Annotated in this window: 213 protein-coding genes, 5 tRNA genes and 1 pseudogene (2 of these 219 running past the window's edge); 93 read left to right on the top strand and 126 right to left on the bottom strand. The window is 53.4% G+C overall.

Annotation, left to right across the window (positions count from 1 at the left end):
- The 21 genes from OO731_RS02330 to OO731_RS02430 all read left to right on the top strand — a co-directional run.
- Positions 1-551, top strand: the end of a protein-coding gene (locus OO731_RS02330) for a hypothetical protein (protein ID WP_264890501.1). It extends 607 nt beyond the left edge of the window; the window shows 551 of its 1158 coding nt (coding positions 608-1158); the start codon falls outside the window, past its left edge; the stop codon is at positions 549-551.
- Entirely contained in the window at positions 541-1524 is a 984-nt protein-coding gene (locus OO731_RS02335; RefSeq protein WP_264890502.1) for an HAD-IIA family hydrolase, read from the top strand. The genes OO731_RS02330 and OO731_RS02335 overlap by 11 nt, the downstream gene beginning before the upstream one ends.
- A 9-nt stretch (positions 1525-1533) precedes the next feature.
- The gene (locus OO731_RS02340) at positions 1534-1680 is read left to right on the top strand and encodes a hypothetical protein (RefSeq protein WP_264890503.1); all 147 of its coding nucleotides are present in this window, start codon (positions 1534-1536) and stop codon (positions 1678-1680) included.
- Positions 1680-2489 carry a TlyA family RNA methyltransferase gene (locus OO731_RS02345; RefSeq protein WP_264890504.1) on the top strand — a complete coding sequence of 270 codons (810 nt, stop codon included), beginning with the start codon at positions 1680-1682 and terminating at the stop codon, positions 2487-2489. The genes OO731_RS02340 and OO731_RS02345 overlap by 1 nt, the downstream gene beginning before the upstream one ends.
- Positions 2486-3421: an NAD kinase gene (locus OO731_RS02350; protein ID WP_264890505.1), complete on the top strand. Its 936-nt coding sequence runs from the start codon at positions 2486-2488 to the stop codon at positions 3419-3421. Before OO731_RS02345 ends, OO731_RS02350 begins: the two co-directional genes overlap by 4 nt.
- A 3-nt stretch (positions 3422-3424) precedes the next feature.
- Positions 3425-5113 carry a DNA repair protein RecN gene (gene recN, locus OO731_RS02355; protein ID WP_264890506.1) on the top strand — a complete coding sequence of 563 codons (1689 nt, stop codon included), beginning with the start codon at positions 3425-3427 and terminating at the stop codon, positions 5111-5113.
- A gap of 76 nt (positions 5114-5189) precedes the next feature.
- On the top strand, positions 5190-6860 hold the full coding sequence (locus OO731_RS02360) for a CTP synthase (RefSeq protein ID WP_272501203.1): 1671 nt from the start codon (positions 5190-5192) through the stop codon (positions 6858-6860).
- Positions 6853-7422: an NUDIX hydrolase gene (locus tag OO731_RS02365; RefSeq protein ID WP_264890507.1), complete on the top strand. Its 570-nt coding sequence runs from the start codon at positions 6853-6855 to the stop codon at positions 7420-7422. The genes OO731_RS02360 and OO731_RS02365 overlap by 8 nt, the downstream gene beginning before the upstream one ends.
- Complete coding sequence (xerD, locus tag OO731_RS02370; protein ID WP_264890508.1) at positions 7415-8347, top strand: site-specific tyrosine recombinase XerD; 933 nt, start codon at positions 7415-7417, stop codon at positions 8345-8347. The genes OO731_RS02365 and xerD overlap by 8 nt, the downstream gene beginning before the upstream one ends.
- 59 nt (positions 8348-8406) lie before the next feature.
- On the top strand, positions 8407-9246 hold the full coding sequence (locus tag OO731_RS02375; protein WP_138275222.1) for a ParA family protein: 840 nt from the start codon (positions 8407-8409) through the stop codon (positions 9244-9246).
- Positions 9230-10051, top strand: coding sequence for a ScpA family protein (locus OO731_RS02380; RefSeq protein WP_264890509.1), 822 nt, complete (start codon positions 9230-9232; stop codon positions 10049-10051). Before OO731_RS02375 ends, OO731_RS02380 begins: the two co-directional genes overlap by 17 nt.
- A complete protein-coding gene (gene scpB / locus OO731_RS02385) occupies positions 10041-10631 on the top strand; it encodes an SMC-Scp complex subunit ScpB (RefSeq protein WP_264890510.1) in 591 nt (196 codons plus the stop codon). Before OO731_RS02380 ends, scpB begins: the two co-directional genes overlap by 11 nt.
- Positions 10618-11424 (top strand): pseudouridine synthase, encoded by an 807-nt coding sequence (locus OO731_RS02390; protein ID WP_264890511.1) that lies wholly within the window; start codon positions 10618-10620, stop codon positions 11422-11424. Before scpB ends, OO731_RS02390 begins: the two co-directional genes overlap by 14 nt.
- Before the next feature lie 2 nt (positions 11425-11426).
- Positions 11427-11789, top strand: coding sequence for a chorismate mutase (gene aroH / locus OO731_RS02395; protein ID WP_138275225.1), 363 nt, complete (start codon positions 11427-11429; stop codon positions 11787-11789).
- Positions 11786-12853 (top strand): prephenate dehydrogenase, encoded by a 1068-nt coding sequence (locus OO731_RS02400; protein WP_264890512.1) that lies wholly within the window; start codon positions 11786-11788, stop codon positions 12851-12853. Before aroH ends, OO731_RS02400 begins: the two co-directional genes overlap by 4 nt.
- A complete protein-coding gene (gene cmk / locus OO731_RS02405) occupies positions 12853-13533 on the top strand; it encodes a (d)CMP kinase (protein ID WP_264890513.1) in 681 nt (226 codons plus the stop codon). The genes OO731_RS02400 and cmk overlap by 1 nt, the downstream gene beginning before the upstream one ends.
- A 55-nt stretch (positions 13534-13588) precedes the next feature.
- A complete protein-coding gene (gene der, locus OO731_RS02410; RefSeq protein ID WP_264890658.1) occupies positions 13589-15037 on the top strand; it encodes a ribosome biogenesis GTPase Der in 1449 nt (482 codons plus the stop codon).
- 15 nt (positions 15038-15052) lie between these two features.
- The gene (locus OO731_RS02415) at positions 15053-15643 is read left to right on the top strand and encodes a CDP-alcohol phosphatidyltransferase family protein (protein WP_138275228.1); all 591 of its coding nucleotides are present in this window, start codon (positions 15053-15055) and stop codon (positions 15641-15643) included.
- 27 nt (positions 15644-15670) lie between these two features.
- Positions 15671-16123, top strand: coding sequence for an FHA domain-containing protein (locus OO731_RS02420; protein ID WP_172955987.1), 453 nt, complete (start codon positions 15671-15673; stop codon positions 16121-16123).
- Positions 16123-16821: a MerR family transcriptional regulator gene (locus tag OO731_RS02425; RefSeq protein ID WP_264890514.1), complete on the top strand. Its 699-nt coding sequence runs from the start codon at positions 16123-16125 to the stop codon at positions 16819-16821. Before OO731_RS02420 ends, OO731_RS02425 begins: the two co-directional genes overlap by 1 nt.
- 110 nt (positions 16822-16931) lie before the next feature.
- On the top strand, positions 16932-17480 hold the full coding sequence (locus OO731_RS02430) for a MerR family transcriptional regulator (protein ID WP_138275231.1): 549 nt from the start codon (positions 16932-16934) through the stop codon (positions 17478-17480).
- Here the strand turns inward: OO731_RS02430 and OO731_RS02435 are convergent.
- Positions 17477-18412, bottom strand: a complete 936-nt coding sequence (locus tag OO731_RS02435) for a ParA family protein (RefSeq protein WP_264890515.1) — start codon at positions 18410-18412, stop codon at positions 17477-17479. The genes OO731_RS02430 and OO731_RS02435 overlap by 4 nt on opposite strands.
- A gap of 69 nt (positions 18413-18481) precedes the next feature.
- On the opposite strand from OO731_RS02435, the gene OO731_RS02440 reads away from it, so the two are divergent.
- The 3 genes from OO731_RS02440 to def all read left to right on the top strand — a co-directional run bounded on the left by OO731_RS02440 (position 18482) and on the right by def (position 23680).
- Positions 18482-21889, top strand: coding sequence for a pyruvate carboxylase (locus OO731_RS02440; protein WP_264890516.1), 3408 nt, complete (start codon positions 18482-18484; stop codon positions 21887-21889).
- An 81-nt stretch (positions 21890-21970) separates the two neighbouring features.
- A complete protein-coding gene (locus tag OO731_RS02445; protein WP_264890517.1) occupies positions 21971-23179 on the top strand; it encodes a MinD/ParA family protein in 1209 nt (402 codons plus the stop codon).
- 3 nt (positions 23180-23182) lie between these two features.
- On the top strand, positions 23183-23680 hold the full coding sequence (def, locus tag OO731_RS02450; RefSeq protein ID WP_264890518.1) for a peptide deformylase: 498 nt from the start codon (positions 23183-23185) through the stop codon (positions 23678-23680).
- Here def and OO731_RS02455 read toward each other — a convergent pair whose 3' ends face one another.
- Positions 23681-25507: an AMP-dependent synthetase/ligase gene (locus tag OO731_RS02455; protein ID WP_264890519.1), complete on the bottom strand. Its 1827-nt coding sequence runs from the start codon at positions 25505-25507 to the stop codon at positions 23681-23683.
- Between the two features lie 177 nt (positions 25508-25684).
- Between OO731_RS02455 and OO731_RS02460 the strand changes: the two genes are divergently transcribed.
- Genes OO731_RS02460 through OO731_RS02470 form a run of 3 tightly spaced genes read left to right on the top strand, consistent with a single transcriptional unit; the run spans position 25685 to position 28738 of the window.
- On the top strand, positions 25685-26635 hold the full coding sequence (locus OO731_RS02460) for an ROK family glucokinase (RefSeq protein ID WP_264890520.1): 951 nt from the start codon (positions 25685-25687) through the stop codon (positions 26633-26635).
- 40 nt (positions 26636-26675) lie between these two features.
- Positions 26676-27365, top strand: a complete 690-nt coding sequence (locus OO731_RS02465; protein WP_264890521.1) for a lysophospholipid acyltransferase family protein — start codon at positions 26676-26678, stop codon at positions 27363-27365.
- Between the two features lie 11 nt (positions 27366-27376).
- The gene (locus tag OO731_RS02470) at positions 27377-28738 is read left to right on the top strand and encodes a 3-deoxy-7-phosphoheptulonate synthase class II (RefSeq protein ID WP_138275239.1); all 1362 of its coding nucleotides are present in this window, start codon (positions 27377-27379) and stop codon (positions 28736-28738) included.
- Positions 28739-28777: 39 nt separating this feature from the next.
- On the opposite strand, the gene pknB is transcribed toward OO731_RS02470, so the two are convergent.
- Positions 28778-30721, bottom strand: a complete 1944-nt coding sequence (gene pknB, locus OO731_RS02475) for a Stk1 family PASTA domain-containing Ser/Thr kinase (protein ID WP_264890522.1) — start codon at positions 30719-30721, stop codon at positions 28778-28780.
- 103 nt (positions 30722-30824) lie between these two features.
- Between pknB and OO731_RS02480 the strand changes: the two genes are divergently transcribed.
- The gene (locus tag OO731_RS02480; RefSeq protein ID WP_264890523.1) at positions 30825-31169 is read left to right on the top strand and encodes an Rv2175c family DNA-binding protein; all 345 of its coding nucleotides are present in this window, start codon (positions 30825-30827) and stop codon (positions 31167-31169) included.
- On the opposite strand, the gene OO731_RS02485 is transcribed toward OO731_RS02480, so the two are convergent.
- A complete protein-coding gene (locus OO731_RS02485) occupies positions 31170-32285 on the bottom strand; it encodes a polyprenyl synthetase family protein (RefSeq protein ID WP_138275241.1) in 1116 nt (371 codons plus the stop codon).
- A 72-nt stretch (positions 32286-32357) separates the two neighbouring features.
- On the opposite strand from OO731_RS02485, the gene OO731_RS02490 reads away from it, so the two are divergent.
- The 21 genes from OO731_RS02490 to dnaE all read left to right on the top strand — a co-directional run bounded on the left by OO731_RS02490 (position 32358) and on the right by dnaE (position 55660).
- Positions 32358-32729, top strand: coding sequence for a DUF3040 domain-containing protein (locus OO731_RS02490; protein WP_264890524.1), 372 nt, complete (start codon positions 32358-32360; stop codon positions 32727-32729).
- 200 nt (positions 32730-32929) lie between these two features.
- On the top strand, positions 32930-33361 hold the full coding sequence (mraZ, locus tag OO731_RS02495) for a division/cell wall cluster transcriptional repressor MraZ (RefSeq protein WP_138275243.1): 432 nt from the start codon (positions 32930-32932) through the stop codon (positions 33359-33361).
- A gap of 12 nt (positions 33362-33373) precedes the next feature.
- Positions 33374-34336, top strand: a complete 963-nt coding sequence (gene rsmH, locus OO731_RS02500) for a 16S rRNA (cytosine(1402)-N(4))-methyltransferase RsmH (RefSeq protein WP_264890525.1) — start codon at positions 33374-33376, stop codon at positions 34334-34336.
- Positions 34333-34902, top strand: coding sequence for a hypothetical protein (locus OO731_RS02505; RefSeq protein ID WP_264890526.1), 570 nt, complete (start codon positions 34333-34335; stop codon positions 34900-34902). The genes rsmH and OO731_RS02505 overlap by 4 nt, the downstream gene beginning before the upstream one ends.
- 16 nt (positions 34903-34918) lie before the next feature.
- Positions 34919-36685: a penicillin-binding protein 2 gene (locus OO731_RS02510; protein ID WP_264890527.1), complete on the top strand. Its 1767-nt coding sequence runs from the start codon at positions 34919-34921 to the stop codon at positions 36683-36685.
- Between the two features lie 2 nt (positions 36686-36687).
- On the top strand, positions 36688-38229 hold the full coding sequence (locus OO731_RS02515) for a UDP-N-acetylmuramoyl-L-alanyl-D-glutamate--2,6-diaminopimelate ligase (RefSeq protein WP_264890528.1): 1542 nt from the start codon (positions 36688-36690) through the stop codon (positions 38227-38229).
- Positions 38226-39638 carry a UDP-N-acetylmuramoyl-tripeptide--D-alanyl-D-alanine ligase gene (gene murF, locus OO731_RS02520; RefSeq protein ID WP_264890529.1) on the top strand — a complete coding sequence of 471 codons (1413 nt, stop codon included), beginning with the start codon at positions 38226-38228 and terminating at the stop codon, positions 39636-39638. Before OO731_RS02515 ends, murF begins: the two co-directional genes overlap by 4 nt.
- Positions 39635-40735: a phospho-N-acetylmuramoyl-pentapeptide-transferase gene (gene mraY / locus OO731_RS02525; protein WP_264890530.1), complete on the top strand. Its 1101-nt coding sequence runs from the start codon at positions 39635-39637 to the stop codon at positions 40733-40735. The genes murF and mraY overlap by 4 nt, the downstream gene beginning before the upstream one ends.
- A gap of 2 nt (positions 40736-40737) precedes the next feature.
- Positions 40738-42204 (top strand): UDP-N-acetylmuramoyl-L-alanine--D-glutamate ligase, encoded by a 1467-nt coding sequence (gene murD / locus OO731_RS02530; RefSeq protein WP_264890531.1) that lies wholly within the window; start codon positions 40738-40740, stop codon positions 42202-42204.
- Complete coding sequence (gene ftsW / locus OO731_RS02535) at positions 42201-43436, top strand: putative lipid II flippase FtsW (protein WP_264890532.1); 1236 nt, start codon at positions 42201-42203, stop codon at positions 43434-43436. The genes murD and ftsW overlap by 4 nt, the downstream gene beginning before the upstream one ends.
- A complete protein-coding gene (gene murG / locus OO731_RS02540; RefSeq protein ID WP_264890533.1) occupies positions 43433-44500 on the top strand; it encodes an undecaprenyldiphospho-muramoylpentapeptide beta-N-acetylglucosaminyltransferase in 1068 nt (355 codons plus the stop codon). The genes ftsW and murG overlap by 4 nt, the downstream gene beginning before the upstream one ends.
- 51 nt (positions 44501-44551) lie before the next feature.
- Positions 44552-45943 (top strand): UDP-N-acetylmuramate--L-alanine ligase, encoded by a 1392-nt coding sequence (gene murC, locus OO731_RS02545; protein WP_264890534.1) that lies wholly within the window; start codon positions 44552-44554, stop codon positions 45941-45943.
- A 4-nt stretch (positions 45944-45947) separates the two neighbouring features.
- Positions 45948-46904 carry an FtsQ-type POTRA domain-containing protein gene (locus OO731_RS02550; protein ID WP_264890535.1) on the top strand — a complete coding sequence of 319 codons (957 nt, stop codon included), beginning with the start codon at positions 45948-45950 and terminating at the stop codon, positions 46902-46904.
- Positions 46905-47046: 142 nt separating this feature from the next.
- Positions 47047-48255 (top strand): cell division protein FtsZ, encoded by a 1209-nt coding sequence (gene ftsZ / locus OO731_RS02555; RefSeq protein ID WP_264890536.1) that lies wholly within the window; start codon positions 47047-47049, stop codon positions 48253-48255.
- 48 nt (positions 48256-48303) lie between these two features.
- A complete protein-coding gene (locus OO731_RS02560; RefSeq protein ID WP_264890537.1) occupies positions 48304-48957 on the top strand; it encodes a YggS family pyridoxal phosphate-dependent enzyme in 654 nt (217 codons plus the stop codon).
- Between the two features lie 39 nt (positions 48958-48996).
- Positions 48997-49428, top strand: coding sequence for a cell division protein SepF (gene sepF, locus OO731_RS02565; RefSeq protein ID WP_138275256.1), 432 nt, complete (start codon positions 48997-48999; stop codon positions 49426-49428).
- Positions 49429-49452: 24 nt separating this feature from the next.
- Positions 49453-49740, top strand: a complete 288-nt coding sequence (locus OO731_RS02570; protein WP_264890538.1) for a YggT family protein — start codon at positions 49453-49455, stop codon at positions 49738-49740.
- 125 nt (positions 49741-49865) lie between these two features.
- A complete protein-coding gene (locus OO731_RS02575; RefSeq protein ID WP_264890539.1) occupies positions 49866-50624 on the top strand; it encodes a DivIVA domain-containing protein in 759 nt (252 codons plus the stop codon).
- Positions 50625-50627: 3 nt separating this feature from the next.
- The gene (locus OO731_RS02580) at positions 50628-51122 is read left to right on the top strand and encodes a signal peptidase II (protein ID WP_264890540.1); all 495 of its coding nucleotides are present in this window, start codon (positions 50628-50630) and stop codon (positions 51120-51122) included.
- Positions 51123-51125: 3 nt separating this feature from the next.
- Entirely contained in the window at positions 51126-52052 is a 927-nt protein-coding gene (locus OO731_RS02585; protein WP_264890541.1) for an RluA family pseudouridine synthase, read from the top strand.
- A gap of 77 nt (positions 52053-52129) precedes the next feature.
- Positions 52130-55660, top strand: coding sequence for a DNA polymerase III subunit alpha (dnaE, locus tag OO731_RS02590; RefSeq protein ID WP_264890542.1), 3531 nt, complete (start codon positions 52130-52132; stop codon positions 55658-55660).
- Here dnaE and OO731_RS02595 read toward each other — a convergent pair.
- The gene (locus OO731_RS02595; RefSeq protein WP_138275262.1) at positions 55657-56163 is read right to left on the bottom strand and encodes a flavin reductase family protein; all 507 of its coding nucleotides are present in this window, start codon (positions 56161-56163) and stop codon (positions 55657-55659) included. The two genes, dnaE and OO731_RS02595, sit on opposite strands and share 4 nt — an antisense overlap.
- A gap of 79 nt (positions 56164-56242) precedes the next feature.
- Between OO731_RS02595 and hisD the strand changes: the two genes are divergently transcribed.
- From hisD to OO731_RS02615, 4 genes are all read left to right on the top strand, one after another.
- Positions 56243-57571, top strand: a complete 1329-nt coding sequence (hisD, locus tag OO731_RS02600) for a histidinol dehydrogenase (protein WP_264890543.1) — start codon at positions 56243-56245, stop codon at positions 57569-57571.
- A gap of 126 nt (positions 57572-57697) precedes the next feature.
- A complete protein-coding gene (gene nrdR / locus OO731_RS02605; RefSeq protein ID WP_138275263.1) occupies positions 57698-58153 on the top strand; it encodes a transcriptional regulator NrdR in 456 nt (151 codons plus the stop codon).
- A 53-nt stretch (positions 58154-58206) separates the two neighbouring features.
- A complete protein-coding gene (locus tag OO731_RS02610; protein ID WP_264890544.1) occupies positions 58207-61107 on the top strand; it encodes a vitamin B12-dependent ribonucleotide reductase in 2901 nt (966 codons plus the stop codon).
- 24 nt (positions 61108-61131) lie between these two features.
- The gene (locus tag OO731_RS02615; RefSeq protein ID WP_264890659.1) at positions 61132-62151 is read left to right on the top strand and encodes a quinone-dependent dihydroorotate dehydrogenase; all 1020 of its coding nucleotides are present in this window, start codon (positions 61132-61134) and stop codon (positions 62149-62151) included.
- A gap of 48 nt (positions 62152-62199) precedes the next feature.
- On the opposite strand, the gene OO731_RS02620 is transcribed toward OO731_RS02615, so the two are convergent.
- A complete protein-coding gene (locus OO731_RS02620; RefSeq protein WP_264890545.1) occupies positions 62200-62736 on the bottom strand; it encodes a DUF3043 domain-containing protein in 537 nt (178 codons plus the stop codon).
- Between the two features lie 41 nt (positions 62737-62777).
- On the opposite strand from OO731_RS02620, the gene OO731_RS02625 reads away from it, so the two are divergent.
- The 5 genes from OO731_RS02625 (at position 62778) to OO731_RS02645 (ending at position 67712) form a co-directional block, all read left to right on the top strand.
- The gene (locus OO731_RS02625; RefSeq protein WP_264890546.1) at positions 62778-64181 is read left to right on the top strand and encodes a dipeptidase; all 1404 of its coding nucleotides are present in this window, start codon (positions 62778-62780) and stop codon (positions 64179-64181) included.
- Positions 64182-64246: 65 nt separating this feature from the next.
- On the top strand, positions 64247-64588 hold the full coding sequence (erpA, locus tag OO731_RS02630) for an iron-sulfur cluster insertion protein ErpA (RefSeq protein WP_138275267.1): 342 nt from the start codon (positions 64247-64249) through the stop codon (positions 64586-64588).
- A 159-nt stretch (positions 64589-64747) separates the two neighbouring features.
- Positions 64748-65605: a cytochrome c oxidase subunit II gene (gene coxB / locus OO731_RS02635; RefSeq protein WP_246777932.1), complete on the top strand. Its 858-nt coding sequence runs from the start codon at positions 64748-64750 to the stop codon at positions 65603-65605.
- Positions 65606-65610: 5 nt separating this feature from the next.
- Complete coding sequence (gene ctaD, locus OO731_RS02640; RefSeq protein ID WP_264890547.1) at positions 65611-67287, top strand: cytochrome c oxidase subunit I; 1677 nt, start codon at positions 65611-65613, stop codon at positions 67285-67287.
- An 11-nt stretch (positions 67288-67298) separates the two neighbouring features.
- Entirely contained in the window at positions 67299-67712 is a 414-nt protein-coding gene (locus OO731_RS02645; protein WP_264890548.1) for a cytochrome c oxidase subunit 4, read from the top strand.
- Positions 67713-67834: 122 nt separating this feature from the next.
- Here OO731_RS02645 and OO731_RS02650 read toward each other — a convergent pair whose 3' ends face one another.
- The 5 genes from OO731_RS02650 to OO731_RS02670 form a co-directional block, all read right to left on the bottom strand.
- A complete protein-coding gene (locus OO731_RS02650; protein ID WP_264890549.1) occupies positions 67835-68176 on the bottom strand; it encodes a TipAS antibiotic-recognition domain-containing protein in 342 nt (113 codons plus the stop codon).
- Positions 68177-68264: 88 nt separating this feature from the next.
- Positions 68265-69926: a cytochrome bc complex cytochrome b subunit gene (locus tag OO731_RS02655; RefSeq protein WP_264890550.1), complete on the bottom strand. Its 1662-nt coding sequence runs from the start codon at positions 69924-69926 to the stop codon at positions 68265-68267.
- A gap of 2 nt (positions 69927-69928) precedes the next feature.
- Complete coding sequence (locus tag OO731_RS02660) at positions 69929-70846, bottom strand: Rieske 2Fe-2S domain-containing protein (protein WP_138276041.1); 918 nt, start codon at positions 70844-70846, stop codon at positions 69929-69931.
- A gap of 157 nt (positions 70847-71003) precedes the next feature.
- Entirely contained in the window at positions 71004-71792 is a 789-nt protein-coding gene (locus OO731_RS02665) for a cytochrome c (protein ID WP_264890660.1), read from the bottom strand.
- A gap of 24 nt (positions 71793-71816) precedes the next feature.
- A complete protein-coding gene (locus OO731_RS02670; protein WP_138315448.1) occupies positions 71817-72428 on the bottom strand; it encodes a heme-copper oxidase subunit III in 612 nt (203 codons plus the stop codon).
- An 83-nt stretch (positions 72429-72511) separates the two neighbouring features.
- On the opposite strand from OO731_RS02670, the gene trpD reads away from it, so the two are divergent.
- Positions 72512-73573 carry an anthranilate phosphoribosyltransferase gene (gene trpD, locus OO731_RS02675; protein ID WP_264890551.1) on the top strand — a complete coding sequence of 354 codons (1062 nt, stop codon included), beginning with the start codon at positions 72512-72514 and terminating at the stop codon, positions 73571-73573.
- A gap of 88 nt (positions 73574-73661) precedes the next feature.
- Here trpD and OO731_RS02680 read toward each other — a convergent pair whose 3' ends face one another.
- The gene (locus OO731_RS02680; RefSeq protein WP_264890552.1) at positions 73662-74117 is read right to left on the bottom strand and encodes an NUDIX domain-containing protein; all 456 of its coding nucleotides are present in this window, start codon (positions 74115-74117) and stop codon (positions 73662-73664) included.
- A gap of 38 nt (positions 74118-74155) precedes the next feature.
- Between OO731_RS02680 and OO731_RS02685 the strand changes: the two genes are divergently transcribed.
- Both OO731_RS02685 and OO731_RS02690 read left to right on the top strand, forming a co-directional pair.
- Positions 74156-74923 carry a glycerophosphodiester phosphodiesterase family protein gene (locus OO731_RS02685; protein ID WP_264890553.1) on the top strand — a complete coding sequence of 256 codons (768 nt, stop codon included), beginning with the start codon at positions 74156-74158 and terminating at the stop codon, positions 74921-74923.
- Positions 74924-75020: 97 nt separating this feature from the next.
- Positions 75021-75383 (top strand): RNA polymerase-binding protein RbpA, encoded by a 363-nt coding sequence (locus OO731_RS02690; RefSeq protein WP_138275277.1) that lies wholly within the window; start codon positions 75021-75023, stop codon positions 75381-75383.
- Here the strand turns inward: OO731_RS02690 and OO731_RS02695 are convergent.
- From OO731_RS02695 to OO731_RS02740, 10 genes are all read right to left on the bottom strand, one after another.
- Positions 75368-76072: a polyprenol monophosphomannose synthase gene (locus OO731_RS02695; protein WP_264890554.1), complete on the bottom strand. Its 705-nt coding sequence runs from the start codon at positions 76070-76072 to the stop codon at positions 75368-75370. The two genes, OO731_RS02690 and OO731_RS02695, sit on opposite strands and share 16 nt — an antisense overlap.
- Complete coding sequence (gene lnt, locus OO731_RS02700; RefSeq protein WP_264890555.1) at positions 76069-77637, bottom strand: apolipoprotein N-acyltransferase; 1569 nt, start codon at positions 77635-77637, stop codon at positions 76069-76071. Before lnt ends, OO731_RS02695 begins: the two co-directional genes overlap by 4 nt.
- Positions 77638-77639: 2 nt before the next feature.
- The gene (locus OO731_RS02705) at positions 77640-80090 is read right to left on the bottom strand and encodes a DEAD/DEAH box helicase (RefSeq protein WP_138275279.1); all 2451 of its coding nucleotides are present in this window, start codon (positions 80088-80090) and stop codon (positions 77640-77642) included.
- A complete protein-coding gene (tatC, locus tag OO731_RS02710; protein ID WP_264890556.1) occupies positions 80087-80875 on the bottom strand; it encodes a twin-arginine translocase subunit TatC in 789 nt (262 codons plus the stop codon). The genes OO731_RS02705 and tatC overlap by 4 nt, the downstream gene beginning before the upstream one ends.
- A gap of 18 nt (positions 80876-80893) precedes the next feature.
- Positions 80894-81079, bottom strand: a complete 186-nt coding sequence (locus OO731_RS02715; RefSeq protein WP_138275281.1) for a twin-arginine translocase TatA/TatE family subunit — start codon at positions 81077-81079, stop codon at positions 80894-80896.
- Positions 81080-81413: 334 nt separating this feature from the next.
- Positions 81414-82409 (bottom strand): WYL domain-containing protein, encoded by a 996-nt coding sequence (locus OO731_RS02720; RefSeq protein ID WP_264890557.1) that lies wholly within the window; start codon positions 82407-82409, stop codon positions 81414-81416.
- A complete protein-coding gene (locus OO731_RS02725; RefSeq protein ID WP_264890558.1) occupies positions 82402-83409 on the bottom strand; it encodes a WYL domain-containing protein in 1008 nt (335 codons plus the stop codon). Before OO731_RS02725 ends, OO731_RS02720 begins: the two co-directional genes overlap by 8 nt.
- 18 nt (positions 83410-83427) lie before the next feature.
- Positions 83428-84417 carry an FKBP-type peptidyl-prolyl cis-trans isomerase gene (locus tag OO731_RS02730; RefSeq protein ID WP_264890559.1) on the bottom strand — a complete coding sequence of 330 codons (990 nt, stop codon included), beginning with the start codon at positions 84415-84417 and terminating at the stop codon, positions 83428-83430.
- Positions 84418-84454: 37 nt separating this feature from the next.
- Positions 84455-85444: a tRNA (adenine-N1)-methyltransferase gene (locus tag OO731_RS02735; protein WP_264890560.1), complete on the bottom strand. Its 990-nt coding sequence runs from the start codon at positions 85442-85444 to the stop codon at positions 84455-84457.
- A 10-nt stretch (positions 85445-85454) separates the two neighbouring features.
- Positions 85455-86111 (bottom strand): HAD family phosphatase, encoded by a 657-nt coding sequence (locus OO731_RS02740; protein WP_264890561.1) that lies wholly within the window; start codon positions 86109-86111, stop codon positions 85455-85457.
- 73 nt (positions 86112-86184) lie between these two features.
- On the opposite strand from OO731_RS02740, the gene OO731_RS02745 reads away from it, so the two are divergent.
- A complete protein-coding gene (locus tag OO731_RS02745; protein ID WP_264890562.1) occupies positions 86185-87057 on the top strand; it encodes a PAC2 family protein in 873 nt (290 codons plus the stop codon).
- 17 nt (positions 87058-87074) lie between these two features.
- On the opposite strand, the gene OO731_RS02750 is transcribed toward OO731_RS02745, so the two are convergent.
- Positions 87075-87917 carry an undecaprenyl-diphosphate phosphatase gene (locus OO731_RS02750; RefSeq protein ID WP_264890563.1) on the bottom strand — a complete coding sequence of 281 codons (843 nt, stop codon included), beginning with the start codon at positions 87915-87917 and terminating at the stop codon, positions 87075-87077.
- The gene (locus OO731_RS02755) at positions 87914-88126 is read right to left on the bottom strand and encodes a hypothetical protein (RefSeq protein ID WP_264890564.1); all 213 of its coding nucleotides are present in this window, start codon (positions 88124-88126) and stop codon (positions 87914-87916) included. Before OO731_RS02755 ends, OO731_RS02750 begins: the two co-directional genes overlap by 4 nt.
- A gap of 113 nt (positions 88127-88239) precedes the next feature.
- On the opposite strand from OO731_RS02755, the gene OO731_RS02760 reads away from it, so the two are divergent.
- Positions 88240-88322, top strand: a tRNA-Leu gene (locus tag OO731_RS02760).
- 41 nt (positions 88323-88363) lie between these two features.
- Here the strand turns inward: OO731_RS02760 and OO731_RS02765 are convergent.
- A complete protein-coding gene (locus OO731_RS02765; RefSeq protein ID WP_264890565.1) occupies positions 88364-90286 on the bottom strand; it encodes an alpha-amylase family protein in 1923 nt (640 codons plus the stop codon).
- Positions 90287-90412: 126 nt separating this feature from the next.
- Here OO731_RS02765 and OO731_RS02770 point away from each other — a divergent pair, with 126 nt between their 5' ends.
- Positions 90413-91249: an NAD-dependent protein deacetylase gene (locus OO731_RS02770; RefSeq protein ID WP_264890566.1), complete on the top strand. Its 837-nt coding sequence runs from the start codon at positions 90413-90415 to the stop codon at positions 91247-91249.
- Positions 91242-91841: a histidine phosphatase family protein gene (locus tag OO731_RS02775; RefSeq protein WP_264890567.1), complete on the top strand. Its 600-nt coding sequence runs from the start codon at positions 91242-91244 to the stop codon at positions 91839-91841. Before OO731_RS02770 ends, OO731_RS02775 begins: the two co-directional genes overlap by 8 nt.
- Here OO731_RS02775 and OO731_RS02780 read toward each other — a convergent pair whose 3' ends face one another.
- Genes OO731_RS02780 through metH form a run of 3 tightly spaced genes read right to left on the bottom strand, consistent with a single transcriptional unit; the run spans position 91842 to position 97341 of the window.
- The gene (locus tag OO731_RS02780; protein WP_264890568.1) at positions 91842-92909 is read right to left on the bottom strand and encodes a glycosyltransferase family 1 protein; all 1068 of its coding nucleotides are present in this window, start codon (positions 92907-92909) and stop codon (positions 91842-91844) included.
- Complete coding sequence (locus OO731_RS02785) at positions 92906-93802, bottom strand: alpha/beta hydrolase (protein ID WP_264890569.1); 897 nt, start codon at positions 93800-93802, stop codon at positions 92906-92908. Before OO731_RS02785 ends, OO731_RS02780 begins: the two co-directional genes overlap by 4 nt.
- Before the next feature lie 2 nt (positions 93803-93804).
- On the bottom strand, positions 93805-97341 hold the full coding sequence (metH, locus tag OO731_RS02790) for a methionine synthase (RefSeq protein ID WP_264890570.1): 3537 nt from the start codon (positions 97339-97341) through the stop codon (positions 93805-93807).
- A 54-nt stretch (positions 97342-97395) separates the two neighbouring features.
- Here metH and OO731_RS02795 point away from each other — a divergent pair, with 54 nt between their 5' ends.
- Positions 97396-98313: a methylenetetrahydrofolate reductase gene (locus OO731_RS02795; protein ID WP_264890571.1), complete on the top strand. Its 918-nt coding sequence runs from the start codon at positions 97396-97398 to the stop codon at positions 98311-98313.
- A gap of 19 nt (positions 98314-98332) precedes the next feature.
- Positions 98333-99064, top strand: coding sequence for an exonuclease domain-containing protein (locus OO731_RS02800; RefSeq protein ID WP_264890572.1), 732 nt, complete (start codon positions 98333-98335; stop codon positions 99062-99064).
- Between the two features lie 103 nt (positions 99065-99167).
- Here the strand turns inward: OO731_RS02800 and OO731_RS02805 are convergent, their stop codons facing one another.
- The 3 genes from OO731_RS02805 to glgA form a co-directional block, all read right to left on the bottom strand.
- Positions 99168-99419 carry a type B 50S ribosomal protein L31 gene (locus tag OO731_RS02805; protein WP_138275297.1) on the bottom strand — a complete coding sequence of 84 codons (252 nt, stop codon included), beginning with the start codon at positions 99417-99419 and terminating at the stop codon, positions 99168-99170.
- 95 nt (positions 99420-99514) lie between these two features.
- Positions 99515-100303, bottom strand: coding sequence for an ABC transporter ATP-binding protein (locus OO731_RS02810; protein WP_264890573.1), 789 nt, complete (start codon positions 100301-100303; stop codon positions 99515-99517).
- Positions 100304-100308: 5 nt separating this feature from the next.
- A complete protein-coding gene (glgA, locus tag OO731_RS02815) occupies positions 100309-101505 on the bottom strand; it encodes a glycogen synthase (protein ID WP_264890574.1) in 1197 nt (398 codons plus the stop codon).
- Positions 101506-101551: 46 nt separating this feature from the next.
- On the opposite strand from glgA, the gene glgC reads away from it, so the two are divergent.
- Both glgC and serB read left to right on the top strand, forming a co-directional pair.
- Complete coding sequence (gene glgC / locus OO731_RS02820) at positions 101552-102793, top strand: glucose-1-phosphate adenylyltransferase (RefSeq protein WP_264890575.1); 1242 nt, start codon at positions 101552-101554, stop codon at positions 102791-102793.
- Entirely contained in the window at positions 102790-103422 is a 633-nt protein-coding gene (gene serB / locus OO731_RS02825; RefSeq protein WP_264890576.1) for a phosphoserine phosphatase SerB, read from the top strand. The genes glgC and serB overlap by 4 nt, the downstream gene beginning before the upstream one ends.
- Before the next feature lie 74 nt (positions 103423-103496).
- Here the strand turns inward: serB and OO731_RS02830 are convergent, their stop codons facing one another.
- Entirely contained in the window at positions 103497-104207 is a 711-nt protein-coding gene (locus OO731_RS02830; protein ID WP_138275302.1) for a beta-ketoacyl-ACP reductase, read from the bottom strand.
- 114 nt (positions 104208-104321) lie between these two features.
- Between OO731_RS02830 and OO731_RS02835 the strand changes: the two genes are divergently transcribed.
- Together OO731_RS02835 and OO731_RS02845 are read left to right on the top strand one after the other, a co-directional pair.
- Positions 104322-104627, top strand: coding sequence for a DUF3099 domain-containing protein (locus OO731_RS02835; RefSeq protein WP_138275303.1), 306 nt, complete (start codon positions 104322-104324; stop codon positions 104625-104627).
- Positions 104628-104827: 200 nt separating this feature from the next.
- Positions 104828-105664: an SURF1 family protein gene (locus OO731_RS02845; RefSeq protein ID WP_264890578.1), complete on the top strand. Its 837-nt coding sequence runs from the start codon at positions 104828-104830 to the stop codon at positions 105662-105664.
- Positions 105665-105673: 9 nt separating this feature from the next.
- Here OO731_RS02845 and abc-f read toward each other — a convergent pair whose 3' ends face one another.
- The 6 genes from abc-f to sufB all read right to left on the bottom strand — a co-directional run bounded on the left by abc-f (position 105674) and on the right by sufB (position 111405).
- Positions 105674-107272, bottom strand: coding sequence for a ribosomal protection-like ABC-F family protein (abc-f, locus tag OO731_RS02850; protein WP_138275305.1), 1599 nt, complete (start codon positions 107270-107272; stop codon positions 105674-105676).
- Between the two features lie 99 nt (positions 107273-107371).
- Complete coding sequence (locus tag OO731_RS02855; protein ID WP_138275306.1) at positions 107372-107701, bottom strand: metal-sulfur cluster assembly factor; 330 nt, start codon at positions 107699-107701, stop codon at positions 107372-107374.
- A gap of 2 nt (positions 107702-107703) precedes the next feature.
- Entirely contained in the window at positions 107704-108456 is a 753-nt protein-coding gene (sufC, locus tag OO731_RS02860; protein WP_138275307.1) for a Fe-S cluster assembly ATPase SufC, read from the bottom strand.
- 29 nt (positions 108457-108485) lie between these two features.
- Positions 108486-108803, bottom strand: a complete 318-nt coding sequence (locus OO731_RS02865) for a non-heme iron oxygenase ferredoxin subunit (RefSeq protein ID WP_216641477.1) — start codon at positions 108801-108803, stop codon at positions 108486-108488.
- A complete protein-coding gene (gene sufD / locus OO731_RS02870; protein ID WP_138315471.1) occupies positions 108803-109987 on the bottom strand; it encodes a Fe-S cluster assembly protein SufD in 1185 nt (394 codons plus the stop codon). Before sufD ends, OO731_RS02865 begins: the two co-directional genes overlap by 1 nt.
- The gene (gene sufB / locus OO731_RS02875) at positions 109987-111405 is read right to left on the bottom strand and encodes a Fe-S cluster assembly protein SufB (protein WP_138275310.1); all 1419 of its coding nucleotides are present in this window, start codon (positions 111403-111405) and stop codon (positions 109987-109989) included. Before sufB ends, sufD begins: the two co-directional genes overlap by 1 nt.
- A gap of 245 nt (positions 111406-111650) precedes the next feature.
- On the opposite strand from sufB, the gene OO731_RS02880 reads away from it, so the two are divergent.
- On the top strand, positions 111651-112571 hold the full coding sequence (locus tag OO731_RS02880; RefSeq protein ID WP_264890579.1) for a COX15/CtaA family protein: 921 nt from the start codon (positions 111651-111653) through the stop codon (positions 112569-112571).
- Positions 112571-113935 carry a deoxyribodipyrimidine photo-lyase gene (locus OO731_RS02885; protein ID WP_264890580.1) on the top strand — a complete coding sequence of 455 codons (1365 nt, stop codon included), beginning with the start codon at positions 112571-112573 and terminating at the stop codon, positions 113933-113935. Before OO731_RS02880 ends, OO731_RS02885 begins: the two co-directional genes overlap by 1 nt.
- On the opposite strand, the gene OO731_RS02890 is transcribed toward OO731_RS02885, so the two are convergent.
- Entirely contained in the window at positions 113932-114807 is an 876-nt protein-coding gene (locus tag OO731_RS02890) for a heme o synthase (RefSeq protein WP_264890581.1), read from the bottom strand. The two genes, OO731_RS02885 and OO731_RS02890, sit on opposite strands and share 4 nt — an antisense overlap.
- 194 nt (positions 114808-115001) lie before the next feature.
- On the opposite strand from OO731_RS02890, the gene tkt reads away from it, so the two are divergent.
- Genes tkt through pgl form a run of 6 tightly spaced genes read left to right on the top strand, consistent with a single transcriptional unit; the run spans position 115002 to position 123062 of the window.
- On the top strand, positions 115002-117092 hold the full coding sequence (gene tkt / locus OO731_RS02895; protein WP_264890582.1) for a transketolase: 2091 nt from the start codon (positions 115002-115004) through the stop codon (positions 117090-117092).
- Between the two features lie 33 nt (positions 117093-117125).
- Positions 117126-118226, top strand: coding sequence for a transaldolase (gene tal, locus OO731_RS02900; protein ID WP_138275314.1), 1101 nt, complete (start codon positions 117126-117128; stop codon positions 118224-118226).
- Positions 118226-119821: a glucose-6-phosphate isomerase gene (locus OO731_RS02905; RefSeq protein ID WP_264890583.1), complete on the top strand. Its 1596-nt coding sequence runs from the start codon at positions 118226-118228 to the stop codon at positions 119819-119821. Before tal ends, OO731_RS02905 begins: the two co-directional genes overlap by 1 nt.
- A gap of 12 nt (positions 119822-119833) precedes the next feature.
- Complete coding sequence (zwf, locus tag OO731_RS02910) at positions 119834-121369, top strand: glucose-6-phosphate dehydrogenase (protein WP_264890584.1); 1536 nt, start codon at positions 119834-119836, stop codon at positions 121367-121369.
- Positions 121366-122334 (top strand): glucose-6-phosphate dehydrogenase assembly protein OpcA, encoded by a 969-nt coding sequence (locus OO731_RS02915; protein ID WP_264890585.1) that lies wholly within the window; start codon positions 121366-121368, stop codon positions 122332-122334. Before zwf ends, OO731_RS02915 begins: the two co-directional genes overlap by 4 nt.
- Complete coding sequence (gene pgl, locus OO731_RS02920) at positions 122334-123062, top strand: 6-phosphogluconolactonase (RefSeq protein ID WP_264890586.1); 729 nt, start codon at positions 122334-122336, stop codon at positions 123060-123062. The genes OO731_RS02915 and pgl overlap by 1 nt, the downstream gene beginning before the upstream one ends.
- Positions 123063-123125: 63 nt before the next feature.
- Here pgl and OO731_RS02925 read toward each other — a convergent pair whose 3' ends face one another.
- From OO731_RS02925 to polA, 14 genes are all read right to left on the bottom strand, one after another.
- On the bottom strand, positions 123126-123503 hold the full coding sequence (locus OO731_RS02925; protein ID WP_138275319.1) for an RNA polymerase-binding protein RbpA: 378 nt from the start codon (positions 123501-123503) through the stop codon (positions 123126-123128).
- A 9-nt stretch (positions 123504-123512) separates the two neighbouring features.
- Positions 123513-123764, bottom strand: coding sequence for a preprotein translocase subunit SecG (gene secG, locus OO731_RS02930; protein ID WP_264890587.1), 252 nt, complete (start codon positions 123762-123764; stop codon positions 123513-123515).
- A gap of 30 nt (positions 123765-123794) precedes the next feature.
- Positions 123795-124580: a triose-phosphate isomerase gene (tpiA, locus tag OO731_RS02935; RefSeq protein WP_264890588.1), complete on the bottom strand. Its 786-nt coding sequence runs from the start codon at positions 124578-124580 to the stop codon at positions 123795-123797.
- Positions 124581-124617: 37 nt separating this feature from the next.
- Positions 124618-125826 (bottom strand): phosphoglycerate kinase, encoded by a 1209-nt coding sequence (locus OO731_RS02940; RefSeq protein WP_272501204.1) that lies wholly within the window; start codon positions 125824-125826, stop codon positions 124618-124620.
- A gap of 40 nt (positions 125827-125866) precedes the next feature.
- A complete protein-coding gene (gap, locus tag OO731_RS02945) occupies positions 125867-126874 on the bottom strand; it encodes a type I glyceraldehyde-3-phosphate dehydrogenase (RefSeq protein ID WP_264890590.1) in 1008 nt (335 codons plus the stop codon).
- 98 nt (positions 126875-126972) lie between these two features.
- On the bottom strand, positions 126973-127596 hold the full coding sequence (locus OO731_RS02950; protein WP_138275324.1) for a superoxide dismutase: 624 nt from the start codon (positions 127594-127596) through the stop codon (positions 126973-126975).
- 64 nt (positions 127597-127660) lie between these two features.
- Positions 127661-128638 carry a DNA-binding protein WhiA gene (whiA, locus tag OO731_RS02955; RefSeq protein ID WP_138275325.1) on the bottom strand — a complete coding sequence of 326 codons (978 nt, stop codon included), beginning with the start codon at positions 128636-128638 and terminating at the stop codon, positions 127661-127663.
- A gap of 2 nt (positions 128639-128640) precedes the next feature.
- Positions 128641-129516 (bottom strand): RNase adapter RapZ, encoded by an 876-nt coding sequence (gene rapZ, locus OO731_RS02960; RefSeq protein ID WP_264890591.1) that lies wholly within the window; start codon positions 129514-129516, stop codon positions 128641-128643.
- Positions 129517-129600: 84 nt separating this feature from the next.
- A complete protein-coding gene (gene uvrC / locus OO731_RS02965) occupies positions 129601-131460 on the bottom strand; it encodes an excinuclease ABC subunit UvrC (protein ID WP_264890592.1) in 1860 nt (619 codons plus the stop codon).
- Positions 131460-134324, bottom strand: a complete 2865-nt coding sequence (gene uvrA / locus OO731_RS02970; protein ID WP_264890593.1) for an excinuclease ABC subunit UvrA — start codon at positions 134322-134324, stop codon at positions 131460-131462. Before uvrA ends, uvrC begins: the two co-directional genes overlap by 1 nt.
- 35 nt (positions 134325-134359) lie before the next feature.
- The gene (gene uvrB, locus OO731_RS02975) at positions 134360-136435 is read right to left on the bottom strand and encodes an excinuclease ABC subunit UvrB (RefSeq protein WP_138315482.1); all 2076 of its coding nucleotides are present in this window, start codon (positions 136433-136435) and stop codon (positions 134360-134362) included.
- Positions 136436-136445: 10 nt separating this feature from the next.
- Positions 136446-137057, bottom strand: a complete 612-nt coding sequence (gene coaE / locus OO731_RS02980; protein ID WP_264890594.1) for a dephospho-CoA kinase — start codon at positions 137055-137057, stop codon at positions 136446-136448.
- A 63-nt stretch (positions 137058-137120) separates the two neighbouring features.
- Positions 137121-138578 carry a 30S ribosomal protein S1 gene (gene rpsA, locus OO731_RS02985; RefSeq protein WP_138275331.1) on the bottom strand — a complete coding sequence of 486 codons (1458 nt, stop codon included), beginning with the start codon at positions 138576-138578 and terminating at the stop codon, positions 137121-137123.
- Positions 138579-138710: 132 nt separating this feature from the next.
- Positions 138711-141428, bottom strand: coding sequence for a DNA polymerase I (gene polA, locus OO731_RS02990; protein WP_264890595.1), 2718 nt, complete (start codon positions 141426-141428; stop codon positions 138711-138713).
- A 126-nt stretch (positions 141429-141554) separates the two neighbouring features.
- On the opposite strand from polA, the gene OO731_RS02995 reads away from it, so the two are divergent.
- The gene (locus OO731_RS02995; RefSeq protein WP_138276046.1) at positions 141555-141902 is read left to right on the top strand and encodes a hotdog fold thioesterase; all 348 of its coding nucleotides are present in this window, start codon (positions 141555-141557) and stop codon (positions 141900-141902) included.
- Here OO731_RS02995 and OO731_RS03000 read toward each other — a convergent pair.
- Positions 141899-142498, bottom strand: a complete 600-nt coding sequence (locus tag OO731_RS03000; RefSeq protein WP_264890596.1) for a response regulator — start codon at positions 142496-142498, stop codon at positions 141899-141901. The two genes, OO731_RS02995 and OO731_RS03000, sit on opposite strands and share 4 nt — an antisense overlap.
- 74 nt (positions 142499-142572) lie before the next feature.
- Between OO731_RS03000 and OO731_RS03005 the strand changes: the two genes are divergently transcribed.
- Positions 142573-142653, top strand: a tRNA-Leu gene (locus OO731_RS03005).
- A gap of 48 nt (positions 142654-142701) precedes the next feature.
- Here the strand turns inward: OO731_RS03005 and pyk are convergent.
- The 42 genes and pseudogenes from pyk to OO731_RS03220 all read right to left on the bottom strand — a co-directional run bounded on the left by pyk (position 142702) and on the right by OO731_RS03220 (position 187586).
- Complete coding sequence (gene pyk / locus OO731_RS03010) at positions 142702-144147, bottom strand: pyruvate kinase (protein ID WP_264890597.1); 1446 nt, start codon at positions 144145-144147, stop codon at positions 142702-142704.
- Positions 144148-144176: 29 nt separating this feature from the next.
- Positions 144177-145637, bottom strand: a complete 1461-nt coding sequence (locus OO731_RS03015) for a glutamate synthase subunit beta (RefSeq protein ID WP_264890598.1) — start codon at positions 145635-145637, stop codon at positions 144177-144179.
- Positions 145630-150183, bottom strand: coding sequence for a glutamate synthase large subunit (gene gltB / locus OO731_RS03020; protein WP_264890599.1), 4554 nt, complete (start codon positions 150181-150183; stop codon positions 145630-145632). Before gltB ends, OO731_RS03015 begins: the two co-directional genes overlap by 8 nt.
- Before the next feature lie 122 nt (positions 150184-150305).
- Positions 150306-151196 (bottom strand): prolipoprotein diacylglyceryl transferase, encoded by an 891-nt coding sequence (lgt, locus tag OO731_RS03025; protein WP_264890600.1) that lies wholly within the window; start codon positions 151194-151196, stop codon positions 150306-150308.
- 10 nt (positions 151197-151206) lie between these two features.
- Entirely contained in the window at positions 151207-151992 is a 786-nt protein-coding gene (trpA, locus tag OO731_RS03030) for a tryptophan synthase subunit alpha (protein ID WP_264890601.1), read from the bottom strand.
- On the bottom strand, positions 151985-153199 hold the full coding sequence (gene trpB / locus OO731_RS03035) for a tryptophan synthase subunit beta (RefSeq protein ID WP_138315489.1): 1215 nt from the start codon (positions 153197-153199) through the stop codon (positions 151985-151987). Before trpB ends, trpA begins: the two co-directional genes overlap by 8 nt.
- A gap of 10 nt (positions 153200-153209) precedes the next feature.
- A complete protein-coding gene (gene trpC / locus OO731_RS03040) occupies positions 153210-153989 on the bottom strand; it encodes an indole-3-glycerol phosphate synthase TrpC (RefSeq protein WP_264890602.1) in 780 nt (259 codons plus the stop codon).
- Positions 153989-154216, bottom strand: a complete 228-nt coding sequence (locus OO731_RS03045; RefSeq protein WP_138315490.1) for a DUF6704 family protein — start codon at positions 154214-154216, stop codon at positions 153989-153991. Before OO731_RS03045 ends, trpC begins: the two co-directional genes overlap by 1 nt.
- Before the next feature lie 48 nt (positions 154217-154264).
- A complete protein-coding gene (locus OO731_RS03050) occupies positions 154265-154819 on the bottom strand; it encodes a Trp biosynthesis-associated membrane protein (RefSeq protein WP_264890603.1) in 555 nt (184 codons plus the stop codon).
- Positions 154816-156333 carry an anthranilate synthase component I gene (gene trpE, locus OO731_RS03055; RefSeq protein ID WP_264890604.1) on the bottom strand — a complete coding sequence of 506 codons (1518 nt, stop codon included), beginning with the start codon at positions 156331-156333 and terminating at the stop codon, positions 154816-154818. The genes OO731_RS03050 and trpE overlap by 4 nt, the downstream gene beginning before the upstream one ends.
- Positions 156330-157447: pseudogene (hisF, locus tag OO731_RS03065) on the bottom strand (imidazole glycerol phosphate synthase subunit HisF). Before hisF ends, trpE begins: the two are co-directional and overlap by 4 nt.
- The gene (hisG, locus tag OO731_RS03070) at positions 157447-158286 is read right to left on the bottom strand and encodes an ATP phosphoribosyltransferase (protein WP_264890607.1); all 840 of its coding nucleotides are present in this window, start codon (positions 158284-158286) and stop codon (positions 157447-157449) included. The pseudogene hisF and the gene hisG overlap by 1 nt, the downstream one beginning before the upstream one ends.
- A gap of 27 nt (positions 158287-158313) precedes the next feature.
- Positions 158314-158577 (bottom strand): phosphoribosyl-ATP diphosphatase, encoded by a 264-nt coding sequence (locus OO731_RS03075; RefSeq protein WP_138275347.1) that lies wholly within the window; start codon positions 158575-158577, stop codon positions 158314-158316.
- Positions 158578-158586: 9 nt separating this feature from the next.
- A complete protein-coding gene (gene rpe / locus OO731_RS03080; RefSeq protein WP_264890608.1) occupies positions 158587-159258 on the bottom strand; it encodes a ribulose-phosphate 3-epimerase in 672 nt (223 codons plus the stop codon).
- A 13-nt stretch (positions 159259-159271) separates the two neighbouring features.
- The gene (locus OO731_RS03085; RefSeq protein ID WP_264890609.1) at positions 159272-160636 is read right to left on the bottom strand and encodes a transcription antitermination factor NusB; all 1365 of its coding nucleotides are present in this window, start codon (positions 160634-160636) and stop codon (positions 159272-159274) included.
- Positions 160636-161592 (bottom strand): methionyl-tRNA formyltransferase, encoded by a 957-nt coding sequence (gene fmt, locus OO731_RS03090; RefSeq protein ID WP_264890610.1) that lies wholly within the window; start codon positions 161590-161592, stop codon positions 160636-160638. Before fmt ends, OO731_RS03085 begins: the two co-directional genes overlap by 1 nt.
- A 15-nt stretch (positions 161593-161607) precedes the next feature.
- Entirely contained in the window at positions 161608-163485 is a 1878-nt protein-coding gene (locus tag OO731_RS03095) for a hypothetical protein (protein ID WP_264890611.1), read from the bottom strand.
- Between the two features lie 14 nt (positions 163486-163499).
- Entirely contained in the window at positions 163500-164693 is a 1194-nt protein-coding gene (metK, locus tag OO731_RS03100) for a methionine adenosyltransferase (protein WP_264890612.1), read from the bottom strand.
- A 41-nt stretch (positions 164694-164734) separates the two neighbouring features.
- Positions 164735-165922: a bifunctional phosphopantothenoylcysteine decarboxylase/phosphopantothenate--cysteine ligase CoaBC gene (gene coaBC, locus OO731_RS03105; RefSeq protein WP_264890613.1), complete on the bottom strand. Its 1188-nt coding sequence runs from the start codon at positions 165920-165922 to the stop codon at positions 164735-164737.
- A gap of 18 nt (positions 165923-165940) precedes the next feature.
- A complete protein-coding gene (rpoZ, locus tag OO731_RS03110) occupies positions 165941-166195 on the bottom strand; it encodes a DNA-directed RNA polymerase subunit omega (RefSeq protein WP_138275354.1) in 255 nt (84 codons plus the stop codon).
- Between the two features lie 49 nt (positions 166196-166244).
- Positions 166245-166796, bottom strand: a complete 552-nt coding sequence (gene gmk, locus OO731_RS03115) for a guanylate kinase (protein ID WP_264890614.1) — start codon at positions 166794-166796, stop codon at positions 166245-166247.
- Entirely contained in the window at positions 166789-167655 is an 867-nt protein-coding gene (gene pyrF / locus OO731_RS03120) for an orotidine-5'-phosphate decarboxylase (RefSeq protein ID WP_264890615.1), read from the bottom strand. The genes gmk and pyrF overlap by 8 nt, the downstream gene beginning before the upstream one ends.
- The gene (carB, locus tag OO731_RS03125) at positions 167645-170944 is read right to left on the bottom strand and encodes a carbamoyl-phosphate synthase large subunit (protein WP_264890616.1); all 3300 of its coding nucleotides are present in this window, start codon (positions 170942-170944) and stop codon (positions 167645-167647) included. Before carB ends, pyrF begins: the two co-directional genes overlap by 11 nt.
- Positions 170944-172074, bottom strand: coding sequence for a glutamine-hydrolyzing carbamoyl-phosphate synthase small subunit (gene carA, locus OO731_RS03130; protein ID WP_264890617.1), 1131 nt, complete (start codon positions 172072-172074; stop codon positions 170944-170946). The genes carB and carA overlap by 1 nt, the downstream gene beginning before the upstream one ends.
- The gene (locus tag OO731_RS03135) at positions 172071-172574 is read right to left on the bottom strand and encodes a hypothetical protein (RefSeq protein ID WP_264890618.1); all 504 of its coding nucleotides are present in this window, start codon (positions 172572-172574) and stop codon (positions 172071-172073) included. Before OO731_RS03135 ends, carA begins: the two co-directional genes overlap by 4 nt.
- A complete protein-coding gene (locus OO731_RS03140; protein ID WP_264890619.1) occupies positions 172574-173875 on the bottom strand; it encodes a dihydroorotase in 1302 nt (433 codons plus the stop codon). The genes OO731_RS03135 and OO731_RS03140 overlap by 1 nt, the downstream gene beginning before the upstream one ends.
- Positions 173865-174824, bottom strand: coding sequence for an aspartate carbamoyltransferase catalytic subunit (locus tag OO731_RS03145; protein ID WP_138276047.1), 960 nt, complete (start codon positions 174822-174824; stop codon positions 173865-173867). Before OO731_RS03145 ends, OO731_RS03140 begins: the two co-directional genes overlap by 11 nt.
- Complete coding sequence (gene pyrR, locus OO731_RS03150; RefSeq protein ID WP_272501205.1) at positions 174824-175408, bottom strand: bifunctional pyr operon transcriptional regulator/uracil phosphoribosyltransferase PyrR; 585 nt, start codon at positions 175406-175408, stop codon at positions 174824-174826. Before pyrR ends, OO731_RS03145 begins: the two co-directional genes overlap by 1 nt.
- A 37-nt stretch (positions 175409-175445) precedes the next feature.
- Positions 175446-175865, bottom strand: a complete 420-nt coding sequence (nusB, locus tag OO731_RS03155) for a transcription antitermination factor NusB (RefSeq protein ID WP_138315507.1) — start codon at positions 175863-175865, stop codon at positions 175446-175448.
- A 4-nt stretch (positions 175866-175869) separates the two neighbouring features.
- A complete protein-coding gene (gene efp, locus OO731_RS03160; protein WP_138275363.1) occupies positions 175870-176433 on the bottom strand; it encodes an elongation factor P in 564 nt (187 codons plus the stop codon).
- 92 nt (positions 176434-176525) lie between these two features.
- Positions 176526-176960 carry a type II 3-dehydroquinate dehydratase gene (locus tag OO731_RS03165; protein ID WP_138275364.1) on the bottom strand — a complete coding sequence of 145 codons (435 nt, stop codon included), beginning with the start codon at positions 176958-176960 and terminating at the stop codon, positions 176526-176528.
- Positions 176961-176981: 21 nt separating this feature from the next.
- Complete coding sequence (gene aroB, locus OO731_RS03170; RefSeq protein ID WP_264890621.1) at positions 176982-178058, bottom strand: 3-dehydroquinate synthase; 1077 nt, start codon at positions 178056-178058, stop codon at positions 176982-176984.
- Positions 178051-178557 (bottom strand): shikimate kinase, encoded by a 507-nt coding sequence (locus tag OO731_RS03175; RefSeq protein ID WP_138316318.1) that lies wholly within the window; start codon positions 178555-178557, stop codon positions 178051-178053. The genes aroB and OO731_RS03175 overlap by 8 nt, the downstream gene beginning before the upstream one ends.
- A gap of 1 nt (position 178558) precedes the next feature.
- On the bottom strand, positions 178559-179761 hold the full coding sequence (aroC, locus tag OO731_RS03180) for a chorismate synthase (RefSeq protein WP_264890622.1): 1203 nt from the start codon (positions 179759-179761) through the stop codon (positions 178559-178561).
- Between the two features lie 45 nt (positions 179762-179806).
- Positions 179807-180649 (bottom strand): shikimate dehydrogenase, encoded by an 843-nt coding sequence (locus tag OO731_RS03185; protein WP_264890623.1) that lies wholly within the window; start codon positions 180647-180649, stop codon positions 179807-179809.
- Entirely contained in the window at positions 180642-181691 is a 1050-nt protein-coding gene (gene mltG / locus OO731_RS03190; protein WP_264890624.1) for an endolytic transglycosylase MltG, read from the bottom strand. Before mltG ends, OO731_RS03185 begins: the two co-directional genes overlap by 8 nt.
- Positions 181684-182151 carry a Holliday junction resolvase RuvX gene (ruvX, locus tag OO731_RS03195; RefSeq protein ID WP_264890625.1) on the bottom strand — a complete coding sequence of 156 codons (468 nt, stop codon included), beginning with the start codon at positions 182149-182151 and terminating at the stop codon, positions 181684-181686. The genes mltG and ruvX overlap by 8 nt, the downstream gene beginning before the upstream one ends.
- Positions 182151-184808 carry an alanine--tRNA ligase gene (alaS, locus tag OO731_RS03200; protein WP_264890626.1) on the bottom strand — a complete coding sequence of 886 codons (2658 nt, stop codon included), beginning with the start codon at positions 184806-184808 and terminating at the stop codon, positions 182151-182153. Before alaS ends, ruvX begins: the two co-directional genes overlap by 1 nt.
- A gap of 1 nt (position 184809) precedes the next feature.
- Positions 184810-185037 (bottom strand): hypothetical protein, encoded by a 228-nt coding sequence (locus OO731_RS03205; RefSeq protein ID WP_138275372.1) that lies wholly within the window; start codon positions 185035-185037, stop codon positions 184810-184812.
- Between the two features lie 8 nt (positions 185038-185045).
- Positions 185046-185396 carry a DUF948 domain-containing protein gene (locus OO731_RS03210; protein WP_138275373.1) on the bottom strand — a complete coding sequence of 117 codons (351 nt, stop codon included), beginning with the start codon at positions 185394-185396 and terminating at the stop codon, positions 185046-185048.
- A gap of 21 nt (positions 185397-185417) precedes the next feature.
- Positions 185418-186047, bottom strand: coding sequence for a 30S ribosomal protein S4 (gene rpsD / locus OO731_RS03215; RefSeq protein WP_138275374.1), 630 nt, complete (start codon positions 186045-186047; stop codon positions 185418-185420).
- Between the two features lie 198 nt (positions 186048-186245).
- Positions 186246-187586: a replication-associated recombination protein A gene (locus OO731_RS03220; protein ID WP_264890627.1), complete on the bottom strand. Its 1341-nt coding sequence runs from the start codon at positions 187584-187586 to the stop codon at positions 186246-186248.
- A 70-nt stretch (positions 187587-187656) separates the two neighbouring features.
- Between OO731_RS03220 and OO731_RS03225 the strand changes: the two genes are divergently transcribed.
- Both OO731_RS03225 and OO731_RS03230 read left to right on the top strand, forming a co-directional pair.
- Complete coding sequence (locus tag OO731_RS03225) at positions 187657-188424, top strand: peptidylprolyl isomerase (RefSeq protein ID WP_264890628.1); 768 nt, start codon at positions 187657-187659, stop codon at positions 188422-188424.
- Positions 188425-188464: 40 nt separating this feature from the next.
- Positions 188465-189703 (top strand): DUF349 domain-containing protein, encoded by a 1239-nt coding sequence (locus tag OO731_RS03230; RefSeq protein ID WP_264890629.1) that lies wholly within the window; start codon positions 188465-188467, stop codon positions 189701-189703.
- Positions 189704-189748: 45 nt separating this feature from the next.
- Here OO731_RS03230 and OO731_RS03235 read toward each other — a convergent pair whose 3' ends face one another.
- From OO731_RS03235 to thrS, 12 genes are all read right to left on the bottom strand, one after another.
- Complete coding sequence (locus tag OO731_RS03235; RefSeq protein ID WP_264890630.1) at positions 189749-191992, bottom strand: bifunctional (p)ppGpp synthetase/guanosine-3',5'-bis(diphosphate) 3'-pyrophosphohydrolase; 2244 nt, start codon at positions 191990-191992, stop codon at positions 189749-189751.
- A 36-nt stretch (positions 191993-192028) separates the two neighbouring features.
- Positions 192029-193000 (bottom strand): protein translocase subunit SecF, encoded by a 972-nt coding sequence (gene secF, locus OO731_RS03240; RefSeq protein ID WP_264890631.1) that lies wholly within the window; start codon positions 192998-193000, stop codon positions 192029-192031.
- Positions 193000-194712 (bottom strand): protein translocase subunit SecD, encoded by a 1713-nt coding sequence (gene secD / locus OO731_RS03245; RefSeq protein ID WP_264890632.1) that lies wholly within the window; start codon positions 194710-194712, stop codon positions 193000-193002. The genes secF and secD overlap by 1 nt, the downstream gene beginning before the upstream one ends.
- Before the next feature lie 29 nt (positions 194713-194741).
- A complete protein-coding gene (gene yajC / locus OO731_RS03250; RefSeq protein WP_264890633.1) occupies positions 194742-195143 on the bottom strand; it encodes a preprotein translocase subunit YajC in 402 nt (133 codons plus the stop codon).
- Positions 195144-195221: 78 nt separating this feature from the next.
- Positions 195222-196223 (bottom strand): Holliday junction branch migration DNA helicase RuvB, encoded by a 1002-nt coding sequence (ruvB, locus tag OO731_RS03255; protein ID WP_264890634.1) that lies wholly within the window; start codon positions 196221-196223, stop codon positions 195222-195224.
- Positions 196223-196822, bottom strand: coding sequence for a Holliday junction branch migration protein RuvA (gene ruvA, locus OO731_RS03260; protein ID WP_264890635.1), 600 nt, complete (start codon positions 196820-196822; stop codon positions 196223-196225). The genes ruvB and ruvA overlap by 1 nt, the downstream gene beginning before the upstream one ends.
- Positions 196823-196835: 13 nt before the next feature.
- Positions 196836-197396: a crossover junction endodeoxyribonuclease RuvC gene (ruvC, locus tag OO731_RS03265; RefSeq protein WP_264890636.1), complete on the bottom strand. Its 561-nt coding sequence runs from the start codon at positions 197394-197396 to the stop codon at positions 196836-196838.
- A gap of 2 nt (positions 197397-197398) precedes the next feature.
- Positions 197399-198157, bottom strand: coding sequence for a YebC/PmpR family DNA-binding transcriptional regulator (locus OO731_RS03270; RefSeq protein WP_138275384.1), 759 nt, complete (start codon positions 198155-198157; stop codon positions 197399-197401).
- Between the two features lie 42 nt (positions 198158-198199).
- On the bottom strand, positions 198200-198787 hold the full coding sequence (gene pdxT / locus OO731_RS03275) for a pyridoxal 5'-phosphate synthase glutaminase subunit PdxT (protein WP_264890637.1): 588 nt from the start codon (positions 198785-198787) through the stop codon (positions 198200-198202).
- Between the two features lies 1 nt (position 198788).
- On the bottom strand, positions 198789-199694 hold the full coding sequence (gene pdxS, locus OO731_RS03280) for a pyridoxal 5'-phosphate synthase lyase subunit PdxS (RefSeq protein ID WP_138275386.1): 906 nt from the start codon (positions 199692-199694) through the stop codon (positions 198789-198791).
- Between the two features lie 62 nt (positions 199695-199756).
- Positions 199757-200305 carry an HIT domain-containing protein gene (locus tag OO731_RS03285; RefSeq protein ID WP_264890638.1) on the bottom strand — a complete coding sequence of 183 codons (549 nt, stop codon included), beginning with the start codon at positions 200303-200305 and terminating at the stop codon, positions 199757-199759.
- A 2-nt stretch (positions 200306-200307) separates the two neighbouring features.
- Entirely contained in the window at positions 200308-202338 is a 2031-nt protein-coding gene (thrS, locus tag OO731_RS03290; protein WP_264890639.1) for a threonine--tRNA ligase, read from the bottom strand.
- Positions 202339-202422: 84 nt separating this feature from the next.
- On the opposite strand from thrS, the gene mqo reads away from it, so the two are divergent.
- Entirely contained in the window at positions 202423-203898 is a 1476-nt protein-coding gene (mqo, locus tag OO731_RS03295; RefSeq protein ID WP_264890661.1) for a malate dehydrogenase (quinone), read from the top strand.
- Between the two features lie 43 nt (positions 203899-203941).
- Here mqo and OO731_RS03300 read toward each other — a convergent pair whose 3' ends face one another.
- The 7 genes from OO731_RS03300 to zapE form a co-directional block, all read right to left on the bottom strand.
- Positions 203942-205414 (bottom strand): trypsin-like peptidase domain-containing protein, encoded by a 1473-nt coding sequence (locus tag OO731_RS03300; protein ID WP_264890640.1) that lies wholly within the window; start codon positions 205412-205414, stop codon positions 203942-203944.
- Between the two features lie 101 nt (positions 205415-205515).
- Positions 205516-205587, bottom strand: a tRNA-Val gene (locus OO731_RS03305).
- A 17-nt stretch (positions 205588-205604) separates the two neighbouring features.
- Positions 205605-205682, bottom strand: a tRNA-Cys gene (locus tag OO731_RS03310).
- 30 nt (positions 205683-205712) lie between these two features.
- Positions 205713-205785, bottom strand: a tRNA-Gly gene (locus tag OO731_RS03315).
- Positions 205786-205856: 71 nt separating this feature from the next.
- Positions 205857-207134, bottom strand: coding sequence for an ammonium transporter (locus OO731_RS03320; protein WP_264890641.1), 1278 nt, complete (start codon positions 207132-207134; stop codon positions 205857-205859).
- A 77-nt stretch (positions 207135-207211) separates the two neighbouring features.
- Positions 207212-208480: an ammonium transporter gene (locus OO731_RS03325; protein WP_264890642.1), complete on the bottom strand. Its 1269-nt coding sequence runs from the start codon at positions 208478-208480 to the stop codon at positions 207212-207214.
- A gap of 115 nt (positions 208481-208595) precedes the next feature.
- A complete protein-coding gene (zapE, locus tag OO731_RS03330) occupies positions 208596-209597 on the bottom strand; it encodes a cell division protein ZapE (RefSeq protein WP_264890643.1) in 1002 nt (333 codons plus the stop codon).
- A gap of 92 nt (positions 209598-209689) precedes the next feature.
- On the opposite strand from zapE, the gene OO731_RS03335 reads away from it, so the two are divergent.
- The 5 genes from OO731_RS03335 (at position 209690) to OO731_RS03355 (ending at position 213571) form a co-directional block, all read left to right on the top strand.
- Positions 209690-210592, top strand: a complete 903-nt coding sequence (locus OO731_RS03335) for a sulfurtransferase (protein ID WP_264890644.1) — start codon at positions 209690-209692, stop codon at positions 210590-210592.
- A gap of 9 nt (positions 210593-210601) precedes the next feature.
- Positions 210602-211021 carry a SufE family protein gene (locus tag OO731_RS03340; RefSeq protein WP_264890645.1) on the top strand — a complete coding sequence of 140 codons (420 nt, stop codon included), beginning with the start codon at positions 210602-210604 and terminating at the stop codon, positions 211019-211021.
- Between the two features lie 4 nt (positions 211022-211025).
- Complete coding sequence (locus OO731_RS03345; protein ID WP_264890646.1) at positions 211026-211673, top strand: dihydrofolate reductase family protein; 648 nt, start codon at positions 211026-211028, stop codon at positions 211671-211673.
- Between the two features lie 69 nt (positions 211674-211742).
- Entirely contained in the window at positions 211743-212333 is a 591-nt protein-coding gene (locus OO731_RS03350; protein ID WP_264889647.1) for a DUF3000 domain-containing protein, read from the top strand.
- On the top strand, positions 212330-213571 hold the full coding sequence (locus OO731_RS03355) for an HRDC domain-containing protein (protein WP_264889648.1): 1242 nt from the start codon (positions 212330-212332) through the stop codon (positions 213569-213571). Before OO731_RS03350 ends, OO731_RS03355 begins: the two co-directional genes overlap by 4 nt.
- 33 nt (positions 213572-213604) lie before the next feature.
- On the opposite strand, the gene dxs is transcribed toward OO731_RS03355, so the two are convergent.
- The 5 genes from dxs to dut are packed head-to-tail and all read right to left on the bottom strand — an operon-like array spanning position 213605 to position 219961.
- Complete coding sequence (gene dxs, locus OO731_RS03360; RefSeq protein ID WP_264889649.1) at positions 213605-215542, bottom strand: 1-deoxy-D-xylulose-5-phosphate synthase; 1938 nt, start codon at positions 215540-215542, stop codon at positions 213605-213607.
- Positions 215543-215577: 35 nt separating this feature from the next.
- Positions 215578-218256 carry an aconitate hydratase AcnA gene (gene acnA / locus OO731_RS03365; protein WP_264889650.1) on the bottom strand — a complete coding sequence of 893 codons (2679 nt, stop codon included), beginning with the start codon at positions 218254-218256 and terminating at the stop codon, positions 215578-215580.
- 44 nt (positions 218257-218300) lie between these two features.
- Positions 218301-218960, bottom strand: coding sequence for a DUF3159 domain-containing protein (locus tag OO731_RS03370; protein WP_264889651.1), 660 nt, complete (start codon positions 218958-218960; stop codon positions 218301-218303).
- Positions 218961-219563, bottom strand: coding sequence for a DUF3710 domain-containing protein (locus tag OO731_RS03375; protein WP_264889652.1), 603 nt, complete (start codon positions 219561-219563; stop codon positions 218961-218963). It lies immediately after the preceding gene.
- Positions 219564-219565: 2 nt separating this feature from the next.
- On the bottom strand, positions 219566-219961 hold the full coding sequence (gene dut, locus OO731_RS03380; RefSeq protein ID WP_264890662.1) for a dUTP diphosphatase: 396 nt from the start codon (positions 219959-219961) through the stop codon (positions 219566-219568).
- A gap of 67 nt (positions 219962-220028) precedes the next feature.
- On the opposite strand from dut, the gene OO731_RS03385 reads away from it, so the two are divergent.
- A complete protein-coding gene (locus OO731_RS03385) occupies positions 220029-220484 on the top strand; it encodes a DUF3093 domain-containing protein (protein ID WP_264889653.1) in 456 nt (151 codons plus the stop codon).
- 14 nt (positions 220485-220498) lie between these two features.
- On the opposite strand, the gene OO731_RS03390 is transcribed toward OO731_RS03385, so the two are convergent.
- Complete coding sequence (locus OO731_RS03390; protein WP_138275402.1) at positions 220499-220783, bottom strand: DUF4193 domain-containing protein; 285 nt, start codon at positions 220781-220783, stop codon at positions 220499-220501.
- 175 nt (positions 220784-220958) lie between these two features.
- Between OO731_RS03390 and sepH the strand changes: the two genes are divergently transcribed.
- Complete coding sequence (sepH, locus tag OO731_RS03395; protein WP_264889654.1) at positions 220959-221948, top strand: septation protein SepH; 990 nt, start codon at positions 220959-220961, stop codon at positions 221946-221948.
- Here sepH and OO731_RS03400 read toward each other — a convergent pair.
- Positions 221945-223069, bottom strand: a complete 1125-nt coding sequence (locus OO731_RS03400) for a nucleotide pyrophosphatase/phosphodiesterase family protein (protein WP_264889655.1) — start codon at positions 223067-223069, stop codon at positions 221945-221947. The two genes, sepH and OO731_RS03400, sit on opposite strands and share 4 nt — an antisense overlap.
- A gap of 38 nt (positions 223070-223107) precedes the next feature.
- Here OO731_RS03400 and OO731_RS03405 point away from each other — a divergent pair, with 38 nt between their 5' ends.
- A complete protein-coding gene (locus OO731_RS03405; RefSeq protein ID WP_264889656.1) occupies positions 223108-225525 on the top strand; it encodes a DNA topoisomerase IV subunit A in 2418 nt (805 codons plus the stop codon).
- 16 nt (positions 225526-225541) lie between these two features.
- Here the strand turns inward: OO731_RS03405 and OO731_RS03410 are convergent, their stop codons facing one another.
- The gene (locus OO731_RS03410; protein ID WP_264889657.1) at positions 225542-227623 is read right to left on the bottom strand and encodes a DNA topoisomerase IV subunit B; all 2082 of its coding nucleotides are present in this window, start codon (positions 227621-227623) and stop codon (positions 225542-225544) included.
- Between the two features lie 139 nt (positions 227624-227762).
- Here OO731_RS03410 and OO731_RS03415 point away from each other — a divergent pair, with 139 nt between their 5' ends.
- Complete coding sequence (locus tag OO731_RS03415; RefSeq protein ID WP_264889658.1) at positions 227763-227984, top strand: hypothetical protein; 222 nt, start codon at positions 227763-227765, stop codon at positions 227982-227984.
- Here OO731_RS03415 and OO731_RS03420 read toward each other — a convergent pair.
- The 3 genes in view from OO731_RS03420 to OO731_RS03430 are tightly spaced (at most 2 nt apart) and all read right to left on the bottom strand, a layout consistent with a single transcriptional unit that may run on beyond the window.
- Complete coding sequence (locus tag OO731_RS03420) at positions 227970-228614, bottom strand: hypothetical protein (RefSeq protein WP_264889659.1); 645 nt, start codon at positions 228612-228614, stop codon at positions 227970-227972. The genes OO731_RS03415 and OO731_RS03420 overlap by 15 nt on opposite strands.
- Complete coding sequence (locus OO731_RS03425) at positions 228611-229879, bottom strand: MurT ligase domain-containing protein (RefSeq protein WP_264889660.1); 1269 nt, start codon at positions 229877-229879, stop codon at positions 228611-228613. Before OO731_RS03425 ends, OO731_RS03420 begins: the two co-directional genes overlap by 4 nt.
- A 2-nt stretch (positions 229880-229881) precedes the next feature.
- Positions 229882-230686, bottom strand: the 3' portion of a protein-coding gene (locus OO731_RS03430; protein ID WP_264889661.1) for an RNA polymerase sigma factor. Its footprint extends 749 nt past the window's final position; only the last 805 of its 1554 coding nucleotides appear in the window; its start codon lies off the right edge, out of view; its stop codon occupies positions 229882-229884.

Here is a 230686-nt window from a genome sequence, read left to right on the forward strand (position 1 = left end):
CGGTTAGCGTGCGGGTAAACCTAGCAATCGCACTCTCTGGTGCACGATTGGATCAGAATGAAAATGAACTCGCACTTGCTGAATTGCAGATTCCTGAGCTAAATCCGGCGAAGGTCTTTGACTACTCACCGCCGTTGTTCAGGGCTTATGCTGACACGCTAGAGGTGCTTGGTCGACAAGATGAGGCTAAACGCTGGTTTGATCTAGCAGGTAGGGCTGAATTGGCCCTTGCCGGTAACCCTGGTCCTGAGGACGAGGTTTTCGAGGTGCTTGAGGAGATTGAGATTCCAGTCCTATCCGAGCGCAAGCCATGGGAACCATCAAACGACAGTGATCGCCCGCGCAACTTTGAGCCTAGAAAACCGCGCCGCGACGATGAACGACAAACGCGCAGTTTCTCTCGTGATTCCGATCGTCAACCACGTAGCTTCGGACCTGATTCGGGCAGGAAGTCCGGTGGTTTCGGCTCCGGAAGTAATCGTGGTCAAGGGGATTCGCGAGGCAAGGGTGGTTTCGGCGGCGGGCGTCCGGGTGGTGCCCGTGGCCGCTAAGATTTGGGGTCAATACGACGTAGTGTTGTCGGACCTTGACGGTGTGGTTTTCGAGGGTACCCATGCTATTGCGGGGGCTCCGAGTTCTCTGCAGGCCATTGCTGATCTTGGAATTCCGGTCGGTTACGTCACGAACAACTCATCTCGACGTCCTGAGGTGATCGCGGATCAGCTGGCAGGCTTTGGCATTACATGTTCACCCGATGACATCATTGGGTCAGGTAAAACAGCCGTCGAATTGTTGGAAACTCTGATTGCACCAAAATCAAAGGTTTTGGTTGTCGGAGGCGAGGGTCTCCGCGCTCGTGTACTTGAGGGTGGTTTTGAATTAGTCGCGGACTCTGATGCAGAGCCGGATGCCGTGGTTCAGGGTTTTGCCCCGGATGTCTCTTGGCGTCACCTTGCCGAAGCCGCTTTTGCAATTCAAAAGGGCGCAAAGTGGGTCGCCACCAACTCAGACTGGACGCTTCCTCAAGAAAAGGGATTGGCTCCAGGCAACGGAACCTTGGTTTCAGCTGTACACACTGCAGTTGGGCAGTTGCCATTGGTTGCCGGTAAGCCTGAGCCAGCCATTTACAACACTGCCGTGCGCCACTTCAATGCACAGCGACCAATTTTCATCGGTGACCGCATTGATACTGACATTGTTGGTGCAAATCGTGCAGGCATTGAATCAGTCTTGGTTCTTACTGGGGTTAGCACTCGCAAAGAGGTCCTAGGGATCAACAAAGAGGGCCGACCGACCTACATTGTCGGTTCCTTGACTGAGCTCTTGAGTGACTACGATTCCCCCAAAAAGACCAAGCGCGGTTTTGCTTGCCGTGATGCAGAGGTTGAGCTTTTGGGTAACAAGGTTTTGGTTACCCACGGTGATCCGAAGAGCTTGGGTGCCTTGCGCGCCGCTTGCTCAGTGATTTACTCCTCCGAGGTTCCTATCTATGGGCTGGATGTTGAGCCTGCGCTTTACGAATAGGCTTAGGGTATGTCTGAAGATTTAGTTTCACAGGTTTCCGAGCAGGTTAGTCAAATAAGAGATTTGCCGCTTGAAGAGCAGCCGGCCGGATTTTCTGCTTTGCGGGATCTCCTTGAGAACGAACTGAATTCTGCTTCGAAATCAGCGGCCAACTAGTGCGAATCGACGTAACTCTCGTTGAACGCGGCTTGGCTCGATCACGTAACCAGGCAGCAACGCTAGTCGAGTCAAGCCGTGTCTTGATTAATGGAAAAGCGGCCAGGAAAGCCTCTCAGGCCGTTCTTGAAACTGACAAAATTTTGGTTCTAGAGGCAGTGGACTATGTCAGTAGAGCGGGTCACAAATTAGCTAATGCCTTGGATAAATTTGCTTATCTTGACCTAGTCGGCAAGACGGCCTTGGATGTTGGAGCATCGACCGGGGGGTTCACTGATGTCTTACTCCGGCGGGGCGCAGCATTGGTTTATGCGATTGACGTTGGGCACGATCAAATGGTCCCAGAACTGGCAGAGAATCCGAGAGTCATCAGTATCGAGGGGTTCAATGCCCGTGAACTATCAACGTCAGAGCTGGCTCTGCGTGCGGGTAAGGCAAATTCAGAAATCTCGATCGACGTGGTGGTCGGAGACCTGTCGTTTATTTCACTCACTTTGGTACTGAAACAAATCTCAGATACAGCCCCGGAGGCTGAAATGGTCTTGCTGATCAAACCTCAGTTTGAAGTCGGTAAGCAATCTCTCAGCGCACATGGTTTGGTCACCGATCACCGTCTGCGTGCCGGCGCCATTAAACAGGTAGTTGACGAGGCGCACTCGCTTGGTCTAGGTATCCGAGGCCTAGAAAAGTCTGAACTTCCAGGCACGCACGGGAATGTCGAATACCTCCTGTGGATTAGTTCAAAAGAGCCGGTAAATCGGTCAAAATGGACAGAACGAATTGAAACCATCGCTAGGGAGAACAAATGACGGCACGTCGACATGTTCTAGTGGTGTCGCACACGCGCCGCGATGAGGCAATCTCCGCTGCTCGCGAGACGGTTCAGCAACTGATTGCCGCCGGCATTACCCCGGTAATGACCGAACAGGAATTTGTTGATTTCCAAAAGCACTCTCCCGAGTCTGGTCTTCTAGATCAAATTCTGAAGCTGGGAGTCGATGTTGACGCCAGCGAGTTAGAGCTCGCTATGGTACTCGGCGGCGACGGCACAATTCTGAAGGCCGCCGAAATTGTTCGCGAAGACGCCGTCCCATTGATGGGTATCAATCTTGGGCACGTCGGGTTTTTAGCCGAGAGTGAGCGCGACGGCTTGTCAGAAGCCGTCGATCGCGTGGCAAAACGAGATTACCTAATCAAAGAGCGCCTGACCCTAGATGTTCGAGTCTTTGTTGATGGTGTTGAGGTTTATAGGACTTGGGCGTTGAACGAGGCGACCATTGAGAAGAGCGCTCGAGAGCGAATGCTCGAAGTGGTGGTTGAGGTTGAGCAGCATCCTCTTTCAAGTTTTGGGTGCGATGGCATAGTTATCTCCACCCCGACCGGTTCGACCGCATACGCATTTTCGGCAGGTGGGCCAATTGTTTGGCCATCGGTTGAGGCTCTGCTGGTGGTTCCACTTAGCGCTCATGCGCTCTTTGCGCGACCGTTGGTAGTTAAGCCGGACGCACTTGTCGCTGTGGAGGTCTTGCAGCGCAGCGCTGGGCACGGAGTTCTTTGGTGCGATGGTCGTCGTACGTGGGAACTTCCTCCAGGCGCACGAGTTGAGGTTTTGAAATCTTCAAAGCCAGTCAGGTTGGCACGACTTCATCAAAGCAGTTTTACAGACCGATTGGTTAACAAGTTCTCGCTTCCGGTAGCAGGTTGGCGCGGCGTTGATGAAGTTTCGAGTTCTAAGAGCTAAATCGTGATTGAAGAAATCTACATTCGTGACCTGGGTGTCATTGAAGAAGCCCGACTTGGGTTCGGCCCTGGGCTGACCGTCCTAACCGGAGAAACTGGCGCCGGAAAAACTATGGTCCTCACCGCTCTGGGATTACTACTGGGTGAAAGATCGGACTCTTCCAGTGTCCGAAAGGGAGAGCAGCAGGCGATTGTTGAAGGTAGATGGCTCCTTAGTGACCCGGGGGCCGTTACTGAAAGATTGGCTGCCGCTGGAATCGATCTAGATTCTGACGAATTGATCCTCAATCGTTCTGTTTCGTCGGAGGGAAGAGGGCGAGCATCGGCTTCGGGCCGTGCCGCACCGGTGAGTTTGCTTAGCGAGCTGGGTGAACAGCTCGTAGTTGTGCACGGTCAATCAGATCAAATTCGACTCAAGTCTGCCGTCGCCCAGCGCGAAGCCCTCGACCAATATGCCGGCCCCGACCTTGCCAGCTTGGCTGAACGTTACACAGTTCATTACCGACGGTGGCGAACTTTGGAGTCCGAACTCGTCGGTCTTGAGCAAAACTTGACGGTACGAGAAACCGAAGTTAAGCAACTTACCGAGATGCTCGCCGATCTTGAGCAGGCGGCGCTTCAGCCCGGCGAAGAGACGATGCTGGCGGAAACTGCAAACCGCTTAACCTTTAGCGAAGAATTAAGGCTCGCTGCAGCAGAGGCGCACTCGGCGATATCTGCAGACGGCCATGGCGATGACGTAGATGCCATTGGTTTACTTGGCAAAGCTAGGAAAGCCCTTGAACAGGTAGCCCACCATGACCCTCAATTTTCAGAGTTCGCCGAGCAGCTGAAAAACCTGGGCTACCAACTTAATGACCTAGCTGCGGGGCTATCCGGCTATCTCGCCGATTTAGAAGGTGATTCAGCGGAGAACCTCGAGATGGTGCAATCCCGCCGGGCCTTGATTGCTAACCTTTGCCGAAAATACAGTTGCACTTTTGAAGAATTGCTTCAACTTGAGAAATCAGGCGTTACCCGTTTGCTGGAATTGGAGGCCGGTTCATCCAGTGTTGAGGAGCTAGCCAACGCCATTGCAGATGAATTCGGCCGGGTTGAAACTCTGGCAGCAGAAATAACTGACATTCGAACCGCTGCAGCCGAGCGCCTGGCCGAGCAAGTGACCCTTGAGTTGGAAACTTTGGCAATGCCAGGATCGTCGTTGGTGGTCCAGGTGCAACCGGCCGAGTATGGCCCTTACGGTAAGGATTCAGTTGCAATTCTCTTGAGTTCCTATGCTGGCGCCGATCCTCGGCCTCTCGGTAAAGGGGCCAGCGGCGGCGAGTTGTCAAGAATTATGTTGGCTATCGAAGTCGTTCTGGCTAAGACTGAATCGGCTCCAACATTCATCTTCGATGAGGTTGATGCTGGTGTCGGTGGCGCAGCGGCAATCGAGGTTGGGCGGCGGCTGTCGGCTCTGGCAAACCGCGCTCAGGTCATTGTGGTCACCCACCTTGCTCAGGTGGCAGCCTTCGCTGACACCCACCTGAAGGTCTCAAAGACCAGCACCGATAGCTACACGGCAAGTGACGTGGTTGCCCTGCAGGGTGAAAGTAGAGTTAGCGAACTTGCCAGGATGCTTTCGGGTTTGAGTGAGTCGGAGTCGGCACGTCAACATGCACAAGAGCTTGTCGAACTAGCCAAAAAATCTTAAATAACTCTGTTCAGGTAAGTCTGGGCGTGTTTTTTGAACCCGCAATTTGGTAGGCTGGTATTCCATGGTAGAAGCTATGGATTCCGGTATTACACGTCACATTTTCGTCACCGGAGGTGTTGCATCTTCACTCGGTAAAGGCCTAACCGCCTCGAGTCTAGGCAACCTGCTTCGTGCCCGCGGCCTTAAGGTCGTAATGCAAAAGCTGGATCCATACCTAAATGTTGATCCAGGTACCATGAACCCTTTTCAGCACGGTGAAGTTTTCGTCACCGATGACGGCGCTGAAACCGATCTAGACATCGGTCACTATGAGCGCTTCCTAGACATCAACCTTGGTCAATCTGCCAACGTCACCACCGGCCAAATCTACTCAACTGTGATTGCGCGAGAGCGCCGCGGCGAGTACCTCGGTGATACCGTTCAGGTAATTCCGCACATCACCGACGAGATTAAGCGCCGCATGCGCCTTCAGGCTCACGATGTGCCAGCGCCGGATGTGATCATCACCGAAATCGGTGGAACCGTGGGCGACATTGAATCTCACCCATTTATCGAGGCTGCGCGACAGATTCGCCACGATGTCGGCCGAGACAACGTCTTTTACGTTCACGTTTCTTTGGTGCCTTACTTGGCAGCATCCGGCGAACTAAAGACCAAGCCGACTCAGCACTCTGTTGCCACGCTCAGGTCTATTGGAATTCAGCCAGACGCAGTTGTTTGTCGTTCCGACCGCCCGCTACCGGCGTCAATCAAGAACAAAATTGCGCTGATGTGCGACATCGATGTTCAGGCAGTGGTCAACGCCGCCGACGCGTCGAGCATCTACGACGTGCCGACCGTCATCAACGACGAGGGGCTGGACAGCTACATCATTGAGCGCCTTGGCCTACAGGGCAAAGCCGGAGATGTGGATTGGAGTCGCTGGCAGGGCGTTCTGGACGCAGTTCACCACCCGCAGCACGAAGTTAACATCGGTTTGGTGGGCAAGTACATTGATCTTCCTGATGCCTACCTATCAGTGACCGAGGCCCTGCGTGCCGGTGGTTTTGCCAACATGGCAAAGGTCAACATCAAATGGATTGCATCAGACTCATGCGAGACCGAAGAGGGCGCCAAGGCTGCGCTCTCAAGCCTCGACGCTATCTGTGTCCCTGGTGGATTTGGTGTTCGAGGTATTGAGGGCAAGCTAGGTGCTTTGAAGTTTGCTCGTGAAAACCAAATTCCGACCCTAGGTCTGTGTTTGGGGCTCCAGTGCATGGTTATCGAATATGCACGCAATGTGGTTGGGCTCGAAGGAGCATCATCTACAGAGTTTGATCCAGAAGCAAAGTATCCAGTTATCGCAACGATGGCTGAGCAGGTAGACATTCTTGCCTCAGGTGATCTTGGTGGCACAATGCGCTTGGGTCTTTACACCGCAAAGCTGAAGCCTGGCTCGATTGTCGCAGAGGTTTACGGCGCCGATTCAGTTGAAGAACGTCACCGCCACCGCTACGAGGTAAACAATCACTACCGCCCTCAAATCTCTGAGGCTGGCCTAGTGTTCTCAGGCACTTCACCTGACGACAACCTCGTAGAGTTCGTGGAGTTGCCGCGCGAAGTTCACCCGTACTACGTTGCAACACAGGCGCACCCAGAATTCCGATCACGTCCTACTAATGCTCACCCGCTATTCAAGGGTCTGGTGCTTGCAGCAATTGCCCGCAAGGAGTCAAACCAGCTCTTTGAGGTAAACGATGCCTAAAGATCAACCCGTCGAGTTTGGGGTAACCAAACGCGAGGTTGTTTTTTCTGGAAAAATCTGGGACGTTGTGCGTGAGACGTTTGACTACCAGGGCGAACCACTGGTTCGTGAGTTTGTAGCCCACACTGGGGCCGTGGCTGTTTTGGCCTTGAATGAGAATCGTGAAGTACTCATGATTCGTCAGTATCGGCACCCAGTCAGGGCCTATCTTTGGGAAATTCCGGCGGGTCTTTTGGATGTCCCCGGCGAATCGCGTCTCGAGGCCGCCAAGCGGGAACTGTTGGAAGAGACCGGGTACATCGCCTCCGCCTGGCAAGATCTAACGGCGTTTCACACAACTCCTGGCGGCAACGACGAAACCATCACTATCTTCTTGGCCGAGAATCTTCGTCTTCAAGGGCATGACCTCGACCTTGAAGGTGAAGAGCGAGACATGCAGCTGGAATGGGTTCCTTTACAACAGGCCTTGACGAGTGCTCTTGCGGCAGAAATCAAGAATCCGAGTGCAGTGGTTGGCATCCTTGCCCTCGCTCACAAGTTGGGCATCTCAGCTAGTGACTAAGTTGGGGCAACAAATCGATGCCTACCTAAGGCATATTTCGATTGAGCGGGGCCTAGCCAAGAATACGTTCTCAGCGTATTCAGCTGATTTGGTACGGTATCGAGAATTTCTGTTGAATTTTGGCGTAGAGACTGCAGAACAGATAACTGAACAGCAGGTGCAGGCGTTCGTTGAGCACCTTGGAAACAATTTGAGTCTTAGGCCAAGCTCGGTGGCCAGAATTTTGTCGGGCGTGCGAGGGCTTCATCGATTTTGGCTCATTGAAGGATTGGTGCCTAATGATGTTTCATTTCGTGTGAAACCGCCCAAACTTCCGAGAAACATGCCCAAGGCCATTTCAGTGAGCCAGGTCGAACAACTATTAAATGCTGCCGGACCAGATCCGCAGGAAGCATTGCCGGAGGCAGCCAACCTAATTCGGATTCGCGACCGAGCCATCCTCGAACTTCTTTACGCGACCGGTGCTCGAGTGAGCGAGATTACCGGAGTTGATTTGGATGATCTGCTCGATCCGACCCTGATTCGCCTTTTTGGCAAGGGGTCAAAGGAACGAGTGGTTCCGGTAGGTCGTTTTGCCCAGTCGGCCCTTGAGCAGTATTTGGTTCGCACTCGCCCCTCACTGGTCATGCAGGGGCGGGGGAGTGCAGCGCTATTTCTAAATCAGCGTGGTGGCCGCCTGTCTCGGCAAAGCGTTTGGCAAATAATTAGTGACGCCGCAACCGTGGCTGGTATAGAAGCCGAGGTTTCTCCGCACACACTCAGGCATTCTTTTGCAACACATTTGCTCGAAGGTGGTGCCGATGTTCGCGTGGTGCAAGAGCTGCTTGGCCATTCATCGGTTGCAACCACCCAGATTTACACACTGGTGACTGTCGACCGCCTAAGAGAGATTTACGCCACCGCACATCCGCGTGCCCGGAATTAGTCCTTCGAGACCGATAGGCTAGGGGGTAGCAACAAAGAGCGGAATTTCGGGAGGAAATCATGGCTGCAGCGAAGAAGAAACCAACGGATACTCGGTTTTCGACACCTAAGCCCCTCGTTTCGCATGGCCCAGCGCGCATCATTGCGATGTGTAACCAAAAGGGCGGTGTTGGAAAGACCACAACGTCAATAAACATGTCCGCTGCGCTCGCCGAATACGGCCGCAAGGTGCTTTTGGTGGACTTTGACCCTCAGGGTGCCCTTTCAGCTGGACTTGGCGTGAACGCCCATGATGCAACCACAATTTACGACTTGATGCTTGACCGCACTATCGATGCAAAGAGTGCGATTCAGCACACCGAAGTTCCGAATCTGGATGTAATTCCGGCAAACATTGAGCTTTCGGCAGCTGAAATGAAGTTGGTCAACGAGATTGCCCGAGAGCAAATTCTGGCAAAGATTTTGAAGCAGGTGGCCGATGACTACGACGTCATCATTGTGGACTGCCAGCCTTCACTTGGTTTGCTCACGGTAAATGCCCTTACGGCAGCCCACGGTGTGATCATTCCTTTGGCCACTGAGTTCTTCGCGCTTCGTGGTGTTGCAATTCTTGAAGACATCATCAGCAAGGTTAAAGAGGGGCTAAACCCGGCACTGCAGCTCGACGGAATCTTGGCGACCATGTTCGATCCGCGTACTCTGCACTCACGCGAGGTTCTTGAGCGCCTACACGATGCCTTCGGCGAAAAAGTTTTCCGCAGTGTGATCAATCGAACCGTAAAGTTTCCTGATGCCACGGTGGCTCAATCACCAATCACTGTATTTGCACCAGATTCAGAAGCGGCCAGTTCTTACCGCACTGTAGCTAGAGAGCTTGTTTCTCGTGGCTGTGCTCCATAGCGAGAACGCGACGGAAGTAGTCGAAAAAGGCTTTGCTGTATCCCTCGGAAATTTCGAGGGGCCTTTTGACCTGCTTCTCTCGCTAATTTCGAAGCATGAGATGGACATCACCGAAATTTCGTTGAGCCGGGTCACCGACGAGTTCATCTCGTACCTTAAGGGGCTAGACGACTCTGAGGAACTCGATCAAGCTTCTGAATTTTTAGTGATTGCTGCTACCTTGCTGGACCTCAAGATTGCGGGCCTGCTACCTAAGGGCGAGGTTGTTGATGCCGAGGACGTGGCGCTACTTGAGGCGCGAGACCTCCTATTTGCCCGATTGCTCCAATACCGTGCCTTTAAGGAAATCAGTAGCTGGTTCAGCACTGCTTTGGGGTTGGAGTCCAGTCGAATTGCTCGAGACGTAAGAATTGAAGAGCGGTTCCGCAAGCAAAAACCAGAGTTAGTTTGGAGTTTAACTTTGGAGGAGTTTGCCAAACTGGCCCAAGAAACTTTGACCCCAAAAGAAATCCCAACGGTTGGGTTAACTCACCTTCACGCACCGCGAGTGAGTATTCGCGAGCAGGCCAGCGAGGTAATTGCAATGTTGCGTCAAGCCTCGACTCTAACCTTCCGCGAAATTATTGGTTCAGTCCGCGACCGGGCAGTGGTTGTGGCCAGGTTTTTGGCCGTGCTTGAGCTCTATCGCCTTGCAGCGATCAGTTTTGAACAGGATGCACCTTTGGGTGACTTGAAGCTTGCCTGGCGTGCGGAGAAATTCGATGATGAACAATTAGCGACTCTAGGAGCTGACTATGACTCTTAGTCCAGATGGACTTGCCGTTCCGGTTGAAGGCGATGACCTTAGAGGTGCCGTCGAAGCTATTTTGATGGTCACCGATGTTCCGCTGACAGTAGTTGCTCTCGCTACCGCGCTTGAATGCCCGGTAAACGTGGTTCGCGACCTCATTTCTTCACTGAAACTTGACTACGACGGCACCAACGGCTCAGCCCCGAGAGGTTTTGAGCTTCGCGAAGTTGGTGGTGGATGGCGAATCTTCGTGCGCCATGAATATGACTGGGCAGTGAAAATGTTCATCGCCAACGAGAATCCGACCAAGCTGAGCCAAGCCGCATTGGAAACTCTCGCTGTCATTGCCTATAAGCAACCGATATCTCGAGGGCAAATCGCCTCCATCCGAGCGGTAAACGTAGATTCGGTAGTCCGAACCCTTTTGAGCCGTGGGCTAATTACAGAGTTGTACACCGACTCTGAATCAGGTGCGATTCACTACGGCACAACTGAGCTTTTGCTCGAAGTGCTGGGCATCAACTCTCTCGATGAGATGCCACTTATCAGTCCATACCTACCAGACGCGAATAGTGATTTTGATGACAAACTTTAATGACGAGCCTGAGGGCATAAGACTACAAAAAGTAATGGCTGCTGCGGGCGTTGCGTCCCGTAGGGTCTGCGAAGACTTCATTACCCAGGGTCGAGTAAAGGTAAACGGCAAGGTCGTTACCGAGCTTGGAACCAGGATCAACCCTGAGGTGGACAAGGTCACCGTGGGTGGGACCCCGATTCAGTTGGACAACTCGCGTGTGTATCTGGCGCTGAACAAGCCACGCGGAGTAGTTAGCACCATGGCAGACGAAAACGGTCGCCCCGACCTTACTCAGTTTGTGATTGGCTACGATCGGGTTTTCAATGTTGGACGTCTGGATTCAGAGACCACCGGTTTGATAATTATGACCAACGATGGCGACCTGGCGCACAAACTTGCGCACCCTAAGTTCGGTGTGACCAAGACTTACGTTGCCCGCGTTGAGGGAGTAGTTACGCCAGCGATTATTCACAAGCTTTTGAGCGGTTTTGAACTCGAGGATGGCTTTATTAAGGCAGACAAAGCGCACATTGTTGATGTTCAGCCCGAAGAGAGCTTGGTTGAAATTGTCCTGCACTCAGGGCGAAACCGAATTGTTCGACGAATGTTTGACTTTGTCGGGCATCCGGTAGTCGGCCTCGTTCGCCGCCAATTTGGCCCAATTCAGCTTGGCCCGCTCAAAGAGGGTCGTGTCCGTGAACTCAGTAAAATAGAGGTTGGCGCTCTACTAAAGGCCGCCGAGGGTAAGCAGGAGCGTGCACCAAGGCCGCCGAAAGGTCAAAAGGCAGCTCCAAGGCAGAAGAGGCGGTAATTATGGCGATTAGAGCTATCCGTGGCGCAGTCCAAATTGATTCCGATGAGCGCGAGCACCTTCTGAAATCCACTGCCGAACTTTTGACCAAGACGCTTCATGCCAATGACATCGATAATGGTCAGCTGGTCTCGATTTTGTTCACAGCGACGCCAGACATTACGAGTGAGTTTCCGGCAGTTGCGGCTCGGTCAATCGGCTTGACCGATGTTCCTCTGATGTGTTTCGTCGAGATGGATGTAAAGCACGCGCTGCCTCGAACTATTCGCATCATGATTACAGCCGACCTAAACAAGAGTCGCGCCGAGATTCAGCACATTTACCTTCGCGGTGCCACTGCACTTCGATCGGACATCGCCCAGTGAACCACCTAACCGGCACGGTCCGGATAGTAGGTGCTGGTTTGCTAGGAACCAGCATCGGTTTGGCGTTGACGAAGCAGGGTTTCGACGTCGTAATTTCTTCGCAATCCCCAAAGAGTGTCGATCTGGCTGTCGGCTACGGTGCGGGGCGAGTAGCAACAGAAACTGATTTGCCAGAGCTTATTGTGGTGTGCGTGCCGCCGGCTATGACTGCAAAAATCGTCGCCGATGAGTTGACGCGCTACCCGAACGCGGTGGTCACTGATGTTGCCAGCGTAAAGGGTTCAGTTTTGCACGAACTTCAGGCCTCTGGCGCTCCGCTCGAGCGTTATGTTGGTTCGCACCCGATGGCCGGTCGCGAGCGTGGAGGCGCTATTTCTGGACGTGCTGATTTGTTTGTTGGCCGCCCTTGGGTCATCACTTCGCACGATGGTGCAGATGAGCGTGGCATTGATTTAGTCGCTGATCTTGCATCGCACCTCGGATCCGCTGTGGTGCGCGTCGGCACCAAAGAACATGATCGGGCAGTAGCGCTGGTCTCGCACGTGCCCCAGTTGGTTTCCAGCTTGTTGGCTTCACGCTTGGTGACGGCCGCGCCTGAAGATATAGCGTTGGCAGGTCAAGGACTGCGCGACACAACTCGAATCGCGGCCAGCGACCCTGAGCTTTGGCTTCAGATTCTCGAGGCAAACGCCGATGAGGTGCTGCCGCTTTTGAAGAGCCTTGCCGCTGACCTTTCCTCACTTATTTCAGGTTTCGAAGTTCGAGAGCCGCAGGCGCAAATCCGTGCAGTGATGGAAGCCGGCAACATTGGTGTGGGTCGCATCCCAGGCAAGCATGGTGGAAAACACACGAACTACGCTCAGGTTATCGTTATGGTCGATGACCGTCCGGGAGAACTTGCTCGTCTGCTAACCGAAGTCGGCGAGATCGGAATCAACCTTGAGGAATTGCAACTAGAGCATTCGCCGAGTGCCCAAATTGGTCTAGCTGAGCTCTACGTTGCCCCGACTGAGGCAGAACGATTGACCGCGGACCTCGTTGCGCGTGGCTGGAGAATTGCCTAGTGAACAAGTTTGTAGTTGCAGTTGATGGGCCGGCTGGATCGGGGAAATCAAGTGTCAGCAAGCAGGTTGCTAGACAACTTGGTTTCGGGTACTTGGATACCGGTGCTGCCTACCGCGCTTTAGCCTGGGCTGTGTTGAATTTGCCTAATTTCAAGGGGCTGGACCTGGCCAATGCAGATTTGGGCCGCGAGTTTGATTATTCAATTTCACTGGATCCAGATCATTATTCGGTGTCCGTGGCCGGCCACGATGTTACTGCAGCCATTCGTGAGAGCCAGGTTGCCGAATACGTATCGCAGGTAGCTAAGTTGCCAAACGTCAGAGCGTTCATGAAATTGCTCACGCAGCGGCTCGTTGCCAGCGCCAGTCAGTCCGGCGTAGTCGTTGAGGGCAGAGACATCACAACGGTGGTTTTGCCTGAAGCGCAATTAAGAATTCTCATGACAGCCAGTGAAGCCGTTAGACTTAACCGACGTGCTGCTGAACTTTCCGAAGTTTCGGCGGCCAGCCTAAAGCGTCAAGTATCAGAACGTGACGCCAGCGACTCCAGTGTCGTTGACTTTATGACTCCGGCACCCGGAGTCCAATTAGTGGATTCAACTGATCTCAACTTCAACCAGACGGTCTCAGCCGTTCTGGCATTGGTAGACCAGAGGAAGCCTAAGGAAACCAATGAGTGAACAAGAATTTAATGCCGAACCGGTGAATCCCGAGTTCGTAGAGCGGCTCAAAAATATGAGCACCGTTGAGGAGGAGACTCGTGTTCGTGCTTTGCGCACCGGGCTTGACGAGTACGACCTCGACGACGAAGACCTAGAGGTTATCGACTCAGATGATGACTTTGAAGATGGGCCGCGCTACCTGCCAGCCCTGCCAGTGCTCGCAATCGTGGGGCGTCCAAACGTCGGTAAATCTGCTTTGGTGAACCGAATCCTCGGTCGACGCGAAGCCGTTGTCGAAGACAAGCCGGGTGTTACCCGTGACCGCGTTTCGTACAAGGCGGAGTGGAACGAACGTAAATTTACCCTTGTTGACACTGGTGGTTGGGAGCCGGATGCCAAGGGTATCGATCGCTCGGTAGCTCTGCAGGCAGAAATCGCAGTTGAGCTTGCCGACGCTGTCTTGTTTGTGGTCGATGCCATGGTTGGTGCAACCAGCGCCGATGAGCGCGTTGTGAAAATGTTGCGCGCTTCGGGCAAGCCGGTAATTTTGGTCGGAAACAAAATCGATGATGTGCGTCAAGAGCCAGAGGCTGCCAGCCTTTGGGGTCTTGGGCTAGGGGAGCCTTATCCGGTTTCGGCCCTGCACGGTCGTGGTGTTGCAGACATGCTGGATGCTGCCATGGCGGTTCTACCTAAGGTTTCTGGCGTTGCCAAAGAAGAGTTCGGCGGACCACGTCGAGTCGCTCTAATTGGGCGCCCAAATGTTGGTAAGTCATCCTTGCTCAACAAAGCTGTCGGCTCTGAGCGAGCAGTAGTAAACGATCTGGCTGGAACCACCCGTGACCCAATCGATGAGCAGGTAGAACTCGGTGGAAAGATTTGGCGTTTCGTAGACACAGCCGGAATCCGTCGCCGTGTTCACCTAACCCAGGGCGCCGACTTCTACGCGTCGTTGCGCACCGCTGCCGCACTAGAGCGTGCCGAAGTTGCCGTGGTTCTTTTTGACGTAACTCAGCCAATCAGCGAAGCAGACATTCGAATCGTCGACATGGCTCTGCAGAGTGGGCGCGCACTGGTTCTTGCCTTCAATAAGTGGGACGAACTTGACGACGAGCGCCGCCGCTACCTAGAGCGTGAAATCGAGCAGGATTTGGCACACGTTGACTGGGCCCCGCGCGTAAACATTTCGGCCAAAACCGGTCGTCACCTCGAAAAGCTTGTACCGGCCCTAGAGGTTGCGCTGGACTCATGGGACCAGCGAATCGCTACCGGAAAGCTCAACGCTTTTGTCCAAGAGTTGGCTATGGAAACTCCGCACCCGGTCCGTGGTGGCAAGCAGCCAAGAATTCTCTTTGCGACTCAGGCCAGCAGCCGCCCGCCGAAGTTTGTGCTCTTTACCACCGGATTCTTGGACCCGGGTTACCGCCGCTTTATCCAGCGTCGACTCCGCGAGACTTACGGCTTCGAAGGTACGCCTATCGAAGTGGGTATGCGAGTGCGCGAGAAGCGCAAGCGCTCGTAGGAATAAAATCTGAATATGTCGGACCAGCCAGCACTCAGCCTTAGGCAGCAGTTTCTAACTCTGCCTAACCTGCTGAGTATGCTCCGGTTAGCGCTGGTTCCGGTGTTTCTTACGCTGCTTATCAACAGTCATTTTTACTCAGCGATTTTGGTATTGGCACTAGCCAGCCTCACTGATTACCTTGATGGCTTTTTTGCACGTAGATGGAATCAGGTCACCCGCCTAGGTCAGCTTTTAGATCCGGCTGCCGACCGGCTCTATATTTTTTCTACCCTGGTCGGGCTAGCTATCGCCGGCATCATTCCTTACTGGTTGATGTGGGTCATTATTGCTAGAGATGTGGTGCTGGCAGTTGCCTACGTGGTCTTGGCCAATCACGGATACGGCCCTCTGCCAGTGCATTTCCTCGGAAAAGTAGCCACATTCTCGCTGCTCTATGCCTTTCCGCTGTTGCTTATGGCTGAGATTTGGCCATTGATTGCCTGGCTGCTGCCGCTAGCCTGGGCCTTTGCCCTTTGGGGTGTTGGGCTCTACTGGTGGGCGGGTTTTGTTTACCTGCGTCAGGTCAGATCAATCGTGAAAAATGACCCGATTGAAGTCAAGTAGGCTAATCACCGAAGGAGTATGGGGATCATGAATTTTGCAGAGTTGGGCTTTGGGGGCTCTTCAGATGAAGTTGGGTCAACCCTGCGTTTTAACGAAGACCTTTTGGCTCAGATGGGGCCTTCTTTATCAAACGACGAAGAAGCTGCCATCGGCGCATTGCCATCTGGATCAGCACTTCTTATCGTCAAGCGCGGCCCGAACGAGGGTTCTCGCTTTTTGCTAGATCAGAACGTCACGACAATTGGTCGCCATCCAAATGCTGATATTTTCCTTGACGACGTGACTGTTTCGCGTCGCCATGCTGAATTCCACCGCGATGGGGCAGTGTTTGAGGTTAAGGACCTCGGCTCATTGAATGGAACTTACTTCGATGGTCAGCGCATTGATGCAGCTCGACTAGTCGACGGGTGTGAGGTCCAAATCGGCAAGTTCCGGTTGACCTTCTACGCTTCACGAGCAGATCTTGGTCAGGTGAACTAGTGGCTGAGGTAGCTCCGGCAAGCATTTTTTCTGCGCGGCAGGTAAAGCTTTTCAACATTGGTCAGGTGCTGGCGGTTCTAAATCCAGACTTTCCTGATCTGACCCCTTCAAAGCTCAGATTCCTAGAGGAACAGGGGTTGATTTCGCCTCAGCGAACTAATTCGGGCTACCGCAAATTCACCGAACTAGACATTGAGCGGATTCAGATTGTTCTCGAACTGCAGCGTGACCAGTACCTGCCTTTGAAGGTAATTCGCACTTATCTAGCTGACTTGGATGCAGGTAAGCAGCCAACCCTGCCTGGTAGCGGTGCAGCACCTCAACTGGCATCCTCGCGCAATCGAAAATTTACTCGTATAGAGGTCATCACAGAAACCGGAATTACCGACGGTTTGATCGCTGAGGCGCAGGATGTTTCGCTGATTGGCCAAGAGCCCTTTGAAGCCACCGACCTAGAGATTGCCAAGTCAATCGTGCACCTGCAGCGATTTGGAATTTCACCAAGGCACCTCCGCGGCCTCAAAGCCTCTGCTGACCGAGAAATCGGAATCATTGAGGGCGTTGTCGCGCCGGTCCTTAGTAAGAAAGACACCGGTAGTCGGTCTCGCGCAGCTCACTATGCGGCAGAAATCGAGAGTCAATTTTCGGCTATCCGCTCCGAGCTAATCCGCGCCGTCGTAGACAAGATTGACGGCTAAAAAACCGCCTCTAGACCGCGACACGCCGAGGGTTTAAATTAACAGAGCATAGGGCCTATCAAGGGCAACAATTAAACCTGTACTTGAACGTTAACTAGAGAGGAGCAGAAATGTCTGAGCACGAATCTGAAACCCAGATCGACTACTCGCAAAACATGCTCTTCACCGACGGTTTGCCTTCAAGTGACCCAAAAGTTGGCTACCGTGGCACCTCTGCCGCCGCAGCTTGCGGAATTAGCTACCGCCAACTCGATTACTGGGACCGCACCGGCTTGGTTCAACCAAGTGTTCGCGGTGCCGCAGGTTCTGGTTCACAGCGCCTATACGCCTTCCGCGACATTTTGGTTTTGAAACTGGTCAAGCGTCTGCTTGACACTGGTGTTTCGTTGCAGCAGATTCGCGTTGCGGTAGATCAGCTGCACGCTGCGGGTATCCGTGACCTGGCTGAAATTACATTGATGTCTGATGGTTCGAGAGTTTACCTTTGCACCACCCAAGACGAAGTGATGGACCTTTTGGGCCGTGGCCAGGGTGTTTTTGGTATTGCAGTTGGTCGCGTGCTCCGCGAAGTTGAAGCCAGCCTCAGCAGCATTAAAGAAAATCACATCGACGACCTGGATGAACTTTCAGCCCGTCGTCAAAGCAAAAAAGCTGTCTAGCTTTCCTCGCGGCGGCTAACCGATTCGGCGGTGTCGCTCAAAAGCGCCTCAACATCCTCGGTTAGTTCAGCCTGATGCCTCTGGCCGCGCATGATTTTGCGAAATTTGGCAAATTTAGTTGCCTTTGCCCGAGTTCGTTTGATGTCCCGCTCCGCAAATGAGCTCTCGATGAAATCTAAGATGGCCTCAAATTCGATGGCAATGTTCCTTGCGCCATCACCCGGCCAAGTGTGAATTGGCCTTGCGGCACCTTGGGCCTGCTGGATGGTTGATTTTTCTTCTAGTTGGACTTCTAGAACCGCGTTGCCGAGCATATTCTTGAGCTCCTGGATGCGGAAGTCATGTTCGCGCGACAGTGGTCGCAGTCGATTGATCAGCACGCCCACCGAGTGGAGTCTCGGCGAAATATCTCTGCGTAGGTCCTCGATAGCTCGCAGCGCGCGCTCGGCAGCCACCACTGAAAATATTGAAGGCTCCGAAACCACCAGTACGCGGTCGCTGGCAACCCAGGCAGTTCGGGTTAGGCCATTCATCGATGGAGGAGTGTCGATCAGCACCAAATCGTAGTCGTTCTCAACCCTAGAAAGCGCTTCCTCGAGCTTCCAGACTTCTCGAACAGTTGGGCTGGGTACGTCAAAAACTAGGGCTCGGGGGCTGCCAATCATTACATCTATGTGACCAGACTGAACTTTGCCCCAACTACTCGGTACGATTGACTCAAGCACGACGTTGTGCCGGGGATTCTTCAGCACATCAGCAACGGTGGCTTTTGAAGCTCCAATGGCGCCTAACCCAGTCGATGCATCGCACTGAGGGTCAAGGTCTACTACCAAAGTCCTTAGCCCTCGAGCAAAAGCAGCTGAAGCCAGACCAAGAGTAACGGTGGTCTTGCCGACGCCTCCCTTTAGGGAGCTGACGCTAAGTACATGCACAGAAATAGGCTACCTTTTTATTTAGAGCGCCATGCACCCATGTTCGCCAATTCGACGCTTGAGGAACCAATGTTCAAGAAGATTCTGGTCGCCAACCGAGGCGAAATTGCCGTTCGCGCTTTTCGCGCCGCTTATGAGCTAGGCGCAAAGACTGTTGCCGTATTCCCTTATGAGGACCGCAACTCAACCCACCGTCTAAAGGCAGACGAGGCATACCAGATTGGTTCAGTCGGTCACCCTGTTCGGGCATACCTAGACGTAGCCGAAATCATCCGGGTTGCAGTCGAGTCAGGTGCTGACGCAATTTACCCTGGTTACGGCTTCTTGTCTGAGAACCCAGAACTAGCCGAGGCAGCAAAAGCCCACGGAATCACCTTCATCGGCCCATCTTCTGATGTTCTTGAAATGGCTGGCAACAAGGTAATTGCTAAAGAGGCAGCAATTCGCGCTGGAGTCCCAGTTCTGAAGTCTTCACCTTCGTCAGCGAACGTCGATGAGTTGCTCGGTTTGGCCGGAGACATCGGCTTCCCGATCTTCGTCAAGGCTGTTGCCGGCGGTGGCGGTCGAGGCATGCGCCGCGTTGCTGAAGAAAAGGACTTGCGTGCAGCTCTGGTAGAGGCGTCACGCGAGGCCGAGAGTGCATTCGGCGATGCTCGAGTGTTCCTAGAGCAGGCTGTTCTTCGCCCACGACACATCGAAGTTCAGATTCTTGCCGACACCCAGGGCAACGTTGTCCACCTATTTGAACGCGATTGCTCGATCCAGCGCCGTAACCAGAAGGTTGTGGAGATTGCTCCAGCGCCGCTCATCGATGACGAACTGCGTAAAACCCTTTACCGCGATGCTGTGGCATTTGCGAGCCAAATCGGTTACCAGAACGCCGGTACCGTCGAGTTCTTGATTGACACAGTAGGTGCCAATGCTGGCAAGCACGTGTTTATCGAGATGAACCCACGTATTCAGGTTGAGCACACGGTCACCGAAGAGATCACCGATGTCGACCTAGTGCAGAGCCAGATGCGCATTGCATCAGGGGAGTCCCTAGCCGACTTGGGACTGACCCAAGACAAAATCCAGATGCATGGATTTGCTGTTCAGTGCCGAATTACCACCGAAGACCCATCACAGAACTTCCGTCCAGACACCGGAAAGATCACTACATACCGCTCGCCGGGTGGTGCGGGTATTCGCTTGGACGGCGGAACGGTTTCTACCGGCGCCGAGGTAAGCCCATACTTCGACTCGATGCTGGTGAAGCTCATTGCAACCGGTCGCGACTTCAGGTCAGCTGTGACCAGGGCAAAGCGCGCGCTCGCCGAATTCCGTATTCGCGGTGTCTCCACCAACATTGCATTTATGCAGGCGGTTCTTGCTGACCCGATTTTTGAAACCGGTGATTTGAGTACCTCATTCATCGATGAGCACCCAGAGCTATTTACAGCCAAGGCATCTCAGGACCGCGGAACCAAGATTTTGTCTTGGCTAGCCGATGTAACGGTCAACCAGCCAAACGGTCCTCGAGCCGGTCACGTAAGCCCAGCCCTGAAGTTGCCAAAGGTAGACCTTTCGGTGCCGGCACCGGCTGGTTCGCGTCAGCGTTTGCTCGAGCTTGGACCAGAGGGCTTTGCCAAGGCTCTGCGCGAGCAGACCACAGTAGCTATTACTGACACCACCTTCCGTGATGCACACCAGTCGCTTTTGGCCACCCGTGTGCGAGGACGCGACTTGGTGCAGGTTGCGCCTTATGTAGCGCGACTAACCCCTCAGCTGCTCTCGGTTGAGGCCTGGGGTGGCGCAACCTATGACGTTGCCCTGAGGTTCTTGGGCGAAGACCCATGGGAGCGTCTAGCTGCCCTGCGAGCGGCGATGCCTAACCTTTGCATCCAGATGTTGCTTCGCGGCCGCAACACCGTTGGCTACACCCCGTACCCAACTGAGGTTACCGAGGCGTTTGTCGCCGAAGCTGCCGCAACCGGCGTTGACATCTTCAGAATCTTTGACGCCTTGAACGACGTTGACCAGATGAAGCCAGCAATTGATGCAGTGCTCAAAACCAAAACTGCTGTTGCTGAAGTTGTGCTGTGCTACACAGCCGACCTGCTGGACCCAGATGAGAAGCTCTACACTCTTGACTACTACTTGAACCTGGCCGAGCAGATTGTTGCTGCCGGTGCGCACATCATTGCGATCAAGGACATGGCAGGTCTGTTGCGACCAGCTGCCGCTGAGAAGCTCGTCAGCGCCCTTCGCGAGCGTTTTGACCTTCCGGTTCACCTGCACACCCACGACACCGCTGGCGGTCAGCTAGCCACCCTTATGGCGGCTATCAACGCCGGTGTAGACGCGGTTGACGTTGCCTCGGCACCAATGGCCGGCACGACCAGCCAGCCATCTGCTTCAGCGCTTGTCGCAGCACTTGCTCACACCAGCAAGGACAGCGGAATTCCACTTGCTGCCGTTGCTGAACTAGAGCCTTACTGGGAAGCAGTGCGCAAGGTTTACGCTCCGTTCGAATCTGGTCTTCCTGGCCCGACCGGACGCGTTTATCACCACGAAATTCCGGGCGGACAGCTGTCGAACCTTCGCCAGCAGGCAATTGCACTTGGGCTGGGGGACCAGTTCGAGAAGGTTGAGAACATGTACGCGGCCGCCAATGAGATTTTGGGTCGCCCAACCAAGGTGACTCCATCTTCGAAGGTGGTTGGTGACCTGGCTCTCCACCTGGTCGCAGTCAATGCAGATCCAGCTGATTTTGCTGAGAACCCTCAGAACTACGATGTTCCTGACTCGGTTGTCGGTTTCATGGCCGGAGAGCTCGGGGACCTGCCGGGTGGCTGGCCGGAGCCTTTCCGCACCAAGGTCTTGCAGGGCAAGAACATCAAGTTCGGGGTTACTCCAGTCAACGAGACTGACTTGGCTGCTCTTCAGGGTGCCGATTCTGCGCTTCGCCGTTCTACTCTGAACCGACTTTTGTTCCCAGCTCCGACCGCAGAGTTCTTGAAGTCACAGGAAACCTTCGGCAACCTCGACCAGATTGATACTGTCGACTACCTGTACGGTCTCGAAGCCGGTGCAGAACACGTGGTTCAGATCAGTCGCGGTGTCCAGATTTACGTTGGCCTTGAGGCAATCGGTACCCCTGACGCAAAGGGTTTCCGCACTGTCATGGCTACTTTGAACGGCCAGCTGCGCCCAATCAACATCCGTGATCGAAAGGTTGCGGTTGACACTGTTCAAGCCGAAAAGGCCGATGCAGGAAACTTGGGTCACGTCGCGGCTCCATTTGCAGGTGTGGTCACTTTGGCAACCGTCGAGGGAACCCACGTTGAAGTTGGTCAGCCGGTGGCAACCATCGAGGCGATGAAAATGGAAGCTACCATTACCGCGAGCGTTGCCGGTGTAGTCAAGCGTTTGGCTGTATCAAAGACCCAATCGGTCGATGCAGGCGACTTGATTCTGGTTGTTGAGCCAGAGTAACCCTCACTCAATTTCGTTCTAGTCGGTAGACTGTCTAAGCGCTTAGGTTCGTTTGCGCTGACCAAAACATAGGAGTTCACAGTGTCAATTTGGGAGAAAAAACCTGAAGACGGTCAGAGTGACTTTCTAGCACCTCGTCCGGCATCTGAAGAGACGCCAGTGCGCTCTCACTCGCTTGCCGAAGTCGCCGTTGACGCTGGATCGATTGATGTGTCACCGGGAACCTCATCGATTGAGATTGTTGCCGAAGAGCCTCGCTTTACCCGCGAGGTTGAGGTAGCTGACCCTAACGCGACCCGACGTTCAAACTACTCCCGCCGCGACAGCCTTCGCGGAGAAGTTTTTGACCAGCCAGAACCTGCCGCAATGCTCACCGCGGATCGCCTGCTTGATGGCAGTGCACGTAACCGTCCAGCGCCAGAAGCAGGATTCCGTCGCTTCCTGTACTTCTTGAGCCTAAAAACCATCAATCTTGGAGACTCACTCGCTGTGCGCGAGCGCAAGGCAGTTGATGCTCGAATTGGTGCGCCACTAGAGGGCGGTGCTCGATTTGTTCCAGTGCTTACTCGCAAGGGCGGCGTTGGAAAGACCACTGTAAGTACGCTCTTGGGCATGGCGCTAGCTCTGGCCCGCGAAGACCGCATTATTGCTATCGATGCAAACCCTGACCGCGGAACCCTTGCGGAGCGCGTCAGCAAGTCGACCCGTTTCACCGTTCGTGACGTAGTGAACCGTGCGGCAGCGGTCGATGGCTTCACCGACTTCTCAACCATGGTTTCGAGAGATGTTACCCGCCTAGATGTTTTGGCCTCTGACTCAGACCCAATGCTTTCAGAAGCTTTCGACGAAGGTGACTACAACGTGGTTGCCGACATGGCCGCCCGCTACTACTCAATCGTGCTAACTGACTGTGGTACCGGTATTGTTCACTCGGTCATGCGCCCGACTCTGCAGCGCGCGAATGGTTTGGTAATCGTCTCTGGCGGATCTGTTGACGAGGCTCGTTTGGCGTCGGAGACCCTAACCTGGCTGGAAGCCAACGGTTACGGCGATTTGGTTCGCAATGCCATCGTTGCTCTAAACACGGCTACCCAGGCCACTCAGCTTGTAAAGCTTGACGAAATTGAACAGCACTTCAAGACCCGCGTGCGCGCAGTGGTTCGCATTCCTTACGACCCTGCACTAGCTGCCGGTTCTGTGATCAAGTTTGCAGACCTAAAGAAGGGCACCCGCGAGGCAGCACGTGAACTAGCTGCTCTCTTGGTGGACTCACTCAATAACCCAAACTAATCGATGGCAGTTCGTGAAATACGCCTTTTTGGCGACCCGGTTTTAAAAACGGTTTCTGATCCGATTGCTAGTTTTGACGCAAAAACTCTTGCGCTAATTGAGGATTTGCTCGACACCACCAAATTGCCTGGCCGAGCCGGCGTGGCCGCGCCTCAAATCGGTGTGAATCTGCGGGCCTTTAGCTACAACATCCACGGAGATGTCGGCTACCTAATCAATCCGGTCCTGACCGAACTCAGCGGCGAAAAGGTTTTGCTGGACGAGGGTTGCTTGTCAGTACCCGGGCTTTGGCATAAAACTCCGCGCTGGCAGTTTGCTCGGGCTGAGGGGCTCGACCTTGAAGGCAACCCAATAGAAGTCAGCGGTTCTGGGCTTATGGCTCAGGCGCTTCAGCACGAGTGCGACCATCTCGACGGCTTGGTTTACCTTGACCGGCTCGAAGCAGACGAACGCAAAAATGCAATGCGCAATTTGCGGGCCACAGACTGGTTTATGAAGTAACTAAACCGCTTGGTTTTCTTGAGTCGCCGGCCCAGAATCGTAGATCTCTGACAGGGCCGGTGCAAAGTCACGAAGCACAGTCTCACGCTTGATCTTTAGCGATGGGGTTAGGTGCCCGCTGTCTTCACTCAGCTCTTGGGTTAGGACTACAAATTTGCGGATTGACTCAGCCTTAGAAACCGACTTGTTAACGCGGTCTACTGCAGTCTGAATTTCAGCGATAACCGCTGGCTCCTTAGCCGCCTCGGCAAGGCTTAGGTCTTTGTTTAGGCCGTGATTAGCCAGCCACATCGGAAGCATTTCAGGGTCAAGTGAAATCAGGGCCGCCACGAAAGGTTTCTGATCTCCGACCACAATTGCCTGTCCGATTAGTGGATTGGCGCGAAGCGGGTCTTCCAGCGGCGCTGGTGCAACGTTTTTTCCACCGGCGGTGACGATCAATTCTTTCTTTCGGCCGGTAATACTCAAGAAGCCGTCTTCATCCAGTTCACCGATGTCGCCGGTCTTGAACCATTCGCCTTCCATGGTGGCTGCAGTGGCTGCAGGGTTTCGCCAGTAACCACGCATGATGTTGATGCCGCGAAGCCAGATCTCTCCGTCTTCGGCAATCTTGACTCCTGTGCCCGGCAACATACGACCAACCTTGCCGATTTTGAGTGAGTCTGGGCGACCAATCATGGCAGGTGCGGTGGTCTCAGTGAGGCCGTAGCCCTCGAGAACAATTAGTCCAATTGCGCGATAGAAGTGGCCTAGGCGAGCACCCAGTGGGGCGCCACCCGAGACCGCGTAGGCAACTCGGCCACCCATGGCAGCGCGGAGCTTTTTGTAGACCAAAACATCGAAGAGTTTGTGTTGTATTTTCAGGCCAAGGCCTGGGCCCTTTGGTGTGTCCAACGCCTTTGAATAGGCAATAGCTGTGTACGCCGCCTTGCGGAAAATGTTGCCCTTGCCGGCTGCCTCAGCTTTCTGCTCGGCTGAGTTGTAAACCTTTTCAAAAACGCGAGGAACTGCCAAAAGGAAGTGAGGTTTGAAACTAGCCATCGCCGGGCCGACATTCTTGGAATCAGGTTGGTGGCCAACCTTAACGCCTCCGTGAACGGCCAGCACTGAGATGAATCGGGCGAATACGTGTGCTAGAGGAATGAAGAGCAGGGTGCTGTTTCCCTCTTTGACAACCATCGGAAGTTCGAGGGTCGCGTTTTTGCTTAGTTCGACAAAACCACGGTGAGTTAGCTCACAACCCTTTGGTTTGCCGGTGGTACCCGAGGTGTAGATGATTGTCGCGAGATCTGACAGTTTAGGAATCCGGCGGCGGGCTTGCACCTCGTCATCGGTTACAGATCGGCCTTCTTTGACGAGAATTTCAATGTCTCCGTTGTCGATGGTCCAAACTTGGCGGCACAGGGGAGCACTAGCCATAATTTCTTGGAATCGGGCCTTGTGCTCGTCGTTCTCGACGAAAAGCGCCACGCAGTCGGAGTCTGACAAAATCCATTCGATTTGGCTTGGTGCTGAAGATTCGTATACCGGAACCGATACTGCGCCGATGTACCAAATCGCAAAATCCAGAACGGTCCATTCATAGCGGGTGCGACTCATGATGCCAACAGCTTGCCCAGGCTGGATTCCAGCGGCGATGAGGCCCTTGGCAACGGAGATGACCTGCTCTTCAAAAGCCTTAGCAGAAACGTCTTCCCATTGGCCGGCTGATGCCTCGATGGCAAAGAGTGGAAGATTTGGGGTCTTTTGTACTCGATTCGCTAAAAGATCCGAGATGTTTTCTGACTCGTCTGAGACAACAATTGGTGCAACATCGTAAGTCTTCATTGACCCCTCCAGGCTCGATACTTTCCATAACTCTACTTGCCGTTTCGACTTATTTTGCACCGATTGGGCCAATCGTTTTTGCCACCCAAGCTAAACTTTTACGAAGCGAAAGGCCAAGTGGTCTGCGAGGAAGTTTTTTCCTTCTAAATCAAGCATTTCGGACACTCAGAGGACAACATGTATTCAATCGGTATTGACATCGGCGGAACGAAAATTGCGGGTGCCCTGGTCGATGAGTCCGGCCAAATCGTAAAAGAACTTCGAGTACCGACCCCCGTTGAAGATCCGGCTGCGTTGGTTGATGCAGTAGTCGGTGTTATCCGGGAGCTGCGGGCCGACCACGAGGTTTTAGGCGCGGGCGTTGCCATGGCTGGGTTTATCGATGCTGCCCAATCAGCAGTTATCTACGGCACTAACTTTGGCTGGAAGAACTACCCGCTCAAGGCTGAAATTGAAGCCAAGCTCGACATTCCGGTAATTATCGAAAATGACGCTAACGCTGCAGCTTGGGCGGAGTACCGATTCGGTGCCGGCAAGGGCTTCCAGCACATGGTGATGCTAACTCTGGGAACTGGTGTTGGCGGTGCAGTCATCGTTGACGGGCGTATGCTTCGCGGCGGTTTTGGAGTGGCCGGTGAACTCGGACATATGCGCGTTGTTCCAAACGGCGTTGAATGCGGTTGCGGGCAACACGGCTGCATCGAGTCCTATGCCTCGGGTACAGCGCTGGTTAGAACTGCCCGAGAATTGGTCGCCTCAGGTGACCCGCTCGGTGCTCGACTAGGTGAGTTGGCTGAGCAGGCTGGTGAACTAACCGGTGTTCAGGTTTACGAGGCAATCCTCGAGGGTGATGCCGGAGCCAGAAAGCTGTTGGCTGATGTCGGCTCTTGGACTGGCCAAGCCATTGCCTCACTTAGCGCAATCCTTGACCCGCAGATTGTGGTGATCGGCGGCGGCGTGAGCGCTGCAGGTGAATTACTGTTGGGCTCAATTCGAGGCGCCTACCGCAAGCACATGCCAGCAGCTGGTTTCAGGCCAGAACTCAAAATTGTGACAGCCGAATTTGTCAATGATGCGGGTGTGGTCGGTGCCGCCGACCTGGCCCGAGTCTCACTAGCCTCGAGATAAACTAGAAGTTCACCTAGGTACCGAGAAAGGGGATCAGGCTGTGGCGTACTTTATTTTCAAAACCCTGATTCTCGGTCCACTGCTGCGTGTTCTATTTAGGCCGTGGGTGCGCGGAATGGAGAACATTCCAGGCACCGGAGCAGCGATTTTGGCATCCAACCACCTTTCGTTTTCGGACTCAATCTTTTTGCCATTGCAAACTCGACGCCCGGTTGTGTTCTTGGCTAAGAGTGAGTACTTCACCGGCAAGGGCATCAAGGGTGCTCTGGTTCGCTGGTTCTTCAAATCAACTGGGCAGTTACCGATCGACCGTTCGGGCGGAAAAGCTTCTGAGGCGTCGTTGAATACCGGCCTAGGAGTACTTGGCCAGGGTCAACTGCTGGGCATTTATCCAGAGGGCACTCGCAGCCCAGATGGACGGCTTTACCGTGGGCGAACCGGAATTGCTCGCATGGTCCTGGAGGCCAAAGTCCCAGTGATTCCGGTGGCCATGATTGACACCGAGAAGGTGCAGCCAATCGGTCAGCGCATGCCGAAAATTCGACGCATCGGTATTGTGGTGGGAGAGCCTTTGGATTTCTCCAGATTTGATGGCATGGAGGGTGACCGCATTGTCTTGCGCGCCGTCACCGATGAAATCATGTACGAATTGCAAAAACTAAGTGGCCAAGAGTACGTCGATGCCTACGCATCGTCAGTAAAAGAAAAACGAGCTCGTCTCGCAAGGTAGAAAGTAGCAAAATGAACGAACATGTAGTTGCGCCGGATCCAGCTGTACTTGCCGGGCTCGACAACTATCTAAAGTTGCCTGCGGCTCAGCAGCCATCATGGCCTGACGCTGCCGCGGTTGCTGACGTTCGTGCTGAACTTGCAACTTTGCCACCTTTGGTTTTTGCCGGTGAAGTAGACATTTTGCGTGATCGCCTCGCTCAGGCCGCTTCTGGAAAGGCGTTCTTGCTTCAGGGTGGTGACTGCGCTGAGACTTTTGTTGACGCAACAGCGGATCGAATTCGCAACCGAGTCAAGACCCTGCTTCAGATGGCTGTCGTGCTGACTTACGGTGCATCGATGCCGGTAATCAAGATGGGCCGCATGGCGGGTCAGTTTGCTAAGCCTCGTTCCAGCGATAACGAAACCCGTGGTGACGTTACTCTGCCTGCATTCCGCGGCGACATCATCAACGGGTACGACTTCACAGCAGAAGCACGTGTTCCAGACCCAAAGCGCATGATCAAGGCCTACAACACCTCGGCCTCTACGCTAAACCTGATTCGCGCATTCACCATGGGCGGATTTGCCGACCTGCGTTCAGTTCACGAATGGAACCGTGGATTTGCTAACAACCCTGCCAACGAGCGCTACCTTTCATTGGCTCAAGAGATCGATCGTGCCATTAAATTCATGGCTGCCTGTGGTGCAGACTTCAACGAACTTCGGACCACAGAGTTTTACGTGAGCCACGAGGGTCTATTGATGGACTACGAGCGCCCGCTCACCAGAATCGACTCACGTACCGGTAACCCGTACATCACATCCGGTCACTTCATCTGGATTGGTGAACGCACCCGTCAGATGGACCACGCTCACGTTGATTACCTATCGCGCGTACGCAACCCAATCGGTGTCAAACTGGGCCCGACAACTCAGGTTGAGGATGTCATTGAGCTAATTGAAAAGCTTGACCCAAACCGCGAGCCTGGACGCTTGACCTTCATTACCCGCATGGGTGCCGGCAAAATCCGCGATGAATTGCCGAAGCTGGTTGAAGCGGTCCGCGACTCTGAGGCCAACCCGCTGTGGATCACCGACCCGATGCACGGCAACGGAATCACAACCAAGAATGGTTTCAAGTCTCGTCGCTTTGACGATGTCATGAACGAAGTTCAAGGCTTCTTTGAGGTTCACAAGGCTGCGGGCACATTCCCAGGTGGTGTTCACGTTGAACTCACCGGCGATGACGTTGCCGAGTGCCTTGGTGGATCAGAGCAGATTGACGAGGCGAGCCTAGAGGACCGCTACGAATCAGTTTGCGACCCACGCTTGAACCACATGCAGTCACTGGAGCTTGCGTTCTTGGTGGCTGAGCAGCTGGCCAAGAGATAAACCAAAAAAAATAGACCCTTCGGGGTCTATTTTTTTTACCTAGCGAGAGTAAATCGTGACGGTGGAGCCGCGCTTCAAAAGCGTTCCTGCTGGGTGACTTACGCGCTTGACCGTCACCACACCCCACTTGCTGCTGAGTTGGTTGGTGTCTATAGTCACTTTGAAGCCCGATGATTCGAGGGCGCCCTGCGCGGCCAGAATGGTTTCTCCAACAACTGCTGGTACTGCGACCAAATCTGGGCCCTTCGAAATTATCAGGGTGACTTTACCGCCCGTGGTCAAAGCATCAGCTTCGGGAACCAAAGAAATTACTTGACCCGCGCTGACAGTGTCGCTGAATTCCTCAGAGGTGGTTGAAACGCTAAGGCCAACCGCCTCAATTGCTGCAACTGCAACAGCTTTGTCCAAGCCAGCAACGACTGGAATTGGCCCGAGCGAAATTTTAACGTCAACCGCAGTGCCAACTTCTACTTCTGATTTGCCATCCAGGCTGCTGGCAAAAATTTGACCTATCGTGGCGTTGTCGAACCAGGATGAAACTGCGCCTATCCGCAATTCGGCCTTGATCAGGGCAGCGGTGGCTTCGGCCACGTTGAGCCCGGTGATTTCTGGAGCAGCCACCATTCGTTTGCCTTCGGAAACGTAGAGTTTGATCACCCCGCCGAAGTGTAAGGCTCCGCTTGGCGGATCAGTCCGGGTAACAAGGCCCGCTGCCACCGAGTCACTGGTCTCGGTCATAACCTCAAATTCAGCACCGATAGCGCTCAGCGCAACTTCAGCTTGTTCCAGAGTGCGACTGGTTAGTTCGGGCACTGTTGCGAACCCGCCGGGGCCGCTGGAGAACCACCAGCCGGCACCAGAGCCAAGCAGGACAATCAGCACGGTCGCCAAAGCCAATCTAAGCCCGCGGCGCTTACGACCGAGCTTGACTAATCCTGAATCGGCTGCCGGCGTTAGCGAGTCCGCTGCTGCCAGCTCTGAACCCAGGACCTGCGTTTGACCCAGCTCAGAAAGCACAGCTGTTTCGTTTCCGGCCAGGTTTCCGGCGGCAAAAATTTGGGTGGCATCGGGGTCGATGGCGTCGGTGGGCAAGACGGTGGTGGCGGAGTTTAGGTCCACTGGACGATCAGGGGTCAGTCTGATCGTTTGGTTCCCAGCCTTTAGCTCGGTTCTAGCCCGCTTGACCACTTCAAGTAATTCGCCGGCATCCACCGGGCGGTGGGCAGCTTCTCGCGCTGTAGCCCAAAGGACAATTTCGTCGACCAGCGGGCCAACCTTCGGATTCAGCGTCGAAGGTGCTGGAACCGAGAGGTGAGCGTGTTGATAGGCAATTTGAACCGCCTGTTCACCCTTGAAAGGCTGGCTGCCGGTGAGCATCTCAAAAAGGATGATTCCAGCGGCGTAAACATCGCTCCTGGCATCGGCTGTTCCCCGGGTGATAAGTTCCGGAGACAGGTATGCCACAGTGCCGACCAGTGATCCGGTTGATGTGGCGTTGTCGATGTCTCGTGCAAGGCCAAAATCGCCCAGTTTGATGCGCCCGTCATCAGCCAAGAAGATGTTTTCTGGCTTTAGGTCGCGGTGTAAAATTCCACCCCGATGAGCCGCGGCTAGGCCGGCTAGAACGGTCTCAAAAAGTTCGAGTGCCCGCGCTGGGTCGATGGCGCCAAAGTCGTTTATCGCATCGCGAAGGTTTATGCCTGCAACGAACTCCATGACCATGTAGGCAATTTCCCCGTCCTCGCCCTGATCGAAGACGTTGATGAGGTTGGGGTGTGAAAGGCGGGCAGCCATCCGGGCTTCACGAATGAATTTTTCACGAAACTCGAGGTCGTTGGCGAGATGCGGGTGAATAGCCTTGAGTGCTACTTTTCGCTGGAGTCGAAGATCCTCGGCAAGGTACACGGTGGCCATGCCTCCGCTTGCCACAATGCGCAAAACTTGGTAGCGGTCGCCAATCAGGCGCCCGATCAAATCTGCCATGGTAGGCCTCTCCGGGTTGTCTGCCGGTGTTCGGCAACTCTAAATATCATCCCACGGGCTGTGGGATTGCTGAACTTAGCTCAAGGTGTGGCAGTCTTGTCTTGTGAATGATGTTCTAGATAGTGTGACCAATTGGCTGACCGTTCCTGAAGCGGCTGAAGAACTAAATGTCCCGTTGGGCAGGGTTCGCCGCATGCTAGAAGAGCATCAGTTGATTGCTGCCAGACGGGACGGAGTCCTAAAGATTCCAGCTGAGGTTATCGTCGACGGCGAACCTCTGGCCAGCCTTCAGGGAACCATGATTGTTCTCCTGGACTGCGTCCTAAGCGAGCAGGAGGCAGTCGAATGGCTTTACACCTTCGATGATTCCTTGCCAGGTACCCCGATGGAGTTTCTCTTGAAGGGTCACAAGTCGGCAGTTCGCCGACTTGCAATGCTGCTTGCCTAACTAGGCCTGACGGTTAATTACCTTTAGAGCTAGTTCGCGGAGTTGATCCTTCGCGCGGGCATCGATGTCAAGGGTCTGCAGGGCATTCATGCTCTCTTCTGCAAGCTCCTCAATCATTCTTTCGCTCTTGGCCAAAGCACCAGATTCGGTGATGGTGCGCTGCAAGAATCCAATTTGCTCGCCGTCTAGGCTTCGGCTGGTCAAAAGCTCATCAAAAATTCGCCCAACTGACGGCGTCAAGGTTTCTCTGGTCAATCCGATAAGAACGGTTCGCTTTCCTTCGCGAAGGTCGTCTCCTGCGGGTTTGCCAGTGACGGCCGGGTCGCCAAAAACACCGAGAACATCGTCGCGCAACTGAAAAGCCATTCCAAGCGGAATGCCAAAGGCAGACAAGCCACGAAGCAGGCCCGATCCCGCGCCCGCAAAAGCGGCGCCGATCAGCAGCGGGGCTTCGATGCTGTACTTTGCGGTCTTGTAAAGCATCACTCGATTAGCGCGCCCCACAGACTCCGAAACCGGCCTGGTCATAGCCGCATTTTCTTCGAGGACGTCAAGGTACTGGCCGGCCATGACTTCAACGCGCATTTTGCTGAACTCATTGCGGCAAGCAGCCTGGATCTCATCAGATGGAGCGTTCAGCAGCGCAGTTCCAAAAATCTCGCTGCTCCAGCCGAGCATTAGGTCGCCAACGAGCACCGATCCGGCGACACCGAAGCGCTCGTGGCTTCCGGCCCAAGAAGAGTCGGCATGCAGCAGTTCAAAGCGTTTGTGCACCGCCGGCGCGCCGCGGCGTGTGTCAGATTGGTCTAGAAGGTCATCGTGAACCAGGGCTGCAGCGTGAAACATCTCTAGTGCTGCGGTGATGCCAACAATGGCCTCGGCTGACTTTTGGCGTTCGGCCTCGGTCTGCTGAAACCCAGATGTGCTGAGCGCGCCAACCCATGACCAGTAGGCAAATAGAGCCCTGAAACGCTTGCCGCCCTGAAGCAGGTCTTTTGTGTAGTCAACAAGGGGGGAGAGGTCTTCTGAGATCAGATCAAAATCTTGTCTCTGTGCTGCACAGAATTCATCCAGGTGCTCTTGAATCAGGCTAAGTAATACTTTGGTTTCGCTCACGGGAATAGCCTAACGGCCACAAGGTGTTTAGACTTTTACCAGTGGGTTTACCACACACCAAAGGAGCATCTAATGGGTCTTTCCGAGCGTGAACAACGCCTTTTGGATGAGATGGAGCGCAGTCTCTACGCGACCGACGCCGACCTTGCCTCCAAACTGAGCCGGCCAGCAACATTTTCTCCACGAAGAATCATCGGCGGTCTAGCCGTCAGCGTTATCGGTATCTCATTACTGATAGTTGCCGTGATGCTCCAGTTTGCGCTGTTTGGTGTCGTCGGATTCTTGGTCATGCTTACCGGCCTAATCTTGGCAAGCTCAAATTCTGGTGGTGCAAAAGCTCCGTCAGGCCCTGGCTCAACCGGTAAATCAGCTCCAAAAGCCACCAAAAAAGAGTTCAACCGAAGCTTTTTTGAAGATCGCTGGGATAAACGCCAGGGCCAGTAACTAAATATCCAAAATCCACCCTTCGGGGTGGATTTTTTGGTTTAACTAGGCTTTTCCCTCCACTTGCTTAATCCCAGTAAATTACTGATACTTACAACACGCCGAACGCGAAATATCGCTGAATTTTCAGCAATTGTGGAGCAAAGTGGTGTAATGTGGAGTTAGTTAAGCATCGCGTCGATTTCGAAGGGGGAGCGCACATGTTGCTAGGTACGCACTCACCGAAACTCGACGAAAAAGGTCGCGTAATTCTTCCGGCAAAGTTCCGTGAAGAGTTGCAGGGGGGACTTGTAGTCACCCGCGGCCAAGAGAACTGCCTGTACGTATTCAGTGCAGCCGAGTTTGCCCAGGTTCATGAAAAGATCCGTCAGGCCCCGGTTACCAGCATTGAGGCTCGCAACTACCTGCGAGTTTTTCTATCAGGCGCATCAGATGAAGTTCCAGACAAGCAGGGTCGAGTAACTATCCCTGCTGCGCTGCGACAGTATGCGGGCCTTGAGAAGGACCTAGTCGTCATCGGTGTTGGTTCACGTGCTGAGATTTGGAATGCTGAAGCCTGGTCTGAGTACCTTGCCCAGCAGGAAACCGCATTCGCCAGTGTTGCTCAGGAGGTGATTCCAGGGCTTTTCTAGCCCAGGGTCACCATGTCAAAGCAAATTTCTGAACTTCACGAACCGGTACTTCTAGAGCGAGCAATTGAACTTCTCGGCCCTGCACTCGAAATTGAGGGTGCAGTTCTCGTGGATGGAACCCTTGGTCTTGGCGGGCACAGTGAGGCATTCCTAGAGCGTTTTCCTCAGCTGACCCTGGTGGGCATCGACCGCGACCCAAAGGCACTTGAGCTGGCTGGTCAGCGTCTAGCTCGATTCGGCAGCCGGGTCCACCTAGTCCACGCCGTCTATGACGAGATCCTTGAAGTTCTTGACGACCTTGATATTCCTGCCGTGCAGGGCATTTTGCTTGACCTCGGCGTTTCTTCGATGCAGCTTGACGAGCGCGACCGCGGATTTGCCTACTCGTATGAAGCTCCGCTGGACATGCGTATGAACTCGACTGAGGGTAAGACCGCCGCTGACGTTGTGAACGGCTATTCAGAATCAGACTTAGCCCGAATCTTCAAAGAGTATGGCGAAGAGCGTTACGCCAAGGCAGTCGCGAGAGAAATCATCGCGGTTCGCAAGGCAAAGAATTTCACCACCAGTACCGAACTGGCCGGTTTGATTGCAAAGGTTATCCCGTTCATTCCGGGTAAGAGTTCTGGGCACCCTGCCAAGCGGGTGTTCCAGGCCCTACGTATCGAGGTCAATGGCGAGCTCGAAGTTCTAGAACGAACAATTCCAGCAGCTCTGGATGCTCTAGCAGTCGGTGGCCGCATCGTCGTTATGTCTTACCACTCGCTTGAGGACCGCATCACCAAGCAGGCTTTGGTTGCCGCGGCCAACTCTTCAGCCCCGATTGAACTGCCGATTGAGCTTCCTGAACATGCTCCAACCGTGCGTCTTTTGGTCAAAGGCGCCGAAGCAGCAACCGCCCAAGAAATTACTAGAAACCCAAGAGCAGCATCGGTCAGACTCCGTGCAGCAGAAAAGATCCGGAGCGCCGCATGAGCACCCTTCGCCTAACCAAAGCGCCAGCACAGACTCGCGTACGCACTCAGCAGCTGAAGGCAGCACCAATCCAGTGGCAGAACTCCCGTCCGGGCATGGTCGTAGTGGCAACCATCACTATCGGTGCACTTGCGATTGCGCTGCTAAATCTGCTCCTGCACATCATGACCTCAAACGCCGTTTACGAATTGGCTGCTCTTCAGCAGGAGCGCAAGGAACTAACTACCACCACTCAGATTTTGGGTGAAGAGGTTGACTCTCTGTCTTCTCAGCAGAACCTTTCAAACTCAGCGCAAAAGCTGGGCATGATTGCCAACGCCAACCCAGTTTTTCTTCGTCTCTCAGACCAGAAAGTATTGGGTAAGCCGCAGGAAGCTTTGAACACTGCGGGTCGCATTTCAAAGAACCTAATCGCCAACGCCGCTCTGACCGAGGTTTCAACTAACCTCACTGCGAGCGTGGCTTCAGCTGAGGCCACTTCTGCCACCGGTGTCGGTGCTGCAAAAAGTTCTACAAAGCCGGTAGTTTCAAATGGTGATGCAATTCCGGCTTCACCAACCCACTAGATAGGCAGGACGGCAGATGGTTTATCTGACGCCTGGGAACCCTAACAAACGACTCAAGAAAGTCGTTGCCTTTGTTCTAGGGCTTGCGGTGGTTTTTGGAGTTCGGTTGGTTGATCTTCAAATCATCGAAGCAGACGCAATCAACGCAAAGTCTTACGAAAAGCGCGCGGTTACTCGAGTCATTCCGGCATTGCGCGGTTCGATTCTGGATGCCAACGGTGAGGTTTTAGCGCGAACTGTGTTCCGCTATGACATCAACGTTGCCCCAAGCAAGGTTGCGCCGGTTAGTCGCATTGTTGATGGCAAGTCCGTTGAAGTATCTGTCGATGAAATCGCCGGCGAGATTGGCATCATTCTTCAAATGGACAAAGCCGAGGTTCTCACCAAGATCTCTGGCGTTGGTGAATACGCTCAGGTAAAAAAACGTGTTGATGCAGAGATGTATCGCAAAATTCGAGACTTAGACATCCCTTGGATGTACTACGACCCAATTCCGGATCGCCTATATCCAAATGGCGCTGTCGCCGGCAACATCCTTGGTTTCCTTGACTCTGAGGGCATCGGTGTAGAGGGCATCGAGGCGATGTATGAGAAGTGTTTGGCTGGCCAAGATGGCAGTGAGACCTTCGAAAAGGGCGTTGACGGCATCAAGATTCCATCGAGTGCCGTGATTACAAAAGAGGCTGTTCCAGGGCGCGACATCAAGATCACAATCAATGCCGACCTTCAGTATTTTGCTCAGCAGGTCATGGCTGACACGGTCAGAAACACCAATGCCGACTGGGGAACAGCGATTGTGATCGAGGCCAAGACCGGTCGAATCCTTGCCGCAGCTGAGGCACCTAGTGTTGACCCGAATGCGCCTGAAAAGAGCGATGCTGAGGACCGCGGATCACGAATTTTCCGAACCGCATTTGAGCCGGGTTCAACCTTGAAGACGATTACCGCGGCTACCGTGGTCGACACCGGTGCCGGTAACGCCGAAACCCAAACCGTTGTTCCTTACGCATTCACGTTGCCAAAAACCGGTTACGTTGTTACCGATTCGCACTCTCACCCAGATGAAAAGCTCACTTTGACTGGAATTCTGCGGGATTCTTCCAACACGGGAATCATCAAAATCGGTGCATCGGTGGACTACAAGACCCGCTATGAATACCTCGAGAAATTTGGCTTGGGTAAGAAAACCTCGATCAACTTCCCTGGTGAGGGTTCTGGCTTGCTAAACGCGGTTGAGGACTGGGACGGCATCAAGCAGTATGTTTCGATGTTTGGCCAGGGTATTTCGGTCACACCTATCCAGTCAGCCATGATGTACCAAGCCATCGCAAACCAGGGTGTTCGATTAAACCCAATCTTGGTTGAGGGCTGTGAGGATGACGGCGGAAACATTCCAACGGCAGAGGTAAAACCAGGTGTCAAGGTAATCTCGCCGGAGGCTGCCAAAGAAACCATGCTGATGATGGAGAAAGTAGTCGAGCATGGTCCGATCGGGCACTACGGATACGTGCCGGGCTACCGTCTAGGCGCCAAGACAGGTACTGCGGAAATTCGCGATGAGGCAACCGGTCGATACGGCAATCTATATGCGGTGTCTTACATCGGGGCCGGTCCGGTTGAGGACCCTGAGTATGTCGTTGCTGTGACTGCATTCAAGACCCGAACTATTCGAAACTCACTTGCCGTAGCGACACCGTTCAAGCGAATTATGCAGCAGGTTTTGCGGACATACCGAGTACCGCCTTCAACCACGAAATCTCCGAATATTGCTGAAGAATGGTAGCGATGAGTACCCAAGAGCAAATTCCTCCGATTCTTCGCCCTGACCACGTTGCACCGGTCAGTTTGTCAGCGTTCGCCGAGCGTTTTGGCCTTGCCGCGCCGCAGCGCGAGGTTGAGGTGACCGGCATCAGCATGAACACCGGCGACTTGCGCGCGGGAGACCTTTTTGTTGCCATGCCTGGTAAAAAAACCCACGGGGCCAAGTTCATTGCAAAGGCCATTGAGCTTGGCGCTATCGCAGTTGTCACAGATGCCGCTGGGGTTGCCGAAGTTGGTTCCATTGATGTTCCGTTGCTAATTCAAGAAAATCCACGCGCCCACCTCGGTGAAATGGCAGCTTATGTCTACGGAAATGTTCCAGGCAACATGCCGCTGTTGTTCGCGACAACCGGAACCAATGGCAAAACCTCGACTAGCTACCTACTCGAGGGAATCTTGCGCCAGCTGGGTGAGACTACCGGCCTAACTTCCACCGCCGAACGGCACATTGCGGGTGAGGTAATTGTTTCGCGTCTCACCACCCCAGAGTCACCTGAAATGCAGGCGCTGATCGCGAGAATGCGCGAAAAGGGTGTTACTGCTGTTGCCGTCGAAGTTTCTGCGCAGGCCCTCTCACAGTTGAGAGTTGATGGTCTCCACTTTGACGTTGTTGGTTTCACAAACTTGAGTCACGACCACCTAGATGACTATGCGGACATGGATGAGTACCTAGCGGCAAAATTGCCGTTGTTCTCTGCCCAGCGCGCCAAGCGCGGCGTGGTTTGCCTAGACACCAAATACGGCCGTGAAGTTGTCAGAAAGAGTGAAATACCGGTGGTGACCATCACCAGCGAGATGGGTGTGGATGCTGACTGGCACGTTGCCATCACTGCTGAGACGCCGAAATACACTTCCTTCGTTTTGGCTGGCCCAGATGGCATAAATATCCGCTCGCGAATTCCAATTCTTGGTGCCCACATGGCGGCCAATGCCGGTCTGGCCATTGCCATGTTGGTTGAGGCTGGTTTTGACGCCGCTCGAATCGCAAAGGCAATTGCCGGTGGCATTGATGCCTACCTTCCAGGCCGCACCGAGCGAGTAACCGGCCAATCTGGTCCAGACGTATATGTGGATTTTGGTCACAGCCCAGATGCATTTTTGAACACTCTCGCGGCTGTTCGTAAAGTGACGCCGGGCCGAGTGTTTATGGTGTTTGGTGCTGACGGGGATCGCGATGCATCCAAGCGGCCAGCTATGGCCAAAGTCGCTGCCGAAGGTTGCGATGTTTTGGTCGTAACGGATCACCACCCGCGTTTTGAAGATCCAGCTTCGATTCGCAAGACCCTAGTCGAGAATGCGCTGGCGGCTCGACCGGAGCTTGAGATTTACGAAGTTAGCCCTCCTGAAGCAGCTATTCGAAAGGCTGTAGCACTCGCTCAGCCAGGTGACGCGATTCTGTGGGCTGGTCCTGGCCACCAGGATTATCGTGACATCAGGGGAGTGAGAACTCCATACTCGGCAAGAGCTGAAGCCCGGGCAGCACTCAAGGAATCAGGTTGGTCATGATTAATCTGACCCTGCGAGAAGTCGCCGGTGCTATTGGTGCCCTAATCCAGGCCAATGATTCAGCTACGTCCGCGGACACAGTGGTTTCTGGTTCGGTAGAAACCGATTCACGCCTGGTGGGTGCCGGGAGCCTATTTTTTGCCAAACCGGGTGAAGTTACTGACGGTCACCTGTTCATCGGTGCTGCAGCTGAAAAGGGCGCAGTGGCTGCCGTCGTTGATCATTTTGTTGCAGAGGCTTCAGACACCCCGCAGTTGATTGTTACTGATGTGGTGGCTGCTCTTGGCCAACTGGCGGCCTTTGTGCTGGCCAAGGTGCGCCAGGAATCCGATCTCAAAGTAATTGGCATTACCGGTTCGAACGGGAAAACCACTACCAAAAACATGCTCCGGGCTATTCTGCAGACCCAGGGTCCGACCATTGCCCCGATTGAATCTTTCAATAATGAGGTTGGCGCACCCATTTCGATTCTGAAGGTGGATGCCGAAACCAAGTATTTGGTTGTTGAACTGGGTGCCGGCGGGCCAGGCAGCATTGCCTATCTGACCGACATCACAAAACCAGACATCGCCGTGGTCCTGAAAGTTGGATTGGCCCACGTTGGTGAGTTTGGTGGCATTGAAGGCACTGCCAAAATCAAGGGCGAGTTGCCTGCGCGCCTGACGGCCGATGATTTGCTGATTCTAAATTCTGATGACGGCTATGTGCGTGACATGCCATCTGAAGCAAAGCGTTTGTCTTTCGGAACTGCAGGAGATGCCGATTACCGAGCAACCGGCCAGGCGTTGACCATCGACGGCACCGAGTTTGAATTGCACTGGCCAAATGCCGAATTGAGCAAAGTAAAGCTTCAGATTCTTGGCGAGCACCATGTCATGAATGCTCTGGCTTCAGCTGCAGTGGCTGATCAGCTTGGTGTTCCTAGGGCTCAAATTATCGGAGCTCTTGAGGCTATGCCGCTTGCCGAGCGCTGGCGCATGGAGGTTAGGCATCGAGCCGATGGGGTAACCGTAATCAACGATGCCTACAACGCGAGCCCGGATTCAATGAAGGCTGCCCTGCAGACCCTCGCCCAATTGGGCCGCTCCGGTCGCCGCACGATTGCCATTCTCGGCGAAATGGCCGAACTTGGCACCGCTTCAAGAGAGCAGCACGATGCAATCGGTCGAATCGTGGTTCGACTCAACATCGATCAGCTGATCGTTGTGGGAGCCCCGGCGAAACTGATTCACATGGGTGCTGAACAAGAAGGTTCGTGGGCCGGCGAGTCAAAATACTTCGAGTCAATTGACGAGGCTTTGGCCCATGTTCGTGGAATGCTTGTGGCTGGCGATATTGTGCTGGTCAAGTCATCCAAATCTGCCAACCTAAGACACCTGGGGGACGATTTGATGGAGGTTAGTTCGTGAGAGCGATCTTGCTTGCCGGTGGCGTTGCCATGGCGTTTACCCTTTTGGCCACACCGGGATTTATTTGGTTGTTCCGCAAGCTCAAGTGGGGTCAATTCATTCGTGAGGATGGCCCACAGGCACACCACACTAAGCACGGCACCCCAACCATGGGCGGCGTTGTCATCATCGTTGCGGCTGTACTTGGCTACTTTGTAGGAAAACTCTTCAACTTTGAAACACCAACCATTTCAGCCCTCTTGGTGCTGTTGATGCTAGTGGGCTTGGGTCTGGTTGGCTTTATCGATGACTTCATCAAGACTCATAAGCAACGCAGCCTAGGTCTTACCGGTTGGGCAAAAATTGCACTTCAGGGTGTTGTTGCAACAGTCTTTGCGGTGCTAGCGCTGCAGTTTCCAAATGAAAGCGGATTGACCCCAGCTTCAACGCAAATCTCAATGGTTCGGGACACCGGCCTTGACCTAATGATGTTTGGGTCGGTAATCGGCGTCATCCTGTTTATTCTTTGGATTTACATTCTGGTTGCCAGCGCATCGAATGGTGTGAACATCGCTGATGGTCTAGACGGTCTCGCTACCGGCTCAACGATCATGGCTATCGGTGCCTACACGGTAATTGGATTCTGGCAGTTCAACCAATCCTGTGGTCAGGTCGTCGAGAACATTGCCTCCTGCTACAACGTACGCGACCCTCTTGACTTGGCAGTCGTGGCGTCTGCCATCGTGGGTGCACTCACCGGTTTCCTCTGGTGGAACACTTCTCCGGCTCAGATTTTTATGGGTGACACCGGGTCCTTGGGCTTGGGTGGCGCACTCGCTGCGCTGGCAATTCTCTCGCGCACCGAACTCCTACTTTTGCTTATCGGTGGAATTTTTGTAATCGTCACCGGCTCGGTAGTCGTACAACGCGTCTTCTTCAAGATAACCAAGTGGAAGACCGGCACGGGTAGGCGAATATTTTTGATGAGTCCGTTGCATCACCACTTCGAACTCAAGGGCTGGGCTCAGGTTACCGTTGTGGTCAGATTCTGGATCATCGCTGGTCTTTGTGTGCTTGGTGGCATCGGACTGTTTTACCTCGAGTGGATTTACGGCTAGACATGAATGAATTAGAAAATCTCAACAGTTGGCATGCCGATTGGCGAGGGCTTCGGGTTGTGGTTTTCGGTCTCGGTGTCACCGGTTTTTCAGTAGCTGACACCCTTGCCGAATTGGGTTGTCAGGTTTTGGTTGTGGCCGAAAAAGCTGATCCAGAGCTGGTCGATATTCTCGATGTAATTGGTGTTACTCACATCACCGGTGAAGCCGCCAAAGGGCTTCCACAACAGGTCATTGATTTCAGACCTCAATTAGTTGTTACTTCGCCTGGCGTTCGCCCAGAACATGACCTCCTCGGTTGGTCGGCCGAGCAAAGCATTCCTATTTGGGTAGACATTGATCTTGCATGGCGTGTGCGCGATAAAACCACACGTGTGGCCGATTGGTTAGTGGTCACTGGCACCAACGGTAAAACCACCACCGTCCAGATGGTCGAAGCGATGCTGAACCGGGGTGGAAAAAAGGCGATTGCCTGCGGAAATATCGGAACACCGATCCTCGATGCCATCCGTGACCCAGAGGGCTTTGACGCTCTCATCGTTGAATTATCGAGTTTTCAATTGCACTACTTGGGCGAAATCCACCCGTATTCAAGTGCCGTTCTGAACTTGGCTGACGATCATCTCGACTGGCACGGCTCATTCGAGGCCTATCGAGATGCCAAGGCCAAGGTTTACGAGAACACTGCGGTTGCTTGTGTTTACAACACAGCCGACTTGGCTACTGAAAAAATGGTAGAAAACGCTGATGTTCACGAGGGCGCCCGAGCAATTGGTTTCACGACCGGAACACCGGGCCGCAGTCAGGTTGGGTTTGTCGAAGACATCCTGTGTGACCGCGCTTTCCTTGATGACCGAGCCAATTCTGCACTCGAAATTGCCACGCTGGACGACCTGTCAAAAATCGGTGTGCTAACCCCACACCTGATGGCAAATGCCGCTGCCGCTGTGGCCATGGCGCGTTCTTACGGAATAGATCCGGCAGATGTTAGAGCGGCGCTACTCGACTTTCGACTTGACGCCCACCGCATCGAGCTAGTTGCCGAACAGGATGGCATTCGCTGGATCGATGATTCCAAGGCCACAAACCCGCACGCAGCTGCTGCTTCATTGAACTCATTCGAGAAGGTCATCTGGGTAGTGGGTGGCTTGCTAAAGGGCGTTGACCTCAACGATTTAGTCAAGAAATTTGCGGACCGGTTGAGCGCTGCCATTGTGATTGGTGTTGACCGCTCGCACGTCGTTGAGGTACTTTCGGCCCAGATTCCAAACCTGCCGGTGTTTGAAATTAGCGCTGCAGACAACACCGATGTAATGCCGCAGGTTGTTGAGGCTGCAAGCAAATTCACCGAAGCCGGTTCGGTGGTGCTGCTGGCCCCAGCGGCGGCATCGATGGACCAGTTCAAAGACTATGCCGACCGCGGAAATCAATTCGCCGAAGCTGTACGAGCGCACTTGGAGACAGCATGAAGAAATCTCAGGTGAAGCCGGCCAGGCGTCCTTCTGCCAGCCAGGTTTCGACTGCAACTCCTAGCCTTGCCTCTCTCGCATCTCGCTGGTTCGACAAAGTCTTCCGAGCCCAGTCGATTCACTTTTACCGTCTGCTCGGAGTCACGCTTTTTCTAGTTACCTTCGGCGTCGTCATGGTGCTGTCGGCATCATCTATCGACTCGTTGGTGGCCAACAATAATTCGTTCAGCGTTTTCGGCAAGCAGAGCTTTTTCGCGGTGGTCGGTTTGGGAGTCATGGCCCTGGTGTCACTGATGTCGACCAGCTTCATTCGGTCTAAGGCAAAAGTGCTCCTAGTCGGAGCGATGCTCTTGCAGGTTGCGGTTATCTTCATCGGTAAAGACATCAACGGAAACCGAAACTGGCTTGACTTTGGATTGTTCGCGATCCAGCCATCTGAGTTTTTGAAAATCGCGGTCATTCTCTTTGTGGCAAGCTACCTGGCTCAACAGTCTGATTACTTGCATGACCGAGCAGTTTGGGTGCGAGCCCTCGTGATTTCTGGCGCAGCGGCTGGCCTGGTGATGTTGGGGCGAGACCTCGGCACCGTGATCATCATGGGTATCACCTTCGTAGGAATGCTCATTTTGGCGGGAATGCCACAAAAACTAATCAACCTTGTAGTTGTAGTTCTGGCTGTGGCCCTGCCACTGGCGATTATGAGCAGCGGTTCCCGAATGGGTCGAATCACAGCTTGGATGAACCCAAATGCTCCGGACCCATTTGAATACAACTGGCAGTCGGAACACGGTATGTGGGCATTGGCAGCCGGGCGAATTTTTGGTGCGGGTTTGGGCGAATCCAAAATGAAGTGGAGTTGGATTCCTGAAGTTGAAAACGACTTCATTTTTGCCGTAATCGGTGAGGAACTCGGCCTAATCGGTGCCCTGGTCGTGATTATTCTGTTTGTCTTCCTGGCATTTGCGTTCCTCAGAATCATGCAGCGCACTCAAGATGATTTCAGTCGCATCGTGGTCTCCGCAGTCATGCTTTGGATTGTTTTCCAGGCTCTGGTAAACATCGCGGTAGTGCTTAGGTTGCTTCCGGTACTTGGTGTTCCGCTGCCATTGATTTCTGCCGGTGGATCCTCGTTGGTGGCAAACCTCGGTGCAATCGGTGTGGTTTTGGCAATTGAGCGAGAGAATCATGCCAATCCGTACCAGGAACGTCGCAAGCCGGGGCGTCGCCGATGACCAATTTTTTGCTGGCTGGCGGTGGCACTGCTGGGCATGTGAATCCGCTACTTGCTCTGGCTGATCAAATCAAATCTGATTCGCCGACTGACCAGGTGTGGGCGCTTGGCACCAAAGAGGGGCTGGAAAGCACTCTGGTGCCGGCACGCGGCTACGAATTGCTGACCATTGCTCGGCTGCCTTTTCCGCGCCGACTTGGCAGTTACGCCTTTGGGTTTGTGCCTAAGCTTTTGCGGGCCATCAAGCAGGTTGAAAACATCATCACAGATAAAAAGATTGATGTTGTAGTTGGTTTTGGTGGATATGCCAGTGCGCCGGCGTATTTGGCTGCCAGACGCCTGGGTGTTCCGGTTGTGGTGCACGAGGCCAACGCACTGCCAGGTTGGGCAAATAAATTGGGCGCAAAGCGTGCCGCTGCCGTGGGTGTGGTGTTTGAATCGACCCCGATCAAGGGTGCGGTCACGGTGGGTATGCCGCTACGCCGTGAAATTGAGGCCATCGCCGAATTTCGAGACAAGCGTGCTGCCCGCGAGCACTTTGGTTTAGATCCGGATTCGGTCACAATTTTGGTGACCGGTGGGTCTCTCGGGGCTAAGCGCATTAACGAAACTCTCGACCAGTCACGTCATCTGCTCGCCGCAGCTGGCATTCAGGTGCTGCACATCGTTGGCGGCAAATCTGACCTCGATGAAGTCAGCGAAGCGGGTTACGTGCGATTGAAATATTGCGACCGGATGGACCTAGCCATCTCGGCAAGTGACTTTGCGATTTCACGCGCAGGTGCCTCCACAGTCAGTGAATTTATGGCGGTTGGTTTGCCGGCCGCGTACATCCCGTACCCGGTGGGCAACGGAGAGCAGCGCTTCAACGTAGAGGGTCTCGTTGCCGCAGGTGGTTCAGTGCTGGTTGAAGACGCGCAGTTCACTCCGGAATACGTTGCCAGCGAGGTTATCCCGATGGTTTCTAATACCAAGCTATTGAGAGCCATGGCCGAAAAGGCCAAGGCTTTTGGTATTGCAGATGGCTCATCCAGGTTGCTATCGCTCATTCGCGGTGTTTTGTAAGCCAATTTTCAAGCCTCGAGCCTAGTCTTGTAGACGAGTGTTAGGAACCGCATGATCAAGCCCGATTTTTCACAGCCTGTACCCGAAGACCTTGGAGTGGTTCACTTCATCGGTATCGGTGGTTCGGGTATGAGTGGCATCGCCCGAATTCTGTTGGGCATGGGCCACCGAGTCACGGGCAGCGATTTGCGCGATACAGCGACTGTAGCCGCACTGCGTGAACTCGGCGCCGAGATAACCATTGGGCATGATGCGGCGAACTTGGGTAACCCAGACACGGTGGTTGTGACTTCTGCGCTTTGGCCGACCAATCCTGAGTACGTCCTGGCCAAGGAGCGGGGAATCCCAGTGATTCACCGTTCGCAGGCTCTTGCCTACCTAACCACCAAGCGCGATGTAATTGCCGTTGCCGGTGCCCACGGTAAAACCACGAGTACCGGAATGATTATCACGGCGCTTTTGGGCTTGGGCGAAGACCCGAGCTTTGTGAATGGAGGCGTTATTGCCTCGCTAAATGCATCCTCGGCCAGCGGCACCGGAAACCTGTTTGTTCTCGAAGCCGATGAATCGGACGGTTCATTTTTGCTTTACAACACGGCCGCTGCCTTGATCACCAACGTGGATGCCGATCACCTCGATCACTATGGCACCGAAGAAGCGTTTGAGGCCGAATTCGCAAGGTTTGCCAGCGGCGCTCGAGATTTTGTTGCTATTAGCTCTGACGACCCTGGAGCGGTGCGAGTCACTCGGTTGATCAAGGACAAGCGAGTGCTGACTTTCGGTCGGGCTGATGACGCAAATTTCCGATTGTTCGATGTCGATGCCAGTGGCGCTCGGGTCTCGTTCAGTGTTGAACACAGTGGCAAAATTTACTCGGCTACCTTGCGGGTGCCTGGCGAGCACAACGCCATAAATGCAACCGGCGCGTTGGCAGTTTTGGTTGGCCTTGGTTTTGACGCAGAAAAGAGCCTGGCTCAGATTGCCGAGTTTGGTGGAACTGATCGTCGCTTCCAACTGCACGGCCAGGTTCGCGGTGTATCTGTTTATGACGACTACGCACACCACCCAACCGAGTCAGCTGCCGCCATCAAAGCGGCCAAGGCTGTTCTTGGCAACCAGGGTCGACTCATCACGGTGTTTCAGCCTCACCTTTACAGCCGGACGCGCCTGATGGCACAGGAGTTTGCTGACGCCCTTTCGCTTAGCGACGAAGTAATTGTTCTCGACATCTATGCGGCGCGAGAAGATCCAGAGCCGGGCGTGACGGGCGCAATGGTATCAGACCGTTTCGCCGATAAAAATAAGGTTCACTACGTGCCTGAGTGGGATGACGTTCCAGCCGTGGCGGCTTCGATTGCCAAAGACGGTGACTTCATCATGACCATGGGTTGCGGTGACATTTACCGGATGTGCCCAGAGCTGTTGGAAGAGTTAAAGAAGTAGTTTCGTGAAGCGCCCCCAAGCACGTTCCGGCAATCCGAAGGCAAGGCCAACGGGGTTGCCGAGCGCACCGGCGAGGGCAGATTCTGCGTCAAAGGCAGCCAAGCCAACCAAAGCACTAAAGGCAGCCAAGTCGACCAAAACATCAAGGCCGACGAAGGCTATCGAACGTCGCGAAACTAAACGCCTCAACTTGGTGCGCAAGTCTTCGTCTAAGCGGGGGCTAAGCGCCAAACTCTCTGCCGAAGCAAAACGATTCACCGCTTACTCGCGTCGTCGTCGTGCCATCACCATCACCGTTGTGTCTGCGTTTTCATCGTTGTTGCTTATTGTTTTGGCGACCGTGGTCACACCCGTTCTTGCGGTTGAAAAAATCACTGTCTCTGGTACCGATCGAATCAAGGAAGAGTCGGTTCAAAAGGCCCTCAAGAGTCAGATTGGCAAGCCACTTCCGACGGTTAATTCAGCTGAGATTGCCAGCCTGCTTGAGAAGTTTCCCCTGATTGAGAGTTTCGCGATTGTGAGCCTTCCTCCTCACGGTCTAAAAATTCAAATCACCGAGCGTCAACCGATTGTGATCATTGAATCTGGGGGAGTGAAGTACCTCTACGACCCGGCTGGAGTTCGTGTTGGTAAGGCTACGAGTAAAGACAAGTACCCCGAAATGGCCATCGCTGGACTGCCGGAAAACAGTAAAAACTTTGCGGCGGCAATTGACGTGCTGATGGCGCTCCCAGCCAGCCTGCTCGAGCGGTTGGCGTCGATTGACGCCAAGTCAAAAGATGACGTCACCATGCGGTTGCGTGGGTATTCCGGGCAGCGAATTATTTGGGGCGATGGCTCCAACTCGGTGCTGAAATCCAAGGTGCTAGCTGCCCTAATCAAGAACCAAAAGAAGAACGACATGGTCACCTTTGACGTGTCTTCACCGAACGCACCGGCAGTGCGTTACGGAAACTTTTAGACACGCCTACGAAGTTCCGACAATCTCCTTCGCTTACGGCTTACTTTCTTGGCGCAATGCATTAAATCGGTAAAACCGTAAGCCTCATGTAGAGGTTGAGGGTTTGGGGTTGAAGCATAAAAAGCGGAAGCAGAGGATTATCGTGGGTCTAAATCAGAACTACCTAGCAGTTATCAAGGTTGTTGGCGTCGGCGGCGGCGGTGTAAACGCACTAAACCGCATGATTGATGCTGGCCTTCGTGGTGTTGAGTTCGTAGCCATTAACACCGATGCCCAAGCGCTTTTGATGAGTGAGGCACACGTCAAGCTCGACATAGGTCGCGAACTAACTCGCGGTCTAGGTGCTGGTGCTGACCCAGAGATCGGCCGTCGTGCGGCCGAGGACCACGCCGATGAAATCGAAGCCGCACTTAAGGGTGCCGACATGGTTTTCGTCACTGCCGGTGAAGGCGGTGGTACCGGAACCGGTGCTGCTCCAGTGGTTGCCCGCATTGCAAAGTCTCTTGAAGCTCTTACCGTGGGTGTTGTTACCCGTCCATTTGGTTTTGAAGGAAAGCGTCGTGCCCAGCAGGCCGACCAGGGCATTGACGTGCTCCGCGGTGAGGTTGACACCCTAATTGTTGTTCCAAACCAGCGTCTGCTCGAACTTGTCAACAAGACTGTTTCGGTAGTCGAGGCATTTGCCACCGCCGATGACGTTCTTCGTGCTGGTGTTCAGGGCATCACCGACCTAATCACCACTCCGGGTTTGATTAACCTCGACTTCGCCGACGTTAAATCGGTCATGAAGGGCGCTGGTTCAGCGCTGATGGGTATTGGTACCGCCAAGGGTGAGGACCGCGCTGTTCGTGCGGCCGAGCTAGCTGTATCTAGCCCGCTGCTAGAGGCCAGCATCGATGGCGCACACGGCGTATTGCTTTTGGTTCAGGGAGCATCGGACCTTGGTCTTCACGAGATCGATGAGGCCGCTCGACTGGTCCAAGAGGCCGTGAGCCCTGAAGCGAACATCATTTACGGTACGACCATCGATGACACTCTCGGAGATGAAGTCCGCATTACTGTTATCGCGGCTGGTTTTGATGGCGGCACCCCGCAGGTGCGCAAGGTTGAGCGCAAGCCATACTCTGCCGCTCCTGCTGCGGCAGCCGGTGGCTGGTTTGCATCAAACCCTGCACCGGCAACCGAGGCCATTTTAGTTGTTCCTCAAGACGCCGAGGTCGACGCAGTCGAAGCCACTCCGGTTGCTGCCTCAGCGGAAGCTCGCTCTGAAGAATCAACCAGCGTGGCTCAGCCGCAGTCAAATGACGGAACCTGGGGCGACGACCTAGACATTCCTGAGTTCCTGCGCTAAAAATTGAGCGAGTCTGGCGCCTCACTTCGTGATCGCTACTTAGGTGTAGTGTCGCGGATTCAGTCTGCTGCTTTGTCTGCAGGCAGGGATCCGAGCGAAGTCGAATTGGTGGTAATTTCCAAAAACCATCCGGCTTCTATGGTGGTTGATTTGGCTGCGATGGGCGCCAGAAATTTTGGTGAGAATCGCGATCAAGAGGCAAGGCCAAAATCCGAAGAGGTTTCAGCCGCAGGCGTTGAGGGCATAACCTGGCATTTTGTCGGGCAATTGCAGAGCAACAAGGCAAAGTCGGCGCTTTCCTATGCCAAAGTGCTGCATTCACTTGACCGTGACTCACTGCTTACAGCAGTTGCCAAGGCTGCCATCGACTTGCCCGAGCCGGTGCAGGTATTCATTCAGTTGAACCTAACCGATGACCCTGGGCGCGGGGGAATTCAGCCTGCGAGCCTTGAAGAATTTGCCAACCGGGTCCTATCCTCTCCAAATCTTGTGCTGCTGGGAGTCATGGGTGTCGCGGCTTTGAATCGACCACCGGCCCAGGATTTTGAGACCATTCTTTGGGCATCTCAAAAGCTTCAGACTATTGATCCGTCAGCGAAATTTATTTCAGCTGGAATGTCGGAGGATTTTGAAGAAGCGATTGCCTTTGGCGCGACACACGTTCGGGTTGGCAGCGCCATTACCGGAAAAAGGCAGTACTAGCCATATTCTGGAGTAGAAGTAATCCGCAGGAGGGTAATTATGGCTGGTCTAATTTCACAGGTTTCAGGATGGCTTGGTCTTGCTGACGAGACCGAGGCTCTTCCAGCGCGTCCGGCAGCAGTTCCTGCCGGCGAACAGCGTCAGGTAGCACGTGTTACCCCGATGCGCCCACGTCGTGGAAACACAGACGTCAACGAGATTTTCACCATGGAGCCACGCTCTTACTCAGAGGCTCCTGAGGTTGCCGAGAACTACCGTGTCGGTATTCCAGTAATCGTAAACATGAGCAACATGTCTGAGGCTGACTCAAAGCGCATGCTCGACTTCATGCTCGGTCTAAAAGAAGGCCTAGAGGGGCACCTTAAGCGTGTAACTCCAAAGGTTTTCCTGCTTACCCCAAACCACGTTGCTGTTAATGACGAAGAACAGGGTCAGGCCGAAACCGGCGACGACCTAATCGTTCGTCCTTAGTTTTAGATCGTTTAGGTTCGAGAAATGGGTCTGCTGTCAGTCATTCTTTGGTGGCTACTGCAGATCCTTTTTCTTGCCCTTTTGGGGCGTTTGGCCGTGGACCTGGTCAGATCAGTAAACCCAAGTTGGCGACCAAAGGGCATGGTCTTGGTCCTGCTCGAAATCATTATGACTATTACCGACGTGCCGCTTAACTTCGTTCGTCGATTCATCCCACCAATTCGAATGGGCGCCATTGCCTTCGACTTAGGTTGGACGCTTTTGGTGATGGTCATTTTCTTTGCCCAGCGACTGGTTCTGGCAATCGCCTAATAAACCACCGCTCCGCCACTTTTTGCGGATCTCGGTTGTACCCAACCACAGTCTCTCTAAGGTAATCTTTTCTTTTATCGAGCCGTTTTCCCCAGCCGGTCGTTTAGCAAATAAAGAGGTGCGCGATGCCATTGACTCCCGAAGATGTAGTCAATAAGAGATTTCAGCCGACCAAATTCCGCGAAGGCTATGACCAGGATGAAGTCGATGATTTCCTGGACGAAATCGTCGTTGAGCTTCGACGCGTAAACCAAGAAAACGAAGACCTACGCCAGCGTCTGTTGGCATCTGAGGCCCGTATCGCTGAACTTCAGCGCAGCGGCGCCGGACTGGCCGACCAGCTTAATGCTCCGACTGCTGAGGCGGCTTTGACTCCGGTCTACAGCCCTGCAGCCCCGAGTGCCTTCCCAGAGGCAACTCAGGACCCATCGACTCTAGACACCAACAACACCAACAACCTCCTTCAGCTGGCGAGAAAGCTACACGAGGAGCACGTCCGTGAGGGTCTAGCCAAGCGCGACGCGCTAATTGCCGAGGGTCACGCGACCGCCGCTCGTGTTGTTCGCGAGGCCGAAGCCCAGCAGCGTGCTGACATGAGCCGCCTCGAACAGGACAAAGCGCTTATCGAGCACCGCATTCAAGAGCTTCGAAGCTTTGAACGCGAGTACCGCATCAAGCTGAAGACCTACATCGAGGCCCAGCTTGCCGATCTAGATGACTCAGATGTTGCGCCTGAGGACCGACCAGTTACCTCGCCGGCTCTTGGCTACAACTTTGAGACAGCGCCGGCGCCAGCGGCAGCTGCAGAAAACATTTTCCGACCAGAGCCATACGGATTCCAGGCCTTCGGGAACGAACAGATCAACAACGAAAACAACTACTAGTCTGTGACTGTTAAAAAAGCGGCATTGGTCCGCCAGGTTTGGTTTTTGGGTACGGCATGGCTGGTTATCGGTGTCGATCAGTTCACAAAACATTTGGCTATCCAAAATTTAGAGTTTGCCAAACCGGTTGATTTTCTTGGTTCGATTGTTCGTTTGAACCTCTTGTACAACGACTCTGCAGCATTCTCGCTAGGTTTCGGGGCAACCTGGATTTTCACCCTGCTCTCGACTTTGGCAACTTTGGCTCTGCTTTGGTTCAGTCGTAAAATTCAGACAACCTCTTGGGCGCTGATGGGTGGAATTTTGCTCGGGGGAGTCGTGGGAAATCTAATCGACCGGTTATCTCGCGATCCTGGATTTGCTATTGGCCACGTAGTCGATTTCATCCAAATTCCATTTAATTTTGCTGTGTTCAACATTGCCGACATAGCTATCGTCAGCATGTGCGTGTTGGCTGCGATCCGTGTAATTCGCGGCGAGAAAATCGGCCAAAACTAATCCATGACCTCCCTCAAGCTTCTTCCGGTTCCAGATTCATTGATTGGCGAGCGAGCCGATGCCGCTCTGGCCAAGATGATGGGACTGTCACGTTCCGCAGCGGCAGATTTGCTTGCAGACGGTCACGTGCTACTAAACGGAAAAACTATTGGTAAGTCAGATCGTTTAGTGGTTGATGGCTATCTAGAAGTCTCAATGCCGACTCCCAAGACACCATTGGCCATAGTTCCGGTTGAAGTTCCTGGATTCAAGATTGTTTACCAGGATGACGACATCATCGTGGTCGATAAACCGGCTGGAGTGGCCGCGCACCCGTCGGTGGGTTGGGACGGCCCAACTGTCCCGGGGGCACTTTTGGCGCTTGGCATTCAGATTTCGACATCGGGGGCGCAGGAGCGCCAGGGCATTGTTCAGCGCCTCGATGTTGGTACCAGCGGCCTCATGACCTTGGCAAAGTCTGAGATCGCCTACTCGCGCCTCAAGCAGGCCTTTAGAGATCGTGCCGTTCACAAGGTTTACCACGCGGTGATTCAGGGCCACCCTGATCCGCTTTCAGGCACCTTCGATGCTCCAATCGGCCGCCACCCCAAGGCTGAGTTCAAGTTTGCTGTCATGAATGACGGAAAGCATTCGGTTACTCACTACGAAACCCTTGAAGCTTTTCCAGCTGCATCGCTGGTCGAGGTGGTCCTCGAAACCGGACGAACTCACCAAATCCGAGTGCACTTCTCAGCTTTTAGGCACCCACTGGTTGGCGACACAATGTACGGCGCCGATCCAAAGTTGGCAGCCAAATTGAACCTTGATCGCCAGTGGTTGCATGCCATGAGGTTGAGTTTTGAACACCCAACCCAGGGTCGCACCGTCGAATTCACCAGTGAGTATCCAGCTGACCTTGCCCATGCCCTCGAGGTCCTAAGGGCCAGCTAAAATCACTCGGCACGCCTGATTTCTCGAGCCTCGGCGCGGGGTTAGGCTGGTCTTCCACCACTTTTAAGGAGTCGCTTTTGTCTGCGTCTAAAGACTCGTTTGTGCACCTACACGTGCACACCGAGTATTCGATGCTCGATGGCGCAGCTCGAGTGAAACCGCTGATCCAGGCAGCTGCCGAACAGGGCATGCCGGCTATTGGAATCAGCGACCACGGTAATAACTTTGGTGCCTTCGATTTTTACAAAACAGCCAAGGCAGCCGGCGTCAAGCCGATCATCGGTATCGAGGCCTACCTTGCTCCGGGAACCAACCGGCAGGAGCGGACCAGGGTTCGATGGGGTTCTGGTGGCGAGGACGACATCTCGGGTGGTGGCGCATTCACCCACATGACCATGTTCGCCGAGAACACCGCGGGTATGTACAACTTGTTCCGGATGTCCTCAAAGGCTTGGCTCGATGGGTTCTACTTCAAGCCGCGAATGGACCGAGAGCTGCTGCAGACCTACGGAGCGGGCGTCATTGCCACCACCGGCTGTGTTTCAGGTGAGGTTCAAACTCGATTGCGCCTCGGCCAGTACGAGGAAGCCAAGAAGGCTGCGGCTGAGTTTCAGGACATCTTCGGTAAAGAAAACTTCTTCGCCGAAATCATGGACCACGGCCTCGATATCGAGCGCCGAACCATGGCCGACCTGCTTCGTCTGGCCAAAGAGCTGGACATGCCACTTCTGGCTACCAACGATTTGCACTACACCCACGCCGGCGATGCCGAGGCACACGAAGCTCTACTTTGCGTTCAATCGGGCTCAACCTTGGACGATCCGAATCGCTTCAAGTTTGACTCTCAGGAGTTTTATCTAAAGTCAGCGCAGCAAATGCGTGCACTTTTTACCGACTATCCAGAAGCCTGCGATAACACCCTCTTGGTTGCAGAGCGTTGCAATGTTGATTTTCAGGAACGCGAGCTTATGCCTCGATTCCCAGTTCCTGAGGGGCACACTGAGGCCAGCTGGTTCGAGCAAGAGGTTGCTGCGGGTATGCAGAGGCGTTATCGGGGAGATATTCCTGAGGCGCAGGCCAAGCAGGCCTCCTACGAGGTTGAAGTTATCAAGCAGATGGGTTTCCCAGGCTACTTCCTGGTAGTTGCCGACTTTATCGCTTGGGCTCGCGCCCAGGGCATCCGAGTCGGACCGGGTCGTGGTTCAGCAGCTGGATCCATCGTGGCCTATGCGCTGGGTATCACAGAGCTTGACCCGGTGAAGCACGGATTGATTTTTGAGCGTTTCCTAAACCCAGAGCGTGTATCCATGCCCGACATCGATGTTGACTTCGATGACCGGCGGCGCGGAGAAGTTATTCGCTACGTCTCGGACAAGTACGGTGATGACCGAGTTGCCCAGATCGTGACTTTTGGAACCATCAAGGCAAAGCAGGCCTTGAAAGATGCCGGTCGAGTATTGGCGATGCCTTACTCTGTCGGTGAGAAGCTGACTAAGGCCATGCCTCCAATGGTCCTCGGCCGCGACATTGCCCTTAACGACCTGATCGACAGTAAGTCTGAGCGATACAAAGAGGCCCAGGATTTCCGTGACCTCATCGAGGGTGATGAAGACTCGGCCAAGGTATTTAAACTCGCGCAGGGTCTTGAGTCTCTGAAGCGCCAATGGGGTGTCCACGCCGCCGGCGTAATCATGTCAGCCGAGCCGCTCATCGACGTCATTCCAATCATGAAGCGCGAGGATGACGGTGCCGTCATTACTCAGTTTGACCAGCCGCCTTGTGAAAAACTTGGTCTGCTCAAGATGGACTTCTTAGGTCTGCGAAACCTCACTGTGCTCGATGACACCCTGGCGAACATCAAGGCAAACCGCAATGAAACTGTGATCCTTGAGGACCTTGATCTCGATTCAGACCCGGCAACCTTTGAGCTTCTATCCCGCGGTGACACCCTTGGCGTTTTTCAGCTCGATGGAACGGCAATGCGTTCCCTTTTGCGCCTGCTAAAGCCATCGTTGTTTGAACACATCTCAGCGGTAATTGCTCTCTACCGACCTGGCCCGATGGGCATGAACTCGCACACCAACTATGCGCTTCGCAAGAATGGCTTGCAAGAGGTGGACTCAGTTCATCCTGAGCTGTCGGAATCACTCTCTGAGGTTTTGGACCCTACCTACGGCCTGATTGTTTATCAGGAGCAGGTAATGGCTGCAGCTCAAAAAGCTGCGGGCTTTACGCTGGGTAAAGCTGACCTTTTGCGTCGCGCGATGGGTAAAAAGAACAAAGAAGAGCTGGATAAGCAGTACGAGGGCTTCTCAGATGGCATGAAGGCAAACGGGTACTCTGAGGCAGCCATCAAGGCGCTTTGGGACACGCTGTTGCCTTTTGCTGACTACGCGTTCAACCGAGCCCACTCTGCGGCTTACGGTGTGCTCTCGTACTGGACTGCCTACCTGAAGGCCAATTACCCAGCCGAGTACATGGCGGCACTGCTTACTTCGGTGGGTGACTCTAAGGACAAACTTGGACTTTACCTAAGTGAGTGTCGCCGCATGGGCATAAATGTATTGGCGCCTGATGTAAATGAATCGATTGCTGCGTTTACCGCTGTCGGTGAAGATATTCGATTCGGTCTGGGTGCTGTCAGAAATGTCGGCCTCAACGTCGTCGAAGGTATTGCTGCCTCCCGTGCCGAAAAAGGCCGATTCTCAAACTTCCACGATTTCCTTCGCAAGGTTCCGGCTACGGTCTGCTCAAAGCGTGTGATTGAGTCCCTGATCAAGGCGGGCGCCTTCGACTCGATGGGGCACACTCGCCGTGCATTGCTTGAAATTCACGAAGAAGCTGTCGACGCCCAATCATCACTCAAGAAAAATGAGGCGGTAGGTCAAGTTGACCTCTTCGGCTCACTATTTGACACCGATGAATCGGTGCAGGAGACCTTTGGTGGTTCGGTTCCTGACCGCCCGGAATGGCCTAAAAAAGAGAAGCTAGCCTACGAACGCGACATGCTTGGTTTGTACGTCAGCGACCATCCTTTGGCCGGCCGAGAGGCACAACTGGCGCGATTCTCAGAGCAGACAATTGGTGCGATTGCTTCAAGCGAGACCATCAAAGACGGTGAAACGGTGACCGTAGCCGGTTTGATTACCTCGGTGCAGCACAGGGTTGCTAGGGCCTCAGGAAACCAGTACGGCTCGGTGGTGATCGAGGACTTCGAGGGTGAGATGAACGTCATGCTCATGGGTAAGACCTACCTCGAGTACGGTCGAAACCTTCAGCCAGACCAGGTAGTAGTGGTGCGCGGTCGCATCAGTCAGCGTGACGATGGCAATAGCCTGCACGCCTATTCGATCGAAACTCTGGAGGGTTCGGCTGAGAACTCCAATGGTCCTGTAATTTTACGAATGCCTGAAACTGAGGCCACGCGAGAGGTTCTCGAAGAACTTGCTCGAATTTTGCGAGTGCACTCGGGCCGCGAAGAGGTTCAGGTGCTACTCGTTGGTGACGGTACCGAAAGGCTTTTCAAACTGCAGCAAAAGGTGACCGTTAGCCAGGACCTATTTGGTGAGTTGAAAGTGTTGCTGGGAGCGCGCTGCCTTCAGGCTTAGGCCAGTTTTTCGCCCGGCTTTACGTAGCCGCGCTGGTAGTACAGCAGCGCTGGCTGAAGTTCGCCAATTAGTCCTTCGATAACGTCCACAATGATTACCGCGTTTGAAGCAACCGCGTGCTTCTCACGAATTTTTGCAATCAAAATCGAAGTTGCTGCCGGAAACACCGGAACGCCGTAAGGCCCCTCGTGCCAGTCATCATCAGCAAAGCGCAGGGTGTGGTCGGCTGCCATCTTTTGAGCTAGGGCCAAATTGCCTTCGCCAAGAGTGTGAATTGCCACGTAGCTGGCCTGCTCAAGGGCTGGCCAGGTACTTGAACCGCAGGCAACGTTGAAGCTCGCTAGGGGAGGGTTTGCACCGAGAGAAGTCATCGATGTTGCGGTAAAACCAACTGGCTTGCCGGCGGCATCGAGCATAGTGATAACCGAAACACCCGAGGCGTGCCTTCTGAAGGTTGCCTTCAGTGCTTCAACCGGATCTTTTTCAATCTCTAACTCAGACATGGCCCACTAACTGTTTCTTTCTTCAAGGGTATCCAACTCATCTCGCCGTTTAGACTTGTTTTCAAATAGAGGAGACACATTGAACGAGCCAATTCCGGTTAATTTGCGAGTCGTTGACCTTCGCGGTCAGAGTTTCGACAGTGCGCAGGTTAACCGTTTGGTTCCGCGAGCCTCGGTTGACATCACCCAAGCGGTAGAACAAATTCGACCATTGCTCGAGGACGTTCGTACGCTGGGTGAATCGGCAATTGTCGATGTAACGCTCACCCGCGATGGAGTCGATCCTCGCCCCCTTCGGGTTACCGAGGAAGAGCTTCGACGAGCTGAGGCTGAGCTCAGCCCAGAACTTCGTCGTGCCATCGAAGAGTCAATTGAGCGCGTTTTCAAAGTGTCGCGGGCCACTCTTCCGCAGAATACTTCTGTGACTCTGGCTGAGGGTGCCGTCGTTCACCAAAGGTGGCAGCCGGTCGATTCTGTTGGTCTATACGTGCCCGGCGGCAAAGCTGTTTATCCATCCAGCGTAATCATGAACGTGATTCCAGCTCAGGTTGCTGGCGTCGAGCGACTGGCTCTGGCTTCACCGGCCCAAAAAGAATTCAACGGGCGTCCGCACCCAACGGTGCTGGCTACCGCGTCAATTTTGGGTGTCAAGGACGTATTCTGCATGGGCGGTCCCGCTGCTGTGGCAGCCTTCGCCTATGGCATCAAGCAAATCGATTTTGAACCGGTCAGTCTGGTGACTGGTCCAGGAAACATTTATGTGGCAGCCGCCAAGCGTGCTCTCCGCGGCACCATCGGTATTGACTCTGAAGCTGGCACCACTGAAATCCTGATTCTTGCTGATGAAAGTGCAAATGCACGCTTCATCGCGTACGACCTAGTGAGCCAGGCCGAGCACGATGAGGCGGCCGCATCTGTTTTGGTCACCGATTCAGAGGCCCTTGCTCACGCGGTTATAAATGAGCTGGCGGCTATCGTGGCTTCAACCAGTCACGCTGAGCGAGTTCGCACCGCCCTCGAAGGGCAGCAGTCTGCAGTTGTGTTGGTCAGCTGTCTGACTGACGCTATAAAGTTCACCAATCACTACGCAACCGAGCACCTAGAAATTCACACGAGTGACAACCAGGCTGCATTGGATGCCATTACCAATGCCGGTGCAATTTTCCTCGGTGAGTACTCACCAGTTTCTCTGGGTGACTACATGGCCGGGTCAAACCACGTTTTGCCTACCGGTCAACAGGCAAAATTCGGTGCTGGCTTGGGTGTGCACACATTCCTGCGCGCTCAGCAGGTAATTGATTATCAGCGGGCTGGTCTCGAGCCGATTGCCAAGATGGTCGCCGATTTTGCCGAATCCGAGGGATTGCCTGGCCACGGGGATGCCGTCACCGCGCGTTTTGATCGGTAAAAAACAGATTTAACTTGCAAGTTGGCCTCCAAAATCACAAGATATAGTGGTTAGGAAACAAAATATTTCTACATCTAGTGTCAAAATTTGTAGAGAGAACAAGGTTTGTTTCGGAAGGGCTTGATTATGCACTGTCCATTTTGCAGATTCGCCGATTCGCGCGTGACCGATTCGCGCACCTCAGATGATGGTTCATCGATTCGTCGTCGCCGTCAGTGCCCTGAGTGTGGCATGCGCTTCAGCACGACCGAAACCGCCAGCCTCACAGTGGTAAAGCGCAGCGGTGTGACCCAACCTTTCAGCCGTGACAAAATCATGAACGGTGTTAGAAAAGCATGCCAGGGGCGTCCAGTTTCTGAATCAGACCTTGCACTCTTGGCCCAGACCGTTGAAGAAGACGTTCGGTCCACCGGCGCTGCTCAGCTCGAGGCAAACGACATCGGTCTTGCCATCCTGGAGCCACTTCGAAAGCTCGACGAGGTTGCTTTTATGCGTTTCGCCAGCGTTTATCAGGGTTGGGAGACTCTAGAAGATTTTGAGGCTGCGATCGGAAAGCTTCGGGCCAGCCACCAAGAACAGTAGTGTCGTACCCTCGGCTCAGAATTACTTTTTAGTCACAGACGAAAGGCAAGTTCATGAATGACCACCAAGACTTCGGAGCTTCAACAGCAACCGGCCGCGGACTGACTATTAGCCGGATTTACACGCAAGAGGGTGTTCACCCTTACGACCAGGTCAATTGGGAATACCGCGACGTCGTGCAGACCAATTGGCAGACCGGCGAGACCATTTTTGAGCAAGCTGGCGTTGAATTCCCCGACTTCTGGAGCATCAATGCCAGCACAATTGTGACTACAAAGTACTTCCGCGGTGCCGTTGGTGCTTCCGACCGCGAATTCAGTCTCAAACAACTGATCAACCGCGTGGTCCACACCTACACACACGCGGGGCGTGAACACGGATATTTTGCCTCCGAGAATGACGCTACGGTTTTTGAGCACGAACTCACCTACATGCTGCTAAACCAGATCTTCAGCTTCAATTCACCAGTATGGTTCAACGTTGGCACCAAGAGCCCGCAACAGGTATCCGCCTGCTTCATTCTCGCCGTCGACGATTCAATGGATTCGATTTTGAACTGGTATCGCGAAGAGGGGCTGATCTTCAAAGGTGGTTCCGGAGCCGGTCTCAACCTCTCACGAATTCGCTCATCCAAGGAACACCTCAAAAAGTCAGGCGGAACCGCGTCCGGCCCGGTTTCGTTCATGCGTGGGGCTGATGCCAGCGCTGGCACAATCAAGTCGGGCGGTGCCACGCGCCGAGCAGCCAAAATGGTAGTCCTAGACGTCGATCACCCGGACATCGAAGAATTCATTGAGACCAAGGCACGCGAAGAGGGCAAAATTCGCGTTCTCCGAGACGCCGGTTACAACATGGAGCTCGGCGGCAAGGACATCATCTCCGTCCAGTACCAAAATGCCAATAACTCCGTGCGGGTAAATGCTGAGTTCATGGAAGCGGTGGAACACGGTGGCTCTTTTGGTCTTCGTGCCCGCACCACTGGTGAAGTGATCGAAACCGTTGATGCACGCGAACTATTTGCAAAAATTGCTGATGCTGCGTGGCAATGTGCCGACCCAGGTATTCAGTACGACGACATTATTAACGACTGGCACACAACTCCCGAGTCAGGCCGAATTTCAGCATCTAACCCTTGCTCGGAATACATGCACCTTGACAACTCAAGCTGCAACCTAGCCTCGCTCAACCTGCTCAAGTTCCTGCTTCCAGACGGTTCTTTTGACAGCGATACCTTCATCAAGGCCAATGAACTTATTTTTACGGCCATGGACATTTCGATTTGCTTTGCCGACTTCCCAACCGAGGCAATTGCCGAGACAACTCGTGCTTTCCGCCAACTAGGCATTGGCTATGCAAATCTCGGGGCCCTACTTATGGCGATTGGCGTTCCTTATGACAGTCGCGAAGGTTTTGCACTAGCGGCCGCAATCACCTCACTGATGACAGCAACCGCTTATCGCCGTTCGGCAGAGCTAGCCGGTGTAGTCGGGGCTTACGAGGGCTTTGCTAAAAACCAGTTCGCTCACGAGCGAATTATGGCCAAGCACCAAGAGGCAAGTTTGCAGGTTGATCCGGTCAGCCAAATTGATGCTGACGTAATCGATGCAGCCAATTATCAGTGGGCTTTGAACCGTGAAATCGGTGCCCAAAATGGCTGGCGCAACGCCCAGGCCTCGCTCTTAGCCCCAACCGGGACCATCGGATTCATGATGGATTGCGACACGACTGGAATCGAACCTGATTTCTCACTAGTCAAGTACAAGAAGCTCTCAACTGGCGGTTCGATGCAGATCGTCAACCAAACTATTCCGTTTGCGCTTCACCGCCTTGGCTATGCCCAAGAAACCATTGAGCAAATCATTGAGCACATTGGTCAGCACGGTCACGTGGTTGATGCTCCTGGTTTGAAGCTCGAACACTATCCAATTTTTGATACCGCGATTGGCGTCCGGGCAATTGAGCCGATGGGTCATGTCCGCATGATGGCTGCGGTTCAACCGTTCCTGTCGGGTGCTATTTCAAAGACCGTAAACATGCCTGAGACAGCTACTCGCGAGGAAATCGCTGACGTGTACTTCCAGGGCTGGAAAATGGGCCTGAAGGCTCTGGCCATCTATCGTGACAACTGTAAAGTCGGTCAGCCACTTTCTGACGCCAAGGCAAAATCTGCCCCCGCTGCAGACAGTGATCAAAAACTAGTCTCTTCAGGGCTGGGTTCGCCAATGGCTCACCCAGTTCGAAAGCGCCTGCCAAAGTCGCGGCCATCATCAACAACTTCGTTCACTGTGGGCGGAGCTGAGGGGTACATGACCGCCGGCTCTTACCCTGACGGTGGCCTCGGTGAGGTATTCCTCAAGCTTGGTAAACAGGGCTCAACCTTGGCCGGCGTAATGGACGCATTCTCGATTGCAGTCTCGATCGGCCTGCAATATGGCGTCCCACTTGAAACCTTTGTGCAAAAGTTCACGAATGTGTCCTTCGAGCCGGCTGGACTGACCGATGACGCCGACATTCGAATGGCCAAGTCGCTGATGGATTACATTTTCAGGCGCCTGGCTCTCGACTACTTGCCAATCGAGACGCGAACCTACCTAGGTATTCTCTCCTCGGAGGAGCGCACCGCCGCACTCGATGCCAATTCGGCCTACGGACTGCCAGAGGTTGTCCCGCAAACAACTCAGCCTGCTTCGAACAACACCGACTCACCAATTTCCGCAGGAGCGGCGGTTGACGACGCACTGCGTCAGGTGGCCGACGCAGTAGCTGAGGTAGTTGTTGAAACGCCGCCACAGGCCAGTGTGAAACGCGAGATTCATTCCTCAGCCGAGCTTTTCGAAATGCTGCAGGGCACTGAATCAGATGCGCCACTTTGTTTCAACTGCGGTATCAAGATGCGTCCGTCTGGTTCCTGCCACGTTTGTGAGGGTTGTGGCTCAACCTCGGGCTGCAGCTAGTCGCTGAGGTATTCTTTACCGGTGCTGTATCGCCTAATTTTTAAACTTTTCTTCGCTCGTCTAGATGCTGAGCAAGCTCACCACATCGGAATGTTTGGCATTCGGTTTGCGGGTGCCATTGGGCTCACAAAGTTGGCTCGGGTTCGCACCAGCGGTCGCGGATCAGTCCAGGCTTTTGGTCTTCACTTCGATGCTCCATTTGGTGTAGCCGCTGGCTTTGACAAAAATGCAGTGGCTATCAAAGCTCTCGGAGAGCTTGGGTTCTCTCACGTTGAAATTGGCACCGTAACGGCAATTCCTCAGGGTGGCAACGAAAAACCACGCTTGTTTCGCTTGATTCCTGACCGTGCCCTGATTAACCGCATGGGATTTAACAACGATGGCGCTCAGGTCGTGGCAAATCGGTTAGAGAAACTCAGGGCCCGTCACGGTTCAAACCTGCCGGTCATCGGCGTCAACATTGGCAAGAGTCGAGTGGTTGAGGTTGAGCAGGCAGAATCTGACTATCGAGCCAGCGCTCGTTTGCTAGCTCCACATGCTGACTATTTGGCAGTGAATGTTTCATCACCAAATACGCCAGGTCTGCGTTCGCTGCAATCGGTTGAAGCCTTGGCGCCAATCCTGACTGCTGTGCTACAAGAAGCAGGAAGCACCCCGGTGCTAGTAAAGATTGCCCCAGATCTTGCTGATGAGGACATTGCGGCAGTTGCAGATTTGGCATTTGACATCGGGTTGGCCGGTTTGATTGCTACCAACACAACAATTTCTCGCGATGGCCTCAAAACTAACCCCAACATCGTCGCTGCAGCTGGCGCCGGAGGGCTTTCGGGCGCTCCGCTCAAGGCAAGATCGCTCGAGGTGCTCCGCTTGCTTAGGGCTCGCCTAAATGGCCGGGTTGCCATTATTTCTGTTGGCGGAATCGAAACCGCGGCTGAAGCGCAAGAACGCTTGGATAACGGTGCAACCCTGGTCCAGGGTTACACAGGATTTATCTACGAGGGTCCGCTCTGGGCAAGGCGAATCAACCGCGAACTAACTCGCTAATAAAAAAGGACCGCCATCAAGGCGGTCCTTTTTTGCTGAGTCGTTTGGCTACTTTTTGCGGCCGCGCTTTACACGGGCTTTTGGCAAGCGCATTGGGCGCATCTGAATCGAGCGCATCGCGGCGTACCAGCGAAGGCCTGACTCTACCTTGTCGGCTCCATACTTTTCGGCAAGTTCCTTGGTAGCTCCGCGGCCGATCAAAGTTGCATTTACACCCACAACAATGAACAACAACCACATGGCGACCAGTGTGGTCAGCTGAACAATGTAGCTGTCGATGGCCGAGATGATGATGACCAAAAACAGCGTCGGCATAACCATTTCGCCGGCAGTGAATCTTGAGTCCACGTAGTCACGCACAAAAGCGCGCTGTGGTCCTCGGTCGCGAGCACTTAGGTACTTCTCGTCGCCTCGAGCCATACCCTCGCGTGCGCGTAGACGTTCTTCTTTCAGGCGAGCCTTGGCAGCGGCACGAGCCTCTGGGCTTCGGTCGCCAACCAGTGGCTTGCGGTTTAGCGCTTCGCGTTCTTTACGGCTCGGGGTAGGGCGCCCCTTTGGCTCGGCAGATTTCTTTTGCTCGGTCATTAATGTCCTCAGTAACTTGCTTGGGCTTATAGATTACTCTCATGACCTCAGTGCCAGACTCAGAATTCAGCCGATTTGCCCAAGATTCGGCCTCCAGTGTCGACAACCGCTTTGAGGTCACGCTTAGCTCGCTTATTGAGCTATCCAAGGTGCCTGGAATCGCCTGGGAGGCCTTTGATAGTTCAAATCTTGATACCAGCGCTCAGATGGTCGCTGATTTGTTCAGAAACCTAAATATTTTTGACTTTGTCGAGGTTAGAAGATCCGCAGTTGACGGAAAACCCGGCGCACCGGCTGTTATCGCCAGACGAGCTGCCAAAAACGGCAAACCTCAGGTGCTCCTCTATGCCCATCATGATGTTCAGCCGCCGGGCAACATAGATGACTGGAAAACCAAACCATTCGAGCCGGTAAGAACCGAGGATCGAATTTTTGGCAGGGGAGTGGCTGACGACAAGGCGGGCATTGTTGCCCACCTGGCAGCACTACAGGCCCTAGTCGATTCGAAGGGTAAAGACTTTGACCTCGGTATTTCACTCTTCATTGAGGGTGAGGAGGAGGCCGGTTCTCCCACCTTCAGAAACTTTCTCGAAGAAAACCAAGCTGATCTAGCCGCTGATGTAATCATCGTTGCCGACTCAGGAAACTGGACCACCGAAATTCCTGCCCTGACTACCACCCTCCGAGGATTGGTTTCGGTGGTTGTTCAGGTGAAGACCCTGGATCATGCCGTGCACTCAGGAATGTACGGGGGAGCGGTGCCCGATGCGATGTTAGCCACAATCAAATTACTCGCCAGCCTGCATGATGACCAAGGTGAGGTTGCGGTAGCGGGCCTCAAATCAGCCCAAACCGACGAACTGGCCTATTCCGAGAATTCTCTGAGGCAGGACTCAGGGCTTTTGCCTAACACTCAAACAATCGGATCTGGCGGCATCCTGCAGAGAATTTGGGGCAAGCCGGCCATCACTGTAATCGGTATCGACGGGCAACCAGTTGCCCTGTCCTCGAACACCCTTTTACCGAGTGTGAGGGCCAAAATCAGCATGAGAATAGCACCGGGGCAAGATCCGGCCGAGGCGCTGAACCTCCTAAAAGCTCATCTTCTAGGTCACACGCCGTTTGGTGCTGAGCTTTCATTTGGTGAAGTTGAATTGGGCAAGCCTTTTGACATGGATGATTCTGGCTGGGCAGCTCAGTTGGTAAAGAAATCCTTGGCTCACGGATGGAGTGCGGCTCCGGTGAACATTGGTATCGGCGGCTCAATTCCTTTCATCGCAGACTTGACCGAGGTATTTCCGTCGGCCCAAATTCTGGTTACCGGAGTTGAGGACCCAGATTCGCGAGCTCACAGCCCTAACGAATCCGTTCACATTGAAAGCCTAAGAAAAGCCATGGTTTCTGAGGCGATTTTCCTGCTTGCAGGGAATGAACTTCAGCTCTGAGGGGTTCACTTACAGCGTCGAGAAAGTTAGACTTATCTCACCAAAGTACGTAGAAAGCGGACCAAATGACTCAGACTCTAGAAACCGGCGTAACTCTTACCGAGCAGGCTCAGGACAAGGTTCGCACTCTCATTTCTGCTGAGGGTCGCGACGACCTGCGTTTGCGCGTAGCAGTCCAGCCTGGAGGTTGTTCAGGACTTATTTACCAGCTTTACTTTGACGAGCAGTTGGCCGAGGGTGACGTCGTATCAGAGTTCAACGGCGTTGAGGTTGTAGTAGACAAAATGAGTGTTCCTTACCTCGACGGAGCTTCTATTGACTTCGAAGACACCATCCAGAAGCAGGGTTTCACCATCGACAACCCAAATGCAGCTGGTTCATGTGCCTGCGGCGATTCATTCAACTAGACACAATTCAGAAAAAATTTCTAAAACCCCGATTTGCTCAGCGGCGAATCGGGGTTTTTCTGTTCAAAAATCCGTTATTCAACAGCGTTTGTGGCTCGATGGCGGCCACAATGAGCGTAGGATAGACAACGTAACGATTCGATATTCGAAGGGTCGATTGTGCTAAAAAAGCGTGCAATTAAGTGGGCAGCCTTGCCTACTGCAGCATCATTGATGTTGCTCCTCAGTGGCTGTACTCCTCAGGAGTTCCAGCGTGGTTTGCTGCCGGGTGAAACCGGTGTAACCAACCACACCGAGCGCATTGTTGGTCTCTGGACCACATCATGGATTGTCCTATGGATCGTCGGTGGTATTGCTTGGGCTCTGATGTTCTGGGCAATCATCGTCTACCGTCGCCGCAAGGGAGACACCGCACCACCTTCGCAGCTTCGTTACAACAACCCGATTGAGACCATGTTCACCGTGGTCCCGCTAATCATCACCATCGGATTCTTCGCCTTCACTGCCCGCGACATGGCAGCCATCGAGGCACCGGTTGCAAACCCGGACGTAGAAATCGAAGTTATCGGTAAGCAGTGGAGCTGGGACTTCAACTACGTTGACGGCAACGTTTACGACTCTGGTGTTCAGTCTGACTTTGATGGCGAAGAGGGTGCTGAAGCAAAGCTTCCAACCTTGTACCTGCCAGTCAACAAGTCAGTCAAGATTGACCTTTCTGCTCGCGACGTAATCCACTCTTTCTGGGTAATCGACTTCCTTTACAAGAAGGACATGTTCCCGGGTCGCACCAACACCATGTACTTCACCCCTCAGGTTGAGGGAACCTACCAGGGTAAGTGTGCTGAGCTCTGTGGTGAGTACCACTCATTGATGTTGTTCAACGTCAAGGTTGTCTCACAGGCCGAGTATGACGCTCACCTTGCTGACCTAGCTGCAGCCGGCAATGTCGGTCAGCTGGATGAAACCTACGACCGCAACCAGAACCTTCCTGGCGACAACCCAGAGATCAGAGGATAAGGACTATGGCTACCGCAACTGCAACCAAGCCGGCCTACGGAACTTCTAAGAAGACCAAGGGACAGATCCTGGTCGACTGGCTAACCACAACCGATCACAAGAAGATCGGTTACCTGTACCTAATTACCTCGTTCGCATACTTCCTTATCGGTGGTGTGATGGCATTGGTAATTCGTGCCCAGCTGGCTGCCCCTGGTCTTGACATCGTTCAGACCAAAGAGCAGTACAACCAGTTGTTCACCATGCACGGAACCATCATGTTGCTGATGTTCGCGACCCCATTGTTTGCGGCATTCGCCAACATCTTGATGCCAGTTCAGATTGGTGCTCCAGACGTGGCATTCCCTCGTCTAAACGCCATCGCCTACTGGTTCTACTTCTTCGGTTCATTCGTAGCTGTTGCTGGTTTCTTCACCCCACAGGGTGCAGCAAGCTTCGGTTGGTTTGCTTACGCTCCGCTAAACAGCACCACATTCTCGCCTGGTCTAGGTGGCGACCTGTGGGTATTCGGTCTTGCCCTTAGCGGTTTCGGAACCATCATGGGTGGTGTCAACTTCATCACCACGATTTTGACGATGCGTGCTCCTGGTATGACCATGTTCCGTTTGCCAATTTTTGTTTGGAACACTCTGGTTACCTCGATTCTGGTCATCATGTGTTTCCCTCCTCTTGCGGCTGCACTGTTTGCACTGGGTGCCGACCGTCGTTTCGACGCTCACATCTTCGACCCAGCTAACGGTGGCCCAATGCTTTGGCAGCACCTGTTCTGGTTCTTCGGCCACCCAGAGGTTTACATCCTTGCGTTGCCGTTCTTCGGAATCATTTCTGAAATCTTCCCGGTCTTCAGCCGCAAGCCAATCTTTGGTTACAAGACCTTGGTCTACGCAACCATCGCTATTGCTGCGCTGTCGATGACTGTTTGGGCGCACCATATGTACGTGACCGGTTCGGTGCTACTACCGTTCTTCGCGTTCACCACCATGCTTATCGCAGTGCCTACCGGTGTAAAGATCTTCAACTGGATTGGTACCTTCTGGAAGGGCTCAGTCTCGTTCGAAACCCCAATGCTTTACGCACTGGGCTTCTTGACTACCTTCATCTTCGGTGGTTTGACCGGTGTAATCCTTGCTTCACCAGCACTGGACTTCCACCTGTCTGACAGCTACTTCGTAGTTGCTCACTTCCACTACGTAGTCTTCGGTACCGTTGTGTTCGCAATGTTTGCCGGTATCTACTTCTGGTACCCAAAGATGACCGGAAAGATGCTGAACGAGCGCCTAGGAAAGATCCAGTTCTGGCTATTGTTCACCGGTTTCCACGTGACCTTCTTGATTCAGCACTGGTTGGGCATCATCGGTATGCCACGTCGTTACGCGACCTACCTGCCTGAAGACGGTTTCACCTGGATGAACGGCGTTTCAACAGCTGGTTCGGCATTGCTAGCACTGTCTGTGATTCCGTTCCTATGGAATATCTACATCACCGCTCGTAAGGGTGAAAAGACCACCCTGAACGACCCATGGGGCTACGGACGCTCACTTGAGTGGGCTACAGCTACTCCGTTCCCACGCCACAACTTCACCTCAATTCCACGTGTGCGTTCAGAGTCTCCAGCATTCGACTTGAACCACCCAGAGTACGCAGCGCCTGAGGCTAAGGCTTCTGCTGCACCAAAGAAGTAAGGGCTAGCAGCATGAAGTTCAACGGAAACCTATTCTGGTTCCTAACCGTCTTCTACTTTGTAGATGCAATCGGTTATGCCATCTGGTGGTACAACACCAATGGTGGTTACGAGCCAATTGGTACCGCGGCTATCGCGATGCTCGGCTTTATGTCGGCTTTCTTGGCGTTCTACATCAAGAAGACCCACAAGGTACAGGGTCCGGTTCCTGAGGACCGCCTAGACGCAAACATCGAAGATGGTGACTCTGAGATTGGCTACTTCGCCCCTTGGAGCTGGTGGCCACTATTCCTTGGTCTATTCGCATCGATGGCTTTCGCAGCCTTGGCAGTGGGTTGGTGGCTGTTCTTCATCGCCTTCCCACTCTGCTTGGTAGCGATCATCGGATTCGTATTCGAACGTAGCCGTGGCCTAAACGCCCACTAAAGGCTTATGAAAATGCCCCAGCCACTAGTTGGTTGGGGCATTTTTTGCGCTAGATCGATGAGCGTGCACGTTTCATTGCGGAATCACTAATGACACAGGGGAGAGGCCAGGGGCAGTTCGCGTCAAGCGAGGTTGGCGTCTGCCCAGTAGTAAATAGCCCGTTGGATGAACACTGCCAACCCAGGCTCGTAGGCCTCGTACGTTGCTTTGAATGCCGGATCCATTGTGTAGGTTAGTGCCAGAGATTTGTAGGCCACCCTATTTGGAGTCCAGAACTGGCATACGTAGGCGTAGTGCTTTCCAATCCACTCCTGAATGGCTTCAGAATCAGCCGAATTGCCTTCAACCATGAGAGCTGCGATGTTCTGGGCAATATGATCATGGCCGCGCTTGTACTCGTTGTACTGCTCTTGGTTGGTGTGCAGACTCGCGTGGTGAGAGCTGGCTGTTGGTTCGAAAGTCACACTCTGATTCTAGAACGCGAAGCCACCGCCCAGCCGGGTAAAAGAAAACCCCCACAGCCTTTGGGCCGCGGGGGAGTTCTCAGATAATTTACTTCTTGGCTGGGGTCTTCTTGGCAGCTACGGCCTTCTTAGGCTTTTCCTCAACCGCAGGAGCGTGGTCGTGGTGTGCTGCGTCAAGCTCACTCTGAGTTACCGGCGCAATGCGGTCCTCGAAGTAGAAGCGTGACAGACCTGCACGGATTCGAGCACCGATGGTGATCTTTCCGGCAGCGTTCGGGCGGGCCAAGGTTGGAGCGTAGTCCTTGAAGTCGACCAGCTTCCACTGCTCAAACTCGTCTAGAGGCTCGTGAACCTCAATGTACTCGCCGTGTGGCAAGCGCACGATGCGTCCGGTTTCGCGACCGTGAAGGACAATCTCGCGGTCCTTACGCTGGAGCGATAGACAGGTGCGCTTAGTGATGATGTAAGCCAAGATTGGGCCAACGATGAGCAGGATCTGCATCGAGGTCAGGACCTGGTTTAGTGACATCTTAAAGTTGGTTGCAATTAAGTCGGTTGCTGCGCCGGCCCAAAGGACTGCGTAGAAGACCACACCAGCGGCACCAATAGCAGTGCGGGTTGGCGCGTTGCGTGGGCGGTCAAGGACGTGGTGTTCACGCTTGTCGCCGGTGACCCAAGCTTCGATGAATGGGTAGATGGCTACAACAATCAAGAAGCCAACGCCCACGATCATAGGAAGCAGGATGTTGAGTGCCCAGGTGTTTCCACCAATGATGAACTCAAGACCGGTAGGGGCCAAGCGCAGAGCGCCATCCAACCAACCAATGTACCAGTCAGGCTGAGTACCAGCTGAAACTGGAGATGGGTCGTAGGCACCGAAGTTCCAAACTGGGTTGATGGTGAAGGTCGCTGAGATCAGCATGATTACACCGAACACGATGAAGAAGAAACCACCAGCCTTAGCCACGTATACAGGCATTAGCGGGTAACCAACAACGTTGGAGTCCTTGCGTCCAGGGCCTGAGTAGTGGGTGTGCTTGTGAATAACCACCATGAAGAGGTGAATCACGATGAACACCAAGATCAGTGCTGGAACGAGAAGAATGTGCAGACCGTAGAGGCGCGCGATGATTTCTTCGCCTGGGAACTCGCCACCGAATAGTAGTGATGATGTGTAGGCGCCAATGACCGGTAGGCCCTTGATCATTCCATCGATGATGCGAAGACCGTTACCTGATAGAAGGTCATCAGGAAGTGAGTATCCGGTGAATCCACCGGCCATACCCAAAACGAAGAGTACGAAACCGACTACCCAGTTGATTTCTCGAGGCTTGCGGAATGCACCGGTGAAGAATACGCGAAGCATGTGTAGACCGGCAGCAGCTACGAATAGCAGTGCTGACCAGTGGTGAACCTGGCGCATCAATAGACCGCCGCGAACCTCAAATGAGATGTCCAAGGTCGATGCATAAGCGATCGACATCTCGGCGCCCTTAAGTGGCCCGTAGACACCGTCGTAAATAACCGGAGTCATCGCCGGCTGGAAGAAGAAGGTCAAGAAAGTACCTGACAACAGCAACACGAGGAAGCTGTATAGGGCGACTTCACCCAGCATGAACGACCAGTGGTCAGGGAAAACTTTGCGGCCGAATTCCTTCAGGATGCCTGCTACGCCGACGCGTTCGTCTAGGTAGTTAGCGGTGCCCGCAAGAAATCCACCCTTTTTAGGTGCTGCAACTGCGTTACTCATTTTTAGCGCTCCCAGAAGCTAGGGCCAACAGGTTCGGTGAAGTCGCTCTGAGCGATCAGGTAACCTTCGGCGTCAACGGTGATTGGTAGCTGTGGCAATGGGCGTGATGCAGGCCCGAAAACCACCTTGCAGGCATCAGTGACATCGAATGTCGACTGGTGGCAAGGGCAAAGCAGGTGGTGAGTGTGCTGCTCGTAGAGTGCAACTGGGCAACCTACGTGGGTACAGATCTTTGAGTAAGCAACGATGCCGTCGTATGACCAGCTCTTGCGCTCCTCAGATTCTTTGATGTCGGCAGGGTCAAGGCGAACCAAAAGAACGGCTGCCTTAGCCTTCTCTTCGAGCTTGTGGTGCTCTAGCTCGCTGAGGCCCTCAGGAATTACGTGGAAAACAGAACCAATGGTTACGTCTGAAGCCTTGATCGGCAGACCGCTTGGGTCCTTAGCCAAGCGAGTGCCCTTCTTCCACATGGTGTGGCGAAGGGTGTCGCCAGGGTTAGGTCCCAAGTCGCCGAAAATCATGATTGCTGGCAGCGGGAACAAAGCCAATGCGCCGTAAAGTGAGCGACGAATAAGCTTGCGACGGCTAAAACCAGACTCAGAGTCGGCAAGCTTGATGATTTCAACTGCACGGGCGCGAACTTCCTCTGAACCACGAGCAATGTGGCGCTCCTCTGATACTTCAGCATCAGGCATCAGGGTCTTGGCCCAGTGCACAGCACCGATTCCAATGCCCAAGAGGCCAAGGGTGATGCCGAGACCTAGTAGGAGAGTGTTCAGGCGAACGGTGCCAAGTTCTTCGGTGATAGGGAATGCAAAGTACGCGTAAACCGCAAATGCGCTACCGACGATAGAAGTGAAGAACAGAGCAGCAACCTGACGAGCAGCTGCCTTCTCGTGCTTCACGCTCTTGTCTGTCATGCGGACACGGTGAGGCTCTAGGCCTGGGTCCTGCAGTCGATCGGCTGGAATCACGGCCAAGCCTGCGGCGTAGTCGTGCTCTGGCTCTTGCGAATCCGCTGAAGTGATGCTCTTGTTGCTCACTCTATGCTCCCTTGTATTTCTAAAGTTCTAAAAGTTAGTTTGACTTAGCGCCAAGCCAAATGGTGATGGCGATAATCAGACCCAAAACAAATACCCAAGCAAACAGACCCTCAACAACAGGACCAAGGTTCGCTAGTTCATAACCACCGGCTGATGGGTTTTCTTCCACGTACTTCAAGTAAGTGATGATGTCTTTTTTGTCTTCTGGAGTCAGGTTTGCGTCATTGAAGACCGGCATGTTCTGTGGGCCGGTAACCATGGCCTCGTAGATGTGCTTTGACTCAACACCGGTTAGTGAAGGTGCAAACTTTCCCTCGGTTAGTGCTCCACCGGCACCAACTGCGTTGTGACACATCGCACAGTTGATGCGGAACAGCTCGCCACCGCGAGTTGCATCGCCGTCTGCGGCAAGCATTTCTTCGGTTGGAACAGCAGGACCAGGTGCAAGTGAGGCTACGTAGGCAGCCAGTGAATCGATCTGCTCCTGGGTGAACTGAACCTTCTTGGCCTGAAGCTGAGGTCCTGAAGCCTGACCAGGCATACGACCGGTTCCAACCTGGAAGTCGACTGAAGCTGCTCCAACGCCAATCAGGCTTGGTCCAGCTGCTGAACCTTCGGCAGCCTTTCCGTGACAGCTGGCACAGTTAGCCAAAAAGAGCTTGCGGCCTTCTTCGACCTGAGCGGCGCTGGCCACTGCTGATGCTGGCTTGACCTGCTCGACCGCGGCTGTAGCAGCTGCGTAGCCACCACCGGTTAGCGCAAGACCAGCTGCCATTACTAGAACAGCAGCAAATGGGCTGCGTCGCGAGCCCTTGTTTTTCATGAAAGCCATCTTTGGAGTCTCTCTTTATTTCAAAACGTAAACAATAAGGAACAGGCCGATCCAGACCACGTCAACGAAGTGCCAGTAGTAAGAAACCACGATGGCACTGGTTGCCTCGTAGTGACCGTACTTCTTGGCTGCGTAGGTGCGGCCGATGATTAGCAGGAACGCGACTAGACCGCCGGTTACGTGAAGTGCGTGGAACCCGGTGGTGATGTAGAAGGCGCTGCCGTAAGAGTTTGAGTTGAGAGCAACACCCTCAGAGATCAAGGTGGCGTACTCCCAGACCTGACCGGCCACGAAGATTGCACCCAAGAAGTAGCTGAGCATGAACCACTCGGCCACGCCCCACTTGGCTGGTGACCAACCGGTTGCACGTGGCTGAAGGCGCTCAGCAGCAAAAACACCGAACTGAGCGGTGAAAGATGAGGCGACCAAAATGATGGTATTCACCAGAGCGAACGGAACGTTCAGGATTGCTGTGTCGTGAGCCCAGATTTCAGGCGAGTTTGCGCGAAGGCTGAAGTACATCGCGAAAAGGCCAGCAAAGAACATCACCTCGCTTCCAAGCCAAACGATTGTTCCAACCGAGGTTGAACTTGGGCGGTTAATGACAGGTGCGCTTAAGGTCGTCATGCTTCAATCCTAACCCTGAGAAGTGCCTGAAATCGGCATTTTTTGGGCATGAATTCGAGAAATTCGGCAATAAACTTTGGGTTATGACCTCAGCATTGACCTGGCCTTCGATTTTGACCAAACTGATCGACCGAACCGATCTGACTCGAGCAGAATCCAGCTGGGTAATGGGTCAATTTCTTGGGGGAGAGACCCCTGAACCAGTGATGGCCGGATTCATGACTGCCATGCGCGCCAAGGGAGAAACCGTGGCTGAACTGTCTGGTCTGGTCGATGCCATGCTGCTCAATTCGGTCAAACTCGATACTGGATCTGATGCGGTAGACATCGTTGGAACCGGGGGAGACCTGATCGGTACCGTAAACATTTCCAGCATGGCCTCGATTTTGGTTGCCAGTGCCGGAATTCCGGTTCTTAAGCACGGATCCCGTTCTGCATCAGGAAAGACCGGCTCTTCTGAGATGCTGGAGGCATTGGGAATCCGCTTGGACCAAACTCCGGAGCAGGTCGCCGAGGTTTTTAGAAAAGTGGGCATCACGTTCTTCTTTGCTCCGGTTTTTCACCCAGCCATGCGCTTCGTTGGTCCGGTTCGCAAGGCGCTTGGCGTGCCAACCACGTTCAACTTCTTAGGTCCGCTGGCCAACCCAGTCCAGCCAATTGCTACTTCACTTGGTGTTTCAAATGCCACCATGGCGCCACTTTTGGCGCAGGAGTTAGCAGCGCGCGGCCGCACCGGCTTGGTATTTAGAGGCAACGATGGCCTTGATGAGCTCTCAACCGTTGCCGACAGTCAAATCTGGCAGGTAGTCGGGGGAGAGGTTCAACAACATGAGCTTCAGCCGACCAAACTTGGCTTGGCCAAGGTGGATGTCGATTCACTACTTGGCGGGGATGCGGTTCAGAACGCCGCAGTTGCTCGCGACTTGTTTGCCGGGGAATCCGGTGGAAACTTGGGTGCGATTAAGGACATCGTTTTGCTGAACGCAGCCGGTGGCGTGGTTGCCTACGAACTGGCTAAAGATCCATCTCGAAGCGACGTGTCGTTGGAGCTTCGATTCGAAGATGCACTCCAGAAAGTCACCACAGCCTTAGAGAGCGGCGCAGCGGCTGAAAAAGTTGCTGATTGGGTCGCTGCAACAGCGTAGCCGGAGCACCTCACGGAAAATTCTTGACGGGGACCGGTTTTGAAACATTACTTGACATAATGTACATTATCGGCGTTAGTTATTGAGCTCAGAAGTGGTTGCGTAAAAAGGAAACCAACCCGTGTGGGCCAACCAACTCGCCAGAGGCAATTAGCTCGTCAACGCTCCACCATCGGTGTTCTAAGACATCTCGGCGCTCGTCATCAGTCCAGCCGGTTGTCTCAAGTTCAAAGTTCGAAACCCGATGGATATAGAAATAATCCACATACGTGTGTTGATTTCCGTCAGCCCAGGTCCAGGTTCCCGATGTTTGCCAAATTTGATCCCCAAGGTCTTCTGGAGCCAGCTTGATGCCAGTTTCTTCGCTAAGTTCACGCACGGCGGCCTCTAATGGTGTCTCGCCAAAGTCAATCCCGCCACCCGGAGTTATCCATCTAGGTGGCAAACCGACCTCAGGATCAAAATGGGTGAGCAACAGGAACAATCGATTTTCATCGTCCACAAGGATTACGCGGGCCGTTTCTCGGTGTTGTCCAGGTCTCATGAGTTAAGTTTGCCCCAGAACTGTCATATGCTCAGATTATGAGTTCGAGTCTGCACGGTGAAACGCCAGCCTTCCAGATATTGGCGCACCGAGGGCTCATCACCGAAGATTCACCGCACGAAAACACCATCGCAGCTTTTCAGGCGGCTCTGGCTGCAGGTGCCGACATTATCGAAACCGATGTGCGCGCTACATCGGACGGTATTGCGTTGGTTTTTCACGATGCCGACCTTTCGCGATTCACCGGTCAGAAGACCCGGATTGGCCGGCAGCCTTTTTCGATACTAAAAAGCCACTTGGGCGCTGTAGGTGTTCAATTGCACTCACTTGAAGAGGTATTGCTGACCTTTCCTTCGGCTCGATTCAACATCGATGTTAAAGATTTTCAAGCGGCTTCAGCGGTTGCCGAGGTTATCAATCGCCACTCGGCTGCCGATCGGGTGTTGATCACCTCATTTCGAAAAAGACGCCGGGCAGCTGCGCTTCGGTCAATTTCAAATCCAGTTGAATCCTCGGCAAGTGCAACCGAGCTTTTGGTCATTTATCTCCTGATAAAACTCAGGCTCGGCCGTTTATTGCCGGTGTTTTTTGGCTCGTTGACTGCCCTGCAAATTCCTCGCTCCAGTGGACCCCTCCGGTTTGACAGCGCTGGATTTATCCGGGCGGTTCAACAGGCTGGGCTAGAAGTTCACTACTGGACCATCAACTCCCCTGATGAAATGAACGAATTGCTTGATCTCGGGGCCAATGGGCTGGTGACAGATAGATGTGATTTGGCTGTGAATATCCGTCAAAACAGGCTGTGAGTTTGCTGTTAACCCCACCTTTGCGGGAAGATTGACTGTTCTCGCCGAGTTGTTCCTCGTCGAAAGGCCCAAAAGGCCGTGATTATTTGGAGGATAAATGGCACAGCAGACCATGCGCGGAATGCGCCTAGGTACCCAGAGTCTTGAAAGCGAACGTGGAGTCAACTACTCAGCTCGTTCAAACCACTCTTACCAGTGTGTAAACAACCACGTTTCTGAGATGGTGTTTGCAGCTGACGCAGAAATTCCTCAGACCTGGCAGTGCAAGCAATGCCCAGAGCAGGCAACCCTTTTGGAAGACGGCAAGATGATTGTTCTTGACGCTTCAGACGACAAAACCCCACGTTCTCACTGGGAGATGCTGCTGGAACGCCGCACCCGCGAAGAACTTGAAGAGATTCTTCAGGAGCGCTTGGACTACATCCGTGCACGCCGTGCCGGTGGTCAAGCAGACCTGTAAAAACCCCACTTGGTGACCAGCCATAGTGCCTCGAGCACTATGGCTGTTGTCATTTTTGAGGAACCCAGTGTGCGCTCAACAAATATGATGGGAACTTCGACTACGTGTCCCCCGGCGCGCTTTGACCTTAGGGCCATTTCAACTTGAAAAGCGTATCCGCGCGCGGCAACGCCTTCCAGGTTCAGCCCCTTCAGGAATTCAACATTAAATGCGCGGAATCCTGCGGTCATGTCCTTGATGCCGGTTCTCAGCATCAGGTTTGCATAGAGGTTGCCGATTTTAGAAATAGCTTTTCGGTGTGCGGGCCAATTGACCACCGCTCCCCCAGGAATCCAACGAGAGCCAATTACTAGGTCGGCTGTTTGGGCTTTCTCCAAAATTTTCGGCAAATCAATTGCCCGATGACTTCCGTCAGCGTCCATCTCGACAACAATTTCATAGCCCAGCTCGATGGCCAATCCAAACCCGGATAGGTATGCGGCGCCCAAACCGCCTTTTTCAGAACGGTGCAGGACTGAAATCTGAGAATCTTTGGCGGCAAGACGATCAGCCAGGTGTCCGGTGCCATCGGGGCTATTGTCATCGATGATTAGCAGGTCAACCTGCGGGCAAACTTCGCGAAGTTCGGCAACCGAGTGTGCCAAGCTTTCAATTTCATTGAAGGTTGGCATCAAAACCAAGGTTTTCAAGCTAACTCCTTTGGTTTTCTGGTGCGGTAACGGTGAGCAATAGCCAAGACGGTCAGTAGAGTTGCCAAAAGATTAATTGCCAGGTCTACTGCTCCCCCAATAGCGACTCCAGGTGTCAGGCTGGTCCGAAGTGGAACTTCGGTAACCATCGCACCGGCGGTGAAAGTTTCTAGTTGGTCGAGGGTTTGTCCATCCGGTCCATAAACGGCAGTGACGCCAACGGTCGACACGTTTACAACGGCTCGACCGGTTTCGATAGCCCTGAGTTTGGCAAATGCTGCCTGCTGAAAAGTCTCGTCGCTGAAACCAAAGTCTGCGTTGTTGGTTTGGGAAAGTATTACCTGCGCCCCTTGATTGACTAGGTTGCGTCCGATGTCATCAATGGCAATCTCGAAGCAAATCAGAGTGCCAACTGGTCCCTGAGCCAACTCGTAGATGCCGTCACGCTCGCCAAAAGAGTATCCGCGAGAAATTAACCCGATTAGATCTGGGGCCAATTGGTACCAAAAGTCACGGTCTGGCACATACTCGGCAAACGGAACGGGGCGCTGTTTATCGTAGTAGTCCACCGGTCCGGTGAGTGGCTCCCAAAGGATAGAACTGTTGAAGAGTTTTTCACCGCGCTCCGTTATGGTTCCAAAAACTAGAGGAACACCTAGTTCCTCATCAACCAGCTGGCTAATCCGCTGACTTGCTGTGACATCTCTGAATGGGCTCAGATCTGAAGCGTTTTCTGGCCAAACCACTAGGTCCAGCTCATTGAATCGCGGGTTTTCCTTCAAAAGCTGAGTTGCATCGAGATGGTTTTTGAGGATAGTCCCCCGCTCAGTGTTGGCAAACAGGCCAGCTTTGGCGTTTCCCTGCACAGTGCCGACCACGAGGGTCCCGTTTTCAGGTTCGGTCGGCAACAAAATGGCCAGTGGTAGCGCCAGTACCAAAAGTGAGGAAGCTGCAGGTGTAACCCAACTGAACCGCACCCGGCCTTGAAAGTTTGTGGCGACAAATACTGCCAGTGCAGCCCCAACCAACGCAACGAGAAATGTAAGCCACCCCAAGCCGCCGACATAAACCCACCTAGAAAGAATTGACTCCGATTGAGTTTGGGCCAGTCGACTCCAAGGGAATCCCCCGTAAGGCAGGCTGATAGCCACCCACTCTCGGGCAGTCCAGACCAAGGCCAGCGCCAAGGCGGTGAGAATAGGCTTCCAGGCAGATGTCGATAGGGTTTGGTCAAGCCAACGCCAGACCAACGCCAGCACTGCCAGACCGCCCGCAAAAATCGCCGCCTCTAGAACCGAAAGCGCCAGCCATGGTACCGGACCCAGATAGAGGCTCAGCCACTCTATTTGGCTCAGATAATAAGCCAATCCTCCGATGAAACCGATACCAAGCGCTGCCCTGAAGCGTAAGTTGTGGACGGACAGCACCAGTAGAGCAACCGATGCAAAAATCAGTGGCCAGATGCCTTCCCTCGGCATTGCCAGGCTGGATAGCAGACCGCCCACGAGGGCAGCAAGCACGCGCCAAACCCAAGCTAGGCGATACAAGATGTGCTTAGAGGCCATGGTTATCCGTAGTAGGAATAGGCGACGATGCCGCGTTTGACTTTAGTCACAGCAAGTTTTGCTGTTTCCGCAAGACCTGAATCGGCGGTTTGGGCAATTTGATCTAGGAGGTCAATGATTTGCTTGGTCCAACGGATAAAGTCACCGGCCAGCAAGTCAGCGCTGTCTAGCACCGTATCCAGGCGTGCGCCGCTTGCCCATCGATGGATTGGCAACGCCAGGCTTAGGTCCAACGGTGGCGTTTGGCGCAACTTGTGGTGGCGAGATAGTTCCTCGAGTTCGTGCCAAATATCCTGCGTGGTTTCAATTACTTCAGCAAAATTTCCCTTTGGAACCCTAGGTTCCCACTCTTCATCGCGTCTGGCCTCATAAACCAGAGATGCTGCCACGGCGGCCAGTGACGGTGCATCCAAGTTCTTCCAAACACCTTCGCGCAGACACTCTGAAATCAGCAGGTCGCGCTCGCCGTAGATGCGGGCCAAAGTTCGACCAGCGTCCAGGACGTCGTAATCTCCCTCTTGGTCAGGCGCGATGTAATTTAGGTCCGCTAGCATTCCGCAGATGCGGTCGAAGGTTTTCGCAACCTGATTGGTGCGCCCCTCGATCTGGTTGAGGATACCCTCCAGCTCACGCTGCAGTTTGAACCAGCGCTCGCCCCACCTGGCGTGGGCTTCGCGATCCTGACAACTGTGACAGGCGTGAGACCTCATGTCGCGCTTCAGCTGATTGAGTCGCTGTTCTTGAAGGTGGCGACCTTTGCTCTGTCGAATGTCTTTGCCTCGATCTGCGCGAACTCGGCTGGCAGCCAAAGCGCGCTCAAGGTCGCTGATTTCGCGTCGAATGGTGGCGTACTCAACGAAATCGCCCTTGTGGCACTCCATTGCCTTGGCATAACCATCCAGAGAAACCTGCTTTTCGCGGATTCCTCGTGCCAAACCAACCACCGAGCGGTCAGCTTGAAATTGGGCAAAAGAGGTTTCGAGCACTTCTCTTGCTCGCTCGCGACCAAATGCCTCAATCAGGTTTACAGCCATGTTGTAGGTAGGTCGGAATGGGCTCACCAATGGATAGGTGCGCTTGCTGGCCAGACCGGCAACGTTATTTGGGTCCATGTTCGCACTCCACTGAATGACCGAATGCCCCTGAGTGTCGATACCTCGACGACCAGCGCGGCCGGTCAATTGGGTGTACTCCCCCGGTGTGATTTGAACTCGGCCCTCGCCGTTGAATTTATCCAGTCGCTCAAGTACCACGGTTCGAGCCGGCATGTTTATGCCCAGTGCCAAGGTCTCAGTCGCAAACACCACCTTGACTAACTTGCGTAGAAAGAGTTCTTCGACGACTTCTTTGAAGGCCGGCAACATACCTGCGTGGTGCGCAGCAACGCCTCGCTCCAATCCGCTAAGCCACTCAAAGTAACCAAGGGTAGCCAGGTCCTCATCAGCAATGTTGTAGCACTTTTCTTCTACTACCCGGCGGATCTCTTGCTTTTCTTCGGTTGTCGTTAGGCGAATCGAACTGCTTTGGCAAGCCTTCACCGCAGCCTCGCAGCCAACTCGGGAGAAGATGAAGAAGATCGCCGGTAGTAGCTCTGCTTCGTCAAGAATGTCGACGATCTCAGGCTTTGAAATTCTAGGAATTCGCGCTTGCTGGGCGCGGGCTTCGTGATACGAAACCTTCTTGCCACGCTGCGGTCGGTTTATTGGCTGCCGCATTTTGGAGGCGTGCATTTGAGCTAGCTCTGGGTTAACGCGAACGTCTTTACCCTGATCATCGAACAATTCGATGAGTTCGTCGCCAAAGAGTACGTGCTGGTTGAGCGGGACCGGGCGGATTTCAGAAACGATAATTTCTGTGTCCCCGCGAACCTCGTCAAGCCAGGCACCGAATTCCTCGGCGTTCGACACCGTGGCGCTGAGTGACACAATTTTGACGTCTTTTGGAAGGTGGAGAATAACTTCTTCCCAGACAGCACCTCGGAAGCGGTCGGCAAGATAGTGAACCTCATCCATCACGACAAAGCCCAGGCTGATTAGTGCATTCGAGTTTGCGTAAATCATGTTTCGCAACACCTCTGTGGTCATAACCACAATTTGGGCGTCTGAATTCTGATTGGTGTCACCGGTAAGCAGTCCGACCCGTTCGGCGCCGTATCGTTTGACGAGTTCGGCATACTTTTGATTGCTCAGGGCCTTAATGGGCGTGGTGTAAAAGACCTTCAGGTTTTTTTCGATGGCCAGGTGAATAGCAAACTCACCAATGATGGTCTTTCCGGCTCCGGTCGGCGCAGCAACCAGCACACCTTTACCGGCCGCCAGTGCCAAGCAGGACTTCTCCTGAAAGTCATCGAGTGGAAAATCCAACAGTTTTAGAAAACTATCCAGCGATGGCGCCTTAGCCTTCTTTTTGGCGAGGGCAAACCTTTCGGCCGCACTCAGCTCGATTTCACTCACAGGGTTTCCGTCAATTCTTTGTCTATTTTTGCGTCCCGTTTGGCACGTCGTTTGTCATTTATCGCTGTTACTGCGGCGGCTAAGAAATAGAGCGCAACCAGAGGAATCATGACCAAAAACATCGACATTGGGTCGGCGGTTGGGGTCGCCAGCGCGGCAATCAGCGCAATGACAAATACGGCGATTCGCCAGGAGTTCAGGATGTTCTTAGTAGTCAGTAACCCTGCAAAGTTGAGTAGCACTAGGACGACCGGAAGGACGAAGGCAATGCCGAAAACCAACAAGATTCGAATCGTGAAGAGAATGTATTCGTTGGCGTTGATCACGTTTGCCGTGCCGGTTGGCGTGAAGCCAATCAATGTAGCCACAAAGCTAGGCAGCGAAATCCAGGCAAGCCAGCACCCTGCAGCAAAAAGCGGAATGGCGCTGAATAGGAACCCAAGTGTGTAGCGACGCTCCTTTTGCTTCAGCCCTGGGGTGATAAAAGCCCAAAGGTTGTAAAGCCAAATTGGGCTGGTGAGCATAATGCCGAGGAAGATAGACACCTGCAGTTGAAGGTCAAATGCTCCGGCTACCGTGCCAATGTTCAGCGTTGCGTTGATGCCTCGCTCGGCTGCCAGTTCAACAATGGGGGCTTGTAGTACCTGAAAAACTGGCTCAAAAATTATCCAGCCGACAACGGTTCCGCCAAGAATAAACAGCGCCGACCAGAACAGTCGTTTTCTTAGTTCTTTGAGGTGACCTCCGAGGTTCATCTTGCCCTCGGGGTTGCGCTTTCTAGCCATAACTAACTAGGCCGGCGACTATTTGGTTTCAGGCTTTGTGCCCTCGCCGTTGGCGCCAGTGGTGGTGTCATCGCTCTTAATTTCTTTTTTGAAAATACGCAGTGACTGCGCGAGGCTCTTAGCCAAACCCGGAAGTTTCGGTCCGCCCCACAACAACATGACGATGACGAGGATGATGATCCATTCCCAGCCTTGTAGTCGCATCAGTGAAACCTGCTTTCATCGGGGTTGAAGTTCTTTAGGGACTTTATAAGCCTACGCTGTCTGGCCTCGCGTTTTTTGGCTTTGTCGTTCAGTAATTGCGCCCGTTTAGCTAACAGCACATCTGGGTCGTCGAGAACATTACTTTCAGGCCCCACGTAATCTGCGGGTGCCTCCATAGCGGCCGACAATCGCTCTGCATGCACAATAATTCTTTCGAGCTGATGCATCACGCCTTCGAGACGAATGAAGAGCGAACGGGCTATAAATCCGAACACTACGAGCGCACCCGCAGCTAGGCCACACCAAATCCAGAACCAGGCCCAGAAACCCACGGCTATCCCTCGTCCTCAATTTGTTTTGGAGCTGGATTCTCGCGCATCGCCTTTTGTGCGTATTCCCGCACGATAGTCCTAGCCTGAACAGGTTCGATGACTCTTGCAGAACCGCCATAACGGGCTATCAAGCGCCCAATATTTGGCAGGTGGCCGATGCTTATCGTGGTGCGAATCTTAGAATTTCCAACGTCTTTAGGTTCAGAAAGCGGCTGGAATTCTGAGATTAGGCCATAGGCTTCTGGATCGACTTCCACAGTGACTTGAGTGTCGGTAATGCCCGCAACATAAATGGCATCATCGATTTGGCCCACTGCCAAGGCTTGAGCGGTGAGTGGTTCGCTGAGCAATTCAATAGAGCGCATTCGGTCCAGGCGAAAGTTTCGAACCTCCTGGTTAAGGGGACAAAACCCGCGCAGATACGTGCCATCAGGGCTTGGATCTAGGCGGAGTGGTTCAATAACCCGGTTAGTGCGCTCACCTTTTTGGTTGAAATACTCGCAGGAGATCTGAACTCCATCAAGAATTGCGCGTCGGAGCAACTCTAGGCCAGCCTCTACCGTTCCAGGCTTGACTTCAACCCGGGCACCCGAGCTGCGAACCTGCCCTTCTGAAATTAGGTCAACCAAGAATTTCACGTCGCTATCGTTGGCAAACTCTGGCATCGAGGCAAGGTAGTTTAGGCCTGCCGCGATGGCCGAGGTTTGCCGAGTCGAAAGCCTTGGGGCCCCATCAAGAACCAGGTTGTCGGTGAGTGACAGCATGCCTTCTTCTTCGAGAGCGTCTAAATCAATCATGAAGAACCATTCTTCAAAACCATTTATGTCAGCTCGCGCTTCGTTTATCGACGTGACAGCTTTTCGAACATACTCAACACTCAACTCAAAGTGCTGGGCTGCCTCTGCGATGGAAACTGGTCCGCGATTTTGAAGGAAGCCAACCAAGGAAAGTAAAAAGTTGAGGCGGTCCTCGCCGTTGAAAGTGTTCAATTTAGGCATGATCAGCCGCCACTCTCGCGAATCCGTTGTTGATTGCGTCGGCAAGCTCTTTTGGTCGAATTACTTCGATGTCCAATGCAAAATTTCGCAATTCTTCGGCGAGCAGATGCACGTCTAAATAGTGCAGCTGAACAATTGCATCCGGTGCCGAACCCAGGTCATCATCAAGGTGAAAGTGGAACCAAGCCTGGCTGTCACGGGCCACTTTTAGCTCGGCAACGTTGTTCTTGATGAATTCGTCTAGTGAATCAGTAGCAGCCTGGATGGCATCCTCGGTTGGTGCCTCGAATGAAACTGGCCCATCCTCAGTTTTGACTGGTTTCACTTTTGAAACTATTCGTTTTAGCAAAAAGTTGCGGGCCTCCGATGCACCCAGGTCATAACACTGAAGCATCCACTGGCCATCGATGTTTCTGAGCGACCAAGGCTGTACGTGCCGCTTACTTACTGTGCCGTCCGGTTTACGGTAATCGAATTCGACTTCATGCTGGTCATCAATGGCCGAGTTGAGAGGTGTGAAACTCGGCTCTCTGGTTTGAATCCTTGGAGCAAATCCAATTAGGTCTTCTGCAGATGGCGCAATTCCAAGTGCTCGCAGACGAACCAACGCCTGGCTAGCCTCAGACTTCAATGAAGCCTTGGCCCAAACCTGAGCGGCCAGGCTCAGGATTTGTAGCTGCTTGGGGGTTAGCTCAACTTGATGAGGCCAGACAAAGCTTCCGTTTTCGATTACATACCGCAGTTCCTCTGCGTCTGCCTTCGGGTCAACTAGTTCAAGCTTTATACCGCTGGCTCGCAAATCTGCCTTGTCGCGCTCAAACATCCGGTTCAACGATTCATCATCATTACTGCGGGGTGCTGTCGCGTATGTGGTTACAGCCCTAAAAATTTCAGCCTTAGTTAGTCCTCGTTCAGCAAAAATCAGCGCACAAGTAAGTTGAAGCAACCGCTCAGACTTATCAGACTTGGCCGGTTGCCAAGTCGATTCGCGTTCAGTCAACTCTCCCCCGTTTGGAATTTAGTTAGCCGGTGAACTGGTAGCCAAGATATCAACCACAAAAATTAGGGTTGAGTTAGCTGGGATGCTTCCGGTCGCGGTGTCACCATAGCCGTCGGCAGGCGGAATGATCGCAATGATTTGCGATCCCACTGTCTGACCTTCAAGGGCCTTGATGAAGCCACTGATAAGTGAATCCTCACGAAGTTCGAATTGTGCTGGAGTTCCTGAGTCCCAGGTCGACTCAAACTTTTCTCCGCCCCAGACGAAACCGGTGTAGTGAATGGTCACCGCATCATTGAGCTTGACAGTGTCTCCAACGCCCTTCAGCAGCGTTGAAACCTTGAATTCTTTTGGAGCATCTCCGGTTGGCATGGTGATACCTGGCACGTGTTTTGCTGAACGGACTACAGCCGGGAAACCGGCCTCTGCAGGCTGTTCTGCGCCGGTTGCGTATGGCAGCGTAACTTCGAGCACGTCGAGAATGTAGACGATTGAGTCGGTTGGGCTAATTCCCAAGTCGCTCGCACCCTCGCCCTGGTGGGCAAATTTTGCTGGAAAGAGCACCGCAACGCGTGAGCCTGCTCGCACACCTGAAAGCGCGTGGCAGAAGTCTGGGTACTGGCCGCTAGCGATTGTCTGGGTAATAGCATCGGTGCCATCGAACTTGGTCGACTGGAATGCCTCTCCGGTGCCGCCGTTTAGGGCAACAAACTCGAGCTTTAGGCTCTCGTCTCCAGTGAATTTTGCGCCATCACCCTCGGTGATGATTTTGGTCTCGATCTTGTCCGAGGTTAGGGGTGTCGGGAATTCCACAGTTGGAACACTCCCAGCTGCGCCTGAAGTCTTGATCTGAGCCGCATTTTCGCCGGCCACGAAGGTGTCGCAGGTTTGCTCGACACCGGCAAAAAGTTCATCAACCGGGTTTGCTGACGCACATCCGGCGAGAGTAACGGTAAGTGAGGCAGCTGCGAAGACAGCAATAAATTTGCGCAAGGTTATTTCTTTCAAGTCGTTTGGCTTTAGTTTACTCAGCGGTGCTGTGAAATTACTGCTGGCTTTTCGCTTCAGCAGCAGCGTTAGCACTTCGGATGGTTTTACGCAGTTTCTTGTCTGAAACTTTGCGTTCACCCATGTGATCCGGGTTCCAAACAGCCAAGTCCTCATCGGCAAACTCAGGCTTGGCCTTCGTGGTTTTGAAGTCGGGAAGAACTGCGCCAGGTGCCAGGCGGCGGGCAGTAACCAGGAATCCTGTGTGCCCAATCATTCTGTGCTCCGGACGCACTGCCAAGCCCTGTAGGTGCCACCCGCGAACCATGGATTCCCAGGCCTCTGGCTCGGCAAACAACTGGCTCTTTTTCAGAGCCTCGGTAAATCGAGAAAGCTGAGTAACCGTCGCAACGTACCCGATGATGATTCCGCCCGGAGTCAGAGCATCTGCACATTCTTGAATGCATTCCCAAGGTGCCAACATGTCGAGCACAATTCGATCGACAGATCCAGGTTCGGTCTTTTTAGGTAGTTCGTCCTGAAGGTCACCCAGGTGAATGTTCCAGTTGTCTGGAACCAGGCCTAGATTGGTAGCCACGTTGGCACGGGCAATTTCGGCAAATTCAGAACGGCGCTCGAACGAATCGAGTGTTCCGTGATCACCAATAGCCCGCAGAAGATACATGCTCAGGCCACCAGAGCCGACGCCGGCTTCAATCACGCGGGCACCCGGATAGATGTCGCCCATCACGACAATCTGTGCCGAGTCCTTTGGGTAGATGATGTTGGCGCCTCGTGGCATAGACAAAACAAAGTCACTTAGAAGTGGGCGGAAGGCCAAGTATTCAACACCGGTTTGGTTGGCAATTACTGAACCTTCAGGCTTGCCGATGATGTCGTCGTGCATCAAATCACCTCGGTGGGTGCCATAGCGCGCACCCTCAACCAGAGTAATTGTGTTTAGTCGACCTTTTGGTCCGGTGAGCTGAACTCGATCACCGGCACGGAAAGGACCGGTAGGTAGGCCGGCATCGCTGAGTTTTGTCATGGTTTCCTATCTAAAAAAGATTACGAAGGTCATCGACGGTGACTCCCACCAAGGTCGGCCATATGATCCGACCCGGGATGTTTGGAATCTCGATGAAATTTGGTACGCCGATCGCCTTGGTTCCGGCCGCCTCGGCACTTCGAAGGCCGGTATTTGAATCTTCAATTGCAACGCAGTCGGTTGCATCCACCCCGAGCAGCTCCGCCGCACGCAGGTAAGGGTCTGGAAACGGCTTTCCCCTGGCAACGTCGTCGCCGCCAACGATTACATCGAAGGCCTTAAAAGGGATTTGATCCGCGACTTCCTGTGCCATGTGATGGAGTGACATGGTTACGAGGGCAGTCTTGATGCCAGCTTCGCGGAGTGCCAGCAGGAGCTCCTTTGCGCCCGGGCGCCAAGGCACCTCAACCGCCAACTGCTCCCTGACTCCATCGGTGAGTCGAGTAATAATTTCGTGCGGATGTAACGAGCTGTCAAGTTTCTCTTTGATTACTTGTGATGATTCATAAAGACTCATTCCAATTAGGTCAAAGCCATCCTGCTGGGACCATTCACGAGAGTGAGCAGCTGCGAGATCGCGTTCGCTTTTCATCCAGTAGTGCTCGGAATCAACCAGCGTGCCATCCATGTCCCAAAGGACTGCTGCAGGCAGCTGATTTTTCAACATAATGCTCCGATTTTACCCTTGCCCGCTTCGCTTAGAGTTTTACTTGAAACATCCAAAGGTTCAGGGGAACAAATTGACTCATCGTATTTTTGCCGGCCGCACGCTCGTTGTGGCTTTCGAAGGCTGGAATGATGCCGGGGAATCGGCCAGCAACGCGGCTAAGTTTTTGGCCAAGCAACTGAACTGCGATGTAGTTGGCGCTGTGGACCCTGAAGACTACTACGACTTTATTTTTACTCGGCCAAGCGTTGCCTACGATGCCTCGGGGAATCGAGTGATCAACTGGCCAGCAACCGAAATGTGTGCACCGGGAGTGGACGTTGTTTCAGAATCTCCAGAGTTGGGTCGCGTGCACCTACTGATTGGCACGGAGCCAAGTCGCCGTTGGCAGACTTTCACGGCAGAGGTCATGGAAATGATTGAGGATCGTGAAATTGATGCTGTCATTTTTCTAGGGGCCATGCTCGCAGATGTCCCTCATTCTCGACCTATTTCGGTCACTGCAACCAGCCAGAATGAGGCTGCACGCGCTGCATTTGATCTAGAACGGAGTCACTACGAGGGTCCAGTCGGAATTTTGAGCGTCCTCGGCGTCGCCCTTGAAAAGGCTTCTATTCCATCGATTGCCTTATGGGCATCAGTACCGCATTACGTGCACAACACTCCATCGCCGAAGGCAACCCTCGCTTTGCTTAGCGAACTCGAGAAGTACCTCGGCGTTCAATTTGAACACGGTGAGTTGGCGCAAGAGGCCTTCGATTGGGAACGTGGAATTGACGAAGCCGCTGAGGCAGATGAAGACATGGCGGGTTACATCGCTCAGCTCGAGAAAACCCGCGATGAGGTTGAGTCACCAGCTGCCTCAGGAGATGCCCTGGCGATGGAATTTGAGAAATTCTTGCGTGCCTCAGAAGAGAAGCCAGACGAGGACGATTCTGCCGTATAGCTCGGTAGGACGCTCGGCTATGCGCTGAGCACGCCCGTTGAGAGCAAAACCAGCAAAGTCGAACCGAGAGCCACTCGCCAGATTACGAATGGCAGGAATGAACCTCGGTTTAGGTACTTCAGGAGCACCACAATAACGCTGTAACCGACACCAAATGAGACCAGGGTTGCAACTGCTGTGGCTGCCAAGTCAGCCGTGGCTAGGTCCTGGTAGGTTTTGGCAAATTGGTAAAAACCGCTCGCTATTACCGCTGGAATAGCCAACAGAAAGCTGTATCGCGCCGCTGCCTGACGCGAATAACCCATCATCAAGCCCACCGAGATTGTTCCGCCAGATCGAGAAACACCAGGAATTACTGCCAAGGCTTGACCCATTCCAAACAAAAGCCCATCTCGGGTGGTCAGGCTATCGATGCCCTTTTTGCGCTTGCCGTAGCGGTCAGCTGCGCCAAGAAGTAGTCCAAACACAATCAGAGTCACCCCGATTACCCACAGGCTCCGAAGCTGGTTCTCAATGAGGTCCTGAAACACGAGGCCGATGACAACCACTGGCAGACTGCCCAAGATAATCAGCCAGCCCATTTTGGCGTCTTTAGCGGCTTCGATGGTTTGCGGGCGGCGTTTCGAAAATGACCCGAAAAAAGCTCGGATGATACGAACGATGTCGCGCCAGAAGTAAAGCAGCACGGCAAGCTCGGTGCCAAGCTGAATGGTTGCAATAAAAGCAGTCAGTTGGGGTTTGGACATGTCGCCAAGCCCCAGTGCTTGCTGAGCAATTTGCACGTGTGCGCTTGAGGAAATGGGTAAAAACTCGGTGAGACCCTGAATGATGCCGAGAATTACTGCATCAAATGGATTCACTCAGATTCGTCCTCGGCAAGGCCAATTGGCAAGTATTCCTCGAAGTTCTCGCTCAGAGATTCCTCGTAGTTGAGAAAGGCATCTTCAAGCTGGTAGTAGGCCTGCTCAACGGCAGGATCATCCTCGCCGCGTCGAGCCGACAGAGCCTCAAAATGCCGCTCTAATGAGGCGATGAACTGTTGCAGTGCTAGTCGAGAATCTTGAGCCATAACCCAAAACTACCGCTATTTTTCGCTTAGGGGTAGCACTAGCGGTCTATTTAGTCAGCCGGTTATCTGGTATTGTTGCTCAAGTTGTCAAAGCTCAAAACTGACAATCACCTGTCCGGGTGGCGGAATGGCAGACGCGCTAGCTTGAGGTGCTAGTCCTCTTATGAGGGTGGGGGTTCAAGTCCCCTCTTGGACACGAAAGCCCTGGTCCTCCACGACCAGGGCTTTTTCTTATGCTTAGGAAAGCCACAAGACTTGGTACGGCTCCAACTCCAAACCGTCGCCAAGGGCAAAACTTTGACCGGAAAGTCGGTCGGTCACCCAATCCGGCAGCGCCAAAATTTCGTCTCGCGATACCCATCGTCTGGTCTCAGTCAAGTTGTAAAGCTGAATCACGTTGCCGCTCGGGTGGATTCGTTCAAAAATAGCCACCCCGTGCCCCTGACCAGCTCTCACCTTGGTTGCAACGGCAGCGTGCAGAGAAGGAAGGTTCAATCTCGCTTGGATCAGGTTCTCCATTGCTTTTCGGACGCGAGTAGCTGGGGAACCCGGCTTTTTCCCTTGGGCGGCATCCTCGGCAACCTGCCAAGGCATGGCAGGCCGGTGAATCCAGCGGTTATCGTCTCGTTTGGTTTTATCCTTAACGAAATCATCGTCGTTGAATAAGGCAATCTCGTCGCCCATGTAAAGCAAAGGGATGCCGCCAAAACCAAACACCATTGCATAGGCGCAAATGTATCGTCTGATGGCAAGGTCAACTGCGGCTTTATCCTTGCGCTCTAGGGCACCCTGGATGCCGGTCAGCGCAGCTGCAGTTCCTGATGTTCGTCGTTCACCCGAGTGCTTTTCAATTTGAAAGTCCACTCCCCTGGCTTCTGAACCGTAAAACTTTCCGGTGTAATAATCCGCCAAGAACATTCGATGGTCATGTCCGTTGATTCCAACGCGATGCGCGTCACTGTCGTCAATTGCCCAGCCGATGTCATCGTGGCAACGCAGGTATACGCCCCAGGCGGTGCTGGCCGGCATAGCGCCGAAACGGGCCATAACGAGCTCTAGGAGCTTGGTATCCTTTGCTGCAATTGCTGACCAGATCTGAACCATAAGGCTGTTGTGGTAGGCCATGTCTGAAACTTTGCCGGCGTGCTTGCCTTCACCCAGATAGGCCCCAACTTGTGCCGGACCGACGATTGCCTCAGCCTTGTAAATCATCGACGGGGTCAAGATTTTTGAGAAAGCCCGCAGCGCCTGGGTAATTGCATGTACCTCTGGTTCGCCCTGGCAAATGGTGCCCATGCGTTTCCAGATGAAAGCAATTGCATCTAGTCGTATGCAGTCAACGCCGTGATTCGCAAGGTTCGCAATAATGTCCGCGAACTCACAAAATACTGCTGGATTGGCCCAATTCACATCCCATTGATAGGAGTTGAAGGTTGTCCAAACCCAAGCCTCCATCTCTGGATTCCAGGTGAAGTTTCCGGGCGCGAAATCTGGGAAAACCTCGGGCAGTGATTGCTCAAACTGGTCAGGAATTTCGCGGTCAGGATAGGCGTAGAAATAATCGCGGTATTTTTGGTCACCTTGCTTGGCCTTTTCAGCCCATTCGTGTTCCATCGCGACGTGGTTTAGCACTAGGTCCAATGTCAATGAAATTCCGGAGGTGTGCAACTGTTCGGCTACTGCGGCTAGTTCGGCCATCGTGCCCAAGTCCTTGCGCAGGGCACGGTAGTTCATAACCGCATAGCCACCATCGCTTTCACCGGGGCGTGGCTCGAGAATAGGCAGAAGGTGCAGGTACGAGACTCTTAGTTTCTTGAGGTAATCAACTCGGTTGGCCAAGCCCTTGAGGTCTTTGTCAAACAGGTCGGTGTAGCACACATACCCGATGGTGTCCGGGCGTTGAAACCAATCTGGGTTGAGCACTCGCTCGCGGTCGCGCTGTCTCAATGTCTCACTGCGCTTGCCATGCTGATCGACCATGATGTCAATTAGCGGCCCAATCACATCGGTCAACTCGTAGGTGGCTTGCAGGCCCTCGATTAGATCCCCACCCCAACGATCGAAACGATCCAATAAATCTGCGTCACCGCGTTGGCTCAGATCTAGTTTCTTAGCCAGCGCCGCTCTTGCGCGATCGAATTCGGTAACCTTTGGTGCCATTGCCACTCCTTTGTGTGTCCCAAAATTCTAGGTCCGTTTACACACAGATATTGGTCACTTTTGAGAACCGTTGTCATCCCGTGATTCAATTCCGCACGAGGCTTCAGCAAAGTTAGACTTGCTGTGATGTCAGAGAGAGAATCGCTAGGCGCGGCTGTTAGCTACAGCATCGACTTTGCGCGCGATCGCATTCAGGGCAAGCGTTTGGCGGTGCTCACCGGAGCGGGAATTAGTACCGATTCCGGAATTCCTGACTATAGAGGTGCCGGACGCGTTGCCAAGCACCCAATGACCTACGACGTTTTTGTTGGGTCTAAAGATGCTCAAATCCGGTATTGGTCGCGAAGCTACATCGGTTGGGATCGTATAGCCAATGCCAATCCAAATCAGGGTCATTTTGCCTTGGCCCATGCAGAAAATTTGGGTCGTGTCGCACAGGTCATCACTCAAAATGTTGATGGTCTGCACCAGCGGGCCGGCTCTAAGCGGGTCATTGACCTTCATGGCCGCCTGGATCGGGTCACCTGCCTAAACTGTTCTCAAGAAATGCACCGTTCCGAGATGGATGCTTTGTTGCGTGAACTTAATCCGGGCATTAAAAAGGACGAATCCTTTGAATTTACGCCGGATGGCGATGCCGAAGTGGACCTGGCAGACGGATTTCAAATACCAAGTTGTGACAACTGCGGTGGGATTCTAAAACCGGACGTTGTTTTTTTCGGTGAATCGGTGCCGTCGGACCGAGTTGAGCACGCTATGACCACCCTGGACCAAGCTGAGGCACTGCTCGTTGCCGGAACCTCCCTATCGGTCAATTCGGGACTTCGTTTTGCTCGCCGAGCTGCAAAAGCCAAAAAACCCATCATCATTGTCAACCTTGGTGTGACCAAGGGTGATGAGTTGGCATCCGTAAAGATTGAGGCAAACACCTCACTCGTCCTAGAGAGACTCCTAATTGACTGAGACTGTAATCGGATTACTTCGCCACGGCCAAACCGATTGGAACATCGACTTCCGCTTGCAGGGAGTGACTGATGTGCCCCTAAACGAGACCGGGATGCGACAGGCTCGGCTTGCTGCAACCGCGATTCGTTCTGAAGACTGGGATTTTGTCCTGACCTCGCCGCTGTCCCGCGCCAAAGAAACAGCTCGCATCGTTGTTGAGCTTTCCGGCCTCCCAGAACCTCAAATCGAGAATTTGCTGCTTGAGCGCTCTTTTGGCGAGGCCGAGGGTTTGAGGCATGAAGAATGGCGAGCGAATTATCCAGACACCAACAATGTTCCTGGTGCCGAAACTTTGGAAACACTCGAGGATCGAGCCTGGCGTTTATTGGACCATTTGGCAGCGAATTACGCGGGGCGCCGTGTGTTGACCGTCTCGCACGGTGCCTTGATTCGCAAACTGCTTGGAATGGTTAGCCAGGGTGAGTTCCCGCGCGATGGCGAAAGGCTTTCAAATGCCTCAATGAGTATTTTTACTCACGGGCCAGATGGCTGGAGGATCACCGAGTACTCTCCCGGCGAATTGGTGCCATTAGACACAACGGTTATTTAACTAGAGCTTTTCTACCATTTTGAGCAGGGCGTCAGCAGATGATTCCCAGCTGAAGTTTTTAGCCCGTTCTAAGGCAGCAAGTGACGCAGCCTTCCAACTTGCAGGGTTATCTAGATTCCTGACCTGATTGGCAAAGTCCTCTGGCGATTCAAAGTTGAAGTAGCTGGCCGCCGATTCTCCGATTTCGCGGAAAATTTCAATATCTGAGACGATGATCGGCGTTCCGCGATTCATCGATTCCACCAATGGAATCCCGAAACCCTCATCTTTAGAGGCTGAAACAAGGGCGAAGGAAGTGTCAATTTCATCGATGTACTCCATCTCAGAAACGCCATTTCGAAATTTCACATTTCCGATAGCGTCCAGCAATTCAAGATCTACCCTTCGTTCTGGGGCTACTCGGCTCAGCAAAACAAGTTCGAAATCCGGAAGCAGGGCCATTCCCCGAATCAGGGTCTCGACGTTTTTGTACTCCATAAAGCTGCCCATGTAAACAAGTTTTTTACTGGGTGCGCTGTTGCGTTCTATCCTTTGCTTTTCAGCTGTTTCAGCCGCGTTGTAAACCACAGAAACCGGACGCTTAGTCAGGTGGTGCTTGCTGATTAGGTCTTTTGTGGTCTGAGAAACCGTTGCCACCGCGTCTGCGCGATTAAGTAGCATGCGCTGGGGCCAATAGACCAGGTGGAAAACTCGCCAAAGGGCCCTGATGCCTAAGTTGAAGCTCGGTGGCGGGGTTGGGTGGCGATAGTAAATCAAGTCGTGCAGCGTCAGGATTAGCTTGTATTTACGGCCCATGGTTCCCATGGTCTGCATCGGTGAAAATACGACCTCTGCACCAAGCTTGTTTACCTGACGGGCAACTAGAGGTTCCAAAGCTGAGGTTGGCGCACCGATGATTTCGTAACGACATGGCGGGAGTTTCTCAAGCTGCGCTGGGTCTGAAATCAGCGCCACAACGTCAGTTTTTCGGTTTAGTGCCTCAAAAAGCCCTGCTGAAAAGCGGCTAATTCCATCGTGGTGATCTACTCGGATGTACCTGGCGTCAAAGAAAATCGCGCTGGGTTTCATGAGTGCTTCTTTACAAAGCTTCGAATGTCAGCGGCCACCAATTCTGGAACCTCGTAGTGGGTAAGGTGCCCCACCCCTCGATGTTCTACTAATTCGTGCTCTGCCCCTATTTTCAGGGCCATCTCTCGTTGCTGCTTCGGTGATGTGATGTCATCTCGGCTGCCGATTATCAACAGGGTTGGCACTTTGAAGTCGGCCGCGTAATCAGAAACGTTGTTTGAAATAGATGCGGTGTAGCCTTCGATGGCCACTCGCCTGCTGGCGAAGTCATTGAAGTTTGCGTCGTGCTGCTCGTGCACCCAGGCCCGCAGTTGACGGTTCCAGCTCTTCGTCATCAGAATGCTCATGCCTCGGACCATTGGCCAGCTCTTCAGGATCCAAAGCCCCTGCTTCAGTGGCAACCGGCCGGCTAAAGTGAAGAAGCTCTGGGCTACCTTGGTTAGTGGCGCGTTTGGCCCCTTCAAAGCCGGAGCAGAGACCGGGTTCTCCAATACCAGCAGTGAAATTGCGTCTGATTTTGCTGCAAATGCCGAGCAAATAATGCTTCCAAAACTATGACCCAAAAGGATGGGTTTCTCATCGAGGTTTAGCGCCGCGATGAAAGCCTCGAGCCAATTTGAGTAAGCTTCGATGCTGTGCGCGCCGGCAAATTCTGTGCTCTGACCAAATCCGGGTAAGTCTGGAATTACCACGTTGAAGTCTGGCAGTGCGCCGGCAATAGCCTCTAGACCGTGATGATTTCCGCGATATCCGTGTACGAACACAATTGTTTTAGCGTCCGCTCTGTCTGCCGGGTAGGTCCAAAACCGGGTAACCGTGTCCAGAACTTCAGTGCTAGACGCGTTGGATCTGGATAGAGCAGCCTTGGCTAGCGACGCAGATTTCAGGCTCATGACTAAACCGAGAAGTACTTAGCCTCTGGATGGTGAAGTACCATCGCGTCGGTTGACTGCTCAGGGTGCAACTGCAGTTCCTCTGAGAGCGTGACGCCGATGGCCTCTGGCTTTAGCAGTTCGACCAATTTCACTCGATCCTCAAGCTCTGGACAGGCCGGGTAGCCAAACGAGTATCGAGCACCGCGATACTCGAGGCGGAAGTTGCCTTCGACCTCGGCAGGGTCCTCGGCGCTGAATCCAAGTTCCTCACGAACGCGTGCGTGCCAGAATTCGGCAAGAGCCTCGGTCAATTGCACCGAAAGTCCGTGCAATTCCAGGTAGTTTCGGTAATCGTTCGCTGCATACAGCTCATTTGCAGCCTCTGAAACTCGGTTTCCCATTGTCACAAGCTGGAAAGGAACGACATCGATCTTTCCGCTCTCCTTTGAAGCGATGTAGTCGCTCAGGCAGAGGTGGCGATCACGCGCCTGTCGAGGGAAAGTAAATCGGAGGCGCTCGGTGCCAGGGATTCCACCCGATCCACCGTCGGTAGCGCCTTCAGGACCGTGGTGCAGGATAACTAGGTCATCACCGTCAGATACTGCTGGGAAGTAACCGTATACGACGGCTGCTTCTAGCAGGCTTTCAGTTTGAATTTTTTCCAACCAAGCCCTCAGGCGTGGGCGTCCCTCAGTTTCAACTAATTCCTCGTAGCTCGCGCCATCTTCGGCACGCGAAGGCTTTAGCCCCCACTGGCCCATAAATGTTGCGCGCTCGTCCAAGAATGATGCGTAGTCGCGAAGCGGAACACCCTTGATGATTCGGGTTCCCCAGAATGGAGGGCTCGGAATTTCGTTGTCCGATGAGACATCTGATCGGTCCGGCATCATGTCCGGCACGGTTCGCACCAAAAGGTTCTTCGGCTGAACGACTCGCTTCTTAAGTTCTGGCAACTTGGCATCGGTGTCACCGCGCTTGATCTTGATGATGGTGTCCATCAATCGAAGTCCCTCGAAGGCATCACGGGCGTAACGTACTTCACCGTCAAAAATCTCGGCAAGGTCCTGTTCCACAAAGCTTCGGGTCAGAGCGGCACCACCGAGAATAACTGGCCAGCGCTCAGCTACTCCGCGAAGGTTCATTTCCTCGAGGTTTTCGCGCATGATCTGGGTGGACTTCACCAACAGTCCACTCATGCCAATCACGTCAACATCGTGCTCTTCTGCCGCACGCAAAATCTCATTGATTGGTTGCTTGATTCCGATGTTTACCGTCTCAAAACCGTTATTACTCAGGATGATATCGACCAAGTTCTTGCCGATATCGTGAACGTCACCGCGAACGGTTGCCAGCAGAATGCGGCCCTTGCCAGCGTCTTCAGTTTTTTCGATGAACGGCTCAAGGTGGGCAACTGCGGTCTTCATAACCTCAGCTGACTGTAGAACGAATGGCAACTGCATCTCGCCCTTGCCGAAAAGTTCACCTACAACCTGCATGCCCTTGAGAAGGTGGTCGTTGATGATTCCCAGCGCGGTCATACCGCTGGCTAGAGCTTCATCCAGGTCTGGTTCTAGACCCTTCTTTTCACCATCGATGATTCGACGCTCAAGTCTTTGGTCAAGTGGCATCGCGGCTAGTTCTTCGGCACGCGACTGACGGTTGGCAGCTGAATCAACACCGCTAAAGACGTCAAGGAACCGAGTCAATGGATCGAATGTGATGTTGCCATCGGCATCGTAGGTTCGTCGGTCGTAAATCAAGTCGAGAGCCGCTTCGAGCTGTTCGGCTGGGATTTGACTCAACGGCATGATGCGAGCAGCGTGGACGATAGCCGAGGTTAGGCCAACCTTCACACACTCTTGAAGGAACACGGAATTCAACACATGTCTTGCTGCTGGGCTCAATCCAAATGAGATGTTTGAGATGCCAAGGGTGCTCTGAACGCCAGGGAACGCCTCGTGCAAGCGTCGGATAGCCTCGATGGTTTCAATTCCATCGCGGCGAGTTTCATCCTGACCCGTTGCAATTGGGAAAGTCAGGGTGTCGACAGTGATGTCCACCAAACGCATACCCCAGTTGGTGGTCAAATCCTCAATCAGGCGCTTGGCAATGGCAAACTTTGTGTCGGCTGTTCTAGCCTGACCCTCTTCGTCAATGGTTAGCGCAACGACAGCTGCGCCGTGCTCGCGAACCATTGGCATAATTCGCGCGAAACGAGAAGTGGGCCCGTCTCCGTCTTCATAGTTGACCGAGTTGATCATCGCTCGGCCACCCATGCACTCGAGGCCGGCCTCCAGCACTGCCGGTTCGGTGGAATCTAGGACCAGCGGAAGGGTCGTAGAAGTAGCCAAACGGCTGACCAATTCTCGTGCGTCCTTGGCGCCGTCGCGCCCAACGTAGTCAACACAGACGTCAAGGAGGTGCGCACCCTCACGGGTTTGAGATCTCGCGATCTCAAGGCATTCATCCCAGTTCTCGGCAAGCATTGCTTCGCGGAATGCCTTCGAACCATTGGCGTTGGTTCGCTCACCAATCGAAAGATAGGTCATGGTCTGGTCAAAAGGCTGGTGCTGGTAGAGGCTAGCCAATCCAGGTTCGTCAATAAGTTGAGGTCGGCTCGGAACCTTGCCGGCGACGGCAGCTGCAACTTCGGCGATGTGTGCTGGCGTAGTGCCGCAGCATCCACCAACCAAACCGGCGCCGTAGTCGTTCACAAACTGCAACTGTGCGGTGGCAAGCTCGCTTGGAGTAAGAGGGTAATGAGCGCCGTGAGGGCCCAAGATCGGAAGTCCAGCGTTAGGCATAACGACTACCGGCAGGTCGGAGAACTTAGCTAGGTACCTGAGGTGCTCGCTCATTTCGGTTGGGCCGGTTGCACAGTTAAGGCCGATCGCATCGATACCCAAGGCGCTCAATGCGGTCAAAGCGGCACCGATTTCGGAGCCGAGCAACATGGTTCCAGTGGTCTCGATGGTTACTGAAACCAGAATTGGAATTTGGACATTGAGTTCTGCCATGGCGCGCTTTGAGCCAATGACTGCGCTCTTGGCCTGCAGAAGGTCCTGGGCAGTTTCAATCAGAATTGCGTCTGCACCGCCGCGAATTAGTCCTCTGGCACTGAGCTGGTAAGCATCTCGTAGAACTGCAAATCTTTCGTGACCGAGGCTAGGCAATTTGGTACCCGGTCCCATAGAGCCCAGAACCCAACGAGGCTTTTCATCGGTACTGAAGTCGTCGGCTACTTGGCGGGCAACCTCTGCTCCCGCGAAAGCCAGCTCTTCGATTCGGTCTTGGATGTCGTATTCGGCCAAGTTGGCAAAATTGGCACCGAAAGTGTTGGTCTCAATTGCCTCTGCGCCAGCCTTTAGGTACTGAGAATGAATGCCAGAAATGATGTCTGGTCGGGTGACATTGAGAATTTCGTTGCAACCCTCATAACCCTGGAACTCATCCAGCGTTGGGTTGGCCTCCTGAATCATGGTTCCCATGGCGCCGTCAGCAACGACAACGCGGGATCGGACAGCATTGATTAGGGCTTCTGAGCGGGGAGCAAACATAGGTTTCAAGTCTAACTGAGGCAGGTTGATGTGGCTGTGGAATATACTTATTGAATGCCTGAATTCCCTCTGCTTCGAAAGACCGAGCTCGACCTATCTTCTTTTACGAAGATCACCGAGGTAATGCAGGCGCGTTCTGTTATTGGTGAACCAACTTTGTCCTTCGAATTCTTCCCACCAAAAGACGATGCCGGTGAAGAACGACTTTGGGACGCATTCGAAAAACTTCTAGAGGTCAAGCCAGACTATGTGTCTGTAACCTACGGTGCCGGCGGGTCCAGCCAGGATAGATCTCTCTCTGTAGTGCAGCGCATGGCCAAAAGCGTGCCGACAATTGGCCACCTGACCTGCGTTGGTGCGACAACTCAGAGCACCATCGACATCATTCGACAGTTTGAAGCTGCAAATGTAGCCGCAATTCTTGCCTTGCGCGGAGACGCACCGAAAGACGACCCAGACGCTCTGGGTAAAGGACAGCTCAAGACAGCCCTTGAGCTTATTGAAGTTGCAAATCAAAACTCTCACCTCGAAATCGGTGTCGCAGCGTTTCCTGAAGTCCACCCGGAGTCACCGGATATGGCCCATGACTCGATGGTGCTAGCCCTAAAGCAGGCTGCGGGTGCAAAGTTTGCGGTGACCCAGCTGTTCTTCAGCGTCAAGGCTTACACCGATCTGGTTAGCAGTGCTGCAGAAGCGGGTGTAACCATTCCGATTGTTCCTGGAGTTATGCCAATCGCAAATGCCAAGCAGGTTATTCGCATGGCGGCGATGAGTGGCGCAGCGATGCCGGCCGAACTCCTCGAAGGTCTAGAGGGGCTGGATGACGAGGCGGCGAGCAAGCTCGGCATGGAATTCTCGAAGCAGCTATCGGTTGACCTGATCGCCGCAGGAGCGCCCGGACTCCACATCTTTAGCCTGAACCAGCACGCAGCTGCCATTGAACTGGCGCGTGGTGCGGGTCTTTGTCACTAGCCACCTTTAGTCTGAAGACGTGACCGACCAACAACTTTCGTTTGACTTCTCCCCTGACCTGCCTGATTGGGCTAGGCAAATTGCCGTTTTCGATCTTGAAACCACAGGTCTAGATCTAACCGATGCCCGAATTGTCACCGCCTGTGCGGTTGAGCTTGACGAGCATGGTTCTGTGGTTGGGCAAAACGTCGAATGGCTGGCCGATCCAGGCATCGAGATTCCTACACCTGCCAGCGACGTTCACGGTGTCACCACCGAAATGGCCAGACGAGACGGCAGGGAGGCCAGTGAGGTGGTTTCCGAAATCCTGGCCACCCTCAAGGGTTTTTTCGCTAGAGGGCTCCCAGTAGTTGCCTATAACGCACCATACGACTTTACGATTTTGCATTACGAGGCCATTCGGCACGGCCTAGAACCTTTGAAAATCGGTTCAATTATTGATCCCCTGGTCATTGACCGGTTCAAGGACAAATATCGCAAAGGAAAGCGCCGCTTGGAGAACGCTGCCGAGTTCTACCAAGTTGAACTCGCCGATGCCCACAACGCTACGGCCGACGCAATCGCAGCCGGACGTGTGGCCCAGGCTATCGCTAAGCGGTGGGCCGATGAACTGCCAGCCTCACTCCCAGATCTTCATGCCGCGCAAATTCAATGGAGTGATTTCCTCGACAGCGACTTTGAAAATTACATGCGCCGGAGTGTCAACCCTGACTTTAGTGTCAAGCGTGGCTGGCCACTAAAGCTGAATTAGGTGTTGTCATAAACCACCCTTAAGAACAAAAGGCCCCGCCGAAGCGGGGCCTTTTTAGGTCTCAACCTAGAAGCTGTGTGGACAGCTTCTGTTCTCGCGGAGCTTACGCTCCGAAGTTCTTGTAACGTGCGTTGAAGCGCTCTACGCGACCTGCAGCATCCATGATGCGCTGCTTTCCGGTGTAGAACGGGTGTGACTCTGATGAAATTTCAACGTCGAAAACTGGGTAGGTGTTGCCGTCTTCCCACTCAATGGTCTTGCTGCTGCTAAGTGTTGAGCGAGTAAGGAACGCTACACCCGATGCCAAGTCGCGGAATACGACTGCTTCGTACTTTGGGTGAATGTCTGCCTTCATGGGAAAACTCCGTAATAATCGAAAACTTTGGGGTTTGTGCCACAGGGCACTAAGGGACAAGCATACCAGAATTGGGCTAGCTTGAACACCTAATTCTAGTATTTATGTGCGCGGACCCGGAACCGACCATCTTCGTAATCGACCTTGAGGCCAAAACCAAAGACTTCTGAGATCTTCTCTGATGTCAGGGTGTTGTGAATGTCCCCGGCAGCGAAGATTTCTCCGTTGCGAATCAACAGGGCGTGAGTGAATCCTTCAGGAATCTCTTCAAGATGGTGGGTAACCATGACCATCGCCGGCGCCATCGGGTGCGAGGCATACTCGCCGATGATGTTGATCGTCTGCTCCCTAGCGGCCAGGTCAAGGCTTGCTACCGGTTCATCAAGCAACAGCACTTCTGGATCAGGCATAACGGCGCGAGCAATTTGGGTTCGCTTCCGTTCTCCGTCGCTCAGGGTGCCAAACGCGCGGTCTGCAAAGTCTGAAAGTTGCCACTCGGAAAGGACTCGCCGGGCGCGTCGTTCATCGATGTCCTCGTACTTTTCGTTCCAGCGTCCGGTTACACCGTAGCTAGCGGTCATAACCGCGTTGAGCACCGATTCTGAGTTTGGGATGTGGGCCGCGAGTGCACTCGAGGCAAAGCCGATCCTGGTCCGGAGTTCAAAGACATTGATCTCCCCCATTCGCTCACCAAGTATGGTGGCTTGGCCGTGCGTTGGGTGAATCTGGGCTGCAGCAACGCGCAACAAGGTGGTCTTACCAGCGCCATTAGGTCCAACTATTACCCAACGCTGACTTGGCTCAACTTGCCAGTCAACATTGTTGAGGATGTTTCGACCCTCGCGGACTACGGTGACGTTGTTTACATCTATGACGCGTGACATGCCTTTTAGCCTATGTGCTTGCCGTTGATTGCCTTCTCATAGACACCAATAGTTTCCGCAGCAATGCTGTCCCAGCTGAAGTGTTGCTCAACACGCCTACGACCGGCTGAGCCGAATTCGGCAATTCTTGGGTGGTCCAGAATCTCATTGAGGGCCGCGGCGAAATCTGCCACAAACTTGCCTTCGTCAAGTGGCTTTCCGCTGCCATCCATCAATTGCTCAATCGGCACCAGCAATCCAGTCTCGTTGTGGGCAACTACCTCTGGAATGCCACCGGTAGCCGTGGCAACAACCGGAGTTCCGCAGGCCATAGCCTCTAGGTTCACAATGCCGAGTGGTTCGTAAATCGATGGGCAGGCAAAGACGGTTGCAGCCGAGAGCATGGCAATCAATTCCGCGCGGCTCAGGTGCTTTTCTACCCAGATGACGTTATCCCGGACTTTTCGAAGCTCGGCTACCAGGTCGGTAACCTCCTGGAGAATTTGCGGGGTATCTGGGGCGCCAGCACAAAGCACCAACTGAACATCAGCGGGCAATTCTCTGGCTGCCTTGAGTAGATACGGCAAACCCTTTTGCATCGTGATTCGACCCACAAAGACCACAGAACGCTGATCTGGGTTCACGCCGTTGGCGCGCACTAAGTCAGGGTTATCGGCCGCTTGGAATGCATCCAGATCAATGCCATTGTGGACTACAGCAACTTTTTGAGGGTCAAGTTGAGGGTAGGCACGAAGAATGTCCTGACGCATCCCATCTGACACCGCGATGATGCCGGTCGCGCCTTCGTAGGCTGTGCGCTCAACCCAGGATGAAAGGCGGTAACCGCCGCCCAACTGCTGCTCTTTCCATGGGCGTAGCGGTTCGAGACTGTGGGCTGTAATCAGGTGCGGGATCCCGTGAAGGGTTCCGGCTACTTGCCCGGCAAAGTTTGCGTACCAGGTGTGCGAATGGACTAGGTCAGCGCCTGCAATCGCAGAAACCATGCTCAAATCTGTGGCCATGGTCTGTAGGGCGCCATTGACAGCTTCAAACTCAGCGCTGTGGCGGTATGCAAATGTATCGGTTTCATTACGGTCTTCACCGAAGCAATGCACCTTGACATCGATCTGTTTTCGCAAAACTCTCACTAATTCAGCGACATGTACGCCCGCTCCCCCATAAATGAAGGGTGGATATTCTTTAGTGATCAGATCGATTCTCATAGCGTCATGTTATCTGGCGTTCATAAAGGACTAATAACATTTCGATATGAGCACTCCACGTATTTTCGGAATGGTCCTTGCTGGCGGCGAGGGTAAGCGCTTGATGCCTCTAACGGCTGATCGCGCAAAGCCTGCGGTGCCTTTTGGGGGAAGTTATCGTCTTATCGACTTTGCATTGTCAAACCTGATTAATTCAGGTCTTCGACGCATCGTTGTTTTGACTCAGTACAAATCACACAGCCTTGACCGCCATATCTCTCAGACCTGGCGAATGTCTCCGCTGCTTGGCGCATACGTTGCCTCGGTTCCTGCGCAGCAGCGACTTGGCAAGCGCTGGTTCTCGGGAAGTGCTGACGCAATTCTCCAGAGCATGAACCTACTGAGCGATGAGCGACCAGACATCGTGGTCGTGGTCGGTGCCGACCACGTTTACCGCATGGACTTTGATCAGATGATTGAAGCGCACATCAAGTCAGGCCGTGGAGTCACAGTTGCAGCCATTCGCCAACCACTTTCGCTGGCGAACCAGTTTGGCGTAATCGAGGTTGACGAAAAAGACAACACCAAGATTTCAGCTTTCCGCGAGAAACCAAGTGACCCTAAGGGTTTGCCGGACAGTCCCGGCGAAGTTTTGGCTTCGATGGGTAACTACGTTTTCAGCGCCCAGGCACTCATTGACGCTATTGAGCATGACGGTACCCTCGAGGAGTCATCGCACGACATGGGTGGCGACATCGTCCCTTACATGGTTGCGCGCGAGGACGCTGGAGTTTATGACTTCACCTACAACGAGATTCCTGGCTCGACAGAGCGTGACCACTCATACTGGCGCGACGTAGGAACCATGGACTCTTACTACGAGGCCCACATGGACCTAATCTCAGTGATGCCGGTTTTCAACCTGTACAACTCAGAGTGGCCAGTACACACCCAGCAGATCAACTTGCCACCGGCAAAGTTTGTTCACGATGGTGAGGGCAACCAGGGGCGGACCACCGACTCGATTGTTTCGCTTGGAACCGTGGTTTCGGGTGGAATTGTTGAGCGCAGCGTGCTCTCGCCGAATGTGCGCATTCACTCCAGAGCTCTAATTACTGACTCGATTTTGCTTGATGGCGTCCAGGTTGGGCGCGACTGCACCGTTCGAAAGGCTATCCTCGACAAGAGCGTTGTCGTTGCCGATGGCGCCTCGATCGGTGTCGACAAGCAAAGAGATCTTGACCGCGGCTTCTTCGTCACCGACTCGGGTATTACCGTTGTTGGAAAGGGCGTTCTGGTTACACCGTGACCAAGTTTTTAGTGGTTTTTGATGTTGATTCAACTCTCATCGAAGACGAAGTAATTGAGTTATTGGCCGATGTCGCTGGAAAGCGCGCTGAAGTTGCTGCGGTAACCGAGCGCGCGATGGCTGGCGAGCTGGACTTTGCTGAAAGCCTTATTGAGCGAGTTAAAACCCTCGCCGGGCTTCCCGAAAGCGTATTTGAAGAGGTTTTGGGCAGGATTCGCATCACCACCGGGGCAAAGACCCTTATCGATGCTGTTCATGCGGCCGGTGGACGGGTGGGCGCGGTTTCTGGCGGATTCAACCAGCTCCTAGGGCCATTGGCCAAGGCTTTGGAGCTGGATTTTGCTCGCGCAAATCAACTTGAGGTTGTAGACGGCGTTCTGACCGGCCAAGTTATTGGCAAAATTATCGATCGTGCAGCCAAGGCGGAGTCTTTGCTTGAATGGGCTGAGGTCGCGGGATTTGCCATCGAAAACACGGTTGCAGTCGGCGATGGCGCCAATGACCTGGACATGTTGGCAGCAGCTGGACTGGGTGTTGGCTTCAACTGCAAGCCGATTGTTCGCGAACATGCCGATTTTGTGCTCGAGGGTAATGACCTTGCCGGTTTGATACCGGTTCTCAAACTCTGATCAATAAAATCCTGAGTATTGACAAATCTGAGCATAAAAAAACCGCCCAACCGGGCGGTTTTTTTATTAAATCTCTAGTGGCCCATGCCCAATCCACCGTCAACCGGAATGACAGCACCTGAGATGTAGCTGGCTTCGTCGCTGGCAAGCCAGGCAACGACCTTGGCAACTTCTTCTGGCTGGGCAAAGCGGCCGGCCGGAATCTTCTTCTTGTACTCGTCCTGCTGAGCTTCAGGCAAAGCCGCGGTCATGTCGGTGTCAATAAAGCCCGGGGCGACCACGTTTGCGGTAATGCCGCGGGCGCCAAGCTCGCGGGTTACTGAGCGAGCCATGCCCACAAGGGCCGATTTGGCAGCTGAGTAATTTACCTGGCCAGCCGAGCCGAGAAGGCCAACAACGCTACCAATCAGGATCACGCGGCCGTACTTGGCCTTGATCATGCCCTTGGTGGCGCGGCGCAGTACGCGGAAAACGCCATTCAAATTTGTGTCGATTACTGACTCGAATTCTTCGTCAGTCATGCGCATGAGGAGGGTATCGCGGGTAATGCCTGCGTTTGCAACCAAGATTTCGATTGCCCCTAGCTTTTCTTCGACCTCGGCAAATGCAGCATCCAGGGTCTCAGGCTTGGTCACATCTGCGACCACACTTAGTGAACCTGCAGGGCCCTCGCCACTGCGAACAGTCACAGCAACTCTGTGACCTTGACGAATGAACTCCTCAGCAATCGATTTTCCGATTCCGCGGTTACCGCCGGTGACTAGAACTGTTCTTGGTGTGGTCATTGACTATTCTCTTTCAGGGAATACAACTGTTAGCGCTGCGCTTGGGACAAGTGAAGTCTACCTTTGCGAGCCTTTGGTAGCTGTATTCGGCTGATCTGAAAGTGGTGATTAGACATGAGTGAAACGCAGAGTGTTACCTCGATCGGTCAATCCCCCGAGGCCGAACGCAAAACCCGCATGATCAAATACCTGATTGCCATGATCATTCGAATGGTTTGTTTGGTCCTGGCCTTGGTCGTTCAAGGCTGGTTGGCCTGGGTGTTTGCGGCCGGAGCAGTCCTATTGCCTTATTTCGCCGTCGTTCTAGCTAATGCTGTGGTCACAGACGACAAGCCAAAACTAGCTACCGCAGTTGCGCCAAAACTGGTTATTTCCGCCGACCAATTCGTTGCCGCGCCAAAGCCAGAGGAAAACCGTTAGTTGTTGGGTATCTCTCCCCCAAATCTGAAATGTTCCAGAGCAGGTTGTTCGGCAACCGCTGAATTCTGCCTCACCTGGCGAAACCCCAAGATTCACACCGATGGCCGAACCAAAGTTTGGTCTGCCTGTGATGAGCATCGTCAATTTCTGGTTGACTATTTAGAGACCAGAGGTTTCCTGCTAACTACCGAAAAGATTCAATGACCAATTACAAACTGAGCTGGCTCAACGATTCCTGGAAACGTTGGCTTGCTTGGCTGATTGCCGCATCGGTGTTTGCAGTTGCCTGTGTTTTTCTCTCTGATTGGCAGTTTGACCGCCGTCAAGAGGCATTGGCCAAAATTGAAGTTGTGGCGCAAAACTACGATCAGGCGCCTCTGACACTCGAGGATGTTGTTCGGTCCGACGAGTTTGACGCCCGCAATGAGTGGCGACCAGTGTCGATTACCGGTCAATTCCTCCCTGAGAAGGCTTACCTAGTTCGAAATCGTCCGTACAACGGGCAGCCGGGGTTCTTGCAGGTTATTCCGTTTAAGGCCGTTACTGGCCAGCTGGTAGCGATTGAGACCGGTTGGTTACCTACGGGGTCGCGCCAGGACTCACCAGACTTAATTCCGCTCCCAGATAACCAGGAGCGGACTATCCTGGCCCGAATTAGGCCAACGGAGCCAACTCTCAACCGCGATGCTCCGGCCGGTCAACTTGGCACTCTAAACTCGGCGAACCTGTTCAAGCAGGCTGGTTTGTCGGGTGAATTAATTGAATCGGTGTATTTTCGGTTAGCCGAAAGCTACAACCAGGGTGAGGCGGTACCCAAACTTTTACCCAAACCGGCACTTACCGAGGGAAATCATCTGAGTTATGCGTTGCAGTGGATTCTCTTTGCGCTCATGGCTTTCACGGCATTGATCTGGGGTGTTCGGCAAGAACTCAGATTCAAGCGCATGGCTGAAGATGAAACCTACCGACCTAAAAAGCGCAAACGCGTCGGCGACGACGATAAAGCAGCTGAAGACGCGCTTCTGGGCCAGGAATAACAGTCAGTTTTAGCTGAGGGCAATCAGGTCGGCGTAACCATCGTTCCAGTGGTCTTCATCGCCATCAGGCAAAATCAAGACTCGTTCTGGGTTCAGGGCCAAAACCGCACCAACATCGTGGCTCACCAGCACAACTGCACCGGTGAATGTGCTCAGCGCTCGAAGGATTTCTTCGCGGCTGGCCGGGTCAAGGTTGTTAGTCGGCTCATCGAGCAGCAACACGTTGGCCGATGACACAACAAGTGAGGCAAGTGCCAAGCGGGTTTTCTCTCCACCGCTCAAAACACCGGCAGGCTTATTCACGTCATCACCGGTGAAAAGGAATGATCCCAAGACCTTGCGGGCATCGGTGTCGGCAAGTTGTGGAGCTGCACGCTGCATATTTTCCAGCACAGATTTGGAGACGTCCAGGGTCTCGTGCTCCTGGGCAAAATAGCCGATCTTGAGTCCGTGGCCGGGAACAATTTCACCGGTGTCTGGCTTGTCGAGACCCGCAAGCATGCGCAGCATCGTGGTTTTACCGGCACCGTTCATACCGATGATGACTACCTTTGAACCCTTATCAATGGCTAGGTCAACGGCGGTGAAAATCTCAAGCGAACCGTAGCTCTTACTTAGGTTGTTAGCCATTAGCGGAGTGCGGCCACATGGAGCTGGATCTGGGAATTTGATTTTGGCGACGCGATCAACTTCTCTGACCTCATCGAGTGAGTTCAGTAGGGACTCAGCGCGGCGAACCATCTGCTTTGCAGCAACGGCTTTGGAGGCTTTTGCACCAAATTTGGCTGCCTGAATCTGCAGGGTATTGGCCTTCTTTTCAGCGATGGCTCGTTCGCGCTTGCGGCGCTCCTCATCGGTCTCGCGAGCCTTTTGGTACTGGCGCCAGCCCATGTTGTAGATGTCGATTACGCAGCGAATGGCGTCAAGATAGAAAACGCGGTTTACCGTTTCTTCGACTAGATCAACGTCGTGACTGATAACGATCAGGCCGCCCTGATAGCCCTTCAGAAACTCCCGCAACCAAACCACTGAATCGGCGTCAAGGTGGTTGGTTGGCTCATCGAGAATCATGGTTTCGGCGTTCGAAAATAGGATTCTTGCCAACTCGATTCGGCGGCGCTGACCACCGGAAAGTGTCTTTAGCGGCTGGTCGAGAATGTGGTCCTTGAGGTTTAGGTTGCTTGCAATAGTTGCAGCTTCAGCCTCGGCGGCGTACCCGCCAGCCGCCTGAAAGCTTTCTTCAAGTTCCGAGTACCTAGCCATTGCGCGGTTGTAGACGTCTTCTTCGATGCTGCCCATGTCTTCGGTGCACTTTGCCATTTCGGCCGCAATATCGCCAAGTCCTCGGGCGTTCAAGATTCGAGTGCGTGCTAGCTCTTCTGGGTCACCCGAACGAGGGTCCTGCGGTAAGTAGCCGATTTCGCCTCCGCGAGCCACGGCACCCTGAGATGGCTGCCCATCCCCCGCCAAAATTTTAGTGAGGGTGGTTTTTCCAGCACCATTTCGGCCCACCAGCCCCACCTTGTCACCCTTATCAACGCGAAAATTCACGTTAGACATGAGGACGCGAGCTCCGATGCGGATCTCTAGGTTACTCACGCTAATCATTTGAATCTCCGTTGGTAAAAGGGCGTATCGGGTTGCGACGCACAAAAGCCCAAGTCTACAAGTTGCGACTTGGGCTTCTGGTGCGAATTTTGGGTGGGTTTAGATTGAGAACCCGATGGCTCGCATTTGCTCGCGCCCATCTTCGGTAATTTTTTCTGGACCCCATGGTGGCATCCAAACCCAGTTGATGCGGAATGCTTCAACCACACCGTCAAGTGCTTCGGCCGTCTGTTCCTCAAGAACGTCGGTCAAAGGGCATCCCGCAGAGGTCAAAGTCATGTTGATTAGCAGGTTGCCATCTTCAGACTTCTGAAGACCGTAAATCAGACCCAAATCAACAATGTTCACACCGATTTCTGGGTCGATCACATCCTTTAGAGCCTCTATGACATTGTCATAAAGGGTTGGATCAAGCTCAGTGGCATTCATGATTAGGCCTTTACGTAACGGTCGTAGCCCTCAGCTTCAAGGCGATCTGCAAGCTCTGGGCCGCCCTGTTCAGCAATCTTTCCGGCAACGAAAACGTGCACGAAGTCAGGCTTGATGTAGCGCAAGATTCGGGTGTAGTGGGTGATTAGAAGCAAACCAAAGTCATTCTCTGACTTGGCACGGTTTACACCCTCTGAAACAATCTTCAACGCGTCAACGTCTAGACCAGAGTCGGTTTCATCAAGAACAGCAAACTTTGGCTTCAATAGTTCTAGCTGCAGAATCTCGTGGCGCTTTTTCTCGCCACCTGAGAATCCCTCATTTACGTTGCGCTCGGTGAACGAAGAGTCCATGTGAAGGGCATCCATGGCTCCACGGACATCCTTTATCCAGTTACGCAGTGCCGGCGCCTCGCCAGCGATGGCGGTCTTTGCGGTGCGCAGGAAGTTCGACACTGATACGCCAGGGATTTCTACTGGGTACTGCATCGCTAGGAATAGTCCGGCACGCGCGCGTTCGTCAACGCTCATCTCAAGCACGTTCTCGCCATCGAGCAGAATTTCACCTTCGGTAACTTCATATTTTGGGTGACCTGCAATGGTGTAGGCCAGGGTTGATTTACCTGAACCGTTCGGGCCCATGATTGCGTGGCTTTCGCCCGAGCGAATAACTAGGTCAACACCCTTCAGGATTTCTTTAGTGCCCTGGTCGGTCTCGACGGTTACGTGGAGGTTTTTGATTTCAAGAACTGACATGTGATTTTTTCTTTTCTAAGAGGTCTGAGTTATTCGGCGTCGATTTCGAGGAAAATCTCGTCGTTCTCGACGATGACTTCGTACGCCACAACTGGTTCGTAGGCAGGGAGAGTTAGAGCCTCGCCAGTCTCAAGTGAGAACTTGGCGCCGTGTGCCCAGCACTCGACGGTCTTATCTTTGCCGATGAAGCCCTCGCTAAGCGAGATTTCACCGTGGGAGCACTTGTCATCAAGTGCAAAGACTTCGCCATCCTTAGTCTTGAAGATTGCGATCTGAAGTTCGCCCACCTTCACACGGATAGCCTTGCCAGCTTTGATTTCGTCTACCTTGCAGATGCGGACTGCCATTATGAGTTACTCCTTGCTAGCTCAGCCTCGATTGCGTCGGTGAGGCGGGCTTCGATTTCTTCGTTACCAATTTGCTGGATGATTTCGTTGAGGAAACCACGTACGACGAGGCGACGGGCTTCAATCTCTGGAATACCGCGGGCCTGCAGGTAGAACAACTGCTCGTCGTCGAAGCGACCGCTGGCCGAAGCGTGCCCAGCCCCGGCAATCTGACCGGTTTCAATCTCTAGATTTGGCACCGAGTCAGCTCGCGCGCCATCGGTTAGCAATAGGTTTCGGTTTAGCTCGTAGGTATCGGTGCCCTCCGCAGCCATGCGAATTAGTACATCTCCAACCCAAACAGTGTGTGCGCCGTCTCCCTGAAGTGCACCCTTGTAGGTGACTCGAGACTTGCAGTTAGGAACCGCGTGATCAACGTAAAGTCTGTTCTCTAGGTGCTGGTCCTCGTCTGCGAAGTACATCCCTAGCAGCTCAACGTCGCCACCCGGCTGAGTGAATTCTGCAGATGTGCTAACTCGAACGGTCTCGCCTCCCAAACTGACAACCAGGTGCTTCAATTTGGCATTTCGACCAAGACGAGCCATTTGAGTTGAGGCGTGAACCGCCTCGGCATTCCAATCCTGAATCGAAATCAGAGTTAGGTGGGCTTCGTCACCAACAATAATCTCGAGGTTTTCGCTCAAAATCGCGTCACCCTTGTGGTCAAGAATCACGGTTGATTCTGCAAATGGTTTTGCATCAACAATTAGGTGAATAGCACTTGGCTCGGTTGATTCTGAATTGAGGGTTAGCTGAACCTCAGACTTTGCGTTGCCTGGAAGGGTTACCAGATAGGCCTGCTCAGCAGAGCCCCAGGCTGCCGCACTCGGACGCTCTTCTGGAATTCCTGCCCCGCCAAAGGCTGGATTGTCTGAGCCCACCCATGCGGTTGTAACGCCATCGGTGTGCTTGATTTCAAGGTCGCCAACGTACTCGGCAAGTGAATCGGCATCCAGACCTTTTAGGCGCGCCGCTGGCAAGTAACGCCACTGCTCTTCGCGGGTTGAAATTGCCGGGAAGTCGGCTACGTTTGTCGACCTCTTGCGCTCATAGCGAGTCTGAATTGGAACGCCCGCCCCATGGCTGTGAGCCTCAAGGCCGTGCTGTACTGAACCGCTTTCAACGGTTGGTGTTGAAGTGGTCACTAGCCGACGGCCCCTTCCATCTGCATTTCGATGAGTTTGTTCAACTCAAGGGCGTATTCCATCGGTAGTTCCTTAGCGATTGGTTCAATAAAGCCGCGAACGATCATCGCCATGGCCTCGTCTTCGGGTAGTCCTCGGGACTGTAGGTAAAACAACTGCTCTTCGCTAACGCGCGAGACTGTGGCCTCGTGGCCCATTGAAACGTCGTCCTCGCGCACGTCCACCGCTGGGTAGGTGTCCGAACGAGAAATAGTGTCAACCAACAGTGCGTCACAGCGAACTGTGTTGGCAGAGTGGTGAGCACCCGGCATGACACGAATTTCGCCACGGTAGGACGTACGGCCACCTCCGCGTGCGATTGACTTCGAGACGATTGAGGAGCTGGTGTGTGGCGCAAGGTGAATCATCTTTGCGCCCGCGTCTTGGTGCTGTCCCTCGCCGGCAAACGCAACCGATAGGGTCTCTCCGCGAGCATATTCTCCGGCCAAAATTACTGCTGGGTACTTCATGGTCACCTTTGAGCCGATGTTTCCATCGATCCACTCCATAGTTGCGCCTTCGTGGCAGATTGCACGCTTGGTAACTAGGTTGTAGACGTTGTTTGACCAGTTCTGAATGGTCGTGTAGCGAACACGGGCACCCTTCTTCACAATGATCTCAACTACGGCAGAGTGCAATGAGTCAGATTGGTAGATAGGCGCGGTGCAACCCTCGATGTAGTGCACGTATGAATCTTCGTCAGCGATGATCAGGGTGCGCTCGAACTGACCCATGTTCTCAGTGTTGATGCGGAAGTATGCCTGAAGCGGGATCTCCACGTGAACGCCCTTTGGGACGTAAACGAAGGATCCGCCCGACCACACCGCAGTGTTTAGAGCAGCGAACTTGTTGTCACCGGCAGGGATAACGGTTCCGAAATACTCCTGAAAAATCTCAGGGTGCTCTTTGAGAGCGGTATCGGTGTCTAGAAAGATTACGCCCTGGGCCTCAAGGTCTTCACGGATCTGGTGGTAAACCACTTCAGATTCGTACTGTGCGGCCACACCGGCAACCAAACGGCTGCGCTCGGCTTCTGGGATTCCCAAGCGCTCGTAGGTGTTGCGAATTTCTTCTGGAAGCTCTTCCCAGGTGTTGGCCTGGCGCTCAGTTGAACGAACGAAGTACTTGATGTTGTCAAAATCAATGCCACTTAGGTCTGAACCCCAGCTAGGCATCGGTTTCTTGCCGAAGAAGTCAAAACCTTTCAGGCGGCGTTCAAGCATCCACTCCGGTTCACTCTTCAGTCCAGAAATGTTCCGGACCACACCTTCGTTGATTCCTCGCTTCGCGATTGAACCGGCGGTATCGGAGTCGGACCAACCGAACTCGTACACGCCAAGGCTGTCAAGTTCTGGTCGGTCAATGATGATGTCGGACAAGCCGGCCTCCCTTTTTATGCTGCTCAGATCTGAGTTTCTTGATCCGAAATAGTCTGTGAGTGTCAACTGATGAACCGCGCTTCCGTATTCCCTGCAAGGCAAACTTTGCCCTGTGTAAAGATGGGTTCAGGAGAAGTCTCAAGATTGCAACAGCGCAATCGAGAAATAGTTGAAACTATCCGCAAGTTTACCGATATGGCTTGGAATTCGGAAGCCAAAAACCGCGTCGAAAGGCAGTGTTTCCTTTGTTTACAAAGATTCGCAACACCATTGCGAACAATCCCCTCTTTTCTGCTGCCAGACTCCCGCTTTATGTCTGGCTTTCACTGGTTAGCCAGATACTCATCGTGGTTACAGGTGGTGTTGTGCGCCTTACCGGTTCAGGATTGGGCTGCCCAACTTGGCCGAAGTGCACCGAGGATTCTTTGATTACGGTGCCGGAAATGGGTTGGCACGGAGTTATTGAGTTTGCGAATCGACTTCTGACCTTTGTACTGGCACTCATCGCACTGCTTACATTCATTGTGATTGTTCGTCTCGGTCGGAAACTGAACCGCGGTTTATTTGCACCGGCGCTAATTCTTGGTCTTGGAATCCCAGCTCAGGCTGTCCTCGGCGGGTTCACCGTGTGGAGTCAGCTAAACCCATGGTTTGTTGGGGCTCACTTCATCTTGAGTGCCATCATGATTGCAATTGCTTCGTTGTTGGTTTTCAGAGCGTTACCTCCGGTTCATGTTGCTGCCCCACGCAGCCTGTGGTTGACCGCAACACCGGTAGCAGTGGTTGGCGCGATCTCAGTGATTATCGGTGTTTTGGTTACCGGTGCTGGCCCGCACTCAGGTGACGCGGAAAGCATCAGAAACGGATTGGACCTGGAGCTGTGGCAACACCTGCACTCCTACCCCGCTTATGTCCTTATCTTGCTGGTCATTGCCCAGGCATGGATTCTTTGGAAGCGGGACCGATGGTCTAAGAATTTCCAGACCAAGGCTGTCCTGTGGCTACTGGTCGTTCTTATTGGTCAAGCAGTCATCGGCGTCGCTCAGGCCAGATTGGGCGTTCCTCCCCTTCTAGTTGGCCTCCACATGCTAGGTGCCGCGGTGATCTGTTCCATGCTGACCTTCCAGTGGCTTGCTATTAGAGGCAAGAGTCGAGGCTCAAACTAATGTCGCGCCTGTTTTGGTTCAGACGTGACCTACGTCTGCAAGACAATGTGGCTCTGAACCAGGCCGTGGCCGGTGCCGTTAGTGACGGCGACAATCAGGTGCTCCCCGTTTACGCTCTGGACTCCTCAGTATTTGAGTCGCTCGAGGGCATTAGGCAATGGTCTCTGCACGAGTCCCTCAAGTCGCTGCAGCGCTCGCTGGGTGGCAACCTTTCTGTGGTGGTGGGTTCGCCGGCGGCTTCACTGGTTGATGCAGCTACTAAAGCTGATGTTTCGGTCGTCCATGCCACTAGAGCCTTCGATACCCGAGGAGTGGCCGAACAAAATGCGGTCGGTCTGGCACTGAAAGATGCTGGCATTTTTCTTCAACTTGACGATAGCTATTACGCAGTTGCTCCGGGGTCAGTGAAGAAGCCAGACGGCTCCCCCTATCGCGTTTACACACCATTTTTTAAGAACTGGTTCCAGCACGGTTGGGCAAAGCCAGTTGCGCTCGCCGAAGGAGCCATTTGGCGCTCGATAGATGGGCAAACTGAGATTCCGCTGCCGACTAAGGATTCACCAATCAAAGTGACTGCTTCGGAGGCCTTTGCTGTCAAAACTTTCGAGCGCTTCAAGCACCGTGCGCTTGAAAATTACGGCGATGACCGGAACCGTGCCGACCTGTCCGGGACTTCACACCTGAGTCATGCACTGGCCTTTGGTGAGATTCATCCGCGCACCATCCTTGCCGATCTGCAGGATTCCCCTGGCGAGGAAGTCTTCCGAAAAGAGATTGCGTGGCGAGAGTTTTATGCCGACGTACTTTGGCATAACCCGCACACCGACCACGATTACTACGAACCGCGATTCAAGGAAATGCGCTACGACGTTGGCCCGGATGCCGATGCCAAGCTGCTGGCCTGGCAGCAGGGAAAAACGGGTTTTCCCATGGTGGATGCAGGTATGCGCCAACTTTTAGCCACGGGGTGGATGCACAATCGCGTTCGCATGATCGTTGCCTCTTTTTTGATTAAAGATCTGCACCTTGAGTGGCAACTCGGCGCTGAGTGGTTCGAGCGCAATCTAAGTGACTTTGATCCGGCTTCAAACGCCCATGGCTGGCAATGGACTGCCGGTTGTGGCACTGATGCTTCGCCGTACTACCGAGTCTTCAACCCAGTTCTGCAGGGATACAAGTTTGATCCTCGCGGAGACTACATCCGGAAGTATGTTCCGGAGTTAGCCCACATCTGGGGGCCAGAGATTCACGAGCCTTGGCTAAGGCTGGATGGTCTGTCGCAGGGCTATCCGAGTCGAATTGTCGATCACGCTACCGAGCGGGACGAGTCACTAGCTCGGCTAAAGGAAATTAAGAAGGACTAGCCCAAAACCAAAGGGTCAACTGCAAGAGCCACAAACAGTAGCGTCAGGTAAATGTTTGAGATGTGGAACAGCGGCATCGGTTTGCTAATTTCACCCGTCTGAGCCTGCTTGAAAATTCTGTGTGCGGCCCAGATAAACCAGATTCCACCCGCGATTGCAGTGGCAGAGTAAATCCAACCAAGTCCGGCTACCGGGATTAGCACCCAGGTGCTGACCGCAACGGCCCATGCGTAGAGGACAATCTGCATGGCAACTGTCTTTGGGCCACGCACAACCGGCAACATCGGAACCCCAGCACGCTCGTAGTCATCGCGGTACTTGACTGCTAGCGGCCAATAGTGTGGCGGGGTCCACAAGAAAATGATCAGGAACAGCACCCAAGGGGTCAAAGACAGGTCGTTTGTTACTGCTGCCCAGCCGATTAGGACTGGAGCTGCTCCCGCGGCGCCTCCCCAAACGATGTTCTGAGGGGTCCAGCGCTTCAGGATCATGGTGTAAACCAGCACGTAGAACAGCACCGCGGCAAGAGAAATTAGTGATGCCAGCCAGTTGACCAGAATCCCTAGCCACAGAACTGATGCCAAGCCGATAATCCACGAGAAAACTAAGGCTTCGCGATTAGTGAGTTCACCAGTCACCAGCGGGCGGTTCTTGGTACGGCCCATGATTTTGTCAATGTCGGTGTCGTATACGCAGTTGAAGGCGTTTGCTGAACCTGCGCTCAGAGCACCACCGATAAGGGTCGCCAAAACCAGCCAAAGATCCGGCATTCTGCCCTCGGCAAGCACCATCGTCGGAAGAGTGGTGATCAACAAGAGCTCAATTACACGTGGCTTGGTCAGCGCAACGTAGGCCTTGGTTTTTTTCAACATTTCTAATAAGTGTAAATCAACGACATACTTCGTTATTCCTTCAAGTAGAAAAACACTGAGGTAGTAGACTTTTCCAAGAACTTGATTGGGTTTCAAGCACGTATTTGTGCCCATTTTCCAGTACTTCTCATGGCAATGGCGCCGAGCAAATTTTTTAGTCCCGATCTCATCTACAACAAGAAAAGGAGCTGCTCTTGTCAGCATTCCAATGGACCGAACTCGACACCAAGGCAGTCGACACAGCCCGAGTTCTAGCAGCAGACGCAGTTGAAAAAGTTGGCAACGGTCACCCTGGTACCGCAATTAGCTTGGCGCCAGTGGCATACCTGCTTTTCAACAAGATAATGCGCCACGATCCAAAGGATGACCGCTGGCTTGGGCGTGACCGTTTCATTTTGAGTGTCGGTCACAGTTCTTTGACTATTTACAACCAGCTTTACCTGCACGGATACGGTCTTGAACTTGACGACCTAAAGGCTCTTCGTACTTGGGGTTCAGCAACTCCGGGACACCCTGAGTACGGTCACACCAAGGGTGTTGAGATCACCACCGGTCCATTGGGCCAGGGTTTGGCATCAGCAACCGGTTTCGCATACGCATCTCGCTTTGAGCGCGGTCTATTCGACCCACAGGCCGCCGAAGGCCAGTCCCCTTTTGACCACTTTGTTTATGTAATCGCTGGTGATGGTGACATGCAAGAAGGTGTCACCTCAGAGGCTGCATCACTTGCGGGTCACCAGCAACTGGGAAATCTAGTTGTGATCTACGACTCAAACCAGATCTCAATTGAAGATGACACCAACATCGCCTTCACCGAAAGCGTCACCGCTCGCTATGAGTCATACGGATGGCACACCCAGACCGTTGACTGGAAGAAGACCGGTAACTACGTCGAGGACCTCGAGGAACTTTACAACGCCATCCAGAAGGCTAAGTCAGTAACTGATAAGCCATCGCTAATTACCCTTCGCACCATTATTGGATGGCCGTCACCAAAGAAGCAGAACTCGGGCAAGATTCACGGTTCAGCACTCGGTGCTGAAGAGCTTTCAGCGCTAAAGACCGTTCTAGGTTTTGATCCAGAGAAGACTTTTGAAGTATCACCCGAGGTAATTGCTCACACCCGCAACACCGATCGATTTGACCGCGAGCGTTCAGCCTGGGAAGCATCATTTGACGCTTGGGCATCAGAAAACGCCGACAAGAAGCACCTGCTTGACCGAATTGTTGCTGGCGAGACCCCAGAAGGTCTTGAAGCTGCTCTTCCGGTGTTTGAGAACGGAAGCTCAGTTTCAACTCGAGTAGCTTCAGGCAAGGTAATCAACGCCATTGCCGGAGTTATGCCAGAGCTTTGGGGTGGTTCAGCCGACTTGGCCGATTCAAACATGACCACAATCGCTGGCGCGAAGTCATTTGTTCCAAGCGAATGGTCGACCCACGAATGGAACGGCGACAAGTACGGTCGCGTTCTGCACTTTGGTATCCGTGAACACGCCATGGGCGCGATTCTCAACGGAATCGTTCTGCACGGAAACACTCGAGTGTTCGGTGGAACCTTCTTGATCTTCAGCGACTACATGCGTCCTGCAGTACGTCTAGCTGCACTGATGGGTATTCCATCAATTTTCGTTTGGACTCACGACTCAGTGGCTCTTGGTGAAGATGGCCCAACCCACCAGCCAATCGAGCAAATTGCCACTCTGCGCGCGATTCCAAACCTAGACATGGTTCGCCCAGCCGACGGCAACGAAACTGCGTTCGCTTGGAAGACCGTTCTAGAGCGCCGTCAGGGTCCAGCTGGTCTTGCGCTTAGCCGTCAGAACCTTCCTGTGTATCCACGCGGCGAAGCTGACGAGACCGGTTCGGTTTATGCCGGTGCTGAAAACACCGCAAAGGGTGCGTATGTCCTGCTTGAAGCGGCAAACGGCCAGCCACAGGTAATCCTGATTGCTACCGGTTCTGAAGTTGAAATCGCAGTCAACGCTCGTATTCAGCTAGAGGCTCAGGGCATCGCCACTCGCGTGGTTTCAGCTCCTTGCCTCGAATGGTTCGATGAGCAGTCAGCCGAATACCGCGAGTCAGTTCTTCCTGCGGCTTTGAAAGCCAAGGTCTCAGTTGAGGCTGGCGTGAGCTTGGGTTGGAACAAGTACGTGGGGCCATTCGGTCAGAGCGTCTCAATTGAGCACTTCGGTGCTTCAGCCGACCCTAAGACTCTTTACCGCGAATTCGGCATGACTGCTGAGGCCGTCGTAACCGCAGCCCTAGCTTCAATTGCAGCCAACTAGCCCAAATTTTTCCTAAGAAATCGGAGTAAATAAATGTCAAACAGCCCACTAGCTCAGCTAGCCGCAAATGGCGTCAGCATCTGGCTTGACGACCTATCACGTTCACGCATCGTCTCTGGCGGTCTGCGCGATTTGATCACCAACCGTTCGGTTTCTGGCGTAACTACCAACCCGACCATCTTTGCCGGTGCGCTGGCCAAGGGTGAGGGCTACCAGGCTCAGGTTGCTGAGCTTGCTGCTGCTGGAGCATCCGCTGAAGAAGCAATCTTTGAAATCACCACCAAAGACGTTTCGGATGCCTGTGACATCTTTGCTGGCGTTTACGCAGAGACCAAGGGCTTTGATGGCCGCGTATCAATCGAGGTTGAGCCTGGACTGGCAAACGACACCGATGGCACCATTGCTCAGGCCAAGGAACTGTTTGCCAAGGTCAACCGCGAAAACGTAATGATCAAGATTCCTGCAACCAAGCCGGGTCTAGGCGCTATCACCGCAGTAATTGCTGCAGGAATTAGCGTCAACGTAACGTTGATTTTCTCTCTCGAGCGCTACCGGGAGGTTATCGCTGCTTACATCGCTGGTATCGAGCAGGCAAAGGCCAACGGCCACGATCTGTCAAAGATCCACTCAGTAGCCTCATTCTTCGTTTCACGCGTTGACACTGAAGTTGACAACCGTTTGGTAGCTGCTGGGCACCCTGAGTTGAAGAGCCAGGCTGCTCTTGCCAACGCTCGTCTTGCCTACGAAGTATTTGAGCAATCTTTTGCTACTGACGCTTGGGCAGCACTTGCTGCCGCAGGAGCAAACGTACAGCGCCCATTGATGGCATCTACCGGTGTAAAGGACCCAGCCCTGCTTGACACTCTTTACGTGACCGAATTGGTTGCTCCTCAGCTGGTCAACACCATGCCTGAGAAAACTATGGAGGCCGTCTACGACCACGGTGTTATTCCTGCCGCTTCAATCACCAACAACTACGAAGCTGCTCGCGAGGTTCTTGCAGCAGTTGAGGCCGCTGGGGTTTCATTGGCAGACGCAACTCAGGTTCTAGAAACCGAGGGTGTAGACAAGTTCATCGTTTCTTGGAACGAACTGGTTCAGACCGTTGACACCGCACTCAAGGCGGCGAAGTAATGTCGCTAAAGGTCGTTGTAGCCGGTACTGCTGCGGCAGCTGTTGCCAACAACATTGATGCACTAGTTGCCGACAAGGTGGCTAGCCGCATTGCTGCGAAGGACTTTACCCTTTGGGGTAAGGATGCTGAATCAGAGTCAGCCATTCGTCTAGGTTGGGTCAAGTCTGCAACGGACTCCGCTCCCCTAGTTGAGGGCATTTTGGCTCTAAAGGCCGAGTTCAACGCAAAGGGTGTTGACCGCTTTGTTCTTTGTGGAATGGGTGGATCCTCGCTTGCTCCTGAGGTTATTACCCGCACCGCCGGTGTTGAGCTGGTTGTTTTGGACTCAACTAATGCTGACCAGGTTGGCGCTGCGCTAGCCGGCGACCTAGCTCGCACCGCGATCATTGTTTCTTCCAAGTCGGGCTCGACTGTAGAAACCGACTCTCAGAAGCGCATTTTCGAGAAGGCCTTCACCGATGCCGGAATCGACAAGGCCGACCGAATCGTTGTGGTTACCGACCCTGGTTCTCCGATGGAGGCAGCTGCTAAGGCTGATGGTTACCGTATCTTCAATGCAGACCCAACTGTGGGTGGCCGTTACTCGGCACTAACCGCATTTGGTTTGGTCCCTTCTGGCCTGGCCGGTGCCGACATTGCCGGTCTTCTGGCTGAGGCGGCTGAGGCTGCAGAGGTTTTGTCTTCTGATTCAGTTGACAACCCAGGCCTGATTCTTGGCGCCGCCCTGGCTTGCACCCCAGGCGAAATGGGAAACCGCGACAAAATTGGAATCGTTGCTGACGGAACTGAAATTGTTGGTTTTGGTGACTGGGCCGAGCAACTAATCGCAGAGTCAACCGGAAAGCTCGGTAAGGGCATTCTGCCTGTGGTACTAACCCCAACCAGTCAGGAACTTCACTCCGGTCTTGCCGACCTGGTTGCAGTTCACGTTCAGGCAGATGCAAAGCCGGTTTCCGGAGACACGGTATCGGTTTCAGGCTCACTGGGTGCTCAGTTCTTGCTATGGGAGTACGCAACCGTAGTTGCTAGCCGACTGATTGGCATCAACCCGTTCGATCAGCCAGACGTTGAATCTGCAAAGATCGCAGCACGCGGAATGCTAGAACAGCGTGACGCTGTAATACCTGCACTGTTCACTGATGCAGACATCGATGTTCGAAGCACCGAACTTGCTGTCTCAGGTACAACAGTTTCAGCTGCAATTGCAGCGCTGTTGGCTCAGCTAGATGATGACGAGGGCTACCTCTCAATTCACGCCTATCTTGACCGCACTTCAGTGGCCGAGGCAGAAGAGCTTCGCGACCTGTTTGCTATCAAAACCCGTCGTCCTGTGACTTTTGGTTGGGCACCACGTTTCTTGCACTCAACTGGTCAGTACCACAAGGGTGGTCCGCGCCAGGGTGTTTACCTTCAGTTGGTTTCTGAGGCTGCTGCAGACATCCAGGTTCCTGGTCGTGACTTCACCTTCGGTGAGCTGATCGCATCTCAGGCTGCCGGTGATGCAAAGGTTCTTGGCCAGCTTGGTCGCCCGGTGCTGACGCTAACTTTGGCTGATGCCAAGGCTGGCGTTGCACTAATCAAGTCAGCCCTCTAAGGAGAAAACTTAATGAGCAAGCTCTCAGCGGGCCACAACCCGCTTCGCGATCCGGGTGACCGCAGACTCAACAGAATTGCGGGCCCAAGCAGCCTGGTTATTTTTGGTGTTACCGGTGACCTTTCCCGTAAAAAGTTGATGCCAGCTGTTTACGACCTTGCCAACCGTGGCTTGTTACCACCAGGCTTTGCGTTGGTCGGTTTTGCACGTCGCGATTGGGAAGACCAGGACTTCGAAAAGGTAGTCAAGGAGTCAGTGAAGCAGTTTGCTCGCACACCTTGGTCCGAGGATGTTTGGCAACAGTTGGCTACCGGAATTCGCTTTGTTTCCGGTGAATTCGATGACGACGCATCGTTTGATCGCCTCAAAGAGACCATCGAAGAACTAGATGCCAAGCGCGGAACCAACGGAAACCACGCGTTCTACCTATCGATCCCGCCAAAGGCGTTCGCTCAGGTGTCGCAGCAGTTGAAGCGCAGCGGGCTTGCTGATCCAAAGCCAGACCAGTTCCGCCGTGTGGTTATCGAAAAGCCATTCGGTCACGACCTCCAGTCTTCACGTGAGCTCAATGACGTAGTTGAAACTGTGTTCCCTCCGGACGCGGTCTTCCGTATCGACCACTACTTGGGTAAAGAGACTGTTCAGAACATCCTTGCTTTGCGTTTTGCAAACCAAATGTTTGAACCACTTTGGAACGCCAATTACATCGACCACGTTCAGATCACCATGGCAGAAGACATCGGTGTTGGTGGACGAGCAGGATACTACGACGGTATTGGCGCTGCTCGCGATGTGATTCAGAATCACTTGTTGCAGCTGCTTGCACTCACTGCAATGGAAGAGCCGGTTTCGTTTGATGCGGCCGACCTCCGTGCAGAAAAAGAAAAGGTTTTGTCAGCGGTTCGACTGCCGAAGGACCTTGGTCGTCACACAGCTCGCGGACAGTACGCCGGCGGGTGGCAGGGTGGCGAGAAAGTTACCGGATTCCTTGAAGAAGATGGAATGAACCCGGAATCTGTCTCTGAAACCTATGCGGCAATGCGGCTGGACATCAACACTCGCCGCTGGGCAGGTGTTCCTTTCTACCTACGTGCCGGTAAGCGCCTTGGTCGTCGAGTCACCGAAATTGCCGTTGTCTTTAAGCGTGCACCGCAGCAGCTGTTTGCCGAAAGCCAAACTTCAGCTCTAGGTCAAAACGCGCTGGTAATTCGCGTTCAGCCAGACGAGGGTGTGACCATGCGTTTTGGTTCAAAGGTGCCTGGTGTTGGTATGCAGGTACGCGATGTGACCATGGACTTTGGTTACGGACACGCATTTACCGAGGCAAGCCCAGAAGCTTACGAGCGTCTAATTCTTGACGTTCTTTTGGGTGACCCACCGTTGTTCCCACGCCACGAAGAAGTTGAACTTTCGTGGAAGATCCTCGACCCAATCGAGGAATACTGGGCCAAGCAGGGCCAGCCAGAGCAGTACCGCCCTGGAACCTGGGGCCCTAAGTCTGCCGATGAAATGCTTGCCCGAGATGGGCGCGAGTGGAGAATCCCGTGATCGTTGATCTACCAAACACAACCATTAGCAAGGTCTCAAAGCAGATCATCCAGATTCGCGAGCAGGGTGGCGTAGTTGCACTCGGTCGCGTTTTGACGTTGGTTATTGAAACTGATTTTGAGGGCATTGAGCCTGCCATCAAGGCCGCTAACGATGCCTCACGCGAGCACCCGTGCCGCATCATCGTTTTGGCTGATGACAACTCAAACAGCGCTCAGAACGCCAAGTTGGATGCTCAAATCCGTGTTGGCGGAGATGCCGGCGCCTCTGAGGTCATTGTTCTACGTGCCTTCGGTGAGGCTGCCAGTGACCCTGAGAGCCTTGTCACCGGCCTATTGCTTCCAGACGCCCCAGTCGTTGCCTGGTGGCCTGACGAAGCTCCTGCGAAAGCCGCTGACTCTGCGATTGGTCGAATTGCTACCCGCCGAATCACTGATGCAGCGAGCCAAAAAGACCCGCACGCGTTTTTGACCCAACTTGCCAACACCTACACCCCTGGTGACAGCGATTTCGCCTGGACCAGACTTACCCCGTGGCGTGAGCAGCTGGCCACCATCTTGGACCAGCCGCCTTACGACAAGGTGCTTGGTGTTGAGGTAACCGGTCCGGTGGACTCCCCTAGCGTCGATCTTTTGGCAGCTTGGCTTGGCATTCAGCTCGGAGTTGAAGTAAACCTAATTCGTACACCGGCTGATGACCAAAAGCACGGTCTCGTTGGCGTGAAGCTAAAGCGAGCATCAGGTGACATCGAGATCGTTCGCAATGAACCGGGTGTTGCCACGCTAATTCAGCCATCACAGCCGACCCGCGAGATTTCGCTGCCGCGCCGCAGCTTGCGTGACTGCTTGATGGAAGATCTTCGCCGACTTGACCCAGATGAAATCTTCGGCAAGATTGTGACTCGAAGCTTCAAAGAGACAACTCCGCGCCCAACCGTCACTGCTGACCACAAGGCAACTAACTAATGAGCACTCGCCCATTTGTTCAGCGTTTCAAAGACGCTGATTCGGTTGCCCGAAACGCGGCTGGCGACCTCATCACCAAGCTGGTTCAATTGCTTGAGGCTCAGCCTGAAGCTCACGTCATGCTGACCGGTGGAACAGTTGGAATCGCGACCCTGGCGGCGCTGGGTGAGCACGAGGATAAAACTTCGGTCGACTTTACCCGGGTCCACTTTTGGTGGGGTGACGAGCGTTTTGTTGCCTCGGACAGCGGTGATCGCAACAGCCTGCAGGCTCGTAAGGCCCTGTTGAGCAAAATTAGCGTAGATGAGTCTAAAGTCCATGAGTTTCCTGCCAGTGATGCAGGACTTTCACTGGATGAAGCCGCACAGGTTTTTGCCCAGCACGTTGATTCGGTTGCACCAAAGTTTGACGTGGTCTTCTTGGGAATTGGCCCAGACGGACACATCGCGAGCTTGTTCCCCGGCAAGCCAACTCCGGCCGCTGGCGCACAGATCATTGCCGAACACGATTCTCCGAAGCCTCCGCCGATGCGCCTAAGTTTTACCTACGACGCACTAAATGCAGCAGACGAAATTTGGTTTGTGGTTGCCGGTGCCGATAAGCAGGATGCCGTGGCTGTTGCATTCGGCGATGAACCAGAGACTCTGCCGGTTGGTCGCGTTCATGGCTCGGTAGCAACGCGTTGGTATCTTGACAACACTGCAGGTACCAAAGTCTTTGGTTGCTAGCGATTTCAGCTACTGCCGTTGAAATTTAGATAAAAAAATGGACCCGCGTGGGTCCTTTTTTTGTTACTTGTTAAGTTCTTCTTCAGCCAGTCGCTGCCGGCGTTCACGAACTGCCGAAACCGCAGAGTCAAGCAACTCAGCTGCCTCTTCCTCGGTTCTACGCTCTTTGACATAGGCCAGGTGCGTTTTGTAAGGCTCGTGCTTTGCTACAACTGGTGGATTTGCTTTGTCGTGCCCAGCTGGAAGACCGCACTTTGGGCAGTCGATTTCCTGTGGAATGTCTTCAAGCGCGATGGCTGAAATGTAGTTTGCGTTGTACTCGTGACCATTTGAACAGTAAAAACTTACTGTGATTCGCCCAACCGCGTGACCGCGATCTACTTCACCCATTGGCCCCGCACCAACGCGTGACCCCCGAATTGAAGAACCCCCGTTAGACATGTTCTAGCTTTAGGCCACTAGGTTGAATCGTGTGAACAGGCCTAGGGTGATGATTACAACGACCCAGACGACTCCCAAAATGATGGTGATTCGGTTCAGGTTACGCTCGGCCACGCCTGATGAATTCATGCTGCTGGTGACACCGCCACCAAACATGTCAGACAGACCGCCACCGCGACCCTTGTGAAGCAAAATCATTAGGGTCAGCAAAAGGCTGGTAATTGCTAGAAGCACCTGAAGTGCAATCTGAAGCGCGAGCATTGGAATCCTTTAGTTTGAGTACTTCTGAAATTATAGAGCGATGTGCTTCTGGAATCGAGCAATGCCGCTGAACTCTTCAGCATCCAAGCTCGCGCCACCGACCAGAACTCCATCAACTTCGGTACTGCGCAGGAAGCCGGCAACGTTTGCTGCCTTGACTGATCCGCCGTAAAGAATTCGGGTGGCCTGTGCAAGTTCAGTGCCAAACTCGGCAGCAAGCGCTTCGCGGATTTTGCCACAGACAGCAGCAGCTTCCTCGGCGGTTGCAACCTTTCCGGTTCCGATTGCCCAGACTGGCTCGTAGGCAATTACAAACTCGCCAAGCTTTTCGTGACCGGCAAGGGCTGCCAAAGTCTGACGAACAGGTACCGCGCTCTGGCCCTCAGACTCAAGTTCTTCAAGTGTCTCGCCGACGCAGATAACTGGGATGATGCCGTGGCGGAAGGCCGCTGCGGTCTTGGCCTGAACGACCTCATCGTTTTCTGCGTGGTACTGGCGACGCTCACTGTGACCGATAAGTACGTACTTTACGTCCAGCTTGCTTAGGAATGCACCCGAGATTTCACCTGTGTAGGCACCTGAATCGTGCTTTGAGAGGTCCTGTGCTCCAAGGCCAAGTTCCATTTTCTCTGCATCAATCAGGGTCTGAACACTGCGAATGTCAGTAAATGGAGGGAACACCACAACCTCAGCCGACTTAAAGTCGTGACCGGCATCACTCAAGGTCCATGAGAGCTTCTGCACCAGGGCGATTGCCTGCTGGTGGTCGAGGTTCATTTTCCAGTTACCTGCAATTAGCGGAACACGGTTTGCCATGGGATTCTCCAGTTGGTTGATGTGAGTTAGAAAAAGATTAGTTAAGTACGTCGAGGCCAGGTAGGTTCTTGCCCTCGAGGAACTCTAGGCTGGCACCGCCACCGGTTGAGATGTGACCAAACTGGTTGTCTTCAAATCCAAGAATTCGAACGGCTGCTGCTGAATCGCCGCCTCCGACAACGCTTAGTCCGTTAACTTCGGTAAGGGCTTTAGCAACGGCGCGAGTTCCGCCGGCAAATTTGTCAATTTCAAATACGCCCATTGGGCCATTCCAAAAGACAGTCTTGGCGGCAGCAACTTCAGCTGCAAAACGTGCAGCAGATTCTGGACCGATGTCTAGACCCAGGCCGGTTGAACCAAACGGAGAAGACTCAATTTCACTTGCAGCAGTTACAGCCACTTCGGCGTCAGCGCCAAATTTTGATGCAACTACGATGTCGGTTGGCAGAATTACCTCTACACCCAGGGCCTCGGCACGGGATAGGTACTCTTTACAGGTTTCGATTTGATCAACTTCAAGAAGGCTCGAGCCAACCTTGTAGCCCTGAGCAGCAAGGAATGTGAACACCATACCGCCACCAACCAAGAGCTTGTTTACGGTTGGAAGCAGGTGATCAATCACACCAAGCTTGTCTGAAACCTTAGAGCCGCCTAGAACAACGGCATATGGGCGTTCTGGGGTGCTGGTTAGGCGAGTTAGAACATCTAGTTCTTTCTCAATTAGAAGACCACAGGCGCTTGGCAGGGCCTTGGCTAGTTCAAACACCGATGCCTGCTTGCGGTGGACCACACCGAAACCATCGCTGATGAAGAAGTCACCAAACTCAGCAAGTTTTGCGGCAAAAGCTTCACGCTCTGAAGCATCCTTGCTGGTCTCAGCCGCATTGAAGCGTAGGTTCTCTAGAACCACGACTCCGCCGCGAGCCAGTGCCTTGACGGCACCCTTGGCTTCGCTGCCGACTGTGTCTGATGCGAAGAAAACTGGCTGTCCAAGTAGCTCACCCAAACGCTTTGCAGCAGGTTCGAGTGAGTACTTGGCATCCGGCGCACCCTCTGGGCGGCCAAGGTGTGAGATAACCACTACCTTGGCGCCCTGGTCGACCAGGTACTTGATGGTTGGAACAGAGGCAACGATGCGACCATCGTCGGTAATTCTGGTTCCATCTAGTGGAACGTTGAGGTCGCAGCGGATTACTACCCGCTTTCCATCAAGATTTGGCAGGTCGGAGAGTTTACGCATTTTGATCTTTCACGGCCCTACATGAGGGCCACATTTTGTTTGGGGTTTAGAGCTTGCTGGCAACTAGCTCGGTAAGTTCTACCAAGCGGTTTGAGTAACCCCACTCGTTGTCGTACCAAGAGCTGATCTTTACGGTACGGCCGATGACCTTGATTAGGCCTGCGTCAACGATTGATGAGTGTGCATCGGTAACGATGTCGCTTGAAACGATCTCGTCCTCGGTGTACTTCAAGATTCCAACCATTGGGCCAGACTCTGAAGCTGCCTTGTAGGCTGCCTTGATTTCCTCAACGGTTACATCGGTCTTTGAAACCAAGGTTAGGTCGGTGATCGAACCGGTTGGAACTGGAACGCGAAGTGCGTAGCCATCTAGCTTGCCCTTTAGTTCAGGAAGAACTAGGCCGATTGCCTTAGCAGCACCGGTTGATGAAGGAACAATGTTGATTGCAGCTGCGCGTGCACGACGAAGGTCGCCGTGAGGGCCGTCCTGAAGGTTCTGGTCAGCGGTGTAAGCGTGAACAGTGGTCATCAGACCGTTCTCAATACCGAACTTGTCGTTGAATACCTTTGCGAACGGAGCCAAGCAGTTGGTGGTGCAAGAAGCATTTGAGATGATGTGGTGCTTCTCTGAGTCGTATAGGTGATCGTTTACACCTAGAACGAAGGTTGCGTCCTCGCCGGTTGCTGGGGCAGAGATTAGAACCTTCTTGGCGCCAGCTGCGATGTGAGCCTTGGCTGCTTCTGCGTCGGTGAAACGACCTGTTGACTCGATAACGATGTCAACGCCAAGGTCTCCCCAGCCTAGGTCTGCAGGGTTGCGCTCGGCAAGAACCTTGATGACCTGACCGCCAACGATGATGTTCTGGCCGTCAACTGAAACGTCCTGAGGTAGACGACCGGTTACTGAGTCGTACTTAAGCAGGTGAGCCAGTGACTTTGGGTCACTTAGGTCGTTTACTGCGACGATTTCAAGCTCGGTGCCCTTTGCCAATGCTGCACGAAGGTAGTTACGACCAATACGACCGAAGCCGTTGATTCCAACACGAATAGCCACTTAGTTCTCCAGGGAGGTTAGGCGCCACAAATTGACGCGTGTTTTGATTAGTTATTTGGGTGCTAGTTGCCACGCGTCTTTGGGTGGAAAAACTCTTATCAGAATAGCAGTAGACCGTCTGTTTTCGTGCGTGCGGCTTCGAAACGTGCCTGAATGTCAGACCAGTTGATGATGTTCCAGAAAGCCTTTACATAGTCGCCCTTGACGTTCTGGTAGTCGAGGTAGAAAGCGTGCTCCCACATGTCAAGCATTAGCAGCGGGACGGTGGTCGGGATGACGTTGCCCTGCTGGTCGTATAGCTGCTCAATAATTAGGCGCTGACCGACTAGGTCCCAGGCTAGGAATGACCATCCCGAGCCCTGAATTCCCATAGCTGACGCGTTGAAGTGGGCTTGGAACGCCTCAAATGAGCCGAAGAACTCGTCGATTGCTGCAGCCAACTCACCCTCTGGGCGATCGGTGTTTGCTGCGGTTAGGTTCTTCCAGAAGATCGAGTGGTTGATGTGACCACCAAGGTGGAAAGCAAGGTCCTTCTGAAGCTTGTTTACCCAGGTGAAGTCGTTCTTAGCGCGAGCTTCCTCAAGAAGGTCAAGAGTCGCGTTGGCGCCGGCTACATAAGCAGCGTGGTGCTTCGAGTGGTGCAACTCCATAATCCGAGCCGAAATGCTTGGTTCAAGAGCTGAGTAGTCGTAGCTAAGTTCTGGCAAAACGTACTTGGTCATTGGTTTCTCCTAGTTGGGTTTATAAAAAGCCTAGTCAAAATTAGGTTCAGGTTATTCCTGAGTTTTACTCGTCGAGATCCTCAGGCAAAAAGGCGTCGGTCGCTGGGATTCCTAGATCCTCGGCTCGCTTGTCTGCCATCGCCAGCAGACGGCGAATTCGACCTGCAATAGCGTCTTTGGTCATGGCCGGGTCAGCTAGGTGACCCAGCTCATCCAGGCTGGCTTGCTTGTGCTTGAGCCTCAACTGGCCAGCGTAACGAAGGTGCTCGGGAATGTCCTCGCCGAGAATCTCAAGGGCGCGTTCCACGCGTGCACCAGCTGCAACGGCAGCCTGCGCCGAGCGGCGAAGGTTTGCGTCGTCGAAGTTTGCGAGTCGATTGGCAGTTGCCCGCACCTCTCTGCGGAGACGCATTTCTTCCCAGCGCAGTACCTGCGTGTGTGCACCCATCTGGGTCAGCATGGTGGCAATGGCCTCACCCTCACGGACGGTTACTCGGTAAACACCACGTACCTCGCGGGCCTTTGCGGTGACACCCAATCTGCGGGCAACGCCAACCAGAGCCATTGCAGCCTCATTACCGGGGGCGGTAATTTCTAGTGCGGCCGAGCGGCCTGGGTCGGTTAGTGAACCGTGCGCCAAAAATGCGCCTCGCCAAACAGCCTGCGCTTCTTGAATTGAACCCGAAACCAAATTGGCAGGCAACCCTCGCACTGGGCGCCCCCGCTGGTCTAGAAGGCCGGTTTGACGAGCCAAAACATCACCCTGGTGCAAAACTCGGATTTGGTAGCGACTGCTTCGACGAATCCCTGAAGGGGAAATCACCGCCATCTCACTATCGATGCCAAAAAGGTCAGTTAGGTCTTTGCGAACGCGGCGAGCAATCTGGGCAGTGTCGAGCTCGACTTCAACCGCAACCCGGCCAGAGATTAGGTGAAGACCGCCTGAAAATCTCAGAATTGTGGACAGCTCTGCCACCCGCACCGAATTTTTTCCGATTTCGAGTCGCGCGAGCTCATCCTTGAGGTCAGCCGTAAGTGCCATTGTTATTCCTTGCCTAGGTCGCGGTGCTTGACCGTCACTGAAACATCTGGGATTTTATTCAATTCATCAGCAATCGCCCGCGACATTGCCACCGATCGGTGCTTGCCACCGGTGCAACCAATCGCGATGGTTGCGTAACGCTTGTTCTCGTTGAGGTAGCCGCGAAGAACCGGCTTGAGTGCAGCCACATAGTTGGTCACAAATTCTTGGGCACCAGACTGGCTCAACACAAAGTCGCTGACCGCTGTGTCTTCTCCGGTAAACGGTCTCAGGGATTCTTGCCAAAACGGATTCGGCAGGAACCTTGCATCGGCAACCAGATCGGCGTCAGAAGGTAGGCCGTATTTGAAACCAAAAGACATCACGTTGATTTGAAGTTTTGAGGACTGCTCAAGGGTGAATCCCTCGGCAATCTTGTTTGAAAGCTGATGAATGTTGAGGTCACTGGTGTCGATGACCACATCGGCTGATTCTCGAAGGCTCAATAGTCTGACGCGTTCCTCTGCGATGCCGTCCAGGATGGTACCGCTCCCCTGGAGCGGGTGTGGGCGCCGCACCGATTCGAACCTCTTGACCAAGGCTGAATCGGTTGCCTCTAGAAAGAGCACCCGCAGGTTAAGGCTTCTGCTGCGAAGTGAGTTCAGGTGAGTTTGAAGTTCTGAGAAAAACTCGCCGCCGCGAACATCGATAACCACAGCCAAGCGTGGCAAAGGAGTTTTGGTCAGGGTAAAAAGATCAGCAATCGGATTCAACATCTGTGGAGGCAAATTGTCGACCACGTACCAGCCAAGGTCTTCGAGTGCCTTGCCAACTGTGGAACGACCCGCACCAGACATACCGGTGACGATGAGCAGTTCACGCCTTTTATCTGAGTTCAAAACACCCTCCCCTCGGTTGAATTTGAAGTCGAAATAGCTGAGTGCATCACAGTCTATCGAAGTGCGACACGCCGAAGAGTGTTTTTAGATTTCTAGGCGATTAACTATCTCTTGAGCCAATACGGGGCCGATGCCAGCTACCGAAGATATTTCGTCCGCGCTGGCCAGTTTGAGCCGCTTAGCCGACCCGAAGTGCTTCAGTAAGGCCGAGACGCGTTTCTCACCGAGGCCAGGAACCTCGGACAGTTCGGTCGCGATACTGCTTTTACGTTTTTGCCTCTGATAGGTGATGGCAAAACGATGCGCTTCATCTCGAATTCTCTGAAGTAGAAACAGTTCGTCGGTCGCACGCGGAAGAATTACCGGGTACTCCTCCCCTGGCCGCCAAATCTCCTCAAGACGTTTTGCGAGGCCAACTACGGTCAGCCCCGGAACACCGGAATCGTTGATAGCCCGCTGCGCGGCATTGACCTGCGGAAGCCCGCCATCCACTATGAGCAAAGACGGAAAGTAACTGAATTTTGTTTCTTCAGCTGCATTGGCCTGAGGTTCGCGGAGATATTTCAGTCGCCTGGAGACCACCTGGTAAATGGACTCAGTATCATCGGTGGTGTTCTCAATCGAGAAGCGTCGGTAGTGGTCCTTCTTCGGCAGGCCATCTTCAAAAACGACCATTGATGCAACCACGCCGGTGCCACCTAGGTGCGAAACGTCAAAACACTCAATTCGCAGTGGTGCATCGGCAAGCTGGAGCGCTTTTTGAATTCCCGCCAGCGCATCTGCCCGTGCGGTGAAGTCCGCAGACCTTCGAGTTTTGTAGAGCATGAGCGAGTGCTTGGCATTGGTTTCAGCGGTTGAAGCCAAGGCGGCTTTATCGCCACGTTGGGCAACCCTTAGTTCAGTTTTAGTGCCGCGCTTAGCCGACAGCCATCGGGTTAGATCCTTGGCATCATCCGGTAGCACGGGAACCAATATCTCGCGTGGAATGTCGACCGGTTCTGCATCGATGGAGCCGGTGTACACATTTTGAAGGACGTACTCGACAAGTTCTGGAAGGGTTCGTTCGAGTTCCTTGTCGACCACCCATCCACGCACACCACGAATTCGACCGCCTCGAACTATGAATTGCGATACTGCCGCGGCCAGCTCGTCATCAGCGATTCCAAATAAGTCGGCGTCCGTTTGATCGCTAAACACGACAGTACTTTTTTCTAGCACCCGCTCGAGAGCACCGATGTTGTCCCGCAGCCGACCGGCGAGCTCATACTGTTGGTTCTCGCTCGCCTCAAACATCCGCTTGCGAAGCGTCTCAACGTGTTGAGTGTCTCCGCCCGACATGAAGTCAATAAATTCTTTGGCGATTGCTCGGTGCTCGCTCTTAGTTACTCGGTCTACGCAGGGGGCCGCGCATTTGCCAATGTCGCCTAACAGGCAGGCCCGATTGGAAGCCTTGGCGCGCTGATAAACGCCTTTGGTGCAGGATCGAACCGGATAGACCTTCAGCAGAGTGTCCAGGGTCTCCCGAACAGCCCAGGCCTGTGTGTAGGGGCCGAAGTACTTAACTCCCTTTAGGTCGCGCGTGCGAGTGATGAAGGCCCGAGGAACCTCTTCTCCAATGGATACGCCAAGGTACGGGTAGGTTTTGTCATCCTTGAAGCGAACGTTGAAAGGTGGGTCATATTCCTTGATCCAAGTGAACTCAAGCTGAAGCGCCTCGTACTCGGTTTTGACAATGGTCCACTGCACATCAGCGGCCGAAGTCACCATTCTTCGGGTTCGTTCGTGAAGGCTATCCAACGGGCCAAAGTAGTTACTGAGTCTGGCCCTTAGGTTTTTTGCCTTCCCCACGTAAAGCACACGGCCGCTGGCATCAAGCCAACGGTAAACCCCGGGATTAGTTGGAATCTCGCTGGTTTTTGGCCGAAACGAGAGCTCATTGGCCATTAGCTGAGCAGCTCCTTGAGGAATCCGCCTGTGAATGATTTCTGGTTAGCCGCTACCTGCTCTGGTGTTCCGATGGCAACCACCTGACCACCGCGTGATCCGCCCTCTGGGCCCATGTCGATAATCCAGTCGGAAGACTTAATCACATCGAGGTTGTGTTCGATGACTAACACGGTGTTGCCCTTTTCAACCAGACCATTCAGGACCAATAGGAGTTTTCGAACGTCCTCGAAGTGGAGACCGGTGGTTGGTTCATCCAAAACATAAATGCTTCGGCCGTTAGATCTGCGTTGGAGTTCGGTGGCCAACTTGACACGCTGGGCCTCTCCGCCTGAGAGGGTGGTTGCACTCTGACCGAGGCGGACGTAACCCAAACCAACTTCGACAAGAGTCTCTAGGTATCGGGCGATTGAACTTATCGGTGCAAAGAATTCAGCGGCTTCAGCGATTGGCATTTCAAGAACCTCGGCGATGTTCTTACCCTTATAAAGCACCTGGAGAGTCTCACGGTTGTAACGGGCACCGTGACAAACTTCACAGGCCACGTATACATCCGGTAGAAAGTTCATCTCAATTTTTAGGGTTCCATCACCCGAGCAAGACTCACAGCGCCCACCCTTTACATTGAAAGAGAACCTGCCCTGCTGGTATCCCCTGGCTTTTGACTCTTGGGTCTCAGCAAACAACTTTCGGATGTGATCAAAGACACCGGTGTAGGTTGCCGGATTTGAACGCGGAGTTCGACCAATTGGGTTTTGGTCGACGTGCACAACCTTGTCGAGAAGTTCGATTCCCTCGATGCGGGTGTGACGTCCAGCCACGCCCTTGGCTCCGTTCAGGCTGTTGGCCAGAACTTCGTAGAGCACGTCGTTGACCAGTGAAGACTTGCCCGATCCGCTGACACCCGTGACCGCCGTTAGAACGCCCAGCGGGAATTCCACGTCTACATTTTGCAGATTGTTTTCGCGGGCACCGACTACCTTTAGCTTGCGCTTTGGGTCAATTGACCGGCGCTTCTTTGGTGTAACGATGGCCTCACGTCCGGACAGGAATGCACCGGTTAGTGAGTTTTGATTCTCTAGCAGGGCTGCATAAGGGCCACTGTGAACCACCTCACCACCGTTAACACCTGCACCTGGGCCAATGTCGACAACCCAGTCAGAGGCCTTGATGGTGTCCTCGTCATGCTCCACGACAATCAAGGTGTTGCCAAGGTCGCGAAGTTTGATCAGGGTGTCGATGAGTCTGCGGTTGTCGCGCTGGTGAAGACCAATCGAAGGTTCATCGAGTACGTACAAAACACCGGTTAGGCCAGAACCGATTTGCGTAGCCAATCGAATGCGCTGCGCCTCACCGCCCGAAAGTGAACCGGCGGCGCGCTCTAGTGACAGGTAGTCGAGACCAACTGCCATCAAGAAGTCCAGCCTGGCCCTGATTTCACGAAGTACCTGTGCCGCAATTTTTACGTCTCGTTCATCTAGGACGATGGTTTCGAAGAACTTGACCGCATCACCGAGGCTCATCGCGGCTACGTCGGCGATGCTGACGCCAGCCACCTTCACAGCGAGAACTTCAGGCTTTAAGCGTTGCCCGGCGCACGCTGGGCACGGAATCTCTCGAAGAAAACCTGACCACTTAGCCCTGGCGTAGTCGTTTTCAGACTCAAGGTATTTGCGCTCGATGTAGCCCAAAACACCCTCGAATCCGGTGGTGTAGCGCAGTTCGCGACCGTACTTGTTCTTCCACTTAACCTGAACATCGAAGTTGTTTCCATGAAGTACGGCCTGCTGCACCTCTTCGGGCAGCTTCTTCCAAGGGGTGTCTAGTGAGAACTCCAGGTCGTCGGCTAGACCTTCAAGCATTCGCGAGAAATAGTGAAACAAACCCTTTCCCTGGGTCGACCAAGGGAGGATAACTCCCCCATTAATGCTCGCGTCTGGGTCACCGATAACGAGCTCGGCGTCAACCGCCTGCTTTACTCCGAGGCCAGAACACTGAGGGCAAGCACCGAACGGGGCGTTAAAAGAGAAAGTTCTAGGTTCAATCTCGGTGAGACTTAGCGGGTGTTCATTCGGGCAAGACATTTTCTCACTGAAAACTCGTGTCTTCCCCGGTCCGGCCGGATCGTCGACAAGGTCAACTAGGATGCGCCCTCCGGCTAGTTTGAGGCCGGTTTCGACCGAATCAGCTAGGCGACCAATAATCTCTGGCTTTGCCACCAGTCGGTCGATGACCACTGAGATGTCGTGCTTGAACGTCTTTTTTAGCGGTTTGGCGTCAGCCAGCTGCACAACCTCGCCGTCAACCACGGCGCGGGCAAAACCTTGGCAGTTGAGCTCTTTGAACAGATCAACGAACTCGCCCTTTTTTTGGTCGACGATTTGGGCCAGAATCTGAAACCGAGTGCCCTCAGGTAGTTCAAGAATTTGGTCGACAATCTGTTGCGGAGTCTGTTTGACAATCTTCTCGCCGCATTCGGCACAGTAAGGCACACCGACGCGAGCCCAGAGCAGGCGCAAGTAGTCGTGAATTTCGGTGATGGTTCCCACCGTTGAACGAGGGTTTCGATTTGTGGACTTCTGATCGATCGAAACTGCCGGGCTTAAACCCTCGATAAAGTCAACATCTGGTCGGTCAACCTGACCAAGGAACTGTCTTGCATAGGCAGACAGCGATTCAACGTATCGACGCTGACCCTCAGCAAAGATCGTGTCAAATGCCAACGATGACTTACCGGAACCACTAAGTCCAGTAAAGACAACCATCGCGTCACGGGGTACCTCAAGGTTCACGTTCTTAAGATTGTGAACTCGAGCACCCTTGATGACTAGCTTGTTTTCATGGCTTATCGGTGTAATCGGCATCTTTGAAGTTTAACCTTGCTGTAGTTCTGGCACGCCTAAACGTGTCCAGCTTTTTCCATTTGCCGAAGCTCATGTTTGAGTTCAGATATTTCATCTCTAAGTCGCGCTGCAAGCTCAAATTTGAGTTCGACTGCGGCTTCCTTCATCTGCGCATCGAGGTCGACGATGATCGAAAGTATTTCTTCTTGGGCCATAGACGCGATGCCCTTGCGGGACTTAACCGGAATCACTGATTTACCGTCACGGGTCTTCTTTTTGCTGGCCTTCTCGAGCAGTTCAGCCGTGTCTTGCTCTTCGCGCAAAATCTGATCGGTGATGTCTGCAATCTTCTTGCGCAACGGCTGCGGGTCCACGCCGTGAGCTTTGTTGTAGGCAACCTGCTTGGCTCGCCTGCGATTGGTCTCTTCAATCGCCCGCGCCATTGAATCGGTGAGGTTGTCGGCATACATATGCACTTGGCCGTTGATGTTTCGTGCAGCACGACCAATGGTCTGAATGAGCGATGTCGTCGACCGCAGGAAGCCCTCTTTATCGGCGTCCAAAATGCTGACCAGAGAAACTTCGGGTAAGTCCAAGCCTTCTCTGAGCAGGTTAATTCCGATCAGGACGTCGAAGACGCCGCTCCGCAGTTCGCGCAGCAGTTCAACGCGCCGCAGAGTGTCGACATCGGAGTGAAGGTAGCGAACCCTGACGCCAGCCTCGGTCAAGAAATCGGTCAGTTCTTCTGCCATTTTCTTGGTGAGAGTAGTTACCAAGACTCGCTCATCTTTGGCCGCACGTATGCGAATCTCCTCGAGCAGATCATCGATTTGACCCTTGCTCGGCTTGATCACAATTTCAGGATCAATCAGACCGGTTGGGCGAATAATTTGTTCGACGATTCCGGCCCCGAGGTTCATTTCGTACTTGCCTGGGGTGGCGGATAGGTAAACCGTCTGGCCCACTCGCTCCTGAAATTCGCTAAATTTTAGCGGTCGATTGTCAAGTGCCGAGGGCAGTCGGAAGCCATACTCGACCAGGTTTCGTTTACGGCTTGAGTCTCCCTCATACATGGCACCGATCTGCGGCACCGTAACGTGGGACTCGTCGATGACGGTAAGGAAGTCTTCTGGGAAGTAATCCAAGAGGCAGCTAGGTGCCGAGCCTGGCTCGCGCCCGTCGATGTGCCGAGAGTAGTTCTCGATTCCCGAGCAGAATCCAAGTTCGTTGATCATTTCTAAGTCAAACGTGGTTCTCATTTTCAAGCGCTGAGCTTCGAGGAGCTTGCCCTGGCTCTCTAGCTCTTTGACGCGCCAAACTAACTCTTCTTCGATACCCTCTATGGCTTTACCCATGCGGTCTGGCCCAGCCATGTAGAGCGAAGCTGGGAAAATTGAGACAGCAGATTCTGTTTTGGCAATCTCGCCTGTAAGTGGAAACAGCGAGTAAAGAGCCTCAATTTCGTCACCGAAGAATTCGATTCGAATTGCCATCTCCTCGTTCACCGGGATGATTTCGATGGTGTCACCCTTGACGCGGAAGTTTCCGCGTGAAAAATCGATGTCATTACGGGCGTACTGCATAGACACGAATTTGCGAATTAGGTCATCTCGGTCAATTTGTTGCCCAACCTGAAGTGAAACCCGAGAATTTAGATACTCCTCAGGAGCACCGAGGCCATAAATGCAAGAAACAGTGCTCACTACAACAACATCGCGGCGACTTAACAAACTCGTGGTTGCCGAGTAGCGAAGGCGCTCAACTTCCTCGTTGATTGAGGAGTCCTTTTCAATGAATGTATCTGTCTGAGCCACGTAGGCTTCTGGCTGGTAGTAATCGTAGTAACTTACGAAGTACTCCACGGCATTATTAGGCAACAATTCACGGAATTCATTCACCAGCTGAGCTGCCAAGGTCTTGTTGTGAGCCAAGACCAAGGTTGGCCGCTGCACGGCTTCAATTAGCCAGGCGGTGGTTGCAGATTTACCAGTACCGGTAGCACCGAGCAGTACAACGTCCTTCTCGCCGGCATTGATCCGAGCGGCAAGGTCAGCAATTGCGGTTGGCTGGTCGCCCGAGGGTGTGTACTCGCTAATCACCTGGAAAGGTGCAAAAGATCTGGTTGCTTCCATGTCGATATGCTCAAGCAGAAAACTTGGCTGAGGCTTCCCGTTCGATTCGTTGCCATAGCAGCTCGGCATCCTTGAGGAGCAAAATGAGATCTTGGTTTGAGTTCAAAATCACGTCGGCAACATTGGCTCGTTGCGCTGGGCTGGCTTGAGAGGCGATGCGTGCGGCAGCCTCCTGCTGACTAAGGCCACGAATCTTGACTAGCCGATCGAGTTGTTTCTCAATCGGGGCTTCAACGGTGACAACAAGGTCAAACGGTAGGTCAACGGAGGCTTCTACTAGTAGCGGAACATTGTAGATAACGATTGAGTCCTCTGGAAATGCAGCTACCCGCTCCTTGGCCAGAGCCTTAACAATCGGATGCACAATTGCCTCCAACTGTTCACGCTTTTCTCGGTCGTTGAACACAAGTTCACCCAGTGCCGGGCGATTTAGCGTGCAGTCAGGGTTGAAGACCGAGCTGCCGAAAAGTTCGAGAATCTTTGCCGCCCCCGGAGTTCCCGGTGCTACTGCCTCACGAGCAAGAGCGTCGGCATCAACTTCGATTGCGCCCTGTCGAGTCCAGAAATCCGCAACCGTTGATTTTCCGGCCGCTATTCCCCCGGTTAGGCCAACTAAGTACATGACTCTAGCCTAAACAAAAATGGAGGCCGGCCATTCGGCCGACCTCCATTTTTAGAGCAGTTGTTACTCTGCGCTCTTTAGCTTGTCGCGAAGAGCTGCAAGTGACTCATCTGATGCCAGGGTGCCTGACTCTGATGACTCGCTTGAGTAGCTGCTTGAAGATGCTGCTGCTGATGCCTCTGGAGCCTCAGGAAGCTTAGCTGCTGCCTCGTTTGCGGCTGCAACCTGCTTCTTGTGCTCTTCCCAACGGGCGTGAGCCTCAGCGTATTCCTTCTCCCACTTGGTGCGAGCTTCCTCGAAGCCTGGCTTCCACTCGTTGGTGGTTGCGTCGAAGCCCTCTGGGTACTTGTAGGTACCGTTCTCGTCGTAGTCTGCAGCCATACCGTAAAGCGCAGGGTTGAAGTCGGTGCCCTCTGGGTCTACCTCTTCGTTAGCCTGCTTTAGCGATAGTGAAATGCGGCGACGGTCCAGGTCGATGTCGATGACCTTGACGAATACGTCCTGGTTCACTGAAACAACCTGCTCGGCTAGCTCGATGTGCTTTGAAGAAAGCTCTGAGATGTGAACAAGACCCTCGATGCCGTCTGCAACGCGAACGAATGCACCGAAAGGAACCAACTTGGTTACCTTACCTGGAGCGTACTGTCCGATTGCGTGGGTACGAGCGAATACCTGCCATGGGTCTTCCTGAGTTGCCTTTAGAGATAGTGAAACGCGCTCGCGCTCCTGGTCTACCTCTAGAACCTCAACAGTAACTTCCTGACCGATCTCAACGACCTCTGAAGCGTGCTCAATGTGCTTCCATGAAAGCTCAGATACGTGAACTAGACCGTCTACGCCACCAAGGTCAATGAATGCACCGAAGTTTACGATCGATGAAACAACACCGGTACGGATCTGGCCCTTAGCAAGGTCAGCTAGGAAGGTGCTGCGTGAAGCAGACTGTGACTCTTCTAGCAGAGCGCGACGTGAAAGCACAACGTTGTTGCGGTTCTTGTCTAGCTCAAGAATCTTGGCTTCAACCTTCTGGCCTAGGTATGGGCCTAGGTCGCGAACGCGGCGAAGCTCGATGAGCGATGCAGGCAAGAAGCCACGAAGGCCGATGTCTACGATCAGACCACCCTTAACAACTTCGATAACCACACCATTGACGGTGCCGTCTGCTTCTTTGATCTTCTCGACGTCGCCCCATGCGCGCTCGTACTGTGCACGCTTCTTTGAAAGGATTAGACGGCCTTCCTTGTCTTCCTTCTGAAGAACAAGTGCCTCTACTGCATCGCCAACGCTAACGATCTCTGATGGATCTGCATCGTGGCGGATTGAAAGTTCACGAGAAGGGATTACACCTTCAGTCTTGTAACCGACGTCAAGTAGAACTTCGTCGCGGTCGATCTTTACAACGGTTCCGGTGATTAGGTCGCCGTCGTTGAAGAACTTCAGAGTTGCTTCTACAGCTGCAAGGAAGTCTTCTGCAGAACCGATGTCGTTTACAGCGATCTGCTTGGTTGATTTGGTGGTCATATTTATTTTTACTCTTAACGGGCAATTCTCTGGTCGCGCCAGAACATCCTTGGCTTTTCCAAGGAGTCTGATCCGACAATGGATTTAGTGCGTACGAAAATACACACCCTCCAATCCTAGCGGTTCTACAGGCTAGTGGCCAGCTTGATCCCAGCTCTTTCCGATACCAATTTGAACTTCTAGCGGCACCGAAAGTTCGACAACATTAGCCATTTTGTCGGTAACCATGGCCTTGAGTTTTTCTAGCTCTCCGGCTGCCACTTCAAAGACCAATTCGTCATGGACTTGCAAAAGCATGCGGCTCGCAAAGCCTTCAGTCGCCAGCGACTCAGAGATCTGGTTCATGGCCAGTTTCATGATGTCTGCCGCGGTTCCCTGGATCGGTGCGTTCAGGGCGGCTCGTCGTGCGTTTTCACGTACCTGGAAGAGCTTGCTGTTTAGGTCTTCGAAAGGGCGACGACGACCAAAGGTAGTCGCCGTGTATCCGAGGGTTTTTGCTTCATCAACCACAGAGGCTAGGTACCGCCGCACTCCCCCGAATCGGGCAAAGTAGTCGGCCATCAATTGCTTGGCCTCGGCGTTCGGAATGCGCAACTGCTTAGCCAGTCCGTACTCGCTGAGTCCGTAGACCAAGCCGTAGCTCATAGCCTTTACCTTCGAGCGCATCGCCGAGGTAACCTCGCTTGGCGCAACGCCGAAAATACGCGCACCGACAAATCTGTGTAGGTCTTCACCAGTTTTGAAGGCTTCGATAATGCCCTCATCCTCTGACAGGTGAGCCATGATTCGCATTTCGATCTGCGAGTAGTCAGCAGTCAACAGGGTCTCAAAACCCGTGCCAACCACAAACGCATCGCGAATCTCTCGACCGCGCTCACTCTTAATCGGGATGTTCTGGAGATTTGGGTTTTCTGAGGAAAGACGCCCGGTCGAGGTGCCAGTCTGCACGTAATTTGTGTGAATGCGACCGTCTGCCCCGATTGCCTTCAGCATGGTTTCTACAATTTGACGGATCTTGGTGACTTCGCGGTGTTCGAGCAATCGCTCGAGAAACGGGTGTTGGGTCTGTTCAAACAATTCGTTCAGTGCGGCTGCGTTTGTCGAGAATCCAGTTTTGACCTGCTTGGTGCCGGTCATTCCCAGTTCATCAAACAAAATTGTCTGCAATTGCTTGGGCGAGGCCAGGTTAACCTCACGCCCGATAATGGCGTAGGCCTGCTTGGCAATCTCGGCCACCTCTGCGGACAGGCGTTCAAACAGCGCCTGCAGTTTGGCCTGATCTACTGCAACACCCAGATGTTCCATTTGGGCCAGCGACCGAACCGTAGGTAGCTCAACTTCGGCATAGACCCTGAGCTGATTCTGCTCCTCGAGCAGTTTGAACAGTTTTGGGCTGAGCATGCTAGTCAAAAATGCATCGAGGGACACATCGGTGGCCTCGTCGGCGATCAACTGATTTGGGTCCGAGCGCTTAACCACCATTCCCAGATACTCAAGAGCCAGTTCGTCAAGGCTGAAATTCTTACCTACCGGGTTCAGCAGATATGCCATCAGGAGCGGGTCATAGTCCACGCTGCTCGCAGTCAGTCCAAGGTCCAGCAGGCGTTTATTGACGTCCTTAGCGCCGTGCAGCGCCTTGGCCACGGTTGAGTCGGCAAGCCAACCGCCGAGCACGTTCTGCAACTCTTCAGAGCTGGTTGGGGCCCAAAGTTTTCTGAGCGCCTCGGTTGCAAAACCAACACTGCTCACGGCATCGTTGGCAAATTCAAAGGCCACCCCGATGGTGCCGTGCTGCTCTTTTAACCAAGCAGTCAGCTCATCAGAGCCAACCACTGAAACCTCCGGCACTGATACCTCATCGAAAACAGCTGTTGGGGTGGCAAAAGACTCGTTGAAGGCGCTTACTGCAGAAGATGTTCCGGCTGCCTCGGACTTCGACCCATCGCTGGTCTGTGAACCATTGGCTCCACGGAGTTTGAGAACTCGCTCGGTGAGTGACTTGAACTGCAGCTTGGCAAATACTGCGCGAACCTGGTCCTCGTCTACCGCACCAAGGCTCAGGTCATCCTGGGTGAAGTCAAAGTCTAGGTCGCGGACCAGATGGTTCAAGCGGCGATTGCGGACCGCAAGTTCTCGGTGCTCTCGAAGGCTCTCGCCCACCTTTCCAGTAATTTGCTCAGCAGCGGCTAGTACACCGTTGAGGTCTCCGTGTTGCTGCAGCCACTTGGCCGCGGTCTTTGGGCCTACGCCCGGAATGCCCGGCAGGTTATCGGAGGTCTCTCCAACGAGTGCTGCTAGATCTGGGTATTGCTTGGCGTGAATTCCGTACTTTTCTAGAACCGCAGCGTCGTCCATTCTGGCCAGATTCAGCACGCCCTTTACCGGATACAAAATTGTGGTGCGATCGCTGATTAGTTGGAAAGTATCGCGATCACCAGAAACCACGTAAACATCGAAGCCCTTATCGGCACTTTGATCGGCGAGGCTAGCGATGATATCGTCAGCCTCAAAATTCGGACGAGTGATGGTCCGGATGTTCATCGCGGCCAGTGCTTCTTGAAGCAGCTCAGTTTGCCCGACAAACTCCGGCGGGGTTTCTCCGCGGGTGCCCTTGTACTCGGGATACTCCTCGGTTCGGAATGAACTTCTGGAAAGGTCGAACGCAACAGCCAAGTGGGTTGGTTTCTCTGCCTGCAGAATGTTTAGCAGCATCGAAATAAAGCCGTGAACGGCGTTGGTGTGCTGCCCATCCGAAGTCTTGAAGCTATCTGGGCTTAGTGCGTAAAAAGCACGAAATGCCAGTGAATGCCCGTCGATTAGCAGGAGGGTAGGCTTTGGATTAGCGTTCATAGAGGCAAGCCTACTTTGCCTAAACCTTCAGCCAAGGAGCAATCGGTGTCTTCGGAATCAGAAAAGTACAGCCAGGCCGCACAGGAGTTACTTCAGTTGCGCGGTCTGGGCGCGCTAGCCGAAAAAATGGGAATTGAACTGCTGGAACTTTCCGCTGAGCGGGCTGTTGCAACTATGCCGGTTGAAGGCAACACACAGCCTCTAGGCGTGCTCCACGGAGGCGCTCACGTAGTGCTGGGTGAGAGCCTAGGAAGCTTTGCAGCAAACGTTTGGGCGCATCCAGACAAAGTTGCCATGGGTATTGAGGTAAACGCCAGTCACAGTCGGCCGGCAACCACTGGCAAAGTTATCGCTGTTTGCACCGCACTTAGTCTCGGAAAAACCCTTGCCACGCACGAGATCGTGATTTCAGATGAGCAGGGTCGAAGGCTCTCAACTGTGCGAATTACTAATTTCTTGAAAGAGAAAAACTAGGCTCCAGTTTTTGGTGTGCCCAGCTGCTCGATAACAGTGGTGGCAACTTCCTGCATGGTCAAACGACGGTCCATAGAAGCCTTTTGAATCCAACGGAATGCATCCGGTTCCGACAAGCCCATCTTCTCGTTCAGAAGACCCTTGGCTCGGTCAACCAATTTGCGAGTTTCAAACCGTTCATTGAGGTCAGAAATCTCACACTCAAGTGCGGTGATTTGAGCGTGGCGACTGAGAGCAATTTCGATGGCTGGCAATAGGTCATTAGGTGTGAACGGTTTCACGACGTAAGCCATTGCACCAGCTTCGCTGGCACGATCAACTAATTCTTTCTGACTGAACGCAGTGAGCAGAACAATTGGAACTTTGGCATCAGCAAGCTGCTCAGCCGCAGTAATGCCATCCATGTTCGGCATCTTGATATCCATAACCAGAAGATCGGGCTTGTGGTCACGAACCAGGGCCACGGCCTGCTCGCCATCGCCTGCTTCGGCTAGTACGTCGAATCCGTGTTCTTTCAGGGTTTCAACGATGTCCATACGAATCAGTGATTCGTCTTCGGCAACGATTACTGTGCGCTTCTTTGCTGCATCTGTCATGGCCTCTAGCCTATTTCAAAACGCTCAGTTTCATGAACTCGAGTTTCTTCAGGTAGTATTTTCTTTTGTTGCCGGCCGAAGTGGCGAAATGGCAGACGCGGAGCACTCAAAATGCTTTTCCGAAAGGAGTGCGGGTTCAAGTCCCGCCTTCGGCACAAATAAAAGAAATCCCTCAGGAAATTTCCTGAGGGATTTCTTTTTGACTATTTGCTCTGGTAACCAGGTGCGGCGCCATTTACGGCATCGCCCACGCGGTGAACGCGAAGCGAGTTGGTTGAGCCAGGGATGCCCGGTGGGGTTCCAGCTACAACCACGACTTCTTCGCCAACCTTGGCTAGCTTTTCAGCAATTACGATTTCATCGACCTGGTGCATCATTTCATCGGTGTGCTTTACCGGTGCGACCAAATAGGTGTGAGCACCCCAAACCAGTGACATGCGGTTACGAACTGTCTCACTTGGTGTGAACGCGATGGTAGGCACAGATGAGCGCAAGCGTGATACGCGGCGGAGTGAGTCACCAGACTCGGTAAATACGCAAACATACTTTGAGCCCAAAAGCTCGGCGATTTCAACCGCGGCTAGTGATACAGCTCCTGAGTGAGTGTGTGGGCGGGTACCTAGTGCCGGAATGCGGTCTAGACCGTTTGCTTCGGTTGACTCGATGATGCGAGCCATAGCCTGTACGGTCTCGACTGGCCACTTACCCACTGAGGTCTCGCCAGAAAGCATCACAGCGTCTGCTCCGTCAAGAATTGCGTTGGCAACGTCAGAGGCCTCAGCGCGGGTTGGGCGTGAGTTCTCGATCATTGTTTCAAGCATCTGGGTAGCAACGATTACCGGCTTTGCCCAGCGGCGTGCAAGCTCAACAGCACGCTTCTGAACAAGAGGAACGTCTTCGAATGGAAGCTCAACACCAAGGTCACCACGGGCAACCATGATGCCGTCGAATGCATCGATGATTTCTTCGAGTGCGTCTACTGCCTGTGGCTTTTCAATCTTCGCGATGACCGGCAAGAACTTGCCTTCCTCGGTCATGATCTCGTGAACGCGAACAATGTCGGTTGCATTACGAACGAATGAAAGTGCGATCATGTCGACGCCAAGACGAATTGCCCAGCGAAGGTCCTCTTCATCCTTGTCTGAAAGCGCTGGAACGTTAACTGCAACACCTGGGAGGTTGATGCCCTTGTTGTTTGATACGTAACCAGGAACGTCTACGACGGTGGTAACTGTGTCTTCGGTAACTTCGGTGGCACGCAGGGTGACCTTACCGTCGTCAATAAGTAGCAAATCTCCAGGCTTTACGTCGCCGCACAGGCCCTTAAATGTGGTGCCACAAATTTCTTTGGTGCCCTCAACCTCGTTGATGGTGATCTTGAATACGTCACCCTTTTCTAGCATGTGTGGGCCGTCAACAAAACGGGCCAAACGGATCTTTGGTCCCTGAAGGTCAACAAAGACACCAACTGGCTTGTCTAGGTCGGCAGCGGCCTTGCGAACGGTGCGGTAAATCTCTTCGTGAACGTCGTAGCTACCGTGGCTTAGGTTCATGCGGGCAACGTCGACACCCGCTTCGATGATTGCGCGAATTGACTCATAGGTAGAGGTTGCTGGACCGAGGGTGGCAACAATTTTTGCGCGTCTCATGGGTACCTTTTCTTGTTTTTTGATTGAACTTAGTAAGTGATTGAAAGTGGGCGGTCGGTAGGCTTTACCGGGCTTGGTAGCTCGGTGCGACCGACTAGGTAGGCATCGATCGAGGCTGCTGCAGCGCGACCTTCAGCGATGGCCCAAACGATTAGGCTCTGGCCTCGGCCGGCATCTCCAGCTACAAACACATCATCAGCGTTTGTTGCCCAGTTACCGGCACGCGCCACGTTTCCGCGAGCGTCGAGTTCGATGGATGACTGCTCCTGCAGTTCATCACCCTCAACGCCAGTGAAACCAAGCGCAAGCAATACTAGGTCGGCAGGAATGATTCTTTCGGTACCGGCCTTCGGAAGACGCTTTCCATCTACGAATTCGGTCTCCGCAACCTTGACTCCGGTAACTTTACCGTTCTCGCCAACGAACTCTACGGTCGAAGCCAAGTAGGTTCGCTCGCCATTTTCTTCGTGGGCCGATGCCATTTCGAACAGAGTTGGCATCATTGGCCAAGGCTGGTTCGATGGGCGTTCAACCGGAGGCTGCTTGCCAATCGCCAAAGTGGTGACCGAAATTGCTCCTTGGCGGGTTGCAGTACCAAGGCAGTCCGCACCGGTGTCTCCACCACCAAGAATCACAACGTTCTTGTGACCGGCCAGAATTTGGTTATCGACAGTGTCCCCAGCCACTACCTTGTTGGCCTGCACGAGATATTCCATGGCAAAGTGCACACCATCAAGTTCGCGACCTGGGATGTTCAAGTCACGTGGCTTAGAAGCTCCGGTGGCAACCAAAACAGCGTCGTAACGTGAGCGTAGGTCTTCCCAGGTGATGTCGGTGCCGATGTTTACGCCGGTGCGGAAACGAGTTCCCTCAGCTTCCATCTGTGCAACACGACGATCGATGTGGTGCTTCTCCATCTTGAAATCAGGGATTCCGTAGCGAAGTAGACCACCGATACGGTCATCGCGCTCATAAACTGCCACGGTGTGGCCAGCGCGGGTCAACTGCTGGGCAGCGGCCAGACCAGCTGGTCCAGAACCGATGACCGCAACGGTCTTTCCGGTTAGTCGTTCAGGAGCGTGTGGAGCAACCCAGCCCTGCTCGAAGGCCTGGTCGATGATTGAAACTTCAATCTCTTTGATCGTCACGGCAGGCTGGTTGATGCCTAGAACACAGGCGCTCTCGCAAGGAGCTGGGCACAGGCGACCGGTGAACTCAGGAAAGTTGTTGGTCGCGTGGAGTCGTTCAATGGCGCTCTTGCCATCTTCGCGCCAGGTAAGGTCATTCCATTCTGGAATCAGGTTGCCAAGCGGGCATCCCTGGTGGCAGAACGGCACACCGCAGTCCATGCAACGGCTGGCCTGACGGGCAACAACTGCAGAATCGCGCTTTTCATAGACTTCTTTCCAGTCCATGATGCGAACGGCAACTGGGCGGCGAGTAGCGGTCTCTCGCTCAGTTGTCTTCAGGAATCCGCGTGGATCAGCCATTGGTGACCTCCAAGATTTCTTTCCAAACAGATTCGCTGTCTGGGTCAATGCCATTTGCGGTTGCCTTGGCACGAATTGATAGAACGTTTGCGTAGTCACGAGGCAATACACGAGTGAAGTGCTCAGACTCGCCGTCGAAGTTGTCAAGGATTCCCTTGGCAACCTGCGAACCGGTTTCAGCAAGGTGCTGCTCAAGTACTGACTTCAGCTTGGCCTTGTCTTCTGCCGCCAAAGGCTCGAGGGTAAGTTCGCCAGCAGTAAGGGCATCGTGGTTTACGTGGTCGCCGCGGAGCTTGTAGACGTAGGCAACACCACCGGACATTCCAGCACCGAGGTTACGGCCGGTCTTGCCCAGGATTACTGCAACACCACCGGTCATGTACTCAAGTGCGTGGTCACCACAGCCTTCAGCAACAGCAGTTACGCCAGAGTTACGAACCAAGAAGCGCTCACCGACAATACCGTTCAGGTACATCTGGCCACTGGTTGCTCCATAGCCGATTACGTTACCTGCGATGATGTTCTGGTCAGCAGCAAACAGGCTCGACTTGCTTGGGTGAACCACGATGGTACCGCCCGAAAGGCCCTTACCTACGTAGTCGTTTGAGTCACCCTCAAGGGTTAGCTTGATGCCCTTAGGCACAAACGCACCAAAAGACTGACCGGCTGAACCCTTTAGGCGAACGTCGATTGTTCCAGCTGGAAGACCGTCGGCTGCGTAGCGTTTGGTCAGCTCGTTGCCAAGCATGGTTCCAACAGCCTGATCAACGTTGGTGATGTCCAATTCGATCTTGACTGGCTGAGCGTTTTCAAGAGCTGCCGCAGATGCTGCGATCAGTTTGTGGTCGAAGTGCTTTTCAAGCTCGTGGTCCTGAACTGTGATGCGACGCAGTGAAGCACCTTCAGGAAGCGATGGTGTAGCCAGGATTGGAGTTAGGTCCAGTCCGTCAGCCTTCCAGTGATCAATCGCACGGTTGACGTCGATGAGCTCGCTGTGACCGATTGCTTCGTCAAGCGACTTGAATCCAAGCGCAGCGAGGTACTCACGGACCTCTTGAGCCAAGAACTCAAAGAAGTTGACGACGAACTCAGGCTTACCAGTGAAGCGTGAACGCAGGGTTGGGTTTTGAGTCGCAACACCAACTGGGCAAGTGTCTAGGTGGCATACGCGCATCAAAATACAGCCTTCAACGACTAGCGGAGCGGTGGCAAAACCAAACTCCTCAGCACCTAGCAAAGCTGCGATGATTACGTCTCGACCGGTCTTCATCTGGCCGTCTACCTGCACAGACACGCGGTCGCGAAGGCCGTTGACCAGCAGAGTTTGCTGCGCCTCAGCAAGACCAAGTTCCCATGGGGTTCCGGCGTGCTTGAGAGAGTTCATCGGGCTGGCGCCGGTACCACCGTCGTGACCCGAAACCAAAATTACGTCTGCCTTTGCCTTTGCAACACCGGCAGCAACAGTTCCGATACCGACCTGCGATACCAGCTTGACGTGTACTCGAGCCTCGCGGTTGGCACGCTTCACATCGAAGATCAACTGCTTTAGGTCTTCAATTGAGTAAATGTCGTGGTGCGGCGGTGGCGAAATTAGACCGACACCCGGTGTTGAGTGACGGGTCTTTGCGATCCAAGGGTAAACCTTGTTTGGTGGCAGCTGGCCACCCTCACCTGGCTTAGCTCCCTGAGCCATCTTGATCTGAATGTCATCAGCGTGGGTCAGGTACATGCTGGTCACACCAAAGCGCCCAGAAGCAACCTGCTTAATTGCTGAGCGGCGAGTTGGGTCAAGAAGACGCTCCACGTCCTCGCCACCCTCACCGGTGTTTGACTTTGCACCCAGCTGGTTCATGGCAATCGCAAGAGTCTCGTGTGCCTCTGGTGAAATCGAGCCGTATGACATCGCTCCAGTAGAGAAACGCTTGACGATTGCTGAGACCGGCTCAACCTCATCGATGTTCACTGATGGGCGAACGCCCTCGCGCAGGGTAAACAAGCCGCGCAGAGTCATAAGCCCCTCGGCCTGGTCATCTACCGCCTTGGTGTACTCGCGGAAAATGTCGTAACGCTTGTTTCTGGTTGAGTGCTGAAGCTTGAAAACAGTTTCAGGGTTGAATAGGTGCGGTGGGCCTTCGCGACGCCACTGGTACTCGCCGCCGGTTTCTAGAGCCACGTGAGGGTTTACAGCCTCGTCGAGTGGGTAGGCGCTAGCGTGACGCTTGCTGTTTTCGTCAGCAATAACATCGATGTCGATACCGCCAAGCTGGCTTACGGTGCCGGTGAAGTACGCATCAACGAACTCTTGGCTAAGACCGATGGCCTCAAAACACTGGGCGCCAGCGTAAGACGAAACGGTAGAGATGCCCATCTTTGACATGATCTTTAGAACACCCTTACCGAGTGCCTTGACCAAGTTGTACTGAGCCTTCTCAATGGTCAAACCAGCAAGCTGACCGTTCTTGACCATAAGTTCAACTGACTCAAGAGCCAGGTACGGGTTTACCGCCGCAGCGCCGTAACCAATTAAGGCAGCCACGTGGTGAACTTCGCGAACGTCTCCGGCCTCAACAACCAAACCGACCTTAGGTCGCTGCCCCTTGCGGATCAGGAAGTGGTGTACAGCCGAGGTGAGTAGCAATGAAGGAATCGGTGCCATCTCGCGGTTGCTGTCGCGGTCTGACAGCACAAGATAGGTTGCGCCGTCGGTGATTGCCGCAGAAACCTCTTCGCAGATTTCACGGATTCGCGCAGCGAGTGAACCGGAACCATCGGCAACACGGTAGGTGCCGCGCACGGTGTAAGCCTTGCCTACGCCAGGTCGTTCATCGATGTGCTGAATCTTGGCAAGCTCGTCGTTGGTCAAAACTGGGAACTCAACAATGATCTGCTGAGCGTGCTTTGGAGTTGCTGATAGCAGGTTCAGCTCTGGGCCAATTCCAGTGCTTAGAGAGGTGACAACTTCTTCACGGATTGAGTCCAGTGGCGGGTTGGTGACCTGGGCAAACTGCTGCACGAAGTAGTCGAACAAAACGCGCGGACGCTCAGCAATAGCTGCGATCGGAGTGTCTGAACCCATGGCGCCCAGTGGTTCGGCTCCGGTGCGGGCCATTGGCGCAACCAGAATTCGAAGCTCTTCCTCGGTGTAGCCGAAGGTGCGCTGGCGGCGGTTTACCGATGAAACAGTGTGGGCAATGTGCTCACGCTCAGGCAGCTCGGAAAGCTTGATGCGGTTTTCTTCTAGCCATTCGCCCCATGGTTCGAGCGAGGCGATTTCGGCCTTGATTTCGTCGTCATCAATCAAGCGACCGTTAACGGTGTCAGCCAAGAACATGCGGCCAGGCTGCAGGCGTCCCTTGCGAACGACCTTGCTTGGGTCAATGTCAACAACACCGATTTCAGAGGCAAGAACAACCAAGCCATCATCGGTGATTAGGTAGCGACCAGGGCGAAGACCGTTTCGGTCAAGGGTGGCACCAACCAGGGCGCCATCGGTAAATACCACTGCTGCTGGGCCGTCCCACGGTTCCATGAGCATTGAGTGGTACTCGTAGAAGTTCTTGCGGTTTGGCTCGATGTCCGACTGCTTCTCCCAGGCTTCTGGGATCATCATCATCATGGCGTGAGGCAGGCTGCGACCAGACATGTAAAGCAGTTCAACAACTTCATCGAACGAAGCTGAGTCAGAGCCGCTCGGGGTAACGATTGGGCGCAGCGGCTCGATGTCACCGATTAGGTCAGAGGCCAACTGTGCCTCGCGGGAGCGCATCCAGTTGCGGTTTCCCTTGACGGTGTTAATCTCACCGTTGTGCGCAATCATGCGGAACGGGTGAGCCAAAGGCCATGATGGGAAAGTGTTGGTCGAGAAGCGTGAGTGCACCAAGGCCAGCGTTGACTCAAAGCGTTCGTCGCTCAGGTCAGGGTAGAACGGCTCAAGCTGCAGAGTGGTGACCATGCCCTTGTAGACGATGGTTCTTGCCGATAGCGACGGGTGGTAAGCGCCCAGCTGACGCTCAGAACGCTTGCGCAGGCGGAACAAACGACGCTCAAGATCCATGTCGGTTGCGCCATCGGTTGAAGTCACGAATACCTGGCGAATGGTAGGCATGGCCTCGCGAGCCAAATCACCGAGAACGGCTGGATTGGTTGGAACCTCGCGCCATCCGATTACTGAAATCCCCTCTTCAGCGGCAATGTTTGCAAAGCCAGCCTCAACTGACTGCTCGCTGCCCTCTTCGATAAAGACCAAACCGGCACCGTACGTTCCCTTGGCAGGAAGCTCAAACCCGGCCACCGCGCGTAGGAATGCATCTGGGATTTGTGAAAGGATTCCAGCGCCATCTCCGGTACCTGCATCTGAACCAACAGCACCTCGGTGCTCAAGGTTGGTCAGGGCGGTAAGGGCAGTCTTGACAATGTCGTGACCAGGAGTGCCGCGAAGAGTTGCCACCATGGCTAGGCCACAGGCATCGCGGTCAAAAGCTGGATCGTATAGACCAGATGCTGCCGGAGCAGTACTGAATCGTTCGAACGGCGACATTTCAGGCATGCCACACTCCAATCACTAATTATTAGAGGGACAACATTGGCCCGAAGGTGAATACGCTATTGCAAAATTTGTTTGAAACGTCTCGCTTTTGGCGGTTTCAGTTGCCGCAGAATACGGCGCGCTTAGTCCTCAAAGTCTACCTCATCAGCGGGCTTTTGAGCCGCTTTTTTGCCCTTGGAATCATCGAGTACGGTCAATTCCAAACCTGGGTGACGACGTGATTGAACGTAGAAAATCACTAGACCAACTACGATTCCGAGGATTGCTGACCAAACGTTAGTCCGCAAGCCAAGAATGACATCGCTTGGGTCAATTCGGATTGACTCAACCCAGACTCGACCGAACGAGTAGATAACCAGGTAGATGGCGAAGAGCTTTCCCCAACGGAGGGTGAAGCGCTTGTCCAGCATGAGCAGGACTGCAAAGCCCAGCAGTGACCACAGTGATTCATATAGGAAAGTTGGGTGGAAGAGCTCACCGGCCGGAAGGCCCATTGGGTAGGCAGGGTTGGTCACATCGATTTCAAGACCCCAAGGCAAATCGGTTGGAATTCCGAACAGCTCCTGGTTGAAGTAATTGCCCCAGCGACCGATAGCCTGGGCCAAGATGATTCCGGGGGCCACTGCATCGGCAAATGACCAGAATTTGATTCCGGCCTGACGTGCACCGATCCAGGCGCCAACGGCACCACCAATCAGACCGCCATAGATGGCAATGCCACCCTCCCAAATGCGGAATACGGCGAGAAGATCGGCGCCCTCATAGAAGTAATCGTTGGCGTGGGTGGCAACGTGAAAAATTCGAGCAGCAATTATTGCAATCGGGACTGTCCAAATGGCAATGTCAAGGGCTGTACCGCTCGGTGCACCGCGCTTTACGAGGCGTCGGTCGGCAATCAGAATGGCAAGCGCTATACCGGTGAGGATAAATAGGGCGTAAAAGTGAATTTTGAATGGACCCAGCTCGATGAAACTGATTTCTGGGGCTGGAATGCTGTTTAGGAGACTGATCACGAAATACCTTTTACTTTTTTAGGCCCGCGGAAAGCTCGCGGACTTTATCTTTAAGCGCTTGGATGCCACCCTGCTGGTAGGCACGGACGAACGCAGAACCAACGATGGCTCCCTCAGAGTATTGATTGACCTCGAGAACCTGGTCAGCGGTGGAGATTCCGATACCAACCGCCGTGTTTTGCGTGTCAGAGGCCTTTCGAACGTTTGCCACAACCTTCTTGGCATTGGCATCTACTTCTGTTCGAGCACCGGTAATACCCATGGTTGAAACTGCGTAAACAAACCCTCGACTTAGATCGCACGCGGTCTTCATCCGATCGTCTGATGAGGTTGGAGCAGCCAAAAATACTCGATCTAGCGAGTACTTGTCTGACTGTTCGAGCCACTCACGTGCTTCATCGGGAATCAGGTCTGGAGTAATCAGACCCGCTCCCCCGGCCTCGGCTAGGTCGTGGGCAAATTTTTCAACGCCGTAGCTCAAAACTGGGTTCCAATAAGTCATTACCAACACTGGGGTGTCGACCACGCTGGTAATTGCCTTGACAGCATCAAATGTCTGCTTCAGCTTGAAGCCACCCTCGAGCGCCGCCATGGTGGCCTCTTGAATTACGATTCCATCCATTACCGGGTCACTGTAAGGGACTCCAAGCTCAAGGACGTCTACGCCGTTCTGGCACATCGCGATTGAAGCTTCAATAGAGTCCTCTAGGTTTGGGTAACCCGCAGGAAAGTACCCAATCAGCGAGCCTTTACCAGCTGCTTTATTGGCACGAAGAACATCGGCAGTTTTAGACATTGATATCTCCATCAAGTAGACCGAAGTACTTTGCAGCGGTCACCATGTCTTTGTCACCGCGACCACTCAGGTTGACCAAAATGGACGAACCGGCAGGCAATACGGCACCCAACTTGAGTGCTCCGGCAAGGGCATGTGAGGTTTCAATTGCTGGAATGATTCCTTCGGTGCGACTAAGTAGTCGCAGGGCATCCATCGCCTCACGGTCGCTGATGCCCCAGTACTGAGCGCGGCCCAAGTCTTTTAGCCAAGCGTGTTCAGGACCTACGCCCGGATAATCAAGTCCGGCAGAAATCGAGTGGCTTTCCATGGTTTGACCATCTTCATCCTGGAGCATGTAGCTTCGTGCACCGTGAAGGACTCCTGGGCGTCCGTAATTCAGTGTTGCCGCGTGGCGAGGTGTATCCATGCCATCACCAGCTGCCTCGAAGCCAAACATTTCAACCTCTGGGTCGTCCAAGAAAGCGTGGAAAAGGCCAATCGCGTTGGAACCGCCACCGACGCAAGCCGCCAGGGCGGTTGGCAAAAAGCCGTACTCGTCGAGCATTTGCTGGCGTGCCTCGTTGCCAATCACCGAGTGAAAGTCGCGCACCATGGTTGGGAAAGGGTGTGGTCCGGCGACAGTTCCCAGCAAATAGTGGGTGTTATCAACATTGGCTACCCAGTCACGAAGAGCCTCGTTGATCGCATCTTTTAGCGTGCGGCTGCCGGTCTTAACCGGAACAACGGTAGCTCCGAGCAACTCCATGCGGGCCACGTTCAAAGCCTGACGCTCGGTGTCTACCTCGCCCATGTACACGACACACTCGAGCCCAAACAGTGCCGCAGCGGTAGCACTGGCCACACCGTGCTGGCCAGCGCCCGTCTCGGCAATAATTCGCGTCTTGCCCATGCGCTTGGTTAGCAGCGCCTGGCCCAGCACGTTATTGATTTTGTGCGAACCAGTGTGGTTTAGGTCTTCACGCTTCAGAAAGATTCGAACATCGCCTTCGGCATGTTGGGCAAAGCGCTTTGCCTCGGTAATGATCGAAGGCCGGCCGGTGTAGGTTCGGTGCAACTCAGCAAGCTCAGCAGCAAAAGTTGGGTCGGCTTTGGCCGTCTGGTAAGTCGCTTCCAGCTCATCCAAGGCTGCGATGAGAGATTCGGGCACAAAGCGCCCGCCGAACTCTCCGAAGTATGGGCCGACCTGATCTCTAAGTTGCGACATGGCTCTTATCCTACGACTTGCCTGCAAGCAGGAATGATTGAAGCATTTTGGCTGGATCGTTGGTGACTAGTGCCTCGCCCACCAAAACGACATCGGCTCCTGCCGAACGATAGTGAGCAACGTCATCAGCGTTTCTAACTGCAGACTCGGCAACCTTGATAACACCAGCCGGAAACAGCTCAACCAGCGAACCGAATAGGTTACTGTCGGTTTCAAAGGTTGATAGGTCGCGCGCATTTACGCCAACGAGCTTGGCATCAAGTTCTAGAGCTCGTTCTAGCTCTTCGCGGTCGTGAGTTTCGACAAATGGCGTCATGCCTAGTTCGAGTGTGAATTTTTGCAGTCTGGCCAGGTCTTTTTGGGCCAATCCCGCCACGATCAGAAGAATTATGTCTGCACCGGCGGCTCGTGCCTCCAGGATTTGATACTCGTTCGAAGTGAAGTCCTTGCGCAAAAGCGGAACAGACACTCGCGAACGGACCGCGCGCAAATCATCGAGTGAGCCCTTGAATTTACGTTCCTCGGTAAGCACACTGATCGCGCTGGCACCATTCGTGGCATAGATTTCCGCGAGGTGCGCTGGATCTGGAATTTCAGCCATTTGACCACGCGAGGGCGATGCCCGCTTGACCTCAGCCAATACTTTGATCTGATCTGATGGAGCCAAGAACTCCAAAGCGTCAAGAGCTGGCTGGTTGCCGAGTGCAGCGGCTTCAACCTGCGAATACGAGGCTGCCTCGCGGCGTCTTTCCGAGTCCTCTAGCGAGCCAGCGAAGAGTGACTCAAGCACTAGTGCTTGCTCTTGGACTTAGAGCCACCGACTCCGTAGCCCATTTTTTTCAAAATCATGCCGACTGGAATACCAGCAACAGCAAGCACACCAGACGCAATCACGATTGCAGGCTGGTCAAACCAGAAGGCGAACGTGCCAATGGTGAACGCGATCATGATGATGGTTACCGCGGTCCACGATGCTACTGAATCGCCGTGACCCTGCTCGTGAGTGTTGTCTGACATTTTGTGCCTTTCCTAAAATCTAATGAAATTCTAACAACTATGGCTGGACTAGCGTTGCGAGTCCCAGAGTGAAATCGTGTCTTCTGGCTCTTGGATCGCAACTGCTTTACGTTCTGTCCTGGCAACTTTCTTTGGCCAAATTCTTGATGCGCTGAGGGTCACAGATTGGATTACCAAAGTGAGTGCCAAGGCTCCCAAGGTCAGATAGCCACCAATTTCGGTGACCACGGTGACACCCTTGATTCCATGCTGCGCCGCAATCCCTGTGGCTGCCTCAACAGCCGAGGCGAGTGAAGAAATGTTCTGCTGGAGAATTTCGAGCAATAGCGCAACAGCAAAACCAAGGGTGGTCAGAATACTGAGTGCGCCGATCCAGAATCGGGCACGAGGACCAACAAAAAAGAAAAAGGCGCTTTGGCTGGCTATAAGAAGCAGGGTTGGGCTGATGTATCCGTATGTGTTTGCACCCGAGAAAGACTGAATTACCACCGTGGTGTCTTCAGGCTGCATCTCTAGGGTGAACCAGACTTGATTCACCGCGACAACGGTTAGAACCAATCCAATAGCCCAAAGGCCAAAGGCTCGTCCCTTGCTGAGCTTCAACGCTGCACCATGCTGTTGGCGGCGATTACCGCGCGAAGTGGTGCCCCGGCCTTGCTGATCGTCTCTTGGTACTCGGTTTCTGGTACCGAGTCCAAAACTAAACCGGCACCAGCCTGAACATGAGCCATTCCGTCACGCAAGAACGCAGTTCTAATGGCGATAGCTAGGTCGGCGTTACCGGCAAAGTCCAAATAGCCCACCACACCACCGTAAATTCCACGGTTGCCGTGTTCCAACTCATCGATAATTTCTAGCGCTCGTGGTTTAGGAGCACCAGATAGAGTTCCGGCCGGGAAAGTTGCCCTGAAGACATCCACTGGGGATTGGCCTTCTCTAACTTCGCCCTCAACTGTGGATACCAAATGCATGATGTGGCTGAATCGGTGTACCTGCATGAACTCGGTCACGGTCACTGATTCTGGTTTGCAAACCTTAAGGAGGTCATTTCTGGCCAGGTCAACCAGCATCAGGTGCTCGGCCTTTTCCTTGTGGTCGGCTACCAAACTCTCTTCGAGTGAAACATCTTCACCCTCGGTTTCGCCCCTTGGGCGTGAACCAGCAATTGGGTGGGTAATAGCCCGACCATGCTGAACTTTGACCAAAGCCTCAGGTGATGAACCTACGACCGCATAGGGTCCGTCCTCGTCAGCAAAGTTGAGCAGGTACATGTACGGGCTTGGGTTTAGCTCCCGCAGTACCCGATAAACGTCCAGCGGTGAGGCGGTGCACGGGTAGTCGAATCTCTGAGAAATAACTACCTGAAAGACATCACCGATGCGGACATAATGCTTCGATTTCTCAACCGCATCGAGAAACTCCTGCTTGGTAATTCGTGCTTTGGCAGAGTCTTTAGATTCAAGATCAAACAGGGTTTCAGAGTGGCTGGCAGCCTTGCCAAGGTCAGCCTTCATTGCACCGATGTGGGTCAGTGCATCGTCGTGAAGTTGCGCTAGGTCAGCCTGGTCAGTCACAAAAATGTTCGATACCAACTGAATTGAAAGTTGGTCGTGATCAATGATTACGAGGTCGCGGAACATGGCCATCGCCAATGTCGGACTTGGATAGTCCTTTTGCGGTGCCGGCGCGAGTTTTTCTATCTCGCGAATTAGGTCCCAAGCCATTACGCCGACCAGACCTGAGGTCAGTGGCGGTAGGTCACCGATTGGTTCGGATGTCCAAGCGGCCTGCAGTTTTTCTAGCGCATCCAGAGCTGTCTCAGGGAGTGAGTCACTGGCGTTTGGAAGGGGGCTTTGGTTATCAGGTGAGATCCAGTGCACTCCGCCGTCAGAGTTTTTGACGAGGCTCCCCCGATTGTTCACACCGATAAAGCTAAATCGCGACCAGATGCCCTGTTCGGCAGACTCGAGTAGGAAGCTGCCCTCTTTGTCGGCAGCCAACTTCTCAAAGACTGAAAGTGGAGTCTCGTCGTCGACCGAAAGGGTTTCGATAATTGGAATGACCCGGTGTTTTTGAGCCAATACTTCTAACTGATCAAGGGTCAGTGGCGAGTTCATTCGCTCTCCTGCTCGATGTAAAGAGTTGAAACGTCAAAGCAAGATTCTGAATCGGTGTGGCATGCCGGGCCATTCTCCTTAACCTTGATCAGGAGCGTATCGGCATCGCAGTCGGCCTCGATCGAGACAATTTCTTGGGTATTGCCCGAGGTTGCGCCCTTGTGCCAAAGTTCCTGTCGCGAGCGAGACCAGAAAACAGTCTCACCCTTCTCAAGGCTCAGTAAAAGCGACTCGTGGTTCATCCAGGCAAGCATCAGCACACGGCCAGTGATTGAACTCTGCACGATGGCCGGAACCAGGCCATCGCTGTTATAAGCGATTGACTCCACTGCAGTTTTATCTACCGGCATTGTTATCTCGTTTCGTATCCTGCGGCTTTTAGAGCCTGTTTGGCATCGTTGATGGATACCGAACCCTCGTGGAAAATTGATGCCGCCAAAATCGCATCTGCTCCAGCAGCTGCGGCTACTGGAAAGTCCTCGGCCTTGCCTGCTCCCCCGCTGGCGATGACTGGAATATTGGAAATCGCTCGGATTGCCTCTAGCATTTCGGAATCAAAGCCCTCGCGTGTTCCATCAGCATCGATGCTGTTTACCAACAGCTCGCCGGCTCCGCGATCAATTGCCTCTCGAACCCACTGCAGCGCATCGAGCGAAGTTTCCTGACGACCACCGTGAGTCGTTACCACAAATCCCGATTCGGTAGTTGGTGAGCGCTTTAGGTCAAGCGAAATCACCAAAACCTGGTTCCCGAATCGGTTTGAGATTTGGTTGAGCAGGTCTGGATTACTAATTCCCGCTGAGCCAACGCTGACCTTATCGGCACCCGCACCGAGGAGTCGAGCGACGTCATCAACTTGGCGGATTCCTCCGCCGACGGTGAGCGGTATAAATACCTGCTCGGCGCAACTGGTGACCAGATCGTACATAGTTGAGCGATTATCTACAGTGGCGTGAACGTCAAGAAACGTCAGCTCGTCTGCTCCGTCTGCGTAGTACCTGGCAGCCAACTCGATCGGATCGCCAGCGTCACGGAGGTTCAGAAAGTTAACCCCTTTGACTACTCGCCCGTCAGCAACATCCAAGCAAGGAATTACACGGATTGACAGCGACATTAGATTCTCGCGGCGTGAATGGCACTAACCAAAATAGCTCGAGCGCCGAGTTCGTAAAGTTCATCCATCTTGGCGTTTATCTCGGTTGACTTGACCAGTGCACGCACAGCCACCCAATCAGAGTCGCGAAGCGGCGAAACCGTTGGAGATTCAATTCCAGGAGTAATTTGCGATGCCTTTTCAACCAATTCAGTTGGGCAGTCGTAATCAAAGATCACGTACTCACGGGCTACTAGGACGCCCTGCATGCGACGCAAAAGCTGCTGGTGCTCTGAAGCACGACCAGGAGCCACGATTAGGTGGGCCGAGCTCTCTAGAATGACCGGGCCAAAAATTTCGAGGCCGGCCTGACGCAAGGTGTTGCCAGTCGAAACCACATCGGCAACCGCATCGGCTACGCCAAGACGCACTGCAACCTCAACGGCACCATCTAACTGAACCAGTTGCACCTCAATGCCCTGCTCTTTGAGGAAGTCCTCGACCAGGTGAGGGTACGCGGTAGCAACCCTCTTGCCAGCTAGGTCTTGAATGGTGCTGAACTGGCCAACTGGTCCGGCAAAGCGGAAAGTAGAACCGCCGAAGCCGAGGTCAGCTACAGACTCTGCCTTGGAGCGGCTGTCTAGGAGTAGGTCGAGCCCAGTAAACCCAACATCAAGCGAACCCGAGCCCACATAGGTTGCGATGTCGCGTGGACGTAGGTAGAAAAATTCAATGCCGTGAGCAGTGTCGACCACGTGTAGGTCTTTTGGGTCACGACGTACTGTGTAGCCGGCTTCTTTGAGCATAAGAATGGCTGATTCGGAAAGGATGCCCTTATTCGGGACGGCAACTCTAAGCACTTGAGTCTCTCTGGTCTTGGGGAATTACTAAAAGTTTTTTTCGAGGTCCTGGATGGTGATGCCCTTGGCGGTCATCAACACCTGCAGATGGTAGATGAGTTGAGAGATCTCTTCAGCGGTGCGCTCGTTGCCCTCGTATTCGGCAGCCATCCACACCTCGGCTGCCTCTTCAACAACCTTTTTGCCGATGGTGTGCACGCCAGCGTCGAGCCACTTTACGGTCTCAGAACCGGATGGGCGCGCTGCGGCTTTGTCACCAATTTCAGCAAAAAGTTGTTCGAAGGACTTCATGCCTCTAGTTTAGTGGCGGTGAGCAATCCCACTGGCTGCTAACGACCGGAGATTATCAATCTGAGCCTGGCGATCCTCAGCTTTGAACACTGCGGAACCAGCAACAAAGGTATCGGCACCAAGGTTTGCAACGCGCTCAATGTTGGTCTCATCGATTCCACCGTCTACCTGTAGCCAAACGTCCAGCTTCTCGGCGTCAACCTTGCGGCGGACGGCAGCCACCTTGCTGAGAGTGTCTTCGATGAGTGATTGCCCGCCAAATCCGGGTTCAACTGTCATTACTAGGATTTGGTCGAATTCGGCTAGCACCTCAAGGTAGGAATCGATTGCGGTTCCCGGTTTAATCGCCAAACCAGCTCGGGCACCAATGCTCCGCAGGGTTCTGGCCAATTTGACCGGGCTTTCGGCTGCCTCAGCGTGAAAAGTTACTGAAAATGCGCCGGCCTCGGCATAACCTGGTGCCCACCGGTCTGGCGATTCAATCATTAGGTGAATATCAAGCGGTTTCGGTGTGATTTGCTGCATTCTGGCGACCATAGGCAGACCAAAAGTTAGGTTAGGCACGAAGTGATTGTCCATCACATCCACGTGGATAAGGTCTGCGTTGGAAATGGAGTTGAAATCGCGTTCGAAGTTCACGAAATCTGCAGACAGAATGCTTGGATTGATGCGAGCCGACATAAATGTAGCCTAACTACTTCTGCATGAGTGCGATAAACATCGCATCGGTGCTGTGAATATGCGGCCAAAGTTGAGCCGTTTTTCGGTTTGAATTCAGGTGCAAGTCCGGATTGATTTTGTGAAGCACCTCATTGGTGTCAATCAGCTTCGCACCTAATTTTTTCTGTGCCCAGTCTGCAATCGCATTAGTTTCGGCCAGGTGAGGTGAACAAGTCACATAGGCAAGAACACCACCAGGCTTTAGTGCCGCCCAGGCGCTGGCTAGCAGTTCTTCTTGCAGTTTGGTCAACTCGGCTACATCGGCCTGCTGTTTTCTCCAGCGTGATTCCGGACGCCTGCGCAGGGCTCCCAGACCGGTGCAGGGTGCATCAAGGAGGATTCGATCATATTTTTCGGGAGTGGTGCTTCCAATAAGTCTGCCGTCAGCAACGGTAACTTTCAGGCGCGGGTCAACCAGGCTCAAGGCCTGACTGACTAATTTTGCGCGATGAGGTGCAACCTCGTTGCAAACAAGTGTGGCCCCCGCTAGCTTGGCTTCGGCCGCCAGCAAAGCGGCTTTTCCACCCGGTCCGGCACACATGTCCAGCCAGGTTTCATTTTCAGCTGCGTCCGTGGCTTCTACTAAGGCCAACGCGGCTAGCTGTGAGCCTTGGTCCTGTACGCGAATACGACCCTCGCGGAAAGCAACCAAGTTGTTCGGGTCACCACCATCGAGCTGCGCACCGATTGGGCTTGCCGGTCCGATTGGTAAGTCTTCGAAGTCGCGTTTGGTCGCTATTCCCGGCAGGCCAACCAGGCTGACCAAAGGCGCGATATTGTCTGCGAAAAGCAAATCTTTAAGTTCGGTGCCGCGGTTGTCGAGTTTCAGCGCCTGCTCAAGAGCTCGAACCACCCAGATAGGGTGACTGAATTCGACGGCCAGACGCTCGTGCGGGTTATCTAGGCCATTCAAAACCACCTGCAGCCATTCATCGCGGGTTCGTTCCGAGACCCTTCGCAGGACGCCATTCACAAAGCCGACCGCTCCCCGACTCAAGTAGTGCTTGGCAAGCTCAACTGTCTCACTGAGTGCCGCGTGAGATGGTACGCGCATCCCGAGGATTTGGTGTGCTCCCAGTCGAAGAAATACCAAAGCCGAGATGTCAATTTCGTCGCTGTAGCGCTGAGCACATTCCTCAACTACGCGATCGTAGAAAAGCTGCCACCGGAGAGTTCCAAAGGCAAGTTCCTGGGCAAAAGCGGTGTCTCTTGAATCCAGCCGCGCCTTCTCAAGCAACTTTGGAAGCAGGAGGTTTGCATAGGCATCATCTTTTTCAACCGCCATGAGCAAATCAATAGCCACTTCACGCGCACTGATACTTCGTTCGTTTTTAGCCATTAATTGAAGAGAACTTTCTGATCGGACTTAATTCCGCGCATCCAATCAGAAGCGCGCATGATCTGTTTGCCCGCAGGCTGTACATCTTTGAGTTCTAGCAAGGAGCCGTGGCCACAACTCACCAAAACACGATTACCGCTGTGGACCAGCGACCCTGCTTCGAAATCAGTGCCCTCGAGGGCTGCCCAGTCAACTGCACCTAACGCCCGCGCGGTGATTACCCTAAAAGACTCGCCATCAAGGGTGGTCCATGCCATCGGTTCTGGATTCATGGCACAGACTAGGTGCTCAATTTTGTGAGCCGATTCATTCCAATTGATATGCGCAAGTTCTCGATTGAGCTTTGATGCCAGAGTGGCTACTGCCGTCTCATCCTGAGGAGTAGTTGCTGCCAAACCTGCGGCAATTCTCGGAATTACCTCTAGTAGCCCCGATATGCCGAGGTTAGTCAGTCGATTCAAGAGCTCCCCAGCTGTTTCACCCGGGGTAATCTCGGTTGGAATGATGCTGTGAATTGGGCCGGTATCCATGCCCTCATCAAGTTGGAATATCGAGACTCCGGTGGTTGCATCGTCGTTCAAAATTGCGTGCTGAACTGGAGCCGCACCTCGCCACCGTGGTAGCAGGCTGTAGTGAAGGTTTATCCAACCCTTTGGCAATGCCATTAGAGTCTCGGTTCGGAAAATCGCCCCGAAGGCTACAACTACGCCTAGGTCTGCTCCAAGCGATTTGATTTCTTCAAGGATGCTAGGGTCAACTCGATTTGCCTTGATAATTGGCAATCCGAGTGATTCTGCGGTTTGGGCAACCGGCGAAGGAGTCAAGACCTTTTTTCGGCCAACGGGTGCATCTACGCGAGTCAAGACACCAACGATTTCAACTCCGTTTTCATGGAGCGACGATAGCGTCCGCGCAGCGTTTAGCGGCGTGCCCGCGAACAAAACTTTCAAACCCAACCGTGCCTTCCTGCTCTAGATTACTTCGGAGTCGTCCATCTTGACTCGAATCGGCCGAACGGCCCGACCCGATTTTGCGCTAAATGCGCTTTGACCCGAGGAATGCACAAGTGTTGCAGCGCGCAGGTGTTTGGCTAGCCACTCCCCCTGCGAGTACTCATACTTCAGGAATGCTCGCCAGGTGATAACTAGGTTCTTCTCATAAACCGGCATTGGCCCAAGAACCTCAATCCCGGGCGAGGACCTGAGGTCGCTCAGTACCTGTTCAAGTAGCTCTGCTTCGGCAGACACCGATGCAAGGCGCACAGCTGGAGGGAATCGGAGCTCCCTTCGGGATTGAAGTTCACCGTGGGCAAACTCACCCGGCGCCCAAGCAGTTAAGCACCTAGCCAATTCACCGCGTATACCAACGACTAGACAGGTACCCCCAGCGTTGGCAAGCGCAATCGCGTTGGCCCACTGCCTGAAGGCATCCTCTGATGCGCGGAGGGAATCACGATTTAGGGCCTGATTGGCATCCAAGATCACCACCGCCGAATAACCACCCAAAACTCGCGGTTCAGCGCCGGGGGTAGAAACCACGATGGCTCTATCTGAATCGATATGTTCGATTCGATGGTCACCGTTTGATTCGATGATTTGCACTCCAGGAAAAGCACGCCCAAAATCGGCTGCGGTCCTCGAGGAACCTGCAGTGCCGGTTCGAAGTTTGTTTGCGCCACAGGTTCGGCACCTGAAATTAAGGTTGGTCTGATTGCACCACCTACACCTAACCTGGCCCGCACCATCGACCCAGATTGGTCCATTGCACTGGTTGCAAGCGGCCCGCTCAGAACAACCGGAACAGTAACTCGAAACCGCAGTTCCGCGAGCTGCTACCTGGACCAACACAGAGCCATCTTTCAGGGCATCGCGGATAGTCGACCAGGCAACTCCGTCAACTCTGACTTCGCGGTCCACCGCAGAAATGTTAGGAATGTCCCGTTCAAATGACTCGGCGCTCAGGTAGCCAATTTCAACTAGCCGCTGGATCTCGGTAGAACGAACATGCCCAGCAAAAATCAAGCCACACCGCGACTGTTTTTGTCTGATGAGTGCAACCTCGCGGGTGTGTGAGTAAGGTGAGGATGGCTCAATGTGGCTCGAATCCCCATCATCCCAAACCAAAATTAGGCCCAGATTCTGCACGGGTGCATAGATTGCTGATCTACTTCCGACCACCAAAGTTGGTGACTTACCCAAGCAGTCCAGGAACGCCTTGTACTTAGCCGAAGTCTTCTGATCAGAGGAATAGTCGACAAGGAATCCAGCCGCCGGCGAATTTTCAAGTGCGGATAGCAACACTTTCTGGTCTCGATAATCCGGCACGCAAATAATCACCGACTGACCGTTCGAGACTTCCTGCACGCTTTTCTCGACAGCCATACTCACCCAAGCAGGCCATTCAGGTCCGGTAACCGGTGCGACCAGCACTGAGGTTCGATCGCGTTCAACGTGGTGCTTTTTCGAAACACCTGATACTTGATTTTGGTTTTCTGCGAGCCATCGCTTTTCGACTGCGACTGATCTGGGTGGGACGGCAAGCCTGAGTACATCTGATGCAGTAGATGCTTGTCGATCGGCGACAGCTCTGACTAATTGATAAACCTCAGGCGTCAGCACTGGGGCAGTCGAGACCAATTGGGCAATCTCGGCAAGCTTTCCTTCGAATTCGCTGGTTTGCTCTAGGGCAATCACAAATCCGTCGTAAAGACTCTTTCCTCGCCCGAAAGGAACTTTGACTCGAACACCCACCCGAATTGAATCTCGAATGGTATCTGGAATCGCATAGTCGAATAGCCGATCTAATTGCGGCAACGGGGAATCAATCGAAACCCTTGCAATACCCGGCATAGATATCTGACTAATTAGAAACCGGCGGCACGTCGAAGATCGGCAGACTTATCGGTGTTCTCCCAGGTGAATTCAGGAAGTTCGCGCCCGAAGTGACCGTATGTTGCTGTCTTTGAGTAAATCGGTCTAAGCAGGTCAAGAGCTTCGATTAGAGCTTTTGGTCTTAGGTCAAACACCTCGTTGATGGCGTCGACGATTGTGTCATCTGAAACGTGGCCGGTGCCAAAGGTCTCAACGTAGAGTCCCACTGGGCGGGCTACACCAATTGCATAGGCAACCTGAACCTCGACTCGGTCGGCAAGTTCTGCAGCAACAACGTTCTTGGCTACCCAGCGCATTGCGTAGGCCGCGGAGCGGTCAACCTTTGATGGGTCTTTACCTGAGAAAGCGCCACCTCCGTGGCGGCTGGCACCACCGTAGGTGTCAACGATGATCTTGCGTCCGGTCAAGCCCGCGTCACCCATTGGGCCACCGATTTCAAACTTGCCGGTCGGGTTGATGAATAGTTCGACGCCTGAGAAGTCCAGTTCAGTGCCCTCGAGAATCGGGTTGATAACTGCTTCTCGCATGGCTTCAACGATCTGAGCGTGGCTCACGCCTGGGTTGTGCTGCGTTGAGAGAACTACAGCCTCAATGGTGCGAGGAATTGTGCCCTCATAGCCAATCGTCACCTGAGTCTTGCCATCCGGTCTTAGAAAGTTGACCTGGCCTGACTTGCGGACTTCAGCAAGACGCTCACTCAAGCGGTGTGCCACGTTGATTGCTGTTGGAATCAGGGTTTTGGTCTCGTTGGTGGCGTAGCCAAACATGATTCCTTGGTCGCCGGCACCCTGAGAGTCATAATGGTCCTTAGATGAGCCAACTCGCGATTCAAAGCCATCATCAACACCCTGTGCGATGTCTGGTGACTGCTGACCAATCGAAATAGAAACGCCACAGCTATCGCCGTCAAAGCCAATGTCTGACGATGTGTAGCCAATTTCGCGAATCTTTTCACGAACAAGTTTCGGAATCTCAACATAGCCTTCGGTCGTAACCTCACCGGCAACATGGACTAGGCCTGTCGTGACCATGGTTTCTACGGCTACGCGAGAATTTGGGTCCTGCTCGAGCATTGCATCGAGAATCGTGTCACTGATCTGGTCACAGATTTTGTCAGGGTGACCCTCAGTCACAGATTCAGAGGTGAAAAGACGAAGTTTGCTCATAATGGCTCAAGTATATCCCGAGCCCAAGACATGCTGGTCAGTTATTTGCTGAGGGCAGAACTCAGTAGGTCCAAAAGCTCATGGGCAACCAAGGTTTTACTTCCAGCGGCTTTTGTCGCTCCCCCGGTTTTGCTCAGTATTATTGCTGAATTTTCGTTGCTACCGAAAACCTTGCCGTCGCTGACATCATTGGCCACGATAAAGTCGCATCCTTTTTCGCTTAGCTTTCTTGCGGCCAGTTCGGTAAGTGCCGTTTCTGAACCGGCGGTCTCTGCCGCAAATCCAACGATTAGAGCCGCGTGTGAGCTGTCAACCGCTAGCTTTAGTACATCTGGATTTTGAACCAGCTCTAGATTGAGGTGATCCCCCACCAGACTCTTTTTAATTTTTGAGTCAAATGGTTCAGCGAGCCTAAAGTCAGAAACTGCGGCTGACATAACCAGAACATCGCAGGCCGGCAATTGCTCAAGAACGGCATTTTGCAGCTCTGCGGCAGATTGAACCCGAATTACTTGGCTAAAACCGGTTGGAATCTCGGTTATGTTTGCGGCAATTAGGGTTACCTGGGCGCCTCTCTGTGACGCAGCCGCAGCAATAGCTAGACCCTGTTTTCCGCTCGAATGATTGCCAATGAATCGCACCGGGTCAATCGGTTCTTGCGTACCGCCAGCCGTTATCAAAAACTTTTTGCCGGCTAGGTCTTGCTTTGAGACGGCGCTCAGGGCAAAATCAACAATCTCATTTGGTTCGGGAAGTCGGCCCGGGCCAGAGTCCTGCCCGGTGAGTCGGCCAACTGCGGGTTCCAATACCCAAACATCACGATTCTTAAGGGTCTCGATGTTTGCCAAGGTAGCTGGGTGTTGCCACATCTCCGTGTGCATGGCTGGTGCAACCACCACCGGAGCCTTGGTCGCCAAAAGTGTGTTGCCGAGCAGATCATCGGCTTGGCCTGAGGCGTACCGTGCCAAAAAGGCTGCGGTTGCCGGTGCCACGATAACTAAATCAGCCTCTTGGGCTAAAGCAATGTGCTTAACGTCAGCAACATCGGTGTATAGGTCTGGATCAACAGAGTTGTGCGACAAGGCCTCTAGCGTGGTTGCGCCGATGAAACGCAAAGCATTCTGCGTTGGAATTACCTTTACGGAGTGACCAGCTTCGGTGAGAAGCCTAATGATGCCGGTAGCTTTATAGGCCGCAATGCCGCCGGTGATACCAACGATTACGCGCATTGCAGGTTCCAGCCGCTATTACTCAGCGGTGTGCTTGGCCAACTTGTTCTGGTCGATCTCGTGCATCGCGATGGTCAGCGGCTTTTCGTCAACAGTTGCGTCAACCAATGGGCCAACGTTGTTGAACAGGCTTCCCTCGTGCAGAGCTGAGTAGTAGTCGTTAATCTGGCGAGCACGCTTTGATGCAAAGATAACAAGTTCGTATTTTGAGTCAACCTTGTTTAGTAGGTTGTCAATTGCAGGAGAAACGATTCCTTCTAGCTTTTCAGACATGATTCAACTTTCTGTTGTCTTTAGCGTGGAGTGTGCGATTGATTAATCGCTAAGCCTGTATCAAGTCTACGACTTCAGAGGCACATCTGGCCACCTCATCGTTGATAACTACGTAGTCAAACTCAGACTGAGCGGCCAATTCTTCACGAGCTGTAACCAGGCGCTGAGCCTGCTCCTCTGCCGATTCCGTGCCTCGTCCGGTCAGGCGTCGAACCAATTCCTCCCAGCTCGGAGGGGCAATGAAAATTAGTTTTGCGTCGGGCATGGCGGCCTTGACCTGCCGGGCACCCTGGATGTCGATTTCGAGAATGATTTGTTCGTTACGTGCTAGCGCATCAATAATCGGTTGCTTTGGTGTGCCGTATTTGTTGGTTCCGTGCACTGTCGCGTACTCCAACATGTCGCCGGCTTCGATCAACTGATCAAAATTTTCGTGAGTCAGAAAGAAGTAGTTCTTTCCATCGACTTCGCCGGGTCTCGGCTGCCTGGTGGTTGCGGATACCGAAAGTTTTATCTCAGGGTGATGGGCAAGAATGTGAGCGACTACCGTGCCTTTACCAACGGCGGTTGGTCCGGCGATCACTGTCAGGCGGCTAGACATTAGTCTCCAGCCCCAATGCAAGTTCGCTGTTGGCAACCTGGATTGCCTTACTCATACCCATTGGACCGGCCGAAAGTACGCTGCGCGACACAGAGTGGATCACCTGGTCGGCGGCTTTGCCGAATAGCTGCCTGGTTGCTGACAGCTCAGCCCCTTGAGCACCAAAACCAGGCGCAAGAATCGGGGTTGCGGCAGTAGCCTGACCTTCAACAACAACGCCTAGGCCCATGCTTTGAAGGTTCAGAGTAGCCCCGATGACAGCGCCGAATGAGCCAAGTTTTCGGCCAGCTTCAGCGGTAACCCGGTTTATCTCGCTCAAGCCCTCCCAAATTTGGGAAGCAATAGTTTTTCCGCCCACAGTCGCACGCTGAAGTGCCGCGCCTTCAGGGTTAGATGTAGCAGAGAGAACAATCAAACCCTTGCCTCGCTCAAGACACTCAGCCATCCCGGGCTTCAAAGAATCGAATCCAAGATAAGGAGAGACTGTAAGGGCGTCGCAGACAAACGGCGCAGATTTACCAAGCCAAGCGTCATAGTAGGCATCCATCGTGGTGCCAATGTCACCGCGTTTAGCGTCCATGATGACCACTAAATCGGTGTTCAAAGCTGCCTGCGCCAGCTCTTCGAGCACTGCAAAACCGGCTGACCCGTGGCGCTCAAAGAACGAAACCTGTGGCTTGATAATGCCCACGTTGCCGACTGCGGAATCTAGAGCTCGCTTGGTGAACTCTCGAAGCCCCTTGACGTCATCAGTCAAACCCCAGTCATCAAGTAATGCGGCATGTGGATCGATGCCAACACACAACTGACCGTGGCTATTGAAAGCCGTCTCGAGTTTCGAACCGAAACTAGTTGGCAAGTGCCACCGCCCGGTCGATTGCGTGATCCTGAAGTGACTTGACGCTGAACGGGCCAGCAATCACTGCTTCGAACGAACCGATTGCAGCACTCAACTGGGCGATTGTTGTGAAAATCGCTTTGTCGGCTGCAGTCGTTGCCGCGCGGATCTCGTAGCCGTCCTTGCGGGCGCTTGAACCTGAAGGAGTGTTTACCACTACGTCCACCTGACCGGCAGTGATTAGCTCGACAATGCTAGGGCCATCGGCGACCGCTGCGTCATCGGTGTGCTTTCTGACAACCTGTGCCTGAATACCGTGTCGAGCCAAAATGGCCGCAGTGCCGCTGGTAGCCAGAATCTTGTAGCCAAGTTGCTCCAGTCGGCGGACTGGAAGGACCACCTGAGGCTTGTCACGGTCAGCAACCGAGATGAAGATGCTGCCAGAGGTCGGCAGAGCACTGCCTGCTCCAGCCTGGCTCTTTGCGAATGCTTTCGGGAAGTCAACGTCAATTCCCATGACCTCACCGGTTGAGCGCATTTCTGGCCCTAGCAATGAGTCCACAAATCGACCATCCTTGGTTGCAAAACGCTTGAATGGCAGAACTGCTTCCTTGACTGAGATTGGTGATCCCGCTGGAATGTAGGTGCCGTCTGCTTCTGGAAGGTGACCTTCAGCGACAAGCTCCTTGATGGTCTTGCCGACCATTACAAGAGATGCTGCCTTAGCCAAAGTGATGCCAAGCGCCTTAGAGACAAATGGAACGGTGCGTGATGCACGTGGGTTTGCCTCAAGAACGTACAGGACGTCTGCTGCCAGAGCGAACTGAACATTGAGCAAGCCGCGTACGCCGATTCCCTGAGCGATTTTCAGGGTAGCCTCGCGAACTCGCGCAATCTGGGCATCACTTAGAGTTACCGGAGGCAGTGTGCAACTTGAGTCGCCCGAGTGGATACCAGCCTCTTCAATGTGCTCCATGACACCACCGACGTAAAGGTCTTCGCCGTCGAACAGAGCATCGATGTCAATTTCGATGGCAAAGTCTAGGAAGCGATCAACCAAAAGCGGGTGGTCTGGTCCAACGATGGCCTGGTCCTTAATTCTGTCGAAGTAATCTCTCACGCCAGCCTGGTCGTAAATGATTTCCATACCGCGACCGCCAAGGACGAAGGATGGGCGGACCAGAACCGGGTAACCAATTCGCGCTGCGATAACTTCGGCCTCGGCCAAGTTCAAAGCAGTTCCATTTGGTGGCGCAAGCAGGTCTCCGTCTTCGAGAATCTTCGAGAACAAACCGCGCTCTTCGGCTAGGTCGATGGCTGAAGGTGAGGTTCCAAGAATAGGAATTCCGGCAGCCTCAAGTCCCTTTGCGAGTCCAAGAGCTGTCTGGCCACCGAGCTGCACTACAACACCGACCAATTCGCCGCTCTGCTGCTCAGCATGAATAACCTCGAGGACGTCCTCAAGAGTTAGTGGCTCAAAGTAGAGACGATCCGAAGTGTCGTAGTCAGTTGAAACGGTCTCAGGGTTGCAGTTGATCATGATGGTTTCGTAACCAGCGTCTGAGAGTGCAAATGATGCGTGAACGCAGCTGTAGTCGAACTCAACGCCCTGACCAATTCGGTTTGGACCGGATCCTAGAATCACGACCTTCTTACGGTCCGAAGGAACCACCTCGGTCTCTTCCTCGTAGGTGCTGTAGTGGTAAGGGGTCAGTGCCGGGAACTCACCGGCGCAGGTGTCAACAGTTTTGAAGACCGGACGGAGTCTGAGGCTGTGTCGCATGCTGCGAACCTCAGATTCACTGATGCCTCTCAACGACGCAATCTGAATGTCACTGAACCCGTGGTCCTTGGCGTGGCGAATGACGCCCTCATCTAGGCTCGGTGCGCCAGCGATTGAGTCAGCAACCTCGTTGATTAGAACAATTTGGTCGATGAACCAAGGGTCCATCTTGGTTGACTCAAATACCTGTTCCGGTGTCGCACCAGCGCGAAGAGCTTGCTGCAACAACACGATGCGACCATCGGTCGGAGTCTTGATTGCCTCGAGCAGTTCGTCTACGTTACCCAGCGGACCATCCCAGTGGAATGACGAACCACGGCGTTCAAGGCTGCGCAGGGCCTTCTGCAGTGCCTGGCTGTAGTTGCGGCCGATTGCCATGGCCTCTCCAACCGACTTCATAGTCGTGGTCAGAGTTGCATTGGCTGCAGGGAACTTCTCAAACGCAAAACGAGGAACCTTTACCACGATGTAGTCCAGAGTCGGCTCGAAGCTTGCTGGAGTTACCTTGGTGATGTCGTTTGGGATTTCGTCAAGGGTGTAACCCACAGCCAACTTGGCAGCAATTTTGGCAATTGGGAATCCGGTTGCCTTAGAAGCCAAAGCCGATGAACGAGAGACTCTTGGGTTCATTTCAATAACAACCACGCGACCGTTCGATGGGTCGACAGCAAACTGAATGTTGCAACCACCGGTATCTACTCCAACGGCACGGATGATGTCGATCGAAATGTCGCGGAGGTTCTGATACTCACGGTCTGTAAGGGTTAGAGCCGGTGCAACGGTAATTGAATCACCGGTGTGCACACCTACAGGGTCAACGTTTTCGATTGAACAAACCACAACGCAGTTGTCGTTGGTGTCACGCATTAGTTCAAGCTCGTACTCTTTCCAGCCAAGAATCGACTCGGATAGAAGGACCTGACCTACCGGGCTGGCCTGAAGACCCGAGCCACAAATGCGGCGCAGCTCTTCTTCATCGTGTGCAAAACCTGAACCCAATCCACCCATGGTGAAAGATGGCTGAACCATCAGTGGGTAGCCAAGTTCTCCGACGGCCTCGAGGCATTCGTCGAGGGTTGAGCAAATCACCGATTTTGCAACGTCGGCACCAGCATCCAGTACTAGCTGCTTGAAAATCTGGCGGTCTTCACCCTTCTTGATCGCGTCAACCTTGGCACCGATAAGTTCAACGTTGTACTTCTCAAGAATGCCTAGCTCGTGAAGTGCCATTGCGGCATTTAGCGCGGTCTGGCCACCAAGGGTTGGCAGAATCGCATCCGGTTTCTCTTTGGCAATAATTGCCTCGATTACCTCTGGGGTGATTGGCTCAATGTAGGTTGCATCGGCAAAATCTGGGTCGGTCATGATGGTTGCCGGGTTTGAGTTAACCAAGATCACTCGAATGCCCTCTTCGCGAAGAACACGGCATGCCTGAGTACCCGAGTAGTCAAACTCGCAGGCCTGACCGATGACAATCGGGCCCGAGCCGATTACGAGAACGCTATTGATGTCTGAACGCTTTGGCATTATTTGGCCACCTTGTTGGTCTTGATTAGGTCGACCAAGCGGTCGAATAGGTAGTTTGAATCGTGTGGTCCGGCAGCAGCCTCTGGGTGATACTGGACCGAGAAGGCTGGGATGTCGAGGCACTCGAGGCCCTCGACGCAGTCGTCGTTTAGAGAAACGTGGCTGACGGTAACTCGACCGAAACCAGCTGGGCTTTCAACCTCTGGCCCGCCTTCAACCTTTACGGCAAATCCGTGGTTGTGTGCGGTTACTTCAACTCGGCCAGTCTTGCGGTCAAGCACTGGCTGGTTGATTCCGCGGTGACCGAACGGAAGCTTATAAGTTTCAAAACCAAGGGCACGACCCAAGAGCTGGTTGCCGAAGCAAATTCCAAAGAATGGGATTTTCTGGCTCAAGATCTCGCGCAGCACTGAAACCTGACCCTCAGCAGCTTCTGGGTCGCCAGGGCCGTTCGAGTAGAAGACTGCATCCGGGTTAGCTGCCAACAAGGTTGGAGCATCAACACGAGCTGGGAAAACCACAACTTCGAGACCGCGGGCACACATGTGCTCAATCGTTGAACGCTTGATACCGAGGTCAAGAATCGCAACCCGGCCGATCTTCTCTCCTTCAGCGGCAACTGTGTAGGAGTCAGCGGTGGTAACGACATCGCTGAGCGAAAGGCCCTTCATCTTGGCCGCACCGTTAACCTGAGCAACGAGATCCTCAAGTGGAGCTTTAGCGGCCTCTCCCGAGAAGATACCGGCGCGCATCGAACCGCGTGAACGCAAATGGCGGGTCAGGGCGCGGGTGTCGATACCTGCGATGCCAACCACACCGTATTTCTCCAACTCGGTTGGAAGGGAGTTTTCAGATCTGAAGTTCGAAACAATACGGCTCGGGTCGCGGACCACGTAGCCGGCAACCCAAACCTTTGACGACTCCTCGTCTCGGGCGTTGACTCCGGTATTTCCGATGTGCGGTGCTGTCTGAACAACAATCTGACCAGCATATGAAGGATCGGTTAGGGTCTCCTGATATCCGGTCATGCCGGTTGCGAAAACGGCCTCACCGAGAGTGGTTCCGGTAGCCCCGTATGGCTGGCCGCGGAATACACGACCGTCTTCTAGGACAAGTACTGCTTGGTTCATTTGGATGCCTCTCTGGTGGTGATTTTTGAGATTGCCTCGAGCAATGCTGCGCGACCGGTTGAGTCAACTGCGCGCAGGTGCGTCGAAAGTTTATGGGTGTCCTGGGTCCAGTTCACGGTGATCAAGCCATCTGCTTCAACTACTCGGTCGATGACGGCTTGATTTGTCGATACGGAATCAATCTGTGCTCTATCAAGAGCAAGTGGTCGCTCCCCCTTGCGAACAATCAAAAGACCCTCGTTGAAAACTAGGATTTGAGCCTCGCCTCGAATTCCGAGGCCATACGCTGCGATACGTTCTAGGTGATTAGCCGCTTCGGTAGTGGCAACATAAAAGCCATTAGCTGATGCGATCAGTTCACCGAAGTACTCCAGGGCTTCTAGCGGCTGTGAGAACTTAGCGACCTGGCTTGAAATCCTTCGTCTCCAGCCGGTTACCGCCATTGCGACGATTGCGGCAAACAGGATTGCCGCATACACGGCCATAACTTCTTTGGTCATCAGTTGCGGCCCGCTTTCGCCAATTCGCCGTTTCTCACGGTTAGATAGCCACGATAGACCGTGTGGATCACTCGACCTGGTAGTTCCAATCCAACATAAGGATTGTTCACCGATTTCGAAGCCGACTCGGCAACAATTGTTCGCTTTGCGCTCGGGTCGATAAATGCGATGTTGGCTGCGTTGCCAATTTCGAGAGCCTGGCCAGCGTTCATATCACGAGCAATCTTCGCAGGGTTAATTGACATGACTTCAGCCAAGCGGCTCCAGTTAGATCGGCCACTCTCAATCAGTACTTCCTGAGCTATGGAAGCGGCGGTTTCTAGCCCCAACATGCCGAATGCTGCTGCATTCCACTCGCAATCCTTGGCTTCAATCGGGTGTGGCGCGTGGTCAGTTGCAACGATGTCAATGGTTCCGTCGATCAATGCCTCACGGAGTGCTTCCACGTCTTTTTGAGTTCGAAGCGGCGGGTTCACTTTGTATACGGCATCGTAAGAGCGAACCAATTCATCGGTAAGTAAAAGGTGGTGAGGGGTTACTTCAGCAGTCACCTTGATTCCGCGTGCCTTAGCCCATCTTACGATTTCTACCGAGCCGGCCGTTGAAAGGTGGCAAATGTGAATTCTTGAGTCGACGTGCTCAGCGAGTAGCACATCGCGCGCGATTATCGACTCTTCTGCCACACTTGGCCAGCCGGTAAGTCCAAGTTCCGCCGAAACAGCACCCTCATTCATCTGGGCGCCTTCGGTCAAGCGAGGCTCTTGAGCATGCTGTGCAATGACACCATCAAAGGCCTTGACGTATTCAAGGGCGCGGCGCATGATTACCGGGTCGTGGACGCACTTGCCATCGTCAGAAAAGACTTTGACCTGGGCCTTGGAATTGGCCATGGCTCCAAGCTCGGCCATTTGCTTGCCTTCGAGTCCTACGGTTACCGCACCAATTGGGTAAACATCGGCGTAGCCGGCTTCGCGACCCAAGGCGGCTACCTGCTCAACAACTCCAGCGGTGTCAGCAACTGGACTGGTGTTTGCCATTGCGTGAACCGCAGTGTAGCCACCCATCGCTGCTGCCTGGGTTCCGGTCAGAACGGTTTCGCTCTGCTCAAATCCAGGCTCACGAAGGTGAGTGTGCAGATCAACGAATCCAGGCAATGCAACCAGGCCCGCACAGTCGATGCGCTCAGCATCCGAGCTTTCTAAGCCAACGCCAATCGCAGAAATTCGGTCTTCGCTGACTTCAATGTCAGATACCGTGCCATCGGCAAGTTTCGCGTTTACAAAAAGGTACTTAGTTGACATCGTTGGCCCTTTCGCCAGAGAGGAGGGAATACAGAACTGCCATGCGAACAGAAACACCGTTCGCGACCTGTTCCAGCACGGTTGACTGTGGCGAATCAGCTGAGATGGCATCAATTTCTAGCCCGCGGTTCATTGGTCCGGGGTGCATGACTATTGAATTTGGCTTGAGTCTCTTCAAGCGGTCCGAATTGAAACCCCAGATTCTTGAGTACTCGCGCTCTGATGGAAAGTAAGAAGCATTCATGCGCTCGGCTTGAACGCGAAGCATCATTACAACATCCGGCTTCTCGTTGTCTAGCACGTCATCGAGGGAATAGTGAATTTTGGCCTGCCAATTTGACGGATTTGCCGGCAGCAAGGTTGGCGGTGCGACAAAATGCACTTCAGCGCCGAGAGTGTTGAGTAGCAATAGGTTAGATCTGGCGACACGCGAGTGAAGTACATCGCCGACGATTGCAACTCTCAGGCCTGACAGGTCCTTGCCAGTGCTCGCACTTCCATGAAAACGCTTTCGCATGGTGAATGCATCCAGCAGAGCCTGGGTTGGGTGCTCGTGTGTTCCATCTCCGGCGTTGACGATGGCCCCATTTATCCAGCCGCTGTGCGCAAGAACATTGGCAGCTCCCGATGCTGAGTGCCTGATTACCACTGCGTCGGCCCCCATAGCTTCAAGGGTCTGAGCAGTATCCTTGAGGCTCTCCCCCTTGGACACACTGGAACCCTTGGCAGAAAAGTTGATTACGTCTGCCGAAAGTCGTTTTGCAGCCAATTCGAATGAGATTCGGGTTCGTGTCGAATCCTCAAAAAACAGGTTTACGACGGTTTTACCTCGGAGAGTCGGAAGCTTCTTGATCTCGCGATCGTTTACATCCGACATTCCCTCGGCGATGTCCAAAATCTCGACGGCCTGGTCACGACTTAAATCGGCGCCCGACAACAGGTTACGAATCATCCTTCAATCACCACGGCATTCTCATTGTCAGTCTCGCTTAGGCGCACACTGATTCGTTCTTCTCTTGAAGTAGGTAGGTTCTTTCCAACAAAATCCGCACGGATAGGCAGCTCGCGGTGACCCCGATCAACCAAGACGGCAAGTTTCACCGCTCGCGGTCTTCCAAAATCATTGAGTGCGTCAAGTGCGGCGCGAATGGTGCGTCCGCTAAACAAAACATCATCGACCAAGACCACAACCTTGTCATCGATGCCCTGCTGCGGGATGTGAGTTTCGGTTACCGGACGGGTCGGGTTTGAGGCAAGGTCATCGCGGTACATTGTGATGTCTAGGCGGCCAAGAAGGTCTTCAACCAAAATTCCAGGTTCAGTTCTGGCAATAACTTCAGCGATTCGTTCGGCCAGCCAAACGCCGCGGGTTGGGATACCCAAAATCACTAGATTTGCTGAGCCACTCTTCTGCATAGCAGTGTTGGCTTCAAGAATTTCGTGTGCGATACGCGTGACTGCGCGATTGATATCGTCACTACTCAAGACGGTGCGTGAAGACACGCCCACCTCCTTCTCTGCCTCTCTGGACAGCCTTAAAGGATGTTGGTTAAAGTCTACCAGTTAGGCCTTAGTTGGCGGCCTTTGTTGATGAGATTCTTGAAAGCAAACCGTTCACAAACGAGCCTGATTCATCGGTTGACAGCTCTTTCGCGAGCTCGACTGCTTCGTTGATTGCCACGCCATCGGGAACAGAGTCGTTGTGCAAGATTTCCCAAACGGCAACGCGCAGGATTGCGCGATCTAGGTTTGGCATACGATCCAAAGCCCATCCCTGCGAGTAGGTCTCTAGGAGGTCATCGATCTCGTCATGATGTTCGATGACGCCCTCAACGATTTCGCGAGCATAGCCAAAGATTGCGTCCTGATTCTGACGATCCGCAGCCAGGTTCGCAACCTCGTCCAGCAGCAACAGCGGAGAAATCTTACGAATATCGGCCGCGAAAACAGCATCTACAGCGCGTTTGCGCGCTTTAGTTCTGGCGCTCAACTGATTAGTCAGTCACGCGGCCGAGGTAGTCACCGGTGCGGGTGTCTACGCGGACCTTGGTGTTGTTCTCTAGGAACAGAGGTACTTGAATCTGAAGACCGGTCTCAACGGTTGCTGGCTTGGTGCCACCGCTCGAACGGTCACCCTGTAGGCCAGGCTCGGTGTAGGTGACCATTAGAACAACCGATGCTGGAAGCTCAACGTAGATTGGGTTGCCTTCATGCATAGCCACAACTGCCTCTTGGTTTTCAAGGAGGTAGTTGACTGCGTCGCCAACGGTGGCCTCATTAAGAGTGATCTGGTCGTAGGTTTCGGCATCCATGAAGATGAAGCCTTCACCATCGTTGTACAAGTAGGTCATGTTGCGCTTGTCAACGTTGGCGGTCTCAACCTTTACGCCAGCGTTGAAGGTCTTGTCGACAACTTTGCCGGTCATGACGTTCTTGAGCTTTGAGCGTACGAAAGCTGCACCTTTTCCAGGCTTAACGTGCTGGAATTCGACGACAGCCCATAGCTGCCCCTCGATGTTAAGAACCATGCCGTTCTTTAGGTCATTTGAAGTAGCCATGACGATCAATCACTCGTTTCAGGTGTTAGTTTGGGGCAAAAAAATAGCGGGACCGAATCCCTGCGGATTTAGTCTACCGAAGGCGAGCTCAGTTAGCGAGTTAGCTGGCGCAAAGCAAGCAGGTATGAATCCACGCCGAAACCAGCAATTACACCGCTTGCAACACCTGAAATTACGCTGGTGTGGCGAAACTCCTCGCGGGTGTGCGGGTTGCTCAAGTGAACCTCAATCAGCTTTAGGCCAGCCTTAGTGATTTGCACGGCGGCATCGCGAAGCGCATACGAGTAGTGGGTGAAAGCCGCAGGGTTTAGCACTACGTCACTCTGAGTGTCCACGGCCTCGTGAATCCAAGCAATCAGCTGCGATTCGCTGTCAGTCTGTCTGGTTTCGGCGGTCAGTCCCAGCAAATTAGCCTCTGATTCAACTGCCCGGGTTAGTCCGGCAAAATCCATGGCGCCGTAAATGTCGGGTTCGCGAGAACCAAGGCGGCCTAGGTTTGGGCCATTGAGTACCAGAACTTTTCTCATGCGACTAGGTTACCTTGAGGGCTAGACAATCTCTTGGAAGGCTGCGTGAAGGAGTTCAGGTGCCGGGGCCGTCATAATTGTCGGTTTACCGATTGCATCCAAGACCACAAAGCGGAGCGTTCCGGCTCGAGTTTTCTTGTCTCGCTGCATTGTCTCTTGCAGCTGACTCCATTTGTGCGGGTCGTAAGAAATCGGCAGACCGAGAAGGGTCAAAACGCTGCGGTGGCGGTCGACAACGTCATCGGACAAGCGGCCGGCAAGTCGAGCCAATTCAGCTACGAAAACCATGCCGATTGAGATGGCAGCGCCGTGACGCCACTTGTATCGCTCGGCGTGCTCGATTGCGTGGCCCAGAGTGTGGCCGTAGTTCAGGATTTCACGCATTCCAGCCTCCTTGAAATCAGAACCAACTACGCGTGCCTTTATGGCCACAGAGCGCTCGATGATCTCGCGGAAAGCATCTGAATTTGGATCAGTGGCAACCGCTACATCGGCCTCGATTAGCTCGAGAATGCGTTCGTCGGCGATGAAGCCGTACTTTACGACCTCACCGAATCCGGCGAGAATTTCGTTCTTAGCCAGGCTCACTAACGTGTCCAAATCAATGATCACGGCTGCCGGAGCGTAGAAACATCCGACTAGGTTTTTGCCCTCTGATGTATTGATACCGGTTTTGCCACCGATTGCTGCGTCAACCATTCCTAGCAGGGTGGTTGGAACCTGAATTAGTTTTACTCCGCGCAACCAGGTTGCAGCAACGAAACCGGCCAGGTCAGTGGTTGAACCGCCGCCAAATCCGACTACAGCGTCTGTTCTGGTGAAGTCAGCCTGGCCCATGATTCCCCAGCAGAACGCTGCTACCTCGACCCGCTTGGCATCCTCACTGTCAGGAACCCCAGCCAGGATGGCCTCATATCCAGCTGTAACCAAAGTTTCTCGAAGAAGTTCAGCACTCGCGCTCAGCGCAACGGGGTGAACGATCAGAACCTTTGCAACGTCCTTGCCGAGTGCCAAGGGTACCTCGCCCAGGAGGGCACGGCCGATGATGATGTCGTAAGGGCTGTCACCGTTCACGGTGATTCGAGTGATGTCAGTCATTGATATCCAGTTTCTCGCGAATTTCGGCGATGGTAGCAGCTAGTGGTTGACCCGAGGTGTTCACTTCGATGTCGGCTAGTTTTTCGTAGGTTGACCGTCGTGAATCATAAATGCGGCGCCAGTCAGAGAGGCCATTCTTCAGAAGCGGCCGATTGCCATTTCGAAGGCGTGAGCCCATGTGCTTACCGTCGGTCGACAGATAAATAACGGTTGCCTTGCCCAACTCGGCTTGGTTTCTTTCGCTCAGCACTGCCCCGCCGCCCGTAGCTACGATTCCAGGTTGTGAAAGCGCCTTTTTGACAGCGATTTCCTCGATTTCGCGGAAAGCTGACTCGCCACGACTTTCGAAGATTTCGCTAATCGAGCCATGCTCGTCCGTGATCAGGCTATCCGTGTCGGTAAATGGAAGCTCAAGAATCTTCGCTAGTTTCCGCCCAACCGTTGTCTTACCGACACCCATTGGGCCAATCAGCACGATTACCTGGCTTTTGTCAGGCATGTTAGTCGCGAGAATCGAAAGACTTAAGTACTTCTGGGATGCTGGCGAGGTAACTGTGCAGGTTGCGCTTGGTCTCCTCCAGCGAGTCTCCACCGAACTTCTCCAAAACCGAATTGGCCAAAACAAGTGCAACCATGGCCTCAGCAACCACACCGGCAGCTGGTACAGCGCAAACGTCTGATCGCTGGTGGTGTGCTTTTGCAGCTTCGCCGGTAGCTACATCGATGGTGGCCAAAGCCTTAGGGATTGTCGAAATTGGCTTCATTGCAGCACGGACGCGAAGTACTTCGCCGTTGCTCATTCCACCCTCAATACCACCAGCGCGGTGGGACAAACGGCGCACTACGCCCTGACCATCGCGCTCAATCTCATCGTGTGCGACCGAGCCGCGGCGGCGCGCGGTTTCAAAACCGTCGCCAACTTCAACGCCCTTGATGGCCTGAATTCCCATCAGTGCAGCTGCCAGTTGCGCGTCAAGGCGGCGATCCCAGTGAACAAAAGTTCCCAAGCCTGGCGGCAGGCCGTAGACCAGAGTCTCAACTACGCCACCAAGGGTGTCTCCATCCTTGTGGCACTCGTCAACCTCGGCCACCATAGCAGCCGAAACCTCTGGATTGAACGCGCGCATAGGGTCTTGATCGATGGCGAAAATGTCGTCAGGGGTTGGAACCGGCAGGTCGCTGCTGGCCATAACTTGCCCGATGCCGACCGTGTGAGTGATTAGGCGAATACCAAGCTCGTTCAGGAAGCTTGAAGCGACGGCTCCCAAAGCCACGCGTGCCGCAGTTTCGCGTGCGCTGGCACGCTCCAGTACCGGGCGGCTGTCGAGGAATCCGTACTTCTGCATACCTGTGAAGTCTGCGTGGCCAGGTCGAGGTCTGGTCAACGCCTCGGCGCGGGCGCCGGTGAGTTTGTCGGCGGCTACAGGGTCGGCTGACATTACGTCCTGCCACTTTGGCCACTCAGTATTTGCAACGGTGATCGCTACCGGTCCGCCCATGGTGAATCCATGTCTTACTCCACCAGAGAGTGAGACCTCATCCTGCTCGAACTTCATTCGGGCGCCACGACCATAACCAAGGCGTCGGCGTGCAAGTGCATCCGCAACATCTGAGGTGGTGATCGGTACTCCGGCTGGCAGGCCTTCTAGAACGGCAACGAGCTCAGGCCCGTGCGACTCCCCTGCGGTGATCCAACGTAACATTCGTCAATTCTCTCATAGGTGTTGCACAGTTCGGTTAGGTGAACCCTAATCAGATACCGAACGGCGCATAGCCTCGACTACAGCAATTTCATTTGGCAACTCTTGTGACGGGTTGCCGCTCCTAAAAATGCGAATTTGTGCCACTGCCTGCCAAATAAGCATCTCAAAACCGCTCGCAACCTGGCCACCACGATTGATCCAAAGTGAAGCAATTTTGCTTGGCCATGGGCTGTAGGCAACGTCTAGGAGTAAGCCATTCGGCTTCCAGAGGCTAAGTTTTTCGAGTTCTTCAGCCTGAGCGTCCATCGCGTGGGCTGGGACGGTGCTGACCACCAAATCGGCTGAGGCGATTGTGTTCACCAGTCCCCAAATTCTCGAAGTCTTTAGCCCTAGGGATTTAGCAAAATTCAAGAGGTCTTTGCGAGTTTTGGGATTCCGTGCATGGACTTTTACTTTTGAACCCGGTGCAAGCTTGGCAATGGCGGCGATTGCCGAGGTAGCCGTTGCACCAGATCCAATAACCAAACTAGTATCGATTGGCGTGAAAGTTCGTTCTCGCACAGCCTGGTAGATGCCGAACACGTCAGTGTTGTAACCATGCCAAGTGCCCTTTTCGTCGCGCACCAGAGTGTTGGTAGCGCCGGTTTGCTTCGCAAATTCGTCTAGGTCGTCGGCAAACCTGGTGGCTTCTTCTTTCAGCGGCATGGTTACGCTGAAACCATCCCAAGGATCCTCTAAACCACCGATAAAGGTGCGAAGAAAGCCTTTATTTACCTCTGCCCTGCCGTAGGCCCAATCCTCACCAAGCACCCGATAAGCGGCTAGGTGGATTGTTGGAGACTTTGAATGCTCAATTGGTTGCCCTAAGACGGCGAATTTCTTACTCATATTCAGGGTTTTCCATCATCCAGGCCAACCATTGCGCAACGGCGCGCTCGTGCTCGGCCAGGGTCTCACTGAAGACAGTTTCTCCGGTCTCAAGATTTATGGTGCAGAAGTAGAACCAGTCGCCGTCGGCAGGATTCAGGGCTGCATCAATTGCTAATGCTCCGGGCGCACTAATTGGTCCAATAGGAAGTCCTGGATACAGGTAGGTGTTGTATCCGTTGTCGTTAGCACGCTCTTCATCGGTGGTGCTCACGGTGTTGCCACCAACGCCATAACTGACTGTGGCATCGGACTGAAACGCCATGTTGGCATTGAGGCGATTGTAAAAAGTTCTAGACACTTTGAAGAAATCGGGCTCGAGGCGCGCCTCTTTTTGAATGATTGAGGCCATGGTCAGAATCTCGTGTACCTCGTCGGCTGGAATGCCAAAGCGGTCGATTTCCTGATTCATCCGGTCAACCATCGCCTGCAAAATGCTCTGCGCGGATTCATTCGGGCCGAACGAATAGGTTGCCGGAAAAAGGTAACCCTCGATACTTGGCAAATTAGCTGAAAGCCCAAATAATTCGGGCTGTTCGAATAGATCCTGGAATTCAGCAAGGGGAATACCGGTGTCGGTGCTGAGCGTCTTAAAGATCACCGATGCTCGGAGCCCCTCACGAATAATCGTGCGATTGGCTACAACGCTACTTGGGTCGGCTAACGCGGCTAGCGCTTGGCTCGAACTCATCTGAAGCTTGAGCCGGTAGGTACCAGGGTAAAAACTCGGATTAGTCTCGAGGATTAGCTTGTAGGTGGTCTGAAAGCTTTTGACAACTCCAGCATCGACCAAGGCTTGGGCCACATCTGAGCCATCAAAACCCTCTTCGATGGTGATGAGTGCCTCGCCTTGACCAGGACCAGAGAAGTCGTTTCCTAAAATTTGTTCAATACCGGCCCGGATAGCGCCACGGTTGGCATATGCGGTGACACCGCCCAATACCAAGGCCAGAACAGCGATGGCGGCGATTATCCGGCGACGGATAAAGGTCTTATTAGTCATCAAGGTCCTCTAAAGATTTGCCAGCAAATTCGCCGGTACTGCGCTCGATCTGCAGGGCGTTCTCCAAGATTACTGTCGCCGCAACCTGATCAATGATTTTTCGGCCATTCTTTGAATTTTTGCCGGATGCACGCAAAGCGGCAGTTGCCGAAACCGTAGTTAGTCTTTCATCGACAAACCGTACCGGGCAGTTAACCATGTTTTGAAGCGTTGCTCCAAATCGGATGGCATCCTGGGTCGAGGCGGTGGGTTTGCCCGCCATGTTGAGTGGAAGACCAACGTAAATTACCACTAGGTCTTCACCATCGGTAAGCTTCAAAACCTCTTGGCAGCTGTCCTCCAGAGATTCCTTGCGAACGGCATTACCCAGGCCTGATGCCAAGATCGCATGGAAGTCACTGATGGCAACGCCTACCCGGACGGTGCCAACGTCGACGCCAAGTCGGCGACCGCTAAGCACTATGCGTTCAACGCTCCGCGAATGGCAGCAAGAGCCTCAGAGATTTTGCTCGTATCGGCTCCACCACCCTGGGCTAGGTCATCCTTGCCGCCGCCACCGCCGCCGAGCACCGCACTTGCTGCTCGAACAAGTGCTCCGGCCTTGTGGCCAGCAGTCCTTGCAGATTCGGTGGTCGCAACAACAAGCATCGGTTTGTCAGATACCTCGCCGAACAGGGCAATCACAGATGATGAACCGTTTACCTTGTCACGAATCTTCGTAGCCAAAGTCCTAAGGTCGTCCACTGAACCCAGCTGTCCAAGATCTGCTGAGATAAAGCTCGTTCCTGAAATCTGCTCGGCAGACTCGATCAGAGCAGGAATTTGTTCTGCCAGCTGACCGGCCTGCAGCGAAGCAATCTTGCGCTGTGCGGCTTTCAACTCATCGATAGCCGAAGCAAGTTTTTCTTCTAGGTTCTCTTTCGGAGTCTTTAGCGCATCAGTCAGTCTTGCAACGAGTGCGCGTTCGCTAGCCAGGCTACGGAATGCCTCGATACCAACCAGAGCTTCCAATCTGCGGGAACCAGATCCAACTGAAGCCTCGCCAATTAGCGATACCAAACCGATTTGAGCGCTTCGAGAAACGTGGGTTCCACCGCAAAGCTCACGTGACCAAGGGCCACCGATTTGAACCACACGAACTTGTTCATCGTAGGTTTCACCGAATAGAGCCACGGCACCCCACTCGCGAGCCTCAGACAATTCCATTAGCTGGGCGCTAACGGCTAGGTCTCCACGGATGGCTAGGTTGGTGACCTCTTCAATTTCAGACTTAGTCTCAAGGCTCAGTGCCTGAGCCCATGAGAAGTCAAGACGCAAGTAGCCAGGTTTGTTATAAGAACCACTTTGCAAGGCGGTAGGGCCAAGCACCTGGCGAAGCGCGGCGTGCACCACGTGGGTACCAGAGTGTGCCTGACATGCGCCAAGGCGCCATTCTGCATCTACCTCAGTTTGAAGTTTTTGACCGACCTCAACCTGGCCTTCGCGAACCAAAACCTTGTGGCTAATCAGGCCCTTAACCGGCTTCTGTACATCCAGTACTTCTAGCTTTACGCCAGATCCGACGATGAAACCAGCATCTGAGTCCTGCCCGCCAGATTCCGCATAGAAAGATGTCTCATCCAGGATTACTTCGGCGATTTGACCCTGCGTTGCGATGCGAGCATCAGCGCCGTCAACGATCAGACCTAGAACTGAGCCTTCAGTTGCTAGTTGCTCGTATCCGGTGAACTTGGTTACACCCAGAGCTCGGAAAGCTGAGTAAACAGAAAGGTCGGTTCCACCGAGCTTCTTTTCGCGTGCGTCGGCCTTGGCACGGTCGCGCTGTTCAGCCATCAAAGCCTTGAATCCATCTCTATCAACCGTGAGGCCTGCCTCTTCGGCAATCTCGAGAGTTAGATCGATAGGAAAACCGTAGGTGTCGTGCAACAAGAATGCTGCATCACCGGCAAGCTGCTTTGATCCGCTGCTCTTTACTTCATCAAGCGCCTGGTCAAGGAAGACGGTTCCTGCAGAAAGAGTACGAAGGAAGGTTTCTTCTTCAGCAATTGCAACTCTAAGAATGCGCTCGAATTCGACCTCTAGCTCTGGGTAGGCAGCCTTCATAGCGTCTTTAGACTCTGGGAAGAGTTGTCCGAAAGTTGGTTGATCGACACCAAGTAGGCGCATGGCGCGCACGGTGCGGCGAAGCAAGCGGCGGAGCACGTAGCCGCGGCCATCGTTAGCCGGGGTTACACCATCACCGATGAGCATCAGTGCTGAACGAACGTGGTCTGCGACAACACGAAGGCGAACATCATCTTCAGTGTTTGCGCCGTAGGTTTTACCTGAAAGTTTTGCTGCTAGGTCGAGAACCGGACGAACCTGGTCGATCTCGTAGAGGTTCTCAACGCCCTGCATCAAGAATGCAACGCGTTCCAGACCCATTCCTGTGTCTATGTTCTTCTTCGGAAGTTCACCGAGTATCTCGAAGCTATCTTTGCCAGTTCCCTGGCCGCGCTCGTACTGCATGAAAACTAGGTTCCAGATCTCGATGTAGCGATCTTCGTCGGCCTCTGGGCCACCCTCGCGACCGTAAGCTGGCCCACGGTCATAGTAAATCTCGGAACAAGGTCCTGCTGGACCTGGTTGTCCAGTAGACCAGTAGTTGTCCTTCATCCCGCGGCGCTGAATGCGCTCCATTGGAATGCCAGCTACATCGCGCCAGATCTGAATTGACTCGTCGTCATCTTGGAAAACGGTTACCCAGAGCAGTTGCGGGTCAAGTCCCAAGCAACCGCTCTCAACCGAACCGGTCAGAAACTCCCAGGCAAAGGCAATGGCTTCAGGCTTGAAGTAATCACCGAACGAGAAGTTTCCGTTCATCTGGAAGAAGGTTCCGTGACGGGTGGTCTTGCCGACTTCTTCAATGTCGAGCGTGCGAACACACTTCTGAACGCTAGTTGCCCTTGGGTACGGCGCTGGCACAAGTCCACTCATGTACGGGATGAATGGAACCATACCCGCAACGGTGAAGAGTAGAGACGGGTCCTCGCTAATGAGCGAAGCCGAAGGAACTACCGTGTGACCTTTATTTTCGAAAAAATCAAGCCAGCGGCGACGAATCTCTGCCGTCTGCACGTTAGATTTCGGTTGGCTGTGAAGCCGAGGTAGTGCCTGAATCCTTAGCGCGCTGAGTGTTCAACTCGGCCGAGCGCTCGTTGAAGCCTTCAGTCACGTAGGCACCAAATTCGCGAGCCTTCTGAGTGTATTCCTCAACCAAAGCAGCAGCCTTTGGGTTTTCTTTGATTTGCTTTGCCGCGGCAAGGCCAGCGGCAGTGCCAACTACGAACCAGAAAAATTTCTTCATGAGGTGACCTACTTCTTTTTACCTAGAAAGGTGCTTCGAAGAGTCTGGGTGAGTCCAGCAATCTTCGCTAGTGGTGAACCGACGGTAGCTGAAAAAACTGCAACCAACGAGCTGATGTTAGAGCTAACTTCTGCAACGTTTTCAGTTATGACATCGATCTTGTTCAACTGCTTGTTTGTGGCAGTGACAGTTTCGGTGAGTTCAGACAGCAGTGGAGCCACGCTCTCGTTGAGGTCTCGGATTGAAGTCCGAGTCTCATCAAGAACACGCCCGAGCTTGAGCAGAGGCACAGCAATAAAAATCACAAGCAAGACGAAACCGCCTGCTGCAATGAGTGCTGCTATGTCTCCACCGCTCATCTGAATCCCCTTTACTAAAAATTATCGAGCAGCGTAGTACTCAACAACAAGCTGAACTTCACAGGTAACTGGAACTTCAGCGCGCTTTGGACGACGAACTAGAGTCGCGTGAAGCTTGTCTAGTGAAACGTCTAGGTAGCCAGGAACTGGAGGTAGTACATCTACGTGACCGCCAGCAGCCGCAACCTGGAAAGGCTCGGTTGATTCTGACTTCTCGTGGACGTGTACTAGCTGTCCAGGCTTTACGCGGAATGATGGGCGGTCAACGCGCTCACCATTCACAAGGATGTGACGGTGAACAACCATCTGACGTGCCTGAGCGATGGTGCGTGCGAAACCTGCGCGCAGAACAATCGCGTCTAGACGCATCTCAAGTAGCTCGACTAGGTTTTCACCGGTTAGGCCCTCGGCACGCTTTGCTTCCTGGAAGGTCTTGCGAAGCTGAGCCTCACGAATACCGTACTGGGCGCGTAGACGCTGCTTCTCGCGAAGACGAACGGCGTAGTCGCTGTCAGCCTTCTTCTTGGTGCGACCGTGCTCACCTGGAGCGTATGGACGCTTCTCAAGGTACTTAGCGGCCTTTGGGGTTAGGGCAATGCCCAGCGCGCGAGACAAACGAGTCTTGCTGCGAGTACGTGTGGTTTTAGACACGTCTTCCTTTCAATGAATCACGAGGATTCTCTATAGCGGTAAATGTTCACAAATTGGAGTTCATACGAACTCCTCTGCCACGGACCCCTTGGCTATACAGGGGTCGCACCGTGACGAGTACTCAAACAGCCGCGTTGAGCACTCCAGTCGGCAACCTCTCAAGCCTAACAGTTCAGCGCCCGCAAGCCAAGGACCCCGCTACTTTTTATTCCCACGGATGATTGAGCGTAGACGTGCCCAGCGCTCAACAAGATCTCTCTCAAAACCTATTTCTTTGGGAGAGAAGTACTTTCGGCTAGCTACGCGGCGATCCAGGTAGTTTTGCTCGACCACTGACTTTGGGTCATCGTGCGGATAGACGTAGCCAACCCCAGCTCCTGAGCGCGCTGCACCCGCGTAGTTGGAGCTTCTGAGTGCCTTGGGAACTGGGCCAATACGGCCACTTCTGATGTCCTCAAGCGCGGCATTTATAGCGTTGTAAGCGGAGTTCGATTTCGGTGCGAGGCTGAGATAAATTGTGCACTCGGCAAGCGGAATGCGCCCCTCGGGCATGCCAACTTGGGAAACCATCTCGGCCGTAGCAACTGCCACTTGAAGCGCCTGCGGATCTGCTAGGCCGATGTCCTCCGCGGCCAAGATCATCAAACGACGAGCAATAAACCTTGGATCCTCGCCAGCCTCGATCATTCGTGCTAGATAGTGAATAGCGGCGTCGGCATCGGATCCTCTAACCGATTTTATGAAGGCGCTTATAACGTCGTAGTGCTGGTCACCGTTTTTGTCATAGCGGACCAACGCCCGGTCAAGTGCTTGACCGACGGCATCAAAATCGATTTCAGCCACCCCAGCGCCGTCTCTGGCAGCTGCCGATGCGGCTGCGGCCTCCAGTATCGTGAGTGCCCTTCGGGCATCGCCGGTGGCAAGCTCAGCAATCTTTTGAATGACGGCGTCTGAAATCTCGAATTTTCCGCCCAGGCCTCTTTCATCGCTTACGGCTCGCGAGATGAGTACAACTAGATCGGTCTCCTCGAGCGCCTCGAGAGTCACCAGGAGCGAGCGAGAAAGGAGCGGGCTAATGACGCTGAAACTCGGGTTTTCAGTTGTAGCTGCAATTAGAACAATCCAGCCATTCTCCACCCCCGGCAATAGAGCATCCTGCTGCGCCTTCGAAAATCGATGTATTTCGTCAAGGAAGAGGATTGTGCTCACGCCATACGTGTCTCGGTCAGCGCGCGCACGCTCCATTACCTCGCGTACGTCTTTGACACCGGCAGAGATTGCACTCAGTTCGACGAAGCGCCTTCCACTTAGACGGGCAACAACCTGTGCCAGAGTGGTTTTGCCGGTTCCCGGAGGCCCCCAGAGGATTACGGAAACGTTTGAGGCTCGCTCCCCCGATCGCGTTGGCGCAGCAAGTGAATTGAGCGGTTGCCCCGGACCCAAAATTTTCGACTGGCCGACGACTTCTTCAAGACTTATTGGTCTCATTCGAGCTGCCAGCGGCATTGCGCCTGAATAGAACGATGACTGCTCCGACATGCTCTAAGGCTAGTCGATGGCCCTTCGGGTTTATCGAAGTAAAATCAAAGTTGACAACCTGGAGGAAACTTTGCCGACAAAGAAGACCCTTAAGACCATTGATGCTGCTGCCAAGGCACGAGCAGCCGATTACGCCGCTCAGCAGAAACAGCAAGAGTTGCGAAAAGTTCGGAACTCGCGCGACAACAGAATTGCCCTCATTGCATCGGCTGGCGCAGTTGTTTTGGCTCTAGTCCTTCAGCTTGGATACTTTGGCTTTGGACCGGGAAGTGTGAATCCAAGCCCAACGGCTAGCAGCTCAGCTAACTCAGCACTGGTTCCTTCGCCTGAACTTGCTGAAGGTCGTACTTGGAGCGGTTCAATCGAAATCAACGGCAAACCATTGACCGTTGAGATTGATGGCGCGAATGCACCGCAGGCGGCCGCCAACTTCTTGTCACTCGCAAACTCTGGGTTCTACTCTGGCAACACCTGTCACCGATTGGTAACCGCGGGTATATATGTTCTTCAGTGTGGTGACCCTAATGGTGATGGCACCGGTGACCCTGGGTATAAGTGGGGACCGATTGAAAACGCTCCTGCCGATGACAGCTACAAAACCGGCGTATTGGCCATGGCTCGCCAATCAGGGGACGGCTCAACCATGGGCTCGCAGTTCTTCATCGTCTATGAAGACAGCGTTATTCCATCGGATGCAGCGGGCGGGTACACCGTCTTTGGAAAAATCACTGGTGATCTCTCAGCAATCGATGACGTAATCGCCGGTGGCGTTGAGGGTGGCGGTACCGACGGTAAGCCAGCTGTCGAAGCCAAAATCAGCGCAATCAGCCTAAAATAAGACCTAAGTCTTAAACCGGACTTTCGAATCAGGAGCACAAATGCCTACCACCCCAGCTAACCTCGGCCGCGTCGATGCCGAAAACAATGTTTTTGTAACCGAGGCGGGAGTTGAGCGTAAGGTCGGTCAGTATCCGGGTGTTGCAGCTGAAGAAGCATTGGCTTACTTCGTTCGCAAATTCTCAGATCTTGAGGCGCAGGTTCGAATTCTTGAGCAAAGAGTCGCAAATAAGGTTGAGGCCGGTTCTCTCAAGAAGATTGCTGCAAAGCTTTTGGAGGACCTTAAGGAGCCTGCAGCTGTCGGAGACATTGCTGATCTACGTCGTCGCGTGGGCAACCTAGACGAGAAGATTGCTGCGCTCGGAGCAGAAAAGTCGGAAGCCAACAAAGAAGCTATTGCCGAGGCGCTTGCCAAGCGAAGCGACATCGTGGTTCGTGCAGAGGCGCTAGCCTCACAGGATTCAGCCAAGACTCAATGGAAAAATTCAAGCGCAGAGATGACAGCGCTATTCGACCAGTGGCAGTCACTTCAGAAATCTGGTGCCCGCGTGCCAAAGTCTGAGGCAGATGCACTTTGGAAGCGCTTCTCAGCGGCTCGAACCAAGTTTGATGCTGGCAAGCGCGCCTATTTTGCCGGCCTAGATTCAGCAAATAAGGCAGCGAAGGCTGCCAAGCAAGAGATTGTTGCCCAGGCGGAGGCCTTGGTCTCAAAGGGTGCCGATGCGACTGCCGCGTACCGCAAACTCCTCGATGCTTGGAAGGCGAGCGGACGCACACCGGGTAAGGGTGACGACGCGCTTTGGGCCCGATTCAAGGCAGCTGGTGACGCAATTTACTCTGCTCGTGCAGAAGAAGTTGTTGTCGAAAACGCTGAACAAACAGCCAATCTTGAAGTCAAACTTGAACTCCTAAAAGAGGCCGCAACCATTGATCCTGATAAGGACCTAGCCGAGGCTAAGAAACAGCTGCTTTCAATCCAGACTCGTTGGGAAAAGGCAGGTCGTGTACCTAAGGACAAACTTCGCGACACCGAAGACAAACTTCGTGCCATTGAAGCCAAGGTGCGCAAAGTCGAGGAAGACCAGTGGCGCAAGACAGACCCAGCAGCGATCGAACGCTCAAATGGCGTTATCGCTCAGCTGGAAGATTCGATTGTGAAGCTTGAGGCTGAGCTAGCTGCTGCCAAGGCAACTAAGGACAAGAAGAAGACTGATGCTGCTACCGAAGCACTAAAGGCCCGTCAGGCTTGGCTAGAGGTTGTTAAGGCTTCGATGCAGTAAGTGAGTTTGTAAAAAAAGACCCAGGCATGGTGCCTGGGTCTTTTTTTAGTTGGAGACTCGATAAACGTCGTACACGGCTTCAATTCTGCGCACAGCATTGAGCAGGTGCTCTAGAACTGATGCATCGCCCATCTCGAAGACAAATCGACTCAGTGCAACCCTGTCACTTCTGGTTGAAACAGATGCCGAAAGAATGTTGACGTGGTGCTCAGATAGCACCCTGGTTACATCGGACAGCAGACCGCTTCGGTCCAATGCTTCGATTTGAATTTGAACCAGGAAAAGGCTCTTTGAGTTTTCTGCCCAGGTGACATCCATGATGCGCTCTGGCTCAAGAATCAGCTGCTCAACATTCTTGCAGTCACGACGATGCACCGAGACGCCGCTACCTCTGGTCACAAATCCGACGATGTCATCACCAGGAACCGGCGTGCAGCAACGAGCCAGCTTAACCAGCACATCTGAGTCTCCCCTGACCAGAACGCCGGCGTCGTTTGATCGTCGGCGATTCACGCTTCTTGGCGCGGTTGGCAGAGTGAAGACTGACTCATCGTGCTCAGTCTCAGAGACGGCTGCAGTCAACTTCTCTACTACTGACTGAGCTGAAATGTGGTTGTCCCCGATTGCGGCATAAAGCCCCTCGACATCTGGGTATCGAAGTTCACCGGCCAATTTAACGATCTCGTCAGCTGCCATCAAGCGCTGAAGCGGGAGGTTCTGCTTTCGCATCGCCTTGGCAAGAATTTCTTTGCCGTGCTCGATAGCCTCATCGCGTCGACCGATCGCGAACCACTGCTTGATCTTTGCTCGTGCTCGCGGTGACTTCACGAAATTCAGCCAGTCCTGGCTTGGTCCGGCATCCGGTGACTTTGACGTAAAGATCTCGATTACGTCGCCAGAAACAAGCGCTGTTTCGAGTGGTACCAGACGCCCGTTTACTTTGGCGCCCATCGTTCGATGTCCAACTTCGGTGTGTACAGCGTAGGCAAAGTCCACTGGGGTAGCGCCACCCGGTAGTCCGATTACCTTGCCCTTTGGTGTGAACACGTAAACCTCTTTGGCACCAATCTCAAACCGTAGAGAATCCAAGAACTCAGAAGGATCCTGAGTCTCAGCTTGCCAATCGGTTAGGTGCTTTAGCCACGCCAAATCTTCATCAGGAGTCTTCTCAGTGTTGCCGACTTGCTCTTTGTACTTCCAGTGAGCGGCCACACCGTATTCTGCACGTTGATGCATTTCGTGGGTTCTAATCTGAATCTCAACAGGTCGACCCTGGGGACCCATAACCGTGGTGTGCAGGGACTGGTAGAGATTGAACTTCGGCATGGCGATGTAGTCTTTGAAGCGCCCAGGCATTGGGTTCCACCTAGCATGGATAGCACCCAGAACCGCGTAGCAATCCTTTACTTCGTTGACCAGCACCCTGATGCCGACGAGGTCGTAGATGTCGTCAAACTCGCGACCACGAACCACCATCTTTTGATAGATCGAGTAGTACTGCTTTGGTCGCCCAGCGACCTTGCCCTTGATTCTGGCCTCGCGCAGATCTTCTTCAATCGAGCCGATAACACTCTCAATGAATTCGGCCCGCTTGGGAGTTCTCTGGGTTACCAGGTTCACGATTTCTTCGTAGACCTTTGGGTACAGCACACCAAAACTTATGTCTTCAAGTTCCCACTTGATGGTGTTAATTCCCAAACGGTGAGCCAGCGGAGCGTAAATCTCTAAGGTTTCCTGAGCCTTGCGTCGAGCTGACTCTTCCGGGACAAACTTCCAGGTTCTGGCGTTGTGCAGTCGGTCGGCGAGTTTGATCACTAGGACTCGGATGTCCTTGGACATCGCTACGACCATCTTGCGAACTGTCTCAGCCTGGGCGTGGTCGCCAAACTTAACTTTGTCTAGCTTCGTAACACCGTCTACGAGCATGGCTACCTCGGGACCAAAATCCTTAGTGAGCTGCTCCAGCGAATAATCGGTGTCTTCGACGGTATCGTGCAATAGGGCTGCCGCCAGCGTGACTGGACCAATACCCAATTCGGCCAAAATGTGAGTTACCGCGAGCGGGTGCGTGATGTACGGCTCCCCCGAGCGCCGCACCTGCGGGCGATGGGCCAGCTCGGCCACCGCAAACGCCCTATCGATGATTGAAAGGTCAGCCTTAGGGTGATTTGCCTTGGCTATACGAATAATCTCGTTTAGTTCGGCAGCGTAGGGACCTGATCGAGCAAAAAGTCGCGGCAAACGACTACGAAGAGTGCTGATACTCCCGGTAGGTGTCGAATCTGTCATCGTGCCCTATCTCTCTCTTTAGGACAGCCTAACAATTTATGCTTGGGCGACTGCCTTAGCCGAAGCCTTGGCATACTTTGGCTCACCTTCACGTAGCTGGCTGTAAAGCGGAGCCGCGATGAAGATTGTGGAGTAGGTACCCACGGCGATACCGATGAACAAGGCCAATGCGATGTCGCGGAGTGTTCCGGCACCGAGAAGCACTGCACCGATGACCAAAATTGCAGCGACAGGCAGCACGGCAACGACCGAGGTGTTGATTGAACGCACTAGTGTCTGGTTGATTGCAAAGTTAACCTGACCTGCAAAGGTCTTGGTGTCGCTGTGCTCGACATCGATTGTGTTCTCACGAATCTTGTCAAAGACCACAACGGTGTCATAAAGCGAGTAACCAAGAATGGTCAGGAATCCAATCACTGCCGCAGGAGTCACTTCCATGCCGAATGCTCCGTAAACACCAGCTGTGATGATCAAGTCGTGTGCCAGAGCGGCAACAGCTGCAATAGACATCTTGAGGGTTCTGAAGTAGAGCGCCATAAATACTGCCGCTAATCCTACGAATACCAAAAGGCCGTTGATGGCCTTGCCTGTAATGTCAGAACCCCAGTTGGCTCCAACGAAAGAGCTTGCTACCGCTGAGCTGTCAACCTTGTAGGCGTTTGCCAAGGCAACTCGAACCTCTTCTGACTCGGTGTCAGACAACTGCTCGGTCTGAATGCGAATGCTATCGGTGCCGACGTTTGAAACAAGAGTTTCTACCTCTGGAACAACGCTTCTGACTGCATCAGTAGCAAGTTGCTGTGAAGTCGACGCTGCTCCTGCAACGCGGAATTCAGAACCACCACGGAATTCAATACCAAAATTGAAACCACCGCGAAGGGTAGGAATGAGAACTGCAAGAACAATCATGACTGCAGCGATTGAGTACCAGAGCTTGCGGCGACCGACAAAGTCGATTGAGCGCTTTCCGGTGTAAAGAGCGTTTCCGAACTCACCGAATCTTGACATTACTTGGTCTCCCCCGACTTGATTGCGCCAAGCTCGGCGGCCTTGCGCTCTGCAATCGTCTGACGCTTATTTGCTTCTTTTGAGGCCTTAGCAGCCTTGGTCGCCGGAACCACGGCTGCGGTTCTAAATTGGCCACGACCCACGTAACCAGATGCGCCAAGCGCTTTGGCGTCGAAGCCTGACCAAGGGCTGCCTGAGCTGAAGAACTTCGTCTTCACCAAAAGCTGAAGAATCGGGTGGGTAAACAGAATCGCGATACCCAAGTCGACCAATGTGGTTAGACCTAGTGTGTAGGCGAATCCGCGAACGTTTCCAACAGTCAAAAGGTAAAGCACAACTGCGGCGAGGAGACTTACGCTTCCGGAAACCAAAATTGTGCGCTGAGCTCGCTTCCATCCGGCATCAACTGCTGCCGCGATACTGCGTCCGTCTCGAATTTCGTCTCGAACGCGTTCAAAGTAAACAATGAATGAGTCGGCAGTGATACCAATCGCAACGATCAAACCGGCAACACCTGCCAGCGATAGTCGGTAACCCTGACGCCACGATAGGAGTGCGATTAGAAGGTAGACAACCAAGGCCGCGACTGCCAACGAGCCAACAGTAACGACAGCCAGACCGCGGTACTGGAAGATCGAATAGATGACAACAAGTAGCAGACCGATGGCTCCGGCCAATAGACCGCTTGCCAACTGCTCAGAACCTAGGGTTGCTGAGATGTTCTCCTGGCTCTGAACCTCGAATGAGATTGGCAAAGCACCGTACTTTAGCTGGTCTGACAAAGATTTTGCAGTCTCGCTGTTGAACGAACCAGTGATTTGAGCAGAGCCGTTGCTGATTACCGCATTGGTTGATGGTGCAGTAATTACGTATCCATCAAGGGTGATAGCAAATTGGTTTCTAGGTTCAGTCAGCGGGAAAAGTCGCTCTGTTACCGCAGCAAACTGCTTGGTACCCTCCGCGTCGAACTCAAGGTTCACTGCCCAGGTGTTGGTGGTTGCACCGGTAGAAGTGGTTACTGTTCCAGCAGTTGAGTCGCTAACTGTGCTGCCGTCGATCTCAACTGGACCGAGGATGAACTTCTGGTAACCAGTGGTGTCACATGTAATAAGCGGTTGTGCAGGGTCGTCCACCTGACCAGCCTCACGGAATGCCGATGAGCAGTCCAAGGCGTCGTAGGTTGCCTGTAGCTCTGGAGTAATCCATGCGACATCGCTAGCGTCTGTTGGGCTGGCACTTGGTGCTGCCTCTGCAGAAGCTGATGGGCTTGGGCTAGCCGATGAACCATCAGTTGCGCCAACCGAAGTAGAGACACCCTGAGAGGTGACTAGAACCGGACGGAACTCAAGTCGGGCGCTGCTGCGGATTAACTTGAGTGTGTTTTCATCAGGTGTACCAGGGATCTCAACAGTGATGTTTGAATCGCCAGATGTCTTGACTGAGGCTTCGGAGACACCGCTGGCGTCTACACGCTGACGAATGATCGATACGGCCTGGGCCAATTGCTCATCGGTGACCTTTTCGCCATCGGCAAGCAACGGTGCCAAGATGATCGAAGTTCCGCCTTGGAGGTCCAAAGCTAACTTAGGTGTGAACGAAGCACCTGCGCCTGTGGCTGAACCCAGCCCAATTAGACCGGCAAGGATAGCGATTACCGCTCCCAGCCAGCTCAAGCGTTTAACAGCGCTCTTTGTTACTCCAGAGTCAGACATTTTGGATCCCCTTGTTCCTGAAAAATCTATTACTTAGCGGCTGGCTTTTTTGCAGCAGGCTTAGCGGCCGGCTTGGCTGCCGCCTTTGCTGCTGGCTTTGCCGGAGCCTTCTTCGCTGCAGTTGCAGTGGCTGCAGCCTTTGCGGCAGGCTTCTTGGCCGCTGGCTTAGCAACTGGTGCCGCTGCATCTACTGAACGGATTGCAGCCTTGGCAACAGTAAGTTTGGTGCCCGGAGTGGTCTCAAGGATCATGCGGTCGTCTTCAAGTGAAACAATTTCACCAATGATGCCGCTGTAAAGAGTTACGGAAGCGCCGACGGTGATTTTGGCCTGAAGTTCAGCTGCCTGCTTCTTGCGCTTGCGAGAGTTGTTGAACATCATGGCAATCAATACTGCAAGTGCTACGTATAGGAAAATCTCTTGGACTGGCATTACGAACCGATCTATATCAGGAAGACAAAATAAACGACGCCCTTGGCGTCTCGACAATCATACTTTACGAACGCCGGATTATTGGTTATCTAGGGCTGGTAGCCCGAGGTGGCGGAGCCCAGCATTCGTAATGACCCGACCCTTTGCAGTGCGTGAAATTAGACCCAGTCTTACCAAGAAAGGTTCCACGACCGATTCGATTGTGTCTGGCTCTTCGCCGATCGCAGCAGAGAGTGTAGAAAGGCCGACCGGCTTCATCTCAAATTTGTGGGCTAGCGTGTCCAGAATCGAACGATCTAGTCGGTCAAGACCAAGCTGGTCAACCTCGTAAAGGGCCAAGGCGCTTTGAGTGAGGGCAACATCGATGGACTCTGACTTTGCGACAAGCGCATAGTCTCTGACTCGACGGAGAAGCCTATTTGCAATTCGCGGCGTGCCTCGGCTTCGTGAAGAGATTTCACTCAGAGCCTTGGGTGCTGCGGTGATTCCAAGTTTCTCAGCTGCTCTGTGAAGGACCCGTGTCAGCTCCTCGTCCGTATAAAACTCCATGTTTGCTGTGAAACCAAATCGGTCACGCAGCGGATTAGGCAGCATTCCGGAACGCGTTGTAGCCCCAACGAGGGTAAATGGAGAGATATCGAGTGGAATCGAAGTGGCACCCGGGCCCTTTCCAACCATTACATCAACGCGGAAGTCCTCCATGGCAAGGTAGAGCATTTCCTCAGCCGAGCGTGACATGCGGTGGATTTCATCGATAAAGAGAACTTCGCCAGGGGCCAGGGAGGACAGGATTGACGCTAGGTCGCCTGCGTTTTGAATTGTCGGCCCCGAAGTAAGGCGCAGTGACTGCCCACTTTCGTGAGCGATGATCATTGCAAGTGTGGTTTTACCCAGACCGGGAGGTCCCGCAAGAAGGATGTGGTCTGAGGTACGGTTTTGAATCCGGGCGGCTTCAAGTATTAGTGATAGTTGGGCACGGACTTTTTCTTGACCAACAAATTCCTGTAAGGACTTTGGCCGCAACGTCGACTCAAAAGCTAGTTCACTTTCGCCGCTAACTTGAGAACTCAGTTCGCTCACTACGCACCCACCGACTTACCTTTGCCCAAATCAGCCAAGGCCGCTTTGAGTAGCCCGGCATCACTCAAGTCTGGGGCATCGGTCAAAACACGCTTGAGAGAATCTTCAGCCAACTTATTGGTCCACCCAAGACCGATGAGCGCTTCGAGCACTACATCTGTCGAACGAATAGTGGTCTTTTCGCTTTCGTTAGTCGATGTGACTCCGATTTTGCCCGCCAATGAAATGCAGATGAGTTTGGCGGTTTTAGGTCCGATTCCGCTAATCGCCCTAAAAGTTGAGTCATTCTGACTTGCAACTGACTCTGCGATTTGGTTGACACTTAGCCCACTTAAGACAGCGAGAGCCGATTTTGGTCCGACGCCACTCACGCTTCTGAGGAGTTCGAATGTCGAGCGCTCTTCCTCGGTCAGAAATCCGAAAAGTTGCATGGCATCCTCGCGGACAATCATCGAGGTTAGAAATTCAACGTCTGCGCCTTCACTGAGCGAAACAGCGGTGTTTGGGGTGATGGCCACCAAATAACCGACGCCGTTTACATCTACGACGCACTGGTTGAGGTTTAGAAAGCGGCAAAATCCGCGCAGAGAAGCAATCACGCTCCCAGACTAACTAACTAACTTGATTCTTCGCTGACTTGATAGCCGTGTGCCAAGCTTTCTGGGCTGGAGTAAGCGTGCCTCCAGATTCGATAACTCCCCCGCGCCACGCATGACATATTGCAATGGCCAGTGAGTCTGCTGCATCCGCAGGTTTAGGAACTTCGGCCAGTCCAAGAATTTTGGCCACCATGTTACCGACCTGTGCTTTGTCAGCGCGACCAGAACCAGTCACCGCTGCTTTCACCTCGGTGGGTGTGTGCATGACAACTGGAATTCCGTGCTTCTCAGCAAGGTACATAACGATCCCGCTGATTTGAGCTGTTCCCATAACGCTTCGCAGATTGGCCTGTGAGAAAACTCGCTCAATTGCTAGGGCGTTTGGCTTATGCAGCGCAATTAGCCCCTCAATTTCAGTTGCTAATTGGTGAAGGCGAACCGGAAGGTCATCTGCTGTGCTGCTCCGGAGAGTATCGACGGCTATGAAACTTACCTTTTTTGAGGCACCAAGCTCAACTACTCCAACACCACATCGAGTTAGACCGGGGTCTACTCCCATGATGCGGGTGGTCAATGTTAGTCCTGCTCTAGTTCGGCCAAGACTTCTGGTGACATGTCAAAGTTCGAGTAGACGTTCTGCACTTCGTCACAGTCTTCCAGGGCATCGATCAGGGCAATAACCTTGCGGGCGGTGTCCGCGTCGACCTGAATAGGCATCGATGATATGAACTCCACATCCGCAGACTCGTAGTCGATTCCGGCGGCCTGCAGAGCGGTTCGAACAGCAACCATTGAGCTTGGGTCAGTGGTTATGACGAACTGCTCGCCGCGATCTTCAACGTCATCGATGCCAACCTCTAGGACAGCGTCAAGAATGCTGTCCTCGTTGGTGCCGTCTGCCTTAGCCACAACAATTACACCCTTGCGGCTGAACTGGTACGAAACAGAACCAGGGTCAGCCATAGTGCCGTTGTTGCGTGACACTGCGAGTCTGACCTCAGCAGCAGCACGGTTTTTGTTGTCGGTTAGACATTCGATCAGGATTGCGACTCCGTTTGGACCGTAACCCTCATACATGATGTTCTGATACTCAACTGCATCAGCGCCAACACCAGAACCGCGCTTGATTGCTCGCTCGATGTTGTCGTTTGGCAGTGAGCTCTTACGGCCTTTTTGAACGGCATCGTACAGAGTCGGGTTTCCGTCTAGATCTGGACCACCCAGGCGCGCAGCTACTTCAATGTTCTTAATCAGCTTTGCAAAAAGCTTGGCACGACGACCATCGATTACAGCTTTTTTGTGCTTGGTGGTTGCCCATTTGGAGTGGCCGGACATAGTGCTCCTAGAGTACGGATTGATTTGCTACAAGTTTAGGCGCTAGTGCGCGGTTCTCACGGTCTTTGCGAACAAGGCGTGGATTCGATTCTCGCCAGTTACTTCGGGGTGAAACGAGATCCCGAGGGCATTATTCTGTCGCACTCCAACCACGCGGCCATCCGGCAGCTGTGACAAAACCTCAACTTCGTTGCCGACGCGCTCCACAATCGGTGCCCGGATAAAGGCCGCATGCACAGCGCCTTCGACACCGACAAAATCAAGGTCAGCTTCGAAGGAATCTAGTTGGTTGCCAAAGGCATTTCTACGCACCGAAACGTCCAAACCACCGAAGCTGGCCTGATCGGATGTTCCGTCAATGATCTCGCTCGCCAGCATGATTAGCCCAGCACAGGTACCAAAAACCGGAAATCCGTTGGCGATTTTTGCCTTGATTGGCTCGTAAAGCTCGTAGGCAACGGCCAGTTTGTGAATCACGGTTGATTCGCCACCCGGAATAATCAAACCGCTAACGGACTCGAGTTCTTGAGGAGTCCGCACGTAACGGTTCTCTAGCCCAAGGGAATCCAGGGTTTGCGCGTGCTCTCGAAAATCTCCTTGAAGCGAGAGGACGCCAATCGGTAGCGACAACTTACCAGCCGCGCTCCGCCAAGCGGTGAGGAGCTGGGAGGTCGCTTACGTTGATTCCAACCATCGCCTCTCCCAGGCCGCGGCTAACTTCGGCCAAAACTGCTGGGTCGTTGTAGAAGGTGGTCGCCTTCACGATGGCCTTGGCGCGCTCGGATGGGTTTCCAGACTTGAAAATACCTGAACCAACGAAGACTCCGTCGGCACCCATCTGCATCATTAGTGCGGCGTCTGCAGGAGTTGCAACACCACCAGCAACGAACATCACTACTGGAAGTTTGCCGGTAGCAGCAACTTCACAGACCAAATCGTATGGTGCCTGAAGTTCTTTAGCGGCCACATAAAGCTCATCTGGGTTCTTGGCAGCTAGTGCGCGTATCTCAGAGCTGATGGTGCGAATGTGCTTCATGGCCTCAGAGACGTCACCGGTTCCGGCTTCACCCTTTGAGCGAATCATCGCTGCACCTTCGGTAACGCGGCGAAGCGCCTCACCTAGGTTGGTTGCGCCACAAACAAATGGCACGTCAAACTTCCACTTATCAATGTGGTTCACGTAGTCAGCTGGGCTTAGCACCTCAGACTCATCGATGTAGTCAACACCCAACTGCTGAAGAATTTGGGCCTCAACAAAGTGGCCAATACGGGCCTTTGCCATAACTGGAATCGAAACTGCACTGATAATTCCGTCAATCATGTCTGGGTCAGACATGCGGGATACGCCACCCTGGGCACGGATGTCCGCAGGAACTCGCTCCAAAGCCATAACCGCGACTGCACCGGCATCCTCGGCAATCTTTGCCTGCTCTGGTGTGACCACGTCCATGATCACACCGCCCTTCATCATTTCGGCTAGGCCGCGCTTGACTAGTGGGGTTCCGGTATTTGGGCGTGATGATTTAGATTCAGTCATAGTGCAATCCTAAACTGCCCACCGCGCTGACCTATTCCGGTTAGTGCGTTATTGTCCTCGAATTACGAAACCGAAGACCAAGCCTCAGCGATTTGCTCTCTAACTTCACCGAGTAGGCGAGGCAACGCCTTAGTCTCGGCAATAATCGGAAAGAAATTTGAGTCGTTGCGCCAGCGCGGGACGATGTGCTGATGAAGGTGGGAGGCTATTCCAGCTCCAGCAACCTCTCCTTGGTTCATACCCAGATTGAATCCATGGCAATTCGATACTGCTTTCAGCACCCGCATCGCCTGCTGGGTAATACTGCCAATCTCGGCAATTTCCTCTGGTGTGGCCAGATCGTAGGTCGAAATGTGACGGTAGGGGCAGACCAATATGTGCCCAGAATTGTACGGAAAAAGGTTCAAAAGCGCGTACGCGTGCTGCCCGCGGAAGACAATCAGCGATTCCTCGTCAGGGCGCTCCGGGCCTAGGCAGAAAGGACAATCTTCATCGGCTGGCTGTTGGCCATTTTGGATGTAAACCAACCGATGTGGGGTCCAGAGATGCTGAAAAGAATTTGGTACACCGGGCAAATCTGCCGAGTTCTCCAGCCCTCTCCCCTCGTTCATTATTAAACCTGAACCTTGTCTTCGATGGCTTTCAGAATTCGCTGGATTGCTTCGGAAACCGGAATGCCATTCTCCTGAGAGCCGTCACGGAATCTGAAACTCACAGCCCCAGCAGCTTGATCCTCGCCACCGGCAATAAGCATGAACGGAACCTTGTTCATAGTGTGGTTTCGAATCTTCTTCTGCATACGGTCGTCAGAATCATCAACCATCACGCGAACGCCATGCTTTCTTAGCTCACTGGCGATTTCGTGTAGATATTCTGAGAATGCCTCGGCGATTGGAACACCAACTACCTGAACCGGAGCCAACCAAGGCGGGAAGTGACCGGCATAGTGCTCGGTTAGAACGCCAAAGAATCGTTCAACCGAACCAAAAAGCGCTCGGTGAATCATGACCGGCCGCTGCTTTGTGCCCTCTGCAGTGGTGTACTCAAGGTCAAAACGCTCTGGAAGATTGAAGTCCAACTGAATTGTTGACATCTGCCAGGTTCTGCCGATTGCATCGCGAGCCTGCACTGAGATCTTTGGGCCGTAGAAGGCTGCGCCGCCTGGGTCCGGCACAAGTTCAAGGCCCGAATCAGCGGCAACCTTCTCAAGTGTCGCGGTGGCAGTTTCCCAAATTTCATCGCTACCGACGAACTTAGGATTACCTAGTTCTCGAGTTGACAACTCCAGGTAGAAATCATTCAGACCATAGTCCTTCAGCAATCCGAGGACAAAGCCAAGAACATCTGTAAGTTCCTGTTCCATGTTTTCTTGAGTGACGAAAAGGTGTGCGTCGTCTTGGGTTAGTCCACGTACTCGGGTCAATCCGTGCAGAACACCGCTCTTTTCATTGCGGTAAACAGTTCCAAATTCAAACATTCGTAGCGGAAGATCACGGTACGACCTTGGCTGGCTGCGGTAAATCAAAATGTGGAACGGACAGTTCATCGGCTTTAGGTAGTAGTCCTGCCCAGCCTTACGAATGGTGCCATCTTCGCCGCGCTCTTCGTCCATGCGAATAGGCGGGAACATGCCATCTGCATAGGTCTGCAGATGTCCAGAAATCTCGAACAGGTTGCTCTTAGAAATGTGCGGGCTATAAACGAAGTCGTAACCAGATTCTTCGTGTCGCTTGCGACTGTAATCTTCCATGACGCGACGCATGATTCCGCCCTTAGGGTGGAACACGGCTAGGCCGGACCCAATTTCCTCAGGAAAGGAGAACAGGTCTAGATCGACACCCAAGCGTCGGTGGTCACGGCGCGCAGCTTCTTCCAATCGCTCCTGGTGCGCACGGAGTTCATCCTTGCTTGGCCAGGCGGTTCCATAGATTCTCTGAAGCTGCTTATTGTTTTCGTTGCCCCGCCAGTAGGCAGATGCAACTCGGGTAAGTGCAAATCCATTACCAATCATGCGTGTGTTCGGAAGGTGCGGTCCACGACATAGGTCACGCCACACTGTCTCGCCCGATTGTGGGTCAACGTTGTCATAAATCGTCAGGTCCCCAGCGCCCACCTCGGCACTGCCCTCACCGAGATCTGACCCCTTCAGTCCAATCAACTCGAGCTTGTATGGCTCGTTGGCAAGTTCAACGCGAGCGTCTCCGTCATTAGTAACTCGGCGAACAAAACGCTGGCCTGAGCGAATGATTCGCTCCATTGCCTTCTCTAGGCTCTTTAGGTCTTCTGGTGTGAATGCTTCGAGAACGTCAAAGTCGTAGTAAAAGCCATCCTTGATTGGAGGGCCGATCCCGAGCTTGGCTTCAGGATTGATGTTCTGGACAGCCTGGGCGAGGACGTGTGCGGCCGAGTGGCGAAGAATGTTCAAGCCATCAGGCGAGCTGATTTCGACAGCCTCGACGGTGTCGCCGTCCTTAAGTCGATGGGCTAGGTCACGGAGCTCACCGTTGACACGCTGGGCCACGACTGTGCGAGAGGTGAAAACCTTGAAGCCGTCGGAATCTGGCTCGAGTTCGACTGATAAACCATCGACTACGACGCTGAATTTGGACACGAGAACCCCATCTGACTGAAATAACTTTCTCATTCTACTTTGGAGCAGCTCGGAGCCCGCCTAGGCCCAGAAACGTGCCTTCATCGACGCCCTGAAAGTTATGCTTGAACAGTGAGTATTTCTAAAGATTCCAGAGTCGTTCTAATTGGCGCAGGTGTGATGAGTGCAACTTTGGGCACTTTCATCAAATTGCTTAGTCCGTCAACTCAGATTCAGGTCTTTGAGCGACTACCGGATGTGGCTTTGGAAAGTTCAAATCCTTGGAATAACGCTGGTACCGGTCATGCGGCGCTTTGTGAACTTAACTACATGCCTGACTCGAAGGATGGGTCTCTGCCATCTGCGGCCAAGGCTGAATCCATCAATGAGCAGTTTCAGCTTTCTCGTCAGTTTTGGGCGTATCTAGTGAACCAAGGGATTCTCCGCGATCCTGACACTTTTATTCACTCCACTCCTCACATGACATTTGTCCGAGGCGCCAAGGATGTTGACTACCTAAATCGCCGTTTCCAGGCTTTGAAGGACCTTCCGCTTTTTGCTGGAATGCAGTACTCAGAAGACGCAAAGCAAATTTCAAAGTGGGCTCCCCTTCTAATTGACGGTCGTAATTCAGATGAACCAATCGCGGCAACTTACATCGAATCTGGAACAGACGTTGATTTTGGCTCAATCACCCGTCAACTGTTTGGTTTTTTGAAATCTAGAGGCGTTGAAGTTCGCACTTCAGCCGAAGTCTCCTCATTGGTTCGCACCAGGGATGGTGATTGGCAACTCGTCGTTACAGATACAACTACAGGGCAGAAGTCGTACTCACGAGCAGACTTTGTCTTTGTTGGTGCTGGTGGTTGGGCCCTTAAGTTGCTGCAGAAATCAGGGATTTCAGAGGCCAAGGGCTACGGCACCTTCCCGGTAGGCGGTCAGTGGCTAAAAACTGACAACCCTGCGGTTGTGGCCAAGCACCAGGCCAAGGTTTACAGCCAGGCCAGCGTTGGTGCGCCACCGATGTCGGTACCTCACCTAGATACCCGCGTGGTCAATGGCAAAGCCAGTTTGCTGTTTGGCCCCTACGCGACGGCCAATCCAAAATTCTTAAAGAACGGTTCCATTTGGGACTTGCCGAGTTCGATTCGCCCAGCCAACCTAATCCCGTATTTGGCAGTTGGCTTGGGTAACGTCCCACTAATCAAGTACCTGATTGGCGAGCTGGCCAAATCCAAGCGCAAGAAATTTGAATCGCTTCTTGATTTCTACCCGAAGGCCAACGAATCAGACTGGGAGCTGCTAAACGCGGGTCAGCGAGCCCAGGTGATTAAGAAGGACCGCAAGAAAGGCGGAGTGCTTCAGTTTGGAACTGAAGTTGTCACTGCCAACGACGGTTCCGTGAGTGGTCTACTTGGTGCTTCACCGGGTGCCTCCACCGCCGTTCACGTCATGCTTCAGGTCTTGCAGCGTTCATTCTCATCAGAGTTTGATTCATGGCGCCCAAGGTTGCAGGAAATTATCCCGAGTTTTGGAAGCCGGCTGAGCGACGATCCAGCGGCCGCCAAGGCCTCCCTAGCCGCAACCGCTAAGACTCTCAAGCTTCGCGGATAATCCTTAAGCGAAAAAAACCCGTCCGATGGACGGGCTTTTCCAACTACCTCTCGCAGACTAAACCGTCGCGGTCTTTGTCCAAATGTTTGTTTTTTGCATATACAGAGCTGCTGATGACGGCTCGGTAAATGGGCGTCTTTCCTTTGTTCTTTGAACTTATGGTCTTCTTGACACCACCAGTGTAATCCCCGTTCATTTTCGAACAATTGCTGTATTTCTTCAGCGGAAGTGACTTCAGACTCGTTGACCATGGCCTCTGATATCCGCAGTCAAAAAGTGTCCCACAGAGCGACGGTGAGCCGATAATTATGCCCATGTTCTCTGAGTCCACCAGCTTGGCTGTTACCACGCCTATAACTCGACCGTTTCGATCAAATAGCGGCCCACCAGAGTTTCCAGGGTTGATTGGCACCGAAGTTAGAACAACGTTTCCTTCCGTAGAGACTTTAGATATCACTCCAGTGGTCAACGAGCTGTTTATCCCCATCGGATTACCGATGGTGCCTACCCACCAACCCTGCTTTGGTTTTTCACCGCGCCAGTCCAAGGTAGGAATTTTGACGTAGAGGAGCACTGAAGCCAAATCCATGTCGGAATCGGAGCTCCAAATGTAGCCCTCCTCTTCACTTCCATCGGCCAACACGACCGTTACAAGTTTGTCGCCAAGGCAATCTGCTATGACGTGATGATTAGTAACCAGGACCGTCTTGACGCCAGCCGAGCGCATGTCCGCACTTATAGTCGCATCGGCCGCCCATGCTGTCCCCGAACTGGATCTACACACTACGGAAACCACCGATTTACCAACTTGCTCAGCCGTTGAAACTAAGTCAATTGGGCTTTTGGCAGGGGTTGGTGTCTTGTAAATCTTTTCGCTTGTCAACTTCGGTAGAGCGGAACCAATGACCGGGTTTTCCGGCTCGGAAACGGCCACTCCTTGCACGTTGAAGACAGCGAAGTTTGAACCGTCAGGAACGAAGTCCCCTGAGTCATCGCTCGAGTCTGGATCTATTGCAAACCCTTGTAGATTGACCTGGCTATTGATGATTCCCAAACAAGATTTAGGGAGGCCGAAGCCAATCCAGGATGCTTCTGAATCGAGATCTACCCAGGTTTCAACGGTGCAGCCGGGAACAAGTCTTTGATTCACTGGATCCCAAACCGTGAGAACATGTTCAACTCGCCCGTAGTCGTAAGGGGTGTCGTCGGTGAAAATAGTGAAGTCTGTTCGCCCGTCTAAGTCGCTGTCCACGTCTATGCCTGCAAAGGCGCCGTCAACAAAGTCATACGAATAAACCGGCAACCACATGTGGAGCCAAACGTATAGCAAGTCTGGGTTGGTCGACTCCTCAGCGACCTCCAACTCAACAATCTCGGTATACAGACTCAACCCGCCATCGTAAGAAGAGTCGGACACCGATTGTCGGTCTGTGATGGCTGCTTGAGCAGGAATAGCGACGGATATAGACAGCGATAATGCTGCTAGCGCCGCTACATACTTTGAAATAATTTTCATGATTCCCCCAAATCACTTATCTGGCAAACGTATCACCCGCCCCCGCCAGGAACGAAAAAACCCGTCCAATGGCCGGGTTTTTTATTTGAAGCTCTTTTTCGTGGTCGATACTGGGATCGAACCAGTGACCCCTTCCATGTCAAGGAAGTGCGCTACCGCTGCGCCAATCGACCATTTTGTTTTGTTTTTGTGGAGGTGGAGACGGGATTTGAACCCGTGGGTTTACAGCTTTGCAGGCTGTTGCTTTGGGCCGCTCAGCCACTCCACCATGCTTTCACGAGGCTTACGCCCTACTGCGAGCGGATGACGAGATTCGAACTCGCGACCCCAACCTTGGCAAGGTTGTGCTCTACCAACTGAGCCACATCCGCGTGCCTTCTTTCGAAGACTTAGATACTCTAACCCAAGTTTTTCGACTTCGCAAACTCAGGCCAGAGTGTGTCTAACCTTTCCAGGTCCAACGAGGGTCAGACTCAGAATATGCATTTTCTCCGTGCAAAACAGAGTCGACTCCCGCGATCTCATCGGTTGATGTAACGCGGAAGCCAATGGTCTTCTGAATCACCCAACCAATGGCGTACGACACAGTAAATGAGAAAACCAGAACAACAGCGGCACCGATAGCTTGGCGTCCAAGTTGTTCAGCGCCGAAGCCTAGGAAAAGACCAACATTGGTTCCAAAAAGACCAATAAACAGGGTTCCAACTAGGCCACCGACAAGGTGGATACCAACCACATCGAGCGAGTCATCAAACCCGAGTACAAACTTCAGTTCAATTGCTAGGGCACAAACAACACCGACAATAACGCCAAGTAGTAGTGCCCAAATTGGCTCAAGATACGCGCAGGACGGCGTGATAGCCACAAGGCCGGCCACGGCGCCCGATGCGGCTCCAATAGAGGTTGGTTTGCCGTGAGCCAACTTCTCATAGGTAATCCAGCTCAGCATTGCGCCAACGGGCGCTGCCAAAGTGTTTACGAACGCAAGGGCTGCGACGCCATCGGCGGCAAGCTGCGAACCGGCATTGAATCCCAGCCATCCAAACCAAAGAATTGCAGCACCGATGATGGTCAGCGGCACATTGTGAGGAGCGTGCATACCTTTTGTGAAACCAAAGCGCTTACCCAGAACCAACGCGAGGGCTAGCGCTGACGCTCCCGAGGCAATCTCAACGACCGTACCGCCCGCAAAGTCCATAACCCCGATGTTGTAGACAAGCCATCCGCCATCGACAACTTTTCCATCCTCGGCGGTGAAGTTGAAGATCCAGCCCGCGACTGGGAAATAGACAAGTACCGCCCAGATACCGGCAAAGATCATCCATGAACCGAACTTTGCTCGGTCAGCGATAGCCCCCGAAATCAGGGCCACAGTAATGATGGCAAATGTGCCTTGGAATCCTGCGAAGGCAAGGCCAAAGCCGTCTCCCTCTTTGGCCAGAGCAATTTCTGTGCCAAGGAAAAGGCGTTCAAAGTCAATGCCGAACACGCCGTCGATTCCAAAATAACTGCCAGCTCCGGCGTTGCTGAAACTAATTGCATAACCGAAAATCACCCACAACACACCGATTAGTGCGATTGAGCCGAAGCTCATCATCATCATCGAAACCACGCTCGAGGCGCGCACCAGCCCGCCATAGAAAAAGGCAAGCCCAGGTGTCATAAAGAGCACCATGGCAGAGCAGATGATCAAAAACATTGTGGTGTTTTGGTGGAGCATTTACTACCTCTCGAATAACGCACCAAAGGAGGGACTCTCTTTCGAGAGCCCCTCCGAGATGTTGCTAATAGGTGTTACTAACCGCGGTCAGCACCGAAAGCGTAAGCCTCTTCACCGTGAACTACGGTGTCAATGCCTGCGATTTCATCTTCTGCCTTGACGCGGAATCCCATGGTCTTTTCAATCGCGAAGCCGATGATTAGTGAGATAACGAAGCTGTAAACAAGTACCGCTACCGCACCAAGGGCCTGCATCGCGAACTGGTGCCAGCCGAAGCCAAATGCTGCGCCTACACCGTTTCCGAAGATACCGATCCAAAGGGTTCCAACGATTCCACCGACCAGGTGAATACCTACGACGTCTAGTGAGTCGTCGAAGCCCAGTGAGAACTTGAGGTCAACAGCTAGTGCACAAAGTGCACCGGCTACTAGGCCCAAGAGAATTGCATATACAGGGTCAAGAGACGCACAGGCTGGCGTTACTGCAACCAGACCGGCGATTGCACCTGAACCAGCACCGATGGAGGTTGCCTTGCCGTGCTTGATCTTCTCAATGATGATCCAGCCGAGCATCGCTGCAGCAGGTGCTGCCAGGGTGTTGATGAATGCAATTGAGGCAATGCCATCTGCGGCAAGCTCTGAACCTGAGTTGAATCCGAACCAACCGAACCAAAGCAATGACACACCCAGAAGGGTCAGTGGCACGTTGTGAGGCTGGGTGATTCCCTTGCTGAATCCAAAGCGCTTGCCCAAGACAATTGCCAGAGCCAAACCAGCTGCACCAGCGTTGATGTGAACTGCGGTACCACCTGCGAAGTCAATGACTCCTAGGCCGTAAACAATCCAGCCACCGTCAACGACCTTGCCGTCTTCAAGTGTGAAGTTGAATACCCAGTTTGCAACTGGGAAGTAAACAACGGTTGCCCAGATGCCTGCGAAGACCATCCATGCGCCGAACTTTGCGCGGTCAGCAATGGCACCCGAAATAAGGGCCACGGTGATGATTGCGAAAGTTGCCTGGAAGGCTACGAAAGCCATAGATGGGAATGCACCGGCAGGAGCTGCAGCATCTGCGACCTGAGCCTCAAGCCCGAGGAATGAGGTATCGATACCGAACCATCCATCGATACCGATGAAGGTGTCGACTCCCCCGTTAGCAAATGCGATGGCGTAGCCGTAAAGAACCCAAAGTACTGCAATCAATCCGAGTGAGCCAAAGCTCAACATCATCATGCTTACAACGCTCTTGGCCTTGACCATACCGCCGTAAAAGAACGCCAAACCTGGCGTCATTAGTAGAACTAGTGCCGCTGAAATTAGCACGAATGCCGTGTTTCCTTGATCCACTTGTTTACCTCTCTCTAAGAAAACAAATTGTCACCAAGAGAATCTTGGCTACGTAGAGAGTTTGGCTCACTCAGATTTCACGCGATAACGAGAAATGTTTCGTGTTTGTAAAAAGTCAGGCGCTGGTCAGGGCACCGATGCGTGAAACGGCTCGAAGGTACTTTTTGCGGTATCCGCCTGATAAATACTTGGGTGCAAAGACGTCCGTAAGTGGATGTCCGGTCGCGCGAATTGCTACCTGAGCCTCATAGGCACGGTCAATAAAAGCAACAAATCGAAGGGCATCCACCTGGTCATCAAGCTGATGCACGCTTTCGATGGCTAGGGCACCAAGCGCCTCAAGCAAAAAGCCATAACGCGATGGGTGGATTGTTGATAGATGCTTAAGCAGCGCTCCGAAATCGACAATTCCAGTCTCAGTGCTGTCTAGTGATTGCAACCAAGTCTCAAGTTCAAATTGCGTAGTAGACACTGGTTCGAGAGTTACCGGGCGATGGCGGTGGTCCTCGCCGTCAATTCGAACCATTTCAAATTGGTTCGAAATACCCAAAATCTCGCGTTGGAAGTCCGCTGCAGCGAATCTACCCTCGCCTAGGGCATTAGGTGGTGTGTTTGACGTTGCCGCAAAACGAACACCTTTGGGTGCCAACTCGTTTAGCAGTCGAGACATCATCATGGTGTCCCCCGGATCATCGAGTTCAAACTCATCGATGCACAGAAGCTGGAACTTACCGAGGGCCTCTACTGCTCCGGCAAAACCGATCGCGCCAATCAGGCTCGTGTAGGCAATGAAGCTTCCGAATGCTTTTGCCCCGCGAAACTCGTGCCAGATTCCTGCCAGTAGGTGCGTCTTTCCCACACCAAATCCACCGTCTAAATAGACACCGGGCGGCGGCGTCTCGCGACGGAAAAGTTTCTTTGCCCCAGAAGCTCCTAGAAAGACTCGTGCTCGATCTAGTGCGTGTTGCTGGCTTGGATACTCGGCGTGCGGGACGTAGTTAGCGAGGCGTGCCTCCGTGAATTCACGAGGGGGCACCAATTCGGCTAGCAAATCGCTGATACTTGGTTCTGGCTTGCGCAAAGTAATGTTCACAAACGCAGCGTGGTCGATTGCCAATTATTACCTATCGGTTGGTCCAAGGCTCCGAGCGAGTTAACCTTGTTAGAGACACAAAAAGTCTAATCAACCTCCAGAAAGAGTTTCATCCCATGACGATTGAATTCGACCAGACAGCCAAGTTCGCAGAGTACGCCGATCCATCGGTGTTGGTTTCTACTGAATGGCTGGCGAGCAACCTAAACCGCGAGGGACTCGTTGTTGTTGAATCTGATGAAGATGTTCTTTTGTATGAAATTGGACACATCCCTGGCGCAGTCAAAGTCGACTGGCACACCGAGCTGAACGACACAGTTCTTCGCGACTATGTTTCTGATGAGGAGTTTGCCGCTCTCATGTCACGCAAGGGCATCTCGCGCGACACCACGGTAGTCGTTTACGGAGACAAAAGTAACTGGTGGGCTGCCTACGCCATGTGGGTGTTCAAATTGTTTGGCCACCCGGATGTTCGCCTACTTGATGGCGGCCGAGAGGCTTGGATTGCTGAAGGTCGTGAATTGACCCGCGAGGCTACCCAGGTTACCCCTGCCGAGTATCCGGTTGTAAAGCGCGACGACAGCACCCTTCGTGCTTTCCGCGATGATGTTCTTGCGCATTTCGGTAATCCCCTGATTGATGTTCGCTCAACTGAGGAGTACACCGGTGAGCGCACTCACATGCCTGCATACCCTGATGAGGGTGCGCTTCGTGGTGGCCACATTCCATCAGCTAAATCGGTCCCTTGGGCTCGTGCTGCTGGCGAGAACGGTGTGTTCAAGTCTCGTGCTGAGCTTGAAAAAATTTATCTAGATGAAGCCGGCTTGAAGGCTGGTGACAATGTGATCGCATATTGCCGCATCGGTGAGCGTTCGAGTCACACCTGGTTTGTTTTGAACTACCTCCTGGGCTTCGAGAATGTTCGCAACTACGACGGTTCTTGGACTGAGTGGGGCAGCTTGGTTGGTGTGCCAATCGTTAAGGGCATCGAGCCTGGTCTAGCGCCTGCGGCAAAGTAGAGCCCTTCAATGCAAAGTGTTGATGAAATAGTTGAAGATTTCAACGCAGTGGGCGTAAACGACCGCTTGACCCTACTGCTTGAGTATTCTGAGGCGCTACCAGAGCTTCCGGCAAGATACAAAGACCACCCAGATTTACTGGAACGTGTAGAAGAATGCCAGAGTCCGATTTTCCTTTTCGTAGAGGTCGACGACGCGAAGCTGGTGCACCTGTTCTTCACCGCCCCAGCCGAGTCTCCTACCACCCGCGGATTTGCATCGATTCTGCACTCTGCACTTGATGGGCATTCAGTACAAGAGGTCCTCGCGGTCGACGACGATTTTCCGTCGCGTATCGGTCTTTCCGCCGCGGTCTCCCCGCTGCGCATGAGGGGTATGCGAGGAATGTTGGCCCGCATTAAGAGGCAAGTCGCCGAAAAGTCAGCCTAGAGCTTTGATTTTTTCAGACCACCCAGAATTCTTTGAGCTTCAACCTGGCTGGAATGTAGCTATGGTCATCTCACCAGATGGCTCAACCTCAGACCCAAGTGGTTCATCTGACGGAATTAGCAATCGCGAAGATCGCGCGATGCTCGGTTACCTCAGGAGTCAATCCGACTTGATTGTCACCACCGGGGCTACGGCTAGGGCTGAAAATTATCGAAGTTCCAAGTACGCTCCCCTAGCCATCATCACCACGGGCGATATTGACCTTTCAAACATTCCTGCGATGCAGGATTCAAGTAATTTTTCCCACTATCTAATTACGGCCAAGCCGGATGCACGATTTGCAATGTTCACCAACGTGCCAGAGGAGCATGTGCTCGTTGTAGGGGACTTGCGGGAAGCCTTTTCGGCGATTGAGAACCTCATCTCCGCGAATCCAGACGCAAAAATCCTGTTTGAAGGTGGTCCTTTGGTGACAGAGGAGCTACTGAGATTCCAACCTGAGACAAGATTCATCTTGACGGTTTCGGGCGTGGCCCCGGGTGCACTTGATGCGGCTGAAACATTTGTTCAGAGTCGGTTCGGAACAGCACTTAGCAATCGTCCAACCATTTCGATGCAAACTACCGTAAACAGCTACATAGTCTGGCCTTGAGCGGCATTACTGCCTACGCTGCGGCGTGGCAACGGGTACCGGCTAGGTCAAATGTCTAGTCTTTAATCAATGATCGAGTTTGACGTCCCATCCGATGCCCCTGCTGAATTCCGAGTAGCCCTCGAGTCGCTCAAGCATGCCGCGATTCGGAGTGAAATCGACGTTGAAACCATCCCAGCACCAACTGCAATCGCCTCGCATGCGATCACATTTAAGGCAAACATCAAAGAGAACCTAACCGGTGTCGAAGGTGATGCGGGAACAGGTCGTTTTGTAATGCTTTGGGAGCCGGAACCCCAGGAGGCATGGGCGTCGCGATTTAGAGTCGTCATTTTCGCCAAGTCGCCACTAGAAACCAACATCGGTGCTGACGAAGAAATCAGTGATGTTGTTTGGGCATGGCTCAATGAGGCTCTAGAGAACCGGCACGCTGAGTTTGGTGCGATTGCAGGAACTGCCACCAGGATTATGTCTACCGGATACGGTTCACTAAGCGCTCAGCATGATCATGCTGAGCTCGAACTTCGTGCGTCTTGGTCACCGTTGACCACAGATATTGCCGGCAGCTTCGAAGCTTGGTTGGACCTTATCTGCATCATGTCTGGATTCCCAAACCTACCCGCAGGAATTTCTACTATTGACTTCTCGGGTCGTCGATGAACGACCAAGAGCAGGTTGAGCTTCCTCTGCTCAAAAGTGCCCGAGCGAGTGTCGTTTTTGTCGACAATCATGAGCTGCTCAATGAAGCCGTTGCGGTTCTGGCAAACGCCACGGGCCCATTCGCTCTCGATGCCGAGCGAGCATCTGGATTTAAGTATTCTCAGCGTGCCTATCTTGTCCAAGTGCACCGCTCAGGAACACCGATTTACCTAATTGACCCGATCGCGATTAGCCCTGAGTTTTCAACGGAACCCTTCAACGAATTAGCCGCGTTGCTTTCTCAGGACGAGTGGGTTCTTCACGCTGCAAGCCAAGACATTCCGTGCCTTTCCGAGCTTGGGTTTAGTCCGGTTTCTCTGTTCGACACTGAACTAGGCTCCAGAATCGCAGGCCTACCTCGCGTGAGCCTCGGAGCAGTCTGTGAGCATTTTTTGAGTCTTCGGTTAGCAAAGGAACATTCTGCTGTTGACTGGAGCACTCGCCCGCTTCACGCGGACTGGCTGAACTACGCTGCCTTGGACGTCGATGTCCTCCTTGAACTTCGCGACAAATTGGAAGTTGAACTTGAGACATTGGGCAAGCTCGACTGGGCTCGCCAAGAGTTTGCAAACACGGCAAGGATGAAAGCCAAGACGCCAAAGGCCGATAAATGGCGTTCTCTAACTGGCCTGAGTGCTCTTAAGGATGCCCGAAAGTACGCAGTAGCAAAGGCGATGTGGGAGGCAAGAGAATTGCTAGCAATAAAGCTAGACGTCTCTCCTGGCCGTCTAATTCCTGATTCTGCGATCGTGCACGTTGCAAACACACTGCCCAAGTCGCGGCCTGAATTGGCGGGCGATCGTGCCTTTGTTGGCCGTGCCAGTAGGTCATACATCGACACTTGGTGGACCGCAGTAGAGAATGGCCTCAAGTCTCGAGACTTACCACCAATCAAGGTGAAGACCGAGGGAATACCAAATCACCGCACTTGGCCGGGGCGTTTTACCGACGCAGACAACAGACTCAAAGCAGTCAAGCCCGTACTGCAGGAGCTTTCAGAGTCGCTCAAAATTCCTGCAGAGAATCTCATAACACCGGACTTCGTTCGTCAAGTTTGTTGGGAGCCACCTGTTGAGGCTAGTGCCAATGCAATCGGAGATTTTCTGGCTTCCCTTGGCGCAAGGCAGTGGCAGATAGATTTGGTCGCTGAACCGATTCATCTGGCCATCTCAGCAGCGGGCCAATTGGTCGAGGACTAAACGCCGGCAATAAAACGCGGCGAAACCCAGAAACTAGTGGGAGTTCAGCTCAGCCGAACTGCTTGAACCATACTGGAGCGGTCTTGCGTGCGGAACCTTAGAGCCCACAACCTGGGCAACAATATCAATTGCAATGCTCTGTGCCGTCAAACCAACTCGTTCTAGGATTTCGTCGCGCGACGCGTGTTCAAGGAATTCATCCGGCAGACCGACCTCGTTTAGAGCTGTGTCTACCTGCGCTGCACGCAATGATTGTCTAATTCGCGTACCAACGCCACCAACCTTGATGCCATCTTCGATTGACACTACCAATCGGTGTTCGGCAGCCATTGAAACCACTGACTTTGCAACCGGAACCACCCACCGCGGGTCGATAACCGTAGCACCGATACCCTGGGCGGCGAGAAGCTCAGCCACCTTCAACGCCGTAGTTGCCATCGCCCCGACGCTTACGATCAAAACGTCCTTGCTTTGGGCCTCTGATAGTACGTCTACACCGTCTTCGGTTCGCCGCATTGCAGGTATCTCAGAGCCGACTGACCCCTTGGAGAAACGAACTACGGTCGGTCCATCGTCTACAGCTACCGCCTCGTTGAGTTCCTCTCGAAGACGTAGGCCGTCTCTTGGTGAAGCAATTCTTATGCCCGGCACAATCTGCAGAACTGACAGATCCCACATACCGTGGTGGCTTGCTCCATCGGGACCCGTTACACCAGAGCGGTCCAAGACAATTGTTACGCCTGCTTTGTGAAGAGCAACGTCCATTAGGACCTGGTCGAAGGCTCGGTTGATGAATGTCGCGTAAACGGCAACAACCGGGTGGAGACCACCGAAAGCCATACCCGCTGCAGAAGTTACCGCGTGCTGCTCAGCAATCCCAACATCGAATACTCGGCTTGGATATTTCTTCGCAAACTTATCGAGACCGACGGGAATCAGCATCGCGCCCGTGATTCCAACAACGCTTGGGTTTTGGTCGGCGATTGTCATAATCTCATCTGCAAAAACCGATGTCCAGGATGCGCCCGAAGACTTCTCCAGCGACTCCCCTGTTTCAGGGTCGATCTTCCCCACCGCGTGGAACTGGTCGTCGATGTTTAGTGCCGCAGGGTTGTACCCGCGCCCCTTTTCGGTTATCGCGTGCACTATCACTGGAGCCGCGTACTTCTTCGCCTGACTCAAAGCCTGTTCCATGGCAACAATATCGTGACCATCTACCGGGCCGATGTACTTTATGTCCAGGTTCGGAAACATACCCTTGGGTGCAAAAGTGCTTAGTAAGCCATTACCTGCGCCTCTGGCTGCTGAGTAAACCAGTCGGCCGATCAAACCAAATTTGTAGAACAGCTTCTTACTGAGTTTGTAAAGCCTTCGGTAGTTTGCATCAGTCCTGACACCGTTGAGGTATCTGGCAAGACCACCGATGGTTGGCGCGTATGAGCGGCCGTTGTCGTTGACAATAATGACCAGTTTTCGATCGTTGTCATCGGAGATATTGTTGAGTGCTTCCCATGCCATGCCGCCGGTCAAGGCCCCATCACCAATTACGGCAACGACATACCGATCCTCTTGCTTGGTAAGTTTGAATGCCTTGGCAATACCGTCAGCCCAAGAAAGCGATGATGAAGCGTGAGAGCTTTCAACGATGTCATGCTCTGACTCACTTCTCTGCGGGTATCCTGCGATTCCGTCTTTTTGGCGAAGTGAGCTCAGATCCTTGCGGCCGGTAAGTAATTTGTGAACGTAAGACTGATGACCCGTGTCAAAAATAACCGCATCACGTGGTGAATCAAAAACACGGTGGATTGCCACAGTTGTTTCGACTACGCCAAGATTTGGCCCAAGGTGACCACCCGTTGCTGAAACCGCCCCTACTAGGTAGGAGCGAATTTCATCACAAAGCTGCTTTAGCTCGGGTGCGCTAAGCGAATCAAGGTCTCGAGGTCCGGAAATCCGCTCTAACAAAGTCATAGGTATTAAAACTCAAGCTGCGCTTGAGTTATTCCTTAAGCAACCAGGCTACGAAGCACGTACTGGAGAATTCCTCCGTTGCGGTAGTAATCCGCTTCGCCAGGAGTGTCAATGCGTACCACAGCATCAAACTCAACGGTAGGTTTGCCCGCCGCCGAGTGAGATGACGGCTTAGCGACTACGCGAACTGTCTTTGGAGTAGTTCCGGCATTCAATTCTTCAATGCCGGTGATCTCAAACTCTTCAGTACCGTCAAGCCCTAGTGAATCAGCTGTTTGACCTGCAGGGAACTGGAGCGGCAATACACCCATACCGATCAGGTTGCTGCGGTGAATACGCTCAAAGCTTTCGGTAATAACCGCGCGGACACCCAACAGGCTTGTTCCCTTGGCAGCCCAGTCACGCGATGAACCGGATCCATATTCTTTGCCACCGAGAATTACTAGTGGGGTTCCCTGTGCCTGGTAGTTGCTCGAAGCGTCATAGATGAACGCCTGTGGCCCCTCTGCCTGAGTGAAGTCACGGGTGTAACCACCCTCGACGTCGGTAAGAAGCTGGTTGCGCAGGCGGATGTTCGCAAAAGTTCCACGAATCATTACCTCGTGGTTTCCCCGACGTGAGCCATAGCTGTTGAAATCAACGCGCGAGATACCGTGTTCGGTCAGGTACTTACCCGCCGGGGAGTCAACCTTGATTGAACCGGCAGGGCTGATGTGGTCGGTGGTAACCGAATCGCCAAGCTTGGCAAGAACCCGGGCGCCCTTGATGTCCTTCACAGCATCTGGAGTAATCTTCATTCCGTCAAAATAAGGCGGTTTGCGAACGTAGGTCGACTTGGCGTCCCACTCAAAAACATCGCCCTTTGGAGTCGGAAGAGACTTCCATCGGTCGTCGCCCTCGAATACGCCTGCATACTGAGTCTTGAACATGTCCGAGTTAATAGACTCGTCGATGGTCTTCTGCACTTCTTCGGCAGTTGGCCAGATGTCGCGCAGATAGACAGGCTGGCCGTCTAATCCCTCGCCCAGTGCGTCGGTCTCGAAGTCAAAGTCCATGGTTCCGGCAAGTGCATAGGCAATTACCAACGGTGGCGAAGCCAGGTAGTTCATCTTGACGTCTGGGCTAATTCGACCCTCGAAGTTGCGGTTTCCAGAGAGTACAGCAGTGACGGCAAGATCATTGTGGTTGATCGCCTCTGAAATCTCGTCAGAAAGTGGGCCTGAATTACCGATGCAGGTTGCACATCCATAACCGACTAGGTTGAAGCCGAGAGCATCAAGATCCTTGGTTAGGCCAGCTTTGTTGTAGTACTCAGTAACAACCTTTGATCCAGGTGCTAGCGAGGTCTTGACCCAAGGCTTAGCCGTTAGGCCCTTCTCAACTGCCTTGCGAGCAACCAGACCGGCTGCAAGCATCACTGATGGGTTAGAAGTGTTGGTACATGAAGTAATCGACGCAATTGCAACGTGACCGTTGTCCATTGCAAATGATTGACCCTTCACTGCTGTTGGCTTTGAGGCCTGGGCTGAATATGTTGGCAAGACAGACTCAAACGACTCCTTGGCCTTGCTCAGCACAATTCGGTCCTGTGGGCGCTTTGGACCCGCGATTGAAGGAACGACGGTGCTCAAGTCCAGCTCTAGGTACTCGCTGAAGCGAGGCTCGATGCTTGGGTCGTGCCAAAGCCCCTGAGCCTTTGCATACGCTTCGACGAGATCGATCTGCTCTTGCGGACGCCCAGTGACACGAAGGTAATCAAGGGTTACTTCATCGATTGGGAACATAGCGGCAGTTGAGCCGAACTCTGGGCTCATATTTCCGATGGTTGCACGGTTTGCTAGTGGAACTGAAGTTACGCCAGCACCGTAAAACTCTACGAACTTGCCGACCACACCGTGCTTACGCAGCATCTCGGTGATCGTTAGAACTACGTCGGTGGCGGTTACGCCAGTTGAAATCTGACCAGTCAACTTGAAGCCGACTACCTTCGGGATAAGCATGGAAACAGGCTGACCTAGCATTGCTGCCTCGGCCTCGATTCCACCAACACCCCAGCCTAGAACCCCAAGGCCGTTGACCATGGTGGTGTGTGAGTCGGTACCCACGCAGCTATCTGGGTACGCCTGAAGTTCACCATTTACTTCGCGCGCCATTACGGTACGGGCAAGGTATTCGATGTTCACCTGGTGCACAATGCCGGTGCCCGGTGGAACTACCTTGAAGTCGTCGAATGCGGTTTGACCCCAACGTAGGAACTGGTAGCGCTCCCCGTTGCGGTTGTATTCAAACTCAACGTTGCGCTCAAACGCGTCTGGCGAACCAGCAACGTCGATCTGAACTGAGTGGTCGATTACCAATTCAGCTGGTGCAAGAGGATTGATGCGCTTTGGGTCGCCTCCGAGTTCAGCAACTGCTTCACGCATGGTAGCCAAGTCAACAACACAAGGAACGCCAGTGAAGTCCTGCATGATTACGCGGGCTGGGGTGAACTGGATTTCTACATCTGGCTCGGCAGTTGGATCCCAGTTGACCAAAGCGTTGATGTGGTCGGCAGTAATGTTGGCGCCATCTTCGGTACGCAATAGGTTCTCTAGGAGAACCTTAAGGCTGTAAGGAAGGGTCTTCGCGTCGACTGAATTGAGCTTGAAGATGCGGTATTCCTGAGAACCAACCTTAAGAAGGTCAGCGGAACCAAAACTGTTGACTTTAGACATGTGTCTTCCTTACTATTTGCGCCATCGCTACAAGAAATTTACCACTATTGACGTGAACGAATTGTTTCGCGGGTGAGTAACCAAGTGGTCCATAACAAAAACGCGTAAAGTGGCACGCCCATTGCAACCCTAAAGAAGCCAAGGGCCGCAAGTTGATCGGTTAGATACAGGGGAACTTGGACGAGAAGTCTCGAGGCAAAAAGCCCTACCCAAAGCAAAGTCACCAGCTGGAATCGGCGTAACTTAGCCGGTTCGCGCCGCCAAGACATGTCGGTTTTTCCGGTCAATACCGAGATTAAGAGTCCGACGACTGGCCAGCGAATTAAGACTGAAACTAGAAGCACCGCAAAGTAAATGCTGTTGGAGATAAATCCTTGGACGAAGTAATCCGCGGGTTGACCACCCTCGCGTAGCGGTAGGTATGCAGAGATGGCGATTCCGATGGCACCCGCAATTGCCTGAGTCAGAGGCTTTTTTCGAATGATTTGGATTAGAAGTGAGACCGCAGAGAGTGAAGCTGCCGTGATTACCGCTAGCACTACATTGTTCGTTATTGACAGCAGAATTACAAAAACTGTAGCCGGGACAATGGCCTCGAAAACTCCGAACCAACCACCGAGTGCACCCAGAACGCCTTTTGAAGTCAGGGAGTAACCCTCGTCTGTTTTTGATACCCCTAGCTGGCTGGCTTGATGTTTCGGCACCTATAGGCTCCTCGGTGGCGCAACGGTTCCGCCGGGCATGTTCAGCGGCAAAAGGTCCTTTGGTGGCATTGGAATGTCGCCACGAGCCACGATTACCGACCGAAATAGGTCGTCAATGTCGGCTGCTGCCATCGGATCATTAATTGCGGCTCCGCCAACAACACCGCGTAAGAACCACTTTGGGCCGTCCACGCCGATAAAGCGGGCGATCCGAAAACCTGCTGCGTTTCCAGCCTCATCCATCAGCGGGATGCGGGCCAGAAGTTCAGGACCGAGAGAACCGATCCGCTCTTCGGCCTGACCACCCTGGGTGGTGATTGATTGCTGCATCGCAGATCTGATTTCGTGCCAAATTCCCTCTGATTTTGGCGCAGCGAATGCTTGCAGCTGGACCGAGGAGCCGTTCCACTCGAGGGTAACTGCGACAACGCGCTTTGAACCTTCCTCGACGTCCAAACGCATTTGTAGGCCTTCGCGCGGAGGAACTCGCATCGAGCCAAAGTCTAGATACGGACTTACGTCTGTGACCTCAGAAACGTCGAATGGGCCTGCGGAATGACGGTCCGCAGGGGCGGACTTACCGTTTGAATATGAAGCCGTCATGACTAGTTGACACCCGTCGATCCAAATCCAGCATCGCCACGGTGGCTCTCGGGCAGCGTCTCCACCCGGATGAAGTTGGCACGCTCCACCTTCTGGAACACCAGCTGAGCGATGCGGTCTCCGGCGGTGATTGAAAAGTCCTGCTCCCCAGTGTTGTAGAGATTTACTGCGATTTCCCCGCGATAACCGGCATCAACGGTGCCTGGCGTGTTCAGAACCGTAATTCCGTGCTTAGCGGCCAATCCTGACCGCGGGTGAACCAAGCACACGTAGCCATCCGGTAGGGCGATTGAAACACCGGTTGGAACCATTACTCGGCCTCGCGCTGGCACAACTGTGTCAATCCGGGACCTCAAATCGGCACCGGCGTCACCGGGCTGGGCATAGGCCGGGAGCATTTGATCGTCACAAACTATAAGTACAGGCAATTGATTGTTCACGGTTAGAGCGTAATCTAAAAGGGTGATGACTTCGCTAAAGACAAGCTCGGCTATTCGCTTCGAGGAGAGGGTTTACCCGAGCGTAGGTGCCTTCGGTGCATCACTGATGGTTTGGCCGACGATATGGCTAGCCTTGGCCCCACTCAACAGCACACTGGGGGCAGTGCTCGGACTTGTGCTGAACCTAGGCGTAGTAGCCCTGATGTACTTCGGTGCACCAAAGGTTGTAGTAACCGACGACGATATTTCGGTCGGTAAGGCGAGAATCCAGTTGTCGCTGGTTGCCGAACCGAAGAAAATTACTAAAGACGAGCGTCGTGCCGAGATTGGGCCTAAGCTAAATGCCCGCGCTTATCTCCAGTTGCAAGCAACTGTAAAAGAAATGGTGCGTGTCCAGGTTCTAGATGATTCGGATCCGACACCGTACTGGATTTTTTCAACCCGAAACGCTGACGAAATCTGCAGACTCATCAAGGGTTAGGTAGTAGGTACTTGCTACTCACACTCAACGCAGATTTGGCCAAACTTACCTTTACGCGCAGAAAGTAGTGAGTGGTGCTTCACGATGAAGCACTCACTGCAGGTAAATTCGTCATCCTGCGGTGGCAGCACAACAACGTCGAGGTCCTCGGAGACTACATCCGGAATTGAAAAGCCTTCACCGTGTTCTTCGTCAACATCGACGACACCGGAAAGCTTGTCTGGAATACGCTCCTTGATTGCCTCGATTGACTCGTTATCGTCATCGTTCTTTCTAGGTGCGTCGTAATCGGTTGCCATCTGGCTTGCCTCTCGTTTGCATATCTAAGCGTGCATAGTGTGCAACAGAAAACCGCAGATAGCAAACCTGCAACGCCGAAAACGCAAAACGTGTCATATCTAAATTTCGGCACACCATTTCGAATCTCGGTGAAACACCAACTGTGGTGCCAGACTTTGAGTTGGAGGCATTTCAATGGACGACATTAGATTTATCGAGGCCGAGGGCGATTTCTTAGTTCTCGAGTCCACCGATGGCCAGCGCTTTCGATTGCTAGCCGATGACCAAATCAGGTCAGCCCTTAGACGCGAGGCTGCGCCCAAGTTGGACGCCGTGAAAATGACCCCTCGTGAAATTCAGGATGCTGTCCGAGACGGCGAGGACATCGCCAGCCTGGTTGAGCGTTCCGGCGCAACTTTCGATTTCGTTGAGAAGTTTGCGGCACCGGTAATCGCTGAATTAGCGCACATTATTGATTCGGCACTGACTGTGAGACTAGGCATCGTCGTTGATCGTGATCACACGACTGTTGAGTTTGGCGAAATGATATCGGCAAGGATTCACAATCTGGGTGCGGCCACCATTAACTGGAAAGCAAAGCGCAGTGACCTTGGGATTTGGCACTTGGCAGCTGAGTATGAACTTCCAAACGGCTCCTCCACCGCAGTCTGGTCGTTTGATCCGAAGCGGCTAGCGCTTTCGCCAGAGAACGAAAATGCAATCAATTTGACGAATAACGAAGCTCAAAAGAGTTCGTCGGCACCGGCCGCATTCGCAAATCCGATTCTTAAGATTGTCGACCAGCCGACCAGCGAAGTCACTGAAGTTTTAACTGCCACACCAGTCGAGAATGTTGCGAGCCTTCCAGCAGTTGAATCTCGGGCGTCCGCAGCAGATGTCGTTCCGGAACTAGCAGCTGGCAAGACCAAGCGTCCTGCAATGCCTGCACCAGCAGAGCCTTTGAGTGCTACCGCCGACCTGCTCGAGGCTCTTCGCAGAAAGCGGACCGAGCGGACCGAAACTCAAGAGACAGCGGCGATTCAAGAGCCAGCTGTCATGGAAGTGGCTGACGAATCGGCGGAAACTCAATCAATTTCTGAAGGAGAGGCTGCCCCGGTGAAAAAGGGTCGTGCCAGTATGCCTAGTTGGGATGAAATTGTTTTTGGAACCAAGACCGACGACTAGAGGTATTGGCCAAATCTGAGCAGTGGCACAGCAGTCTCTTCGGGGCTTAGTCCACCGTGCTGCCCAATCATCTTTAGGCTCTTTGGTTTTGCGAACCCACGATGGTAAACCGCGGACTTCGCACCGGCCAACAAAAATAAGTCCGGTAACCGGCTTTGAAATTCGGGTAGGGCCTCCCCATACCAACCAGCTTCTATAACCTGTTCTTTTGTCAGGACGGTGGCCCGCGAATCAAGCGATTTTTGCAAGGCATCTCTAACTGAATTCAGGTCTGTATCGGGTTCAAAGTAAAGAAAGTTGACCCGCGGATCGCCGCCAACGAACTTCAATCCGCTTAGGTCTTGATCGAACTCATCCAAGTAAATGTGCTTCGACTCATCGACGTCGATGATTCCATGATCCGCTGTTAGCAGCACTCCCGAGCGATTTCCCACCCGAGAAACAAACGCATTCATTAGGCCATCGAGTTCTTCAAGTTTTTGTCGCCAACGGTCAGAATCGGCGCCGTACGCGTGCGCCAATTGATCCAGCTCGGGAACATATACGTAAACCAGATTTCCCTGCGATGAGCTCAATAACTTATAGGCTTCGGCAAATCGGTCTTCGATCGACTTGGCCGCAATAAAGGTCGCGTCGGGCATAGTCGCCTTGGTGAAGCTGGATGTGGCGTACTCCCCCGGACCAATGGAATAGCTCTTAACCTCGGCTAATTTGGCCTGGGTTGACACTGTATCGTGCCTCTGCCAGCTGCTGACAGCTTTGGAGTCCATCCCTGTCAGAAGATTTACTGACGCTGAGTCCCGGTTGTCCCAAATTTGGTAGCCGACGATACCGTGCTGGCCGGGTAGAACTCCGGTGGCAAAACTTGTAATAGCCGCTGCTGTAGTGCTCGGGAAAACTGTCGATAGTTTGGAACCGGTTGCCCGTGACAAAAATTTGGCATAGCCGCTGTTTTCATGGAGATTGTGGTGACCCAGCCCATCGACCAAAATTACGCATGAGTTTTTTACTCGACGCAGTCCTAGCCGATTGTTTACACCAGTTATTGAACCAAGTGCCGAAACAAAAACGTCTGACAGCCTCCCGAAGGATTTAGGAAGGGAAGGTAGCATCGAAGGCATCACCCCAGTCTGCCATAACCGATTTGAGTAATGAATTAATGACCCTGGAACACCTGCCTGAGGAACGCATTGTTGACATTGATTTGTCGCAAGAAATGCAAGATTCTTTTCTCGAGTACTCCTACTCGGTCATCTATGCGCGAGCACTTCCTGACGCCCGTGATGGCCTGAAGCCGGTTCACCGAAGAATCATCTTCCAGATGGGCGAGATGGGTCTCAGGCCAGATCGCGGTCACGTGAAATCTGCTCGCGTTGTCGGCGAGGTTATGGGCAAACTCCACCCGCACGGTGACAGCGCTATCTACGACGCCCTGGTGCGTATGGCGCAACCATTTTCGCTTCGCGTTCCGATGATTGATGGGCACGGAAACTTTGGAAGCCTAGATGACGGGCCTGCTGCTGCCAGGTATACAGAAGCCAGGCTGTCTACCGCATCACTACTGATGAACGAAGGCCTCGACGAGGACGTAGTTGACTTCAAACCAAACTACGATGCACAACTCACTGAACCCGACGTGTTGCCTGCGGCCTTCCCAAATCTCTTGGTTAACGGCGCCTCGGGAATTGCTGTTGGTATGGCAACCAATATGCCGCCCCACAATTTGCGCGAGGTTATTGCTGGCGCGCGGTTCTTGCTTGAAACTCCGCAGGCAACCACTGAAGACCTGATGCAGTATGTTCCTGGCCCTGATCTTCCGAATGGTGGAATCATCATGGGTCTCGAAGGCGTGAAAGATGCATACGAGACTGGACGTGGGGTTTTCAAAACCCGTGCCCGAGTTTCGATTGAGAGTGTGTCCCCTCGAAAAATGGGCATCGTGGTTACCGAGTTGCCATATCTAGTCGGCCCAGAAAAGGTAATCGAGAAGATCAAGGATGGCGTTAACGCCAAGAAACTGCAGGGCATTGCAGATGTAACCGATCTAACCGACAGAACTAATGGCCTAAAGCTCGTTATCGAGTTGAAGACCGGTTTTGACCCTCAAGTTGTTCTCGATCTTCTATACCGATTCACCCCGATGGAAGACTCCTTCGGTATCAACAACGTTGCTTTGGTTGACGGCAGACCACAGACCTTGGGGCTGCGGGACATGTTGGGCGTTTATTTAGCGCACCGCATAACAGTAACCAGGCGCAGAACCAAGAATCGCCTAGGTAAGAGACAAGCCCGTCTGCACCTGCTTGAAGGTCTCCTTGTCGCAATTGACTCCATCGACGAGGTCATTGCAATAATTAGGAACAGCGACGAAGTTGATGAAGCCCGGCAGGCACTTCGCACCCGATTTGCTCTCTCGGAAATCCAGGCCGAGTACATTCTCGAACTGCGCCTTCGTCGCTTGACTAAGTTTTCCAAGATTGAACTCGAAACCGAGCGGGCGAATCTGTTAGACGAAATTGCTCGTCTGGAATCGATTCTGGCTTCAGACCAGAACCTCCGAGCTGTGGTTTCTGCAGAGTTAGCAGAGATCGCCGATAAGTACGGCGATGAGCGTCGAACGACTTTGATCAGCGATGTAACCGAAGTCAAGCCAATTTCACTGGCCAAAGCTGCGTCCGTGAGCGCCGAGCTGGCCGACGCGCCTTGCACGATTGTGGTCAGTTCCTCCGGTCGTGTTGCTCGCGTCGAAGGACACGAAGTGTCGCTTCCGAGCGGTAAGCGCCAGAGCCACGATGCCATCCGAACCCTGATTAGTACATCAACACGCTCTGACATCGGATTCCTAACGAGTGATGGTCTGGTACATCGAATTCACGTTGGTGATGTGCCTAACATTTCAGACGCAAGTTTGATGGGAAGTGCAGTTCAAGCTGATAGCTTCCTTGGCCTAACCAAGGGCGTTCGATTCGTATCAGTGTTTGGACTTGAAGATGGCATCTCCATCGCACTAGGCACCAAGCAGGGAGTCGTAAAACGCGTTCTCTCGGATTACCCCGCCAAGGACGAGTTTGAAATGATCTCTCTAAAACCAGGCGATGAGGTAATCGGTGCTGCGGTGTGTTCGGACGGCGCAACCCTTGTTTTTGTGACCAGCGATGCCCAACTGCTGCATTTCAGTGCTTCCGTGGTTAGACCTCAAGGGCGTCCGGCCGGCGGAATGGCAGGTATCAACCTTTCGCCGGATTCCGCTGTGATTGATTTTGAGGTTATCGACGAAGTTGAAAATGCTTCAGTAATTACTGCTGCGAATAGCTCACTGGCCATACCGGGCACTGATGCGGGAAGCATAAAGATGTCTTCGTTTAGCGAGTTCCCTGGAAAGGGTCGAGCCACCGGTGGCGTGCGGGCGCAGCGATTCATCCGCGGTGAGGATCAGTTGTACTTCGCTGCGGTGGTCTCGGGCGAACCAAAGGCGCTAACTCCTGACGGAAAACCTCTTGCTCTGAATCTGGATCTTGCCAAGCGTGACGCTTCGGGAAACCCGCTTCCGGCCGTTGTTGGTTCGATAGGAATCTAGAGCGAAAGGGTCTTTTCTAGGCGTCGATTCGTTCTCGTTCGAAGCCATCGGCTGAGTCGATGATGAAATCACGTCTAGGGGCAACATCGTTACCCATGAGGAGCTCAAACATGGCCTCCGCCGCGGCAGCGTCTTCAACGCGAACACGCCTCAAGGTTCGTCTAGAGCGATCCATCGTGGTTTCGGCCAGCTGGTCCGCATCCATCTCGCCAAGTCCCTTGTAGCGCTGGATGGGCTCCTTGTATTTTTTGCCCGCCTTGGCTAATTTGCCGAGTAGTTCCTCAAGCTCAGCTTGTGAATACGTGTAAATAACCTCGTTGGCCTTTGAACCGGCATTGATTACCTCCACCCGGTGCAGCGGCGGAACGGCAGCAAACACACGCCCAGCTTCAACCAGAGGCCTCATGTAGCGGAAAAACAATGTGAGCAGCAAGGTTCGAATGTGCGCGCCATCGACGTCAGCATCGCTCATTAGGATTACCTTGCCGTAACGTGCCACATCTAAGTCAAAGCTTCGCCCAGAGCCGGCCCCGAGCACTTGGATGATCGAGGCGCATTCGGTGTTAGACAACATGTCAGAAACCGAGGCCTTCTGGACGTTGAGAATTTTTCCTCGAATTGGAAGTAGCGCTTGGAACTCGCTGTCACGAGCTAGCTTCGCGGTTCCCAGAGCTGAGTCACCCTCAACAATAAATAGTTCAGAACCAGCAGTCTCTTGAGTCCTGCAATCTACCAACTTGGTTGGAAGGGAACTGCTCTCCAGAGCGTTCTTTCTGCGCTGCGTCTCTTTGTGTGTGCGAGCTGAAATGCGGGACTTCATCTCGGCAACTACCTTTTCGAGCAAAAGGGCCGCTTGCGACTTGTCGTCACGCTTTGGACTGTTGAATTTCTCAAGCAAAGCCCTAGAGACAACATTCGCAACAATGTTTTTCACGGCCGGGGTGCCAAGAATCTCCTTGGTTTGGCCCTCAAACTGAGGTTCAGCAAGGCGGACCGTGACCACTGCAGTTAGACCGGCAAGTGCGTCTTCTTTTTCAACTTTGTCGTTGCCAGCCTTCAATTTTCTTGCGTTGGCTTCAACCTGAGACCGCAGGACCTTGAGCACAGACTGTTCAAATCCGGCGATGTGCGTGCCGCCTTTAGGCGTCGCGATTATGTTGACGAAGCTCTTTACGTCTGTGTCGTACCCGGTCCCCCATCGGACGGCTATGTCTACGTCACACTTTCTGGAGACTTCGCGAGAAACCATGTTTCCGGACTCATCAAGCACCGGCACAGTTTCGTTGAAATCTCCCGAACCAGAGAGCTTCCAGGTGGCGGTTAGAGCTGCATCCTTGGCTAAATACTCAACGAATTCGGCAATTCCACCGTCGTACTTGAAATCGTGCTTTGCAATCTCCTGGCCTCGGCGGTCCTCAATGCCAATGGCAAGCCCCGGCACCAAAAAGGCGGTTTGCCGGGCACGACTGAAAAGTTCATCGGACGCAAACACTGCATCTTTGATAAAGATCTGCGGGTCAGCCCAGTAGCGCACTCGCGTACCAGAGACACCCTTTGCTACTTTGCCAACCTCGCGCAAAACCGAAGCATCCTCGAATGGTTTGAATGGGTTTGACGGTGAAATACCGGTGGCGTCGTCAAATACTCCCGGCTCACCGCGACGGAAGGACATGGCGTAAGTCTTTCCGTCTCGATCAACCTGTACATCCAGACGCTGGGACAAGGCATTAACTACCGAAGCACCAACGCCATGAAGACCACCCGACGCAGCATAGCTACCAGAGCCGAACTTTCCGCCTGCGTGGAGCTTGGTAAAGACCACCTCAACACCTGAGAGCCCGGTTTTAGGCTCAATGTCGACCGGTATACCTCTCGCCCGGTCAGAAACCTCTACAGAGTTGTCGGCGTGAAGAACGATGTCAATTTGGTTACCATGCCCAGCCAGTGCCTCATCTACAGAGTTGTCGATAATCTCCCAAAGGCAGTGCATGAGGCCGCGGCTATCGGTCGAACCGATGTACATTCCAGGACGCTTGCGGACGGCATCCAAACCTTCTAGAACCGATAGGTGGCGGGCTGAATAGTCTGAATTAGGCACTAGTCGATGTTAACTCTTGCCAGACGCAGACTCGGGCACAGACACGAACCACAATGGACTTCGCAGTTAGCGAACTTAGGCCATCGATGCGCCAGTTTGGGTCAAGTTTGTGTTCCAATTGAGAGAGGAAAGGTGCATTATGCAAACTGAAGCAACGACTGAAACTGCCGAGACCACCGAGAGCTACCAACTTACTGCGTTGGACCGCTGCGATGAGTGTGGCGCTCAGGCTTATATTCGCGTCGAATTAGCCTCGGGTGACCTGCTATTTTGCTCGCACCACGGTAACGAAAAGAAGCCAGCACTTGAGCCTGTGGCTGTTGCTTGGCACGACGAGAGCAAAAAACTACTCGCTCGCTAGTTCGGATTCCAGCTTCCATATTTCTGAGACGTAGCCATCGATTGCGGTGGCTACGTTTTTATTTAAGTTGCCTGGCAGAACAGAACCACTTCGATCGAGAATCATTTCGAGAATCAGTGAAAGTAACTTCGGATTCTTAGCCAAGACCGGGCCATGTAGCTTTGTGCCAATAACGTTTCCGTGGCGAGAGATGACTGGCAAATCGTTGTCACTATTCACGTAGCCGAGAACCTCAAAACCCTCGAACGGCTCAACCCAAAACTTGGAAACTCGTTCGGTAGCAACAAAGCTGGTCTGAATGTGCCCAAGAAGCTGCCCATGTCTGTCGCTTCCCAGGTGTAGAACCTCGAAACCGGAGTTAACGGCTAGAGTCGGCACTCCGGAATTCAATACCTCAACCAACTCGGCACCACGGTGGGAACCAATTAGATTAATCTCACTCCAAGCGGCCTTGGAGCCATGGCCAACGAGCAAGAAGTCCAAATCCTTGGGAATTGCATCGGTCAAGGTCACAGAAACAACTTCGCAGGGAACACCTCTCCAAGCCAATTCCTTGGCCAGGACTAGGCTGTTGGCAGCATCACCATTCAGGTCTAGGTGGCCAGGATACAAAACGCCAAGTCGAATCATCGAGATACTGCCTCCGGGTCGGTGAAACCAAGAATTCGTCGAGTTCGACGCATGGCGTCAGCAGAGAAAATTACCGTGCGACGAGAGTGTGTCGGTGCGGGAAGCGCAAAAAAGGTATCTAGGGCAACCTGCAAATCATCAGTTACGACTCCCACAGGGATCTCCGAATACGCTAACCGAAGCGCCATTTCGTATGCGTTGTAACCAGAGACCACATCGGCATGTGACAGGGCGTCCATGTTCACGGTCCAGAGCCAAGACGGATCATGCACATCTCGCCCGATCATCACCATGATCCGCTCTGGGTTGGTGGTCAGGTTGTCAAGGTTTAGTTGGAAACTCATCGGGTTCTGAACAAGGATGAACTCAACTTCTTCACCGTTGACCACCGCGATCTCACCACGCGCAAACACCGGAGGCATAGTGGTGATGGTGTTGGAGGCCAATTCAAGGTCGAAATCTGCTCCGAGGTATGACTCTGCGCTCTGCAAGGCTGCAATTGCATCAAGGGCAAAGTGCAAGCCACGATTTGGTAGCTCGACCTCAGCAGCTGCCCCACTCAAAACTACACTGGCACGAAGACCGTCAACGCTCATAACCTCGGCGCTTGGAATTGGTCTTTCTATCTCTGCTTCATAGGTGGGTGCTGTACCCAGCCCGTGTTTTGCATCCGACAAGAGTGATCCTGTGATGCCGAACCATTTGGTGCCTGGATGCTGAACATCTCGGTTGATGATGAGAGTGTTTTGGTCGTCAGCGTTGAGTAAGACTGTGTCTTTTGCACGACGCGCGACCTGGGCCAACTTGTCGCGAACCACGGCTGGGTCGACAAATCGATCGAGTTGATCCTCGAGGACATTAAGAATCGTGACCTGTTTCGGTCGAATTAGGCGCGTGATCTCCTCGGCATGACCCTCATCCATTTCGAGAATCGCAACGTCACCCTTTATGCGACCAAAGATATCCGATTGCTCGATGATCGATGAAAAGAACCCTTGCGCGATGTTGGCTGTGGACGGATTCGTAAACACAGTCTTGCCATGAGCACGAGCGATTCCAACAAGCATCTTTGTAGTCGTGGATTTACCGGCAGACCCCGTGACCACAATCAGTCCATCCGAGAACTTCGAGAGAGTTGCTGCCAAAAGGCCCGGCGCAACCTTACTTACGACAAGACCAGGAAGGGCCGAACCGCCGCCAGGACGAACCAGTCTCACAAGGACACGAACAAACCGCCCTAGGAGAATGGCCGGCAAGAAACGCATGCTTAGTTTTCTAGGTAGTCGCGAAGCATCTGTGAGCGCGATGGGTGGCGCAACTTAGACATTGTCTTCGACTCGATCTGACGAATACGCTCACGGGTTACCCCGAATTCCTCGCCGATCTGATCAAGTGTCTTTTGAACGCCGTCACCAAGACCGAAGCGACTTCTGATCACGCCTGCTTCACGCGGGTGTAGTGAATCAAGAATTCGCTCTAGCTCACGCTGAAGCATTGTGAAACCAACCGCATCTGCTGGCACAACCGCTTCGGTATCCTCGATGAGGTCACCGAACTCGCTGTCGCCGTCTTCACCCAATGGAGTCGAGAGCGAAATTGGCTCGCGCCCATACTTCTGAACCTCAACGACTTTCTCAGGAGTCATATCAAGTTCTCTAGCTAGCTCTTCAGGAGTCGGTTCGCGACCGAGATCCTGAAGCAACTGACGCTGGACTCGAGCAAGCTTGTTGATTACCTCAACCATGTGAACTGGAATTCGGATGGTTCGCGCCTGGTCGGCCATCGCTCGCGTAATCGCTTGGCGAATCCACCAGGTTGCATAGGTCGAAAACTTGTAGCCCTTGGTGTAGTCAAACTTCTCAACCGCACGGATAAGGCCGAGGTTACCCTCTTGAATTAGATCTAGGAACTGCATACCGCGGCCGGTGTAGCGCTTAGCTAGGCTAACCACCAGGCGCAGGTTTGCCTCTAGAAGGTGGCTCTTAGCTCGCTGACCGTCCTTGACAACCCACTTGAGGTCGCGCTCTTCTTCTCGCGTTAGACCGGTCGCCAAAGCCAATTTCTCTTCGGCA

Origin of the sequence: Rhodoluna sp. KAS3, assembly GCF_026000575.1 — a bacterium.
Classification (GTDB): domain Bacteria; phylum Actinomycetota; class Actinomycetes; order Actinomycetales; family Microbacteriaceae; genus Rhodoluna.

Coding starts and splice junctions, on each gene's coding strand:
- glgA (WP_264890574.1), bottom strand. CDS start 101,505: ATGAGAATCGATCTGATCACTAAAGAATATCCACCCTTCATTTATGGG.
- OO731_RS03175 (WP_138316318.1), bottom strand. CDS start 178,557: ATGCCTGACAAAAGCCAGGTAATCGTGCTGATTGGCCCAATGGGTGTC.
- OO731_RS02340 (WP_264890503.1), top strand. CDS start 1,534: ATGTCTGAAGATTTAGTTTCACAGGTTTCCGAGCAGGTTAGTCAAATA.
- OO731_RS02770 (WP_264890566.1), top strand. CDS start 90,413: ATGTCAGAGAGAGAATCGCTAGGCGCGGCTGTTAGCTACAGCATCGAC.
- OO731_RS03340 (WP_264890645.1), top strand. CDS start 210,602: ATGCAAAGTGTTGATGAAATAGTTGAAGATTTCAACGCAGTGGGCGTA.
- OO731_RS02570 (WP_264890538.1), top strand. CDS start 49,453: ATGGGTCTGCTGTCAGTCATTCTTTGGTGGCTACTGCAGATCCTTTTT.
- OO731_RS03230 (WP_264890629.1), top strand. CDS start 188,465: ATGCCTACCACCCCAGCTAACCTCGGCCGCGTCGATGCCGAAAACAAT.
- whiA (WP_138275325.1), bottom strand. CDS start 128,638: ATGGCACTTACGGCTGACCTCAAGGATGAGCTCGCGCGACTCGAAATC.
- OO731_RS03285 (WP_264890638.1), bottom strand. CDS start 200,305: ATGAACGAGGGGAGAGGGCTGGAGAACTCGGCAGATTTGCCCGGTGTA.
- murF (WP_264890529.1), top strand. CDS start 38,226: ATGATTAATCTGACCCTGCGAGAAGTCGCCGGTGCTATTGGTGCCCTA.
- OO731_RS02660 (WP_138276041.1), bottom strand. CDS start 70,846: ATGACAGACAAGAGCGTGAAGCACGAGAAGGCAGCTGCTCGTCAGGTT.
- yajC (WP_264890633.1), bottom strand. CDS start 195,143: ATGCCAGTCCAAGAGATTTTCCTATACGTAGCACTTGCAGTATTGATT.
- ftsW (WP_264890532.1), top strand. CDS start 42,201: ATGAAGAAATCTCAGGTGAAGCCGGCCAGGCGTCCTTCTGCCAGCCAG.
- glgC (WP_264890575.1), top strand. CDS start 101,552: ATGAGCACTCCACGTATTTTCGGAATGGTCCTTGCTGGCGGCGAGGGT.
- OO731_RS03165 (WP_138275364.1), bottom strand. CDS start 176,960: ATGAGAAAAGTTCTGGTACTCAATGGCCCAAACCTAGGCCGCCTTGGT.
- OO731_RS03400 (WP_264889655.1), bottom strand. CDS start 223,069: ATGCCTTCGATGCTACCTTCCCTTCCTAAATCCTTCGGGAGGCTGTCA.
- OO731_RS02835 (WP_138275303.1), top strand. CDS start 104,322: ATGAGTGAAACGCAGAGTGTTACCTCGATCGGTCAATCCCCCGAGGCC.
- OO731_RS03235 (WP_264890630.1), bottom strand. CDS start 191,992: ATGACAGATTCGACACCTACCGGGAGTATCAGCACTCTTCGTAGTCGT.
- metH (WP_264890570.1), bottom strand. CDS start 97,341: ATGTTTGCTCCCCGCTCAGAAGCCCTAATCAATGCTGTCCGATCCCGC.
- OO731_RS02420 (WP_172955987.1), top strand. CDS start 15,671: ATGAATTTTGCAGAGTTGGGCTTTGGGGGCTCTTCAGATGAAGTTGGG.
- OO731_RS03335 (WP_264890644.1), top strand. CDS start 209,690: ATGACGATTGAATTCGACCAGACAGCCAAGTTCGCAGAGTACGCCGAT.
- OO731_RS02515 (WP_264890528.1), top strand. CDS start 36,688: ATGAGTACCCAAGAGCAAATTCCTCCGATTCTTCGCCCTGACCACGTT.
- OO731_RS02360 (WP_272501203.1), top strand. CDS start 5,190: ATGGATTCCGGTATTACACGTCACATTTTCGTCACCGGAGGTGTTGCA.
- OO731_RS02655 (WP_264890550.1), bottom strand. CDS start 69,926: ATGAGTAACGCAGTTGCAGCACCTAAAAAGGGTGGATTTCTTGCGGGC.
- uvrB (WP_138315482.1), bottom strand. CDS start 136,435: ATGGAAGCAACCAGATCTTTTGCACCTTTCCAGGTGATTAGCGAGTAC.
- OO731_RS03300 (WP_264890640.1), bottom strand. CDS start 205,414: ATGAAAATTATTTCAAAGTATGTAGCGGCGCTAGCAGCATTATCGCTG.
- OO731_RS02765 (WP_264890565.1), bottom strand. CDS start 90,286: ATGGCACCAAAGGTTACCGAATTCGATCGCGCAAGAGCGGCGCTGGCT.
- OO731_RS02995 (WP_138276046.1), top strand. CDS start 141,555: ATGGGAATTGAACTGCTGGAACTTTCCGCTGAGCGGGCTGTTGCAACT.
- dut (WP_264890662.1), bottom strand. CDS start 219,961: ATGCTCCCGGCCTATGCCCAGCCCGGTGACGCCGGTGCCGATTTGAGG.
- aroB (WP_264890621.1), bottom strand. CDS start 178,058: ATGACTGACATCACTCGAATCACCGTGAACGGTGACAGCCCTTACGAC.
- aroC (WP_264890622.1), bottom strand. CDS start 179,761: ATGTTACGTTGGATCACCGCAGGGGAGTCGCACGGGCCTGAGCTCGTT.
- OO731_RS03135 (WP_264890618.1), bottom strand. CDS start 172,574: ATGACCAAAGAAGTTATGGCCGTGTATGCGGCAATCCTGTTTGCCGCA.
- OO731_RS02505 (WP_264890526.1), top strand. CDS start 34,333: ATGAGCACCCTTCGCCTAACCAAAGCGCCAGCACAGACTCGCGTACGC.
- OO731_RS02845 (WP_264890578.1), top strand. CDS start 104,828: ATGACCAATTACAAACTGAGCTGGCTCAACGATTCCTGGAAACGTTGG.
- dxs (WP_264889649.1), bottom strand. CDS start 215,542: ATGACTTTGTTAGAGCGGATTTCCGGACCTCGAGACCTTGATTCGCTT.
- metK (WP_264890612.1), bottom strand. CDS start 164,693: ATGAGCAAACTTCGTCTTTTCACCTCTGAATCTGTGACTGAGGGTCAC.
- efp (WP_138275363.1), bottom strand. CDS start 176,433: ATGGCTACTTCAAATGACCTAAAGAACGGCATGGTTCTTAACATCGAG.
- OO731_RS02670 (WP_138315448.1), bottom strand. CDS start 72,428: ATGACGACCTTAAGCGCACCTGTCATTAACCGCCCAAGTTCAACCTCG.
- aroH (WP_138275225.1), top strand. CDS start 11,427: ATGGCGATTAGAGCTATCCGTGGCGCAGTCCAAATTGATTCCGATGAG.
- thrS (WP_264890639.1), bottom strand. CDS start 202,338: ATGAGAAAGTTATTTCAGTCAGATGGGGTTCTCGTGTCCAAATTCAGC.
- zwf (WP_264890584.1), top strand. CDS start 119,834: ATGAGCAAGCTCTCAGCGGGCCACAACCCGCTTCGCGATCCGGGTGAC.
- abc-f (WP_138275305.1), bottom strand. CDS start 107,272: ATGATTAGCGTGAGTAACCTAGAGATCCGCATCGGAGCTCGCGTCCTC.
- OO731_RS02620 (WP_264890545.1), bottom strand. CDS start 62,736: ATGACCGAGCAAAAGAAATCTGCCGAGCCAAAGGGGCGCCCTACCCCG.
- OO731_RS02510 (WP_264890527.1), top strand. CDS start 34,919: ATGGTTTATCTGACGCCTGGGAACCCTAACAAACGACTCAAGAAAGTC.
- OO731_RS02665 (WP_264890660.1), bottom strand. CDS start 71,792: ATGAAAAACAAGGGCTCGCGACGCAGCCCATTTGCTGCTGTTCTAGTA.
- OO731_RS02810 (WP_264890573.1), bottom strand. CDS start 100,303: ATGTCACGCGTCATAGATGTAAACAACGTCACCGTAGTCCGCGAGGGT.
- OO731_RS02470 (WP_138275239.1), top strand. CDS start 27,377: ATGAACGAACATGTAGTTGCGCCGGATCCAGCTGTACTTGCCGGGCTC.
- pdxS (WP_138275386.1), bottom strand. CDS start 199,694: ATGACTGAATCTAAATCATCACGCCCAAATACCGGAACCCCACTAGTC.
- rpsA (WP_138275331.1), bottom strand. CDS start 138,578: ATGACCACCAAATCAACCAAGCAGATCGCTGTAAACGACATCGGTTCT.
- def (WP_264890518.1), top strand. CDS start 23,183: ATGGCAGTTCGTGAAATACGCCTTTTTGGCGACCCGGTTTTAAAAACG.
- OO731_RS03420 (WP_264889659.1), bottom strand. CDS start 228,614: ATGATTCGACTTGGCGTTTTGTATCCTGGCCACCTAGACCTGAATGGT.
- OO731_RS03210 (WP_138275373.1), bottom strand. CDS start 185,396: ATGAGCGGTGGAGACATAGCAGCACTCATTGCAGCAGGCGGTTTCGTC.
- gmk (WP_264890614.1), bottom strand. CDS start 166,796: ATGTCTAGCCGCCTGACAGTGATCGCCGGACCAACCGCCGTTGGTAAA.
- OO731_RS02925 (WP_138275319.1), bottom strand. CDS start 123,503: ATGTCTAACGGGGGTTCTTCAATTCGGGGGTCACGCGTTGGTGCGGGG.
- OO731_RS02455 (WP_264890519.1), bottom strand. CDS start 25,507: ATGAAGACTTACGATGTTGCACCAATTGTTGTCTCAGACGAGTCAGAA.
- OO731_RS02785 (WP_264890569.1), bottom strand. CDS start 93,802: ATGAGCCTGAAATCTGCGTCGCTAGCCAAGGCTGCTCTATCCAGATCC.
- OO731_RS03375 (WP_264889652.1), bottom strand. CDS start 219,563: ATGACGGCTTCATATTCAAACGGTAAGTCCGCCCCTGCGGACCGTCAT.
- secG (WP_264890587.1), bottom strand. CDS start 123,764: ATGCTCGCGCTTCAGATTGCACTTCAGGTGCTTCTAGCAATTACCAGC.
- OO731_RS02645 (WP_264890548.1), top strand. CDS start 67,299: ATGAAGTTCAACGGAAACCTATTCTGGTTCCTAACCGTCTTCTACTTT.
- OO731_RS03085 (WP_264890609.1), bottom strand. CDS start 160,636: ATGGCTAAAAACGAACGAAGTATCAGTGCGCGTGAAGTGGCTATTGAT.
- OO731_RS02440 (WP_264890516.1), top strand. CDS start 18,482: ATGTTCAAGAAGATTCTGGTCGCCAACCGAGGCGAAATTGCCGTTCGC.
- OO731_RS02415 (WP_138275228.1), top strand. CDS start 15,053: ATGTCGGACCAGCCAGCACTCAGCCTTAGGCAGCAGTTTCTAACTCTG.
- OO731_RS02855 (WP_138275306.1), bottom strand. CDS start 107,701: ATGAATGCCACTGAGCTTGATCCAACCCTTTATGACAATGTCATAGAG.
- OO731_RS03425 (WP_264889660.1), bottom strand. CDS start 229,879: ATGCGTTTCTTGCCGGCCATTCTCCTAGGGCGGTTTGTTCGTGTCCTT.
- OO731_RS02890 (WP_264890581.1), bottom strand. CDS start 114,807: ATGTTGAAAAAAACCAAGGCCTACGTTGCGCTGACCAAGCCACGTGTA.
- OO731_RS02350 (WP_264890505.1), top strand. CDS start 2,486: ATGACGGCACGTCGACATGTTCTAGTGGTGTCGCACACGCGCCGCGAT.
- OO731_RS02905 (WP_264890583.1), top strand. CDS start 118,226: ATGTCGCTAAAGGTCGTTGTAGCCGGTACTGCTGCGGCAGCTGTTGCC.
- OO731_RS03320 (WP_264890641.1), bottom strand. CDS start 207,134: ATGCTCCACCAAAACACCACAATGTTTTTGATCATCTGCTCTGCCATG.
- OO731_RS02720 (WP_264890557.1), bottom strand. CDS start 82,409: ATGCCTAAATTGAACACTTTCAACGGCGAGGACCGCCTCAACTTTTTA.
- scpB (WP_264890510.1), top strand. CDS start 10,041: ATGACTCTTAGTCCAGATGGACTTGCCGTTCCGGTTGAAGGCGATGAC.
- OO731_RS02830 (WP_138275302.1), bottom strand. CDS start 104,207: ATGACCACACCAAGAACAGTTCTAGTCACCGGCGGTAACCGCGGAATC.
- OO731_RS02780 (WP_264890568.1), bottom strand. CDS start 92,909: ATGAAACCCAGCGCGATTTTCTTTGACGCCAGGTACATCCGAGTAGAT.
- OO731_RS02610 (WP_264890544.1), top strand. CDS start 58,207: ATGAATGACCACCAAGACTTCGGAGCTTCAACAGCAACCGGCCGCGGA.
- rsmH (WP_264890525.1), top strand. CDS start 33,374: ATGTCAAAGCAAATTTCTGAACTTCACGAACCGGTACTTCTAGAGCGA.
- pgl (WP_264890586.1), top strand. CDS start 122,334: ATGAGCACTCGCCCATTTGTTCAGCGTTTCAAAGACGCTGATTCGGTT.
- der (WP_264890658.1), top strand. CDS start 13,589: ATGAGCACCGTTGAGGAGGAGACTCGTGTTCGTGCTTTGCGCACCGGG.
- pyk (WP_264890597.1), bottom strand. CDS start 144,147: ATGAGACGCGCAAAAATTGTTGCCACCCTCGGTCCAGCAACCTCTACC.
- murG (WP_264890533.1), top strand. CDS start 43,433: ATGACCAATTTTTTGCTGGCTGGCGGTGGCACTGCTGGGCATGTGAAT.
- OO731_RS03220 (WP_264890627.1), bottom strand. CDS start 187,586: ATGTCGGAGCAGTCATCGTTCTATTCAGGCGCAATGCCGCTGGCAGCT.
- uvrA (WP_264890593.1), bottom strand. CDS start 134,324: ATGCCGATTACACCGATAAGCCATGAAAACAAGCTAGTCATCAAGGGT.
- OO731_RS03415 (WP_264889658.1), top strand. CDS start 227,763: ATGCAAACTGAAGCAACGACTGAAACTGCCGAGACCACCGAGAGCTAC.
- mltG (WP_264890624.1), bottom strand. CDS start 181,691: ATGACTAATAAGACCTTTATCCGTCGCCGGATAATCGCCGCCATCGCT.
- ctaD (WP_264890547.1), top strand. CDS start 65,611: ATGGCTACCGCAACTGCAACCAAGCCGGCCTACGGAACTTCTAAGAAG.
- OO731_RS02755 (WP_264890564.1), bottom strand. CDS start 88,126: ATGGCTCAAGATTCTCGACTAGCACTGCAACAGTTCATCGCCTCATTA.
- OO731_RS03270 (WP_138275384.1), bottom strand. CDS start 198,157: ATGTCCGGCCACTCCAAATGGGCAACCACCAAGCACAAAAAAGCTGTA.
- OO731_RS02795 (WP_264890571.1), top strand. CDS start 97,396: ATGCCTGAATTCCCTCTGCTTCGAAAGACCGAGCTCGACCTATCTTCT.
- pknB (WP_264890522.1), bottom strand. CDS start 30,721: ATGGCAGATTTGATCGGGCGCCTGATTGGCGACCGCTACCAAGTTTTG.
- OO731_RS02740 (WP_264890561.1), bottom strand. CDS start 86,111: ATGTTGAAAAATCAGCTGCCTGCAGCAGTCCTTTGGGACATGGATGGC.
- polA (WP_264890595.1), bottom strand. CDS start 141,428: ATGAACGCTAATCCAAAGCCTACCCTCCTGCTAATCGACGGGCATTCA.
- uvrC (WP_264890592.1), bottom strand. CDS start 131,460: ATGGCCAATGAGCTCTCGTTTCGGCCAAAAACCAGCGAGATTCCAACT.
- OO731_RS02375 (WP_138275222.1), top strand. CDS start 8,407: ATGGCTGCAGCGAAGAAGAAACCAACGGATACTCGGTTTTCGACACCT.
- OO731_RS02950 (WP_138275324.1), bottom strand. CDS start 127,596: ATGACCAAGTACGTTTTGCCAGAACTTAGCTACGACTACTCAGCTCTT.
- OO731_RS02595 (WP_138275262.1), bottom strand. CDS start 56,163: ATGTCTGAGTTAGAGATTGAAAAAGATCCGGTTGAAGCACTGAAGGCA.
- tpiA (WP_264890588.1), bottom strand. CDS start 124,580: ATGGCAAACCGTGTTCCGCTAATTGCAGGTAACTGGAAAATGAACCTC.
- trpA (WP_264890601.1), bottom strand. CDS start 151,992: ATGTCTAAAACTGCCGATGTTCTTCGTGCCAATAAAGCAGCTGGTAAA.
- OO731_RS03000 (WP_264890596.1), bottom strand. CDS start 142,498: ATGACAGATGCAGCAAAGAAGCGCACAGTAATCGTTGCCGAAGACGAA.
- OO731_RS03185 (WP_264890623.1), bottom strand. CDS start 180,649: ATGAGTAAGAAATTCGCCGTCTTAGGGCAACCAATTGAGCATTCAAAG.
- trpB (WP_138315489.1), bottom strand. CDS start 153,199: ATGTCGCAACTTAGAGATCAGGTCGGCCCATACTTCGGAGAGTTCGGC.
- OO731_RS02365 (WP_264890507.1), top strand. CDS start 6,853: ATGCCTAAAGATCAACCCGTCGAGTTTGGGGTAACCAAACGCGAGGTT.
- OO731_RS03390 (WP_138275402.1), bottom strand. CDS start 220,783: ATGGCAACCGATTACGACGCACCTAGAAAGAACGATGACGATAACGAG.
- OO731_RS03140 (WP_264890619.1), bottom strand. CDS start 173,875: ATGTCAACTAAGTACCTTTTTGTAAACGCGAAACTTGCCGATGGCACG.
- OO731_RS03350 (WP_264889647.1), top strand. CDS start 211,743: ATGATCGAGTTTGACGTCCCATCCGATGCCCCTGCTGAATTCCGAGTA.
- rpe (WP_264890608.1), bottom strand. CDS start 159,258: ATGTCGGCTCGCATCAATCCAAGCATTCTGTCTGCAGATTTCGTGAAC.
- OO731_RS03405 (WP_264889656.1), top strand. CDS start 223,108: ATGACCCTGGAACACCTGCCTGAGGAACGCATTGTTGACATTGATTTG.
- OO731_RS02430 (WP_138275231.1), top strand. CDS start 16,932: ATGTCTGAGCACGAATCTGAAACCCAGATCGACTACTCGCAAAACATG.
- mraZ (WP_138275243.1), top strand. CDS start 32,930: ATGTTGCTAGGTACGCACTCACCGAAACTCGACGAAAAAGGTCGCGTA.
- erpA (WP_138275267.1), top strand. CDS start 64,247: ATGACTCAGACTCTAGAAACCGGCGTAACTCTTACCGAGCAGGCTCAG.
- OO731_RS02390 (WP_264890511.1), top strand. CDS start 10,618: ATGACAAACTTTAATGACGAGCCTGAGGGCATAAGACTACAAAAAGTA.
- OO731_RS02680 (WP_264890552.1), bottom strand. CDS start 74,117: ATGAGACCTGGACAACACCGAGAAACGGCCCGCGTAATCCTTGTGGAC.
- sepH (WP_264889654.1), top strand. CDS start 220,959: ATGGACGACATTAGATTTATCGAGGCCGAGGGCGATTTCTTAGTTCTC.
- coaE (WP_264890594.1), bottom strand. CDS start 137,057: ATGTACTTAGTTGGCCTAACCGGGGGAATAGCGGCCGGAAAATCAACG.
- rpoZ (WP_138275354.1), bottom strand. CDS start 166,195: ATGTCTGAAAAGCTAGAAGGAATCGTTTCTCCTGCAATTGACAACCTA.
- murC (WP_264890534.1), top strand. CDS start 44,552: ATGATCAAGCCCGATTTTTCACAGCCTGTACCCGAAGACCTTGGAGTG.
- murD (WP_264890531.1), top strand. CDS start 40,738: ATGAATGAATTAGAAAATCTCAACAGTTGGCATGCCGATTGGCGAGGG.
- OO731_RS03015 (WP_264890598.1), bottom strand. CDS start 145,637: ATGGCTGATCCACGCGGATTCCTGAAGACAACTGAGCGAGAGACCGCT.
- OO731_RS03045 (WP_138315490.1), bottom strand. CDS start 154,216: ATGTCAGACAACACTCACGAGCAGGGTCACGGCGATTCAGTAGCATCG.
- sepF (WP_138275256.1), top strand. CDS start 48,997: ATGGCTGGTCTAATTTCACAGGTTTCAGGATGGCTTGGTCTTGCTGAC.
- secD (WP_264890632.1), bottom strand. CDS start 194,712: ATGTCTGACTCTGGAGTAACAAAGAGCGCTGTTAAACGCTTGAGCTGG.
- OO731_RS02490 (WP_264890524.1), top strand. CDS start 32,358: ATGGGTCTTTCCGAGCGTGAACAACGCCTTTTGGATGAGATGGAGCGC.
- OO731_RS02865 (WP_216641477.1), bottom strand. CDS start 108,803: ATGGCAGTCCGCATCTGCAAGGTAGACGAAATCAAAGCTGGCAAGGCT.
- carA (WP_264890617.1), bottom strand. CDS start 172,074: ATGAACCAAGCAGTACTTGTCCTAGAAGACGGTCGTGTATTCCGCGGC.
- tal (WP_138275314.1), top strand. CDS start 117,126: ATGTCAAACAGCCCACTAGCTCAGCTAGCCGCAAATGGCGTCAGCATC.
- OO731_RS02685 (WP_264890553.1), top strand. CDS start 74,156: ATGAGTTCGAGTCTGCACGGTGAAACGCCAGCCTTCCAGATATTGGCG.
- nrdR (WP_138275263.1), top strand. CDS start 57,698: ATGCACTGTCCATTTTGCAGATTCGCCGATTCGCGCGTGACCGATTCG.
- OO731_RS03095 (WP_264890611.1), bottom strand. CDS start 163,485: ATGCCGGGTATTGCAAGGGTTTCGATTGATTCCCCGTTGCCGCAATTA.
- trpD (WP_264890551.1), top strand. CDS start 72,512: ATGACCTCAGCATTGACCTGGCCTTCGATTTTGACCAAACTGATCGAC.
- coaBC (WP_264890613.1), bottom strand. CDS start 165,922: ATGCGCGTAATCGTTGGTATCACCGGCGGCATTGCGGCCTATAAAGCT.
- OO731_RS03355 (WP_264889648.1), top strand. CDS start 212,330: ATGAACGACCAAGAGCAGGTTGAGCTTCCTCTGCTCAAAAGTGCCCGA.
- OO731_RS02805 (WP_138275297.1), bottom strand. CDS start 99,419: ATGAAGGCAGACATTCACCCAAAGTACGAAGCAGTCGTATTCCGCGAC.
- acnA (WP_264889650.1), bottom strand. CDS start 218,256: ATGTCTAAAGTCAACAGTTTTGGTTCCGCTGACCTTCTTAAGGTTGGT.
- carB (WP_264890616.1), bottom strand. CDS start 170,944: ATGCCAAAGCGTTCAGACATCAATAGCGTTCTCGTAATCGGCTCGGGC.
- lnt (WP_264890555.1), bottom strand. CDS start 77,637: ATGGCCTCTAAGCACATCTTGTATCGCCTAGCTTGGGTTTGGCGCGTG.
- OO731_RS03075 (WP_138275347.1), bottom strand. CDS start 158,577: ATGAAGTCCTTCGAACAACTTTTTGCTGAAATTGGTGACAAAGCCGCA.
- sufC (WP_138275307.1), bottom strand. CDS start 108,456: ATGTCAGTTCTTGAAATCAAAAACCTCCACGTAACCGTCGAGACCGAC.
- OO731_RS02585 (WP_264890541.1), top strand. CDS start 51,126: ATGACCTCCCTCAAGCTTCTTCCGGTTCCAGATTCATTGATTGGCGAG.
- OO731_RS02735 (WP_264890560.1), bottom strand. CDS start 85,444: ATGACAAAACTCAGCGATGCCGGCCTACCTACCGGTCCTTTCCGTGCC.
- OO731_RS03205 (WP_138275372.1), bottom strand. CDS start 185,037: ATGAAGAAATTTTTCTGGTTCGTAGTTGGCACTGCCGCTGGCCTTGCC.
- OO731_RS02715 (WP_138275281.1), bottom strand. CDS start 81,079: ATGCGACTACAAGGCTGGGAATGGATCATCATCCTCGTCATCGTCATG.
- tatC (WP_264890556.1), bottom strand. CDS start 80,875: ATGGCTAGAAAGCGCAACCCCGAGGGCAAGATGAACCTCGGAGGTCAC.
- OO731_RS02575 (WP_264890539.1), top strand. CDS start 49,866: ATGCCATTGACTCCCGAAGATGTAGTCAATAAGAGATTTCAGCCGACC.
- trpE (WP_264890604.1), bottom strand. CDS start 156,333: ATGAACTCGCCACTGACCCTTGATCAGTTAGAAGTATTGGCTCAAAAA.
- OO731_RS02885 (WP_264890580.1), top strand. CDS start 112,571: ATGTCGCGCCTGTTTTGGTTCAGACGTGACCTACGTCTGCAAGACAAT.
- OO731_RS02625 (WP_264890546.1), top strand. CDS start 62,778: ATGACCTCAGTGCCAGACTCAGAATTCAGCCGATTTGCCCAAGATTCG.
- OO731_RS02690 (WP_138275277.1), top strand. CDS start 75,021: ATGGCACAGCAGACCATGCGCGGAATGCGCCTAGGTACCCAGAGTCTT.
- OO731_RS03385 (WP_264889653.1), top strand. CDS start 220,029: ATGACTTCGCTAAAGACAAGCTCGGCTATTCGCTTCGAGGAGAGGGTT.
- secF (WP_264890631.1), bottom strand. CDS start 193,000: ATGTCAAGATTCGGTGAGTTCGGAAACGCTCTTTACACCGGAAAGCGC.
- OO731_RS02460 (WP_264890520.1), top strand. CDS start 25,685: ATGTATTCAATCGGTATTGACATCGGCGGAACGAAAATTGCGGGTGCC.
- gltB (WP_264890599.1), bottom strand. CDS start 150,183: ATGCCTGAAATGTCGCCGTTCGAACGATTCAGTACTGCTCCGGCAGCA.